A 230,686-nucleotide genomic window follows, 5' to 3' on the forward strand; every position below is an offset into this window, starting at 1 on the left:
GTGCGGTGGTATTTGATGCCACTGGGCATAAAGGTGCTCTGGAATCTGGCCCCGACTATATGTCCCATGGAGGACGCTATGTACTTGTGGGCCTTTCCAAAGGAGAGCTCACCTTTTTGCATCCGGCCATACATGCCAAGGAATCTACTATACTGTGTAGTAGAAATGCTACTTTGGAAGATTTTGAAAATGTCATTTCAATTTTGGAAAAAGGACAATTTCCCATTGATTCCTTTGTTACCCACAATGTGCCCTATACCGAAATGATAGCCAATTTTGACCATTGGGTAGATCCCAAAAATGGGGTAATCAAGGCTATGGTCGATTTTTAAGAGGGTTATTCCTGTATTGGGATGTAAGAGCATGGTTGTTCTCTACCTTAGATATACCCGCGTATAATATGGGTAGTGTTCAATGAAAAGATATGACCAATTTTTAGAAAATTAACCAAGATGTAAATAGATGGATTTAGAATTAAAAAACAAGATTGTAGTGGTAACCGGCGCTGCAGGAATCAGGGGAAGTATAGGTGAAACCATAGTACAGGCCCTTGCCGACGAAGGGGCGATACCAGTAATAGTTTGTAGAAACGATAGAGGTTATGGCTATGAAAAGGAACTTCAGGAAAGGGGATTGGATGCTATCTTTGTCAAGACCGATCTATCCGATACAGTCCAAATAGAAAGGGCTGCCAAAATAATTGGTGATAAATACGGTCATATAGATGTCTTGATCAATAATGTTGGGGTAAACGATGGTGCCGGACTGGATGCTTCCATTGATGATTTTATGTATTCCCTAAAATTGAATTTGGTAAGCTTTTTTGCCATGACCAAATATTGCCTTCCCTATATCATCAAGGCCAAGGGCAATATTCTGAACATAGGGTCCAAAGTCGCCTTAACGGGCCAAGGAGGTACTTCTGGCTATGCGGCCTCTAAGGGAGGGGTGCTGGGCCTTACACGTGAATGGGCAGTAGACCTTATAAAACACAACGTTCGTTCCAATGCCATAATTATTGCTGAGAGTTGGACACCTGCCTATGACAACTGGATCAAGACCCTGGATGATGGAGCGGAAAAATTAAAATCCATCGTAAAAAAAATACCTTTGGAGAATCGGATGACGACTCCACGGGAAATTGCGGACAGCTGTCTGTTTACCATCTCGGAAAAATCTTCGCATACCACCGGACAGTTCATTTTTGTAGACGGAGGTTATGTGCATCTGGACAGGTCCCTCTTGACCGACCAACAATAAAATAGACCAATTATGACCAAGACCAAGAAAATACCAGTGGTAAACAGGGAATTGTTATTTCCCTTTATTATGATCACCTCTTTATTTGCCCTATGGGGCATTGCCAATGATCTTACCAATCCAATGGTATCGGCATTTAAAAAAGTTATGCCGGAACTGACCAATGTACAAGCTTCGTTGGTACAGTTCGCATTTTACTTCGGCTATTTTTTTATGGCCTTGCCTGCTGCCCTCTTCATACGAAAATACAGTTATAAATCGGGGATTATCCTAGGGCTCATCTTATATGCCATTGGGGCCTTTTTGTTTTATCCGGCGGCAGCTTATGAAGAGTATTCCTATTTTTTAATCTCTTTATGGGTTCTTACCTGTGGTTTGGCCTTTTTGGAAACGACCTCCAATCCCTTGGTCCTTGCCCTTGGTGATGAGACTACGGCCACCAGAAGATTGAATCTGGCGCAGGCATTCAACCCTATGGGATCATTGACAGGGATGATCATAGCCCAGGTATTTGTAATAGGTGCCCTGCGATCTGATGATTACACTGCTGAAGCCTTTAACGCCCTGGGTTCAGAGGAATTGGCGGCCATTAGGGAAAATGACCTGGGCATTATCAGTATTCCATATATAGGCCTGGGAATTGTGGTACTCGCCATCATGGCCATTATTGTATTTACCAAAATCCCAAAGACTGCAGAAGAGGATAAGATGTCCGTTTCCGAGTCTTTTAAAAAGCTTTTTGCGAATAAAAATTATTTGAAAGGGGTCCTCGCCCAGGCCTTCTATGTAGGGGCCCAAATTATGTGCTGGACCTATATTTTTCAATACGTGGATCATATGAACGAAGGACGGGCCGAAGTTGAGCAATTAACGGCTACCTGGTTCAATGTGGTGGCAATGATCTTATTTCTTACCGGACGATGGATAGGTACGGCCATGATGAAAAGCATAAATCCTTCCAAACTTTTAATGTGGTTCGGCTTGGGTGGGGTTGTAATGTCCGCCGGGGCCATATTGCTATCCGGCATGCCAGGTTTACTTGCTTTGGTAGGTATTTCGGTCTTTATGTCCATTATGTTCCCCACTATTTATGGAATTGCCCTAAAGGATATGGGAGACGAGGCCAAGATAGGTTCGGCAGGACTTGTAATGGCCATTGTAGGGGGAGCATTGATGCCCGTACTACAGGGCAGTATTTTAGACTGGGGTGGTGATGGTTTTGCAGATGTAGCGGTACTTGGATTTATTCCGGAAGTAAAATTTTCATTCATACTCCCATTGATTTGCTTGGCCGTTGTGGCTTGGTACGGATACAGTAGTTTTAAAACCAATAAAACCACCGAATAATGACAAGAAGATTTTGTTTTTCGTGCGACTTAAAGGATGATTCCCGATTAATGGCCGAATATAAAGAATACCATGCGGCAGGCAATGCATGGCCAGAAATAACCAAAAGTATCAAGGATGCCGGCATCGTGGACCTGCAGATTTATTTAACAGGAAACAGGATGTTTATGGTCATGGACGTGGACGAATCCTTTGACCCGGTTAAAAAGGCCCAAGCGGATGCCCTGAATCCCAAGGTACAGGAATGGGAAGAACTAATGTGGAAATACCAACAAGCCTTGCCCTGGGCCCAAGAAGGAGAAAAATGGGTGCCTATGGAACAGGTTTTCCAGTTGGTTTAAATTGGTTTTTAAAAGAAAAGCATGTTTGTACTTATTTCATTTTATTGAGAAAATATTGGGATTTTATATAAGGATGCCTTGGCCTAAATTATTTGCAAGTCTTCAATAATTCTTAACGGCCATGTGATCTTCACAAGGAAGAAGTCCCACCAATTCATAGACTTTGAAGATAATGATCAACGATAGTCTATCCGGGAGTATGATTTATAGATACTTCGTAGGTTAAGGGGACCAAGGAACAGAACTTCAAATTTAGGAAGGCTGGTTCTTGCTTTTAAATTAATTCACACGCAACTTCGGAGATTGACTCCCTCCTATCGCCTTCGGATTTTGACCATATGTTGCATACTGTTGATCATATGTTGCTAAATCTGCAGTTGGTTATTTCTATATTTAATCCACCCCTAGGATTCAAAATTTGAATCCGGTATGAGCGGCTTTGGTTAGGGGTTGCAGATTGAAACTTATCGCAGCATAAATTACAATTTCCTTTAAGCCCGAAGTTCGGTATTCGTATAGAATTTGCTTTCTGGATATAGTTAAAATAATTAAATTAATGTCGACTAAATAACACGCTACAATGAAGAACAAAAATCGAGGTTTGGACCAATTATTAACATTTATTATTCTGGTCTTTTTAAGTTTCTCCACACTTTCCGCCCAGGTAAAAGTTTATGAAGGCACAGAGACCATCCCCACCTATAAAATAGGCAAAGAGGAAACTAGTCCTATGTTCTATACCGGCCGAGGGGTGCAAGGGGCCGAAGGACGCGTATATCCTTATCCGTCCCAAGAAGACCTGGGCAATAAAGTCCTTTCTGATGAAACCTACGAAATGGTTTATTTGGAAAACGAATACCTTAGGGTAAAAGTACTTCCTGCCTTTGGCGGTCGATTGTTTTCTGCCATAGACAAGACCAACGGGCACGAACTTTTCCATACTAATAGCGTTATAAAACCCGACCTTATAGGAACCTTGGGTGCGTGGGTCTCCGGAGGAATAGAATGGTGTTTTCCGCATCACCATAGGTCTACGACCATGTTGCCAAGCGATTATCGCATCGTGGAAAATGAGGATGGCAGTGCCACGGTCTGGATAGGTGAAACTGAAAAGACTATGGGAATGCGTGGGGTCATTGGTATTACCTTGCGCCCGGGTCGCTCCTATATTGAGACGGACTACCGTATCAACAACACCAATACTGTTACGGAGAAATTTCTTTTTTGGGCCAATGTGGCCATAACAGCAAATAATGATTTTAGAACCTTTTGGCCTCCAAGTCAGGAGATTGGGGTATATCATAACAACTCCAGCTTTACGCAATGGCCCATTTCAAAGCAAGTTTATAAGGGAGTGGACTATACCGAGGGAGTAGACCTGACTTGGTGGAAAAATCACCCAGATCCGGTATCCTTCTTTTTTTGGGATGCAAAGGATGGCTTTATCGGTGGTTATGATTACGGGCAAAATGCTGGAACAGTGCATGTTGGCGATCCTAACGTAAACAAGACTTCCAAATTGTGGCAGTTCGGTCCAGGATTGCAAGGGCAAAATGCAAGAAGGAAACTAACCGATGATGGTAAAGCCTATGTGGAGTTAATGACGGGTACTTTCTCCAACAACCAACCCGATTATAGTTGGATAGATCCCCATTCTGCAAAGGATGCCAAAAACTATTGGTATCCGTTAAGGGATATCGAGATTGTAAAAAATTCCAATATCGATGCTTCGGTTACCCTGCAAATGAGAAACCCCAAGACCGTATTCTACGGTTTTAATACCACAAAGGTTTATCAAAATGCCAAGGTAATATTGAAATACAATGACGAAGTTGTAGCGGAAAATACTATCAATATTGATCCAGGACAACCATTTACAGCCACGTATAAATCCCGAAAGGAATTGGACGAATTTCAGCTGTTGGTTACACTATTGGACAGCAATGGCAAGGAATTGGTATCCTACTCCCCTTACAAACCCAAGCAACCCGAATTGCCAAGGGAACAGGAAAAAGTCAAAAAACCTGAGGAATTGGAATCTGTGGAGGATTTATATCTAACCGGCAGGTTTGTTGAGCAGTTCAACCGTCCAGGGATGAACCCGGATGATTATTATTTGGCAGCACTTGAAAAATCACCCAATGATTACCGGGTAAACTTGGCCTTGGGCATGCGCAGAACAAATCAATTAAAATATGAGGAAGCCCTGACATACTTACAAAGGGCGGCAGACAAGTTGAATATTAAATATTATCAGCCCAAAGAGGGTGAGATCTACTATTATATGGCCGTTGCGCAAAGAGCTCTTGGAAATTCAGAGGAGGCCTATCGAAATTTTGCCCGGGCTACCTGGTATTATAGATGGTATTCAGCAGGTCATTATCAGTTGGCCCAAATGGAGAGTAAAAAAGGAAACTATGAAAAAGCAAAGGAATATATAGAAAATGCCTATTCCACCAACAATAGGGATGGACGGATCGTAGTGCTATACAGTGCTATTCTACGTAAACTGAACAGCCCGCAAAAAGCAAAGGAACTTATAGCTAATTTATTGGCCTATGACCCCATTAACTTTACCGCTCTTTACGAAAAGGGACTTTTGGAAGGGAAGACCTCAATGGATCAATGGCATAAAAATATGCAGGAGGTAGACAACAACTATTTGGAAATTGCCACAAATTATATGAATGCGGGCCTATTGGAGGATGGTATTGCTCTCTTGTCATCATTGAGTAAACCTAGCAACCCTTTAACGTATTACTACCTAGCTTGGTTCTATACGCAATCTGGTGAAAAAGAGAAAGGCAACAGTATGCTGGCCAATGCTAAACAGACCTCTCTTGATTATTCCTTTCCATATAGAAAGGAAACTGAGCAAGTGCTGAACAATGCCATAGCGCTAGATCCCCAAAATGTTGGCGCCTATTATCTCCTTGGAAACCTGTTGTATGACAAACGCCCTGGAGATGCCATAAATGCTTGGGAAAAGGCCGGATCTATAGACAATAGTATCCCTATGATATGGCGTAACCTAGCTTTTGGTGCCTTTTACCATGAGAAGGATGTAGACAAGGCAATTTTAAATTTAACAAAGGCAATTCAAGAAAAGAACGATATTCCATTATGGTATGCAGAACTTTCGCAGTATTACGACGCTTCCAATGCAGATTTCAAGGAAAATCTTGATATTCTGCGGAGGAATATTGACATCGTCAAAAAAGATGTGGCCGCTCCCAAGACCTTGGTGCACTTGTATAACCTAAACGGGGAATATGACGAAGCTATAAACTTGTTGAGCACCCATCATTTTAGAACTTGGGAAGGCGGCCGATCTATCTATTGGCGCTATGTGGATGCCCATACACTAAAAGCCTTAGAGCTTATGAAGGAGGAGAAATTTACTGAAGCCATTGCCCATTTGGAAAAGGCATTGCTGTATCCTGAAAACTTGGAGGTTGGAAAACCTTCGGATGATGAAAAAAATGCCTTGATTTATTATTATATGGGCTTGGCCTATGAAAAAATGAACAAATCCAAGGATTCCAAACTTAGCTATCAAAAAAGTGCCAATTCCAAAAATGGACGGGGCATGGACGACCTTCTTTATTTCCAAGGCAAAGCCAATGAGAAGCTGGGCAAAACTGAAATAGCTGAGGAAATGTTCAATAATTTAATAGCCGAGGCTAAAGAGCAAAGACTAAAAGGATCGGACAATTCCCTAGTTGCCGTAGAAGAAGGATCCGTTGGAAACAGCAAGGCCATCTCAAATTCGTACTATTTGGAGGGCTTGGGAAATAAGGGCCTGGGCAATGAGACCGAAGCCCAAAAACTCTTTAAAACAGCACTTGAGAAGTATAAGAACAATCTCTGGGCTAAAATAATGATTAACCAATAGTAGTTTTGAAATTGACTCATAGCACATTTAGTAAATTACTTGCCCTAGGCTGTGTCTCCGTAAGCTGTGCCATGGGCAACGCCCAAACAGGAAAGAAACTTTCGCTTGGCGAGCAACCCATTTTTAAAGTTTCCAAAACCCATGAAATCATTACTGTGGACGGGAAAATGGACGAGGCCATTTGGCACAGTACCGAAGCTAGAGGAATTGAATATTTTTATAAGGTGGAAAAACCGGATGACGATCAGGAGACGATCTACCGAATGCTTTGGGATGATAAAAACCTATATGCCTTCTTTCAATGTACAGATAAATATATCACTGCCCGTGAAACCGCAAGGGACGGGCAGCCGTATTTTGATGACTGTGCAGAAATATTTATTATTCCGGTTCCGGATAGTCTGGACACCCATTTTGGTTTTGAGCTTAACGCATACAAAGCATCCAACGACTTCATTTATTTCAATGATTTTTTCGACGGCAAGGATGCTGTATTAAAAACCTTTGACCCTAGTTTTGAGGTGGAGGTCTACATTGATGGTACTGTAAATGACAATTCCGATATTGACAAGGGTTGGAGCATGGAATTTAAAATCCCCCTAAGCGCATTTGGCGGTTTAGGGGAAATTGTTCCCGTAAAGAATGGAAATAAATGGGCTTTTTTGGCCATACGCCAGGATCGAAACGATGCCGAGGGCAACAGACGGTCCACTTCTACCCTATTTCCAATTTACGACATCTCAAAAAATGTACATCAAGCAAATCGATTTGGCTTAATGGAATTTGTGGAGTAGCAAATACACTATTAGGATTAACTTACACTAGATTTTCTTAAGGACCAGGACTACCCAGTCTTGGTCTTTTTCTTTTGGTGGCAACCCCAAGGATTGTGGGCCACTCCCAGAGATGGTCTTTATTTTTCCCTGTTTTAGCGGACCACCTTTTCTAGGGTTATACCATTGCACTGTGTATTCCAAGCTGCTACTGCCCAGGTCCAAGGTAGATTCTCCCCCATTTTTAAGGTAAACCACATAATTAACACCAGGCGCGGCCAGGACATAATCCCCTTGGGAAGAAATGAGGGAATCATTGGATTCCATATCCCAAACAGGTACTTGGTTGTTCTTAAAAAACTCCAAGCATAAACGGCCTTGGTCCCAGAAAAGGTCTCGCGAACGAAAGTCCTGACAGCTAAGGTCCGAGTGGGGATGTTTGTATCCAAAATACCATTCTGTACCCCATGCGCCGGCCATCATGGCCCCCCATAAACCGTTTTTACGGGCGTCGTTATGTAGCGGGTCCTCGGCATCGGTTATAAGTGAATGTTGGGCGTCCCCCGGTTCATCACAGGCCACTGCCCAAATTTTCCCTGCTTCTTTTGAATCTTCCAATATTCTGAGTACAGAACTGTGCACATTTCTAAAATCCTCCTTATTGGTCTGTAAGGAAGCCCCGCTAAACTTGGAATCTTGGCCGTAAAGACCGTCAAACCAATCGCCGTTGTGAATCACAATATGATGTTGGTACGGATCTATAGAAGAAAGATATTCTGCCAAGCGCAAACGTTCCGCTACATCAATTGGGAAAGTGGGGGGAGTTACCGTCCAATCGCCAGTTTCCTCTGCCAAGTTCCAGTTGAGGGCCAAATGATGTCCAAAGCGGGCCACTAGTTCACGATAGTATAATTTGGTATATAGTCCCGTACCACCATTGTCCAGCAAACCTTGGTTTTCATGTTCCAAGGTCTTAAAATGAAGGAACATTCCCAATTTATCGGCATGTTCAAAAAGAACTTCCCATTGATCCAGCTTAGAGGAGTCAAAACGATCATAGGTGTCATAATCTACATATGGGAAAACATTTTGATCATCACCTTCTATATTCATGGTAAGAAATGAAAATGCATTCATTCCTTTAGTCGCCAAATAATTTATAGCCCCGATCAACTCCTTTCCCTTTCCATCTTTCCAAGTAGGGTCTCCCTCCTTCCAGTCTTGACGATGTGCCTCCCAAGTTTTTACCAGATCATCCTTATGGCCATCGTTGTGAAAGGTACCATCAAACTGGTCATAGGCCAATAGATTTTCGGGTGCATCGGAACCACATTTCAGAAAGTATTCGCCTGTTTCTGCAAATTTAAGGTATCGTTCCCCTACGTATTGCAGTAGGCCCCTAGCTCTAAAATCGCGACCTGTCTTGTCGGATGTCGAAATGCTGAAGTTGCCCGTGGCCCCATCCATATATTCGCCACTAGGCAATTTTACCGAAGTCCGGACAGCCGCCCATTTCCCTTTTTTAAAATCGACACTATAAGTCCACTCCCCAATTTCATCCGGGGCAAAATGAACTTTCCAACTGTTTCCTGCAATGGCACCTGTATTTCCGGCATTGCCGTCCGCCGCGAAATACCCAGGTATTTGGTAGCTCTTACCAGTAGCGGTATGATTAAAAACTACATTTAAACGATAATTTAGAAAAGGATTGTCATCGGCGTTTTCAGAAGTCTCCGGTCCTTCAAAATTTAAAGTTACTTTATGCCATTTTTTAAGCTCTCCCGATATTGCTTGTGCGATTACTGTGGCGTTGACAAAAAAGACAAATAAACTGGTAAGAAAAAAAATAGGTTTGATCGGTTTCATAACTAAGGATTATATCGTTTTAATTTAGCAATTCAATATAGGTATAATAAACGCCATAGGCTTCACTCCCTTCTATAAAATTGGTTTCCAACATTGTTTTCCCGGGATCTAGGTCTAGCACAAAATCTACGCTTTTGTCTTTCGGACCTATTTCCTTTTCATAGGTTTTTCCAAAGAGGGTCATATATTTTATTAAATTAATTTGTTAACCTATACCATTGGCATATGCAACAATGATAATTCCTGCAATCATACAGCCAAGCCCCATATAAAGCATATTTCTGGCCTTGGGCGATGCCATGACCCATTCTTTGGTGACGATACCGCTAACTATTGCAGTGGCCACAGAGGCCGTGTTAAAAATGGCATAACCCACGGTATTTCCTGAGGCTCCCAATTTAAAAGCTGCATAGGCGAAAAGGGCCGAGGCTGCATAGTGGAATACGGCCATTATCAATATAAGCGATAAATTTTTCCCAAAGGCCGGTGTTCTAAAATGGCCCCATGCTTTCTTTGCGCTCAATTGCCATAGGAAATACGCGGTCATTACAATGCCCCCGCTGATAAAAATGGGAAACATAACGGCTACTGCGGTAATCCAATCCGCATTGCCTTGTGCAATGCTGGCCTCATGCAGATAGGGCCTTCCGGCAGCATTGGCATAACTAAAGCCAGTAGCCAATAGCCCTCCGACCACGGCAATCATGATACCAGTAGTCATGGAACCTTTGGTCAAGCTTGCTTCTCCCTTTTCCTGACTAGCTTCGTTCTTTTCACGAAGGAGTCCGGCTTTACCATTTAATATTACCCCCACTAGTACTACTACTATTCCGATCAGAATAAAAGTAAGGACGTTGGCCGGAGGTAATCCGTCCTCAATAAAGGGAAGCAAAGAACCCACCAAGATTATTGTTCCTATAAAAATGGAAAAGCCCAGGGAAAGTCCTATATGGTTTATAGCCTTGCTCCACATCATTACCCCTATACCCCAAAGGAAACTTGTAAGCCCCATTTTAATCCAAATATCGGTAGGCATATTACCAAAAATTTCTCCGAAACCTTGGATCAATGTTATGGATGCTATTATGGGCACTACAAACATAGTAAGCAAAAAGAAAAGGCTCCAAGTATTTTCATATTTGAAGTCTTTAGTAAATTTTTCTGGTAGGGCATAGAGGCCCAACATTAGGCCTGCAAAAATTGCCAATAATACTCCTTCGGTCATAATCTAATTCTTTGGTTGTGGATCTATGGTTTGTATTTCAAAACCAATACTTTCTATTTAAACTTAAATATTGTGGTACTGTTAAATGTTTCATTTCTAGGTAAAACACTTCCTGGGGAATCCTTTATATTGGGTCCATTGGGGTAACGGTGCGTCTCACAACAAAACCCTCTATATTTACCGTATTGAAGACCGTTTTCCCTTCTTAGTTTGTCAGAAGTGTATTTTCCCGTATAGAGCAACATACAGGGTTCTGTGGAAAAGACCTCCAGACTTAGACCACTACCTTGGTCCTTTATATTTGCTACTTCAAGCAGTTCTGAATTAGAGTTGTTAAAAATGTAAAAATGTTCAAAACCGTCTCCTATGGCGTTATGGACATCCCCTATTCTTTTAGCTGATCTTAAGTCATCTTCCTTACCCTGTAACTGCAAGATTTCTCCTGTAGCTGCCCCAGTTTCATCCAGTGCTAATCTTAAGTCCGTATTCACCCTTGCGATGTGGTTTTCTACATTTTCTTGAAAACCGTTCAAATTAAAATAGGTATGATTGGTCATGGATAATGGGGTATCCTGGTCGGTTGTGGCCTTGTAATCAATTCTGATGGAGTTGTCATTGGCCAATCCAAAGGTTACTTCAATTTGGACGTTTCCGGGAAAACCTTCCTCCATATCTTTGGATAACAAGGTCATGGATATTCCTACTACACTCTTTTCAACAAAAGTCCTAGCAGTCCACAATTTTTTATCGAAGCCATTTAGCCCCCCGTGCAGATTATTGTTTCCGGCATTTTTGGCCAAGCTATATTCCTTGCCATCCAAGGAAAATTTGGCATCCTTTATTTGTGAACAATAGCGACCGACCGTACCTCCGAAATATGGAGAGTTGGCTTTGTAGGCTTGGGAAAAATAACCTTCCAGGGTATCAAAACCACAGGCCACTTCACGCAATTTACCATTTACGGGAACCATTATGGAGGTAATAGTGGCCCCATAATCCGTAATCTTTACGACCATGCCGTTGTCATTTTCAAGTGTAAACAAATTTACTGGAGTCCCGTTAAAACTGCCGAAACGAATCTTTGAGGCATTCATAGTTTCCAATATTATTGTTGATAGGGCTGTAATTTTTTCCAATCGAACTCAACCCCAATTCCGGGAGTATCAGGAGCAACGGCGCGATAGTTTTCCACGACCAGAGGTCGAGTAGTGTATTCGTCAATGGGAAAACTGTGTACTTCCAGCCAGCCCGAGTTGGGTTGTGCAGAAACCAAACTTACATGAAGTTCCTGCATCCCGTGTGAGCAAGCAGGAATTTTGTACTTATCCGCCAACCGTGCCGCTTTGAGCCAGCCGGTTACCCCGCCACAATTGGAGGCATCGGGCTGAATAAATGCCAAATCCGATTGCTCCATGGCATATTCAAACTCGTAAATGGTATGTAAATTTTCGCCCATTGCCAAAGGGAATCCGGTACGTTCCACGATTTCGGCATATCCGAAATAATTATCCGGAATAATGGGTTCCTCAAACCAATGAATATTGTATTTTTTGAATCCTTCTATTGCCTTAACGGCCTTTTCTACCGTCATGGAATAGTTGGCGTCTACCATAAAGGTGATGCCGGGACCTATAAACTCCCTTACCGCCCTAATGCGCTCCAAATCTTCTTCAAGGTTTTCCCTGCCTATTTTGATCTTAACAGCGTTAAAACCCCTATCCATATATCCCTGCATATTTTTCAGGAGTTTTTCAATTGGAAACTGCAGATCTATACCCCCGCAATATGCCTTGCAGGTTTTTCCGGCGCCTCCGGCCATTTTCCAAAGCGGTTTCCCTGCCTTTTTGCATTTTATATCCCATAGTGCTATATCAATGGTAGATATGGCAAATGAAGCAATTCCGCCCCTACCCACGTAATGGATATGCCATTCCATAAAATCATATATCCCATCAATATCACTCCCATTCTTACCCAGGATTGCAGGGACCAAATCGTGCTGAACCATAGCTTTGATGGCATGGCCACCCTTTCCACCTGTATAGGTATAACCAGTACCTTGGCTTCCGTCATCCAAGGTAATTGTGGTGGTCACCAATTCGAAGTGTGTATGGTCCCCATGTTTGGCATCGTTCATGACCTCTGGGAGCGGCACCTTGAAAAGTTGGCATTCCAAATTTTTAATTTTTGCTTCCATTACGCTTTATGTCTAATGTAAAATGTCTTTTTTTCCAAATATTGTTCAAAGCCGTACTTGCCATCCTCTCCTCCGGAGCCACTAAGTTTATAACCGTTGTGAAAACCTTGATGCTGTTCCCCATGACCTCTGTTCACATATATTTCTCCGTATTCCAATTCATCATTACACTTCATAATCGTGTTCATATCGTTGGTAAATACCATGGCTGCAAGACCGTAGTCACAATCGTTGGCATACCCTATAACTTCTTCGAAGGTTTTGAATTTTAATACCGGTAAAATGGGCCCAAAAGACTCTTCGTGTACAATGGTCATGTCTTGGGTGACATTGGTAAGGACAGTAGGCTCAAACCAATATCCTTTTTCGAATTGACTCCCTTCCGGGCGATTGCCTCCGGTAGCCAGAGTAGCTCCTTCCTTAAGACTGAGGGCTACTAAATGTTCCATATGCTTAAGCTCGGAGGCATTTACCTTTGGTCCCATATCCGTATCATCAAGCATAGGGTCACCTACTTTTAAAGCCTTGGTCTTGGCTATGAATTTTTCCATGAAAACATCATAAATATCATCATGCACGTACATTCTTTCATTGCAGGTACATACCTGTCCACAGTTATCGAAACGGGAATGTAGGGCAGAGTCCACTGCGGCATCAATGTCCGCATCTGCAAAAACAATAAAGGGCGCCTTACCTCCCAATTCCAATTGTACGTGTGTCAGGTTTTGGGCTGCATTGCGTGCAATCTGTTGACCAACAGGTGTAGAACCGGTCATGGTGACCATTTTGGTGATGGGACTCGCTACCAGTGCATTGCCCATTTCCCTACCGGGACCTGTTAAAATATTGATTACGCCATTGGGTATCCCCACTTTTTGGGCAAGATTTCCCAATTCCAATGTAGCCAATGGAGTTTCTGATGTAGGTTTTATCACTAGGGTATTCCCGGCCACTAAAGCAGGACCCAATTTTCGTCCAGCCAAAGCCAGAGGAAAGTTCCAAGCCGTAATGGCTACCACAACCCCCCGTGGAATTTTCTGTATCCAAATTTGTTCGTTGGGATTATCGGAAGGGATTATATCCCCCTCTATCCGTCTGGCACCCTCGCAGGCGTATTCTATAAAGGAGGCTGTTACGGCAACTTCCATTTTTGCCACTTTAAACAATTTACCCTGTTCCTGTACCAGTAGCTTGGCAAGATAATCTGAATTGGACTTAATTTCTTCGGCCAATTTGTAAAGTAGTTCTGCACGGCTACGAGCAGGAAGCTTTCTCCAGGATTTCTGGGCTTTCTCTGCTGCCTTTAGGGCCATATGTGCCTCTTCAACAGTTCCGTTCTGTACTTTGGCCACCACTTCCTCGGTGGATGGATTTATAACGTCTATGGTTTCTCCCGAAGAAGAGCTCACCCATTTACCATCAATTAAAAGTTGGTATTCTTTAATTTTTGACATCTTTTATGGTTTTATCTGATTTTGTTTTTCTGAATTTGTCCATTCGTTCTGCAGCAAGTCCTTCGTATTTTCTTTCCAATTGCCATAATGGCCTTTCCAAGGTTAATTCCCAATTGAAGAGAATTTTGTACATTTCCTTTACCTTTTCCGGGTAGGTCGAAGCCAAATCATTTACTTCGGAGACATCCTCTATTATGTTGTACAATTCGGCAGGCCTGTCCGGAAAGCGAATAAGTTTCCAATCATTATGTCGGACCGCTCCCCTGGCCTCCTTCTTCCAAAACAAATTGATATGTGGGCGATCTATTCTTTTTCCCTGTAAAAAAGGTAGCAGGTCTACTCCATCCAATCCGGGAATGGCTTTTGGATTTCCGCCGGCTGCAGTAATAAATGTGGGTAGGAGATCCAATGTGCTAATAGGGAAATCATATGAAGCTCCACCTTTGAGACGGGCAGGCCATGACATTAAGAAAGGGACCCTTATTCCACCTTCCAAATGATTGGCCTTGGTACCACTTAAGGGATCATTAACCGATTCGTTGGCATCAGAAGGCCCACCATTGTCATTGGTAAAAACTATGAGGGTGTTGTCTTCCAATCCAAGTTCTTTTAGCTTTTGAAGAACCAATCCACATGCCCTGTCCATTGCCAAGGTCATGCCTGCCAAGGTCTTTCTTTTGCCACTCAAATCACTGAATTGGACCATATCCTGGGGAAGTGCTTCCATAGGGGTATGGACTGCATTAAATGACAAATACACAAAAAACGGACTTTTTCTATTCTTCTCTATAAATGCTGCCGCTTCCTTAGCCAAAACATGGGTTAGGTAACCTTTGTGTTCCAGAAAATTTCCAAATCCTTTTTCCAGCCTATCTTCTTTTTTTTCCAGTTTATTGTCTTCATCATAGGGCATATAACTTCTGACTCCTCCCCTAAAACCATAAAACTCATCAAAACCCCTTTTTGTTGGATGAAAGTGGTCTGCATTACCCATATGCCACTTACCAAAAATGGCCGTTTTATAACCAAGTTCCTTTAAGTAATTGGCCATGGTAAGTTGATCTGTTGGGAGGCCCATATCATCACCCAGCAGCCCGGATTTGCTCATGATCCCAGGCACATTGTTTTCTTCGAAACCAAATTTTTGTTGGTATTTACCTGTCAACAGACCTGCCCTGGAAGGGCCACAGACAGCAGCGGATACATAGGCTTGGGAGCATACAATACTGTTCTTGGCCAATTTATCCAAATGGGGCGTCATAAAGTCTTTGCTGCCCTGAAATCCAAAATCGGCATAGCCGGCATCATCCGACAGTATAAATACGATATTGGGTCTTTGCTGAGCCACCATAACGCTGACAGAACATACCAAGATCGATCCAAGTAGTATAGCTCCGATAAGCCCCTTAAGTTTCAATCTATTTTTTATTTTCAATGGACAAATTATTGTTTATAGATTAGCGTCCCATCCAACCGCCATCTACCAGCATGGTTGTTCCGTTCATATAGGCCGATGCTTCCGAACATAAAAATACGGCAGGCCCTGCAAAATCCTCAGGATCTCCCCATCTTCCGGCTGGAATTCTAGCTAGGATGGAAGCGGAACGATCGGGGTCGTTACGGAGCGCCTCGGTGTTATCTGTACTTATATAACCAGGTGCAATAGCGTTTACATTAATACCTTTGCCCGCCCATTCATTGGCAAAAGCCATAGTCAATTGTCCAATAGCCCCTTTACTGGCTGCATATCCAGGCACCGTTATACCTCCCTGAAAGGTTAATAAGGAAGCTGTAAAGACAATTTTGCCCGAACCACGGGCTACCATTTCCTTTCCAATTTCACGGGTGAGGATAAATTGTGCATTTTGGTTAACCTCTATCACCTTATCCCAATATTCATCCGAATGCTCCACTGCTGGGGCCCGTAAAATGGTACCTGCGTTATTTACAAGAATATCTATAACCGGAAAATCGGACTTTACCTGATTAATAAACGCATAAAGGGATTTTCTATCACCAAAGTCGCAGCTGTATCCCTTAAATTTTCTACCAACAGCATTGACTGCTTTTTGCACTGCGCTACCAGACTCTTCCAGAGTGGCACTTACTCCTATGATATCTGCTCCGGCTTCGGCCAATCCAATAGCCATGGCTTTACCTATTCCTCTTTTACAACCAGTGACCAAGGCCGTCTTTCCCTCTAGACTAAATTTGTTCAATATGCTCATAATAGTTTATGTAGTAGTTAGATTAATTTTTTCGATTATTTATAAAGGCTATTTGGCGTACTCCACGAAGGCTTCGTAACGTTTAATATAATCCCAGCCTTCTTTGTGATCAAAACAAAGTCCCCACTCCAAGGCGGCCACTGGCTTGGCCTCAGTATTCAATGACCTTACCAGTCCTGCTGCATGTGGTGGTTTTGTTCTGCCACCTATGTGCGACTTTATTTCAAAGTTGATTCCGTCAGGAGACCATTGTATGGTATTGTTTTCAGGTCCGTCCGAAGTTAACATGGCAGACATTCCACCTTGATAGGGCCATACACATACTTCATGGCCACTATTGGTAATGGGGTTATAGGGTGATTTTTTATAGGGCCCTTCCGGTTTGTCCGCAATGGCAACTCCCCATTTAATTTCCCTGCCCCCTAGGGTATGTTCCTCCCCCATACGCTCTCCTTTGTAATAGAGATAGAACTTATTTTTATAAAACATTAAGCATGGATCATGGACCTTTTGGCTATCAAAATCACCTTTTTCCTCAACCTTGAACCTACTGTCCTCCTCTCCAAGCCATTTACCATTATCTGCGGGGGCCAATATAGGGGCGTCCAATTTTTTCCAAGGTCCTAAGGGAGAATCGGCGATGGCCATGCCCACTTTGTTTTTTACCCGGTTGACATAGGGGGCCTTCACCACCTGATATACTAGATAATACTTACCGTCGTGGGCCAGTATTTCCGGTGTAAAAACAGACCGGTCGTCGTAGGAGCCTGCAGGACCCCTGCCCACGGACAAGCCCTCATCCTTCCAAGTAATTCCGTCTGTTGAACTGGCGCACCATACCTCGGACAGATCCCAAGGGAAGACTTTTTTGGTAGGGTCTCCTGTATGGAAACCATGACTTTTTTCTGGGCTCTTGGTGTAATAGGTATAATAAATTCCGTTCACTAAAATAACGGCACTTGGGTCCCTTCTTACTACCCCTTTCTCGAATTCAAATACGCCTTTTAAATCTTGCTGCCTGAATTTCGTCCACCATTGAGCTCCTTCGGCATAGCCCATTTCGATGGCTCTTTTGGAGGCCGAACTAAGGCTGTCCTTATTGGATATCCCTAAAATCTTAACCAGGTCTTCATTTGAAGGGGAACGTTCTATGACATCCTCATCTATAACTTGTTTTTTGGATTCTGGAGCACAACTCATGCACAACAAGATAATCATCAGTGAGTAAAAAGAAATTCTATTCATTTTTAATGGAATTCAGGAACTGCTTTCAGTTCTTATTTTTTGTAATTTGACCAATGTTGGATTCTTAGCCTTGACAATCCATCAGCACTTTCATTCCATCTGGATTTTCATCAATGCTTTTAAATACATTTTGAATATTGGTCAAGGGTTGTATATCGGTAATCATTTTTGAAAATGGCAATTCATTTGCTGTCACGAGTGCTATTGCTTTATCATAATCTTCTTTTTCATAAACTCTTGCCCCTATCAATTTTAATTCCTTCCAAAAGAATTTAAAAAGGTCTATTTCCTTTTTCTGACCATGAATAGCTACCATAACAATCCTGCCCCTGATCCCTGCAACTTCGGTCATAACATCCAGTGCGGCCTGTACTCCTGCGACTTCAAATACAACATCGGCACGACGGTCTTCGGTCTGCTCTTTGACATATTCCACCAGATCCAACTTTGTGGGGTTTACCGCGTTTAAGCCAAGTTCTTTGGCTTTTGCTATTCGATTTTCATTTACTTCGGAAACTATGACCTGTGCACCCGATTCCTTGGCCACCATGGCCACCAAAAGACCTATGGGACCTCCACCCAGTACTACTGCGGTTTCCCCTGGCTTTAGTCCGCTCATCCTTACATCGTGTACCGCTACAGATAATGGCTCTACCAAGGCGGCCAATTTTAGATCGGTTTCGGCTTTTAATTTGTGTAAGGTAAAGGCCGGTACATTCCAATATTGCTGCATGGATCCAGGGCTATCGATACCAATGAATTTGAGGTTTTCACAAATGTGGTTGAATCCCTTATCACTTGGTTTTACTCCCCTATCGTCCAAAGGACGTACAACTACTTTATCGCCGACAGAATAGCCACTGACATCTTCCCCTACGGCATCGATGGTACCGGACATTTCATGACCAATGGTCAAAGGCATTTTTACCCGTTTGTCCATCATACCGTGATATATGTGTACATCTGTTCCGCACACCCCTGAATAGGCTACTTTTATTCGTACTTCTCCCTTTAGAGGCTGTTCTATTTCCTTTTCTATTACAGAGAAGGTCTTATTACCTTCATAAATTGTTGCTTTCATTTTTGTTGTTTTCTATTTTTATTTCGTTTCCCCTTTGGCCGTATGCATTGTTTTCCTTTCCGAGGAAAAACGCATAATACTCTGATAGTCCCCATTGTTATAGATATGGGATAAACCCCATCTAAGAATTTCCGTTGGCTCCTTTTCATTATCGGCAGTACGGTTTAAACCTATGGCATGGGGCGCCCCCTGAATAGAGGACATTATATTAAAATTGATTCCGTCCGGAGCCCATTGTATTGTGTTTTTTTCAGGACCATCGGTGGTAATCAAAGCAGCTATTCCCCCGTTGTAAGGCCAAACACAGATTTCATGTCCACTATTGCTGACGGGATTATAGGGCGACTTCACATAAGGGCCTTTTGGATTGTCGGCAATAGCAACACCATGGCGAATCTGTCTTCCCCCAAAGGTGATTTCCTCGCCCATTTGTTCTCCCTTATAATAGAGATAGAATTTCCCTTTGTAAGGAATAATACAGGGGTCGTGTACCTTGTGACTATCAAAATCCCCTTTCTTTTCAACCATAAACCGGTTTTGCTCCTCTCCTTTCCAAATACCATTATCGGCTGGACTTAGAATGGGTTCCTTACTCTTGGTCCATGGCCCATTGGGGGAATTGGACCATGCCAGACCCACTTGGTTCTTTACCCGAACGTTATAGGGAGATTTTACGGTCTGATAACACAAATAATAAATGTCTTCGTGCTTCATTATTTCAACGGTAAATACAGAACGATCGTCATACTCTCCCTTTTCCCCTCGCGCTACTGCTAGGCCTTCTTCTTTCCATGTCCATCCATCTTCCGAGGTGGCATACCAGATGTCGCAACGATCCCAAGGAAATACCTTGTCATTTTCTATATCCCCTGCAAAACCTTGGGTAGGCCCTGTACTTTTGGAATACCAAACATAGTATTTGCCATTTTCTTTGATCATGGCACTGGGATCGCGCCTTACCACTCCTTCTTCATAGGCCAGATCACCTTTTAAAGGCTTAAGACCGCTAAACTCTATGAACCATTCGTTACCCAGATCCGTTGGCCATTGAAGTGCTCTTTTGGAGGCAGCACTTATATGGTTCCTGTCCGTGATTCCAAGTTTGTCAAGTTGTTCATCACTAATTTCTATTGTAGATTCCGTATGGTCTTTTTCGATTTTATTATCAGGTGAATTGTTTTGAGTATTGCAGGCCCAAAATAGGACCAAAACAAATAAAAGAAGGGGATATTTACGTCTTTTCATGGCTGATTATTAGTCTTTTGTTAAATTTAGATTTTCCTGATCAATTGTGTTATTGAAAATATTAAGTACACAACTCAACACAATGTTTATTTTTATCGCTAAAATTATGCAGATAATACAAAAAACGGGTGTTTTTCAACTAGACAAAAACTGTACAGTCTCCTTTTTACAAGCCTGTGGGGCATGCAGAATAAATAATGCTTATAAATCGGCTATAAAGTCTTCCAAATTGTCACTTCTGCTCAAACCCATTTTTTTGCGCAACCTGTAGCGTGTAGTGTGTACGGATTCTACGGAAATGCCAAGTAGCCGGGCCATGTCCTTGCTGGAGAAATTAAGTTTGATCAAGGCGCAGATCCTATGATCACTTTGGGTCAGTTGAGGAAATTTTTCCGTTAGGCTCTGATAAAAACGTTCGTTCACATCGGTAAACCGCATTTTAAATTCCTGCCAATTTTGGACGCTACTAACGGAAATGGATTTAACAAATCTTTGAAGTTCTTTTTCATCAACCTTGCCTTGGTTTCCTTTGATTTTTTCTTTCAGTTCACCAAAAAGCTCATCTTTTTCTACCAATTGTAAGGCGGAAGTCGCCAATTCCTTGTTCTTCAATTCCAGTAGTTCTTTTGCTTTCTTTATTTCCAATTCTTTATTTCGGCGAATTATTTGCTTTTCGGCCTTGTGCTTGGATCGGAGGGATTGTACGTAAATGAATCCTACAATGATCAAAAATACCAAACTGCCCAAAAGTATGGTTCGCTGCAAAAATGATATTTTATCAGCTTGTTCCAATTGTTCCAAACGTTGTTCCTGAATGATCTTTTGTTGGCGTTCCTGCTCTATACGAAACTGATCCTTAATTTCGAGCAGTGGCCTATTATTTTCACTCCGACTATCGAAAAATTGGGCGTCAAGTGCTTTGGCCATGTTTAGGTTTTCATAGGCCTTCCTGTAGTTTCCCATATCCAAATACAAACAAGAGAGTCGCTCATAGATCAGTGGTGAAAAATCGATGTGACTATTGTATTTGGAAGATGTTTCCAATGCCTGTATATATTTCTGCTCCCCCTCCTTACTTCTTCCAAGCGCAGAAAGAATGTCGCCCCAATAGGTATAGACCAGTACTAGATAAGAGGGTCTATTTTCTTCAAACCATGGTTCTATATCCCGCATTATCTGCAGAGCTTCCATGTTTTTATCTTCTTTGGAAAGAATGAATGCTTTTTCGAAATTCAAATATTTAGTATTCACTGGGTCTGAAATGCCCTCCTTAATAATGATATTGCAACTGTCCAAATATACCTTCCCCATTTTTGGGTCGTTCAATTCCCTATATGTTGCACAGATCATATAGTAGTCTTCGACCAAATCAGATTTTTCCAGAAGACCTTTTGAAACGAGGCCCTTTTTTATTTCTAAGGAGGTATTTAGGTAGTCGAAGGCCTCCTCCTTTCTTTTAAAAAAGCTGGATAGTCGGCCTAAATGACTATAAATGGTAGCCCTTAAAACATCATTTCCTATATCATCGGCCAAGAAAAGGGCATGCCATAATACATCGTAAGATTTGGCATAGTTTACCTGTTGGCCATAAATAAAGGGCATTTCTAAAAGTGCGTTGACGGCAAGTAAGGTATCGGCATCGGCTATAGCTTTGTCGTATACCTTTTCCAATAAAGTTGTGGCACCATCGGGATCATTATATCTGATTTCCTTAGCCTTGGCCAAGATGTTGTTTTGATCATTCGTTAAGGAATCAACCCTTTCCCTTTGGGCAAATGTCCGGAACGAAAGAACAAAGACAAAGATTATTGACCACCATGTATATGTGAGTGTTTTTCTTTTTAACATTAATTAATTTTACCGTTTACCCACCCTAAACAGGTCATGTAAATTGTTATTATTCGCGATAAATATTATTTGGCCTTGACGACTTTTTATGGCAACCATGTTCCTGACATCCTTATCTGCAAAGAATCCAGAAATTTTATAGGGGATAAATTCAAACTGTCCTTGTTCCTTTCCCTTTAAGAAAATTCCAATACCCGCGTCGGCCCTAGTGGTCTCTACTTCAGACTGATAATTGTTGCCAGCCATCAGTAAGTCCTTGGATCCATCTCCGTCGAAATCGGCAAACAGGATACTGTTAATAGGCGATTGTTGCGCTTCACTGGAGAAAGGATGGAAAGAAAATCCGTCCGCACCGTTATTGACAAAAATTCCCGACCTAAGTTCCGTAGCGCTGTAATGCAATGCAGATTCTAGGCCCTTGCCAACGATACCCTCCAAATCCTTATTCGCAAATTCATTATAGGTTGGAATTTTTTGTGCCAAATGGGGCAACTGTTGGGTCATGCATGATTTTCCCCTTACCGGTACCTCCTTACCGTTATATTCTTTGGCCAGGATTACATCCTCCACTCCGTTAAAGTCAAAATCGGAAGTATAAATTTGAAATGGTTCTTCCTTGGAGGCATGGAATTTGGAATTAAGTCCCAAATTACCCGCAACAATATCCTGATCTCCATCACCGTCAATATCGGCCACCAAAAGTCTGTTCCACCAACCTGTGGAAGATGATAGTACTTCATAATCCGAACTTCTTACCAAGGTGTTTTTCTGGTTCAAAAAAACCTCTACTCCCATCCATTCACCTGTTATCACCAGATCCACATGACCGTCACCATTAATGTCGGCCCATTTGGCATCAGTGACCATTCCTATATTCTCCAATTCGGGGGCCAATACCTTGGTTTCAATACTAAATGTCCCCTTATTGTTAATTAGCAAAAAACTTACTGCCGGATAAGGATATCGCCCTGGTACTACCCTACCACCAACGAACAAGTCCATATCCCCGTCATTATCATAATCGTTTGCAACCACAGTAGATCCTGAAGTTAGCATCTCTGGCAGGCTTTGGGAATTAGTGAAATTGCCCTTGCCATCATTCAGGTATAACCTGTCCTGAAGTGGTTTTAAATCCTCGAAAAATTCATAGCTCCCGCTTACTACATAAAGATCTTGATCGCCATCATTATCTGCGTCAAAGAAGGTAGCCCCTATGTCCTCGTATAATTTGTCCTTTTCAAAATCGGAGACCGACTTTTTCTCCAAATCCGTGGAATTTCCAAGTAACAATTGCCCGGCTTCACCCTTGCCGCCACCCACAAAAACATCTTCCAAACCATCGCCGTTAACATCCGCTTTGGCCAAGGCCGGACCTAATTGGGATAATTTGTGGGGCAATAAAATCTGCAGATCATAATCGTTAAAGTACGGATCCTTGTGTTTAAAGTTGGAAGCCACTTTGGTGAAGATGGATTTTTCGGAATTACTGATCTTTGAAATTCCGAACTTAGCGGATTTATAATCCACAGTTACGGTTTGATTGGCATCTACATTATCAAGCACTTGAACTTTACCGTCTGGCCAGATAACTTCCATTTTTTCTACTGACGGATTATTGTTCAGTCCAAAATATTGGGTATTGGGAACCGACGATAGAAAGCCTCTTGTAGGGATTACTTGCCTAGTTTGTTTTGTGCCATCCTTAAAATAAAGGTTTACTATTGTGCCCAAACCAAAGGTGTTTTTTCCTGCCTTTACTAAATCCAATTTTAAATAATTCTTGTCCTGGGTATCCACCGTTCTGTTTTGCAGGAAGGTAGCCTTATCGTTGATATTGTTAATGACAACATCCAAGTCTCCATCATTATCAAAATCCGCATAGGCGGCACCATTGGAAAAAGTAGCTACAGGGTCTACCCATGAATCCGAGACATCTTCAAAAGTTCTGTTGCCATTGTTCCTAAAAAAGAAATTATTCAGTTTTTGTTGGGGCAACATTTGTGCGAATTTTAAAAAATCCTCGGCTGTAGGTTTTCTCCCATTGGCTCTTAGGGTAGCTAAAATTTCGTTATTCTTGTCCCTGTCTATAACATCACGGTATACCCCATTGGTGACAAAAACATCATTAAAACCATCAAGATCAAAATCTGCGGATAACAGCGACCAACTCCAATCGGTATTTGCTATTCCCGACATATTTCCAATTTCGCTAAAGCTACCGTTTCCATTATTCAACTGTAGCATATTGTGCATGTATTGGTAGTGATACCCCTTGTCTACCATCAGCTCAAATTGGTCAATAGAGGTCATGGCCATAGTGGTCTTGGACCTAATATAGTCTTGCGGATTCATGTCCAAGGTCATCAAATCCGGGAGACCGTCATTGTCAATATCGGCCATATCACTGCCCATGCTGTTAAAGGACATATGCTTAAAAAGTTGATCCCGAGATTCTGTAAAGGTGCCATCGCCATTATTAATATAGGCCAGATCCGGAACATTGAAATCATTACAGACATATACATCGGGCCATCCATCATTATTAAGATCTCCAACTTGCGGATTTAATCCAAAACCAATATCATACAACAAACCCGCTTTTTTGGAGACATCCGTAAAATGGCCGGTACCATCATTCTGGTATAGGCGATCACTTCCCTTTAATTCCAAAGTCTTTGGGTCTTTCTGCACTTTGTCCAAATCCAACACCTGTGTCCTACTCGTAATATCTGGCGTATTGGAAATATAAACATCCAAATCATTGTCCTTGTCATAATCAAAAAAAGTAGCTTGAATAGTCCGGTTGTCATCGGCCAGGCCCAGTTCTTCCGCTTTTTCGGTAAAAGTTAGGTCGCCATTGTTTATGTACAATAGGTTTTTGAACTTCCCATCATCATCTTGCCACCCGCCACGGGAAACATAAATATCCAGAAACCCATCAGCATTAATATCGGCCATGGTGACCCCAGTATTGAACCCCGGCAGGTTCTTTATCCCTGCCTGTTCGGTAATATCCTTGAACCTCAGGTCTCCTTGATTTAGATATAGCTTATCCCCAGAAGAATTTGAGGTAAAATAGATATCCTCCAAGCCATCTCCATTAAGATCACCAACTGCAACCCCACCTCCAATATACGTATACATATATTGGTAGTAGTTGGATTCCAGTGTTTCCTCCAGAACATTTATAAAATCGATTCCTGTCTCATTAGAGGGAATAGAGGCAAACAAATATTCCTTTGGTAATATATTTGCGGTATTTTCACTGTTTTTTTTAGAACGGTCACAAGAATAGCAACCTACAAGGAATGGAAAAAAAATAACTACTTTCAATGGTTTTCTCCATTGACAAAATGAATTTAAAAGCACCATAAAAACGAATTCAAATAATCAAATTAATTGCACTCCACAAAGTACAAAGTTTCTTAGTAAAATCCTTATGAAACACTGGTTTTTTCCATATATTAAGAGAATATTTTATGATGGTAAACCCTTGTAAACAGGGGTATTACCACTAATTGGATACAGCTGGGGGAAAATTATCTGATTTTGTGTACAGGACATTGAATCTGGGAGGGTGTTTTTTTGAATTTTACATCTCACCGACACCATATTGAAGTTAAATTTTTTCATCTTATTCGACCCCTTTAACTACATCATCAAGTAGCTTTAAAAACAATAAAATATTAATTGGTACATGGTCTAAAAGTATGTTGTAATAATTTGTTGCTAAACAAGAAAATAATTAGATTCGTTTGTTCTATAACCATGTAATTTGCCATATTTAATTCTTGAAAAATGAAACTAAAAAAAGGAGTATTAAAAGTAACAATAGGGATTCTCCTGATAGGTATTTTAGGCTACTACTATTTGAGAAATAGTTGGGAAAATTTTATAACGGAAAAGGAGTTGACCGAATTTGTAACCAAGGTGAAAATAGCGGGGGAATTACCGGAAAAGTTCTACCAAATGTATGAAGAGGAACATCCCAATGTCCTAACCAATAGCCTAAACCAACAAATACGTACTGGACTCTTTTCAAACAACTTCACCAAAAGCCCAAGTCTATTGGCCGCCATGATTTCAGATAAAAGTCGCCGGGATAATGACAGTACAAGAATATCCAATCGAAAGGCATACACCCTTGCTTGGAAATTGGAAGAGGAAGCTACCCAAAAGGAATGCTTAAATTGGGTTTTGGAAAACTATAAATTTGATCTTTATATTCATGGTGTACATGAGCTGGCCAATTTTTATTTCAAAAAAAGTGTTGCAGAACTTAACGATAGGGAGTTGAGCGATATAATTGCCTTGATGAAAAAGCCCAGTATTGTTAATGTTCCCGATAGATCGAACGAAGACCTGCACTGAGAAAATTATTTTGTTTTATTCTCTAATTTTACCCAAGAAATATTTCCCTTATCCGAAATATTGGACTCTACCGGACCGGCCTTAAAATTAAAAGAACCAATAAACACATCCAGATCCCCGTCCTGGTCATAATCAGCCACATCCAAAGTCTGCCATCTAAAATCAGGAAGGCCATTAATATATTTTGGCTTAAATTTTAACCCTCCTTCATTGATCAGCAAATGAACACTTTTGAACTTTGGATCAGTAAAGTCACCAAAGTTGGAAATCGTTAGAATATCGGTATCGCCATCCATATCAAAATCCTCGGCCATAATTTTGCTAACGCCATGAACAGGCATAAAATATTCTTCAGAAAATTCCTTATCGCCCTTATTGATCAAGACCCTTACTCCATGGAAATTTTTAAGTACCGTGGACAAATCCGAATTATCCCCATTGCCAATTATAATATCCTTTAGACCATCACCGTTCATATCCCTTAACTGAAAATCTACCGAACCGAAGGCCGGCTGAAATTGGACCACTTTTTTACCATTAAAAGAATTTTTGTCATAATCCCAGATCATCATCAATTCATGCTCTTGTGCAAATAAAACCACAATTTCATCCTCCTCATCGGCGTCCATATTTGTTATCTCCACCCTTATTGCTCCGGACAAAGGATGAATGATCTTTTTATTATAGCTACTATTTCCGAAATTTTCAAACCAAGAAAAATCTCCAACATTATTGCCATAATTACAGACAAACACATCGTCGTATCCATCCGAATTTATATCATGGATCAAAAAATCTACGGGCCTAATTAATCCTTCAATTGCACTATCCCCAATTTGTAATTTTCCCTTTGCTTCATCCGAAGGATTAAGGTGGCCAATGGTTAGGAGATAATCCAAGGAATCTTTCTGAATCATTTTAACAGCCGGACTTTCCAAGGTTTTTGTTTTAAGGATTTCACCATCCATATTTAACGTTATCAATGTAGAATTACTGCCATTTCCTAAAATCAAATTGTTCAGTTCTTCATTGTACCAGGTCATGGTGATTAGGGGTAAAGAATCCAGCATAAAAATATGGGGCTCAAAAATATGATCGACCATTTGGTCTTGTGTGGAATATTTAGGGATACTGTTCTCAGACCTATTCAAGTAATAATGTACTATTTTGTCCCATTCCTCCTGAGTCAATGTTGGGTTTAGGATCTTAGCGGAATCGGTATCTGTATAGGTGTAGATTGGTCCATGGGACATTCCCATTTTTAAACCCATATTGGGCAATACCATTTCCCCCCATACTTTTCTCGGCAATGTTTCGGGATTTTGAAACATATGGCATGAGGCACAATGGATTTTTGCCAATTTTTCTCCTTCGGCATGTCTGTTTTTCTTGCCACATCCTACCAAAAGAAATAGTAGCCCCATCCCTAAAACAATCGCTGACATTGAAATAATTACTTTTGGTTTATAGGGCTTTAGCATGTATAATTGATGTTGTTTAGTATAAAATCCTATGTATAGAAAGTATCGACTCTTAAATATACGTTACTGAGATTAATCTTGAGAGATTATTTTTTGTCGGTGTAATTATATCGATCCGAATTCCAAACTTATATAAAAAGTATAGCGGCAAGATTTATCACTAAATCTCACCGCTGTACCAAACTAACTCAAAACTAACTACAAAATTTATTGCTTAATTCCCTAGATTAGGGTTTTGCTCAATTTCCTGCAAAGGTATTGGTGCATAATAATTGTCTGTACCCAAGGATCCCAAGATGGGGTTTTGGGCGGTTGTAAAAGGCTTTGGGCTGCCTACACCATTTTCGTCATATTCTGTGCCTATGGAAACCCGTGGGTTTCTATTACCCAATGCCTCCTGCACTTTCTCTTTACGTACCAAATCGTTCCAACGAATAAACTCTCCTGCAAACTCCCATTTACGTTCGGTAAAGGCCAAATCCTGAATGCTGCCGTCACCCGCCGTAAGATCACTTGGCGATGCTGTAGAAATCGGCAGACCTTCGGCTCTTCTGTGAACCATGTTCAATGCCTCCCATGCGTCTGCACCTGCAGAGCCCGCTTCACCCGAAGCTTCTGCATAAATTAACAACACCTCTGCATATCTCATGTACAAATCACTTCTAAGTGTTTGAAATTGAGCCCAATCTCCATCGCCCAAATCCCCTACGATTTTTCTTAGAATAGGACTTTGTTGATCTTTAAACTCTTCCCAACGCAGCATTCTTGTTGGGCTATCTATGTTAATTGCACCATTATCACCTACGGGTAACTCTGCATAATAGGTAGCTTCCTTTCTAACCCCTTCCGGCATATCCTCAAAAAATCGGATTTCGGCAAAAGTTTCCTGCCAACCATTTAGACCTGGGTCGGAAGGTAATCCCAACTTTCCCATTTTACGATTGGTAAGGTTATCCCCAGCATTACTATAGGCTATTGTAAATACGCCTTCCTGATTAAATCTTCCCTCTAGAGACCATAATTTGGCTAAATCAGGTTCCAGTCCAAAACCATGGGAGGCGGCATTATCCATTACCGATTTGGCACTTGAGGCAGCGGCTGTATATTTACTTGCATCTTTTAAAGGAAACCCTGCCCAGTCCATATAAAGTCTTGCCAAAAAAGCTCTAGCTGTTCCTTTACTTGGTCTTGTAGAACCCACATTGGTACTGACCGGCAATCTTGATTCCGCCGCCAAAAGATCGCTTTCTATTTGTTCAAAAACCTCTAACTGGGAAGCCAAACTTGGTTGTTGAAACGGATCAACTTCCAAAACCAATGGAATACGACCATGTATGCGCATTAAGTGATTGAACATAATTGCTCTTAAAAAATATGTTTCCCCTACCAATCTCTCCTGTTTTGTGGGATCCGGATCGGGCAATGTTTGTCCTTCCACACTTTGAAGCACGGTATTTGCAGCACGGATCATCTCGTAGACCCCATTCCAGTTGGTTTGAGTCCTGGAATTTTCAGGGGTTACAAAGCGTTGGTCATATTCCCTAAAGTCAGCCTTGTTACTGGCAACGTGGGTAGTTATATCATCTCCGGACCAACCATTTACATAAAAGGTAGACATCCATGCTGCCTTATTAAGTTTTCCATAGATACCTGTAACTCCCAACTCCAACTGAGGCATAGAACTATAGGTCACAACTTGTAACTGGGAACCCGCAGGATTTTCATCAAGATCGAACTGCTCACAGCTATTGAAACTTAACGCTAAAGCTGCAAGGAAAAAGACCCCTAAAAGTTCTTTAACTAATTTATAAATTTTTATTGTTTTCATATTTTCGATGTATTTTTCTATTAGCATTTTTTTAGAATCCAACTTTTACTCCCAAAGTATACGTTCTTGGGATAGGATAAGCTCCAACATTTATACCTGGAGCAACGTCCGCATTCCCTTGATCAGATCCTCTTCTGGAGGTTGCCTCAGGGTCATAACCACTATAATCTGTGATCAGGAACAAATTCTGACCACCACCATAGATCTTAACGGTAGTGTCTCCCAGCCAAGATTTATCTTTTAGGGTATACCCTATGGTTAAGTTACTTAACCTCACAAAATCCCCTTTTTCAATATATCTTGAAGAATTGAACAACTGCACAGTTGCCGGGATATCGGTTTCGTTGCTAGGAGTCCATTGATTTACTTGATCCGATGCCAAAAAACTTCTAGAATCACCTGCACCACCAGTAATCTGTGCCTGCATTAAATTGTAAACATCAAAACCATGGGAACCGTTCACGAAAATGTTCAGATCCAAGTTTTTGTACGTAATGGTATTATTGAAACCCCAGGTCATGGTTGGCGTACCATTACCAATGGCACCAAAAACAATCTCGCCATCTGCATCCCTTAAGTATTTGGCATCGCCAGGTACTTTACCAAATGTGGCCGCGGTGGCTGCCTCTGAACTTTTCCAAGTTCCTAGGAAGGTAGCTCCATTAAATTGTCCAAGGGGTTCCCCCAATTGAATGATGTTGGCCCTTCTGGCTTGTCCGCCTGGAACTTGGACTAGACCTTCAATTTGTTCAAGGCCACCAAATAATTGGGTAACTTCATTTTTAACATAAGACCCGGCAAAATTGGCGTTCCAGGTAAGATTTTCATTCTGGATAATATCATAACCAAAGGCAATATCAATACCAAAATTTTCAACTTCACCTATATTTTGGTTAACATTTCCACCACCATTGGTTCCTGAAACAGGCACACTTAAAAGCAAATCCGAGGTTATTTTTTTATACCCATCTACACTAAAGTTACCTCTTCCTTCATTAAATCCTAGATCTATTCCTACGTTGGTTTGAGTAGTAGTTTCCCAGGTAAGACCTTCATTGGCAAAACTGGTTATGAAGGTACCTGGGGAATTTGCACCGCCCGTATAAGCATAACTGTTATTATCCAAATTTGCGAAGGTACCGTAAGTACCAACACCTTGGTTACCTACCTGACCCCAACCGGCCCTTAATTTAAGATTATTGATGAATCCGGAACTTTCGGAGGGGTTGATGATACTATATCCTGCGGCAATAGATGGAAAGAAACCCCATTTATTGCCTGGTCTAAATACAGAGGTGCCATCATATCGCCCAGTAGCGGTAATGGAAAGATTATTATCTAAGATATACTCTGCCCGTAACATAAATGAAGATAGTTCTCTTTCTCCAAAATTGTTGCCAATAGAAAATCCTCCAGCTGTTTCTGCAAAATAAAACCCGTTTGGCAGCAGCAGGTTATCGGCATTATAAGTATTACTGATATTCTTGGCATTGGAATATTCCTGAACTCCGGTTAATTTAACATTGTGCATATTATTAAATTCTTTTTGCCAAGTAAATATGTTACTTATTTGAAATGATGTGTACTTATACGCTCCATAATTTGCATCTGGAGTATCATCAAGACCTTCAACAGCATATCTTTGAACGGTAGAATTGTTGTTTTGAATACCGGCAATAATGGTATAACTGAAATTATCGGTAAATTGATAGTTTGCGTTCAAGGTAGCACTTATCTTATCCGCAACATCGCTAACATCTGTTTCACTTAAGGTTAAGACCGGGTTCAAGTTCAGTGATGCAATACCTTTTATGGAGCGTCGGTTATAATTACCGTTCGCATCAAAAATTGGGGTTGTTGGATCCCAGGTCAATGCTTTGGCTATCAAACTTCCTTGTCCGTTACCAAAACTCTGGAAATTATTTTTTGTTTCTCCCCTACTACCAAATATATTAAGACCTACTTTAAATTTATCACTAATTTGAGCTTCCAAATTGGATCTAAGTGTCAATTGCTGATATCCGGTATTAATAACAGTACCTTCTTCATCCCTATAATTACCTGATAGGAAATAGCGTAGCCTACCCTCTGAGCCGCTGGCAGACAGCTGTAAGTTTTGGCTAAAACCAGTTCTTAAAATTTCATCTTGGTAATTGGTTCCACCATTGGCTTCCAGTGCTGTAATTTCAGCATCTGTAAAAGTCGGATTTTGACCAATATTTAATTTTCTTAGATTTTCAATTCTTGCAAACTCGCCTACGTTATCGGCTAAAGTTGGCAGAAAATCCGGAACTTGGGAAACGGTTGTAAAAAAATCAACATTGATTTTTCCTTTACCAGAACCCCTTTTAGTGGTAACGAGTATAACACCATTGGACCCCCTAACCCCATAAATCGCGGTTGCGGAAGCATCTTTCAGTACATCCATAGAGGCGATGTCATTTGGGTTAAGTGTGCTTAGGTCCCCTCCCAAAACACCATCTATAACCACAAGCGGGTCATTGTTCCCCGTAATTGAGTTAACTCCCCTAATACGTACTTTAATACCGGCACCTGGTGCACCGTTTTCTCTTGCCACAGTCACACCTGCCGCTCTACCTTGTAAAGCTTCATCGACCCTAGTTACTGGTTGGTTCTCAAAAGACTCCGAAGTAACACGCGAAACAGCCCCTGTAACATCCTTTTTCCTGGTCGTTCCATAACCAATTACAACAACATCCTCTAATTGTTGTACATCTAGATCCATTTTTACGTTTATGGACGTCTTTGATCCTACAGCTATACTCTGGGTAGTATAGCCTATATATGAAATCACCAATACGTCCGATGGTGCGGCCTCGATACTATATTTGCCATCAAAATCGGTAACCACTCCAGTGGTGGTACCTTGAATCACAATATTGGCCCCTGGAATGGGCTGATCCATTTCATCCAAAACGGTACCTGTAATGTTTTGTTGGGCATACATTTGTTGAAAGCCCATTAATGCGAGAAAAAGCCCTGCAAGGAAACATTTTCTCGTAAATTCCAAAAGTTGTTTTTTCATAATCATTAAAGTTTAGTTAAAATTGAGTTTACTGGTTAATTTTTGATTTACTTCGTAACTGATTAAATGGAATTTGTCCAATCATGCCTAAGTGGTTCTTATAAAATCCTAGATCAATCAAGTTCTTTACTTTAAGATATTGGCAATTTAGCTTTGGGGTAATTCATTATTTGCCAATTATTCTATCCTTATTTTTGCAGGTCGTTAGTTTTGAGATTGGAAAACTAATAAATCTATAATTCCACAGTCCAAATTGGCACTAGACAAAAACTAGACAAGGCCAAAATATTGGATCAATAGGATTCTAATAGAGATTTGAGTCCGATGTTTCCACATCATATCAAGTATTCAAAAAGCATAAAGAATTCTCTCATATCAAATATATTTTGGTACTGCAATTAAAATTTCTCAAAATTATCCTAAGAAAAAGTAACATATGGTTCCAGATCTACAACATATGGTTTTAGGGGTTTTTGGAGAGGTGTCCGTTCCCAAAAATGGCTATCAATTACTTATTCCAACTTACGAACCATTAGACAATTCTAGACTATACACTTCGCTCCGATAAAGGAACCATAATTCAGAAGTACCTTATTTGCGGTAATTACCTTTCTATGACACTATTTTAACCATAATATTTTGGCGCTATGGGTATTAAATTAACAATAGGAGCCTATTTGTATTTCTAATTTCCCATTCTACCATTGTGGGGACAAATAATTACACCCAATCATATACCAGCGAAATTTAACCGTAGTTAAACCCGCTTTTGACTTCTCAGCTACATTTTAATACCCTGGATATACAAGCATATGAACAGGATAAAAGAAGTAAATGTGCGTTTAGTTGTCCTATTTAATTTATCTAAGGGATATTTTAAAAACATTGGCAGTTTCATCCAATGGTATTCCATCCAACTTTAGCACTAGGGCCTTCTCATTGTGGTTAAACTGAATTTTCTTTCCAGATCCTAGATGAATGATATGTAGGATATCACCTTTACGTAATTTGAAGTTAGAATTTAGGGATGCAATTTCTAAATCTCCATCCGGTTTGCCCAAACATGTGGCATAGAGGTGGTCCCCATTTACGGTAAAGCGAATATCTTCCTTGGTGTACTGAATACCCCTTAATTTAGCCCCTGCGGTCTCAAATAGTTTGGCCCATTCATCGGCATTGAAGTTTTCACCCTTAAATTGGGATAGTAGCTCTTCATTGGACAGGTTCTCCTTTCCTTTTTCATAGCTTATGGTCTGTATGCCCCAATGACAGTAAATTCCAAACTTGGCATCCATAAGCCATTGTGGGGTATGGTGACTTCTGAGAGAATTCCAAGAAGGAACATATTTATTGTCTTGGGCCAAGACGGCGCTACTGATTGAGAATAACGTAGAAGTAAGGAGGAAGACTACTTTTTTCATATTGGTTGGTTTTACAATATTATATTCATTTTACTAATCCATGGTATTATACTTATCTATTCTTTTGCCATTCAAGCTTGTCGATACTTACACCCCTATAGGGCCATTCTACACTGGAGATATACCATTGGCCATCTTCTCCCTTAAAAATTTCAGGGGCGTGCGAATTTAAAACGGTAATTTCCTTTTCGTTATCAACACCAAAATCTGTGAGATCATCCGAGTTATACACATAAGCCTTGTGGGTATAAGCACCTTGGATGTCCTTGCCATCCCAATCGTCTTCCCATGCACATACAAATAAGTAAAAAGTATTGTTGTGAAAGATCAGTGAGGGCGATTCCGGATCAAACTTATTGGTTTTTAGTATAGTCTGGGGTTTGCTCCAAGTGATCAGATCTTTGGAAGATGCCATACGGACACTTTTAATGGAACAGTAGGTTAAATAATAGGTTCCTTGGTAAAGAAGTATATTGGGATCCCTTGCACCATCAGAGTCAGAAAAAAGTTCCCCTTTCGGCTCCCAATCGTATAAATTTGATGATGTTGCCAAGCGAATGGGACTGTGGCCGTACACCATTTGATATAGTCCATCTTTTCTTATAATATAGGGTGCATGGTTGGCGGATATTTCACCTGGTCGGTCCTCTGGTGTTAATATTTTGGGCAAATCGTTATACTGATGTTCTTTTACCGTTTCTTTAAAATTGGTTGCAGCTGACACTGCATGAAAAGAGGCGTATTCCCCCTCGTGAATTCCTTTTTTAAGCGGTTTGGTTTCTACCAAAGGATGTGTTATTCCAAATATATGCCACTTACCGTCATCGGCCTTTACAAAGGTGTGGTCGTTGGGAACCCATTCGTCATACCACTTCCTTTCTTTTAGGTTTGGAGTGTTGGGACCAAAGAAGTAGTCCCCGTCCGGTTTGTAGATGTGGATATACTCGTTGCCCTGTTTGGGCAAGAGGATATCTTTTTGGGCATATAATTGTGATTGTACTAGTACTAGAACGAATAAGACTTTTAACCTCATGATAGTTTATTTTAAGTGAACTGAATTTTTATTGGCCTTTCCTGAATACTGAACCACTTTTTTTATACCTAAAGCTTCAATGTCGGTATTCTAAAGTTTTATATTCTGGCTGTCAGCACCTTTTACCTTCATTAAATATTCAACTTCTCGGGAAGAAAATAATTGGTCAAATTTTAATTTTTTTCCATTGGTAATCAGAATTGATGAGCCGGCACTAGGTTGAATATCAAAATGTAGCTTTTCAAAACTACTTTCCGTCACATCGTCCATGACAATGGCGGGGCGGTTATCGTGGTCCCTTAGTTCCATGCTCACATTTTTTACCGTTAAACCTTTCACATGCCTTAAATACATACCATAGGACGGTAGTGTGCCAAAAAACAATTGCTCCGGGTAACGCGCTTCATCCTTAGGGACGATACGGTCCTTAACATCCAGATCTCGAAAGCCGGTGTAGGATAAATGGATATTTTCCATAACAACATCTTCAATGTAATGATCGGGCAGCCCTGTAAACATAATACCCTCGGTGGGTGGCCTACTGTCAAAAATCTGGCAATTCTCCACCTTTATATTTCTAAAACCACTTTTAGAAGCAGTTCCGAATTTTAAGGAAGCGCAGTAACTACTTACCGTGTAGTTGGCTATATAGAAATTTTCGGTGATCTTGTCTACACTACTTTTTAAACAAATGGCATCATCTTCCACCTGAAGGTTACAATCTGTAATTTATACATTGAAACAGCCATCAAAGTTCATTCCGTTATTGTTCTTATTTTCTTTGTTGTACACCGAAGTATGATGTATGTTTATAACATCGCACTCCTTGAAGTAGATACACCAAGACCCCGAGTTATTAATGATCGCATTATCGAACTCTATATTTTTACTGTTTTCAATTCTAAAAAGCTTGGGCCGCTCCGGACTGAGCTTGAACATATAGCCTTTTCCATTGATCTCGGAGCGCTGGTGGCCTATAATATTAATATTTTCTACGCCATGGGCATAAAATAGGCATTTGGAAAAATGAGGTTCTTCCGTGGCAATGGGTACCTCTGCATAGTCTTCAAGTGAAGAACTTCCGAATAGTTCCGAATATGCCTCCATTTTAATGGTAGCATTGCTCTTTAAGAAAAGTGTACCTGTAACATAGGTGCCTTTAGGGATAATTACCGTACCCTTACCGTTTTTGGAACAGGCATCTATGGCAGCTTGTATGGCTTTGGTACTAAGATCGGCATGGGAGTCTTTGGCCCCATAATCCAGAATATAATAAGTTTGGCCGGTCAGGACATTTAGAGCCAAACAAAACACAATTGAGGCTACACGTGGTAAGAAGTTTTTTCTTTATTTTTTCATACGGATAATTCATGAGGTGGTAGATTAAATATTTGTTTTAAAGGTTTTTGTTATCATTGTGAACTCTTAATAAAATTCCCAAAAGTCATATTTTTCACCTTCTATATTTTCTATGGAATCCCCTAATTCCTTTGCCTTTTCCTTCATTTCATTACGCATGGTCTGCACTTTTTCCCTATACTCTGGAAAAAAAGAGAGGTCCTGTACTTCCCACGGGTCTTTGGCTATATTAAATAATTGGGTTACTCTGGACCCCCTTACCGATTCGCCGGTATTATTTTCATAGTCCTTGGCCCTTACATATTCTATTAGTTTATACGCTCCTTTTCTATACGCTCTTTGAAATTGTTTGTATGCGTGGTAGGTATAATCCCGAACGGTTGCTTGTTCATTTTTGATAATAGGCAAAAGACTCTTGCCGGTTACCGAATTCGGGACCTCCATACCAATAATGTCGTAAATAGTGGGAAAAATGTCGAAGTTATAGACAAAAGCATCCCGCTTACTGCCTTTATCTTTGATCAAATTCCCAGAAAAGATCAATGGAATATGCACCCCATCTTCATCATAAATATTCTGCTTGCCCAGAAGTCCATGATTACCGACGGCCAAACCGCTATCCCCTGCAAAAACGATCAAGGTGTTGGCATAGGCACCACTTTCCTTTAATGCCGCAATGACCTTTCCCAGTTGGGCGTCCAAGTGAGAAATAATGGCATAATAATCTGACAGTTCCTGTTTGGCAATTTCCGGTGTTCTGGGCCAAGGTGCCAACTCCTCGTCCCTCAATACCATATGGCCGTTATCAAAAGGATGTTGTGCCATATAGGAAGGTGGGAGTATAATATCTTCAACAGGGTACAAGTCTTTATATTTTTGAGGTGCCTGCCTTGGATCGTGGGGGGTTGGAAATGCCAGGTACATAAAAAACGGTTGTTTTTTCCTATAATCCTGAAAAAAGCCCAATGCCTCATCGGCCAATACTTCGGAAACATGAGGTCCCGTTTTTTCGGTACCTGTAGGTCCCCTCTTATCATCTTCGGTGAGGGGGCGACGAATAATGTTGCCATCTTTATCATATTCCAACAAATAACTATCTTCCTCCTTATAAATACCATCCTTTTTCCAGTCACTAAAGGGCATTCTAAACTGGTCCGTTAAATAACGTGGCTTTCCGGAAACCTTGGCACCACTGTTAAAAGATCTTGCCAAGGTCTCAAGGTCCTGATGCCATTTTCCGATGTGATAGGCATAGTAGCCCGATTTCATAAAAGCTTCCCCCATTGTGGTATGCTCCTCTGGAATGCTTTGGCCATGTCCCTGCAATTCAAAAAGGTTTCTTCCTGTCAATAACATCGCTCTACTGGGTATGCAAGTGGCCCCGGAAAAAGAACCCATCAAATAGCCATTGGAAAATGAAATACCATCTGCTGCAAGGGCATCCATATGGGGAGTCTGCAGCTGCATACCTTTCAAACTATGAACCCCGGAAAACCTGTGGTCATCCGTGTAGATCACCAAAACATTGGGCTTTTTGGTCCTTTTCCCTTGAGCGTTCACCGGCCATATGGAAAGGGCACAGAGAAGGCTCACGGATAATTTTAATGCGATTTTTTTAGTGTTCATTTCTTTCTGGTTTACTTCTTTAATTTATTGATTTTTAATAGGGTTACCAAATAATGAGCATGTACTTTTATGACTTGGCAGATCCATTATTTACTTCGGTTTATTTTAAAATTGTTATTCGGATATAATCTTAAAGGCGAAAGCATGGGCACCCACTTTTTTATTGGGCAATTGAATTCTAAGTCCCTTGTCCTCTACCTTAAAGCCCAATGGTTTTTTATAGCCCAATAATTCAATTTTTTTAATTTTCCCAGAGTAATATTTGTTGGCCTTTTTTAAGGTATTTATTTGCAACTCCCCATCAGCGGGCCAATCCAAGGCAATGGCGTATAAGACCCCATCTTTGGTCGTAAAGCGAATGTCTTTGGAGGTGTTATCCGGATTGCTGCGTTCGCTCAAATGGCCTTCGACCACCTTTGTTCCGCCTTCCCCGTATACCTCAAAAGTTCTTGTGCCATATATTGCCTCCCCATTTATCTTTAACCATTGTCCTATTTCCAAAAGTCTTTCCTTCACAGGTTCGGGAATTTCACCGTTGGCTTTGGGGGTAATATTTAAAAGTACCGCACCATTTTTACTGACCACATCTACCAAAAAATCGATCAGTCTATTAACGGATTTATAATCTGGATTTTTGATGTGGCTCCAGGAATTCCAATCAATGGAATCATCTGTTAGCCAGGGAAATTCTTTTTTCTCGCTCATCCGGGCGCGTTCCAGATCCAAAACGGCACTACCTGTGGCAAAATCATAGAACTTATAGGTAGATACTACCTCCTGTTTTTTCTTAGTAGCCTGATTGTAATAATATTCTAGAAATTCTTTGCGGTATGATTCTCCAATGACATCCATTTTATTGTCGAACCACACCAAATCAGGATTGTATTTGTCAATAATTTCCTTTAGCCTATTCAACCATTCCTGATTAAAGCTTTCGTCGGCAAGGGGGTAATATTTTTTAATTCCAGCATCAATATCATGTGTTGACGGGGGGTATTGAAAGTCGCCCTTTTTCATCTGCGGTCCGTATAGGCCTGCGTATTTGGGGTCGCTCGCGTCCGTAGTTTCATCCCAAGTAGGAAACCAGCCCAAGAGCCATTGCCTATGAAAGGTGGCAATAAATTTCATATCCCTTTTTCTGATCTCTTGTGCAAGTTCCTCCATTATATCCCTTTTGGGACCCATTTCTTTGGCATCCCATGAAGTAAGTTTACTATCCCACATAGCAAAGCCATCCGCATGTTCTGAAACGGGCCCGGCAAATTTTGCCCCAGCTTTTTCAAAGAGATCGGCCCATTCGGCAGCATCAAATTTTTCGGCGGTGAACATTGGGATGAAATCTTTGTATCCAAACTCCTTCAATGGGCCATAGGTGGCTACGTGGTGGTCGTAAAACTCACTGGCCTTACCGTTCTTGGCTTCAGGGTTATTTTCGTTGACGTACATCCAATGAGCGTACCATTCATTTTTAAATTCAGGAACGGAGTAGGGTCCCCAGTGACAATAAATACCAAATTTGGCGTCCAAGAACCACTCAGGGGTCCTGTGCTGTTTTAGGGATTCCCAATCGGCTTGATAAGTAATATCTTGTCCCCTATTTTCCTGCAGCCATAGCAAGGTTAAAATAACCAGGAGATACCAGTTGATGGCTGATGTTTTTATTTTGATTCGTTCCATATATTCTACTATTGAGTTTTTAAAGTCTTATTTTGTATTGATTTTAGTTAGAGGAACCAAGGTGCGGTTCAAGCGCAATTCATTAATGTCTGCATGTAATACGTCGTCCAGTACTATTGGGTTACGTAGATCCTTATTTAGAACAATTAGGTTGAAATTATCCACGACTAGGCCATCAATATGTCGTGCGTAAATCCCCGAAGCCGGCAGGGTACCTACCAAACTAAACTCTGGCCACCATCCATTTAGCACTTCTTGTGTATATTCCTTTATTTCCCATTTATTGGCATCTTCCGCCGTTCCTCCTCCGGAAACAACAAATTGAACATCCTTTATGGAGATATCCTCTATACGGTGCTCTGGAAATCCGGTCAGGAAGAAGGCTGAATTTTTATCTAATTTGGAATTATCCACTACAATATTGCTAAAACTAAAGTTGTGCATACTCGTTAAAGGTTCCAGTTCGCCTTCAGGAATATCTACGGAAGCACGTTGTGGGGCAAAAGTCATAAAAATAGGCCGTGGCACGTTTTCCATAACCAAATTACTAAAGACCATATTCTTCATTTCACCCCCTTCGTTCTGTTGAATTTTGAGTCCGGAATCCTGAATGTTCTGGAACGTACAGTTGGTTACGGTAACCGATTCGATATTGCCTCTAGAGAGTAGGCCTATACGCATACCGCCCCATTTGGTACTAAAATGGCAATTGCTCACCGTGATATTTTTGCAGGGTCTATCCGGTCGTGAAGCCTGAAGACAGATGCTATCATCACTGTTATCAAAATTGCTGTTGACAACGCGAACGTTGGTACATCCATCAAAATCCAAGCCGTCACCATTGTTGTTAACCCGACTTTTAATATTGATGCCGCTGACACTGATGTTATCGCAATATAACCAAGCCGAAGTCCAGGCTGCCGGATTGATCAAGGTGATATTGTTCAGGTGTATATCGGTTACGTTGACAAACCTGATCATCATAGGACGCCCTCCCTTGGCCTTGGTGAAGTTCTTTTGGTAGCCATTCCCGTCTATAGTACCATAACCGTCTATGGCAATGGAGCGGGCATCTTTTGCGAATATCAGACAACGATCCATATGGGGTTCGTTTTTATACATATTTTTATGGGTGTCCGTACTATAGTCACTGTAATTTGGACTACCTAAGAGTACGGCGCCGTTTTCTAGGTGTAGGGTTACGTAATCCTTCAAATAGATGGTTCCGATCAAAACGGTTTTTCCCGAGGGTATAAGCACCCTGCCACCGCCATTTTGGGTACAGGCATCGATAGCGCTTTGCACTGCACGGGTGTCCAAAGTAGTCCCATCCCCTTTGGCTCCATAATCCAATACATTAAAGTCTTTGGCAAGCAAGGTCAAAGGAAGATAGATCAAAATAACAAGAATTATTCTTTTCATGCTTTATTACTTGGGTTGAATGATCAATCCCCTTTCAGCTTCACTATCGGCAGTGTACCGGAGTACCATCGGAGTATCTTCCCCCCTTGCCATCTTTATTTCCATTTCCCATACCGTCCTCATTTTTTCCAGTTCTTTAGTGTAGACCTCGTCCATGGCCAAATTGGTAGCCTCTTCTGGATCGTTCTTTAAATTAAAGAGTTCTTCATAAACCGCTTGCTCTCCGTTTAGTGGGCCCTCCACAAAATCCCTGTATAGGGCTATATCCGGGTCGTGGACCTGATATAACATACTGTTCATATTTATATCCATGGCTTTCGCGGTTGCTATTTTTTTACTCGCTGATAGATTTTCATTCTTGTAATATCTTACGTATTTCCATTCCATGTCCTGTACCGCTTCGCATCTTGGGTTGCCAAATTGGGTGGACCATAAATTTTCGGTATAGAGAAATGACCGTACTGCAGTTTCGGAGCCAGCAAGTATTTCGCCTAAATTTTCGCCCTGATAACTATCAGGAATGGCAACACCCGCCATGGTCAACATGGTTGGGGCAATATCGATACTTTGCACCAAGGCATCGGAAGTTTTTCCACGAGTAGATTTTTTGGATTTGGGATCAAAAATAATCATGGGTATGTGGGTAGTAACCTCGTAGCAGAATGCCTTGCCCCCAAGACCGAACTGCCCCATAAAAAGTCCGTGGTCCGAAGTAAAAACTATAACCGTATTCCTGTCCAGTTTCTGATCTTTTAAGGTTTTTCTAAGTTGGCCTACCAACCGATCTATTCCCGTCATGGCCTCCATTTGCCTTATGTAGCGCTCTCTATGGCCTTCTGGGGTGTCTACATAATTGTAGCCAAGCTGTCTATCGTTGGCACGGTGTATTTCTTTTGGTAGTTTGGGTGCTACAATGTCTTTTTTGGCCACATAGTTTTTGGGAAGGGGAATATTCTTATCCCTGTATAATGTCTTATAGATCTCATCGTCGGAATTCCTCATCTCCATACTTCCCGTACCTGCTCCATGGGGGAGGTTAAAGCATACCGATAGCATAAAAGGCCTATCGGCCGGGCGTTGATCAATGAATTTTAGGGCTCCCTCCAATTTTTGCTCGTTGGATAGAAAGTCCTGTATACCCTCCCCAACTACTTCAACCTGTGTATCCATTTCAGCATCCTTGAAAATCCCATGTCGTTCCTTAGGGTAGAAACCCAAATGTCCATGACCGGCATACCAATAATCAAAGCTTTTCTCCATTACGCCGCTGTCATAACCGCCCTTACCTACCGGCACATGGTTTTTACCTATCCATCCCGTATAGTAACCATTATTGCGCATAACCATGGGATACGTATTTTTCCACCCCTCTTCGGACATACTGGTTCCCGAATTGAAATTCACACCGTGTTTACGCTCAAATTGGCTGGTAAGTATACTTGCCCGACTGGGAGTACAAATGGCACTGGTAATATGGGCATTGGTAAAAAGAACACCGTCTTGTGACAATTTATCCAAATGTGGTGTTTTTACAATTTCGTTTCCTGTGCAGCCCATCATTCCGTATTGTTGGTCATCCGTAAGGATGAATATGAAATTGGGGCGTTCCTGTGCCAGGGATTGGGTGTGGGGGGTAATACATAATGTGAAGACTACAACGAGCAATTGGAAAGTATTTGCTTTCTTATTTTTTTTCATTTTCTATTAGGTATTTTGTTTTAAAAGATAGTCCCGCCTCTGATAGTTGTTTGGAATAACAAGATGATTTTATTTTGTATGCACCACCGATTATATAGTGAAATCGAAATATCGATATGAAATTCCATATTTATTTTCCTTTCTAGTGCAACAGACTAATTAAATGATGCAACAGATGATTTATTTCTGTTTATCCGAGTAGGAATTCCTGATAAATCGCTTTGTAGGAAAGGTATGGGGTACATAAAACCATAACCATTTTCTCTATATAATTGAAGGTTGCAAATAGAATACCGCTTAAACAGCTGGAAATTAAAATGGATCGTTCCCTATGCCCAATAGACCAAATAGCAACTGTTTTATAGTTTGATTGGGAACAACCAAATCTGGGAAACCCTACAATCCAAAGAAATTACTTTACCTTCTTAAGCTTTAAACTCTCGTTGTTTATAGCGAACAAAAGTGCCTTGGATTTTTTATCCGTTAGATTGATCACTGCCATATTCCGTATGTCACCGGTTAGCAGCAGTCCACTTTTGTCGGGTGCTATCAATTCAAATCCATTAGGTCCGCCAATCATTACCAAACCCACACTGGAATCATTTCTTGGGGTTTCCACCTCTGACTGATAGAGATTACCGCCCACCACTACATCTGGGTATTTATCCCCGTTATAATCAATTTCCTGAAAGGAGTTGATTGAGGAAAACTGTGCTCTATTGGGTAGGCTATGCATTACATAATTGCCACCTCCCCTATTTTCTATCCATTGATGTGCAAAGGTTTGGACGGTATAATGTAGGGATTGGTCCAACATTTTTTCTCCATATATATCCTTGAGATCCGCATTGGCAAAAGATTCAAAGGTTTTAAAGCGCTGCTTAATGGCCGGAACTTGTTGGGAAGAACATTCCCTACCCCGCAAGGGAAGTTTGGTACCGTATTTTTCATAGCTCAATACAATGTCCATACTGCCATTTTCATCAAAATCATTGGCATAGACTTCAAAAGGAGCTTTCTCACTGGCCTTGTATTTATAATTAAGACCTAGATTCCCGGCCAAATAATCCATATCCCCATCCGCATCTACGTCCATCTTCTGCAAACTATACCACCATCCCTGACTTTTCCCAAAACCTAAATCTTGGGTAACTTCCTTGAAACGATGGCCTAAATTCCTAAAAAAGCGGATAGGCATCCATTCACCGGTAAGGATCAGATCAATATTTCCGTCTTGGTCAAAATCATCCCAAAGTGCTGAAGTAACCAAGCCGGCCTCTATTAGTTCTGGAGCCATTTCTTGGGTAACATCTACATATCGGAGCGAATTGTCTATTCCTCCCTCGTTCCTGAGAATATAACTTGTCGCGGGGAAAGGATATTTTCCAGGCACAATTCTACCTCCTACAAACAGGTCCAAGTCTCCATCGTTGTCGTAATCTGCCGAAACAACTGTTTGGCCACTGGAGGTTATTTTTGGAAGGGCACTGCTCACTTTTTTAAATCCTTCCCGGGTATTTACATACAATCTATCTTGGTAGAACTCCTTGGTTTTTAGTTTATTGTTGCCTCCACTTACCACGTACAGATCCAAATCCGAATCTCCGTCAGCGTCAAATAACAGAGCGCCAGTGTCCTCTAAATCCAACTCCTTATCCCAAGGGCCCGATAGCTTTTCAAATTCACCATTTTCTTTTTGCAGATACATTGCTGCCGGACTCCCTGCTCCGTTTCCAACAAAAAAGTCCTCCAACCCATCGCCGTTGATATCACCGACCGTCAAGGCCGGTCCAAGTTGGGAATTTTTATGTGGCAACAAGGGTTCAAAGGCAAAATCGTTATAAACGTCCTCTTTGTGAATAAAATCAATTTTGGAACTAATAGTGATGTCGGGAAAATTTAGAGGACTATCCACTATAGTTTCTGAAACCAAAGGACTATTATCATCGTATTGAATTTTTAATGATCGATCGGCAGTAATATTTTCTACGGTCTGGAGCCTTCCATTGGGCCAAACTATTTTTATTTCATCCACTTGGTTTGTCGAACCTAGACCAAAATGTAGTATAGGTTCCACACTGGATTGATATCCCCTGCTAAGGGTTAGTTCCTGTTGCTGTATGTTTTCTCCACTCTTTACCATTACTTTGGCACCAAGGCCCAATAAATTCTGCGCTTTACCTTTTAAGGAGACCTTTAAATAGTGGTTTCCTGTTTTTTGTACCTGATTTACGGCTATGGAAGCCGCACCGTCCATATTGTTAATGACCAGATCTAGGTCACCATCGCCATCCAAATCGGTATAAGTAAATCCATTGGAAAAACCTTTTTCATCTAAACCCCAAGCCTCGGTCACATTTGAAAATGAAAAATCGCCTTTATTTTGGAAGGCAAAGTTAGAAATGGGCGTACTGGGCATTAGGTTAAAATCAGGATTACTTTCCCTCCCGAAAAAAGTAGCACTATCATACTCGGCATTCACATCATTATTGTTGACATCCCTCTTTACACCGTTGGAAACAAATACATCTTTATGGCCATCATTGTCGAAATCTGCAAAAAGTACTCCCCAGCTCCAGTCGGTGGTTGCCATACCTGCAAATCTGGCAATATCGCTAAATATCGGATTTCCATCCCTATTGGGGCCGTTGTTGAGTTGTAGCGAATTTTGCATATACTGATAGTTGAACCCGAAATCCACCGCTTCATAAAATGATTCTGGGTTCATACTTGCCATATTGGTTTTAGATCTTTTGTAATCTGCCGGTGTCATATCTACCTGTAATAGGTCTGTATACCCGTCATTGTTAAAATCAGCAGCATCTATGCCCATTCCAAACATAGAAGTATGGCGGGTAGCTTTTTCGGATATTTCCTTAAAGGTACCATCACCATTGTTCTGGTATAGGTAATCGGGAACATTAAAATCATTGGAGAGATAAAGGTCTACATGTCCATCGTTGTTAAAATCGCTTGCCACCAATCCCAAGGTTAAGCCAAATTTTTGTACCCCGGCTTCAACGGTAACATCCACAAATTTACCATTTCCTTGGTTCTTGTAAAGATGGCCGGAATCTTCAAATTTGTTTTCATCCATTTTTTCCTTATAGTATTTATTCCCCATGCTAACCATAACATTGGAGTAGTTTGCAACAAAGAGATCAAGTAATCCATCGTTGTCATAATCGAAAAAAGTAGATTGTATGGAAGCGCCCTTATCGGCTATCCCATAAGATTCAGCACTTTCCGTAAAAGTATTATTGCCGTTATTGATAAAAAGTTGGTTGGCCTTATCTCCAAATTTGCCTGAAACACTGAGATAAATATCCAAATAGCCATCATGGTTTATATCTACCATGGTTGTCCCGGAATACCAACGGTCATCTCCGGAAATTCCTGCTGATTCACTGATGTCCTCAAATTGTAAACCACCATTATTTAAATACAGTTTGTTGGGAACAAGATTACCAGTGAAATATAGATCGGGAAGTCCGTCATTATTGATATCCCCTGCCGAGACACCGGCTCCTAAATAAAGATATGGAAAATCGAAATAGTTGAGGGTGTCGTTTTCTACAATGTCATTAGAGAAATTAATTCCAGAAGTCTTGGCATCAATTTGGACGAATCCGGTATTAGTCACGGATTCCTTTTCATAAGAACAGGAAGTAATGGTCAGGACAAATATTAAAGATAAAATTCTCATACGCATCATAAAACAAAATTAGTCGGCGATTGCAATATAAATATTGAATCGCCGACATAAACAAAAAACTAACTTAATTAAACTAACTTCTTTATTAGTATCCAGGATTTTGTTTAAATACTGGATTGGCGTCTATTTCGTTCTGTGGGATTGCAATGTATTCCCGTCCCGGTTTATAGGAACTGGTACCTGCACTCTCAGATTTCAATTCTGGTTTGTTTACAATGTATTCCTCAACTTTTCCCCACCGCAGAATATCGAAATAACGCGTACGCTCAAGCGATAATTCTTTTACACGCTCATCTTCTATATCTTGCATAGTTATGGTGGTTAAAGCCGGCATATCTGCCCTTTCACGTACTTCGTTAATGGCATCCAAGGCAGGGGTAGTAGAACCGTTCAACATAAATTCAGCTTCGGCAAACATTAGTATAATATCCGCATAACGCAATAACCTTAAATTATTGCCGGATTGGTGCCAACCACCATCTTGGGAACCTGTTTTGTTATCAAAGCTGATGTCTAGCCATTTGTTGCCCCATACGAAAGATTCCCCTGGGAAAACCTCCTGATAGCTTAAATCGCCATAAGTCTTGGATGACAACACTTTACCATTATAGGAGGTAGTTTCATCAGTGTCGAAAAACAGGGTAGTATAGGTTCTTGGGTCTATTTCATCGTTTACAGTTCTTTCATCCAAAAACAGATCCAATACCCAATTGTTTATACGCATACCATCCTGACCTGTAAATCCTCTTGGGGCAATATCGGGATGAAAGGCTGCACCCTTACCAAGGCCTGCATTATCACCTCCCCAACCGCTATTGCCATCGGCTACCAACTGTACTTCAAAAAGGGATTCTTTGTTATTTTCGGAAGCCTCGGTAAAGTTGTCTGAATAATCCTCCATTAACGCGTACCTACCGTCCATAATTTTAGCGAACTCGGCCTTGGCCTCTGTGTACTTTTTCTGGTACAAGAACACTTTGCCCAGCATTCCTGTGGCAGCACCATTGGTAATTCTACCTTTCATTTCTGGTGGCCAGGAATCCGGAGCCAACTGCTGTGCTTCCATAAGATCGTTCTCTATTTGGGCCCAAACGTCTGCAGGATCGGCTTGAGAAAGGGAATTTGGATTCTCTATATCACCTATTGGAGTAGTGATCAAAGGTACGTTTCTCCAACCGTTCAATAAATTGAAGTAATTGTAAGCCCTTATAAAATAGGCCTCACCCAAAATGTTGTTCTTTTTTGTTTGGTCCATTTCAATATCTGGAACATGGGCCAAGACCTCGTTGGCCCTGGTTACGCCTTGGAACATGGCACTCCACACCCAAAAAGCTCCGTTACTCTGAGGAACCCCATTAAATGATCCGGCAGCAGTACGTTCAGAAGTTGCAAAGGCGTTCACTACATCATCCCTGTAATCTGAAAGGAAAATTTCAAACCTGGTGTAATACCAAATATGGGTAAACGGACTATAAGCGCCGATAATACCTTTGGTTGCATCATCTTCAGTTTTCCAAAATGATTGAGGTGTAACGGCATTCGGATTTTCTTGCTCAAGAATATCTGTTCTACAACTATTCGTTGTCATCATTAACAACACTAGTGCAGCCAGAGTACTTTTTGATAATATTTTATTTTTCATGATCTTTTATTAATATGTTAAAATGCAATCTGTAAACCTAGTTGAATTGTCCTTGCTGTTGGATAAGCACTCTCATCCACTCCGGAACTAAAAATTCTTCTGGCCGATCTTGTATTTCTTCCAACCTCTGGATAGTACCCGGTATATTCTGTTATTGTAAAGAGATTGGTTGCGGAAGCATATATCCTTAATTTGGACATTAGCATCTTTTCAGACAAGTCGGACGGAATGGTATATCCCAACTGCATATTCTTTAACCTGAAGTAATCTCCTTTTTCCAAATAGAAGTCGGAAGGCCTTCTGTTAAATCCAGGGTCAATCTGTGTGTTTCTAGGAATATTAGTGTCCGTATTTGTTGGTGTCCAAGCATTTAATGCATCAGTCAAATATGGCCCTTCGGTATCAAAGTAACCTCTATATATATTACCGTTCAATATTTTATTTCCGGCTACCCCATTGAAAAATAAGCTTAAGTCCAAATTCTTGTATGTCGCTGTAATATTGAGACCATACTCAAAGTTGGGTGCAGGGTTACCCAAAAATTTCTGATCGTTTTCATCAATAAGTCCGTCAGGACCACTTCCGTCCGGACCGGCAATATCCTTAAACTTAAGGTCACCAGCTTGTGGATTATTGTTGTCATTGGCAGCAAGCGCTTCGGCACCGGTCTGATAGATACCTTCAACTACGTAACCAAAGAAGGACGAAACTGGTTGGCCAACATCGGTTTTTGTACCTTTTAGTCCGTTAGAGGTAAATTGTCCTTCTATTATAGGAGTAGCGTCTCCCAAGGCAGTTACCGTATTGTTCAAAGTTGTAAAGTTTCCACTTATGCTAAAGGAAAAATCTTCATTTACATATTCGGAGTAATTGGCCAAGAATTCAAAACCTTCGTTTTCAATACTCGCTGTATTAAAGGGAACCCTATTTCCAAATCCGGTGTAAAGCGGAAGCCCTAGCTCGACAAGAACATCTTCGGATTTTTTAAAGAAATAGTCCATTGTAAAATTCAGCTTATTATTCAAGGCATTAAATTCTAGACCTATGTCGGTCGTCTTACTGGTTTCCCAGGTAATATTCTCGTTTATACCTTTTGTAATGGAGTATCCTGTGGCACGGTTTTGACTTTCTCCGATAGGATATTCACTATTTAGGTTCAATTCAGGACTTAATGAATATATTGGGACATTGTCCGATCCAACTTCCCCATAACTGGCTCTAAGTTTTAGGTCTGTAATGGCAGTAAAATTTTCCATAAAGGATTCGTTACCAATATTCCATCCCAAAGCAAAAGAGGGAAAAGTACCCCATCTCAAGTCTTTCTTGAACAGGGAGGAACCATCCCTACGAAGTGTAGCGGTCAATAAATATCTACTGTCAAAAGAATAACTCAACCTACCAAAATAGGATTGGATAGTTTTTGTTAGATCTTGTGAAGGAAAGTTTACCTTGTCCTCGGCGGCGGAGGCTACACGAACATCATTGGAAGGGAATTTCCTTGCCAATGCACCCAGTGATCTGGTATTGGATACCTGATCGGTATATCCTACTACCGTATTGACATTATGCTTGTTGAATTGTTTGCTGTAGGTTAGCGTATGTTCTATAAGGGTTGAAAGGAATTCGGTATTTACCTCGTTCAATTCAGCAAACTGGTTGTTTCCAAATGTAGCTGCGTTGAAAAAATAGGTAGGAGTAAATGTATAATTGTTATTGGCATAATAGTCCAAACCTAAATTCAATTTATAGGTAAGTCCATCAAAAACTTCTAAAGATCCCGCTATGTTCCCAAGGACCGAATTTCTGGTAATAGTTCTGTCTTCAACAGTGGCAAGACCTAAGGAGTTACCCACATTACCAACTCCGTAAAAAGAACCAACAGCTACATTATCGGGTTGATCAGAAGCGCTAAAATTACCCTCTTCATCATAAATAGCGATGGTTGGCACTAAATCCCTTTCCCTATTAAAATATGGGTTGGGGTTATCTACGGTACGGGTTAGACCAATAGTGTTCTCAAGTTTAAACCTACCCATGTTCATAGTGGCATTTACCCTAGCAGTAGTACGTTTATAGTCGGATTGTTTTACAATTCCCTCTTGATCATAATGGTTAAGGGAAAGACTGTAGGTGCTGTGTTCATTGCCGCCGTATATTCTGGCGTTGGCATTCATTACCCCTGCAGTGCGCAACGATTCCCTTTGTATATCACTATCTATATTTGGATTGAACTGTGCATCATTGGCAGGAAATCTGGGGTTACCATCATTGTCCCTTGCGCGGTTAACGATATCGGCATAGTCCCTAGCATTGGCCCAGTCAATATTATTAACCGTTTTCTGAAGTCCATAGCTGTAATCCAGGTCAACTTTCATTCCACCGCCTTTAGTTCCTTTTTTGGTCGTTACAATGATAACACCATTGGCGGCCCTTGATCCATAGATGGCACTAGCGGAAGCATCCTTTAAAACAGAGATACTTTCAATATCACTGGGATTAAGCGTGGTCATGTCACCAGTAAGCATTCCGTCTATAACATACAACGGTCCGGCATCGGAAAGGGTACTGGAACCACGTATGGTGACCAGGGCGTTGGCCCCTGGAGATCCTCCATTTGCCTCTACCCTAACCCCAGCAGTTCGTCCTTGGATTGCTTGCGCAGCATCGTTATAGGTAAATTTGCTTATTTCATCTCCATCGACCGTGCTCACAGAGCCGGTAAGATCACTCTTCTTCTGGGTACCATAACCAATAACAACAACTTCTTCAAGTTGACTGGCGTCCTCTAACAGGGACACATCAATTACAGACTTTCCATTTACTGCCACCTCTGTGGAAACAAAACCTATATAACTAACCACAAGGGTAGAGTTACTATCCGCAGTTATGGCGTAGTTCCCATCAAAATCAGTTTGGGTTCCATTAGTGGAGCCTTTTACCAAAATATTGGCCCCAGGAAGTGGCTCTCCGGTATTATCCGTGACGTTTCCGGTTATCGTAATCTCCTGGGAAAAAACATACGTGGCACTTGCCAACCAAAACAAGGTAAGTAACCAAACCTTGGGTCGGTTTTTTTTCTTAAGCATTTTTAGTGATTTCATAAACTTTTTTGAGTTATTTAGGTTAATTGATAAACAGCTAAAACTGTTGCTTCAAAAGTATGTTTGGTAGTTTTTGTGCAGGGAAACAAATAGGTTAATAAATAGAACAAATGGTTTTTTTGGCAATAAATGCACGCATTTTCAACGTTTATCGCAAAATCAAAGGGTTATTTTTGATATATACTCCCAATAATATTTTTGCCTGAGAAATGAATGGATCAATTGCGTTCCGAGTACATTTTTTTGAAAAGCATAAACAGCCTATTTTGTAGAAATCCTGGAATCCAAGGAAGGGAAAGGCTAAAAAGAAATTCCCGATCTTAAAAATCCATTTTTAAGATCGGGAATTGAGTATACTATTAAAATTGTGTAGTTAAAGCTAATTAAGAAGGGCCTAATTTTTAATCATTCCAATGCTCATCTATGACCTTTTGGATGTGGGGATAATTCACGTCGGTCTCGTTGAGATCTTCGCGCAAATTGACCAACTGTTCCTTTAAGTCCGCGATTATATCTTTATATTTCGGGTCTTCATAGGCATTCTTCATTTCCTTCGGATCTTGTTTAAGATCATAAAACTCCCAGGCCACGGGCGTATGGTTGGTAAAGTCATTGCCCCAACTATCCTTGTTCCATTCAGCATTTGCATCATCGGTATCTACCCAATATTTTCCGTAAAAAAATATTAATTTATGGTCTTTGGTCCTAATGCCAAAGTGGGCTGGATTTTGATGACGGTGCGCTAAATGCATCCAATAGCGGTAATAGGTAGCTTGCTGCCAGCCTTCCGGTTCCTGCCCAGTTTCCAATATGGTTTTAAAACTCTGGCCCTGCATATAGTCAGGGGTCTTCCCTCCTGCCATTTCAATTAAAGTGGGAGCAAAATCTGTGTTGTTGATAATGGCATCGGTGCGTGTTCCTGCCTTAATGGATTTTGGATACCTAACAAAAAATGGCATGCGCATGGATTCCTCATACATCCATCTCTTGTCTATATAATCGTGTTCGCCCAACATAAATCCTTGGTCTCCGGTATAAACAATAATGGTATTGTCCAAAAGATTTTCCGCTTCCAAATAATCCAGCAATCGCTTTACATTATCGTCCACACCCTTGACACATCTCAGGTACTTTTTTAAATAATCCTGGTAGACTTTGCTGGTGTATTCTTTTTCATCCCCTGTCATTTCCCACTTTACATATTCCGATGGGGCAATATCTTCTGCATTCCTATATTTCTTATATACGGTGGTATCGTTCCAATATATATTGTTGGCCTGTCGGCGAATTAAGTTTCGGTGTGAAACCGAAGATCCTATTATCCTAGTAAGTGAATCGTTCTTGCCCCTAGTAGCTATTGATCCATTATTACCATTATTGTAGAGGCTTTCAGGTTCAGGAATAAAAGTGTCTGCCAAATAATCCTCATATCGAGGCGCGTACTCAAAATCGTCATGAGGTGCCTTAAAGTGGTGCATTAGAAAGAACGGTTTGTTGGGATCCCTCTTATTCTTTAAATAATCCAAGGTGATATCCATGATGTTATCAGAGGAATGCCCCTTGGTCTTTACCTTATTATCGGGCCATGATTTTTCACCCCTTACCAGAAATTCTGGGTCAAAATAGTCACCTTGTCCGGGCAATACCTTATAGTAATCAAAAGCTGCGGGCTCGTCATGTAAATGCCACTTACCAACAATGGCCGTTTGGTACCCCAATTTTTTCATCTCTTTTGGAAGATACTGCCTTTCAACCCCAATAACACCTTCAAGGTCCAATACTCCGTTGGTCTGTGGGTATTGTCCAGAAATAATAGAAGCTCTACTGGGCGTACAGATGGAGTTGTTTACAAAACAATTGTCAAAAATTATTCCTTCGTTGGCAATCTTGTCCAAGTTTGGGGTCGGATTTAAACCGGCCAACCTACTCCCGTATACACCAAAGCCTTGGGTGGTATGATCATCGGACATGATGTATATAATGTTGGGTTGCGGTTTTACCGGCGTTTCCTTTTCATTACAGGAAGATAGGATTATTGCAAAAAGCAACAAATATGCTAAACTGTTTTTGTAATTGTACATTGATTAAAAGGCTTTAAAGTGGTTCAATTATTTAATGGAGGAAAAATACATATATCTGCTCTATAATCGCTAGAAGATATGTTCAATTTCCTACTACAAATGATTTTTATGCGTGTTCAATACTTTTCTATCAGGGTATAATAAGCCGGTATGCTTTCCCCTGAAGCGGTGGTGAACGAACTGAACAATTTATAACTCCCTTTTTCCAGTTCTCCCTCCAACTGCGCAAATGGCTCATTGGAGTTTGCCTTTCCTTCCAACTTTACATTTTCCAATTCAACTGTGGCACTAATAGGCTGAACAGAAGATCCTTGGGGCAAGGTTTCTATATAGGACGTTCCCGTTATTTCTTGCACTGAGGCGTTCATGTTGAGGCCGGACTCTGGAGGATATCGATATAGTTTAAACCTATACCTACCGCTTTCCTGAATTTTAACACTATAGAAACCTTCTGGCAAAAATTTGCCCTCCCTTATCTGAACTTGATTCCAAGGAATATTATCATTGGTATGCATATCGTGTACTGTAACTAAGGTAGGGTTAGCTTGCGGGTGACCCAAAGGAATTTCGGCATAGCCGATATCGGGTTCTATGCTGGTCCACCATGAATCATAAAAAGCCTGCATTTTGGCAACTATCTCCGGATATTGGTCGGCAACGTCATTCGTTTGTCCTTCATCATCTATTATATTGTAAAGCTCCTCACCATTTACCAAGCGCCAATTAGTGGACATAACACAGCTGTTTCTACCTTTCTCGGGCAATTGGTTGCGTTGAGTGTCTATTACTAACATACGATCATGATTCTCTTGCTCCCCTGTCCATATTTTGGCCACACTGCTACCATCCAAAGGTTTTTTCTCCTTGAATGGTATTCCTGCCAGCTCGGTCAAAGTCGGCAAAAGATCAACATGGGCGGCCAATTCGTTGTTCGTTGTGCCCTTTGCGATACTTCCATTTGGCCAACTTATGAAAAATGGTACTCTATGGCCACCATCGTAATGGCTCCCTTTTGTTCCTTTTAGTCCGGCATTATATCCTATAATATCTCCATTTTTTTGATGCTTTATCCCAGCCGCGGTTCCGTTGTCCGTGGTATAAATAATTAAGGTATCTTCAAAGAGTTTTTTTTCTTTGAGATAAGAGACTAGCTTCCCAAAATTATCATCAATATTGGTAATCATTCCATAAAACCGCTTTTGCACCTCCGTCAATGGAGCATCATCATACATTTTTGCGTAGTCTTCCGGAACATTAAAGGGGCCATGGGCGGCATTAAGGGGGAGATATATAAAAAATGGATCTTTCCGTTCTTTTTCTAAAAATGCAGTGGCTTCATTGAACCAAACATCTGTACAATAACCTTCAAACTTTTCGGGCTTTCCATTACGGAAATAGGTGTCGTCAAAATAATCGTTGTTCCAATAATCCGGGGTTTGGTTGACACCTCCCCCACCGTGGTACAGGGCGTGTTGAAACCCTCTATCATGTGGTCTAAAAGGGTAGTTGTCCCCCAAGTGCCATTTTCCGAACATGGCAGTTTCATAACCATTTTTAGCAAATACCTCGGCCATGGTTTCTTCATCTTCCTTAAGGATAGAACATCCGGCAATGGTGTGCCAAGCATTGTTTCTATTGGCATTTCTGCCCGTCATTAATCCTGCGCGGGTGGGGGCGCAGGTTGTCCCTACATGAAAGTTCGTAAGTTCTAAAGAGGATTGCGCAAAAGTATCCAAATTAGTCGTTTTTATCCAAGGATTCCCATGGTGACCCAAGTCTCCATACCCTTGGTCGTCCGCCATTATAATGATTACGTTAGGTTTGGTAATTCTCTGATCATTAATTCCTGTTTTCTCCTTACAGCCCATGGCAATAAGCAAGCAAGACAATAGGATACCTTTGCAATGAATTCGGTTCATAGGCAAGCTCATATTTAATTGGTTTCTGATTTAACTTCGGTATTCATTTTGCCCACGTACTCGCTGGGAACAACACCAAATTGTTTTTTAAAACATTTTGAAAAGTATGAGGCGGTATTGAAACCGGTCATATACATGATCTCCTTAACAGAAAGATCGCTCTGATCAAAGAGTTGAACTGCACGCTTCAGTCTAACATTTCTGATAAATTCACTGGATGACAAACCTGTTAGTTCTTTGAATTTTAGGTAAAGGTTGCTCCTGCTCAAACCCATTTCGCTCACCATCATCTCCACATTGAAATCTGTGTTCATCATATGCTTTTCAACAATTTGGATAGCCTGACTCAAGAATTTTTCATCCATTGTAGTCACTGTTACCTCATTGGGTTGCAGCGTAATATCCCTATTGAAACGTTTCCTCATCTGCTCGCGACGTTTCACTATATTGGAAAGCTTAAGTTGCAATAACTCAAAACTGAAAGGCTTTCTCAAATATTCATCCACCCCCAATTGCAAGCTCTGGACTTCACTTTCTTGGGAGGATTTCGCTGTTAATATTATTATGGGGATATGACTTGTTTCCTGGTGTTCTTTCATAGCCTTACAAAAGGCAATACCATCCATAACGGGCATTAAAATATCACATATAACTATATTGGGCATTGTTTTTTTGGCAATTTCAAATCCCTCTTCACCGTTCTCCGCCTCATAAATTGCATAATTTTTGTTCACAACCTGTTTTATAAAACTGCGTATATCCGGATTGTCATCCACAATTAATAATACCGGTAATTTGGATCTTGATTTTGACAAACTCTCATCTATGAGGTCGTCGTTCAGACCAATGGCAAAGGATTCCGTTTCAGAGGACCGCACAAGAAAATCGTTGTCAGAAACATCTTTGCAACTAATTTCTTCAATATTCATATAAGCATCTTTATCCTTAGGAAGCCATACTTTAAATTTAGTACCCAGATTGGCCTTGCTGCTAACCGTTATGCCTCCTTGGTGCAATTCAATCAAATTTTTGGAGAAAGACAAGCCTATTCCCATTCCTTCGCGATTAATAGAGCTATCCTCCTTTGCCGTATGAAAGCGTTCAAAAATACTGGAAAGTTTATCCTTGGGGATACCCAAACCAGTATCTTTGACCTGTATTACTATTTGATTTTGGCCATGACGAACCTTTTCCGAAATCTTGATGCGGATTTGTCCCCCGTTTTGGGTGAATTTAAAAGCATTGGAAAGAAGGTTGTTTATAATCTTTTCCATGGCGTCATGATCGAACCACGATTCTATATTGGGATTGGCAGTTTCAATACTAAAAAGGATGGATTGTTTGTGGGCCATAAATTGGAAAGGCTCTGCTACTTCCTTTATAAAGGATACAATATCGCTATTACGCATTACCAGCCTCATTTTACCTTGGTTCAGCTTCCTAAAATCCAATAATTGGCCAACAAGTCTTAGAAGGTAATCCGTATTTTTATGCATCAAGGCATATTGTTCCGCGAGGGCCTTGCTATCCACTTTTCCGATGTTCTTTTGCAAATATTCCAAGGGCCCCTTAATAAGTGTAAGTGGGGTGCGGAATTCATGGGAAATATTTGTAAAAAATTCCAACTTAATTTTTTGAAGTTCCTCCGACTTTTCTTTTTCAACATGTTCCAACTCCAATTGATGTTTTTTAGAGGTTCTGATAAAGGTGTATCGGTAGAAAAGCCATAATAGGCCAAGGACCAAAAGGAAATAACCAACAAAGGCCGTACGGCTATACCACCAGGGAGGTGCAATGGTCAATTTTAATTGGGTAGGGTCTTGATCCCAGAAGCCATCATTGTTGGAGGCCTTCACCTTAAAAGTGTATTTTCCAGGTGCTAAGTTGGTGTAAGTTGCGAAACGTTTTTTTGCAGTGGTCTCGGTCCATCCTGTATCAAAACCTTCCAACATATAGGCAAACTGATTTTTGGAGGGTGCTGCAAAATGTAAGGCTGCAAACTCAAATGAAAAATTATTTTCACCGTACTCCAATAAGATTTCATTGGTTTTGTTAATGCTTTTATCCAGTATTATTCTCCCGTTAACCTCCTCACCAATGTCGATAGACTTGTTGAATATTAGTAAGTCCGTAATAACCGTTTTGGCAGGAAATTCATTAACTCCTATTTCTTCCGGATTGAAGGCATTGAAACCGTTGATACCTCCAAAAAGCATTTCTCCATCGGATCTTTTAACACAGGCCAGTTCTTGAAATTCATTATCTTGAAGTCCATCGCTCTCATTATAGTTTTTAATTTGTTCTGTTTCAGGGTCGAATTGAGAAAGCCCTTTATTGGTTGAGAACCATAGGTTACCATCGTTATCTTCCAAAATTCCTTTTATAACATTGTTGGGCAGCCCATTTTTTTCGGAGTAGGAAACAAAAGTAGGATTCGAATCATCGGTTCCTTTAATCAGTTTATTAAGTCCGCCCCCAAAGGTGCCTATCCATAGGTCGCCTGATTTGCTCTCGTACAACGAGAGGATGTAATTATGACTAAGGGACGAGGCATTTTCCGGATGGTTCTTGTAGGTTACAAATTTAGGTCGTTTTTTGTAACGTTCCTGGGCGGAAATCATGCATAATCCATTGCCGGTCGCAAGCCAAATGTTACCTTGACTATCTTCAAGAATACTTCTTATAATATCACTTGGAACCGAATTGGTGCTATTGGCATAATGGCTAAAGACCTCCTTTTCATATACTCCTTCAATTTCTGTACGCAGCCATCTATGTACGCCCGAGCCATAGGTTCCTATCCAAATATTTTGCTCGGAATCCGTTAATAAACTAAAAACGCCACGCATTAGCTCTTGTGGCACTAAGTTTTTTTCAGATATGTTGTTGGGGTCACTAATATCCAATTGAAAAAGCCCTGGCGCGCTCTCCGTACCTATATAAAGTATTTTTCTATTGCCTATTTGCGTCTCCGTTAAGGCAAATGTTCTTTGGATAGAGTTAAAATGTTTAAACGCATTATAGGTCCCATTGTCATTTTTTTCGGTCAACATGTTCAGACCGCCACCTTCGGTTCCTATCCATAAGGTCCCATTGCTATCCTCGTACATAGCCCTTATTTTATCATAACTAAGGCTATTGGGATCAGAAGTATTTCTGATATGTCTAAACTTCTTCCTTCCCGGGTCAAGGGTATTCACCCCTCCCCCATTGGTCCCTATCCATATTATTCCAGTGCTATCCAAGAATAGGGATTTAATAATATTTTTGCTGATACTCGCCGGATTCCTTGAATCATAAACAAAACGATCCGTGAATTTTGGCAAATTTTCTCCAGAAGTATTTTCAAAAAGAAAGAGGCCATCATTGGCACCTGCCCATATTCTATTTTCATTGTCTACCAATAAGGCAACAAAATTTCCGTCATACAGCTTCCGAAGTTTTTCACCCTGACCTTTGACCTGACAATAAATACCTAGGCCAGTGGCTACAAATAGCCTACCAGTGGCATCTTCCTCAACGTCCCGAACGGCAACATTAGGTAGCCCAAGGTCTTTGGTTATGCTCCCGAAATAATCCCTGCCTTCTGCATCCTTTGACAATTTAAACAAACCTGAAGCGCCGCCCACCAATAATTGACCATTTTTATCTTCATAAATAGTATGTACCATGGTTCCGTCCCATCCAGCAATAAAAGGAGCCTGTTCCGAGTTATAATGTTGAAAAACAAGTTCATTGGATGTAGACGAAAGGTCGGTCATATCCAACCCATTCCGAGTACCCAGCCATAATCGTTTTTTACTGTCCAAATAAACATTGGTTATATGATCACTGGACAAACTGTTACTATCTCCATCCTTGTGCCTGTAATGGGTGAATTTACCTGTGGTAGCATTGAAAAAATTTAAGCCACTACCTGTTGTGCCTATCCAAAGGTTACCATCTTCATCACCAACAATGTCATATATTAAATTGCTATTGATGCTACCTGGTTTGTCATTGTCCGGATTGTACACGGTAAAACTATATCCATCATACTTATTAAGTCCGTCATGGGTTCCAAACCACATGTATCCAAATTTGTCCTGATAGATATCATTGACGTCGCTTTGGGAGAGACCATCTTTGGTGGTAATATGCTTAAAATCGATTATTTCTTGGGCGAACCCTATAACAGAGGATATTAGAAATACAGATGTCCAAAAACTTATAAGCCAGTTGATATGGTATATTTTGAATTTCATACAATTAAACTACGATTTCTTAATGAAAACGATCCAAGAACCTGTGACTAATTTGTCCAAACAGCCCCAAATAAAGGTGATTTTAACATCCATTGTGAAATTCTAAAGATCGGCATCCCATTTGTTTTTTAATGACCTATCATTGTAAACTTGAAGCCATTAATTTCCAAAATTACAGCAAATAACCCTTTTGTTCTACAACAAATGGTTTCGAGGCTATATCAAATGATTGAATGCTATACTTGGCTATGAGGAATAAATGCCCCATATCAGATGGTGAAGCAGGAACTGAGGCTATCTTATTCGAGTTGTAGTTTTACTCGATAATCGAGATTAAAACCTGCTTGCCGGCAGGTGCTCCGACGTTTGCCTTGCCCGATTCCGTTCAGGTGGGCTTGCCCCGAGTAGTTTCACCTTTTTTACTATAACTAAAAACCCCCAACAAAATGTTGAGGGCTTGGCTATATCATTGGGCTACAATTAATAGAACCTGCTGTAGTCCGATCTTCTTCGTTCTTTAAACCTGGAAATATCAAAGACCAAAAATAATTCCAACGAATTGGGAATATATTGCTTGGCCTCACCACCAAAGGGCAATCTATAGTTTAATCCAAATTCAAATGTTTCCAAGGTAAGGCTTGTGGCAAAACCTATTTCGGAAAAAGAGGCATTTTCCAAATAGCTGAGATGTTCATTTATGCCAATACTAAAGTTGCCCAGGGTAACATCCTGATAGAAATCCAATCTAGTATTTGGGCCTTGTATAGTCACTGCATTAAATAAGTATAAATAGGAATGTTCCGGCAATTTGGCCTGTCCGTATTTATTAATATCCATTTCATATCCAAACTGCCCGGATATCAGCATGTTTAAATTTACATTATTCTCGCTTTGTTTGGATGATATTCTTAGCTGATTCAAATGTTTTAGGGAGAGCCCAAAAAGGGTATTGATATCGTTATGGATCAAAACGGATGCACCCATATCCAAATAGCCAACATTTTCAGAGGCTGTAATGGGATCTATGGTATTGGCACTAATTTGCCCGGTAAATATGTTTATTTGATCCTGAAAGGTAAGATTGTTAAAATCGTACCTGTAATTGCTATAGGCCGCAGTAATTCCGGGATATACGATCCAATCGTTCTTTAAAACCAATTTGTACATATAGCTCAATGCCGCAGAAGTATAATTAAACCCTGAATTGTTCAGGTTATTATTGAACAGATCTACGCCCAGTTGAAAATTGTATTCTTCAAAGGCCGTTGAGCCAAAGGCATATTTGTGCTGGGATTGGTTTCCTTGACTTTGACTGGCAAATTCGGCCAAGACCCCTATCCTAGTCTTATCCTTAAAAGCATGAAAACTGGGGTTTAAGGAAGCCGGAACCTTGCTTAGGTTGTTCACAAATTTTTCCTGAGCGTTCGCCCCCAACGTAATAAAAACAATTAGTAGGGTTATTAGATTAAGTTTCTTCATCTCTATCTTAATATTGAGGCTTCGCCAGTTTTGGTTATTTGGTTGTTGTCTTTCGTTGTTCCTACAAACAGATATCTGAAGGAAGTGTTTTTATAAGGTTTTCCCGAACTATAATTGCCGTTCCAACCCCAATTTACGGGCATGGAATCAAAGTCATAGGCCACGCTATACACCAATGAGCCCCACATATCATAAATCTGAAAGGTAAACGAGGCCATCCCGGTAAATTCGCCCTGGAAGTAATCGTTTATTCCATCCGCATTGGCAGAGAATACATTAGGGAACATTACGTCATAACCGTTACCTACCTGCACATCTTGTTGTACCGTTTTACTACAGCCCTCCTCATTATATAAAGTTAGGGTGGTAGTAAAAATACCAGGATAACTATATTTATGCACGGTCATAATACCGTCCACATCCGGATCAATGTTAATTATGGGACTTCCATCTCCAAAATCCCACGAAGCATTGCCATATCCTGCCTCACTAGTTATACTGAATCGAATATCCTCCTTGGCCATCAATAGGCCTGTAATTTCATATTCGTCCGAGGTATATGCAAATGTCGGATCCGTTACCCCTGCACTGATAGGCATGGTAATTCCACATCCTTGATCATTTACTACATTAAGGGTAGCGTTATCCAACGGATTTCCAATTTGAACAGAGTAAGTATTGGTACCTGTTTTTACGGATGGCACAAGGGCACCTTCATAGTAAAAACTTAAATCTCCAGGTTGACTATTGAAAACCGATACCGAAATACTTCCGGGATTGCCCAAACAAAGTGACTGATCCAGAAAAGGTCCGTCTAGGAGCTGAAGTGATTCCGCTTTATTAATGGTAATAATTTCCTGATAATAATAGGCTGGATCAGCATTGGTACAACCATTTATATTACTTGTAATGGTAAGTCGCAATCTTCCTTCCTCCAATCCGTTCAATTGTGTTACGTTTTGTCCAAAAGGAGTAAACACAGGATCGGGATTATTGGCTGTTCCGGCTGTTTCTTTTTCCCAAACAATATTATACGGTCTAAGGCCACCACTTACCGTAATGGAAATAGCTCCATCGTTGGTAGCACCACAGCTTACCGGGGTGATGGACTTGACTACGGATATAGGACTGTATGTTGTGCTAAAGGTAAATTCAATTTCTTCTGATGAACAGTCGTTGCTGTCGGTAATCGTCAACCAATAAGAACCTGGCACCGCATCAAAACTGGTAATGTCCTGGGCCACAAAATTATTGGGACCTCTCCAGTCATAAAAGTAATACGGGTTGTTATTTCCATCCATAAACGGCTTTCCACCAGAAATCAAATTGGTATTCAAACTAAAGGCGTAATCTGTTTCACATGGCGCAAGAGTATAGGATTTGGCACCGGTATAATCCATGGCCTCATAACTATCCATGGTAAACGTTTCTACAACACATTGGTTGGCATCGGTTACCTCTATAACATGACTGTTATTGGAAAGCGAGCTTATTGTGGTTTGGGTATTGGTAAATATTACAGGAGTTCCACCGTCCAAAGTATACTGAAAAGGTGATGTACCTCCCTGAACCCTAAAAGTAAAATCCCTTCCGGTACTGGCATCCACACAAGTGGTACTGCCACTAGTTACCTCTGTGGCACTAAATACGGTGGGAGCCGTAATAACAAACGTCTGTCTAACGGTACATGGTGTATTGGCATCGCTATTGGTATCAATAATTACCACTTCGTAGCTACCTCCACCCAGATTGGTAAGACTGGTGTTGTTGGTAGAATAACTTGTTCCGTTTTTGTACCAGTTTATTTGTAATTGGCTGCTAGGGTCAGAACTTATCTGTATGCTAATTTCAGCATTGGCATCACCGGCACATTGCAACTGCTGGTTGATTACCTGAACGCTACTGATTTCCAATTGAGCTTTTGAAGCCACATTCGCAGTATAGGTTGTTGAACAACCAAGCTGGTCCGTTACGGATAGTACATATACCCCAGGTGCCAAGTTGGTAATATTTTCTGTGGTAAAATTGGCATTATTGGGACCTGTCCAACTAAAATTATAGGGCGGATACCCACCTGTAACTGTTGTAGCTCCAATGTTTAAACTAATGCTACCATCATTTTGACCATAGCAAGTGGCATTATCCACTACTACGGATGCCTGATCAAATTGTAGCCCCATGGGCAAGGTTACTGATTGCGATTGCTGTATTCCACAAGAGGCATCCTGTACACTTATGTTGTAAGTAGCTCCACCAGTTAAATTGGTGTAGGTAATATTCGGATTATTGGATGTCTGTACCAATGTTGTACCGTTGGGCCTTGTAAGCGTAAAGGTGAAAGGCGCAATGCCTCCAGTGCTATAGGCTGTAATGGCCGTATTACAGGTATCCCCAATATTCAAGGTCAATACCTCGGGTTCCGATACTATAAACGGTGACGATGTGGTTCCGCAGAATTCATTGTACACTGTTAATTGGTAGGCTCCAGCTGTAAGATTGCTTATGCTCAAAGTAGAAGCCGTAAAGCTGTTATCCCCAATTTTGGACCAAACATAAGTATTGGCCACGGAATTAGGTTGTGTTACTACATTGGTGGCACTGGCATTTGGATCACTTCCAGTACTTACATATGCCGTAAATCCAATCCCCGCAACCTTGGCGGTCAAGGTAATTTCATGGAAATTGTTTGCTGCTATGGCCGGACTTAAGTTAGCGCCGGTTGCAGCATTTATTTTTTGGGCAAGGGCAGCAGCTACCTCATTATTGTCCTGCGGCTGATTAATGCCGTTCAAAGTAACTTGGTGATCATAGACCTTACTGTCGATAATGATACTATATGTATTGCCTAAAGTTGGAGTGCCGAAAAGCGAAATTGTATTGATTTGCTTCTGGGCCGTATTACCTCCAGTGATTCTTCCGTTAGGTATTACAATACTTCCATCATTGCCTCCATTACAGCTTACATTGGTGATGTCGTTGTCAATGATGGCATCATTGTCTATAATGGCATAAGGGATTACAGTTACAATTTTCGGCGAAGTTTCCTCCGCACAGGCCACACCGTTCAATGTACTGGTAACTATTCTTTTAAAGTAGGTAGAAGTAGTAAGGGTACTTGGCGGGGTATAATTTGGCTGGGTGGCACCGGCAACGGCAGTATAAGTTTGATTGTCCGGGGAAGACCACCACTGGTATGTCAACACACCTGCACCAGTGGCCGATTCCTGTTCCACAATGGCCAAAGGCTGACTTCCCTCGCATACCGATTGATTGTCCGTTATTTTTCCTGCATAAACCGAGTTTAAAGTCACTTTTACTGCGTTGGATTCTACAACACAAGTCTGGTCTACCAAACTGGTTCTGGTAATAGTCCGCTTATAATACATAGTAGTTGTTGGGACCGGAGGTGTATAGGAAGCAGAATGCACAGCGATATCTGTCCAGGTCGTGCCATTTGGCGAGGAATACCAGTCATAGGTTTGGTCCACAAAGGTGCTGCCACCGGTTACGGTCAAGGATCCCGGTACAACCCCTTCACAAATGGTTTGATCGTTTACTAGGGTTCCGGGCAATAATTGTTCAGTAACCTGTACAACAATAGTATTACTGTCTTCCGTACAAACCACACTGTTAAGGGTGGAAGATGTTGTCCTCTTAAAATAGGTCGTTGGATAATTACCTGCCTGTGGGTCATAAGTGCTGTTTACGGCTCCATTGATCATGCCCCAGTTACTGTTATCCACAGAAGAGTACCATTGATATTTTAATACTCCCTCTGCAGTTCCATCTACGGTATTTCCCAGGATAGCCGGATCTTCCCCGTAGCATATTTTTTGATTGCCTGAAATAGTACCAGCGTCCACATCATTGACAAAAATTCTAATTACATTACTCGGAGTATAGGATAGCTCGCAGGGAATACCGTCGACAGTAGCTAGGTAATCCCTCCTATAATATTTATCATCGGTAAAGGCCGTTCCGGGGGTATAGGTTTCACTGGTTGCTCCTATAATTTCAGTAAAGGTAGATCCATCATTGGATTCGTACCATCTAAAAGCCAAATAAGGCAATCCTTCTATGGCGCTGGGGTTGCCAAGGGTCGGGGCCATGGTATTATAACAGATGGTAATATTGTTGCCAATATTGTCCGCTTGTGGCACCAAAACCGTTACGGGGTTGCTGTCCACTACACATTCCACCCCGGAAATATCCGTGCTTGTGGTAGTTCTAATATAGGTTGTTGTATTTATGATATTGGTCGGGTCGTAACTAGTGCCGGTAGCACCAACAATCGCTACGCCATTGGCATACCATTGGTAGGTTAAGGTCTGTCCTGTAGAAGGGGTCAACTCTTGAATTAAGCTAGGATCATCCCCGCTACAAACTACCTCTTCATTGGTTCCATTGCTACCGTTCGCATGGGTTGTACCTATAGTACCTCCCGTGGCATTTCCACCGTTTATGATTTCCAGAACGTTACTGGTTACCGTACAGGATAGACCATTTAAGGTAGAAGTGGTAATTCTTCTATAGTAATTATCCTGTGTTACCGAAGGCGGGTCATAAGTAGCTGCGGTAGCTCCTGCAATGTCTGAATATGAAACATTATCATTGGAAATCTGCCATTGGTAGCTTACAGTTCCTGAGGCAATCAATTGAAAATTAGTGCTAAAAGCCTGTGGATCTCCACCATTACATACTTCCGTACTTCCGGTTGCCCCGGAAGAAAAAGTGACTCTATGGCTGGGTCCATTGTCAAATTTATTAACGTAGATTATAACCGGAGTGGTTATGGCTTCGCAAGTGACGCTTTGCAATGTTGAAATAGCCTTTCTTCTATAGTAGGTTTGTAGATCCCCATTGTTTACTGGGGTATAGGTAGCTTGATTTGTATTGGCAATATCGGCCCAAGTGCTCCCATCTGGAGAACTCTGCCATGTATAGCTTATAGCACCGTTGGAACTTGCATCGGCGGAACTGGTAATCGGTGCCACAAGGCTAGAACCACAGACGGTTTGGGTTTGTGAAATAGACCCTTCGTTCAAGGTGATTAGGGTAACCAAGGTTGGAAGACTTGAGGCCTCACAAGTATTACCGTTATTAGTGTTGGTAACGTTTCTCCTAAAATAGGTCGATGTTGCCAATCCTATGGAAAAACTTAGGCTTTCACCAGTTTCCCCGCTCATCACGGTGTAATTGACATTATCGGTGGACGAATACCATTGAAAATTAATCCCTGTACCTGCAGGCGTACCGTTGGAAACTGTAATGGTTGATGGGGTATCACCTTCACAAATGGCTTGGTCCGCAGACCCTTCCCCTCCAGAAATGGCTCCGGCTACAGTGATAGTAACTTCATTGGTGTATCCAGTACACACCTTACCGTTTAAGGTGGTGGTGTTCAATCGTCTATATTTGGTAGACGTTGCCAGTACGCCAGGGGTATAAGTAGACCCTGTGGCGGAAGCTATCGGGCTCCAGCTTACCCCATTGTCGGTGGAGGATTCCCATGCATAGGTTAGATTGCCGGCGGCGGTCGTATTTGCTATATTAATAATGGTGCTGGGGGCTTGTCCTGCACAAACATTCTGATCATTGCCAATTGTGCCTACATTTAGGCTGTTTACAAAAACAGTGCTTACAGTAGAATTTTGTAAACATACTTTGGCATTATTGGAAACTATGGTTTGTCTTCTATATCTTGTAGTAACAGATGGTGCCCCGGCAAAATTATATACTGCATTGGTTTCCCCGCTAATATTAGTAAAACTCCCTGTGGTTGCCGATTGCCATTGGTAGCTAATGTTGGGACCTGCTGCTGTGGCATTGTTAATATTTATTGCATTGGGTGTTTCCCCTGCACAAATAGTCTGGTCGGCACTTGCCGTTCCTCCGTTAATTTGACCAAGAACAGTGATTTCTATTTCATTGGTATAGTCCGAACATGTGTAACTATTTAGAAGTATGTTGTCCTCTCTTCTAAAGGTCGTGGTCTGTGTTAGGGCACTTGGCTGGTAGTCCGCATTATTGGCTCCAGAAATTGCGGCCCATGAACTTCCATCAAATCGCTCCCATTGGTATGAAATTGTACCTGTACCCGAAGCATTGGTATCCGATGCTATGGCACTTGGAGCTTCATTGTAACAAACAGTTTCAGCGCCCGTAATACTTCCTACCGCAAAATTGGTATAAGTTATGGTAGCCACTGTACTAACACCTTGGCAACTTGCACCGGAAACGGTGGTAACTCTTCTAAATTGTTCTACTCCAGGATTTAGGTTGGCACTGGCGTTGTAATTGCTCTGCGTGGCGCCACTTATGTTTAGCCAGTTACTGCCATCGTATTTCTGCCATTGATAGGTTCCATTGTTTTCGCCATTGTTTATCGTCAACAATTGTAATTCGCTTAATGAACATATATTTTGATTGGTGGCCGTACCTCCCAATACGGCGGAATTTACAATTATGGAAACCGCCGGGGTTTCCTTAAAACAACTAAATCCGTTCAAAACATTGGTAACCCTTCTTTTGAAAGAAGTGGTTTTGGTTAAAGCGCTAGGTTGATAAAAATTATCGGTTGCTCCGGGAATTATATCCCAAGGACCTGAATCGTTTTTGTACCATTGGTAGGTTGTGGTTCCAGCAGGGGTGACTGCCACATCCCCAGCGGTGCTTAATTGCTCCGGAATTTGGGTGGCACAAACGTTTTGGCCTGTTCCTTCTGTTATGCTACCGGCATATAATTCATTTACGGTAATAGTTGCTACCGTGCTGATTTGTGTACATGTTTCCCCATTTAGAGTAAATGTAGTTGCACGTCGGTACCTGCTTACTCCATTTGGGAAGGATGGCTTATCTACCACCAATATTTCGGTGTTGGAATTTGCAATGGCCGTCCAGGTTCCGTTAACATCTTTTTCCCATTCAAAGGTTCTGGTTTGGGTGATATTGGAACCTGTAATACTTATGTTCTGTACATCGTTGATGGCACAAACCTGTTGATTAACCCCTGTGCCTCCAGTAAGAGCGGTGAAAGCTACGTTGGCAAGGGTTTGATTATCGGCAAGTCCGTTCACCATATTGGTATTACCTCCCAATACATATTTTAGGTTGCCGTCTGTCGTTGTTGAATTTGGTATAAGTTGAATCCTTACATTTTCTATGGTAAATACATCCAAGGAACCTTGGGCGTTGGTGGTCATGGTAACTTCCAATCTGGAGGGATTACCAGGGTCTTGGGCTACGGATGCGCTGGTAATATCGGTACCTGCCTCGGTAAATGCGGTTGCCCTGATTTCAAAATTGGAGGGAGCTACAATGTAGAAGGTGAAGGTACCCGTGCCGAAATCGGTGGCCAGGGTTTCTGATAGTACTAGGTTTCCAAGATTAAGTTCGGTCTGTGGTAGGTTGCTGCCACAGGAATTGAAATTGGTGTTCTGCACACTGGTAGTAACCTGAGCGGTACTAAACCAAGCATTAAAACTAAACAACAAGATTAGCAGCAGTAGTTTTTTGGTCGATTTTATCATGATTTTGCCCCTTTATTTTATAATCGAAGTGAAATAATACTTCATTTATCCACTTTGTAGGAAAGACCCTATAACGAGGTTGTGCTGGGATATATTGCGGTTATTAATAGGTATTAGAGCCCTTAATAACGGTTTTGTTGTGAAACTGCATTTAACTGTGGTGAAACGCAATTCCCGTCGATCAGCTATGTGAAAAATTAGCCCTGAAATCCAATTGCAAAAAGGCTGATTTAAATTCCTTCAATTAGCGACAAAGAATCGGCTGATTGGCCACATATTTTGCTTGAACGGGCTTGTTTTTGTCAAAAATTATTGAGTTCAAAATAGAGTATTTTGATTGCCAAGCCTGGGATATTTTTGTTTTGTATGTGAGGTGTTTCAAAACAGGAAATAAGGGAGTTTGTTATAAACTGGCATTTGCGCGTTTTGACGATGCTAAAAATGAATAGTACATCAATTTAAAACTGATTGTTCTTCTTCTTAATTTAGGTCATGAATAACTAATGGGAATGACTGATACTTCAAGACTTTCGATGTATCATAATATTTGTAGTTTCATTTTTTCGAATCCCGATTTGGGAGCGGCACAAACAGGACAGCAATAATCCCCACTGAGGTCTGCAAATGGAGTTCCAACGGCGACCTGCGATTTGGCATCACCATAGGTCTCATCATAAACGGTGAAACAGGAACTACATTGATACACTTCCTTTAATATGTCCACATTCGTATTCTTCGGAGCTTCCTTTTTGGGCACAGCCCGCCCCAGTTGATCGAAATAATTTTTACTAAGTTCCATTAACAGACCCGGTAGCTCTATCTTGTCCACGTCTTGGGCATACGCTTGGTATTCCTGAGTATTGGGGTCAAAATTTTTAAAGTGTAAAACATTGTATGTGGGCCTTACTGCAAAGCCTTTCACTATAGTGGGTTGGGTGTTCTTTTCAATGATAACAGATGAGAAATGGGTTCGTTTCCCCGATTCATTACTGATTCCAAAGGTTAATCCATAAGTACTGATGTCGTTTTGGTCAAAACTCAACACCAAGAATTTTTTCAGCTCCAATGCCTCCATATCATCCACAGGTAGATGCCAGTTCATTTCCAATTGTGAATGTCTAATGTTAATACCCTTTTGTCCCAAAAAACGTTCCAGTTCTGGCCTGCTGGAGCTTTTAATACCTTTGATAATAAACGATTTCCATGGCGTGATGCATATTTTCCCTATGCTGTTGTCCAAACAAAAGCTACATAATTTTTTAAGAAAATCAAGATCATATCTATTGTTTCGCCAATAAAGTCCTAGCCAGTATTGATCCAGCCCCATTCTGTTCATTCCTTCATAATAAGGAAATTTAATGTAGGGAACCACCAGCTCCCGTTCTATTGTTCTGTTATTGGCATCCAATTTTTTATTAAGTATAAAAAATAGTTCATCAATGTCCGCGATGTCCTTGTAAATATCCTCAATGGCCTTGGCTACAGTGTTTATGTCCCAACTGTAAATAAGCACAGGGTAGTATACGGATTTGCTCCAGTGCGGAAGTTTAATGTTCAGGTACCAATAATCCTCACTATCCGAAGCAATAAAGTTAAGGTTGCCATTAAAAATAGGAACCAAACGTTGCTTGGGGTCGGTGATGTTGATCTTTAATTTGGGCAGATAATCAAAACCCTCCAAAATGTATAAATAAGTGGATCCCTTGAGCCAGTTGGTCATATCAAAAATATCTGCTGACACATAGGAAGTTACTATATTTTGGTAACTTCTATCGCTAACAATATCGGTGTTGAATTTTGATATTTGTTCCAATTGTTCCTCCTTGGCATTTTGCAAAGGGAACAACAAATCTTGCCGCGATCCAAAAAATACTTCTTTCAGCCCCCCTGCTTCCAACATGGCAATGATATCCTTTAATTCCCCGGGAGAAGTAACTCCTCCCTTGATCAATATTCGGTGTAAATCATCATTCATAACACTATTTTTTATGTGGTAACTGTTTGTAACTGTTTGCGCAAAATATCCTGTATTTCCGGTTTGCAACTTCCACAGCCAAGTCCTGCACCAGTCTCCGAACACAGTTTGGAGAATTCTTCACACCCTCCATTAATGGTTTCAATAAGATTGCCCTCCCCTACTTGACTGCAAGAACAAACCAATTTTCCTTTCAAGGGCACAGAATTTGATTGCCCCCTTAACAATTCGTTCCGCTTCTCAGATAGTTCAATTTCCTCTTCTATAAGTCTTTTAAATTCGGCAAACTCGTTTTTATCCCCCATTAAGATGGCCCCTTTTAGGGTGTCATCTTTTACGATGCATTTTTTATAATATTTCTTGCTGACGTCCATTAGGATAATCTCTTCATAACTATTGTCGTCTACGGGAGCATTCACCATTCCCAGACTACAGAGGTCCAAGTTTTCAAACTTTAATATGTTCATAAGGATAGATCCATTGTAGATACTGCTAAAATCGCCCAAGATGTATTTTGCGGCTGTATCTGCCTGTTGTTCGGCTGCAGAAGTAATTCCAAAAAGGGCATTTCTAAATTCCGCAATCTCCCCAAGGGCAAAAATATTGGGATCACTAGTTTGCAAATATTCATTAACTACCACTCCTCTGCCGGTCTTGAGTTCGGAATGTTTACCCAATTCAATATTGGGACGGGTACCAATAGCATAGACTATGGCGTTGCACTTTAAAGTCCTACCGGTTTTTAAGGTAATCGAAAGCGTATTCGTGTCATCCCTTTCCTCGAATACAGTACTTACCTCATTATCAAAATAAACCTTGATTCCCCTATCATTGACATCCTCTGCCAATAGTCGACTTGCAATCCTATCCAACTGTCTTTCCATTAACCTTGGGGCACGTTGAATAATACTGATATTGACATTTCTGTTCTTAAGCGCCGCTGCCAGCTCCAGCCCCAAAAGTCCTCCTCCAACAATAACCACATGTTGTTCCTCGGCAGGAAGGCCGGTGGCCCCTAAATATTTACGTAATTTATCGGCATCCCCTCGTTCTCTCATCGTAAAACGGCCCGGCATGTTTATTTGCACCTCACTAGGAACAAAGGCCCTACTACCAGTGGCCATTATTAGGATATCATAGGCATGTTCAAAACCATTGTCGTCCATGACCGTTTTATTTTTCCTATCAATTTGGGTTACCCCTAGGCCAGAATGTAGGGTAACATTTAATTTCTCAAGTTCCCCTTTTTTTAATTTTTCCAATGCTTCCCAAGAAAGCTCCTCGCTAACATATTCTGGGAGTAATACCCTATTATAGAAGGGATCCTTTTCCTTGGAAAAAACGTGAAGTTCATCTGTTTCATTCTTCTCCCTATAGGTCTGGATAAATCTATAGGCAGCAGCTCCTGCACCGATAATTAGAATCTTCTGTTTCGGCTTTACATATTTTGCCACTTCCACGGCACAATATTTAAAATCAGGTTCTTTGGACACGGGATCTACCAGATCATTGGTCAAATTATTGGCCCTTCCAAAGTCGTTATTGAGCACCTTGCCCCAATGCATTGGAAGGAAGACTACTTTCTCGCGTATATCAAAATTCACCTTCACTTTAACCCGGACCGTTCCTCTCCTACTTTTTATCACGGCTATATCTCCATCCTTTAATTTTCGCAAATAGGCATCCACTTTGTTCATTTCCAAATAGGGATCCGGAATATGGGTAAGCAGACGTTTTACCTTTCCGGTTTTTGTGCGGGTATGCCATTGGTCCCTCACCCTCCCGGTATTGAGAATCAATGGATATTCGGGGGTTGTTGTTTCGGACTTGTTGTAAAGTGCTGTAGGGGCATTGAAGTGCGATTTTTTATCGTTGGTAAAGAATTGATGATCCGTAAACAACCTGGGGGTACCCTTGTGTGTAGTGTGGGGTACTGGCCATTGGAAGCTACCCTCTGTCTTCAATCGATCATGGGACAGGCCGGATATATCTATTTCGGTGCCCTTTGTTAAAAGGCAATGTTCATCGTATACTTCACTTGCATTCTTATAGTCAAATCCATGATACCCCATTTTTTGGGCGAACTTCCATAAAATTTCTGCGTCCGGTAAAGCCTCTCCTGGCGCATCGATGACTTTGGGAAGATAACTTATCCGTCTTTCGGAATTGGTCATAGTCCCTTCCTTTTCCAACCAGCCTGCGGCCGGTAAGAGCAGGTCGGCAAACTTGGTCGTCTCCGAATTGTGCGAAATATCCTGAACTACCACAAAATTGGCATTTTTTAGTGCCTTTTCAGCTTTGTGTACATTGGGCATGCTCACGACGGGATTGGTGCAGATTATCCATACGGCCTTCATTTTTCCACTTTCCAGAGCGTCGAACATCTCAGTGGCGGTATAGCCGGGCTCGGATTTTATTTCTTTTCCACCCCAAAAATCCGACACTTGCTTGCGGTGTTTGGGATTGCCCAACTCCCTATGGGCTGCGAGTAAGCTGGCCATACCCCCTACTTCCCTTCCACCCATGGCGTTGGGCTGCCCGGTAAGCGAAAATGGTCCTGCCCCAGGTTTTCCGATCTGCCCGGTGAGCAGTGACAGATTCATTAATGCCACGTTTTTGGAAACACCAATGACACTTTGGTTGAGCCCCATAGTCCACATACTTATAAAAGCATTGGCGTTGCCTATATACATGGCCGCCTTCTTGATGTCCTCTACAGGAATTCCACAAAGTTCGGCAGCCTTTTTCATCGAAAGTTGAAAGGCGCTCTCTTTAACCGCATCGAAATTTACGGTATGCTTTTTAATGAAGTTTCTGTCTATTTTTTTCTTTTCAATCAACCAGCGGGCTATGGCATTGAAAAGAATTACATCCGTTCCCGGTAAAATTTGTAAATGAAGATCCGCCGCGGCACAGGTCTGTGTTTTCCTAGGGTCTACCACTATTATTTTTACGTCCGGATTGTTCTCCTTGTGATTTTCTATTCGTCTGAATAGGATGGGATGACACCAGGCTGGATTTGCCCCTGCGATGAGAAAGCAATCCGAAAGCTCTATATCTTCATAAGAAATGGGCACAGAATCCTCGCCCAACATTTTTTTATAACCCACAACGGCAGAACTCATGCAGAGCCTGGAATTGGTATCTATATTATTGGTGCCAATAAAGCCTTTGGTCAATTTATTAACCAAATAATACTCTTCGGTAAGACACTGACCGGAAACATAAAAGCCAACACTATCCGGACCATGTTTTTCTATAATGCTTTTAAATACGGCTGCTGCCCTGTCAAATGCCGTATCCCAAGAAACTCTTTGTAAAGGGTGATTTCTGCTCCATCTCATTTCCGGATATAAGATCCGGTCACTAACATCCTGGGCCACGTAATTAAGATTCTTCCCTTTGGAACATAACATACCTTTGTTAACGGGATAAACTTGATCTCCTTCAACACTAATATTGCCCTTAGAGTCTTGTTCCACCACAATGCCACACCCAACGCCACAGTAGGAGCAAATAGTTTTATGTTCGTTCTTTTTCTGCATAAAATCCTTGTATTAAAAGAAACCAATTAAATATGATCTAAAATTACCAAATTAAGTATAAATACGTAGTAATTTATTGATAATAGTTGGGCAGAATATTGACGAAAAGACAATAAAATTGCTTTTTCATTGGATATTACAGAATATATATATGCCTAGAACGACTTAATTATACTGTAAGTCAATAAAAAATAGCTATTTAGGTAGATTAGACCAGTTTATACTCCTGAGCTTTTTTGGCAAGATCCATAAGATTATTTACGCCCATTTTTCGCATTAAATTAAAGCGATGGGTTTCAATGGTACGTTTGCTTTTTTGAAGTTTTTCAGAAATTTGCTTGTTGGTAAGCCCGGAAAGGACAAGTTCCAAAATTTGTAATTCCTTACTGGTGATCCCAAAGGAGTTATTTCCGTTTTTTGAGGGAAGCTTGCTTTCCTGTTTTGTCTGTCCCTGATTCAACAGATTGTTTACCAAAACATTGGAAATATCACCACTGAAATATTTACCACCTTGTTCAACTGTGGAAATGGCCTTAAGAAACTCGGTTTTTCCGGTATCCTTCAATAAATAACCACTGGCTCCTGCGTTAACGGATTTTAGGATATACTCCTCAGAATCGTGCATGGAAAGTATAATAGATTTGGTGGTTGAAGAATGTTTTTTGAGTTCCTCTACTGCTTCTATACCATTCATTTCGGGCATTCGGATATCGATGATCAAGAGATCGGGTTTTTTATCCAATACCATTTGAACGGCCTCCTTACCATTGGAGACCTCCCCAATGACTTCATAATTGGCATCTTCTTCCAATAATGCCCTAATACCATCCCTTACCAGGGAATGGTCATCGGCCAATACAATACGCGTCGTTTTATCCACAATAATCTGTTCTTTACAAACAAATATAGGATAAAATTAAAACTAAGTATTCATACGGTGAAAATAGATGTTGCAATTTTGAATGTAAACCTCAATCACAAAGGCATTTTACATATGGTTTGTTATGGAGCCGCATTTTGGTTAAGAGTCTTTTAATGAAGATTTACAGTGGTGGGTATTAAATCAAAAACCCCGACAATTTCGGGGCTTTGATGATCATTGGTCTATTTGGAAGTATTCAAAAATTTGGGTTTGATGACCAACATGGCCCATGCCCAGTTTTGGCTACTGGCGGCAGCATCCTCAGTGATACCCTTTAATTCATACATGCCATCATTGGCAAACATTTGGGAATAACCCAGTTGTAGGGAATAACCGTTGAATGCCTGCGAAAAAACAAGATCCAATTCTGTCCCCAACGATTTTTCCCCACTGGGCAATTCTTGTTCTCCACTAAAGTTAAGTGCCTTGACCATTAAGCTAGATTTCTCCCCAAGTTTGAAATTGGCACTCACATGAACATCGAACAATCCAACTGAATTGGCATGATTTCCTACGTAGAAATAATCCATAAATCCATTGAATTTATGATTGGTGCCGTAAAGGGGGAAAAAGGCTTCCATTTTATCCCCAGTACTGGTATCGTTGCCACTTATCATTTCCAATCCCGCCCCTAGGGCAACTTTGGCGGAGGCCTTGTATTTAAAATCAAGTCCCAACAAATAGGCGCCACCTACATCAACTGCACCTTGTCTTTCCCCAGTTTGAATAAAAGCGTTCAAAGCAGCCCCGAAACTTCCCTTTTTATAATCTAAATGTGTGCCTAGGGTCTGTAAATTGCTTATACCGTCAGGCGTTGTGCCATCAACTTCAAAATTCTGGAAGCCATTGTTCAACATCAAAAGACTTCCGTTAAGATTTTTCCAACCTTGTTTTAGGTATAGGTATTGCATTGTTTTATAGGAGAAGAACCCAGTAGTGTTATAGGCATTCCCAACCGATTGAAAGCCACTTGGGTTATCATAGTCTTGACTAAATGCCAAGCCAAGATCCAACTGAAAACTCCCTATGGCGTATTTTAAAATTGCGGCATCGTGATTACGTCCCTGTTGTGTCCAGCCAACACTGCCCATTATTCGCTGATCGTCGTAGTCCAAGGTCTGTCTTCCCAATTTGGCGGAAAAATTACTTCCCAAATTTATATCTGCCCAGGCCTCGAAAACGGCGAAGGAATTATTCTCATCATCTGGTAGAAGCTGTCTGTTTTCGCCCCATACCATGACGTCTTGAAGGCTTAGGTAAAAGGTATACGCATCAATGACATAGCCAGCATTTAATCGCATACGGGTTGAAACCCCAAAACCGGCATCTGCATCATCGGCAATTATACTGCCAAAACCGTGACGTAATTCGGTTCGAGGTCTAAATTCTCCATCCAAAGTAAACTGTGCTCTGGCAATTGATCCATAAAGGGATATTAGGGTAAATAAAATATATATTGGTTTCATCTGTAGATAGGTATTTATTAGTTTAGGAGTAGAACCAGTAAACATAAGAATAAAATTGCCATTAATCGTCCAGGTTCCTGTAAAGAATTATTGTTTCCTGTGTCGTATTTTGATCAGAATTACGGAATGAAATAATCGCAAATATCCATTCCGTATTCTGTTTTAAATTTCAGTGGTTTTTCGGGTTAAAGTGCCACAATGGGCACAGCAGATAATTCCCATTTATTTATCGACTCCTGATAATATAAGCTCTGCCTTAGTTTCTTCAATAACAGCCATTTCATCGGCCGTAGCAAACTTAATAGCTAGGGATAGAAGGGCTGCTAATACTATAAATCCTCCTATTACAAAAAATCCGCTGGATACTGCAGAAGCGGCAGCGGTAGTCTGGGCAGCCTTTACAGCCTGCTCGCCCAATTCGCTGTTGGCGGCTATGGCAGCACTTTCGGCCACGGCCGATTTGGATTTTAATAACATGGCGGCCAAAAAGGCTCCAACGTTTCCTCCTGCCCCAACAATTCCGGAAATAGATCCTATTGCCTTCTTGTTAATAAAGGGCACAACTGAGAAAGTGGCGCCTTCTGCCATTTGTACGGTAAGACTAAAAGCTATCAAAAATATCATGCCAAATACCAGACTGGTGGTCACTGAAAAGATGGAAAGCATTAGGCCCTCCGTAGCCAAAATCAAGGCAAGAAAAATTACCCTACCACGTAATCCTCGTAATTTGCCGAATAGATCGCCGAAATAGCCCCCTAATGTCCGGGCAAAAATATTCATAAGGGCAAACGACAATACCAAATTTCCTGCCGTAGAACGATCCAGGCCAAATCTATTCTGAAGATAATCGTCCATGGTACCATACACTGTTAATTCTATTCCAAAACAAGCCGCGTAAACTAGAAACAAGATCCAGACCCTGTAATCCTTTAATGTGCTCAAGAAGGATACTTCATCTTTCTTTAAATTAGGCATTTTACCTGCCAGCTTCAATTCTTTAAAATTGCCTTCAGGCGTATCCCTGGTAAAGAAGTAATATATAAGTCCCATTGAGAAGCAAATAACCCCGGCAATTACCATAGAATATCTCCAGGCAACTTCATCCGCAATTCCAAAACTAACAACTCCTGCTGCGATCAATGGCATTCCCAAACGGTTGGCCCCTCCACCTAGATTTCCCCAGCCTGCAGACGTAGCATTTGCCGTACCTACTATATTGGGAGCGAACATTATAGAAGTATGGAATTGGGTTATTACGAAAGAAGCGCCAATAAAACCAATAAATAACCTACAAATTAGAAATTGTAGCGGCGTTTGTACAAAACCTAGAAGTATAACAGGGATGGAACCTAGAATCAATAAATAGGTATAGCATAATCTAGGACCATATTTATCACATAATTTTCCAATTAACAAACGGGCAAATACGGTTCCCGAAACAGCCAAAATAATGGAATTCCACTTTTGCGTTGGGGTCAATCCCAAGTCTTTAACAACATCGGGCATAAAAGGAACGATACCGAACCATGCAAAAAAACAAATGAAAAAGGCTATTGAGGTAATCCAAAACGTACGTATTGGTATACTCCTCAAGTTTAAAAGTTCTAATTTCGTAGCTTTAGCAGAGACAAATTCTTTCATAACTGAATTGTTTATAGGATTAGTTATTTCGTTTAACAATTCAAAAATACGTATTTCTACGTATTATTACTTATTATTTTTACGTAATACTGAAAATAAGTAGTGTTTTTATGAAGGTGGGAAAATATTAAGCTTGCGATTGTGAAATTGTAATTAATTAGTTAGTCCTGTTGCCATATTGTAAATGTGAGGTTTTAGTTTGATACCTAATAGTAGAGTGCACGTTGGATTTCCTCTTCAAAAAAGGATGGATGTTCGGCTACTACTTCCCCAACAACTATTATTCCAGGTTGTGCAATATCGATTTGGTCAACAAGGGAGCCTGCATCTTTTAGAAGTCCAGTTAAACAGGTTTCGTTCTCAACAGTTCCATTTTGAATAACGGCAAAAGGGGTTAGTCCATTTCTATTCTCAGCAATTTTATCAGCTATTTCCAAAAATCTACGTACTCCCATTAATATGATCATGGTAGCAGATGACTTGGCAGCAAGCTCCAGATCTTCGGAAAAGGAGCCATCGCGTTTTGTGGCTGTCATCACCCAAAAGCTGCTGCTTATTCCCCGTCTGGTTACCGGAATTCCCTGGCTGGCAGGAACGGCTATGGCACTGGTTACCCCTGGCACCACTGTTACAGGTATACCGAATGATTCCACGTATTCCAATTCTTCACTGGCTCTACCGAATACAAAAGGATCGCCTCCCTTTAATCGCACAACATGTCCGTGGATAAAGGCTTTTTCTACTATTAATTTATTAATCTCCTCTTGGGTTAGGGAATGCTCTCCACATCTTTTCCCTACATAGATTTTGGGAATATCCGGATTTAGTTCCTGAAGTAAATCCGTACTTATAAGAGCATCATATAAGATTACATCGGCATCTTCCAATGTTCTGTATCCTCTAATGGTAATAAGGTCGCTACTTCCCGGACCAGCACCTACTAAACTAACTTTTGGGTCTTTGGATATACTCATGATTTCTACTTTTTTAGATGTGCAATTAAGAATTTCGCAACAAACCTACGTATTTATTTTCATAAAAACATATAAATATTACGTAATTATACGTAATATTGCTACGTAACATTTAATAGTATACGTATGAAGACCGTAATTGTAGTTGGAAATGGAATGGTTGGATACAAATTCTGTGAGAAATTTGTTTCCAAAGTTGACCAAGACTCCTTTAAGCTAATTGTTTTCGGAGAAGAACCAAGAGTGGCCTATGATAGGGTACATTTAAGCGAGTATTTTGAAAATGGTGATGCGGAGCGTTTATCCATGGCTCCTAGAGAATGGTACCAGGAAAATAACATTGAACTTTATACCAATGAGAGGGTAACGGATATTCACAGAAATTCAAAAACAATAACAACGCTAAGCGATAAGACCTTTAATTATGATTACCTGGTTTTGGCAACAGGCTCGAGTCCTTTTGTTCCACAAATAAATGGAGTGGATAAGGATGGTGTGTTCGTATATAGGACCATAGAGGATTTGGAAGATACCCTTGCTTATGCCGAAAAGATAAAACAAACCGTTGCCAAACCGAAGGCGGCCATATTAGGAGGTGGATTATTGGGTCTAGAAGCGGCCAAGGCCGTAATGGACATGGGATTGGAGCCCCATGTGATTGAATTTGCTCCTAAATTAATGCCAAGACAATTGGATACCAGGAGTAGTAAGGTACTTCAAGTAAAACTGGAGTCTATGGGAATCAATATTCATTTGAGCAAAGCAACCAATCAAATTCTAGGCAATGGCCATGTCATAGGAATGGAGTTTGGGGAAGATGACTTACTTAATGTAGATATGTTGGTGATTTCAGCAGGAATAAGACCTAGGGACGAATTGGGAAAAAGTTGCGGCCTTAAAATGGGTACCAGAGGTGGTATAGTGGTGGATAATAAAATGAGAACTTCAGACCCCAGTATTTTTGCTATTGGGGAAATAGCCCTTTATAACCAAATGATCTATGGTCTGGTTGCTCCGGGATACGAGATGGCAGGTGTTGCAGTAGATCAAATTCTAGGTAATGAAGAAACCCTTATGGCAGCAGAAATAGATATGTCCACCAAACTTAAATTGATCGGTGTGGACGTAGCCAGTTTTGGGACGCCATTTATGCCAGCAGAAAAAGGTCACTCCATTATTTTTGAAAACAAAACAGAAAGCCTTTATAAGAGAATCAATGTAAGTCATGACGGTAAAAAACTTTTAGGGGGGATCCTGGTAGGTGATGCCAAAGATTACAACATGCTCTTGCAGATGTATCTGAATGAAATGCCTCTGCCCAAAAATCCAGAAAACCTTATTCTAGGAAGTCGAGGTGGTGAGGATGTGTCATTTGGCAGTGCCATGGATCTTCCGGATACGGCCGTGGTATGTTCCTGTGAAGCTGTGACCAAAGGTCAAATATGTTGCTCGGTAAAAGATGATGGTAACGAAAGTGTAAAGGCCATTTCCAAAGCTACCAAGGCTACTACAGGTTGTGGCGGGTGTAAACCAATGGTAGTCGATCTAGTCAAGGAAACCCTTAAATCCTTGGGTAAAGTGGTAAAGGAATCCATTTGCGAGCATTTTGAATATTCTAGACAAGAACTGTATGATATTGTTAAACTGAGGAAAATTGAAGATTACGATTCCTTGTTGGACGGGGTTGGGAAAGGACATGGATGTGAAGTTTGTAAACCTGCAGTTGCCTCAATATTTGCCAGTATTTATAATGAAACTGCCAATAGGCAAGCAACTATTCAGGATACTAATGATCGATATTTGGCCAATATTCAAAGAAATGGAACCTATTCTGTTGTTCCAAGGGTGGCAGCCGGAGAAATTACCCCAAAACAACTGTTGGCCATTGGTAGAATAGCTCAAAAATATGATTTGTATACCAAAATTACGGGCGGGCAGCGTATAGACATGTTCGGCGCACAATTACACGAATTACCCCTTATATGGGAAGAATTGATAGCAGAAGGTTTTGAAACCGGTCAGGCCTACGGCAAATCACTACGTACCGTTAAAAGTTGTGTAGGTTCTACCTGGTGCCGATATGGGATGGATGAAAGTGTGACATTTGCCATAGATATCGAGAACCGTTACAAGGGCATACGCTCCCCTCATAAAATTAAGGGAGGTGTTTCCGGATGTATTAGGGAATGTGCAGAGGCCAGGAATAAAGATTTCGGTTTTATCGCTGTTGAAGGTGGATGGAACGTATATATATGTGGCAATGGTGGAGCCAATCCACAACATGCACAATTGCTTGTCGAAAAGGTAGACAAGGTAACTGCCACAAAATATGTGGACCGATTCTTAATGTACTATATACAGACCGCTCCTCCCCTAACCCGTACAGCTGCCTGGTTGGATAAACTGGAAGGTGGTATAGATTATGTGAAAGATGTGGTTATCAACGATTGTCTCGGTATTGCGGAAGAATTGGATATGGAAATGCAACATTTGGTGGATACTTACAAGTGCGAATGGAAAGAGGCCGTTGAAAATCCTGAAATAAGGGCAAGGTACACTCATTTTGTAAATGCCGAAGAAGCCGATGACACTATCGAATTTGTTTCCTTAAGAGAGCAGAAAATGCCGAAAGCGTGGGCTTAGTAGTGGTCAGGGACAATAGGTCCCCAAGTAAAGTACAATGTTGAACAGCAGGTACAACACAGTTGTAACCTCTCTAAAATAACTAGAAATGATTTCAATTTTAAACACTTACGAAGCAGTGGAGCCAGAAAAAGTGAGTCTTTGGTTTAAGGCGGCCCCTGTAGAAAAATTTCCAGAAAATGGTGGTGCTTGTGTAAAATACAAGGATAAACAAATTGCAGTTTTTAATTTTACAAGGGAAGGGACATGGTATGCATGCCAAAATTTATGTCCCCATAAGATGGAAATGGTGTTGTCCAGGGGAATGATAGGGGAAGACCAAGGCGAGCCCAAAGTAGCCTGTCCCCTGCATAAAAATTCCTTTTCATTAAAAACGGGCAAGCATCTAAATGGGGATTTGAATAGCATAGCAACATATCCGGTTAAAATAGAGAACGACTTTGTTTATATTGGTTTTTCTGAATAGCTTTGGAAAAAACCAATATCGAACATGGCCTCAGAAAAACTAAAAAATGCCTTTCACTTATTTGACAAGGCAAATGAAAATGATCCGAATAAGGAGATGTGGCAGGGTCAGGAATATCCAAAGGAGTTACTGTACGCCATCAGAATGACCGAGAAGTTAAATAGGTATGCTCCGGAAGCACCGGAATCGCTACAACTTACCGCTAGATGTCAGCATATTCAAAGGTGGGAAATTCCTAGGGAATCCTATGAAATGAACAGAACCGGCTATTTAAAATGGCGACAGGACCTAAAAAAGTTTCATGCTCAGAAGGCGGGTGCCATCCTTAGGGAAGTGGGTTATGATCAAGAAATGATAAATAAGGTAGCTTTTTTATTGGAAAAGAAGCAACTTAAAAAAAATTCGGAGACACAGACCTTGGAAGATGTTATATGCCTTGTCTTTCTGGAGTTCTATTTCGAGCCATTTTCGCATAAATATCCCGAGGAAAAATTAATTGAAATCCTTCAAAAAACATGGCGAAAAATGTCCGATAAAGGGCATCAAGCTGCATTAAAGCTACCCTTGTCCAAGGATTCCCTAGACTTGATAGGCAGAGCACTTAAGGGATAAGGGCTAATTTTTATCAATACTATTTGGGAATGAAAGACGATAAATACCTTGCACCATTGGACACAAGTACTTTCCTAAGAATAAGGAAGTGGTATTTGTTTGCCTTGGCTACTATCGCTTTGAGCATTATCGTTGCCCAAATATTGATACAACACCATTTAAATTCCCAATTAAATGATTCTAAAGTAATCAACGTTGCAGGTAGACAAAGGGCCTATAGTCAAAAATTGACCAAGGAAGTATTGCTATTGAAGGAATTGTCCAATACTGAACAGCAAAATCAAATAATCACAGAATTGAGGGAAACCTTGTCCATTTGGAAAGATTCCCATCAAGCCCTGCAATTTGGTGATGTGTCCATGGGTATTTCAAAAGGAGAGAACGAGGAGATAAAAGTTCTTTTTCAAAATATAAACCCCCACTATAATGCCATGGTAGGTGCCGTTGAGGATATTTTAACGGATTTTGAGGCAACCGGTACTTCAATTCCAAACCAATTACAGGTTAATATCCTCTTGGAGAATGAACGTAACTTCTTGAATATGATGGATATCATCGTTAATAAATATGATGAGCTAAGTAAAACACATTTACAGGATTTAAAGTTTAAAGAATATCTATTATTGGCTATTTCCCTTCTGATTCTGCTGCTGGAGATAGTTTTCATTTTTAAACCCCTTTCCGTTCAGATTAGAAATACGATCAAGAATTTGATAGTCGCCCAAAAGAAATCGGAAGAAAGTACCAAGGAGATTAAAAAGCTATTCCAGGAAAAGGAAAAATCGTTACAGGAGTTACAGGAACTTAATTTTGTGATAGACAACGCCGCCCTTTTCGCAAGCGCCAAGCAAGATGGTAATGTTGTTTTTATCAGTAAAAAGTTCAATGAACTTTTGGGACGTACCGATCAGGATATAAATAGGCCGTTGTACGAAATGTTGACTACGGATGAGGGACAGCAACAATACCTCATGGAGGTATTAAAAAGCAATAGAAAAAATATCAGGACGGAGGAAATAAATATAAAGACTCCCAAAGGGGAGTCGCTCTGGTTGGATATGTCCATTATTCCCATGCACCAATCCAGCGCCCAGCAGTCAATACTAATATTGTGCTCCGATATTACCGAACGTAAACAGACCCAACTAAAAGTTGCCCAGTTAACCAAAGAGAATTATGAAAAGACCATGAGGCAAAAGCAGTTGCAGGCCAGCCAGATTGTTGAAGGTCAGGAAGAGGAGCGTAAACGAATAGCTAAAGATATCCATGATGGAATTGGACAAATGTTAACGGCCCTGAAATTTAATATAGAATCTATTAATTTAACCAATAAGGAAAAAACGGCCGAGAAAATAGAATATATTAAAAGTCTTGCCAGTGATTTGATCAAAGGAGTACGTACCGCTACTTTTAACCTTACCCCTCCAGAGTTAAGTGATCACGGAATATTTCCCGCGCTACATAAAATGACCCATGAACTCTCCAAGCTTACCGGTAAAAATATACTCTTCGAAAACAAAACCGAGGAGAACATTCGCTTTAATTCTTTGGCAGAGACCAATATTTATAGGGTGGTACAAGAAGCAGTGAACAATGCCATAAAATACGCCGATGCCAACTATATTCTGGTTACCCTTAATTTTAATGACAATATTTTAAGTGTTGTTATTGACGATGACGGGAAAGGCTTTGACGATTCCATATTGGGAAAGGTACCCAAAAATAACAGTGAAGGAGGTATGGGTCTTTTCTTTATGAAGGAAAGGATGAACTATATCAACGGTCGCCTATTTATCAATTCCATCCCAGGAAAGGGCACCAGGGTCACCATTAACTACAAAACGGATAGGAAAGAATTGATTTCAAAGGATACCTAATTTATATCCTGTTCCGAAGTTTATTGGAATTGAAGTTTTTTATTATAGATTTCATTAAGTAAGGTGTTCTATGACAAAAAGTAATTATCTTAATTAAATTTTACTATGAAAATCAGGATCAAAGGGAACTCTATTCGCTTTAGACTTACCAAGATGGAGGTAGAAACCTTTAGTAGAGTTGGATTTTATGAAGAGAAGACAGAATTTAGGGACCAAATCTTTAAATATGTCTTGAAGAGCAAGGGAAAAATTCCCCACTTGGAAGCCGATTTTAAGAACGACACTATAACTATGTACCTGCCCGAAAAGGATAAATTGATCTGGGCAAATAGTGATCGTGTAGGATTTCAACATACCATTGTCATGGAAAATGGCAAGGAACTATTTCTACTTTTGGAAAAGGATTTTGTCTGTTTGGATGAAACTATTGAAGATCAATCCGATAATTATCCCAATCCTTTGCTTGTTAAACGGAAGTGAGTCCATTAATGTCTGTTGAAATATAACAAAATGTAACTTATTGAAACGGCGCATTGAATGAATGGTATAAATTTCTTTTTTATTCTATCTGAAGCACTTTATAAACTTCGTCTATTATTTTTTGTTGATCCGCTAAAACAATTAGTGTATCCTCACTCTCTATCTTAGTAGATCCACTAGGGGTAATAAATTTATTCCCCCTTTTGATCATGGCAATTATCGCATTTTTTGGAAAGCCCAATTCAACAATCTTTTTGTTGGCTGCATAACAGTCCGAACCTACGGCTATTTCCCTCATAATCGTCTTTGGATCTTCAGAAAACAATAGATCCGTAGGTGTTAGCTTCTTTGCTTTTTCAGGTATGGCAACGTCCAACCATTTAGCTACGATAGAGAGTGTGGTTCCTTGAATTAAAATAGAAGTCACCGATATGAAGAAAACTATATTGAATATCATGTGGGCTTTGTCTATTCCGGCCAAGAGTGGATAGGTGGCAAATACGATGGGCACCGCTCCACGCAAACCCACCCATGATATGTAAAAACGCCTTTTCATTCTCATTTTGAAAAAAATCAGACTGAGAAAAACACTGATAGGACGGGCAATCAAAATGAGGAATAACGAAATAAGCAGACCTATTCCGATGTATGGAATAATTTGAGACGGGAATACCAAAAGGCCCAGGGTAAGGAACAGCACTATTTGCATTAACCAGGCCAGACCATCGAACATTTTTAGAATTGTCTTCTTATGTATCAAATCTTGATTGCCCAGATAAACGGCGCAAATATAAATGGCAAGAAAACCATTTCCGCCAACAAAGTTGGTTGCAGAAAATGTAACGAACATCAAGGCTATTACTAAAACCGGGTAGAGACCCTCAAAGTCGAGCTTAAGGCCATTGATTATATATTTACTCAGTTTGCCAAAACCGAAACCTGCTGCTCCACCCAAGATCATCTGCTGTAAAAACAATGGTATCATAGAAAAAACACTCTGGTCTTGATGAATCACCAAAGTCAAGAATGCAAGGGTTAGAACATAGGCCATTGGATCATTACTACCGCTTTCCAATTCCAGTGTAGGTCTAAGGTTAGTTTTTAAAGCCATGCTTTTGGATCGCAAAATAGAAAATACGGCAGCGGCATCCGTGGAGGACACAATTGACCCCAGTAGCATACTCTCGTATATGGTAAAATCGGTAATTAGCCAGACAAAGGTCCCCAATGAAAGGGCGGTGAATAATACTCCCAATGTCGACAGTACAAGCCCTTCCTTCAAAATAGGCTTAACAGTGCCCCAATTGGTATCCAGTCCTCCTGAGAACAATATAAAGTTAAGGGATACGATGCCAATGAATTGTGCAATTTTAGGGTCATCGAATCGGATTCCCCCAATGCCATCGGAGCCGGCCAGCATTCCAATCCCCAAGAACAATAATAAGGTAGGAACTCCAAATTTATAGGATGTCTTTCCGACAACTATACTTATAAATAGTAGTATAGAACCTACTAGAAGTATATTTTCAGTGGTTATATTCATTTAGGTGGAATTAAAACAGGTTTCCACAAAAATAGGAGTTCTTATCTACGATCTTAATTAAAATACACCAATGTTTAAATTTTAATAGAACAATCCAAACTGGATGCTTTTGCCCCGTTAGATAGATTTGGCTCCTACACCGTAAATTAATCTACTGAAAATCAAAAAAAGTGCACCACACAATAGCCACGCCGGAAGGGTTACAAATGATAGAAACACATTGAACTGAACTGATATAAAATAGAATAGCCCAAAGCTTATAGCCCATGCCAAAAATACCGCCTTATTGTATTTTATATTTGCTACTTCGGCGTAATTTTTGACAATTCCCGCCTGTTTATGGAAAAAATGCTCAAATACGATGATAGCGCCGAAGGGAGCTAAAATAAAACCGTAGAGTGCCACAAAGCCCAGTAATTTCATTGCAAATGCAGGAAAAAGTCCGGCAATTGTAGCCACGGATCCTGCAATTATAGTTACCCAAAAGGTGGATACCTTGGGCATAATGGCCTGAAAAGCGAGTCCGGCCCTATAAATGGTGGGGTTTGCGGTAGTCCATCCTGCCAGTACAACAGCAATAATTCCAAAAACACCTATGGCATTGTTGGCTAAAGGTCCGGGTGCTACTGTTGGCGCCTCTCCATTGTCAAGGAGGGTCTGCGCCTCTGGTGATCGTAGATAAACAGCGTATAGCAAGGCAGCAGCTATCCAAGCCATGTAGTGGCCTACATACATCCCAGCTGCTGTGGTCCAACCAGAACTTGGGTTTTTGGCAAAACGGAAAACCGAGAGATCGGACATACCGATGTGCATGGCGGCATTGGCAAACCATGACCAGATAACGACATGCCAAAAAGTATACTTGATCTGTCCAGGAAAGGGTTCTGAACCTTCGCCCCAGATAGCCCAGAATTCCGAGAAGTTTTTAACTCCCAATTGATTTAGTGCTACAATACCACAGGCCAGAAAGGCCAAGACAATGACCGGGGACATCCAATTGGCAGCTTTGGATACAGTGTCGTAGCCTTTGGATGCAATTAACGATATAACAGCTCCAATTAGAATTACAATGATTATCCAAGTTGGTCCATTAGGGGTGGTATCGGTTAGTTTGGGCATTTCCATATTAAAAGGTATACCTACGGCGGTTGCCGATACCGTTATCATAGCCCCGGCCAAGAAACAAAATAGTATGCCGTTTGCAAGATTGTATCCCGTCACTAATTTTTTTCCGCAGATCTTCTCCATCTGATAATAAAGGGTCAACCTATTTTTAACGGCAATCTCAGCGGTTAGAAAACGCCAACTTAACACGGCCAAGAAATTTCCAAGCAACAAGCCAATGATCAAATCAAAAGCACTTACACCTGCTGTCAAGAACAAAGGCCCTATTACAAACTCTGTTCCTGCTGCGTGTTCCCCCGCGTACATGCCCAAAAAGCTCTTCCATCCTTTTAATTTGGATTGCGGTACGGGCTCCCTTTCAAATTCCCCTCCTGCTATTTCTTGGATTATTTCCTCTTCAATATGGTATTGTGTCATGGTGGTTGGTTATTATTATGGTTTTAGTGTCCGTTTATATATTCAATACCTCCTAAGGTACTTAAGGTTTGCAACTAAGCTAGTTGATAATTGTTTATTAGGTTAATTGCCACTAATTATTGTATTGAAATTGGTTCATGTTTTTTTAAAGAATAATTTTTTTTCAGGAACTTGGGCTCCAAGGTAACATCCGAAATAACAATAGCTGCTCCCAAAGCTGACCCCAAAGAGGAATCCGTGGTGCTCAGTTTCATATCCATTAAATATTGTGAGAGTAATTGAATATAAACTTCGTTATCACTAAAGCCTCCATCAACATAAAGTCTCCCGATTTTTTCATCGCCAATCGCCGATCTTATACTTTTAACTTGTAACAGCACCAGTTCCAACATCAGCTGATGATAGGCATACTCAAATTTATCATATTCAATATTGGTCTTTTTAGGCATGTTTTCGGATGTAATACTAGTCCATTTATACATGTGCACAAAGTCCTTATTGATTTCAATAAAGGTATCCTGATTAAATTTTACGGTCCTGTGGTAGTCCTCCGGGACGTTATAAAGGGCGGAAAGTGCCTTAACTTGAAGTTTGTATTCGTTGCCTAGAAAAAGTGTTGAGACTTTTACAGGACTGCCATCTATTCGCATGTTAAAAAGACAACCGTTATAAATATCGTCCATGGTCAACATTCCCTTATTGAATGGATTTATGGAGATACTCCAGGTCCCGGTAGAAACCAACAAAAACGGCTTGCCAATACTTCGGATATAGGGTAGAAGAGCTGATGAACTATCGTGGATACCGGCCCCCATTTGAATGATTTTGCCCTTGTAATTTATGGGGATTGTAACCCGGGTTGAAGCAATAGGGGGCAATTTTTCATTTATTTTCTCTTGATACACCCAAGCATGATAGTCCTTCTTTTCATAATCCCAAAGCATGGTATGGCAGCCTATGCTTGTATATTCGTTTACAGGAACACCGGTAAACAAATAGCTAAGGTATTGGGGCAGGTGTAGTGAATATTTTATCTTATCATATACCTCTGGCCTTGCATATTTTAACCAGTATAGATGCATGCCAGTATTCAACATACCCACTTTCTGGGACCCTGTTGATCTGGAAAGTTCATTTTCAGGACCATATTTGTCATAGAATGTATCATACACTTCAGCCTTTAATGGCTTCATATAATTGTAAAGGGGAGTAAGTACTTTCCCATTTTCGTCAATGTGGACCAAACTTGCTCCGTAACATGAAAAGTTTAAGGCTATTATCTCAAATTCGGATGAATCCATCATTCTATCGAACACTTCTTTGGCCCATGCAACCAGAGCTTCCAAATTTTCCGTAGGATAGCCGTCCTCATCCGTAATTTCCTCGAACCGATTATACTCCCGATACACCTCTTGAAAATCCGTGTCAAATAGAAAGAATTTTTTATTGGTTCTTCCAATGTCAAATACGGCTGTGACCTTTTTTTTCATTTTGGTACAGTTATAATCCGGATGCTACAGAATGTTTACCTCTTTCCTTTATCAATGTTTCCCTTACCCTAAGTGATCGATAGGCGTTAATGGGGGAAATTGCTCCTCCTCTGTTACGCCTTGCTTCTTGCAATAAAGGTCGCACATCCGTGCGATAGGCATTCTGAAGTATCTCTTGACAGCGAACTACATCGTTTTCTATTTGTGCCAACCTTAATTGGTCCTGGTCTATCAAAAGCGCCTTGGCATATGCTTCTTGGATGGCTTCCAAAGATTGGATCAAATCCTCCAATGGGTCTTTAATATTATGACTGGCATCGATCATCCAAGCGGGATATGGATTTTGGGGATTATTGTTCATCCCGTAGACCAATTCGTTAAAAATCAAAAAGAGGGCATAAGGTTTAATGCTGCCAACTGTTATATCATCGTCGCCATACTTGCTGTCATTAAAATGAAAGCCTCCCAGTTTGCCCTTCATCATCAAGGTGGCAACGATCTGTTCAATATTGCTATTGGGCAAATGATGTCCCAGATCTACCAAGGTGTATGCTTTTTCCCCACATTCGTTGGCCAACATAAAAGAAGTGCCCCAATCTTGAATAACAGTACTGTAAAAATTGGGTTCATAAGGCTTGTATTCAATAAACAGCTTCCAATCCTCCGGCAAAGCCTTATAAATATCCTTCAGACTATCCTGAGTGTTTTGCAGAGCGTTTTGAAAATTGTTCTGCCCTGGGAAATTGGCACCATCGGCCAGCCATACCGTTAGACTTTTAGATCCCAATTTGTTGCCAATATTAATAACGTCAATATTGTGTTGTATAGCCTGTTCCCTAATGGTCTTGGTCCTATTGCTCAGCGATCCGAACCTATAGCTTTCCTTGGCATTTTTTTGATCTTGAAAAGTGTTAGAGTTTACCGCGTCGAAAATGATATCATGGGAAGCCGCCAACTGTTTAATTGCTTCGTAATCTTTCGGTACGTCCCAAGGAATATGTAGCGAAATGGCTCCTGCAGTTTGGGTGAGTGCGTGTAATATACCTACGTCATCTATTTTTTGTTCCAAACTCCCGGGTTCTCCATGAAAAGAAAATCTACCAAATCTGGTTCCTCCCGCGCCCAATGCCCAGCTTGGAACAGCTACTTGAAACTGGGCCAACTTATTGATGATTTCGACTACATCATGACCATCTTTCAACAAGTTATTCGATAAGAAATCCAATTTTTCCTGTTGCGATTTTAAATCTTTCCGATCGTTTTCTTTTATTATATCTTTATCTATTCTCATTGTATTTCCTATTAGCAATAGACCTGCCGGACATTATTGGTCCGACAGGTCCTGAACAACTAAATTAACTATCTATCTTACAAAGGCATTGGCCATTCCGCCATCTACATTGATAATGTTACCTGTTGATTTATCCAATACAGCCACTAAGGCATATACACCATTAGCAATATCTTCGGGATATATGATTTCGTTTAAGAGATTTCTTTTGGCGTAATGTGCTGGCAGTTCATCTACGGTAATTCCGTAGGCCTTGGCCCTACCTTCTGCCCATTCACCTTCCCAAATCTTACTGCCGACTATCACTCCGTCGGGGTTTACTGTGTTCACACGGATCTTGTCCCCGCCCAATTCGGCGGCCAATAAACGGGCCATATGTTGCTGCGCGGCCTTTGCCGTTCCATATCCTACATTGTTTGGGCCTGAAACTAGACCGTTCTTACTAGCTATACTTATAAAGTCCCCTCCCAGACCTTGTTGGCGCATAATCGCCACTACTTGCTTGGCCAGTTCAAATTGTCCTTTCACCAAAACTTCCTGCAATATGTCCCAATCCTTTTCCGTGGTCTCTCCCAGGGGTTTGGAAATTGCCAAACCGGCACTGTGTACCACTATATCCACTCCACCGAACTCAAGACAAGCTTTTTTATAGGCCTCGGCAATAGATGCGCTTTTGGTGACATCACAAACAGCATAACTAGCCGTATCCGATTTGTAAGTGCCTACGGCTTCTATTAACCGATCCTCGGCAATATCGGTCAATACCACATTGGCACCTTCCACAGCCAATTTGTCGGCAATTGCCTTACCTATACCGCCACCTGCTCCGGTAACCAAAGCTACTTTTCGGGATAAGGGCTGTTCTTTCGGCATACGTTGCAATTTGGCCTCTTCTAGCAACCAATATTCAATATCAAAGGCTTCCTGTCTTGGCAAAGAGGTATATTCGGTAATGGCCTCCGCACCCCTCATTACGTTAATGGCATTGATATAAAATTCACTTGCTACCCTAGTGGTCTGTTTGTTTTTGGCAAAACTGAACATTCCTACCCCAGGGTAGATAATAATTACAGGATTAGGGTCGCGCATTGCAGGACTATTATCCCGTTTACAGGTATCGTAATATTTTTTGTATTCGTTTCTGTAAGCCTCAAAGGCAGGTTTCAATTTGCTCAGTACGGCCTCATTATTGGTGATATCCTCATTCTTATCCAGCTCCAGAACCAAAGGCTGGATCTTTGTTCTTAGAAAATGATCTGGACAAGAGGTACCCATTGGGGCCAAACGTGCCAAATCATTACTGTTGATATATTCCATGACCACTTCACTATCAGTAAAATGACCGATCATTCTATTCTCGGAAGAACAAAGCCCTCTTAGCAGAGGCATTAATTGAGAGGCTTTTTCAACGCGTTCCGCTTGGGGCAGACTATCCAATTTTTGCCCACCAAAAACGCTTCCTTTTTCTTCAATTTTTTTTGCAATATACTCCGAGGCCGTTTCAATCACTTCCAAGCTATTGATATAACATTCATAGGAAGTATCGCCCCAGGTAAAAAGTCCGTGGCTCCCCAAAACTATTCCCCTTATTCCAGGATTATCGTTCAGACATTTTTCCAATTGCAGGCCTAGGTCAAAGCCCGGTCTTTGCCATGGCACCCAACCCATGGTATCACCCCAAATTTCTTTGGTAACCTTTTCGCTATCCTTGGCCGCGGCAACCGCTATTAGGGCATCAGGATGCAAATGGTCAATATGTTTAAAAGGAAGTAGGCCGTGCAAAGGGGTGTCAATGGAGGGTGCCTTACTATCCAAGTCGTAGATACAGTGTTCGAAAAGGCCTACCATTCGGTCCTCATCAGCAAGACCGCCATAGACGTTTTTCAAATTTCTTAATCTTTCGGTGTAAAGACCTGCTATTCCAGCCTTGTTCAATGTACCAATATCGCCCCCGGAACCCTTGATCCACATTACCTCTACCTCTTCATTGGTCAGTGGATCCTTTTCCATGGTCTTGCAACTAGTATTTCCTCCTCCGTAATTGGTAATACGTAGATCCGCTCCCAGGATATTGGACCTATATAAAAACAGCTCTACCTGATCGTCCCCTAATTGATTGGCCTTATTCTCCTCCCAGAGATAATTAACATATTTGAAATTCTTTACCGATTGATTCATTTTTAATAGCTTGATAATTTTTATATTCGCTAAAGTATAATAGTGCCCTCGTGTTTCCATCCTGCACTGTACTGTAAAAAGCAATTTTTTTTATTTTATTTATTATTGTTGTGCAAGTAGGGGCTTAGGTAGGTCATGACAGGTCAATTTAATGAAATTAACGTTGCCTGCGATGAAATAAAAGTGGTAATCTCAGTTTATTATTCCAATATTAGCAATTATGTACAAGTATTTAAAGATCGACGATAATTCTCGGATTCCTAAGTATAGACAGATAGTAGATTCCATTATCACAAATATTTCCAATGGGAATTTGAAAATTGACGACAAAATCCCCTCCATAAATAGTTTTAGCGAAGAATATATTCTTTCCCGTGATACTGTTGAAAAAGCATATCAGATTTTGAAGGAGCGGAAAATTATTACCTCTATACGTGGAAAGGGGTATTATATTACTAGAACAAAACTGATATCCAAAGTCAACATTCTTTTTCTTGTTAATAAGCTAAGCGCCTATAAAATGCGTATTTACAATTCGTTTATTAATTCTATAGGAGGCAACTCCCATACGGACCTTCATATTTACCATTGTGACAATTCATTGTTCTTAAATATGATAGAGAAGAATATACAGGCGTACGATTATTACATCATTATGCCACATTTTAAGACTGATGATCTTAAGCATGTCAGTTATACTGAAGAGGCGGTCAAAGCAATAAATAGCATACCTAAGGATAAACTTATTGTAATGGACAACAATAATCTTCAAATTGAAGGTAATATCATTGAAATCTATCAAGATTTTGAGAATGATATCTACAATGCCTTAAAAGAAGGTTTGTCAAAGATATCCAAGTATGCGAAGTTGATTTTGGTGTATCCGGAGAATTCAGTTTATCCTTACCCAAGAAGAATTTTGCACGGGTTTCGTAAGTTTTGTGTAGAATTCAGAATCGACTTCGAGATTATCAATGAAGTATACGACGATATTATCCTAAAGAAGGGGGACCTTTTTATCACCATAGAGGAAACGGATTTGGTGAATTTGGTAAATCAAATCAGGGAAAAGGAGTTTATTTTGGGCGTGGAGATAGGGGTAATTTCCTATAACGATACCCCGCTAAAAGAGTTGTTGGGCATTACCTGTATTTCGACCGACTTCAAGGCCATGGGCGAAACGGCAGCGCGAATGATCCTGGACAAACAAAAGGGTAAAGTTAAAAATCCCTTTAATTTTATAGATCGGAATTCCATCTAGGAATCGCAACCAAGTTTCTTACCCATATCCTCACATTTATTGATGACCAAACCTAGATATAATGAGCCAACTACCTATTAAATTGACAATTAAATAACTTTACTCCTTAAGTATCCACTCCACACTATTCCTCAATATGGTTTTATATGCTTTATGTTCATGCGCCCGTTCATCGTGACCTAAGGTATTACCGACAATTTTTGCCTTGGGATGTTTTACGATCCAAACTGTGGGATATTCTTCCCCTGATTTCAAACCTCTACTTACTGCCAACACTTCTATCTCTGCACCGGGATCCTTCTTCCATCGGTACAATTCATCCACGATCCTAAATTTAGAGGGTACCCCTTTCATTAAAGGATGATCGGGTTTTACCACCCGAACCTCAAATTCTTGAAGATCTTCATGGGATCTTGATCCCCCTCCTACAAGTGTTTTGTTATATTCCGGCCAATCTTCCCAATTGTACCAAGTACTGGGATGGAAAATGAGCATGTTCATTTTACCCGAGTTTACCCGGGACATAATAGTATTTCTGGTGTTTTTGTCCAAAGGCTTGTTATTGCTCAATAAAAGCACCTCCGTAGTTGGGAGCAAGGTTCCCAATTCCCGGGAATTTTCTGAATAGATAACGGTGTTCCCACCCCCGTCACTTAGGATTTCACCATCAGCAATTCCAAAAAATTTGAGGAAGTCATGGGAGCCTCCCCCACCCATTACTGAGATTTTTGCGGCATTTTCATTTTCAGAAATATAGGATCCAGGGGCGGTCACTATAATTTCCCCTTGCATCATGCGCCAATGTCCTGGAAAGGTACAGACATAGGGATAAATGCCTGGAGTGTCCGGGAGTTTAATTACTACTGATCCGGTAACACCTGGTGTCAACATATCCGTTGATCCCAAGACGTATCTTGATTTGGGTATGTACCCCATTTTTTCCGCTTCCGGATTCTTTAAAAACCCGTCTACCATAGCCCCGAAAGTATCCAAACTACCAGGTTGAATGACCACCAAATTATGGGACATCTGGTCCTTATTGTTCAAGACTATTTCTACCGTCTGACCCGCTGTGGCATGCAGTGTTTTCTTATCATAGGCCATTTCCTGGTTAACGGTATTGAGGACAAAGGTAACATCGGCCTTTATTTTTCCAACCTTTCCTATTCCCAGATCAATATGTTGGTTTCCTCCTGTGTTTACACAATGAACTGCAATAAGATTTTTACCTTTTTTAAACAATTGTCCCTTTTCACTTTCGAGCTTTATATATTTATAGGTTTCGGTGGAACCGGCTTCGGCAATTAAAAGTTGCCCATTCACAAAAACTTCATAATCGTCATCATGTGCAATTTTTAAAACAGGTTCGTCAATCTCATCTGTTATGACCACTTCTTGCCTCATCCAGATATCAGAGCCACTCCATGAGGTATTTACCTCTTTCATATTATCGCCTCCAAACTTTGCAGCACCCGTTTTCCATGAAGAGTCATTGAACTCGGACTTTGCCCAGTTGTCGGCAGGCTTGTCCGTAGTATACTTCCATTTGGATTTTTTTTCCTCTGCCGATGGCACCATCATAACTACGGAAGAGGGGTCTACGGTTTCAAAGTTAGATTCCCTAAAATAAATCTTCATAGCGGCATTGAGCCATTTATCGGAGGTACTGCTTTCGTCCTGCGATAATTTTTCTATCTCCGAATATAGTGCATTGGATTCCGGTAACTCCCCTGCACGTAAGGCCGCTGCCAGCTTTATATGTAGATCGGCACTATTTAATAGTCCTGATTGTGCCAGGCTTTCACTGCTTTCCTTTGTTGAAGGCAATAAAGTCAGGGCCGCACGTTTTACGGCATAGGAACCACTGTTCAATGCGCCAACAGCAACTTGGTTGGCTTCGGCATTGGAGCCATTTAGTGCTCCCAATCCCTTCAAGGTCCACAGGGCATGCAAAGCGGGGGCATTTAGGCCGCTTTTGTCAATATTACTATTGTCCCCAGCCATTGTGATCAAGTCTGGTATTAGGGATACTATCTTGTTTTCTACAATCAAACGCTGGGCTGTAGTCCTCCAAAACATATTATCACTTTCAAGGGCCTCCAATAATTCTTGATCATCGTTGGCGTTCAAAGAGGTGATATCCGAATCATCCCCATCTTCATGGGTAATAATATAAATTCTGCCATGTCCATAGTCCCTCAGCTGGTTCTTATGGGCATTTCCTTCACCCTTGTCGGCATTCCAAATTTGATTGTCCATGCCACGTTTATCGGGGTTATGCTGAATCACTGGATTGTACCAATCGGCAACCCAAATATTTCCATCCGGACCAGTCTCTGCAAAAACAGGCGCGGTCCAGGCATCGGTACTGGCAAAAATATTTCCACCGTCGACCTCCTTATACCCTGCCCCATCCCTAACTATTTTTGCAATGTGCACCAAATGTCCGGTAGGTTCGCAAACGTACATCTGATTTTGGTAGGCCTCGGGATAATTTCGCGCGGTATAAAAATTGGCTCCTGCAGCTGCGGTATAACCACCACGCACATCTACCTGCTGCAACGGAATGGTATCTACAGGGGTAATTTCATAGTGCCCCTGGATGAAGTCGGCATTTACGGACCATGACGGTAGTTTATTTAAATAATCGTAATGTTTTAAAGGTATCCCAACATAACAACAGTGGTTATTATTGGCCGTAGATCCAAATATTTCAAAATTCTCGTTAAAACCAAGCCCCCAAGTATTGTTGTTGAATTGCCCTACAGGTTCAAAATAGGAACCATCCTTGGCAAATTTGTAGACGCCCATCTTAAATTCTACAGGCTTGCCCTGAAACTGATTTTCAAAGCCTGAATAACCAACGGAGCCCCAAATCATATTGTCCACACCATATCGTAGATTTGATGGTCCAGCATGTGTATCCCAAGTTCCGAATCCATCGAAAAGAACGGTACTTTTATCCATTTTGTCATCCCCATCGGCATCTTCCAAAAAGACCATATTTGGGGCCTGTGATACGATGGCACCTCCCTTGACCAAAGTAATTCCGGTAGTCAAATTTTGCTCTGTAGCGAAATCGATAAAAGTATCCGCCATGCCATCACCATTGGTGTCCTCACAGATTGTAATTCTATCACCTCCAACATCATTGTCAAGTCCATGTGGGTAATCCTGGGACTGTACCACCCAAAGTCTGCCTCTTTCGTCCCAAGTAAAAGCTATTGGGTTGATAATGTTGGGTTCCGCCGCATATAATTTAGCGCTAAAACCTTCAGGGAGCTGCACGTGCTTTTGGGAATCTTCGGGACTTAAAGGGATCTGGACCTTTGGGTTCTCTCCCGTATAGGTCAAGGGCGGGGGTGGCTCTTTTTCCCCGGAACAGCTAGATAAAATGACCATTCCACAAAAGATTAATGAAATGTAACCCGTTATATTTTTCATTCTCCTGATTTTAATTTTTTAGTTTTTCTTGTAACTTATTATAAAGTAGCTATTAATCCTTGTGTAAAATGTCCAGTTAGATCCGGGGACGATATTCAGAGTAAGGCTTATTCCCGCTTACGTCTACGGTTCCAGCTTCCCAACCTTCGGGTGGGGATAAGATGGCCAAGAATTCCAATTTCCCTTGTCCTGCGTTAAAGGTACCATGGGCTACATTGGCCCCAATATAAACGGAGTCGCCCTCCTCCAATATCTGCATTTCATCTTCTATCCATTGTTCAGCCGTACCTTTTAAAACATAAAGAATTTCATTCATTTCTGGATGAACATGAAAATTATGCCCCCCTCCTTGGGGCATCACCACCTTTACCATATAGGAGTCGGCCTGTTTTATTATTTCGGGATGGTAATGCCAATGGTGCACCCGCCCAATGGCCTTTTCGAACATCTGGTCTTTTTCTTTGACAAATTTCCAATTCCTTTCCATAACTGACCTATAGGGTTAATGCCTTGAATTCTTTGGTAAGATTGGTCAATGATTGTTCTATCCCCATCCTTTCCAATGAAGAAGCGCCAACAAAGCCGTGTAGGCCGTTGCAATGTTCCAGCACATACTTTACATCTGCCGGGGTATTTATAGGTCCACCATGGGCCAGGAAGAAGGTATCGGGATTGGACTTCTTCACTGCATCAACAATTTTCTGTGTGCGTTCCAGGGCATCATCCATTGAGGCAGTGGCATTGGTAACCCCAATAGAACCTCCAACTGTTGTGCCTACATGTGCTATAATAGCGTCGGCACCCACATCGGCCATTTGTACGGCCTCTTCCGGCTTACCCACATATACTACGGAGAACAGATCCATTTTGGTGGCCAAATTCACCATTTCCACTTCTTTTTGAAAACTCATTCCCGTTTCTTCCAGTACGTTTCTAAAGTGGCCATCAATAATGGAATGTGTTGGGAAATTGTTGACCCCTGAGAATCCCATATCCTTTACTTTACCCAAGAAGTGCCACATTCTTCTGCGTGGATCGCTACCATGGACCCCACATATAACAGGGATTTCCTCTACCACGGGAAGTACCTCAAACTCACCTATTTCCATGGCCACCGCATTGGCATCCCCATAGGCCATCATCCCAGCGGTTGAACCGTGTCCGGACATTCTAAATCTACCTGAATTGTATATTATTATTAGATCAGCCCCTCCTTTTTCAATGAATTTAGCACTGATCCCTGTACCAGCACCAGCAGCAATTATTGCTTTTTTTTCATTTACTACTGCTTGTAATCTATTTCTAACTTCTTGTTTTGTGTAAGGGTTTCCTTTCCCTGTCCATGGATTCGGCATAATTGCTTATTTAGATTAATTTCTTTTTTAATTTTTGATTGCTGCACTACAAATTAGTTATCTGAAAAGTCCTATTTTTTGATTATATCCATTAAGGATTTCTTGACTTGTATTGCAAATTCTTCTGTATTTATATTGGACTCAATTTCGATTACCTTTATATTTTTATTTGTGTTCCTTTTTATGGAATTGAATAACTCCTTGTAATGATTTATTGATTAATTCCACACCCATTGCAATTCCCTTCAAATTCTTTGGCTCTTAAGCTTTATGAAAACATTTTATAGTCAACATTATATTTTTGGAACAGTCCTGTAATAGTAAAGGGGCCTGGTCTATCGCCTCCTTTAGCTCCATAGGTTTATTTACAATAGAGTATACCGCGCTTACTCCTATACTGTATATATCTTCGATACCCTCTCCAATTTTTCCGGTTACTACTATCACCGGCACTTCGTACTTTTTTGCCATTGAAGCAATGCCAGATATTGTTTTGCCATGAAGCGTTTGCTCATCTATCTTTCCTTCACCGGTAAAGACTAGGTCGGCCTGTTTTATAATTTCCTCTATTCTTAAGGTCTGAAGTATTAATTCTATTCCGTTTACCAGTTCTCCATTTAAAAAAGCCATTAATCCCGCACCTGTGCCACCGGCTGCTCCTGCTCCAGGAATGGAAGATATGTCTATATCAAGGGTAGACTTAATTGTTTTGGCATAATGGGCCAGGTTGCTATCCAAAAATTCCAAATCTTTCCTACTCCCGCCTTTTTGACCACCATAGACCATGGATGCACCATGCACACCTGTAAGGGGATTGGAAACATCACAGGCCACGATCACCTCACAATTTTGAATCCTCTTGTCAAAATTGGTCAGGTCTATCCTGTATAACTCATTTAAACTCCCACCACCCTCTTTAATTTCCTCTCCCTTATCGTTCATAAATTTGGCGCCCAATGCCCTGACCATTCCAGCGCCACCATCGTTGGTAGCACTACCGCCAATGCCGATAATGATCTTAGTACAGCCTTGATTAAGGGCATCCTGAATTAATTGTCCCGTACCAAATGTTGTGGATAGTAAAGGGTTCTTTTCCTGCTCCATTAACAATTCCAAACCAGAAGCCTTGGCCATCTCGATAACAGCTGTTTTATTATCGTCTAATATTCCGTATTCGGCCGTTATTGGCCTCATGAGTGGATCCATTACAGTAACAGAAAGCCTATGGCCACCAACTCCGTTCAAAAGTGTTTCAAGTACTCCTTCCCCACCATCCGAAATAGGAATTTCATGAATTGTTGCAGCAGGCAATACCTTACGGACTCCTATGGCAATATTTGCCGCCACTTCTCGGGCCGATAAGCATTCCTTGAAGGAATCTGGGGCAATAACTATATTCATTTATAGTGGTTTGGTCTGGTTATTTTTTTGACTTGTTATTACATTCGATTAAAATACAAAATAATCCGTCGCTAATAATTTAATCTATTTTAAGAAGGGTAATGTCTTGCTAGTTTACCTTCGATTTCGAACGCACAAAATCTACCAACAAAGGAAAGGCTGGTTCGGTCATGCCATGACCATAACCGTCCATTTCATATAGGGTAATATCTGCGTGTCCGCTAACCTTCATCATTCTATAGAAATAGGCATTTTCCTCATATCGCCCCAGCATCTCCTTTTCACGATCGCCCGTAATCAACAAGGTGGGTGGTGCATTTTGGCGTACGTGGAATAATGGCGCCCATTCGTCTATTATAGGCTGCTCTCCGGGAATACCTTGTTCCTTTCTTATAGTAAAATGGGTTATGGTATGGCCACTAAAAGGGACTAGTCCAGCCACCTGATCGGAATCCAAATTGTATTTCTTTAACCAACTTTTGTCCATAACGGCCATTAAAGCCAAGTAACCACCTGCTGAATGTCCTGAGACAAATATTTCATTGGAATCTCCATTATATTTGTCAATGTTTTTAAAGACCCATGCTATGGCTGCCGTGGCATCGGCAATACAGGTTTCAGCCTTTACATTTGGGGAAAGCCTATACCCTACTCCAACCACACAGAACCCTTTATTTTTCAGAGCTGACGGAATTTCTTTTTGGCCTCCGGTCAACCCCCCTCCATGAAACCAGATAACCACGGGGACCTTGTAATCGACCTCCGGATAATAGATATCCAAAAGGTTTTTTTCTTGCATATAATCAGTCCGTTTGGAAGTACTGGAATCGTAGTAATAGACATTTTCCTTTAATTTATAGCTTAGGACCTGACCTTGGACGTATATAGGCAAAGCAGCCAAAAGCACAAAAGTAAGTAGCTTTTTCATGGTTGAATTGGATTTTAAGTTGGTTATATGGTTATGAATATTCCTCTAATATCTTAAAAACAGATTAAATAAAATTATCATAATAATCTTTATTCCCTCCATCCTTCAAATAAATTTTGGATACAGTACATTATATTCGAGGTTTATTGCCTAGTAAACTACCTCGGGGCAAGCTTAGGAGTACCTGCCTTCGGCAGGCATGTTTTAAACTCGATTATCAAGTAATTTTATTATCCTGTCCTTTGTTTTGAATTAAAAGATTTTCGAAATAGCCAATTATCGATAGGATTATATTTCCTTGTTGTATCAAAAAATTTTTTAAACTAGTTAAATAGTAAAGTAACGGTAGTCTTCGAAGTGACTGCACATAATTCGTTTGCTTTTTAGACAAGCTGTAAAAAATATTGGGTAGGACTTGACCGCAAAAGATGTTATCGTAAGTGCGACTACAAATCAATAGGATTAATGGCCAGGCTTTTAAATAGCTTGGCTTTGGCGATACTGAATTTATTTTGAATGAGATTTTTTTTCAATTCAACTTCCAGAAGTTTTCTTTCCCTCGAATTAACTAGAAACAAAGAACTTTCTCCGAAACTGAACTTTCTTTCCTCTGCAAAAAACAGTAGGCGGTAATCCTGTACCATGCTTTCTACGAGGCTCGTTTGGGTATCAAAAGAATCTAGTTCCTTGTAAATGGCAAGAATATTATTTCTTATCTGTACAGCAGTATTGGTAGCTTCCAATTGGGCATCCTGCAATTTATAGTCCGCTAACTTAAGATTGCCTCGTTCCTTTCGCAAAAATAAGGGTAGTTGAAAGTTAATGCCACCTTTGTACTGTTGATTCCCAAAGGAATTGAAATAATCTGGATTTTCCGTCAAGAAATTGTATTCTAAATCTATTTTAGGCAACAGTTTATTACTTTTTAAACGTCTATCAATTTTTAAACTTTCTATTTTATAGTCCAAGGCTTTCAGTTTAGGATGATCGGCAAGGGCAAAACTGTCCAAGGGCTTTCCCAAAATTTCCAAGGTAACATCTATATCCCTTTCCGTGTTAATATCGGGAATTACATTGGGTTGTATCTCTATTGGAATGTTGTTGTTGGTCCATAGAAAATTAGACAGTAACAAAGCCTTGTTGGATAAATTAACCTTGGCCTGCTCCAAATTCAAGGCCCGATCCTGGACAATGATCTTGGCCTCAAGGGTATCGATCGAGGGGATGACCCCTGCTATGGCGTTCTGCCGTACCCCTTTGAAGCGTTCCTGTGCATTGGCCAAAAATCTATCATAAATTTCCTTGTCCCTATAGGTTTGCAACCAATTGAAGTACGCAAGGGAAGCGTTGTACAATACCTCGTTGACCAGAATATCCCTTTCGGCCCTATTCTGATCCCTAAAAAGTTTGGCACTTTTTAAGGTTGCCATTCTATCATTTATCCATAGTCCCTGCCCAAGAGAAAAGGATACTCCGGCGCTATATAATCCATCCTCCGGTAAATTTTCCGAGGGATTTAAATACACTCCATCATTCTGTTCAAAATTGGCCTTTAATTCTATCCCATACCAGGTTGGGACCTTGAAAGTAGCGTTGAATCTTTCGTAGTACTCGGTTCCTTTAAATTCCTTTAGGTCGTAATCCACTTCTATCTTGGGATCAAACCCACCCCTGGATTTCATTAAATTGGCCTGAGCTTCGTCAATTTTAAGTTCCGCCTGCTTTGCTATAGGGTGATATTTTTTTATGTACCCCAAAAATTCCTTGAAGTCAAGGACGGCGGGATCCGTTTGCTGGGCCTGTGCAAAGGATATTGTAAATATTAATAAGAACAAGAATAATCTATTTATCATTTCTCTTCTTTTAGTACTGTCTTTGTGGGCTGATAGTAATTAGGTGGAAAGCCGTTCAACTGTCGCCATAATTCATACCAAATTGGAACATCCTCAAGTAATGCAATGGTGTTGGCACCAGATCCCACGCGGATGTCTTTTGGCCACGGTATGTCATTTTTGTCAGGCGCCAACAAAACACGGTATTTGCCGTTTTCACTGATGAAAGTTTCTATGGCAACCACGGTACCCCCGTAGGTACCATAGGAGACATTGGGCCAGCCACTAAAGACAATTGCCGGCCAGCCATCAAACTGTATCCTAAACTTTTCACCTACATGGATCAAAGGTAGATCCAATGGAGCAACATAGGTTTCTACAGCCATATCGTAATTACTGGGCATTATCCCTACCAAACGATCTCCTTCCTTGATGGTCTCCCCCAAACCTCCTTGAATGGCCTTATTTATATATCCACTTTGAGGCGCTTTGACATAATACAGACTATTCCGCATTTCGTAATTGGTATACTCATTTTCCAATTTTGAAACCTGGGCCTCGGAATCGTACTGATTGGACTGTGCGGTGAACATATCACTTTGGGCTTTGGAGATCTTATCAGCATATTCCGCTTCAATCCTATTGATTTCCACTTCAGCATTGATTATTTCATTTCGGGCAGTAAGTAATTTATTCCGTTGAGAAATTAATTTGGCCTGGGACTCCTGCAATTTTAGTCTCTTTTCCTCCACATCCGTAATGGCCTTTAAGCCCTCCTTTGCCAACTGTTCTATACGGTCATATTGTGTTTGCGCAATACTGATGTTGGTCTTGGCAGCTTCCAAATCAATACTATCACTCTCAACCTTTAATCCAGATTGCATTAGTTTGTTCTTGGCCTGTTTTAACTTGAATCCCCTCTCATTCTCCAAAGCTTTTATTTGGGTATTTAACACCTTGACCTTTCCTTCATAAGAAGAAACTGCTTTGCTCTTAGCCGTAATCTGCTGTCCTGTCCTAGAGACTAAATTGGGATCGAAGTACTCATTCTTAATCTCTGAAATAAATAAAATGGTATCGCCCTTTTCTACAAAATCACCCTCTTTTACAAACCATTTTTCTATTCTGCCGGGTATGGGCGACTGTATAGTCTGAGGTCTTTGATCCAGGCTCAGTGTTGTTAAAAATCCATTGCCCCTAACATTCTGTGTCCAAGGCAAAAAAAGTACGATAATAACAAAAATCGCCGATGCCACTAAAAAACGATTAAAATGTTTATAGTGTCTAACGTGAAAAACTCTTCTAAAGGATTTATATCCAGAGAGGTCTACTTTATCGTTCAATTTATTTTGGGAAATGTTCAGCATATCGGATTATGTTTGGGAGACTATTTTACCTTGATCCAGGGTTACAATTTTTTTACAGCGCTTTATCCATTTTGGATTTTGACTCACCACTACCAAGGCCCAAGGATTATTGTTGTCCAACAAGAAGTTCATGATTCTTAGGGCCTCAGGTTCATCAAATTGATTTAAAGGATCTTTTAAAATCAATATTTTTGGTTTTTTTACTATGCTGCGCGCCAAAATTATTTTCTTGGAAATGGTATAGGGAATTTGTTTTCCTTCAGGAAAAAGTGCCGTATTCAATCCTTGGGGCTGGTCTTTAATAAATTGAAGCAACCCTACGTTTTCCAGTGCCCAGTAAAGGTCCCTTTGGGAAACTTTTTTATTCCCCATTGTAATGTTTTCTAAAATAGTACCTTCAAACGGACTTTCTTCGGTTAGGGACTGACCAAAAAAGGAACGATAATGGTTTATATTCATGCCGATCAAGGAAATATCGTTTACAAATATATTTCCCAAATTGGGAGGGATTATTCCGGAAATTAATCTCAATAAGGTAGTCTTTCCAGAACCATTGGCACCTAAAATAAGGATGCTGTCCTTTGGTGCTATTCTTAGATTGATATCTTGAAGAATTTTCTTATTGCTTCCAGGAGCACCATATGATACACCGCTTAGTTCAATAGTTATGGGCCCATCTTCCGAAAGTGGCTTCTCTCCCTGTTGCTCCTCAAGATCCATATCCACTACCTGTCCCAATTTTTCCAAGGAAGTAAGGAGATCATAGAAGGTATCCAAGCCACGTATCAACTTCTCAACGGAATTTATGACCAAAAGAATAATAATTTCGGCCGCTACAAATTGCCCAATATTTATTTGTTGATTGAGTACTAAAAACCCACCAATCAGCAAAAGTCCGGCCGTAACCAAAACTTTAAAGCCTATCATTTGGATGAATTGGATGACCAAAATTCTAAAATGACTCTCACGGGCCACCAAATATTTATCTACCAATTTATCATTTTTGGTGAGGGCCAAACTGGTTTTTCCCGAAAGTTTAAAACTAGTAACGGAACGTGCCACTTCTTGAATCCAATGCGCCACTTTGTATTTACTTTTGGACTCGTCCATACTGGTTTCCAACCCTTTCTGAACAGTGAACTTGAAGACGACATAAATCAATAATATTAATAGCAGCCCATAAATGATAAAAAAGGGATGATAAAAAGACAATAATATTAGACCAAAAACAATTTGCAAAAGTGCCCCGGGGAAATCTATCAAAATCTTCGCCAAGCCTTTTTGAACATTTAGGGTGTCAAAAAAACGATTGGCCAATTCAGGGGGATAAAAGTCCCTTAGTACATTCATTTTAATTTTTGGAAAACGATAAGTAAATTCAAAGGAAGATCGTGTAAATATTTTTTGCTGCAAGTTCTCGATGATCCTTATCTGCATTAATTGCAAAATACCCGCAAAAGCTACTCCACCGGTAACCAAGGTGACCAAAATTATCCAAGAGGTGCTGATTTGTGCTCCTTGCAGTAAATTAATTATGGCCTGTATTCCTAGCGGTAGTGAAAGATTTACCAAGCCAGCAAAAATGGCATAATAAAAGGTTTGCAATACATCCCTCCTGTCCAACTGCAGTAGCCCCATTAGCCTTTGCCAGGCCGTTAAAACATTTTTAGGCATAATTTTATTTTAAGGATTTAAAAACAAGATCATTAAAGTATGCTGATGGAGTGTTATTTTCATCGCAATTGGTCAGGGAAGGAAAATGTTCTTGGAGAAAATACTGATGGAACGATCCCTCCAAAATAGTACTGGCCAAACTAGCTGGATATTTATAATCTGCATTTACATTAGTGATCATTTGACTAATACGTTCTATAAGTCTTTTATATATTTCAAAATAGCCATCCTTATTCTCTTGCTCTACTTCTTTGGTCAAATAGGATTTTGAGTATTCATTAATGATAATTCTATTAAGCAGCACCTCATTGATATGGGGGAAAGACGAATCTATTTCTGTTTTTTTTGTGAATATTTCAATTGTCTTTTTTAGTTTTTCCGAGGGGTTGGTAATGGCATTGGTTGCTAAAACCAATTGGTATTCCAGCCAGCCCCAGTACCATGAAGAAAGATATAGTAGTAGTTTGTGTTTGTTTTCAAAGTAACGGTATATGGAACTTTCATTAGAGCCAATGAGTGTCCCCAACTTTCTGAATGTAAAATTTTCAAAACCTATCTCATTTATAAGGTTTATACTATGCTCCAAGATGCGTTTCCCTAAATCGGACGATTCTGGATCTTTTAAATAGATTTTTTCATTAATTCCAATCTTCATCGTTTTTAACAGGCGCTCCATAACTATAATTTTATAAAATTACACGCAAATATAATAGTATTACTATCAAATAATAATAGTTTAACTATCTATTAACAAAAGTAATACTTTCAATAAATCCCTTTTAGTAAAAACTAAGTGCTAAATCCCCGGGATAGAGAAGGACTGGGGGTCTTGCGAAACTTCTACAATACCATAAGTTAAATATTTAGGGGGAGACAAAGTCAATATATAATCTGAATCGGATAAAATTTAGGGTATAAAACACCCGTGTTGCAGCTTATATTTGTATACGGATTTTTGACAGCTATTGCAAGTTGGGCACTTGTGCCCAATAAAGTTCATCGTTTTATTTTGGTTTTAAATATTATTACCTATATATTTAATAAACAGTGATTTAAATTCATTTATTTAATTTATAAATTTAATTATTTGATTCAATTTTAATTTGTACACTTAGGTGAAATCCACTGGATATTATTATCTTGAAATGAAACCGGGATTCCGGTTTTATTCAGTTGTGTGAACCTATAATTAAGTAAATATAATATTGAATATGAAAATTGTAATCTTAGACGGATATACTTTAAACCCTGGTGATTTAAGCTGGGAGAAATTAAAGGATATTGGAGAAGTTCAGGTATACGATAGAACCGAATATAATAATGACACAATAATTAAAGCTATAGGCGAGGCCGAAATTGTGTTTACCAATAAAACGCCCTTGCCAAAAGAGGTATTGGAAAAGGCAACAGCGTTAAAATATATTGGGGTACTGGCCACTGGTTTTAACGTAGTTGATGTTATGGCTGCAAAAAAATTGGATATTGTGGTTACTAATGTGCCTAGCTACGGCACTACTGCAGTTGCACAAATGACCCTTGCCCTGCTACTGGAAATGTGTCATCATGTTGGGGAACATAATCGATCTGTAAAACAAGGGGAATGGTCAGCAAGCAAGGATTTTTGTTTTTGGAACTATCCGCTAATCGAATTGGATGGCAAAACTATGGGTATTTTTGGTTTTGGGAGGATAGGGCAAGCAACCGCCAAATTGGCCCAAGCATTTGGCATGAATATTTTGACTGCTGGTAGTAGAAAGAAACTGGAATTGGAAAGCAGTAGTTGTAAACAAGTGGATTTGGATGAACTCTTGGCCAAATCCGATATAATAAGCCTACATTGCCCATTAACTCCTGAAACCGAAGGCATTATTAATGCTTCCAACATTTCCAAAATGAAGGATGGAGTAATGATCATCAATACTTCTCGTGGTCAATTGATCGTTGAGAACGACATGAAGGACGCCCTGGATAATGGCAAAATTGCCTGGGCCGCGGTAGATGTTGTTTCCAAAGAACCCATAGACCAGGACAATCCACTATTAAAGGCCAAGAACTGTATTATAACGCCCCACATCGCTTGGGCGCCAAAGGAGTCAAGGAGCAGGTTGTTGAATACGGCCCTTGAAAATTTACAAGCTTTTTTAAAGGGAAACCCCATCAATATGGTGAATAGCTAACCTCATATTGGCTTACACGAAACACAAAAATTTTGACCAATGCCTTTTGATCTCAAACAAAAACTAAGTAACAACCATAATATCTACGGGACTTGTATTCTATCTACCTCCCCTATTTGGTCAAAGGTGGTAAAGGGCACTGGACTGGATTTTGTCTTCTTGGACACGGAGCACATTCCCATGGATAGAACCGAACTTTCTTTTCTATGCCAGGTGTACACGGCTCATGGAATGGCTCCTATTGTTCGTATACCAAGTCCTGATCCCAATGCGGCCTGTATGGCAAAAGATGCCGGTGCCGTTGGAGTCCTTGCCCCATACATCGAAACTACAGGTCAGGTACAGCAGTTGGTGGGTGCCACCAAGTTTAGGCCCTTGAAAGGAGAGCGACTTCAAAGTGTGCTTAGTGGGAAGGAAGATTTATCGCCTGAATTAAGAACCTATCTGGAAAACTTCAATCAGGGTAGTTTGTGTTTGATAAACATCGAGAGTACGGTAGCAGTTGGAAGATTGGATGACCTATTGAGTGTCCCTGGATTGGATGGCATCGTTATAGGCCCTCATGATCTTTCCATAAATATGGGGCTACCGGAACAATACGATCATCCCGAATTTGAAAACACTGTAAAGGAAATTATACACAAAGCAAGAGCTAAAGGTCTTGCCGCCGGAATTCATTTTCCTGCCCATGCCCAATACCAGATAAAATGGATCAGGGAAGGTGCCAATATTGTGCTGCACAGCTCTGATATGCGACTTTTTAGTCAAAAACTCTCTGAAGATCTTAATAGTATTAAGGCAGCTGTAGGTGAAAGACAAAATTTGTCCGATGGAAGCGAGTTGGTTATTTAAATTGAGGGATAAAAGGTTTCAAAATAACTCATTATTAGGTAATTCCAATAATCAATATGAATAGAATCTTTAAACATTCCTTGATTTTAATTTTACTGATAACCTATAATTCTTCGGTCCTATTTGGGCAAATGATCGATTTGAGCAGGTCAGAAATAATCTGCCTGGGAAAAAATGACCCTCTGGTCATGACTGCTATTACCGTTTTGCAGGAGGAAGTTGCTAAAAGAAGTAATATTTTGCTTGCCAAGGGGAGTAGATTTCCAAAACGGTCCCATAGCGCAATAGTGGTTGGACTTGAAAAAGGTCTGGATAAATTTCCGGCCGAATATCAGCAACTTTTGGCTACGATGCCAGAAATAATGACTGAAGGCTATAAAATAGCAGTGGTTCCGAAAAACAATGTCGTCCTAGTGCTGGGCAACGATTCTAGGGGTGTGCTATATGGTGTTGGAAAACTTTTAAGGAAACTTCAAATGACCCAAGGCCGGATTCTACTGCCACTTGATACCAACATCGCTTCAAGTCCAGCGTTTCCAATTCGGGGTCACCAATTGGGGTACCGACCAAAGACCAATGCCTATGACGCTTTTTCTGTGGAGCAATTTGATGGTTATATACGTGATCTGGCAATTTTCGGTGCAAATAGCATTGAAATAATGCCCCCACGTACCGATGATGACTTTACAAATGTTCATATGAAAATCCCAGCCATTGATATGATTTTGGAGCAATCCAAAATCTGTAATCGCTATGGCATGGATGTTTGGATGTGGTATCCTAATTTGGGGTCGGACTACAGCCATCCGGACTCCCTAAAGGTAGAAATTGAGGAAAGGCGCCAAGTATTTAAAGCCGTTCCAAAATTGGATGCCCTATTTGTCCCTGGTGGGGATCCCGGAGACTTGGAGCCGGACGAATTGTTCAATTGGCTTGAAAAGGAAGCCGAACTGCTGCGGGAGTACCATCCAAACGCCAAAATTTGGGTTTCCCCACAGGTTTTTAGACCTACAAAAGCCTGGTTCGATAACTTTTATGATCACGTCAACAAAGAATACTCCTGGTTTGGGGGAATCGTCTTTGGGCCATGGATAAAAACTCCCTTAAAAGACATAACCGAACGTTTGAAACCTGGCATTCCTATTAGAAGATATCCAGATATTACCCATAATTTAAGCAGTCAATACCCTATTCCCCATTGGGATTTAGCATATGCAATCACCTTGGGGAGAGAATCTATCAATCCTCGCCCACAAGACCAAAAAATAATCCATAATGCCTTCGACCAATATGCGCAAGGAAGTATTAGTTATTCGGAAGGTACCAACGACGATGTAAATAAAATGATATGGAGCGATCAGGATTGGGATCCGGAAACCCCCGTTATGGAAACCTTACGCGATTATTCACGTTATTTTATTGGACCCCAATATACCGAAACTGTTTCCCAAGGTTTAATGGCCTTGGAAAAGAACCTTCAAGGTCCCCTGCTGAATAACGATGGCGTACTAAGAACCCTGCGGCAGTGGCAAGACATGGAAGTGCATGCCTCCAAGGAAGTATTGAGTAATTTCCGTTTTCAAATGGGACTTATAAGGGCCTATTTCGACGCCTATCAATATAGAAGATTGATGTATGAGACCGAATTGGAACAGAAGGCCCGGGAAATATTATCAGCAGCCAAAACCTTGGGGCCAATTAAGACCATAGAAGTTGCCAAAGCAATTTTATATAAGGCAAAGCAGCAGCCCAATATGACTCATTGGAAAGATAGATGTTTAACCTTGGCGGATGACTTGTTTGAAAGTATAGGTGCGCAATTGACCGTGAAAAAGCATTTTGCCGCAAGTGGTCGCGGAAATTTTATCGACAATATAGATGTACCCTTGAATGATGGTATGTGGCTAGTAGATCAACTTTCCATTATTGAAAAAAATGGAAGTGACTCTGATAAATTGTTGGCAATAGAGAATTTATTGAATCGGAACAACCCTGGACCTGGGGGTTATTACGACAATTTTGGAACACCGAGAAGTTGGAACAGGGTAGTTTCCAATTATAGCTACAAAGAAGATCCGGGAGGATTAAAATCTCCAAGGGTCAGTTTTGGCGTAGGTCTAAGAGGGGAAGAATGGGTACACGAAATAACGGCCGTAGGCTTTGACGGGCATACAACTCCATTATCTTGGATGAACCAAGTTACGGCCTTGTATGACGAGCCTTTAAAAATGGTTTACCCGGATTTAGACCCCAACGGTTCCTATATTATTAGGGTGGGCTATACAGGGCGATTTCGTTCAAAAATTAAATTGATGACAGAGAATATTCTTGTGCACGACTTCATTACCACCGGCAACCAACCCCTATATGAATTTCAGGTTCCTTCTGCTGCACTACAGGACGGAGTTTTGGAATTGGAATGGAGCTGTGGTGAAGGCGAACGAGGATCTCAGGTTTCCGAAATATGGATAATTAATCAAAATGAATTAAAAAAATAAAGAGCCATGGAGGATAAAAAAAACAATTTAGACGGTAGAAGAAAATTTTTGATCAGATCGGGATTGGCCGCTATGGCTATGCCATTCACTCAGATTTCCTGTGAACCGTCAAAAGAAAAGGAATCAACACTGGAAAATGAGGATTCATTTGAGTTTGCATTCCTTACGGATATCCATATAAAACCGGAAATGAATGCGCCAAAAGGATTTCAAATGGCTATTGACAAGGTAAATGAACTGAACCCGGATTTTGTCCTTACTGGAGGAGACCTCGTATACGATACCATGCGCGGTAACTATGAACAAAGCGAATCACTTTTTACCCTTTATAAAAACCTGAGCAAAGGCTTTAATATGCCCGTTTATAACTGTATCGGCAATCACGACCTTTTCGCCATCTATGAAGAAAGTCCCGAAACTGAAGATCATCCAGATTATAAATACGGCATGTGGGAAAGGCATTTTGGGGATACCTATTACTCTTTTGATCATAAAGGTTGGCATTTTATAACCTTAAACTCTTTGGATGTAACCGAAAACAAAAGATATCAGGGTATTTTTCACGAAAAGCAATTGGCCTGGTTGAAGGAGGATATATCGAAGGTAGAGAAAAGCACTCCTATTATAATTACCACCCATATTCCCATGATATGTACCTACTCCCAGTTAAACGGCAGCGAAGGTAGTAGAACGGTCAACAATGCCTCCGAGGTGTTTAAGATCTTGGAAAACCATAATTTAAAGTTGGTTTTACAAGGACATATTCATTGGAAGGAATACGGATTCATCAACGATAGGTTTCATTTTTTAACAGGAGGTTCCATCGCTGGGAACGGTTGGAAAGGAAGAAGACACAATACCAAGGAAGGCTTTGTAAAGATTAAAATAAGGGGAAATGATTTTTCTTGGGAATATGTAGACCACGGATGGGAAGCTGAAAGACTTAAATTAGCGAAAAACACTATTTAGTATTTTAAGCTATTTGCTAAACTTGGTGTATTTTAAGCCAAATTATCTATATGAAGATTACAACAAATACGGATTTTACTACTCTTGTCATTCAAGAAGTATATGCGCCTTGCGGGCTAATAGTTTCAAACCATCTGCTGGACAGGGAAAGTAGAGAATACCAAGCCTCCTCATTTGAATTGAACAACCTAAAAGTTAAAGCTAGGAAAGCTAAAATCACTCCAAAAAAAATAGGACAATTCGTAACTTTATGGAAAAGAAATAAGAATGGTGATACCGCCCCTTATGAGGAGTCCGATAAGGTAGATTTATTTGTAATAGACGTCCTTGAGGCTTCTCATATGGGTCAATTTATATTTCCTAAAGAGGTCCTAATGGAAAAAGGCATAGTATCCTGCAACAAAAATGAAGGGAAACGTGGTTTTCGGGTTTATCCTCCTTGGTCCCAACCTACCAATAAAACAGCCGAAAATACCCAAAAATGGCAGTTGGAATATTTCTTGAAAATTGGGCAAAATTCAAGAACGGACCTCGACAAAGCCAGAATGCTTTATTTACTGCGATAGCTATTAACAGAACAAAATGCCCGCTGTCTTTATAAACTGCTCCTGCCTTTTGTTGGATTTTAAATACATATCGAAGGAAAGTTTTCGCTATCTAACCTCCTTTCGCAATACTTCCAAGGGTGGACTTTTTATAACACTACTGCTGTTCACCAGACCTATGAACAGTACCAGTAATGTAATTCCAGGGAACAGCACGAGAAATGGAAATAAAGATGGTGTAAAAACTGATTCAAATACGAATAATGCCAGTAACTGACTACTTGCCAAGGACAATAAAATACCGGATAAACCTCCCAGAACACCTAAATACAAGTACTCCAAGGCCACTATTTTCAGTATTTGTTTACTCCTGGCGCCAATAGTTCTAAGCAGGACACTTTCACGTATACGCTGATATTTACTGGTCCTTACCGCTCCCAGTAGGACTATTATTCCCGTGAGGATACTGAAAAATGCCATAAAATTAATAATCCATGAAATCTTGTTCAATAAGTTGTCTATAACCACCAAGATTTGTCTTATATCCAGAATGGATACGTTGGGAAATTCTCTAACCAATTCCTTCTGTAATTCTGCCGAAGCGTTTTCATCAGGTACATTGGTGGTGAGTACTGTAAATTGTGGAGCCTCTTCCAAAATACCAGAGGGGAATACAACGGAAAAATTTAGTTGCATCCTGCCCCAATCCACTGTTCGTATACTTGCTACAACAGTGTTCATGATAACCCCCTGAACATTAAAACTCAACTCGTCCCCTACCGCTACCTTGGCATCCCTGGCAAAATTATCGCTCACGGAAATAGGTACTTTCTCCTTGGAAGTAACTCTTGGGACCCATTCCCCGGATTCCAATTTTTCCGAAGAAATAAGGCTATCCCTATAAGTCACCCTAAACTCGTGGTTCAAAATCCAGGAATTAATAGTGGAAGCGGTATCCTTCCTGATAGCATTGACAGATTCTCCCTGTATGCTATTCACCCTCATTGTAATAATTGGGATATCGGTCAATACAGGATGTCCTCCCTCCATAATGGTTTGGGCTACGGCTTCCTTCTGTTCTGTTTGAATATCCAGAAGAATTATATTGGGACTATTGGCGTCTGTTCCCATGGTAGATTTAGCCAACAAAAAATCCTTTGTAAAATATAAGGTACTTATTAAAAAGGTGCCGATACCAATTGCCAGGACCAAGGTCAAGGTTTGGTTCTGTGGCCTAAAAAGGTTCAACAAACTATGTCGTGCGGTAAAAGTCCAAGAGGTTGGAAAGTATTTCTTTATTGTTTTCATGGCCATCGCGGACAAGCCGGCCATAATAGCAAAGGTAACTATGATGCCAGCAACAAATGACAAGGAATATTTCCAATCCCTTAATAACCAATATGAAAAAAGAAACAAGAAGGCCAAAATTGCGGCAGCGACCAAAATGAGTCCTCTTTTCGATCTTGATTTGCCAACTTCCTGTACCCTTAAAGTCTGAAGTGGGGAGACATATAATGTTCCCATCAAGGGATAAAGGGCAAAAAGCATGGACATAAAAAGGCCCAATAAAAGTCCCATTGCTATTGCTTTTGGGGCCAAGGACAATTGTACATCCACCGGTAAGAGGTCCCCCAAGAGTAATGGGAATAATTGCTGTAAGATTACGCCCAATGCAGTGCCTACAGCTCCCCCGAACAATCCAAGCGCCCCGATTTGCAGTAAATAAATTAAAAAAGTTTGTTTTTTGGTTGCCCCTAGACATTTGAGAACTGCAACCGATCGCAATTTTTCCTTTATATAAATATTAATGGCACTGGCAATTCCTATACAACCAAGGAGAAGGGCTATAAAAGCGACCAGATTAAGGAACTTTCCAAAATTTCCATATCTCCGTCCCAAGTTGGCACTTGTAGAGGTATGCGTATCCAAATCCGCACCTTCGGCATCCAATATGGGGTCCAACTTTTTATCCAATGCCTCTAGATCTGCAGCTGGTTGGACAAAATAGAATTCATAATCCAACCTACTCCCCTTCTGTATCAATCCAGTTTCCTGAATAAACCTGTATGGAATAACCACTGGGGGGGCTATAGAACTGAACAGCCCGGAACTTCCGGGTATGGATTTTAACGAACCCGCAATTGGAAATGTTAGCTCTCCTATTTTAATGCTGTCCCCAGTTTGAAGGTTATACTGAAGCATAACCGTGGCATCGACCAAGGCTCCGCCCATATTCTGGTAACTAGCTGCTGCCGATACAGGTGCCGTCTCCAGTGTACCATAAAATGGAAATCCACCTTCAATTCCCCTAACTTGAACCAATTTGGACGCTCCCGATTTCTGGAAAGCTGCCATGGAGGGAAAGTTTATTTCCTTGGCATCGGCTCCTCCAAGGGAATCCAATATTCTTTCTACCTTTTCATTTGGTGGATTTCTACTATCCACTATAAAATCGGCTCCCATCAAGGATTTGGACTGTAGGGAGATATTTTTTTTAAGATTATCACCAAAAGACTGTATAGAGACCACGGCGGCGATCCCCATAATAATCGAAGCCATGAAGAGAAAAAGTTTCCTCTTACTGGCTTTTCCATCGCGCCATGCCATTTTTACGAGCCATTGAAACCCGGATTTTGAAGTGCTGTTATGTCCGTTCACTGTGCTGTCGTTTTTTGATTGGCAATAATCCTACCACCTTTTAACCTAAGTATATGTTGGGTTTTGGCGGCTAATTCCAAATCATGGGTTACGATAACCAAGGTAGTGCCCGCATCCGCATTAAGTTGAAAAAGTAATTGTATCACCTTTTCACCTGTTTCGGCATCCAAATTCCCAGTAGGTTCATCGGCAAATAATATGGAGGGGTTATTGGAAAATGCCCTGGCCAGGGCAACACGCTGTTGCTCGCCACCTGAGAGTTGTGATGGATAATGATGGAAGCGATTTTGCAATCCTACCTTGTCCAGTAATTCCATTCCGTTCTTTATAGCATTTTTATCTCCTCTCAATTCCAAAGGAATGGCCACATTCTCCAAAGCAGTAAGTGTTGGCAGTAATTGGAAATCCTGAAAAACAAAACCTATATTCCTGTTGCGCAGTATGGCCCTCTCATCTTCGTTTAAAGTCCCTAATTCAGTACCGCACAGGGTTACCGTACCGGAATCCGGTTGGTCCAGTCCGGCACATATACCCAGCAAGGTAGTTTTTCCGCTTCCTGAAGGCCCTACAATGGAAAAAGTATCCCCTTCCTCCACGTCAAACGTAATATCTTGCAATACCGTAAGTTTTTTGGAGCCACTACTATAGATTTTCCCTAAATTGTTTACGTTTAATATCTTTGCCATATTATTTCTGTTTCGTGGTTTTCCAAAGAAGGCAAAATACAGAAATGATTTTGATTTTAATTCAATATCCCATGCGAACCTTGTTAAGATTTTCTTATTTATTATTCATTTTTTGCGCCTCCTGTGGAAATGTGGCCACCAAAAAGGCCGATTCAGGGGAAAAAGAAGAAAATTCCATTGAGAATAAAGTGGAGGCCCAAGCTGAAAGCAAAGTCATTTTATTCTTCGGGAACAGTCTTACTGCGGGTATGGGTCTTGATCCAAATGAAGCCTTTCCAGCCTTGATCCAAGAGAAGGTTGATTCTTTGGAATTGTCTTATAAAGTAGTCAACGCTGGCTTAAGCGGGGAAACAACGGCCAGTGGTAAAAATAGGATTGGCTGGGTACTTAATGCTGATATAGAGGTTTTTGTACTGGAACTTGGTGCCAATGATGGCCTACGTGGTATTCCTTTGGAAGAAACCCGTAGTAACTTACAGGAAATTATAGATGTGGTGCACCAAAAAAATCCGAATACAGCCATTATTTTGGCCGGAATGCAAATTCCTCCCAATATGGGTCAGGATTATACCAGTGAATTTAAGGAAATATTTCCAGAACTTGCCAAGGAGAATAATATTGACCTAATCCCATTTCTTTTAGAGGACGTGGCCGGTAATCCTGAACTGAATCAACCTGATGGAATACATCCAACGGCAGAGGGCCAGAAGATTATAGCCAATAATATATGGCCTATAATCGCCAGTGTACTTAAAAATAAAAAGGAGTTAGCTATTGAATAAATGACTTGAGGATAGCACATTGAAAAATTGATGGTTCATGGATTGCTTTTTCGTAAAGCCTCCACACTACTAGTCCTAGAATTTTTGTACAATATTTTTTGGTTATATTCGTCTCATATAATTGCTATTTGCTGCTAATTTACATGAGGGTTCCAAATTCCTTTCCAACGAAGTTATTGGTTGCTTTGTTCCTAAGTAACTATCTTACCTGCCTATTGTTTTATTTAAGGCCGGAAGCATCCCATATATTATCTGCCCAAGAACATTTATTAAAATCCATTTTATTTCAGCCTATAAGTTAGCCATGAAAAATCGTCATATACTGTCATTAAATATAAATTTAAATAGCACTTTAAAATTGATTATGATAAGAAAAAAAATGACCTTCCTGTTTACGCTTTTGTTTGGATTTTTAGCCATTGTTACCGCCCAGCAAAAGGAAGCTATACTTTTAGAAAAATCCGTTCCTATTTTTGAGAACGGCGAAGCCCAAATTGTACCTGGTTTTAGCGATGAATCCAAATGGATTAGGCATGACCTATGGGTTGAAACAGAGTTTGATACTGATGGGGATGGTAAGAAAGATAGAATGCATGTGTCGGTAACCAGGCCTGGTCAAACCGAAACCGAAGACCTTAAGTTGCCTATTATCTATATAAGCAGTCCTTATTTTGCCGGAGTGGCTTCGAATTTAAAGGAGATCTTTTGGGACGTGCGTCATGAACTGGGGGCCGGTGCCGAAGAACGCCTACACCCCGAAGTAGTTAGGATTGGGGAAAGGCCCATTATTTCCAATTCCCATATTAAAACCTGGGTTCCCCGAGGTTATATCGTAGTGCACTCTTCCTCCCCGGGAACAGGGCTATCCCAAGGTTCTCCCACAGTAGGTGGCGATAATGAATCCTTGGCGCCAAAAGCAGTCATAGATTGGTTGTGCGGAAGGGCTAAAGGTTATACGGAACCCTATGGTAAAGAAAAGGTAAAGGCTTATTGGTCCACCGGAAAAGTAGGTATGACAGGGACTTCCTATAATGGCACTATACCATTGGCTGCGGCTACCACAGGAGTTCCAGGATTGGAGGCCATTATTCCGGTAGCGCCAAATACTTCCTATTATCACTACTATAGATCAAATGGTCTAGTTCGTTCTCCCGGAGGGTATTTAGGAGAAGATATAGACGTACTGTATGATTTTATACATAGTGGAGACGAGTCCAAACGGGCCTATAGCAACAGTGTTGTCAGGGATACCGAAATGAAAAATGGTATGGATAGGATTACCGGGGATTATAATGATTTCTGGGCAGGACGTGATTATTTAAATGATATGGAGCCTATGAAGGCCGCATTACTTATGGCACATGGATTTAACGACTGGAACGTAATGCCGGAACATAGCTATAGAATTTATAAGGCGGCCAAAGAGAAAGGGTTGCCCTCCCAAATTTATTATCATCAGAATGGACATGGTGGGGAACCGCCACTAACCATGATGAACAAATGGTTTACACGTTATCTACACGGGGTGCAAAACGATGTTGAGAAAGATGCCAAGGCTTGGATTGTTCGTGAAAACGATGATAAGAAAAGTCCAACTCCCTATCGGGATTATCCTAATCCAGAATCAGCTCCAGTTACTCTATACCTGGACGGTGGTGCCCCGGAGCACGGTGGATTAGGCACAGAAAAGAAGGAGGGCCAGGGCATTGAAACCTTGGTAGACAACTTTTCTTTTTCAGGAGCTACTTTGGCGAAGGCAGAGCATACCAATCATCGCTTGCTTTATACTACGCCAACCCTGAAACAAGATATTCATTTATCCGGCATCCCGAAAATCAGTATTTCTTTGGCAAGCAATAAAGCTGCCGCCAATTTATCGGTTTGGTTGGTCTCTTTGCCCTGGAATGATGGAAAGAATTCCAAAATAACGGATAATATTATAACCCGTGGTTGGGCAGACCCTCAAAACCACAAGTCCCTTACCCATAGTGAACCTTTGGTGCCTGGACAGTACTACCAGGTAACTTTTGACTTGATACCGGACGACCAGATTATCCCCAAGGGCCAACAAATTGCACTTATGATTTTCTCAAGTGACAGGGAATTTACGCTATTGCCCGATCCTGGTACGGAATTATCCGTTAAATTGGATGCAACTACTTTAACCATACCTGTTGTTGGAGGTATGGAAGCTTTTAAAAGTGCTACTGAATAAATAATTCCGCAACGTGAATTCGATATATTTATATTAAAATCAGTTGTTTATATAATACTGGTCCGGTCGATCGGCGTCGAGACCTCATTTTAAAAGCGTTACAGTTCAATAACCTCTCGATTCTGCCTGTCTGCCGCCGGGTAGGCCTGTCTGTCGACAAGGCAGGCTCGAGGAGACGGTAGCAATTTTTTAATTTACACGTAATCAATGTCTTGCACGTATTTTTATGTCGAACTCAAGTTCCGTAGGATAAGTTATCTGGACGCAGTGTGTTTGCCCAATTTGATTTTGGGGGGCATAACAGAATGTTTAACAGGACCTTTGTCTATCATTAAAAAACTCCTTTTTCCAATAAGTTAGAAAAAGGAGTTTTTTATTTCCATGGAAGTGAATTTCTTCCAATAGCCATAAATCTTGTAACTATTTGCTCAAGTACATCTTACGCCTAGAGTATAAGTTGTAGAACTCGTCGTCCTTAAGACTTTCTATAAACAGAATGCTCTCTCCCGTACTTTTCATTTCCGGACCTAAATTCTTATTTACATTAGGGAATTTATTAAAGGAAAATACAGGTTGTTTTATAGCATAACCCTCCAATTGCGGATTAAAGTTAAAATCCTTCACTTTTTTCTCGCCCAACATCACTTTGGTAGCATAATTTACATAAGGCTCTTTGTAAGCTTTTGCTATAAAAGGTACCGTTCTGGATGCTCTAGGGTTAGCCTCAATAATATAAACAATATCATCCTTGATGGCGAACTGAATATTGATCAATCCTACCGTATTCAGCGCCAAAGCAATCTTCTTGGTGTGGTCCTTTATTTGCTGCATTACAAATTCCCCCAAATTAAATGGCGGTAAGGTAGCGTTGGAATCCCCAGAGTGAATACCACATGGTTCTATATGTTCCATAATTCCGATGATGTATACATCTTCCCCATCACAAATGGCATCGGCTTCAGCTTCTATGGCTCCATCCAAATAATGGTCCAACAACAATTTATTATTTGGTATTTTCCTCAAAAGATCTACAACATGTTCCTCCAACTCTTCTTTGTTGATCACAATCTTCATTCCTTGTCCACCCAAAACATATGACGGTCTAACTAATAATGGAAAGTCCAGCTCATCGGAAAGTGCCAAGGCTTCATCAGCGGTTTCGGCCACTCCAAACTGTGGGAATGGAATGTTGTTCTCGACCAATAAATTGGAAAAACTTCCCCTATCCTCTGCCAAATCCAAAGCTTTGAAACTGGTACCAATGATTTTAATTCCGTATTTATCAAGCTTTTCTGCCAATTTAAGTGCCGTTTGGCCTCCAAGTTGAACAATTACGCCCTCAGGTTTTTCATGTCTGATAATATCGTAAATATGCTCCCAGAAAACGGGCTCGAAATAAAGCTTGTCCGAAATATCGAAATCCGTGGAAACCGTTTCCGGGTTACAGTTGATCATAATAGTCTCATAACCACATTCCGAAGCGGCCAATACCCCGTGTACACAGCAGTAATCAAATTCTATTCCCTGTCCAATTCGGTTGGGTCCCGAGCCCAATACTACAATTTTTTTCTTATCGGTTACAACACTGTCGTTCTCCACATATTTCGTACCGTCCGGAGTTTCAATTTCTGCCTCAAAAGTAGAATAGTAATAGGGAGTCATGGCTTTGAATTCCGCGGCACAAGTATCCACCAATTTATAGATCCTGTTGATATTCAAGGCAACACGTTTGTTGTATACTTCACTTTCATAGCAATCCAACATATGGGCAATTTGCCTATCGGCAAACCCTTTTTGCTTAGCTTCCAAAAGGAGGTCTTTGGTAAGTGTTTCAATATTGAATTTGGAAATTTCCTTTTCAAGTTGATTTAGTTCTTCATATTGCTTTAAAAACCACATGTCGATTTTTGTGATTTCATGGATCCTGGATAATGGAATACCCAACTGAATAGCATCATAAATTACAAAGACACGGTCCCAACTTGGGATAGTAAGTTTACTGATAATCTCATCGTAATTGGTATACCCCTTCCCGTCCGCACCAAGTCCGTTCCTTTTAATTTCCAAGGATTGGGTGGCTTTGTGCAAGGCTTCCTGAAATGATCGGCCAATGCCCATTACCTCACCTACCGATTTCATTTGAAGTCCCAAAGTTCTGTCCGAACCTTCAAATTTATCAAAATTCCAACGTGGTATTTTTACGATAACGTAATCTAAAGTTGGCTCAAATAAGGCAGAGGTCGATTTGGTAATCTGATTACTTAGTTCGTTCAAATTATATCCTATGGCCAGTTTAGCGGCAACCTTGGCAATGGGATATCCAGTAGCCTTTGAAGCCAATGCTGACGATCTGGAAACCCTTGGATTGATCTCTATGGCAATAATGTCTTCTTTTTCATCCGGACTCACTGCAAATTGCACGTTACATCCACCTGCAAAATCCCCGATACTGCGCATCATTTTAATAGCCATATCCCTCATTCTTTGGAATGTAGTATCGGACAAGGTCATGGCTGGGGCAACTGTGATGGAATCCCCTGTATGGATTCCCATAGGATCCATATTTTCAATGGTACAAATAATGACCACGTTGTCATTCTTGTCCCTTAGCAATTCCAACTCGTACTCCTTCCACCCCATAAGGGCTTTGTCTATCATGACCTCGTGAATTGGGGAAACTTCCAATCCAAGACTAAGAAGTTCGTCAAAATCCTCTGGTTTATAGACTATGGAAGCTCCGGCACCTCCAAGGGTATAGGAAGCCCTGATAACCAAAGGAAAACCAAATTCCTGGGCAATTTCCTTACCTTTAAGAAAGGAAGTGGCGGTTGCTTGGGGAGCCATGCCAATGCCAATTTTTAGCATCAGCTCACGGAATTTCTCCCTATCTTCGGTAATATTGATGGCATCAATGTCTACACCAATAATCTTTACTCCGTAATCTTCCCAAATTCCTTTAGTATCCGCTTCTATACAAAGATTTAATGCTGTTTGCCCTCCCATAGTAGGTAAAACTGCGTCTATATTAGGATGTTTTTCCAAAATCTCCCTAATGGATTTTGTAGTCAACGGTTTTAAGTAAACATGATCGGCCATGGTGGGGTCCGTCATGATGGTAGCGGGGTTACTGTTGATGAGTATCGTTTCTATACCATCCTCTCTTAAGGATCTTAAAGCCTGTGTTCCTGAATAATCGAACTCACAAGCCTGACCGATAACGATGGGTCCTGAACCAATAATTAAAATAGAATTTAGATCTTTTCTTTTGGGCATTTTACTAGGTATTTATATTTAAACAAGGGAATTGGACAAAAAAAAGGTGCTACTTCGGAAAAAGTAACACCTTGTTATTTTAAAAAAACAATTCTATCATTATTTTTTGTGCTTCAGCTCCGAGGATACAGATAATTTTTTTCTTCCTTTAGCTCTTCTTCTAGCAAGAACTTTCCTACCATTGGCAGTAGCCATACGTTCCCTAAAACCATGTTTGTTTTTTCTCTTTCTTTTTGATGGTTGAAATGTTCTTTTGCTCATCGTAGCGTATTTTTTATAGTCTCCTTAAATTTCTTTTGACAATGTTTAAATTTTGCTTCGTCGACAGCAAAATCCGGCTGCAAATATACAAAGAGTTTTTGCATTGGCAAATCTAATTAAAAAAATATTTTTTTTAGGATTGCCCACTATAAGGCCCACTGGATTTTATTACTTTTGCAACGGCTTAACCAGTATCACAATTTAACATGAAGCGCTTTATTTTTTTAATGGTTTGCATCCTATGCAATATGGGTGTTTATGCACAAACCACATTGCAATATCACTTAAAAAAGGGAGATGTTTTTAAGATCAAGCAGGATGCCGAGCAGATAATAACCCAGGAATTGGATGGTGCTACCCATGAAATCACCAACCATATTGACGGTATATTGGAATTTAAAGTGCTAGGGGAGCTCAGTAATGGCTATGAGGTGACATTGACTTTTAAGGATTTGAACCTTAAAATGAATTCCAGTATCCAAGGGGTATTAATGAATGTCAATGCAAAAGAGGTAAAGGAAGACGACATGCAATCCAAAATTTTCAATACTATATTGAATAATCCCGTGAAAATGGTTTTGGCAAAGACCGGAAATATATTAAAAGTTCAAGGTGGGGATAGTTTAGTATCCAAAATGGCAAGGGCTTCAGGCTTGGAAGATGAATTTTCTATCAATATGATGAAAAAATCCTTGGAAAATGAGTTTGGATCCGAAGCCTTGTCCAATAGTTACAAGCAAATGACATTCATTTATCCCTTGAAAAAAGTTAATATCAACGACAAATGGGAGAATACATACAATGGTAAATTAAAGACAAGCAATGTATGGACCCTTAAGAGTATTGTGGACAATAAGGCAAAGATAAGCGGCAAGGCCTCAGTGTTAATGGATATCACGGATGCCAATACCATTATGAAACTCAGCGGGACGCAAACCACATCCTTGACGGCAGATACTAATTCCGGCTTTATTAGATATATGCTGGTAGAGGGCTTAAGTTCTGGAATATCTACAATGAAACAAATGGGCGGACAAGAAATACCGACCACTATCAAATCTAAAATTACGTACGAATTAATTAACAAGTAATATGTTCAATAAAAATTTAAAACTAGTTATAGCGGCGCTTATTATAGCTTATGCGGTATATCAATTTGTAGAAGGCAATATCGGAAATGGGATTTCCTTGATTCTCCTTTCCTCTATTTTTATATTTCTATATTTTAGGAATGAAATTATTCTGTTGGCATTCCTAAGAATGCGTAAGCAAGATTTGGCTGGAACAAAAAAATGGCTCGACAAAATAAAAAATCCTGATGCTGCCCTTACCCAAAAGCAAAATGGTTACTATAATTACCTTAATGGTATAATTTTCTCACAGACCAATCTTACCCAAGCAGAAAAATTCTTTAAAAAGGCTTTGAAATTTGGTCTTAACATGGATTATGATGTGGCGATGGCCAAATTAAGTCTTGCCGGTATAGCTATGCAAAAACGTAGAAAAAGGGAAGCTACCATGCTCTTGAACGAGGCCAAGAAGTTGGACAAGCAGAATATGCTTGCGGAGCAGATCAAGATGATGCAGCAGCAATTAAAAAAAATCTAAAGTTTTTCCTTTAGTTATCACTTGATACATTCAAAATACCCTTATCGATTTAAACCGTGATTTTGAACGATCTGGATATGAAAGTCTGTATTGTACAAAATAGACAATTATAGCAGGGGAGCCCAAAGCCTACTAAAGGATTCCTTAAGCCTTCTATTGAGATTTCTATTTTTCCAACGTGCCACAGTAACTTCTTCGCAATCCTCTAGGTCTAATTGGAATTGCTTGCGCATTTGTTGGTTAATGTCCCTATTATAAATTAGGGCATTTATCTCAAAATTCATGGAGAAGCTTCGATAATCCATATTGGCAGTCCCTACACTTGAGAACATATCATCTATGACCAAGGTCTTGGCATGTATAAAACCTTTTCGGTATCTATTGATGACAATTCCGGAATTTAAACATTGCTCAATATAAGAATCGGTTGCATATTGGGCTGCCCAGGAATCTGATTCATGGGGCAATATTATCCTAACCTCCACCCCACTCCTTGCAGCGGTGGTTAAAGCGGTCAATATAGCGGAATTTGGAATAAAGTAGGGGGTTGTTATCAATATACTTTCCCTAGCGGAATTAATGGCACAAAACATGGCTTCCATTATATTTGCCCAATCGCTGTCGGGCCCACTTGCCGCAATTTGCACTGCTACCGGCTTTGGGGGAGCGGCCTTTGGTTTGGGAAGAAGAATTTCCTCGATTTCCATATTATCCTTGGCCACGAAATTCCAGCTTAGGATAAATGCGGATTGAAGGCCACCTACCGCCCCACCAATGATGCGTAAATGTGTATCCCTCCAATATCTGTCATTGTCAAAGGTATTGTCATATTTCTGATCCAGGTTAATTCCTCCAACATAGCCAATATCTCCATCAATTACAACTATCTTTCTATGATCCCTATAGTTGAGTTTACTAGTGGAATTTGAGAATAAAACGGGCATAAAGGCGTAGTGAAGGACCCCACTGTCCGTAAGTTTCTTTTTGTATTCATTGGCAATGTTGCTACCAACATCATCATAGATCAACTTTACGCTAACCCCTTCCTTAGCTTTCTTGCACAGAATTTCAATAATTTCACTCCCTAACCCCTTGTCGAACAGTACAAAATACTCTAAATGTATATGATGTTTAGCCTTGGCGAGGTCTTGTCTTAAATATTTAAATTTCTCCTCACCATTTATAAGGATGTCCACTTGGTTGTCAAAAGCAAGTACCGCATTTTCGTTGGTGCGCATTAGGCGATAGATCTTGAATATACCTTCTCCAAACTCCTCCTTTAAATCTTCCCTTACCTCTACGTTAAGACTAAAGTTTTTACGCCATTTTTTTAGTCGATCGTGGTCCGCGATATACTTTTTTTCAAAAATTTTATCCTTTCTGTAGTCCTGTCCAAAAAAATAATAGACCAAAAGTCCAATAAAAGGTAAGGTTGCCAAAACAAATATATATGACAAGGTCTTAACCGGATTTCTATTTTTTAGAACGATTAAGACCGAGAATATAATGGCCAACAAATAATTAATTCCCAAAAGTAAAGACCAAACATTATCTTTTAGGAAAGACACCATCTATTTGGAAATCTTGTAGTATCCTTTATTTGGAATTTCTATGGTGTACTTCTTCCTGGAAGAATTATTCAAATGTGGCTCCCTCAACCATGGGTTGTGCCTTTTCAATATTTTGTAGTTAATTTCATATAGGTTGGCAAAATCGGCAAAATTGCTCACCGGCTCATCAATTTCCACATTAAAGGTGGGAACGGCAGTATACATGTCCTCCTTTTCAAGATGAAAACCATATTTCTCAGGATCGGACAATATCTCCTTGATCGCCAAAATTCTAAATACATAACGCCCTGTTTCCTCTCCTAAAAGAAGGTCATAGTAGCCATCAGCTTTTTGTATGCCCATATACTTTTTTATTCCTCCAGCTCCCGCATTGTATGCTGCTGCGGCCAAGGTCCAACTGCCAAATTTATCTTTGGATCTCTTTAGGTATCTACAGGCTACTTCGGTCGATTTTTCAACGTGATATCTTTCATCCACATTGCTATTGATTTCAAGGCCATATTCCCTACCAGTGGCACTCATTATCTGCCAAAAACCAGTGGCCCCTGCGGGAGAAACTACGTTTTGAAGCCCACTTTCAGCCAAGGCCAAGTATTTAAAATCGTCCGGAATTCCATTTTTGGCCAAGATCGGCTCAATAATAGGAAAAAATTTATTGGCCCTTTTCATCAGTAATAGGGCATTGGACTGCCAATAGGTATTTACCAAAAACTCACGATCTACACGCTCCATAATTTCAGGATCGTCAAAAGGAACCGGCTCTCCGGCGAAGTTTAAATCTTCTGGAATCTCAATGGCCGTGATGCGATAGCCCACTTCCTCCCCATCATTTGTTTCAGGTTCGGGATTTTCTGTCATCATGGCCGTATCCTTATACTGACTTTGCACAGCAAATATCAAGGTGCTTCCCACGAAAAAAACTCCCAAAATCATTAAAATATTCTTTATAACCTTCATGCGTTCAATTTTTTTAAATTCCTAAATTTTCTTAGTTGTCTTATCACCTTGGGTAGGCGGTTTCACCTCTCTGGTAGTCCATGCCATTCACCCATTTCTTATTCAAATATATTAAATAGAACTGCCTTATTGCAAAATAATTGTAGGTAAGTGTTCATTAAACCATTTTGATCGGTGAATAATCATCGTATGGGTCCCATTTTTCACAGTGATGCAATCTTTTATATGTCCAATGGGAAAAACTGGATCTTTTTCACCGTGTATATGAATTACATTTTCCCTGTGCCGGGTTTGTTTCCAATTTACTATGGAATCTATAGACCAATCCAAGTAATATTTATCGCGGACGGACAAATATTGCTCATAAAGTGCAAGACGTTTGGGGACAGTTTCGCCAAAGGCGTATTTTGCCAGTAACTCCATATTATTTACCAAGCCGGTGGGCAATAGCTTATGCACTTTGGTGTACTTGGCAAATATCATTCTCTTTGGCAGTTCTGAATTACTCTTGACGCTTGAAATAATAATAACCTTTCGTACTTTAATATATTTTGCCATCTCCTGAACTAAAATTCCCCCAAAGGAAACCCCAATTAGGACAGCATCCTCGTGTTTAACGAGTCTGGACATTTTTAAGGCATAATCCTCCAAACTAATATTCTTTTCAGGAACCACCCAATCCAAAAAGTGAGTTTCAAAAGTCGCTACAGGTAAGTTTATACGGGCAAAAATGGAAGGATTGGCTGCCATACCTGGCATGAAATAAACATGTATTTTCTTCTGGACCGTTCGGGTTTTTAGCATACTATTTTAATAGGATAATAACTTTTTTTTCATTAACTTTGTTTTCTTGGCTTTTTCGTCCCTGCTTATGTGTTTACTTAGTTTATGAGCCTAGATTGTAATATGAGAACGTTATGATCCAAAATTAGTCATTATTTAAAATCAAACTATATGAATGAAGTAGAAATTAAGGACAATGGTTTCTTGAGACAATTCGAAGCCAGGGTTGACGGCCACTTGGCTAAAATCGAATATTCTTCTCAAGAACGAAAAGTTTTTTTGACCAAACTTGTTATTCCTGAGGAAATAACAAAGGAAGATTTTAAAGAGGAGTTCATTAAAAGTGTTTTGAGCCATATCCAAGAACAAAATTTAAGAGTTGTGCCTACTAGCCCTCAGATAGCAGGTTTCTTGAGAAAAAATCGACAATACAAAGAAATGCTACCCGTCGGCATAAGAATATAATCACCAATAAAAAACCTCTCATAACCGAGAGGTTTTTTATTATTCCAATATTGTCTATTCCTGATTTGGCCTATCAACATAGCCTCTACCAATGCTGGGTTCGCCTAGGCCGATACAGCACTACCTATTTCTACCCCTCTTACCATTCCGTCATCATCAATTTCCGTAAGTCTTATCTCCTGTAATGTATTTACCAAGTTGGGATTCCATGGTGCCTTGACCTTTACGTAATTCTCTGTAAATCCATGGATATAGCCTTCCTTGTTCTCGGCTTCGTACAATACAGTTCTGGTAGAACCCAATTGCCCTTCATAGAAGGCCCTTCTTTTTTTAACGGAAAGTCCCCTTAACATCTTACTTCTCTTATTCCTGACTTTTTTGGGTACAACACTGTCTAATTCCGTCGCCTTGGTATTATCCCTTTCAGAATAGGTAAATACATGCAGATAGGAAATATCAAGTTCATTCAAGAAATTGTAGGTCTGCAAAAAGTGTTCTTCGGTCTCCCCGGGAAATCCTACTATGACATCTACCCCAATACAGGCGTGGGGCATAACCTCTTTAATTCTATTTATGCGATCAACATATAAATTGGTCAAATATCTTCTGCTCATCAATTTTAGGATAGCATCACTACCACTTTGAAGAGGAATATGGAAATGTGGGACAAATGAACTGCTTTGCGCCACAAAATCTATGGTTTCATTTTTTAATAAATTGGGTTCAATGGAAGAAATGCGCAAACGGTGGATTCCCTCTACCCTATCCAAAGCTTTTACCAGATCCAAAAAAGTATGCTCATGTTTTTTATTCCCAAATTCACCTTTACCGTAATCTCCAATATTAACTCCTGTAAGCACAATTTCCTTAATGCCTTTTGATGATATTTCGGCGGCATTATTTAGAACATTCTGAAGGGTATCACTTCTAGATATCCCCCTGGCCAAGGGAATAGTACAATAAGTGCATTTATAATCACAACCATCCTGTACCTTTAAAAAAGCCCTGGTGCGATCGCCAATGGCATAACTGCCTACATAAAAATCGGCTTCTTCTATTTCGCAGGAATGTACCTGGCCAAAATCGTTTTTGGAAAGGTCATTGACGTAATCTGCAATCTTAAATTTTTCGGTGGCCCCCAGAACAAGATCAACTCCGTCTACCGCCGCCAAATCCTTTGGTTTAAGCTGGGCATAGCATCCTATAGCGGCCACAAAGGCGTTTGGATTGCTTTTTTGAGCTTGCTTAACGATCGATTTAAATCGCTTATCGGCATTTTCCGTAACCGAACAGGTATTGATGACATACATATCCGCATTTTCGGAAAAATCTACACGCTCAAAGCCTTCCTCAACCAAATCCCTAGCTATGGTTGAAGTTTCCGAAAAATTGAGCTTGCAGCCCAAGGTATAGAAAGCGACCTTTTTCTTCATCATTGTTCTACTTAGACCGAATACAATTCGGTTTCTTATACATTAATCCAAAACGTTTGCAAATATACCAATAATTGGGAACCCATAAGGTAAACCCAAGGGTTTGGTTAATTTATTAGGTAGAAGTTACTCCTTACGCCATCGTTTGGTTTCCTCAAAAACGTGGTTCAATATCTTGGCATCCATTTCATTGAATTCCACTCCCCTACGCGCCATCATAACCTTAGCAGCTTCAAAAGCCTTTTGGGGTTGGTATGTAGTGAAACCGGAAGCACCTCCCCAACTAAAACTGGGAACAAAATTCCTAGGGAATCCGGGGACGTAAATATTACAGTTTACACCTATAACCGTTCCGGTATTAAACATGGTATTAATGGCAGTTTTGCTATGGTCGCCCATCATTAAGCCGCAAAACTGAAGTCCGGTCTGTTCAAATTTCTCCGTATCATAATTCCATAAACGCACCTTTGCGTAATTATTCTTTAAATTGGAATTATTGGAATCGGCCCCAATATTACACCATTCCCCGAGTACTGAATTACCGAGATAACCTTCATGGCCCTTACTGGAGTATCCTATTAAAACAGAATTACTAATTTCACCACAGACTTTGCTATAAGGTCCAACAGTAGTAGGTCCATAGATTCTCGCACCCATTTTCACTACCGCCTTTTCGCACAAGGCAAAACCTCCCCTAATAAGGTTGCCTTCCCATACTTCGGAATTCTTACCGAGATAGATTGGGCCCTCCGAGGCGTTTAATATACTGTACTCAACGCTGGCACCTTCCTCCAAGAAAATATTTTCGGGGTTTACCAAACTATTGGTCTTGGAGATGGGAGCACTTTTTCTGCCCTTGGTCAACAGCTCAAAATCTGCCTGCATTGCTTCTCCATTCTTGGAGAAAATATCCCAAGTATTTTCAATTCTCAATACGGAACCTTCAAATTCAATATGGGTGTAGGTTGAAAAATCGACCTCTTCCTGAGTCTCTTTTGTATAAAAGGCTATAACCTCGTCCCCGTAGAATACGGCTTCATTTTCGTTTAAATTTGATACCAAGTCTACTAAGCCTTCATTGGGTAAAAAGGACGCATTTATAAGTATATTCTCTTCCATTTCCACCATTGGAAATCTTTCGGAAAGATAATCCTCCGTTATTGTGGTAATGGTGTTACCAAGGTAATTTTCCCACTTTTCCCTTATGGTCAGAATTCCGATCCTAATATCTGCAACTGGTCTTGTAAAAGTAAACGGCAACAAGGCCCTTCTTACTGTACCGTCAAAAAGAATATAGTTCATACAACAAAATTAAAACAAAAAAAGTCACGCAGTTGCGTGACTTAATAACTCTTTTGTAAAGAAAATATTATTTTTTGAACTTCTGGTATTTGCTCTTAAATTTATCGATACGACCTGCAGTATCCAAAAATTTAGCTTTACCAGTGTAGAACGGATGTGAAGTTCTTGAAATTTCCAATTTAACCAATGGGTATTCAACTCCATCAACATCTAAAGTTTCTTTGGTATCGGCTGTGGATTTAGTGATAAAAACCTCTTCATTGGACATGTCCTTAAAGGCTACCAATCTATAATTCCCTGGATGTATATCTTTTTTCATTGTAAAAACGTTTGTTCCTGCTTAATTTCGAGGTGCAAATTTAAATATTTTTCTGAAAAGAACAACTTAAAATCTTAAAAAAGGAAAAATAAAAATAACCTACCTTTAATTGTAACAAAATTAAGTTTTAAACTACTAACCGTAAAAACCATTAATTAAATCAATCAACATGGAAGAAACCAAACCAAAAACAGGAAAATACGCCTTGACTTATGGACTTATCCTTGGAGCCATAAGTGTAGTATTTATTTTGATGTTATATTCGTTGGATATGCATTATCAAGGAGGTCCCATGGTAATGGGTGTTAGTCTCTTGATTACCATAGCAATGATCATTATCGGAATGATGCAATTTAAAAAAGACAACAATGGTTTCATGACCTTTGGGGAAGGTCTAAAAATTGGTGTAGGTATTGGCCTGATCGCTGGTATCATTGGCATCATCTTCAATCAGATCCTGGCGGGCGTTATAGACCCTGAAATGATGAACAAGGCCATGGAGTACCAAAAAGGCATGCTTATGGAGACAACAAAAATGACTCCAGATCAAATTGATGCCCAAATGGAAATGGGCAAAAAATTCACAACACCCTCCTGGCAAATTATTTTTGGGCTTATTTATAGTATTGTGGCGAGCCTTTTATTGTCACTTATTCCAGCTTTAATTTTAAAAAAGAAAGAAACTATTCAGTAATTTGTACTTTTGAAAAGATTTTCCATTAGTACCGAATGAATATATCTATTATAATTCCCTTACTCAACGAAGAAGAATCGTTGACCGAACTACATGATTGGATTGTACGCGTAATGCAATCCAATCATTTTTTATATGAAATACTTTTTATCGATGATGGAAGTACCGATGATTCTTGGGACATTATCACCTCATTGGCCAAGTCCAATCCCAATGTCAAAGGAATACGCTTCTTAAAGAATTTTGGTAAATCACAGGCCCTTCATGCCGGTTTTAAGGCAGCAAAGGGCGATGTGGTAATAACAATGGATGCAGACTTACAGGACAACCCTGAAGAGATTCCGGATTTATATCAAATGATCGATCAGGAAGGGTTTGATCTTATTTCTGGCTGGAAGAAAAAGAGATATGACTCCATTCTTAGTAAAAATCTACCCTCCAAATTATTTAATTGGGCCGCCCGAAAGACTTCTGGGGTCCGGTTGCACGATTTTAATTGCGGCTTAAAGGCCTATAAAAAAGAAGTTGTAAAAACAATTGAAGTTTCCGGAGAAATGCACCGCTATATTCCCGTTTTGGCCAAAAGTGCCGGATTCCATAAAATAGATGAAAAAGTAGTACAGCACCAGGCCAGAAAATACGGCAAGACCAAGTTTGGTATGGACCGATTTATTAATGGCTTTTTGGATCTGATTACCATTTGGTTTGTTTCCAAATTTGGAAAAAGGCCCATGCACCTTTTTGGGGCTTTGGGTGTACTAATGTTTACTATAGGTTTTGGATTTGCACTTTATTTAGGTATAGACAAGGTCTTTATCAACCCCTTTGGTCGACTCATCACAGAACGGCCACAATTCTATATTGCACTAACTGCCATGGTAATAGGTACGCAACTCTTTCTTGCTGGCTTTTTAGGGGAAATAATGGTAAGATCGAGAAAGAATGAAACCCGTTACAATATCTCGGAAGAAATAAATCTTACCGAAAAATAAATAAATATTCTTCGTATTTTTAAGAACATATAACACCAAACAACTATGGAAGCCATACTGAAAAATGCTAAAAATTGGTTAACCGATTTTTTCGACGATAAGACCAAAAATGAAATTCAAAAGTTGATAGACAGCAATACTGAAGAGCTAAAAGACCGCTTTTACAAGAACCTAGAATTTGGAACTGGAGGGATGCGCGGGATTATGGGTGCCGGTACCAATAGAATCAATAAATACACCTTGGGAAAAAGTACACAAGGTCTTAGTAATTATCTCAATCAAGTATATAATAAGGAACAGGTTAAAGTGGTCATCGCCTATGACTGTAGGCACAATAGTGATACTTTGGCCAGGACAGTGGCTCAAGTTTTTGCTGCCAATGGTATTAAAGTGTTCCTTTTTTCCGAGTTGCGCACTACCCCAGAACTATCCTTTGCCGTAAAGTACCTGAACTGCCACGCCGGAATCGTTTTAACGGCTTCACATAATCCGCCGGAATACAATGGATACAAAGTGTATTGGACCGATGGTGGACAAATAGTACCACCACAGGACGGTGCCATTGTAAGCGAAATAAATAGCCTTGACTTTGAAGACATCAAATTCAATGCAGATGAAAGCCTAATAGAATTAATAGACCAAAAGGTGGATGAAGCCTTTATTGAGGCATCCGTTAAAAACGGCAACTTCAATGCCAAGGGCAAGGACGATTTTAAAATTGTCTTTACCTCCCTTCATGGAACTTCAATTACGGCAATCCCTGAGGTACTCAAAAGGGCCGGATATAAAAATGTGACCATTATTGAGGAACAGGCCAAACCAGATGGTAATTTCCCGACGGTAGTATCGCCAAACCCTGAAGAGCCCGAAGCCCTATCCATGGCCATTAAAAAGGCAGAGGAAATTGGCGCTGATATGGTAATTGGTACCGATCCGGATAGCGACCGCCTTGGTGTAGCCGTTCGTAATCTTGAGGGAGAAATGGAAATCCTGAACGGTAACCAGACGATGATCATGATGACCAAGTTTTTGTTGGACCAAAGGAAGAAAAAAGGAATTACAGGAAAAGAATTTATAGCTTCCACCATTGTTTCTACACCTATGATGGACTCACTGGCCAAGGCCTATGGTGTGGAATGCAAGACAGCGTTGACAGGTTTTAAATGGATTGCCAAAATGATCAAGGATTTCCCTGAACAGCCCTTTATCGGTGGTGGCGAGGAGAGTTTTGGTTTTATGGTCGGAGATTTTGTACGCGATAAGGATGCGGTAACCTCTACTCTACTGGCATGTGAAATTGGTGCCAACGCCAAAGCAAATGGCAGTTCGTTCTACAAGGATTTAATAGACTGTTATGTGGACTATGGCTTTTTCAAAGAAAAACTGATTTCCCTAACCAAAAAAGGAATGTCCGGAGCGGAAGAAATTAAGCAGATGATGATAGATTTTAAGGATAATCCTGTCGACACCATCGATGGCTCCAAAGTGGTTACAGTGGAAGATTACAATACGGCAACCTCTAAGAATGTCCTAACAGGAAAAATAACTCCTATAGACATTCCAAAATCCAATGTATTGATATACATTACCGAGGATGGCACCAAAATGGCCGCCAGACCTAGTGGTACGGAGCCAAAGATCAAATTCTATTTTAGCATCAACACCGCATTGAAGAATGCAGCCGATTATAAAAAAGTAGATGCCGAGTTGGATGCTAAGATTGCAAGAATCCTTAAAGAACTGAACATAGGTTAATGGAATATTTTAAAAAAATTCTTCGCTTTGCGAAACCCTACCGTAAATACGGATTTTTAAACATTTTTTTTAATATTCTATACGCCCTTTTCAGTGCACTTTCCTTTGCTGCCTTAATTCCAATGCTTGACGTGCTTTTTAAGCCGGAAAAAAAGATTTTGGTTGAACCGGTATATGAAGGTATGGGTCAGTTAAAGGATTATTTACAGGACTATATTAATTATCGGGTAAATGCATATTCCGGTGATGACGAAATGAAAGGTTTGATCCTGGTCATTGGCCTGGTATTGATCCTATTCCTTTTAAAGAATTTCTTTAATTACCTGGCCATGTATTTTATTACCTTTTTAAGAAATGGGGTACTAAAAGACATAAGAAATAAGATGTACGCCAAAATAGTGGATTTGCCAATTTCCTATTATTCGGAGAAGAGAAAGGGCGATGTTATCGCCCGTATTACTTCGGATGTATTGGAGATTCAACATTCCTTTCTATCTATATTGGAACTCATTGTCAGGGAGCCTTTAACCATATTGTTTACCATAGTAATCATGTTCGGGATAAGTACAAAACTTACCCTATTCGTGTTTATTTTTATCCCCATAGCGGGAATGATCATTTCAAGGATCGGAAAATCCCTGAAAAAGAAATCGGATCGGGTTCAACGGGAACAAGGTCAATTTTTATCCATTGTAGAGGAGACCTTGGGAGGATTGAGGGTTATCAAGGCCTTTAATTCAGAATCTAGATTCTATAAAACCTTTACCACTTCCACCAACAGGTTTTTCAACTTCTCCAACAAATTGTTGAACAGACAAAACCTTGCTTCCCCTACTGGAGAATTTTTAGGGATATTGGTCATTGGAGTACTGCTTTGGTTTGGTGGAAAAATGGTCTTGATAGATAAAACTCTGGATGCATCCTCTTTTATTGCCTATATGGGTCTTGCATACAACATTCTAACCCCTGCCAAGGCTATAAGCAAGGCATCATTTGGGGTTAAAAAGGGTAATTCCGCAGCGGAACGGGTATTGGAAATATTGGAAACTGATAATCCCATTGTAGAAAAGAACAATGCCATTTCAAAATCCACTTTTGATCAGGGAATAGAAATTAAAAACGTTTCCTTCAAATATGAAGATGAATTCGTTTTGAAGAATTTTAATCTAAAAGTTGATAAGGGTCAGACCGTGGCCTTGGTAGGTCAATCCGGCAGTGGAAAAAGTACTATCGCCAACTTGATGACACGCTTTTATGATGTAAACGAAGGTGAAATAACCATTGATGGTTTGGATATTAAGGATTTTACCAAAAAATCGCTTCGCAATTTGATGGGACTAGTTACCCAAGATTCCATTTTGTTCAATGATACCGTTAAAAACAACATAGGACTAGGCAAGGATAATGCTACAGAAGAGGAAATAATTGCCGCTGCCAAAATAGCCAATGCCCATGATTTTATCTCTGAGCTTCCCCTTGGTTATGATACCAATATTGGAGACAGTGGAAATAAATTGAGCGGCGGACAAAAACAACGCCTGTCCATCGCCAGGGCCGTACTAAAAAATCCACCCATAATGATTCTGGATGAAGCTACCTCTGCCTTGGACACCGAAAGCGAAAGATTGGTACAGGATGCCTTGGAAAAAATGATGCAGAACAGGACTTCGATAGTTATTGCCCATAGGCTTTCCACCATACAAAATGCCAATACTATAGTGGTTTTACAAAAAGGTGAGATTGTGGAGCAGGGCTCCCATTCACAGCTAATGGGGAAAGACGGCGTTTATAAGAAGTTGGTGACCATGCAGTCTTTCTAAAGCTTTATCGTGACACCTGTTGCTCCAAAATTTGATTCTGTATCGTCCTGAATTTAAGCACATCCAAGTACTCAAGGGCTTCCTTGTTGTCATAATCCAAATGTGACTTTGAGGCCCATTCAATGGCCTTTTTCAAATCCCCATTGATTTCGTTCATAACCGCCAAATTATAACAGGCCCTACCTGCAATTTTTGGATTGGAATTGTCCAATTCCTTTTCCCAAAGTTGGGATGCTCCCTGCCAATCCCCGTTTTCCAAAAGATTGTCCGCCAAATCCAGGTTGTTGCTACCACGTGCAAAATATAACCTTTCTACACTGTGTTCATAGGGTAATAATCGCAGACCATAATTGCTGCCTGTGGTCATGCTCTGTTCCACTAAGGTATCTTTTCTTCCCTCTATGGCCCTATAGGCCTCCATGGGATTAGTGCCTTTACCTATGGAGACTATATGATCATTGAAAACAAATTCGTCAATGATTTCATTGCTATTTGGGTAATATATCTTCCAACCATTTTCTATAAGCGTTTCCAAGGTAATCTCTTGGGCAGGCACCTTGACCTTTACTCGCATTAGATTAGGTTGCAACATAGATGTTTTCTTAAGGGACACAGTTGTTTCAGCATCAAAAAAGGACATTGAGAAAATGGCATCCACATCGTAGGTGTCGCAAATTTGTTCAATCTGTTCCCAAGAAATTGAATCGTTTCCAGCATCAAAATTCAATAACTCCTGAGGTACGGAATCGAGCATTTTAATAGTTTTGAATCGGCTATCCTTTAACAGCTCGTTGAACAATCCAGTTAGTGCAGCATCCCTGCCCTGCTCAGAAAGCCATTGCTCTTCGGCAGCCACCATTCTATTAAGGCCTGTTTCATGTCCTTCCACATTTGGAAGTACACTCCTATTGATGATGCCTATCCTTTTAATTTTTTGGGAAATAAGTACAGGTGAAGGCTCCATCGTTTGAAGAACTATTTCTTTGGTAGGACTGCACCCTATCATTGAAAACAGAAAACCAAACATAAAGAAATGTGTACAAAACTTGCTCATGCCTTGTAAATTAAATTCAATCGAAAAAAAGACTAGACGTAATATCATAACCTTTGTAAAACTCATTTTATAGGTAAAATATTGTCCTTTTTTTCCAAAAACATGGAATTTGGACCCTTATTTCATTCTTTTTGACGCAATCCCTTCTTTTATTAATGGCCTTTCTTGTGGTATTGGAAGGGTGTAGGAACAGTATTGAACTTGGAAAAACACCCACTAAACCTAAAAGAGTCCAATTCCCATTTTATGGAAGCTGAACTCTTTTCTTTCGTTGATTTATTCCTAAAATATATTCCTTACCCTATGCTTCTATTTACCGGGAAGCCTGTTGCTCCAAGAGTTCATTTTGTGATACTCTATATTTAAGAATATTCAAATATCTAAGGGCATCCTTATTATCGTAATCCGCATAGGATTTTGAAGCCCAATCCATAGCAGCGTTCAAATCTCCGTTGATCTCATTTATTATTGCCATATTGTAACAGGCCCTGCCTGCAATTTTGGACTTGGAATTATCCAGTTCCCTTTCCCATAGTTGGGCAGCTCCTTGCCAATCCCCGGTTTGAGCCCTTCTTTTGGCCACTACGAAATTGTCCGTGCCACGAACAAAGTAGTCCCTGCTGATCCTATGTTTGTATGGGGATAGTCTAGATCCATATGCATGACCAATATTCTTACTGAACTCCTCAACAGCCTCATTCCTACGGGCTACGGCTTCGATTGCTTTTATAGGATTAATACCCCTTCCGGACGATACCAAGTGGTCGGTGTACATAAATTCATCCACAATTTGCCGAGTTTGAGGGTTGTAAATGCGCCATCCATTTTTTATAAAGGTGTTGAGCGTGACTTCATGGGCCGGTACCGACACTTTAACTCCCAAAGCGTTGGGAAGCTGCATTAAAGATGGCTTATAGGAAACCTGTGTATCCGTATCGTAAAATGCCAAGGAAAAGATAGCATCAACACCATTTGCCGCACAAATCTCCTCTATAACATCCCAGGACAAGCTGGCCGGGAAGACATCAAGGCCTTTCCTGATTTCCATTTCGTTATCCAAAACAAGTATTTCTTCAAACCGTCCAGTTCTTTCCAGTTCGTCCGATAGAGCATCTAGAGCCGCCTCAGCCCCTTTTCTATCAAGATTAAGCCCTTCGGCGGACAAAATCTGATCAATTTTGTCCAATTGTTTATTCCCTTCAGAAGGCAAACTTCTGTTAATTATACCTATTCTCTGTATATCTTTGGGAAGATGCACTATGGCCGGTTCAGTGGCGCCCATCGTTAAATTATTGGTGGCGCTACAGGACATTAATAATATGCTTATGCCAATATATCCAAGTATTAATTTATGGTTTTTCATGGTGTGGTTTTTAAGGTTTTTATTTAACACTTTTGTAATGTCCTAGCTATAAAACACATACTATGCCAAAAATATTGTTCTGGAAACCAACATTCCTTTTCATTTTCAGGGAACGGCGGGAGTCCTTGGACTAAAAAAGGCGGGCCAGGGCAATAAATACATGCTTTACTTTCTTTCCATATTGCACCTATTCCTTACCTTTGAAGGTTATAAAACCTGATGGAAAGGAAAATTGAATAAATGAATAAAATAAGTTCAAAAACGCTTCAAGATTTAGAATTTAATACCGTTCTATTACAGTTGGCTGCCCGTTGTACCACCGAGCTCGGAAAAGAACAAGTACTAGGTTTGGAACCAATATCCGACAAAACCGAATTATTGAACGTTTTGGGGCAGACTTCCGAATATTTGGCCTCCTACTCCAACGACAATAGGATACCCAATCATAACTTTGATACCATTAACCCAGAGTTAAAGCTCCTTAAAATAGAGAATACCACCTTGGAAGTGGGTGGATTTAAGAAGATTGGTTCCATTTGCACAACAGTAGCTACCCATATTAAATTTTTTATAAAATTTAAGGAATACTACCCCCTACTTTTTGCTGTTTCAGATGGTATTACCCTGAACACTGACATCCCCAAAAATATAGAGGCTGTTATTGATAAATTTGGAGAAATAAAGGATAATGCATCCAATAACCTTCAAAATATCCGTTCGCAAATGGTCGTTGTAAAAGGCAAAATAAACCAAAGTTTTGCCACGGCCCTGAATACCTACCACGCTTCCGAACTTTTGGATGAAATAAGGGAGTCCGTAGTGGATAATAGACGTGTTCTTGCCGTAAAGAGCATGTATCGAAAAAAAGTAAAGGGAGCCGTGATGGGAACTTCCAAAACCGGAAGTATTGTCTATATAGAACCGGAGGCCACTTTAAGATATAGTAGGGAATTGGGTAATCTGGAATTCGAGGAAAGAGAAGAGGTTCAAAAAATATTGAACGACTTAACCAATCGCATACGGCCTTTTTCCCCTGAGTTATACGCTTATCAAGATTTTCTGGTTCATATCGACATTACGGCATCAAAGGCAAAATATGCCTTGGAAATGGATGCCCTTTTACCGGAAATAAGTGATAATAGGGAGCTTTATCTTAGGGATGCCTACCATCCTTTGTTGTTTTTGAGCAATAAATACAAAAAGGAAAAAACATATCCGCAAACAATTGCCCTACATCCCGAAAACAGAATTATAGTTATTTCTGGACCCAATGCCGGGGGTAAAAGTATAACCCTAAAAACCATTGGCCTCTTACAAGTAATGCTGCAAAGTGGCCTTTTGATTCCTGTGCATGAGCGGTCCAAAGTTTGTTTGTTCGATAATGTTCTGACGGATATAGGCGACAACCAATCCATAGAAAACCATCTCAGCACCTATAGCTATCGTTTAAAGAACATGAATTACTTTTTGCGAAAGTGCAATGATAAGACCTTATTTTTAATCGATGAATTTGGTACTGGAAGCGACCCGGAACTGGGCGGGGCATTGGCAGAGACCTTCTTGGAGGTTTTCTACGAAAGGGGAGCCTATGGTGTAATTACCACCCATTATGCCAATCTTAAACTGTTGGCCAATGAATTGCCCCATGTTACAAATGCCAATATGCTATTTGATGGAAAATCTTTGGAACCCACCTATCAATTGGTCTTGGGACAGGCCGGTAGCTCCTTCACCTTTGAAGTGGCGCAAAAAAATGGAATACCCTATAGCCTTATCAACAAGGCAAAAAAGAAAATTGAACATGGCAAGGTCCGTTTTGATGCCACTATAGCCAAACTCCAAAAGGAGCGCAGTAAGATGGCAAAGACTGGTTCCAGACTACAAGAAGAGGAGTCCAAGGCTAGAACGGAAGCCCAAAAATTAGAAGACCTAAATTCCAAGATCAAATCCAAACTGGAGAACTATCAGGAACTGTATGACCACAACCAGCGGATGATCTATTTGGGAAATAAGGTAAATACGGCTGCAGAAAAATATTTTCAAGATAAAAAGAAGCGCAATTTGGTTTCCGAATTAATACGTATCGTAGAAACCGAGAATAGTAAGCGCAAAAAACAAACGGTAAAAGAAGTAAAGGCCCAAAAGGAAAAAAAGGCTAAAGTGGAACAGGAGGTCATAAAAAAGGTAGAGGTAATCCGCGAAAAGAAAAAAGTAGAAAAAAAGAAGGCAGAGGTAAAAGAAAAAAACAAGCCACGCCCGGTATTTAAAATCGGGGATCGCGTTAGATTAATGGATGGCAAAGCTGTGGGCAGTATAGATAGTTTGGAAAAAAATAAGGCCATAGTAAATTATGGCATTTTTACCACCAATGTAGCAGTGGACCAGCTGGAATTGGTAGAAAGAAAAACGTAATAAGTGGTTGGCCACAATTGACATGACACAAAACAATAAAATCATTCTCTTTGACGGGGTTTGTAACCTCTGTAATAATTCCGTTCAATACGTTATTAAAAGGGACACCAACAATGCCTTTAAGTTTGCCGCACTACAAAGTGAAATAGGGCAAAAATTAACGCTGGAACGCGGTATTGATACCTCTATGGTGGATTCCATTATTCTGATAGAACCAGGTGTTGCCTATTATACCAAATCTACAGCTGCCCTAAAGATTGCCAAATCCTTTGGTGGTGTCTGGCAACTGATTAGCTTGTTGGAATGGATTCCAGAAAATATTAGAAATTGGGTGTACGACTACGTTGCCAGAAACCGCTACAAATGGTACGGCAAAAAAGATGCCTGTATGATTCCTACTCCCGAGTTAAAATCTAAATTTTTAGATCAGGGATAACCAACTCCTGAGCATTTAGATATTTTAATACTTAACTAGATAAATGTAAATTTGTAATTATCAATAAACTCAATGTAAATTATGGAATACCGTATAGAAAAGGATACCATGGGCGAGGTTAAAGTGCCGTCCGACAAATATTGGGGAGCCCAGACCGAACGCTCTAGAAATAATTTTAAGATTGGCCCAGCGGCGTCAATGCCTTTGGATGTAGTTTATGGATTTGCCTATTTAAAAAAAGCTGCGGCATATACCAATTGTGAACTAGGTGTACTTTCTGAAGAAAAAAGAGATCGTATTGCCCAGGTTTGTGATGAAATTTTAGAGGGAAAGCATGATGACCAATTTCCATTGGTGATTTGGCAAACCGGTTCGGGAACCCAAAGCAATATGAACGTAAACGAAGTTATCGCCAATAGGGCCCATGAACTGGCAGGAAAACAAATAGGTGAAGGTGAAAAAACCATTCAACCCAATGATGATGTAAACAAATCGCAATCCTCCAATGATACTTTTCCAACAGGGATGCATATTGCAGCCTATAAAAAGATTATTGAAGTTACGGTACCTGGGGTTACCCAACTAAGAAATACATTGGATAAAAAAGCGAAGGAATTTGCGAAGGTGGTAAAAATAGGACGTACCCATTTAATGGATGCCACTCCCCTAACCTTGGGACAAGAAATATCGGGCTATGTTTCCCAATTGGACCACGGATTAAAAGCTTTGGACAACACCATGGATCACCTTAGTGAATTGGCACTTGGAGGTACTGCCGTAGGAACTGGTTTAAATGCTCCAAAGGGTTATGACGTATATGTTTCTCAATATATAGCTAGATTTACGGGGCTTCCTTTTAAAACGGCAGATAATAAATTTGAGGCCCTAGCATCCCACGATGCCATTGTGGAAACCCATGGTGCCTTAAAGCAGTTGGCCGTATCCCTTAATAAAATAGCCAATGATATTAGAATGATGGCTTCAGGGCCTAGATCCGGGATTGGTGAAATTATGATCCCAGCTAACGAACCTGGTAGTTCAATAATGCCGGGAAAAGTTAACCCAACGCAATGTGAAGCATTGACTATGGTCTGCGCACAAGTAATGGGGAACGACGTTGCCATAAGTGTTGGCGGTACTCAAGGCCATTACGAACTAAATGTTTTTAAGCCCATGATGGCGGCGAACATATTGCAATCCGCACAATTGATAGGAGATGCCTGTGTTAGTTTTGATGTAAATTGTGCCGTAGGCATAGAACCTAATCACGATGTCATTAAGCAACTATTAAACAACTCCTTAATGTTGGTTACCGCCCTAAATACCAAAATAGGTTATTATAAGGCTGCGGAAATCGCCAATACGGCCCATAAAAATGGTACTACCTTGAGGGAAGAAGCTATTAATTTGGGATATGTCTCCGCCGAGGACTACGATGAGTGGGTAAAACCAGAGGATATGGTAGGTACTTTGGATTGATATTTACAGTCCATAAATAAAAACACGTAAAAAACCCTTGAAGTAAGCTTCTTGGTAATAGAACTAAATATCCCGCTTTTGCAGTGGGAGTGGTTTAATTAATAAAGGTAATAAATCCTAAGCCAAGCCCTAGCTCACCTTTAAGATCCACATCCAGGTATAGGGGTAATTAAACGAGAAACCTCGCCGATAAGGCGGGGATAGTTTAGACTAACGCATTTCATTACGCCTGCGGCTTTTGAAATACGGGTTTCATTAATAAAAAAGGCCAATCCCGAAAGATTGGCCTTTTTAGTTAAATGGATAGTGTTACTTACTATTTTAATTGAAACTTGGAAGTTCCCAATAATTTTAGACTGTTATCATACACATTTACCATGTAGTTCCCTTTTTGGAATTCACTTGCTGGTTTGTTAATGAAATCACATACATCCAAAGAGCGGTTTTCGTAGTAGAAATCGGTTCCTTTGCTGTAAGTTACAGAAGATCCTGAATCACTTGTTTTAGAGAAACTTTCTCCTAAAACATTACCTTGTGGATCCAATACTTCAATAAAGAATTGTCTGTCACCAGCTTGGGCAATAACGTTATCTGCAACGGTAAAACAAACTTTTAATTTATCTGTAGCCTTAGCCCTGGAAGTAGAAACCAATTTACCACTGCTTCTTTCCTTAACTGCATCTACAGAAAATTTGGAAAGGTTTAAAGCTGAACCTTTTTCAACCACATCAGCCAACTGAGTGTTTTGTACTACCAATGAATCATTGAAAACTGTTTGTTTTTCCAATTCAACAAAAGTACTGTCCCTCTGCATAGCCAAGAAAGTATTGGATCTAGTTAAAGAATCCACTTTTCTAATCAACTGCTCTCTTTCTTTGGTTAAAATACCTACTTGCTTTCTGTAACGATAAAGACTAGCAATATCGGCTTTCATTGTTTTTACGGAATCAATGTATTTTGCAATATTGTCCCTGGCAGAAACCAATTCCTCATTGGTAGCATTACTTTCCAAGATCGCTTTGTCGTACTCTGATTTTAAACTGGTCAAATCTTCAACAACCAATTCTTTTTCTTTTGTAAGCATAGCAGTGTTCTTTTGTTTCTCCTGGTATAAACTTACGGTGTATATGATTACACCAAGTAAAATTACCCCCAATAAACCCGCTATAACCTTCAATCCATTATTGCTTTTTGTTTCAGTCATAATTGTAATTATTAATTATTTAATTTTTTTTTAACCTTAAATTTATTTGTTTGTAACACTCTATATACGATCAAGTTCGGATTTTAGATTTTTTTAGTTAAAAAAAATTAAACTTCCTTCCCGCGAATCCAGAATGATTACCTTAACTTTATAAAACTAGTCATTTTTCTGGTATGTCCTTAAATATAATTCCTTATGAATCGCGCTATGCTACAAGGTTTAAGGACCTCAATATAGTATGGTTGGAAAAATACTTTTATGTGGAACCAATGGATACTATTCTTTTGGAAAATTGTGATGCCAACATTATTGATAAAGGAGGATTTATATTTTTTGCACAATACAATGAAGAAATAGTAGGTTGCTTTGCACTGCTAAAATTACGGGACAAGGAATTTGAATTGGGCAAAATGGCGGTAGATCCCAATTATCAGGGTTTGAAAATTGGCCAGACACTCTTGGGCTTTGCCATTGACCTCGCTAAACAGAACGAATGGAATAAATTAATTTTGTATTCCAACACCAAGTTGGAAAATGCCCTTTATATTTATAAAAAATACGGTTTCAAACAAACTGAGATCGAAATAAATCTCCCCTACGCGAGGAGTGATATTAAAATGGAACTATTATTAAATTAAAATATTCTAATTATGCGCTATTTAAAATGCATTGTAATACTAACCATGTTGACGGGATTATTGACCATAGGATGCAAAGAAAAATCCAAATCGACAATTCCTGATGAGCAAGCGGTCAATCTTAGTACCGATAAAGAGACTCTAGGTCTAAAAATTATTCCCATTGAACATGCTACAGCGGTTTTGGATTGGGATGGTACTGTCATTTATATAGATCCCGTTGGAGGGAAAGATGCCTTTGTAAATATCAAGGAACCAGACCTGATATTGATTACGGATATTCATGGTGATCATTTCAGTTTGGAAACCTTGCAGGCACTGAATACCCAAAAAGCAAAAATTGTGGTCCCCCAAGCAGTTGCAGATAAGATACCTTCCGAATTTACTCCCCAATTGGATATTTTAAATAATGGGGACTCTAAAGAACGTTACGGAATTAACATAGAGGCCATACCCATGTACAACCTTAGAGAGGAAGCCAGGGATTTTCATATTAAAGGGCGAGGTAACGGTTATGTACTCTCTAAGAATAATCAACGTATTTATTTTGCCGGTGATACTGAGGATATCCCAGAAATGCGGGCCTTGCAAGATATTGACAAAGCCTTTGTTTGCATGAACCTTCCCTATACCATGACCGTAGAAAGTGCCGCAGACGCTGTGTTGGAATTCAAACCCAAACAGGTTTATCCTTATCATTATAGAGGAAAACCGGATGTTGGCGATGTTGCTAAATTCAAACAATTAGTGAACGATAAGAATCCCAATATTGAAGTAGTACAGTTGGATTGGTATCCCAAGGAAGATTATTAGGGTAAATTCAATTAATTTTTGATGGTAAAGAGTTATTTAGGGTAATGCTTTCCAACTGTAGTCACTTCGACAGAGCCCCTTTTCGGGACGACGAGAAGTCTCACATACTGGTCGAGAGCAACATGCGCGCTTTAACTCATGCCATATTGATTTTAGGGGTATTCGCGAGCCTTAGGTTTCTCATATTCATTCGAAATGACTACTTGGAAACCTTCAATTTATAACCTAAAACTATAGCTATCTCTCTACCATAGTCGTCTTTATTATATACCTTAAAACTAATGTTTTAAAAGTATGTCACAATAGCGTCTTAAGATTTTTTTGTCCTCTGTTTAGAAGACAGAAACATTATATTAGAAAAAGTGATAATAAGCAGTTCAAAATTAAACTTAAGTCCAACCCACCTTAAACTATAGGTCTCAATTAATAAAAAAATACGCTGTTGCCACAAAAATTATGGAAACAGCGTATTGTTAAATCAATCAGTCGAATTAGCGTACCAACTTTTTATACTTTAATCGCTTAGGGATTAAATCGCCCCCTAAACGTTTCTTTTTATTTTCTTCGTATTCAGAGAATGATCCCTCAAAGAAATACACTTGGGAATCACCTTCAAATGACAGGATATGGGTACAAATTCTATCCAAGAACCACCTGTCGTGGGAAATGACCACGGCACATCCGGCAAAATTCTCCAAGCCTTCTTCCAAAGCTCTTAGGGTGTTAACGTCCAAATCGTTGGTTGGCTCATCCAAAAGTAGCACGTTGCCCTCTTCTTTGAGGGTCATGGCCAAATGCAGACGGTTACGCTCCCCACCGGAAAGCATATCCACTTTTTTATTTTGCTCGCTTCCGGAAAAATTGAATCTACTTAAATAGGCCCTGGAATTTACCTGCCTACCGCCCATCATTATAAGTTCTTGCTCATCACTAAAATTCTGCCAGATAGTCTTATTGGGATCAATATTGGAATGACTCTGGTCCACATAAGCGATTTTAGCCGTTTCCCCTACTACAAACTCCCCTTTATCAGGTTGTTCCTCACCCATAATCATACGGAAAATAGTAGTTTTACCAGCCCCGTTCGGACCTATAATTCCCACAATACCCGCCTGTGGTAATTTAAAATTCAAGTCCTCATACAGCAATTTATCCCCGTATGCCTTACTTACACCCTTAGCTTCTATTACATTGGTCCCCAACCGAGGTCCATTAGGGATATAGATCTCCAGTTTCTCATCCAGTTGTTTCTGGTCCTGGCTCATTAATTTGTCATAGTTCTGCAAACGGGCCTTTTGTTTGGTCTGTCTACCCTTGGCCCCTTGTCTAACCCAATCCAACTCCCTTTCCAGTATTTTCTGTCTTTTGGAAGCCGTTTTACTTTCTTGGGCCATACGCTTGGATTTTTGGTCCAACCAACTGGAGTAATTCCCTTTCCACGGTATACCCTCACCCCTATCCAATTCCAAGATCCATCCTGCCACATTATCCAAGAAATACCTATCATGGGTAACTGCAATTACAGTTCCTTTATACTCGGCTAAATGATGCTCCAACCAGTGGACTGATTCGGCATCCAAATGGTTTGTTGGCTCATCCAACAACAAAATTTCAGGTTCCTGCAACAATAATCTGCACAGGGCAACACGCCTTCTTTCACCTCCGGAAAGTATTCCGATTTTCTTATCGGAATCCGGGGTGCGCAAGGCATCCATGGCAACTTCCAATTTGTTGTCCAGCTCCCAAGCATTGGTAGCATCTATTCTATCCTGAAGTTCGGCCTGCTTATCCATGAGTTTTTGCATTTTATCCGCATCCTCATATACCTCTGGAAGCCCGAACATATCATTGATCTTATTGTATTCGTCCAGAATGGCCACGGTTTCTGCCACGCCTTCTTTGACTACCTCCAAAACGGTCTTGTTCTCGTCCAACTCTGGCTCCTGTTCCAAATAACCCACTTTATAACCTGGGGAAAAAACTACATCTCCCTGAAAGTTTTTATCCACTCCAGCAATTATCTTGAGCAGAGTAGATTTACCTGAACCATTAAGACCTAAAATTCCGATCTTAGCTCCGTAAAAGAAGCTTAAATAAATATTCTTTAATACTGGGGTATTGGCAGTTTTGTACGTTTTTGTAACCCCAGACATGGAGAAAATGACTTTCTTATCGTCCGACATATTATATGTATATTATTAATTGTGATTATTTGAATTTAAAATGTCAGGCCAGTTGCTTGCAGTCATTACACCCTAATTTGGCTAATATGGTGCCAGGATAGCCCTCAATTTTTCAAATCGCTAAAACCTTATAGGGAGACTATACTCTACCCTTTAGTGCGTTAAATACCCATGCAATTGCAAAGAAACCTATTCCAACCGAGGCAAATCCCCATCCGGCAACATCATCGTATCTAAAAGCACCTAACGCTATAAGCGAAAGACCTACAATTATCATTATAAAGGTTGCCCATGCAAGCACTGTATTCTTATTCATTCCCATTTTTTAACTGGTTTGGTTTGTAGAGCCTCAAATATCGTAAATTTTGCAAGAATTTGTCATTTTACAAAAAAACTTTATTCCTGAAACACGTATTTTAGAAGCCGCAGGCTCATTGAAATACGATAGTCGAACGAATCCCGCCTGTTTATTGGGGTTCCTAGTTTTATACCACTACCCTTGGATTGTTACCTAAAAGGGGTTCAGGTATTCCCTTGTGGTTTAACCTTTTATTCCTCAAATGGAAATACAATCCCATTTTGTTTTCTCACGGTGTCCATTAAGCTTATTAAATCCAAACTATTCTGATGGCTCCAGAGACTGCTTTCCAATTTGCCGTGGTTGATGCAGTCATTAACCTCCTTAATTTCGTAAAAATATCCCCTTCCGGTAGTTGGTAAGCTGAACTCTTCTTTTTCACTATTTTTTTCAACGATATAACCTTGAGCCTCGTGCCACCTCGTAGGAATATATATGCTCCCCTTTTCTCCTGATATTTCCGCCTTCATTTCGGATCTGCTTGTAAACCCTGAATATAAAATGGCCTGGGCCTTGGGGTATTTAAAGATCATTGAAGTCTGTATTTCTGTGCCATTACCATGAAAGTTGGATGTTGCTAAAATCTGGTCCGGTTTGCCAAGAAGTAAATAGGCAAGGAAAATAGGATAAATACCTATATCCAATAAAGAACCTCCAGCAAGTTCAGGATTTAGCACTCTTCCCTTAATATCACGATCCATAGCATAAAACGCAAAATCCGCATGTAGATAAGCTAATGGACCAATATCCCCAGTTTCTACCAACTGCTTTACCTTCAGAATGGACGGATTAAACCTGCTCCATAGGGCTTCCATTAAAAAAACCTTGTTTAGTTGGGCTGCCACTATCATTTTTTCGACCTCTACCCTATTTATCCCCATTGGTTTTTCACATAGTACATGCTTGCCATGTTCCATAGCCATTATGGATAGCTCGCAATGGGAAGTGTGCGGTGTAGCAATATAGACCGCATCTATTTCCTTACACTCCAAAAGTTCCTTATAACTCCCAAAGGCATTTGGAATATTATATTCGTTGGCAAACCCATTGGCCTTTTCCAAATTTCTAGAGGCTGCCGCGTATATTTGAGCTTCATTGACCAGAGCAAGGTCCTTGACAAAATTACGGGCTATATTGCCCAATCCGATAATTCCCCATCTTACTTTTTCACCCATTTAGAATATAATTTAGTTAAAGTTAATAAATATAACTCCTTATCTTTATTGCGCAAAAGAAAGGCGTCTCAACATGGATATCAACTTCAACAAAAACGAAGACCACAATAAATTACTATTATCAGCATTAAAACATAAACTGGCCAAGGTAAAACTCGGAGGCGGAAAAAGCAGGTTGGAAAAGCAGCATGCCCAAGGTAAATTAACTGCCAGGGAGCGTATCGATTATCTTTTGGATAAAGGAAAGGAGGCCATAGAAATCGGGGCTTTTGTTGGTGATGGTATGTACGAGGCCCATGGCGGATGCCCCTCTGGAGGTGTTGTGGTAAAAATTGGTTATGTACAGGGAAAACAATGCATTGTTGTTGCCAATGATGCCACGGTAAAAGCAGGGGCATGGTTTCCTATCACGGCAAAAAAGAACCTAAGGGCCCAAGAAATTTCCATTGAAAATCGCTTGCCCATTATTTACCTAGTGGATAGTGCTGGTGTATACCTTCCAATGCAGGACGAAATATTTCCGGACAAGGAACATTTTGGCAGGATTTTTAGAAACAATGCTGTAATGAGCAGTATGGGAATCACCCAAATTTCAGCTGTTATGGGCAGTTGTGTTGCAGGAGGGGCTTATCTCCCCATTATGAGCGATGAGGCATTGATAGTTGATAAAACAGGGAGTATTTTTTTGGCCGGAAGCTATTTGGTAAAAGCCGCGATTGGGGAAGTAATCGATAATGAAACCTTGGGAGGTGCCACAACTCATTGTGAAATTAGTGGAGTAACGGATTACAAGGCGAAGGACGACAAAGACGCTTTGGATACCATTAAGAACATTATGGGAAAAATAGGCGACTATGATAAGGCAGGATACAATAGGGTAACTAGCGCAAAACCCAAGGAAAAGGAAGAGGATATTTATGGTTTAATTCCAAAATCGAGGGCCGAACAGTACGATATGTTAGAAATTATAAATCGCCTGGTAGATAATTCCGATTTTGAACAATACAAGGAAGGTTATGGAAAAACTATACTTACTGGATATGCCCGCATAGATGGATGGGCAGTGGGTATCGTTGCCAACCAACGCAAAGTGGTAAAGACCAAAAATGGGGAAATGCAGTTTGGAGGGGTCATCTATTCCGATTCTGCTGATAAGGCCACGCGTTTTATTGCCAACTGCAACCAAAAGAAAATTCCCTTGGTTTTTTTACAGGACGTAACCGGGTTTATGGTTGGGAGTAAAAGTGAACATGGAGGTATAATTAAGGACGGTGCAAAAATGGTTAATGCGGTGAGTAATTCTGTAGTACCTAAATTCACTGTTATTGTAGGCAATAGTTACGGAGCGGGAAATTATGCCATGTGCGGAAAGGCCTACGACCCAAGATTAATTGTAGCTTGGCCCAGTGCCGAATTGGCGGTAATGAGTGGTAATTCTGCCGCCAAAGTGTTACTACAGATAGAAACAGCTTCCCTAAAGAAGAAAGGCGAGAAAATAACGGAGGCTCAGGAAAACGAACTTTTTAATAAAATAAAAGAACGATATGACAACCAAATATCTCCCTATTATGCAGCTTCGCGCTTATGGACGGATGCTGTGATAGATCCTTTGGACACTCGCAAATGGATATCTATGGGTATTGAGGCGGCAAACCATGCCCCTATTGAAAAGCCCTTTAATATGGGGGTGGTACAGGTTTAGGAATTTGATGATTTGATGATTTGATGATTTGAAAGTGTACCAATGTTTTAATGTAGCACTGGGATAATTTGGTAATAGGCTATGGGATTAGAGACATCAATCAGGTCAAGTAAAAAACTATTCTAATTTCAATGTTCCTAAGGATACCACTCTATTTACCTTTCCACTACCTGTCTCCACAAACTGGGGTACACTAAATATTGCTTTGGGAATTTCAAATTTAGTGATTGAGCTATGGGATTTTATATCTATTGACAGTTGATTCGCATCTACATTACCTTCTACCACCAATATGAGTTTTTGTCCCAAATTCGGATCAGGGATGCCCGCCACAAAAAATCTGGATTTGATCAAAGACGACAACTTATTTTCCAATAGTTCTGGAATTATTTTTACTCCCCCAGAATTAATAACATTGTCATACCTGCCCAACCATTGAAACTCAGTAGAAGATATTAGGTTTACCAAATCATTGGTAACTATAACAGTATCGGAAACTTTAGGGGCTTTGATTACCAGGCAATCCCTATGGTCCTTAGAAAGAACTACATCAGGAAGGGACTTAAAATTGAAATCCTCCGAACCTTTGGCAAGCTCCTTTACGGCTATATGGGTAATGGACTCGGTCATACCATAGGTTTCAAAAACATGCGTATTTACCTTGTTCAGATCTGATTTTAATTCAGGTGAAATAGGTGCTCCCCCAATTATTAAAGTGTTTATTTGCTCTAAATTTGATATGGAGCCTTTTACCTGTAAAGGAACCATAGCCACAAAGTCGTAGTGTTTGGAAGTGAACTGCAAAGGATTGGAAGAGGGTTCCACCGTGTCTATTACCCAGCCAAGTACCATGGCCCTGATCAACATCATTTTACCAGCAATATAATCGGCGGACAAACATTGAAGGGCTTTTGTTCCAGGGCCCATTTTAAAGAATGTTCCTGTGGCCAAAGCGGAATTGACCATGTGTTCCTTTTTCAGGGCAATTGTTTTGGGGACACCTGTGGATCCAGAGGTGCGGACTTCTAGGGAGTCTGAATCATCCAGCCAATCCATCAGAAAATTTCCAATGGCTTTTTCATACTCCTGTCCCTCCTTGACAAGGCTATAAGCAAGTTCCTTTAAATCTCCAAAATCGTAATGGACTTGGTTGAATTTGAATTTAGGGTGGATATTTTTATAGCTTGGATTCACCTTCTTCTATTAATTGTACCGATTCAGGGCTTTTCACATCACCTGTAAGGCGATCCTTCCAATTGGTCCAGCCGTATTTTTTGGAGAATACATACAGGAGAATTGGATAAATTACCAAAACGGGCAAAAATACATCCCAGCCTAATTTAGGTTCGGATATATCCCTGTAAAGAGATTCGGTCTGGAAAGCGGTCCAATCCGCGGTCACCAAAAGTGCGGTCAATAAATTATTGGCAGCATGAAAACCAATGGCCAATTCCAATCCTTCATCCATTAGGGTCAATATCCCTAAAAAGAATCCAGTGCCAATATAATAGACCATTATTCCATATCCCAATTTTTCAACCTCAGGATTAAAAAGGTGTAACAACCCAAAAATCATGGAGGTGATTACCAAGGGAACCCATCTTTTGCCGGACATTAAACCAATACCCTGCATCAGATATCCCCTCATAAAATATTCTTCAAAACTGGTTTGGAGAGGAATCAATAAAATAGAAATAAGGCACAATAAAATAAAGGGCACCACCTTAAAATTTAGGACGTAATCCTCAGGGGACAATAATATATCCAGTCCCGTAAGGAAAATGGTTATGAAACCCCAAAGACCAAAGGCAAAAAACACTCTTTTCCAATCTATATTATTTCTACTTGTAGTCAGCGAAACTATACTTTGCCGATGGACAAATTTTGTGGTAAGAAATGTGGCCAAAAGACCAAAAACAAAAGAAATCAACATTAAGAACAGGAAGAGGTTGCTTCCCACCATTTTGGACATCCCAGCAACATCCGTGGGAAAGGTTTCCCCTCCTAGTGACTTTACTATGATGACGCCAAGTAGTGGAATGGACCCCAAAAGTTGCCAGCCAATAAATATGATCAAAACCCCAACTAGATATCGCCACGATTCATGGTTCCCTTTATATCCCTGTTCTATATACATATATTCTCAATTAAATTATTTTCCCAATTCTTGTTTTTATCATAGAATATCGATCCATTTTTAACTCTTAACGGACATTCAAAATTATTGGTATATAAACCTCCGGTACCTAATCCCTGTGGTAAACGATTATCCAAAGTATAGGTCCACTGGGCTATGGCATTAAGACCAATGTTACTTTCCAGCGCACTGGTAACCCACCATTTTACATTTAATTTTTCCGCAATTTTGATCCATTCCATACTTCCCTTAAATCCACCGATTAAACTTGGTTTAAGGATTATATAGGCGGGATTTATTATTTGTAGCAATTTCTCCTTTTCCGTTACATCCGTAATCCCGATCAGTTCCTCGTCCAAGGCTATGGGGATTGGCGACATTGAACACAATTCCTTCATTTCGTTAGGATTGCCTGCCTTGATAGGTTGTTCAATGGAGTGTAGACCAAATTGGGAAAGGCGTTCCAATTGAAGCATGGCCTGGTCAGGGATAAATGCACCATTGGCATCCACCCTCAATTCTATTTCCTTTTCACTATATTTATTTCTAATGGATGCCAATAGGGCAATTTCTTTCTCGAAATCGATCGCTCCAATTTTCAATTTAATACACGTGAAGCCTTCCCTAAGTTTCTGCTGAATCTGTTGATGCATAAAATGCTCATCCCCCATCCAAATCAATCCATTTATGGCTATTGGTTGAATGTTTTCGGTGAATTCAGAAGTATAAAGCAAAAAAGGATCATTGGCATTTAGGGATAAAAAGGCCTGTTCTACCCCAAACTGAATGCTGGGATAATTCACTAAGGCTTCCCACAAAGCATTTTTTCCCAAATGAATATTATTACAGGTCCATTTTAGTCTTTCCTCATAATCAGGAACATCATCAATACTTAATCCCCTTAAAATACCGCATTCCCCAATTCCAAATTCTTTATCCTGTTCCAAAATAATAAAGAAGGTTTCTTTTTGGGTCATTATACCCCTGGAAGTACCGCTGGGACGTTTAAATTCTAAAATGTATTTTTTGTAGGTCGCTTTCATGAAATATAAAATCAAATTTAACTATCTTTTTTTCTAAATATGTAAAAAAATGAAAACAAAAGTCGTTAAGGTAGTTTGGATAACAGGGGCTTCATCAGGAATAGGGGAAGCGCTGGCCTATGAACTTAATCGCAAAGGCTATAAACTGATTATATCTTCCAGGAAATTAGTAGATCTTCAACAGGTAAAGGCCCGTTGCCCACATGGCGACAATATTTCCCTGCTCCCATTAGATTTGATGGATATTGATAAAATGTCTGAAAAAGTTACGGAAGCCATGTCTTTATATGGGTCAATAGACCTATTGATCAATAATGCCGGCATAAGCCAACGATCCTTGATTATGGAAACCGATCTGGAAGTATATAAAAATTTAATGAATGTAAATTATATGGGTACCATAGCCCTTTCCAAAGCAATCCTTCCTTATTTCGTATCCCGAAAAAAAGGCCATTTTGTTACCGTAACCAGCCTAATGGGAAAATTTGGCTCTCCCTATCGCTCTGGATATTGCGGGGCCAAGCACGCTCTTCACGGTTTTTTTGATGTTTTGCGCATGGAACATGAAGAGGACAATGTAAAGGTTACCATGGTATGTCCTGGATTTGTTAATACCAATGTCGCCATAAACGCCCTTACCGCAAATGGGACTCCCCAACTAGACAATGATGTGGCCACCAAAAATGGGTTACCTCCCCATGTTTTTGCCAAAAAAATGGTCGAGGCCATTGAAAAAGAGAAATTCGAAGTTTACATTGGCCGGAAAGAAGTAATGGGTGTCTATATGAAAAGATTTTTCCCAAAACTGCTCCATAGGCTAGTACTAAGAAGTAAAGTGAGGTAGTTATACCGTTAAAGACCCACCTATTTCCAAAAGAATTAGCTCTTTGCCATGCTTGGAAAATTTTTGAACGGATTCTTTATGATCGATTACAATATACCCGAAAGTGTCATAATGATACCCCAATATCTTAGGGCATTCCACAAAATCGGAAGCTACAAGGGCATCATCGACACCCATGGTAAAATTGTCTCCAATGGGTAAGACGGCAAGATCCAATTTAAAGGACATCGGAATTAGTTTCATATCCATGGTCAAGGCAGTGTCACCGGCAATATAAATATGCTTTCCTTCGGAAGATAGAATAAATCCCCCCGGCTGGCCTCCATAAGATCCATCGGGAAACGAAGAAGTATGAATGGCATTTACATATTTTAGGGTGCCAAAATTAAATTGCCAACTCCCACCATGGTTCATTGGATGGGCTTCTAGTCCTTTATTTTCATAGTAAGTAGCAATTTCAAAATTACTTACCACTTTGGCATTGTTCATTTTTCCAATTTCCTCAACATCCAAAATATGGTCTTGATGGGCATGGGTAACCAAGATGTAATCAGGTCTTAGATTTTTTATATCGATTTTCCCAGTGGCTTTTTCATTCCCGGAAATAAATGGATCTACCAACAATCTTTTGCCAGCTGTCACAATTAATAATGAGGCATGGCCTAGAAAAGTAATTTGCATAAGTTGAACTGTTTTTATTCAAATTTATTTAAAATTGAACCAAAAACGAACTCCTTCCGATGTTTTGTCGATATTTAAAGTAGATTGAAGCTGATTTACCAAACGATTCATTAACCTAATTCCCATGGAGGAATTGGCCCTGTCGTCTGTATCTTCCGGCAGTCCAACGCCATTGTCCGTGTATTCAAAATAACCCTGTCCACCATTTTTCCTCAAGTGGATATAAATTTTTCCATTTTCGTCATCCTCAGGGAAAGCGTATTTAAATGAATTGGATACCAATTCATTTAAAATAAGACCAAAGGGAATTGCCCTATCAATATCCAATTCAACGCCTTCGGCATCAATAGTAATATTTATATTATGACCTCCTTTTTTGTATACCGATTGTACACTGTTGATAAGACTCTCTATATAACCCTGCATTTCTATAACGGAGAGATCATCGTTCTGATATAGTTTTTGATGGATAAGAGCCATTGCCTTTACCCTACTCTTGCCTTCCTCCAATGCTTCTATAGCTGCTTTACTACGGGTGTTTTTTGTTTGAAGGCTAAGTAGACTGGACACCATCTGCAGGTTGTTTTTTACCCTGTGGTGAATTTCTTTTAAAAGTGAATCCTTTTCAACCAGAGAAGCTTCAATAATACGTTTCTGATCTGCAATGAGTCGCTGGTTCTTAATACTTTTTAAATAAGCAAAAACCAGGCCTGCAAATCCCAAAAGCGTAAATATCAACGAAATAAAAACAATGTTTATCCTTTCTTCTTTGGCCTGTAAATCGCTTCGGGATTGCTCAAGGTCCTTTTTCTGTTGCTCCATCATTTTTTTGGAGTATTCAATCTCTTGTCCGGCAACGGCTGCCAACTGTTGCTTTTTCATGGAGGATTCATTTCTATTTAACGAATCCCTAATCCTAACATTTCTCTTTAAATATTCCACGGAATTTTTATAATCCCCTATACGGTCGTAGTACGCCGCCAACAATCTATTCCTTCTAAGAATATTTTCAATTTTCACCGGATCGTGCTGTGGACCTTTCAATAGATAATCCTTGGCCTTGTCATAATCCTCTTTCTGCAGATAGCAATCTGCCAGTTCCAAGGTGTTCTCTACCAATTCTGAGGAGAACTTTCCTTTATTGTATTCGTTGATAAGGTTGATGGAGTTTTCCAAGTATGGAATTGCAATATCGTATTCCTTAAGCAGGGCATGGCATTTACCAATATTGCCTTCTATAATGGCTTTCAATAAATTGCCTTTGGTAATTTCCTGCTCCGTTTTCTCCCTACTAATATCATTTAGGTAAACATCAATAAACCCCTTTGCCTTTTTATAATAGGTCAAAGCAGTAGGAATGGACATATCCAAAAGGAGATAGTTCCCAACATTGCTCTGATATTGCGCTTGCCCAAAATAGTCATCCTCCCGTATGGTTTTCAATTTGTCCTTGATATAATCGTCCATCGCCTTTCTATGAAGACCAAGGTTGGAATAGATATCATAAAAAATAACCTTATCGGTAAGACCTAAATTCTTTTTTTCATTTCTTATTTCAAATTGCCGATCGTATAGCCCTAACTTCGCATAGTTATTGTCTATAAGGTCCAGAAGGATCTTTTTGGATTCCAAATCCAGCGTTTCAATTTTCTTGTACAACTGGTTGGCAATGGCCACACTTTTACTAAAGTCGCCAATATCATAATAGAGTTGGGACTGCATAAGCTCATACTTGGTGACACTAGAAGAATCTTTGACCTTTTGGGCATTATTGTGATAGACGTTTACCACTGCCTGCCAGTCATAGGCTGAATCCTCTATATAACGATTGGGGACGCCAAAGAAATAATCGAATCTTTCCTGTACTCCTTTCTGATTTTGAAACTCCTGAAAATAATCGGGTTTGGTGGCAGAGTCTTGGGCAGAGGAATACCAAATACACAATGAACAAATCATTAATGAAAAAAACATTTTTTTAAAATACTTCACCATTGTTCAATTGTTGTCTAAATATTCTAATTACTCCCTAGTATTTTTAATAGTTTTATAAGCTCTGTCTAATGGCACACAATACTACAAACGCCAAAGCAGGGTTATTGTTGTACCCCGCATATCCCTAAAATCCTTTATCATTACTTACCCGATAACAAGACGAACCCAATAGTTGGCTTTGTGGGCAAGGTAACCATTATTTTATCTTTCCAATTTTTTATACCAATAGTAAGTTTAAAAAATAAAAAAGGCGATACAATATAATTGCACAGCCTTTTTATATATGTAATGATAAGATTTGGGACTCTTTATCAGCTCAAAAATATGTTGTAGTAATGTGAAATATGGATTTTTGTTGTGTAACACCAATATCTTGTTGTGAAAGCCGGAAATTGAAGATATTCTTGTATTTCATCGATAAAATTATGCATTTCATCGGATAAAAGGCTTATAAGGGAAACCTTACAATTAGAAGATATTAATCCTATTCAAACTAAAAATTTCTGATGGGTTAAAGCTCTACACATTTAAAGATGTATGGGAAAATCGGTTTCAATAATTTTATTTGAGAACAAAAAGCTCCTGAATACAATATACCGGATACGGCAATTGCTGCCTATTAATGGTGCTGTTTTAATTATTTACTTTCTTTAATTGATTTTTAAGCTCATCCATGGATTCCTGCAACTGTCTCAGTAATCCCTTTTCGGAAGTGGCATCCACACCAAAGGTTATTTTGCTACTAACTTGCCAAAGCTCCTGTAAGTCCTCTGTGTTAACGCTATACGGAGGATAGTTTTCATTTAATGATATTAAGGAAATTACGGCTGGATTGGGAGATTTTTCAATTTTTTTCACCAATACGGCGTCCTGCAGCACTACAACATAGATCTTATTGGGACTTATATCCTTTAGACCTTCTACGGCCCTGGCCAATACCCACTCCCCTGGCTTTAAATTGGGCAACATGCTATCCCCTTCAATTTGGAAACCTCTATAAGTTGCATTTCGGAATTCAGGCAAGGGAATATCAAAAGCAGGCAACTGCTTGTACCAACTCGTGTCCTGAATATTCTGAGGATAACCGGCTGCGGCTTTAGCATTTACCAAAACCATATTCTCGTTTTCGGATGAATTTACTGTAACCACCTTTGGAATAACACTGATATTTGTAACAGCTAAATGTTTTTGGGAGCTTTCCCCAAATAACCAAAGCGGATTAATCTTGAATTGCTTGAGCAGTTCCGCCACTACTTTTCCTGATAATTTTGTACGGCCCCTTTCTATATCCGCAGTGGTATTTGAAATACCAAGTAAGTTGGCAAAGTCAGATTGGGTATACCCCAATTCCCTGCGTAGATCAGTAAAACGCTTTGTCACTATTTCCATATCCTCGTTCATATTGCGGGTTTTAAATTCATATAACCAACATGGATATACCCTATTCATATAAAAGGTTTCATCCAATAGCTTCAAATATACGGATTTTGGAATATATCCAAAATATTTATTGGACTATTTCCATAATTAGGAAATAATCCATATATTTGGAATAATTACAAAAACATATAGAATGACTTTGGACGATTTACATCAAACATTAAGCAGTCTGGCCTACTCCGGGATGGAGGATAACCACTTCACATCCGTTAGATCTAAGAGAGAAAACAGTTTAACCAAAAGTCATTCAGTAAAAAGGGAAAGAAGACGTTTAAAAAAAAGGGATATAAGTGTACAACTAAGTTTATTTGATTAATTATGGAAAATCCTAAAATTTTAATTTACGACGGTAGCTTCAATGGTTTTCTAAGCACCGTTTTCAGAGTTTTTGAGGAGAAGATCCAAGTGGCCGATATTCAAAGGAATAGGGAGATTCAGAAGGGACTTTTTTCTGAAGCGATAACTGTTTTTACCCAAATGGATAAAGCCAGACGCGTCTGGAACAGCATACAGAACAAGAATAATGCTGCCATTAAGTCCATTTACTTTGCTTTTCTAAGTGAAACCAAGGGTATTGAACTGATGCTTTACCAGTACATCCGTTCTATGTATGCCAACCCCAGTGAAGATCCCATAGATGGAATTTCGGAAATTATTTTGAAAATTCAGCAACACTCCAGAATGGTAGCAAGGGAAAAACATAGAATTGAAGCAATTGCCACTTTTGAAATTTCTAAGGACCAGATCTACTTTTCCAATGTTGCTCCCGGATTTGATGTATTGCCATTGATCTCAAAACACTTTCGGTCAAAATTCCAGGGTCAAGAATTTATCATTTATGATGAAAAGAGAAAGTATGCCATTCATTACAACTGCTATACTGTTGAAATAATTTCTTTGGAATTATCCAATTATAACGGTAACGGAGGCCTTTCCCATACAAACTTAAAACAACTTATAAACAACAAGTTGCATTCACATCGTACTATAAAGACTCAAGTAGCCCATGTAGGTGAAAAGGAGGCAGTTTAATTATAGAACATTGGTTTGCCAAAGTGTTTTTTTAACCCGCTATTACTGTTTATGGATATACTCCAACTTCCATTCGATTGAAAGAAATCACACTGCTCAATGGATTATAAATATAATTTACTTGGTTCTTTCACCTACAAAATTATCGCTCTGATTTTTGAATAGTACGTTAAATGTGGTTAGGCTACCGTAAATACGGGTAATATATTGTTGTAGGTCAACCTTTTCCTGATCATCCAAATTATTACTGCTGTTTATTTTCTGTTCCATTACCCTAATTCTGTCCCTAACCATAACAATTTTGTGAAAAAAGGTATCCAAGGGAATTTCTTTATCCGATAAGTTGGAATCGCCCGGTTTCAAAACTAGACTTCCCCCCTTCCACTTGTCCGCAATTGGAGTAATGGAGCTAGCATCGCTCCAACGTTTTAAAATAGAGATCAACGATTGTTCCACTTCGGAAAAACTTATGGTATCCACTTCGTCCTCCACTGCCTCTATAATCTCAAAACTCGAATCCACATCTATAGTTTCCAGACCACTATCCATGAAAGTAACCCAATAATGCTTAGACGTAACATTGGTAACCACTCCTTTTCCAAATTCGCTGTGGTTAAGCCGAGAACCAATTCCTAAAAGTTGCATTTAATAATAATTTATAGTTAGAAGGCTAATTTATAGCTAAGCTTTTAATCTACAAAAAACTAAATGGCGCCTACTTCATTTTTAGTCATCAAAGTCGTAACTTCGCACATTGCTAATGAAAATGATTAACTACGAAGAGAATATTGAGGTTAAAGGCGCCCGCGTGCACAACCTTAAGAATATAGATGTTACCATACCCCGTGAGAAACTGGTTGTAATTACCGGATTGTCAGGAAGCGGCAAATCATCCTTGGCCTTTGATACCATTTACGCTGAAGGTCAACGGAGGTATATTGAGACGTTTTCCGCCTATGCCCGACAGTTTTTGGGAGGGTTGGAACGACCGGATGTGGACAAGATAGACGGACTTTCACCAGTTATTGCCATTGAACAGAAAACAACCTCTAAATCTCCTAGGTCTACTGTTGGCACCATTACAGAAATCTATGATTTTCTGAGACTTTTATTTGCCAGAGCGAGTGACGCTTACAGTTACAATACTGGGGAAAAGATGGTCAGCTATAATGATGATCAGATAAAGGAGCTGATCATATCCTCTTATAAGGGCAAGAAGATAAATATATTGGCTCCAATCATTAAATCCAGAAAGGGCCACTATAGGGAACTGTTCGAGCAGATTGCAAAACAGGGCTTTGTTAAGGTTAGGGTAGATGGAGAAATAAAGGATATTGTAAAGGGCATGAAAGTGGACCGATACAAGACCCATGACATTGAGATAGTTATTGACCGTCTCAAAATTGAGGAGAGCACCGAATTGGACAAACGTGTTTCCGAAACTATAAATACCGCCATGTACAGCGGTGAAAATGTATTGATGATTTTGGAAGAAGGTGCGGAAGAGTCCCGTTATTTCAGTAGGGACTTAATGTGTCCCACCACTGGAATTTCATACCCTGCGCCAGAGCCCAATACGTTTTCCTTTAATTCACCCAAGGGAATGTGTCCCGATTGCAATGGGTTGGGACATATTCATGAGGTAAACGAAAATAAAATATTTCCAAACAAAAAGTTATCAATAAAAGGAGGAGGCATAGCACCCTTGGGAGAATATAAAAATTCCTGGGCCTTTAAACAGATAGAAACCATAGCGCAGCGGTATAATTTTGAACTTACCACCTCAATTTCCCAAATACCTGAGGAAGCCATTACTGTTTTGCTCTTTGGTGGCAAGGAAAGTTTCGAAGTAGACTCTAAAACCTTAGGGGTAAAGCGGCTTTACAAAATAGATTACGAAGGTATATCCAACTTTATCAAAAATCAGTTTAATGAGGCCAACTCCACTTCCATAAAGCGTTGGGCCAAGGAATATATGGACAAAATTAAATGTCCTACCTGTGAGGGTACTAGATTAAAAAAGGAGTCCCTAAACTTTAAGATCGCTAACAGTAACATTGCCGACCTATCCAATTTGGATATTTCGGAATTGGCAGATTTCTTCAACGATCTGGAGAAGAAATTGGAGGGTAACCAATTAAAAATAGCCGAGGAAATAATAAAAGAGATAAAAACCAGGCTCCAATTTTTATTGGATGTAGGCTTGGATTACCTCGCCTTAAATAGAAGTAGTAAATCCCTTTCCGGGGGCGAGGCGCAGCGTATTAGATTGGCAACCCAAATAGGGTCGCAATTGGTAGGGGTGCTCTATATTCTAGATGAACCCAGTATTGGTTTACACCAAAGGGATAACGAACGTTTAATAAAGTCTTTGGAATCCCTCAGGGATATCGGTAATTCAGTAATTGTAGTGGAACATGACCGCGATATGATTGAACGTGCGGACCATGTCATAGATATTGGGCCAAAAGCAGGAAAGCACGGTGGGGAAATAATTTCAGAAGGAAAACCTGATGCCCTTAAAAACCATCATACCCTAACTGCGGATTATATTTCCGGAAAATTAAAAATTGAAGTTCCTGAAAAAAGAAGGGAAGGAAATGGAAATAGCCTAGAATTATCTGGCTGTTCCGGAAATAATCTTAAAAATGTTTCAGTTAGCTTCCCCTTGGGAAAAATGATCGGGGTAACAGGTGTTTCCGGTAGTGGAAAGTCTACCTTGATTAACGAGACTCTGTACCCAATTTTAAATGCCTATTATTTTAATGGTGTTAAAAAACCTATGCCCTATAAAAAAATTAAGGGCTTGGAACATATAGACAAGGTCATAGATATTAACCAGTCGCCCATAGGTAGGACACCAAGGTCCAATCCGGCTACTTATACTGGGGTATTTAGTGAAATCAGGTCGCTTTTTGCCAAGACACAGGAAGCATCCATAAGGGGATACAAGCCTGGTCGTTTTAGTTTTAATGTTACCGGTGGACGTTGTGAAACCTGCCAAGGAGGAGGTCTCAGGGTCATTGAAATGAATTTCCTTCCGGATGTTTATGTAGAATGCGAGACCTGCAATGGAAAACGGTTTAATAGGGAAACTTTGGAGATAAGATATAAGGGTAAATCCATTGCCGATGTACTGGAAATGACCATAAACGAATCTGTAGAGTTCTTTGAGCATATCCCCAAAATATATCGCAAATTAAAAACTATTCAGGATGTTGGGCTCGGGTATATTTCTTTGGGCCAGCAATCTACTACTCTATCCGGTGGTGAGGCTCAACGTATAAAACTGGCTACAGAACTATCCAAAAGGGATACAGGAAACACCTTTTATATTCTGGACGAACCAACAACTGGGCTCCACTTTGAAGATATTAGGGTATTGATGCACGTACTCAATAAATTGGTAAACAAGGGGAACACCGTTCTGGTTATTGAACACAATATGGATGTCATAAAGATGGTGGACCATATTATCGATATTGGATATGAAGGCGGTCGCAATGGTGGTATGGTAGTTGCGGAAGGAACTCCTGAAGAAGTAGCCCATGATAAAAAAAGTTACACCTCAAAATTTCTAAGAAAAGAATTAGGTTTGTGAAATTAACAATCGATTAAAGATTCTATTTTCTTTAAAAACATTTTATAACGTTATGAAAACAATAGTTCAAATTGATTATGATAATATAGTACGATGAGAAAAGAACAGCATCATAAAGGATGGAATGAGATAAAAACAAACGATTCCTGGGCCCTATTTAAGATTATGGGCGAGTTTGTGAATGGATTTGAAAAAATGAGTGCTATTGGCCCTTGCGTTTCTGTCTTTGGGTCGGCACGCAACAAACCGGGTGATAAATACTATGAATTGGCGGTCAATGTCGCCAAGAGTATTGCTGAAGCTGGCTACGGAATCATTACCGGAGGTGGACCTGGAATAATGGAGGCCGGAAATAGAGGTGCTCATTTGGCAGGCGGTACTTCTGTCGGATTGAATATTGATTTACCTTTTGAGCAACATGACAATCCATACATAGACAGCGATAAAAGCTTGGATTTTGATTATTTCTTTGTCCGCAAGGTTATGTTTGTAAAATATTCCCAAGGCTTTGTAGTTATGCCTGGAGGTTTTGGAACGCTTGATGAACTTTTTGAAGCAATAACACTTATACAGACCAACAAAATAGAGAAATTTCCTATAATTCTAGTGGGCTCTGATTTTTGGAATGGATTGATAGTTTGGATAAAGGATACTATGCTTAGTATGGGAAATATTAGCCCTAATGATCTGGATTTAATACAAATAGTAGACTCGGAAAAAGAAGTGGTGGACATAATCGATTCCTTCTACAAAGGAAATATATTAAGCCCTAATTTCTAAACACGGAATTCTTGAAGAAGTTGGAATATTTACGGAAACCTATTTTATTGTTGATAATTTTACTTGTCAATGGCATGTCCGTAGCCCAACATTCCAACAAACTTACGGCCACCTTGAATGTCGAGAGCAAAGAGGTCACCATACAGCAAGAAATTGAATATGTAAACAATTCCAATGACACCTTAAAGCTTATTTACTTTAATGATTGGGCCAATGCCTATGCCGACAAGAATACGGCACTGGCCAAAAGATTTTCCGAAGAATTTAAGAAAGGCCTCCATCTCGCCAAGGACGATGAAAGGGGAAATACCAAAATAACTAGTACCGTTGACGATAATTACCGAGGATTGGACTGGGAATATGCCCCTGGTAGGGACATTATTAAAATTGATCTCAACAATCCCCTAGCTCCTAAGGAATCCACTAAAGTATTCATAACTTACAAGGTAAAATTACCGTCCGATAAGTTCACTACTTACGGATATGACAACAGAGGTGGCTACTATTTAAAGGACTGGTACCTGACCCCAGCCGTATACGATGGGCAATGGCATTTATATTCCAACAAGAATTTAGAAGATCTTTTTACGGATATGGCCAATACGTCCATTGAACTCATTATACCAGAAAATTTATTTGCGGTCTCCAATTTTCATGAGTTGGGCAAAAACATAGTAGGTAACAATCAACATATTTATTTTCAAGGCATTAATCAAAAAAGTGGAGAAATAATAATAAGTCCGACCAATCAATTTGTAAGGCATGTAACTCCGGAGATGACCATATTGACCAATCTGCAGTCTCCAAAGTACGATGATATATCCTCGGGAATATCCATTAATAGGGTTTCAAAATACATTTACGAAAACCTGGGCGATTTTCCACATAAACAATTATTGGTTTCTGAATTGGATTATGACAAGGACCCCCTTTATGGAATAAACCAACTTCCAAGCTTTATTAGGCCCTATGAGGAACAGTTTCAATTTGAAATGAAATTTCTGAAAACCGCCCTCAATAGTTTTATTAGGGAAACTATGTTCCTTGATCCAAGAAAGGAAAAATGGGTTACCGATGCCATTCTTAACTATCTAATGATCGGTTTTGTACAAGATTACTATCCGGATCAAAAATTGTTGGGCAAATTATCCAAGATATGGGGAGTGCGCAGTTTTCATTTGGCCAAAATGAATTTTAACGAACAATATCCCCTACTGCATATGTTATCGGCCCGAAAAAATGTCGATCAATCCCTTACTACTCCCAACGATTCACTCATTAAGTTCAATCAAAAAATAGCCAACAGATATAAGGCTGGCTTGGGATTGGCATATTTAGCAGATTACACAGGTAAAGAACATGTAGACCGCAGTGTTAAGGAATTTTACATCAATTATAGATTAAAACCGTCCACAGCGGCAGATTTTAAATTTATAGTTGTAGAAAACTCTGACAAGGATATTAATTGGTTCTTTGATGAATACGTGTCCACTACCCAGAAAATTGATTTTAAGATAAAAACGGCTAAAAGACTAGGGGATTCATTGGTGGTCGTATTAAAAAATAAACAAGGTACCAATGTACCTATTTCCCTTTTTGGGTTAAGAAATGATACCGTAGTTTCCAACTATTGGTTCACAAATATTGTGAATCAAGAGGCTTATCAAATTCCTAACAACGGTGAGGATAGGTTGGTTTTGAATTATGATCAAACCATCCCGGAATTTAACCAAAGGGATAATTGGAAGTCATTGAACGGTTTCTTTTCAAGTAACAAAAAATTAAAATTTCAGTTTTTCAAGGATGCCGAGGATCCCTTCCGCAACCAAATTTTTTATGTACCCGTGCTGGGATTCAATAAGTATGACGGACTTTCTCCAGGCATGCGACTATACAACAAAACCTTATTGGAAAGGCCATTTGTTTTTGATCTGGCCCCTTCCTATGCTCCTAATGAGAAGACCTTTGTTGGTTACGCAAAATTCAATTTTCGGAAATACCATGGTAAAAGCGGTTTATACGTCTCCAATTATTCCCTAAGGGGATCTACCTCCCATTTTCAAGAAAATTCGCGTTACAGCACAATAAGCCCCTCCGTAGGTTTTGGTTGGAGGCCAAGCAATCTTTTGCTGAACAAAAGGGAAGCCTTAATTTTTAGGTCTATCAGTGTTTTTAGGGATATAGATCCAACTTTACAGACTTTGGGTCTGGAAACAGATCCGGATTATAATGTGTTCAACGCACAATATTACAATACCACCAACAATATAATCAATTACCTATCTTGGTCAGTGGATGCACAGTATTCAGATAAATTCACGAAACTAGCCTATGAATTGGAATACAGAAGACTATTTGAAAACAATAGACAATTTAATTTACGTTTTTTTGCCGGGAAGTTTCTAAGAAATGAAACGGCCGGGGTTACGGATTTTTTTAGTTTTTCCCTGGATAGGCCAACAGATTACCTTTTTGATTACGACTATCTGGGTAGATCGGAAGGGTCGGGAATCTATAGTCAACAGATCATAGTTGCAGAGGGCGGATTTAAATCCAAATTGGAAAATCCCTTTGCCAATGACTGGATGGCCACTGTCAATGCCAGTGTAAATGTATGGCGATGGATAGAATTGTATGGTGATTTAGGTTTTGTTAAGAATAAAGGGCTTAAGGAGCGTTTTGTCTATGACTCCGGTGTACGTCTCAATTTGTTGACCGATTATTTTGAACTTTATTTCCCCCTGTACTCCAATAATGGCTGGGAGATTTCACAACCGCATTACAATCAAAAAATTAGATTTGTCATAACCTTTAGTCCAAGGACTTTAACCGGGTTGTTTACTCGGAAATGGTTCTAGTCTTTTAATAAATTCTTAGTTTATGAGGTTATTTTTATGATATTCTCAATATTTAAAAATACACTTCCCCTTTCTTTAAATAATTATTAATTATTATCCTCTTATATTGGTTGCAAAAACCATATTGATTTGATATTTTTGCGAGAAACCATTAATTCCGTAATGAATATAGATTCCGAAGCCAGCAACGACATTTCATTTGACGATTTTCAATTACAAATATTGAAAGACTATGAAATTGCTGTTACGAGCAGGGAATGTAGCTTATTGGGCAGAAGGGAAGTTTTGACCGGAAAAGCTAAATTCGGAATTTTTGGGGACGGTAAGGAACTTCCACAATTGGCTATGGCCAGATCTTTCAGGGATGGCGATTTTAGAAGTGGTTATTATAGGGATCAAACTTTTATGATGGCTTTGGATCTTCTTTCCCCAAAGGAGTTTTTCCATGGTTTGTATGCCACCACCGATATAAAAAAAGACCCCATGAGCGCCGGTAGGCAAATGGGGGGGCACTTTACTACTTTTAGCCTAAATGAAGACGGAAGCTGGAGGGACCTCACCAAACAAAAAAACAGCAGTGCCGATATTTCTTGTACTGCGGGGCAAATGCCTAGATTGCTAGGTCTGGCACAGGCATCAAAAATATATAGGAACGTCAAAGTTGAACATAGTGCCAAATTTTCGGATAATGGCAATGAAGTAGCTTGGGGAACCATTGGTAATGCCAGTACTAGTGAAGGTGTCTTTTTTGAAACCATAAATGCGGCCGGAGTATTACAGGTACCCATGGTCATCAGCATATGGGATGATGATTACGGTATTTCTGTTCACGCCAAACATCAGACGACCAAAGAAGATATATCAAAAATTTTGGCCGGCTTTCAAAGGGACAAGACCAATGCAGGCTATGAGATCCTAAAAGTTAAAGGTTGGGATTATACCGCCTTGATCCATGCTTATGAAAATGCCTCGGATATCGCCAGGGACGAACACGTGCCAGTAATTATACATATAACCGAACTAACGCAACCACAGGGACATTCTACTTCAGGTTCACATGAACGGTACAAGAGCGAGGAGCGTTTACAATGGGAAAGAGAAAATGACTGCAATAAGCGATATAGGGAATGGATTTTAGCAAATAGGATTGCCACAGAAGAAGAGCTGAAAACTCTGGAAAAGAATATTAAAAGACAGGTTCGAAGTGCTCGTAAGGAGGCATGGGAAGAGTTTTTGGCTCCCCATAAGGAACAGAAAAAAAAATTGGTGAACCTGTTGGAAAATGCAGCCAACGCCAGTGTCAATAAAAATTTTATCACCAAATTAAAAAACGATTTAATTGCCGTTGAAGAACCCATAAAAAAAGATATGGCTTCCAAGGCTAGAAAGGCTATGCGATATTTATTGGGAGAAAGTAGCAAGGAGAAAGATCTTTTGGCCGCTTGGACCAATAATTTTTTAGAGGAATCCCAAAACAAGTACAGTACCTATTTGTATAACGAACAAAATAACAATGCGTTGAGTGTTCCTGAGGTACAGCCTACTTTTGATGCAGAACCCGAGGAAGTAGATGGAAGAATTATTTTAAGGGATAATTTTGATGCCCTTTTTGAAAGATACTCCCAAGCCTTGATCTTTGGTGAGGACAGTGGAGCCATAGGTGACGTAAATCAGGGATTGGAAGGATTGCAAAAAAAATACGGGGAACTCAGGGTAGCCGATGTCGGTATTAGGGAGGCCAGTATAATTGGGCAAGGAATAGGGATGGCGTTGAGAGGATTGCGTCCAATTGCGGAAATTCAATATTTGGATTATATCTTTTATGCACTGTTTACTTTAACCGATGATTTGGCGACACTACTCTATAGAACGGTCGGAAAACAAAGGGCTCCATTGATCGTAAGAACACGTGGACACCGATTAGAAGGTATATGGCATTCGGGTTCGCAAATGGGTGGACTGATCCATTTATTGCGGGGCATGTATATTTTAGTACCCAGAAATATGACCAAGGCAGCCGGTTTTTACAACACCCTTATGAAAGGAAACGAGCCGGCATTATTAATTGAGAGTTTAAACGGGTATAGATTAAAGGAACCCAAACCCAGTAACCTAGGGGCTATATGCACTCCCATCGGTATTGTTGAAGTAGTGAGACCGGGAACGGATATTACCTTGGTTTCCTATGGCTCTACCCTGAGGATAGTAATGCAGGCAGCAGAGGAACTCAGAGAAGTAGGTATCGATGCCGAAGTTGTGGATGCCCAAAGCTTATTACCGTTCGATTTGCGTCAGGACGTACTTAGGAGTGTTAAAAAAACCAATAGGCTATTGGTAATAGACGAAGATGTTCCAGGAGGATGCTCTGCCTATCTAACACACGAAATTATTGAAAAACAAGGAGCGTATAAATATTTGGACAGTGCTCCCCAAACCCTTACCGCAAAGCCACATAGACCGGCTTATGCCACTGACGGCGACTACTTTTCCAAACCTAATTCCGAAGATATATTTGAAAAAGTCTATGCCATTATGCACGAATTTAATCCGACTGATTTTCCAAAATTAAGATAAGAGCAATCTGTATACCCTTGTTTTGAAACCTGTGGTAATCAAAATTCACTTTGTTTTTAGAAAACTAATAGTTACTTTTAACAACTTATAAAGCTATTATTTTCCTAAAACCCAATTCACCCCAATGAAAGACCTAGGCCTACTATTTTTGCGCATATCTTCTTCTGTTTTAATGATAACCCATGGACTACCGAAATTTCAAAAGCTCATTGGAGGTAATTTTGAATTTGGCGATCCCATTGGTATTGGCGCTACCCCTTCCCTATTTCTGGCGGTCATAGGAGAACTTATATGTCCTATTTTGGTTATTATAGGTTTTAAAACACGCTGGGCAACAGTGCCAACTATTATTACCATGTCGGTTGCAGCATTGATAGTACATGGGTCCGACCCTTTTAACGTAAAGGAAAAAGCCATATTATTTTTAATAAGCTTCACCTCCATACTTCTGTTGGGTCCTGGAAAATATAGTTTGGATAAAAAGTAAACCCTACTACAATTAGTATTTTTTTTTGCCTCCCAGTTCCTATGGGCTTCTGAGATTTGTAGTACACGGAATAAATTGCTAGCATGCTATTTGCGCATGACTAGTATATTTTACCAATTCTGAAAGCCGTTCTGTCTTATAAAGTTTAGAATATTTTGATCAGTAACTCTTTAAGTAGATCCTCCTGCGAAATGTTGGATCCAACGCCTTTGCCCTTAACATCCAATTCCCTTAGATTGGAAATAATTTCACTTACACGCCTCATAGGGTAATTTCTTGCCGCCGTCTGAATTTCCGAAACAAAAAATGGCCTAATTCCCAAGGCCGTGGAAACACTTTTGGAGGAATGATCCTTTAAGCCGTGATAAGACAGCAACTGTATAAAAAATGAATACAAAAGGGTTATTGTTAGAACAAAGGGATTGTCCTTTGGATTCTGGGCAAAATAATTGACAATTCTTGTTGCTTTTTCAATGTCCTTCTCCCCTATTGCTTTTTTAAGTTCAAAATTGTTATAATCCTTACTTATCCCAATGTTGGATTCAATGGCTTCCGGGTTTATTTCAACTCCTTTTGGGACAACCAAACACAATTTTTCAAGTTCCTTGTCGATTTTACCTAAATCGGTCCCAAGAAACTCCACCAATAAGTTGGCTGCCTTAAAGGTAATTCCGTACCCTCTTGAATGTAAAGATTTTTTAATCCAATCCGCTACTTGGTTCTCATAAAGCTTTTTACCTTCAAATATTGTCCCCGATTTTTTAATGGACTTGTACAACTTCTTACGCTTATCCAGTTTACTGTATTTGTAACATAAAACCAATACCGTAGAAGGTTGGGGTTGATCGGCATAGGAAACCAGATTTTCTATGGACCGCGAAAGATGTTGTGCCTCCTTTACAATGACTACCTGTCGCTCCGCCATCATTGGATATCTCTTGGCATTGCCAACGATGTCCTCAATCGTGATTTCCTTACCATATAGAATAACCTGATTAAACCCACGTTCTTCCTCTGACAGGACGTTTTTCTCAATATACTCCGATATCTTGTCAATATAGTACGGTTCCTCACCAGTCAGAAAATATATGGGTGCTATATTTCCATTTTTTATATTGCTTACAATCTGTTTTACCTCGTCCATCTAAAAAAAATCATCAAATTTGCACAATGCAACCATTAAACTATCCCTCATATCCCTTTCGATTCAAAAATAGGGAAAATAAAGTCTTTATTTTTGATGTCATACGCAAAAAATTTGTGGTTTTACAACCGGAAGAATGGGTAAGACAGCACGTAGTGCATCACCTAATTTTGGATAAAAATTATCCTAAGGCACATATCAACGTTGAAAAACAATTGCTAATAAACAATTTAAAAAAAAGATATGATGTGGTCGTCTTCAATCCAGACGGAAGTATCGAAATTGTGGTGGAATGTAAATCTCCCCAGATTAAAATAGACCAAATGGCTTTTGACCAAATTGCCCGTTATAACCTTCTGCTCAAGGCCAAATATTTAATGGTCACCAATGGCTTGGACCATTTCTTTTGTAGCATGGATTTCGACAAGGAAAAATATAGTTTTCTTGAGGATATCCCCCTTTATAGGCCCTAATAAAGTATACTAAAAATATTACATGACCAATACAAAAGCCATTGCTAGAGACTGCAGTTGTCAAAATATTCATAGTCATTTATAAAATATTTCTTTACATTGCCGACTTAATCGAATCCTTATAATTTTGAATATATGTCCTACTGTTTTGGACATTATAGAGAATGTTAAAAATAGCAGTTGTCATACTTAATTGGAACGGAGAAGCTCTTTTGAAAAAGTTTCTTCCTTCCGTAACCGAATTCTCCAAGGAGGCGGACATATATGTCGCCGATAATGCATCTACGGACGGCTCTATCGACTTTGTAAAGAAAAGATACCCGCACATAAGTATCATTCAAAATTCGGCCAATGGTGGTTATGCCAAGGGATACAATGATGCCTTGCCACAGGTAAATGCTGATATTTTTTGCCTATTGAATTCCGATGTGGAGGTTACCAAGGATTGGCTATTGCCAGTACTAAAGGAATTTGAGGACAACCCTTTGGCGGCAATTGTTCAACCCAAAATATTGGACTTTAAAAATAAGACCTGTTTTGAATATGCTGGTGCTGCAGGTGGATTTATTGATAAATTTGGTTATCCGTTTTGTCGGGGACGCATTTTTAATGAATTGGAAGAAGACAACGGCCAATACAATGACATAAAGGAAATATTTTGGGCTACTGGAGCATGTTTGTTTATAAAGAAGGAGGTTTTTGGAAAGTTAAAGGGATTTGATGAAGATTATTTTGCACATCAAGAAGAAATAGACCTATGCTGGAGGGCAAAAAACAAGGGGTACAAAGTATTTTATGTAGGAAACTCCGAGGTTTACCATGTTGGCGGTTCTACCTTAAGCAGTATGAATCCACAAAAGACTTTTCTCAACTTCAGAAATTCCCTTTACTCCCTGGTTAAAAACCTTCCTTCATCCAAAGTAGTCCAAATAGTACTTTTAAGACTTGTTTTGGATGGTTTAGCGGGACTATTTTTTATTTTTCAAGGCAGATTTAAGCATTTTTGGGCGATTTTACGGGCTCATTTTAGTTTTTACAGAAATTTTTCCAGTATGTACCAAAAGCGTGGAAAAGCCTATTTTACAGGCGATTATTACGCAACAAAATCCATTGTTTGGGCTTATTATATAAATCATGTAAAAATTTTTAACAATTTAGTAAAAGATTAACTAAATTGGTCTCGCAAAATATTGCGTTTTATATAATTTTGCGAACATTAAAACGAACCTATTAAATTATAAATTATTAATTCTATTATCATAACTATGAGAAAAATCATTTTAGGCTGTTTAGGTATTACCCTTTTATTGGGTTCATGTGTGTCGCAGAAAAAATATGCGGATATGGAAGCTAAGGCTAAGGAAGCACAAGATTTATTGAATTCCGCGACAGTTAAATTAAACACCTGTTTAGAAGATAAGGCAGCTGCAACTTCAAAAATGCAGACCTTGGAAGATCAGAATGCCTTCCTTAAAGCCAACAATCAAGACTTGATCAACAACATGGGCAACCTTACTACCCTAACTAGTAAAGGTGCCGATAACTTGGAGAAATCCTTGGAAAGCTTAAAAGAAAAAGACCTTACGATAAGAAAGCTTAATGATGCCATTACAAGAAGGGATTCTGTTAATTTGGCTTTAGTACAAAGTTTAAAAGGTGTTCTTGGAAACTTGGATGATGAGGATATCGAGATCAGCGTAGAAAAAGGAGTTGTTTTCGTTTCTATTTCTGACAAGTTATTATTTAGAAGTGGTAGCTTCAATGTAACTGCTAGAGCTAAAGAAATTTTAGGTAAAGTTGCACAGGTAGTTAACAACAAACCAGATTTCGAATTTATGGTTGAAGGTCATACCGATACTGATCCTTACAACAGCGGAGTTTTATATGACAACTGGGATTTAAGTGTTAAGCGTGCTACATCTGTTGTACGTATCTTACAAAAAGATTACGGTGTTGATCCCAAGCGTATGACTGCTGCAGGTAGAGGAGAATATATTCCTGTATCACCTACAGCTGATAAGGCTAAAAATAGAAGAACACGTATTGTAGTACTTCCAAAAATCGATCAGTTCTACAGTATGATCGAAGAAGGAATGAAAGATCCTAAGATCAACTAAGCATTAACTTATTCAAATTAAAAAGCGACCTATCGGGTCGCTTTTTTTTGTGCTATATGTTAATGATAAAACTATGTTTGGCCTTAAAAGATATCCAAACTACCCTTTCCTTCCCTGACTACTACAGGTTCATCTTCCGATAAATCTATCACGGTAGAGGCCATATTGTCACCGTAACCCCCATCGATAACTATATCCACCAGATTTCTCCATTTTTCATAGATCAATTCTGGGTCGGTAGTATATTCCAAAAGCTCATCCTCATCACGAATGGAAGTTGAAACTATAGGATTTCCCAGAGCTTCGACCAAGGCACGGGCGATGGAATTATCCGGGATACGAATACCCACTGTTTTTTTCTTTTTAAATTCCTTGGGCAGATTATTATTTCCTGGAAGAATAAAGGTATAAGGTCCGGGCAGGGCCCGTTTTAGAATTTTAAAGGTAGAAGTATTAATCTGTCTCACGTAATCCGAAAGATTGCTCAGATCGGCACAAATAAAGGACCAATTGGCCTTAGCCAATTTAACCCCTTTGATCCGCGCAATTTTTTCCAATGCCTTGGTATTTGTAATATCACACCCCAGGCCATACACGGTGTCTGTTGGATAAATAATTAGACCCCCTTTACGCAAAACATCCACAACCTTTTTAATCTCCTTAGGATTAGGATTCTCAGGATAAATTTTAATAAATTCAGACATATTATCGGTTCTAAATAAACATTGTCAATTTAAGAAATAATGTTCAATGCATTTGGTTACAGTTCAAACTAATCTTTGGGTTCCAATTAGTTGTAGCCCTTTCAAACTTGGGAAATTCAACTACAACGGCCAAGACTAGAGTACCTCCAGCTTGGCAAACCTTAACAATAGCTTTTTAATGTCTCCCTTATCGAATTTAATTTCTGCTTTTCTGTCATTTCCTACTCCTTCAATTTTTAGCACCTGCCCTCTGCCAAATCTAGTATGGTTAACTAGGGACCCCTCGGTTAAATTGGGATCTACCGAGTTGGTGTTTCCTACCGGAGTACTAAGTTCAGGTTTTAGTTTGCGCAGCTTTCTCAATTGATTTTCATTGGGCCTAACGCCACTGGGGGGTGTTCCCTGTGTGGGTTTGTTCTGCCTTAGTTTACTCTTATCAACATCGCCAAAAATATCAACATCAATTAAGGGTGTATATCTAGATCTCTGAACAGGCGTTAGGTTTTCAACATATTTTTCATCAATTTCCTCAATAAATCTACTTGGCTCAGCATCTACCAATTTGCCCCAGCGATATCTATTTTGGGTATAGGTTAAATATGCCTGTTTTTCAGCTCTTGTCAGGGCCACATAAAACAAGCGTCTCTCCTCTTCCAACTCACTCCTGGTATTCATACTCATAGCGGACGGGAAAAGATCTTCTTCCATCCCAACTATGAATACATGTGGAAATTCCAATCCTTTTGCCAAGTGAATGGTCATTAAAGCCACGCGGTCATCATCCCCCGTATCCTTATCGAGGTCGGTTGCCAGGGCCACATCTTCCAAGAATTCGCCAATGTCCCCTTTGGCATCCGCCAATTCTTTTTGTCCCTCTACGAAGTCCTTGATTCCGTTCAACAGCTCCTCAATATTCTCCATTTTGCCAATTCCTTCAGGTGTACCGTCTTTTTTAAATTCCAACAATACTCCGGATTTTTTGGCAACATGTTCTGCCAAGGTAAAGGCATCGGCACTTTCGTTCATGATCTGAAAACTCTTGATCATGGCAACAAAGTCGCCCAATTTTCTTTTGGTACCGGAATTTATCTTTAAATCTATCCTATCAAGGTTCTCAATAACCTCGAAAATAGAACGGTTATAGTGATTTGCAGCAACCGTTAATTTATCCATGGTACTCTGTCCAATTCCCCTTGCCGGGAAATTGATAATACGTTTTAAGGCCTCTTCATCCTTCGGGTTAATGACCAATCTCAAATAAGACAGAACGTCCTTTATTTCTTTCCGCTGATAAAAAGAAAGTCCACCATAAATGCGATACGGAATATCACGTTTTCTCAAGGCATCTTCAATGGCCCTTGATTGGGAATTGGTCCTATACAATACCGCGAAATTGCCATTGGGCATCTGGTTTTGCATTTTTTCTTCAAATATAGTCCCAGCAACAAACCTCCCCTCCTCCGCATCTGTAGGGCTGCGATGAACCTTGATCAATGGTCCTTCGTCATTGGATGTCCAAACAACTTTTTCCAATTGATTCTTATTCTTGGCAATAATGGAGTTCGCAGCATTTACAATATTTCTGGTAGATCTATAATTCTGCTCCAAACGATACATGCCTACATTGTCATAATCTTTCTGGAAATTTAAAATATTGCTAATGTTTGCTCCCCTGAAGGAATATATACTCTGTGCATCGTCGCCTACTACGCAGATATTCTGAAACCTATCCGATAGGGCCTTAACGATCAAGTATTGGGAATGGTTGGTATCCTGGTACTCGTCTACCAAAATATATCGAAACCTATCTTGATACTTGGCCAAAACTTCGGGATATCTTGTAAGCAGTTCGTTAGTGCGCAACAACAGGTCATCAAAATCCATTGCCCCTGCCTTAAAGCACCGATCCACATAATTTTGATATATTTCTCCCATCCGTGGACGCTTGGCCATGGCATCTGCCTCTACCAGATCGGGATTGTTGTAATATGCCTTTACCGTAATTAGACTGTTCTTGTAGGAGGATATTCTATTTTGTACCTGCTTATACTTATAGATGTCCTTATCCAGGCCCATCTCCTTGATGATAGCGGAAATAAGACGCTGTGAATCCTGTGTATCATATATGGTAAAATTGGCCGGATAACCCAACTTGTCCCCATCAAACCTCAAAAGCTTTGCAAAAACGGAATGGAAAGTTCCCATCCAAAGGTTCTTGGCTTCGGAGGTACCCACAATGTCGGCAATACGCTTCTTCATTTCCCTGGCTGCCTTGTTGGTGAAGGTCAATGCTAAAATATTAAAGGAATCCACTCCCAGACTCATCAAATAGGCAATGCGGTAAGTCAATACCCTTGTCTTACCGGAACCTGCCCCTGCAATCACCATTAAAGGTCCGTCCTTGTGCAAAACAGGAGCCTTTTGGGCCTCATTTAATTCGTTGATATACTTCTCCAAAACGTATGTTGATATTAAGCTCGTTACGATCGGTGAATTTAACCATAAATAGCCTTATCAAAAAATCAACTTTAATATTTGTGATAATTGAATTCCCTAATAGTTCTAATTTGAATATATTTATACTATTAATCCAATTATACAGAAAATAGCATTTTTAAGCACGAATGTCATCTGTAAAAATATTGAAAACTATGTCCAGTGGTTAAGACAATAAGATCTTAGGCATCTTAAATTTAAAATTCCATGTAATTGTATGAAGTCTTATTTAATAATCCCAATGCTATTATGGTGTTTTTATTCCTCGGCCCAGAAATATAATTTTGAAAAGGATTATAAAGGTATTGAACAAAAGGTTATAGATTGGAGGAGAGATTTTCACCAAAATCCAGAACTATCCAACAGGGAGTTCAATACCGCGAAAAAAATAGCATCCCATTTAAAATCCTTGGGGATAGAGGTACAAACCAGAATTGCCAAAACCGGGGTTGTAGGAATCCTTAAAGGCAATAGGAATGGTAAAGTAATTGCTCTGAGGGCCGATATTGATGCCCTACCAGTTACCGAGAGAAACGACCTAACTTTTAAATCTACGGTTTCATCGGAATTTCTAGGTCAAGAGGTTGGTGTTATGCATGCCTGCGGTCACGATACCCACACTGCTATCCTTATGGGTGTTGCCGAAATACTTTCCAATAATAGGGACAAAATTAAAGGAACCATTAAGTTCATTTTTCAACCTGCCGAAGAAGGCCCTCCACCCGGTGAGGAAGGCGGGGCTTTGTTAATGGTCAAGGAAGGGGTACTCAAAAACCCGGATGTAGATGCTATTTTTGGGCTACATATCAAGTCCTCTACCCCGGTTGGTGTAATTAAGTATAAATCCGAGGGTCTCATGGCCGCTGTACAACGATTCGTTATTCAAGTAAAAGGAAAACAGACCCATGGATCCGAGCCTTGGAAGGGTGTGGACCCCATTCTTATAAGTGCTAAAATCATAGATGGATTGCAGACCATTATTAGCAGGGAAGTTAACCTCACCAATGAGGCAGCGGTGATAAGTGTGGGCAAGATTACAAGTGGTGTCCGTTTTAATATTATCCCTGAAAGTGCGGAAATGATAGGAACCATAAGGACCTTGGACTATGATATGCAAAAACAGATTACAGAGAGAATGAAAGAAATGGTACCCGATATCGCCAAGACCTATGGCGGAACGGCCAGCATAGATATTAAAAGCAATACGGACATTACCTTTAACGATCCCGAGCTTGTAACTCAAATGTTACCTACCCTTAATAGGGTGGCGGGCAAAGATAACGTTCAGATACAAAAGGCTGTTACGGGAGGTGAGGATTTCTCCTATTTTCAAAATGAAGTACCTGGATTTTTCTTTTTTTTAGGGGGAATGACTCCTGGAAACACGAAATCCTTTCCGCACCATACCCCCGATTTCAGTATAGACGAAAATGGAATGATACTTGGGGTAAAGGCTCTCACTGAAATGAGCTTGGACTTCTTGAACAAGTAAATTACCTCGGGGCAAGCGTCGGAGCAATATAACCTCGATTATCGAGTAAAACCTTTGGTAAACAAGTGAAGATATTTATTTATTACAGAGGCAGATTATGTCTGGGGCAAAGGCTGATTTGTCAATAAAGTTACCCTAAGATCCTTTAAGTCATCTCTCAAAACTATAATTTATATTATGAATTCAATTTTAAATACCTTAGCAAACCTACCATGGTGGGCCTGGATAATAGTGTTTTTGATACTGGTTGCTATTAGGGACATCTTTGTGCAAAAAGGGCATACTATTTCGCATAACTTCCCCATAGTAGGACATTTAAGGTATTGGCTGGAGAGTATTGGTCCTGAAATGAGGCAATATTTTGTTGCCAACAACCGGGAGGAACTTCCTTTCAACCGAATAGAAAGAGGATGGATCTACGCTTCGGCAAAGAAGGAAAATAATTATGAAGGCTTTGGTACGGACAGGGACATTTATGCCCATCAACATATTTTTGTTAAGAACCAAATGATGGCCTATAAACTTCCAGGGAAACACCCAAACATTACAGATCCCTGCTTTTTGCCCTGTGCCAAAACAATTGGGTCTTACAATAAGCGCAAAAAACCATATAGGCCTGCCTCTATTATTAATGTCTCTGCCATGAGTTTTGGGTCCTTATCAGCAGCTGCTGTCAATGCAATGAACAATGGAGTGCAAAAGGCCGGGGCATATCAGAGTACGGGAGAAGGCGGACTTTCCCCTTATCACAAACAGGGAGGAGATGTTATATTTCACTTTGGAACAGGATATTTTGGGGTGCGAAGCGAAGATGGAAATTTTTCCATGGATAAAATGAAACAATTGGTTCGTGACAATCCCTGTATCAAAGCCATTGAAATAAAATTATCCCAAGGAGCAAAACCTGGCAAGGGAGGTGTTTTACCGGCCGCAAAGATAACCCAAGAGATCAGTGAAATCAGAGGTGTTGTTATGGGAAAGGATGTATTGTCACCGGCCTCACATTCCGCTTTTAATTCCATTCCGGAACTAATGCAGTTAATTGAGGATATAGCCGAACAAACCGGTCTTCCTGTTGGCATAAAGGGTGCCATTGGCAAATTGGATCAATGGGAAGAGCTTGCCAAACTAATGATCAAAACAGGCAAGGGTCCAGATTTTATTACCGTTGATGGTGGCGAGGGTGGAACGGGAGCTGCCCCTCCAAGTTTCGCCGATCACGTTTCCCTGCCCTGGGTATACGGATTTTCCAGTATTTACAAATTATTTAAAAAGTACGACCTTAACGAAAGAATAGTGTTCATCGGAAGTGGTAAATTAGGTTTTCCGGCAAAAGCAGCTATGGCCTTTGCCATGGGGGTGGATTGTATCAATGTAGCAAGGGAAGCCATGATGAGTATAGGTTGTATACAAGCCCAAGTATGCCATACCAACAGGTGTCCAACTGGAATAGCTACCCAAAATAAATGGTTGCAGGGGGGAATAAATGTTCCCCTTAAATCTGATCGATTGGCCCAATATTTCAAAACCTTTAGAAAGGAATTCTTGGAGATAACACATGCCGCCGGCTATGAACACCCCTGTGAGTTTACTATGGACGATATTCAGGTCAATGTGGATGACAACGATTTAAACAGGTCCTTATCCTCTACTTATGGTTATAATAAAGCTTCGGTACCTTTTTCTGGTCTTCAAGACCTGTATAATTGCCCTTATTTGGGAGGAAAAGATTATATGGAAGAAATAAGACAGCTTCTTAATTAAATTTAATCTTAATTTTGCACCCAAAATCAAATTGCATATCCTTGCAGTAAATCAACTAATTTATAAATACCGAATATTCTAATAAACAAATTTTATCCATGAGAAGAAGAATTTCTACCATTCTAATTTTATTAATGTTCATTACCATTTCCCATGCACAGAGCAAAAAAGATCTAATACAGGAAGTAGATGGTCTAAGGACCCAATTAAGGGAGTCTGAAACTGCCTTATCCGAATCCAAACGTCAGGAAAGAATTGCGTCCGCCAAAGTAGAATCTTACGAGGCCCAAGTCAATGAACTTAAGGAAACCAATGGCAATCTATTAAAGAACTTGAATAGTTTTACAGAGGCCTCCAATAAGAGATCCGATCATATAAACAGTACCCTTGAGAGTCTAGTTCAGAAAGAAGCGCAACTGAGAATTATCAATGATGAATTGAGTAGGCGCGACTCTATAACCCTAGCCGTTTTTACCCAATTTAAGCAAACTTTAGGCAGTGACCCAAAGATAACGGTAAGCAATGGCGCGGTAGCAGTGGTCATGGACAACAGTTATATGTTTGGGGAAAACTCCAAAAATTTCAAGGTACAGGACAAGGCGGAAGCAATCATTGCCAATATAGGCAGCGTTCTAAAAGCCAACCCTTCATTGGACATTCAAATTGTAAGTAACAGTAATTTAGTGGAATCCAAGGATAATAAGTTGAACAACTGGGAGATTGGCACCCAACAAGCCTCTGCCGTGGCCAGGATCTTGGAAAGTAAGTATGGAATAGAGCCCAAGCGAATCATTGCCACCGGTAAGTCGGAATTAGGGCTTTACAGCATCGAAACCGCCACAGAGATTATAGTACAACCAAAATTTTACGAATTCTATAAACTGGTAAAAGAAAGTATGAAATAAATTTTTGTAATTCATGATCACAATTTAAAAAGTACTTTCGAGCGCTTTTTTTTTGACTAAGTTCGAAATAAATGAATTGGCGAGTAAAAAATTAAAACCCGCAATAATTTTTAAAGGAATAAGTCGTTAAATAATCAACAAACCAAAAAACACCAATACAAAATGACTGGAGAGGAAATTTTTCAACTATTTGCCTATTTATTGCCTGCTGTGGTAACCGGAGCCGTCGCCTTTTACTTTTTTAGACTGCATACCAGAAATGAAGAAGGAAGAAGACGGTACTTACTACATAAAGACAGTCAAAAAGACACCTTGCCCATTAGGTTACAGGCATATGAAAGAATGGTCCTGTTTTTGGAACGAATTGCCATTCCTAGTTTGGTGGTACGTGTTGGCCCGAAGAACGGCAACAAAAATGATTATGAAAATTTGCTCATCAAAAGTATCGAAAATGAATTTGAGCATAACCTATCCCAACAAATCTATATGACGGACGAATGTTGGAACATCATTAAAGCAGCCAAAAGCGCAACTATCCAAATGATCAGGAAGGCAGGTATGAGCGAATCGGATTCGGCAGACAAACTTCGTGAGGACATACTAAATGAAACCATGGAAAAAAACTCGCCTTCGGCAACAGCTTTGGCCTATGTTAAAAAGGAAATTGGGGAACTTTGGTAAAATATACCTTAGGTAACACTAGAAAATTTTTCCTCAGCATACTTATAACCTTGTTGCCACCATTGCGACATAAGTTTTTTATTGAAAACCAAAGAGTTTTCAGTTAACTTAGTAGGGGTGTAATACAGATTTAATTGCACCCCATTATGTTTTGCTGCCAATACCCCTTCAGAAATATCGTGATATTCTATCTGGTCCAATACAAATCCGTAAATACTTAACATAAGAGAGAAAGGGTTCTTTCCCAAGACTTTGTTGTGTTCCATATTTTCGGATTCCAAAATTATAGCATCAATTTCTGTTGCCCCTCTTCTAATTGCTTCCCTTATGGGAACAACACATCCCAACCCACCATCGCCATACTCAAATCCGTCTCTTTTGACCAGGGACATGAACGGGATATAATTACAGGAAATCCATATCCAATCACAGAATTCATCATAAGAGAAATCTTTAATAGACTTATACTCGATCCTATTTTTGGAAAGGTTGGAAACGGTTACAACCACATCCCTATGACTTGTTTTTATGGTATTGAACTCCGTCGTGGAGAAATTTTTTCTTATGGTCCTTCTCAAGGCCTTACTCTCCCCAAAAGTACGCTTGCTCTTTACAAATTGCAGAATGGTATTTAAAAAGTTTATGGAAACATATTCCCTGTTATCCTTTTTTCGGACTACGAAAGGATTTAGGCTAAAAATGGAACGTTGATTAACATTCGTATAAATATCATGCAGTTTACCAATTTGGCCTAAAGCCAATTGGGGAATTAAAAGGCTCCCTGTGGAGGTCCCCACTAAAATATCATATTCCCGTTTTTCAACTTCCATTAGGTATTGGGCCACTCCACCTGCAAAGGCTCCTTTACTGCCTCCCCCACTTATTACCAGTGCTTTCATTGAATTCCTGTCTCTATTAGGTTGGTTTCAGAATTTTTATGTTTGGCAAAATTAAATCCACTTTCCCACCATACGGTCATTTTTTCCTTTTCAAATATAAGGGAGTTGGTGGTGAGTACCGTGGGAGTGTAATAGAAATTGATAATGGCATTATTATGGTTGGCCACAAACTTACCTATCCTAATATTTTGTTGTTCAATCCTATCCAGCATAAAAGCAAACATGCTTGTCAGTAGGGAAAAGACATTCTTGGAGGGCATTCTATTTAATTGGGTAACTTCAGTTTGCAGTATTATAGCGTCTACAACCTTGGCCCCTCTTCTAATAGCTTCTTCAATAGGAACCATACTGCCCAACCCACCATCCGCATATTCACATCCATTCTTCTTTACCAAGGTCATAAATGGGGTGTAGTTGCAGGAAATCCAAATCCATTCACAAAACTCCTCATACGTACAATTTTTGATAGATTTATATTCTACCTGGTTCAACGACAAATTGGAGACCGTTACCACAATATCCAAAGGTCCATTTTTCAAATGCTCAAATTCCACTATTGAAATGGTATTTTTGATCAATTGTAATAAATTATGACTTTCCCCAAAAGTCTTACTTCCCCTGAAAAAATTTTTCATCACATTTAAATGATGGACTCCAATGGTCTCTATGCCATATTTCTTTTTTATAACAAAAGGACAATTACTAAAAATATCATTTTGATTTACCGAAGTATAAACCTGTTTAATTTTTGCAATTTTCTGCAGGGCCAGATGGGAAATCAAGAGACTGCCTGTGGAAGTACCCAAAAACAAGTCGTAATTGTGGTTCAATTCCTGCATTAAATATTGGGCAACTCCACCAGCAAATGCCCCCTTGCTACCACCACCAGAAATTACCATTGCTCTCATTCAGAAATCAGTTTGTTGCTAATATAACGCAATTCCTCCTCATTTAATTTTACCCTCAACCCACCTATTCTATCCCTATATTCCTTTTTTTCCAAAAGTTGGTCCAATAATGTGCGGGTATATTTTCTAAACTGCCAAGAATGATGTTGGGTTGCATCTACTAGATCCAACAAATTCTTATCTGAAAAACCAATCAATTGCTCCAAGAATTGAAATGCCAATTGACGAACTTCATAGGAATACACTGGGGAGGTATACCCACTGAGTTCTACATAATAATCGTTGGTGTTGTTGGGTTCAAAATCCTTGGTGAGCAAGGCCAAACTGAGCCACAATAATCGAATGTTCTTATTTGAAAAGCCAATTATGCCTTTAGTTTTGTTTAAGTATTTCACCCTTTCATTTGGGTAATTTATCCAAAGTTTGTACAACATTTCCTCTATGGTAATATAACTATCGTCACCCAAGAGTGATTCATATTCAGATTTTAGATCCAAAGGCAACTGCCCTGCGGAGACCGCTAGCGCCTGCCGTAGAACGACATTCTTGGTCTCAAATATTTCCTTTAAAAAATCTTGGGATAGGGATTTATAATAGGTTTTGATTATTTTGGCTTTTAACATCTCGGATTTTGTGGTGTTCCAAAACCTTTTGATTATAGATTCATTAGCCATACTACTTATCATCATTTCTCTTTGAATCTTGAAAAAAGTGTTTAGATCCTCAGATTCACGGATAAGGATTTTTTTTGCCACATCAAAAGGAAATTCTTGATCAACCAACCATTTATTCCGGAAAATGCCAAGGTCATAGCCAGTCACCAACTCCATTTCCCCAATAAAGTCGTCTATTGTTGCATTTTTAAATCCGTACTTTTTCAGGTACTGTTGAATCCCCTTCCTAAAACTCTCCTCCCCTATTTGATATTTTAAAACGTGCAAGGCCCAAGCACCTTTTTCATAAAATGTTAGGCTACTTGCCTTTGGATCAATAAGCGCCTCCCCCTTATTTTTATTGGATAATTCCTGTAATTGAATAGCGGATTCGTATAGTTTCCAATAATAATACTCTTTACCAAAAAGCTCTTTCTCGGCCAATAGGGCATAATAGGTTGCGAAACCTTCATGAAGCCAATGGCTACTGCCATCCACTTCAGTAACAAAATCACCGAACCACTGATGTGCCATTTCATGGGCGTTTACGTTTACATAGTTTCTGTCCGTAAATGCAATGGAATCCATTACATAAGAATCAGAAAAAACTGTAGTCCCGGTATTTTCCATGCCGGCATATAGAAAATCCCTCACCGGAATCTGTTTGTAATTTTGCCAAGGATAGGCAACACCAATTTCCTTTTCAAAGAAGTCAAAAATTTCCTTGGTATATCTATACGTAGGCTCTACCAACAGACTATCGCTTGGATAGTGATAAAGATCAATAGGAATACCTGTATGGGATACAATTTCTTTTCTATGGTAATCACCAATGACAAAAGCCAACAAATAGCTACTCATGGGATTCTCCATATTAAAGCTCCATTTTCTTAATCCGTCGAGTTCCTTGGTTCCTACTAAGGCTCCATTGGCAATTACTTCGTAGTTTTTGTTAAAACTGATATCCAGATCATACTCGACCTTTTCAGTCATATCATCAAAACTGGGAAGCCAGTGACTGGTATATTTTCCTTGACCTTGTGTCCAGACCTGTTCGTTGCCGGCTACGTCGTCCGTCCATCCCAAAAAATAAACCGCCTGTTTGGGATTGGCAGTATAAGTAATATCCAAAGTATAGGTTTTATTGGCCTTGAGGCGTTTATAAACTACTATTGTTTCGCCGTTATTAGTAGTCTCGACCTTTTTATTATTGAGTTTGACCTCTATGGTATTTATATTTTGGGCATCAAGAAAAACAGTATCCACTTTTTGTAGAACCTTCAATTTGTAGGCTACAGACCCTGTAATAGTTTTGGTCTTGGGAGCTATTTGTATAGCTACTTTTCCGTGAATAAAATCTACCTTGTCCTGATGCTGGGCAAATGCCACAAAGGAAGATTGGACCAAAAGAAAAAGGAATACATATTTCATGCGTTTAAAAGCAAATATTTTGAAGGGTACGGTGCAATTTGGACAACATCTTAATTAAAAAAACGAATAACAATATTTATGTCAAAAATTTAACCCATAAATTGCGGCCATTGATATTCTTTTTCAAATTTAGCATTTTAGTTTATTGCAGTTGTATTGCGGAACCCCTATTTTAGTCTATAGAAAAAAAATATAATATCAAATATAGTCGTCTTAAATGAATTGCATTGGCACATAATAAGACTTCTACTAATAATTAAGTGTATCCCAATGAATTCCAATGTACTACAAACGCCCATTGTTTACCTAAAAGGCGTTGGTCCCAACCGTGCAGAGACCTTACAATCGGAGCTTGGCATACAGACGTATCAGGATTTAATAAATCTTTTTCCCAATCGCTATATAGACAAAACCCAATATTATAAAATTAACCAACTACAGCGGACCAGTTCGGATGTTCAAATTATTGGCAAGATTGTCAATATTAAAACGGTTGAACAAAAAAGGGGTAAGCGCTTGGTTGCCAAATTTATTGATGATACAGGAGAAATGGAGTTGGTTTGGTTTAGGGGGCAAAAATGGATCCGCGAAAATCTGAAATTAAATATTCCTTGTGTTATTTTCGGAAAGGTAAATTGGTTCAATGGTACCTACTCCATGCCGCATCCAGAAATGGAATTGTTGGAAGACCATGAAAAAGGATTAAAAATAAGTATGCAACCTGTGTATCCTTCCACCGAAAAACTTAGCAATAAGGGTATTACCAATAGGGTTACCAATAAACTTATTCAGCAATTGTTTATGGAAACAAAGGGACAGTTCAGGGAAACCCTATCCCCTAGCCTCATAAATGAACTGGGGCTTATCTCTAAAAGTAAAGCGCTTTTCAATATACATTTTCCTAAAAATCAGGAACTGTTGGCCAAGGCACAATTTCGGTTGAAATTTGAGGAATTATTCTATATACAACTGCAGCTTATTTCCAAAAATCTACTGCACAAGCAAAAAATAAAAGGGTATAATTTTGATAAGGTAGGAACACTTTTCAAAACATTTTATGAGCATCACTTGCCTTTTGAACTCACCCATGCCCAGAAAAGGGTAATAAAGGAAATTAGGGCCGATTTAGGGAGCAATGCCCAAATGAATAGATTACTGCAAGGGGACGTAGGATCTGGAAAAACTATTGTAGCCCTAATGACCATGCTGCTCGCTATAGACAATGGCTACCAAGCCTGCTTAATGGCCCCAACGGAAATTTTGGCCAACCAACACTTTATGGGAATCAAGGAACTTCTTGGTGATATTGGGGTGAACATAGCCCTGCTTACTGGCTCCGTCAAAAAACCGGACCGTAGGGTAATCCATGAGCAATTGGAGAATGGGCAGCTTCATATTCTAATTGGCACCCATGCCTTACTGGAGGATAAGGTTGCCTATAAAAATCTGGGACTTGCCATTGTAGATGAACAACACAGATTTGGTGTGGCACAGCGTGCCAAGTTATGGCACAAGAATGATATCCCCCCCCATATATTGGTAATGACTGCTACCCCCATTCCTAGGACCTTGGCTATGAGTTTATATGGCGATCTGGATATTTCCACAATAGATGAACTGCCTCCAGGAAGAAAACCTATTAAAACCGTACACCGCTACGACTCCAACCGTTTAAAGGTGTTTCAATTTATTAGGGATGAGATTAAAAAAGGGCGCCAAATTTATGTGGTATATCCCTTAATTCAGGAATCCGAAGCGTTGGATTATAAGGATCTTATGGATGGTTACGAGAGTATAGCAAGGGATTTTCCTTTACCAGATTTTCAGATTTCGATTGTACATGGCAAAATGAAACCTGCCGACAAGGATTATGAAATGGATCGTTTTGTTAAGGGAGAAACACAAATTATGGTTGCTACTACTGTAATAGAGGTGGGCGTTAATGTGCCCAATGCCTCAGTCATGATCATTGAAAGTGCGGAACGATTTGGTTTATCGCAACTACATCAGCTGAGGGGTAGGGTTGGTCGCGGGGCCGATCAAAGTTTTTGTATCCTAATGACCGGACACAAACTGTCTTCAGACTCAAAAACCAGGTTGGAAACAATGGTTGGCACCAATGACGGATTTCAGATTGCGGAGGTGGATTTAAAGTTACGTGGTCCGGGAGATTTAATGGGGACCCAACAAAGTGGTGTTCTTAATCTAAAAATAGCGGATATAATCAAGGACAACGATATTCTAAAGACAGCCAGATACCATGCCCTTAAAATTCTAAAGGAAGATATTTCTTTGCAACAGCATCCAATTATACTCCATACCTACACACAATTGGTGAAGTACAAAAACATTTGGAATTATATTAGCTGAGATTTACCGATACGATTTGTTAGTCGGTTTTATTTCTATTTTTTGGGGGCTTGCACTCCTTACAAAAATAGGAAAATTGATTAAGTTCTTTTTTTACAACTTTATGTTCTTTTTCCAAGACCGCCTCTTTATTTCCAAAATCCGTTTCTGAATAGACCCTGGCACTGACCACATTACGTTCCTCTATCATTTTGTCAAAATAGGGTTGAAAAAACGTTGCATCGGAAAAGGTCTTTTTGTTTTCAAACAGTTCCTTTCTAATCTTTCTGGCATAAAGTTCCGAGAGATCAAAGTCAAATTCAACAAGAGCTATCAATCTTTCAGCACCTACACTATCCGGTGCCATTAGAACAGCCTTGTCTTTTTGAAACGTACAACCCACTTTAGAATTGAAGTTTTTTGTGAACATAAATTCAACATTGGACATTTGAAATGCAAAATCGAGCATCACCCCCGATTGAACAAACACATTTTCTATATCCTCATTAATGGCGGTTTTAGGACCTTGAAAATCTTCAATTTTAAAGGTGTAACCCGGTTCCCATTCAATCCTATTCTCCTGAGAATAGAGGCAATTGGTTAAAACGAAAAAAAGCAGCGATAATCTAAATGACATATATTTGATTTCCATTAGCTAAAAACAGTCCTATCGTAATGATTAATGATACCTATTTCAACCGTAAATATAGTAAATCCAGGTATTATTGATAGCCATCTCCAAAACACAGAATGAACCGGGAATTCGCCCTAATACCCCCGGGAACCGAAACATTTTGGGATTGATCCAAAGAAATCGCAGATTCACGAAAACCTATTAAAAACAATAGAAATCACTAGAGTAAAATGAAAAAATATTTATAACCTAAGTTTTATTCGATTCCAAATTATACTTAATCTGCAATTTTGCATAAAATATGGGGCACAAAAAAACCCTGTCATTTCTGACAGGGTTGAATTTCTGGGTGGAAGACCGGGTTCGAACCGGCGACCCTCGGTACCACAAACCGATGCTCTAACCAGCTGAGCTACAACCACCATTTGTAAGCGGTGGCAAAGATAAATCTTTAGTTCTATCACGCAAAATAAATTTTAGATTATTTTATAACATATCTTAAAATACCCCTATCAAACTTTATTTCCATTGATTTTATAACTTCCCTTTGTCGATGAAACACACGTTTTACGGGACGAAACACACAAAAAACCTCACTTTCACAACATAAATTAGCCTATTTTTTAAATGAAAGATATTTTTAACAACAGATAATTGAAGAAAAATGTCTTTTACAGCATTAAAATTAACGTCACGGGAATTCAAAGCAAAAATGACCGGCTTCCTAATTCTAATTTTCCTCTGCGGAATTATATCAGCACAGGAGTCCTCGGTCAATGACATAAGAACCAAGATAACCAGGTTAAGAAGTCAGAACAAGCAAATTAAAAAGGATACCTTATATATTGGATTATTGATAGATCTTGGTGCAAAACTACGGTTTTTAAATCCAGACAGTCTTTTATTGCTTTCCAGCGAAGCTCTAGACCTAAGCAGTACCCTGGCTTACAGAAATGGAGAAAGTGAAGCTCTGTTCAATTTGGGAACCTATTATTTCGATATAGGTCAACATTCAACGGCAATAGATAATTATGAAAAGGCACAAAATATTGCCAAAAGGAATGATAATTACGATTTGTTATTAAAAATTAGCAACGAATTGGCTAATGAAAATGTGTACATCGGAAACTATTCAACCGCTTTATTAGGTTATTTAGAAAATATTAAACTGGCACAGACCTTGGGCAACAGTTCCATGGAATCTATCCTGTATGAAAACATTGCTGATTTATATGCTACCCAAAAGGATTATGATCAAGCCCTCTATTTTTATAATAAGGTGGAAAAACTCAATAATATAATTGGAAATGACATAAACTCGGCCCAGACCATGAGCAATGTAGCTTCCATTTATGCCGAAACCGGAGATTTCCAGAACGCGCTATTCAAGATAAACCGTAGTCTCAAAATCTTTGAAAAAGCTGAGGAATGGGATTGGCTTGCCTTTGCCTATGAAGTAAAGGGAAAGATTTACTTAAAGCAAAAACAGTATACCAGAGCCTTGTATTGGTACGACAAAAGTTCTGAACTCCATGAAAATCTTCAGGACGATCGTGGGATAATAGATTTGTACAATGGTATGGCCGAAGCCAATTTTGAACTGGAAAAGGACAGTCTTTCTCATAATTATGCCATGATGGCCTATGAAATATCCTCCACCATAAAATCAATGGAAGGTATTAAAAAATGTTCCAACATGCTTTATAAGATTTATAAGAACAATGAGAATTATGCCTCTGCTTTAAAATATCATGAAATTTACAGACAAATCTCGGATACCTTATCGAGGGATGAGAACAAAAAAAGTCTGACCATGTTAAAAACAGAGATCAGCCATAAGAATCAGCAGGAAGCCTTGGTTTTGAAAAATGAAAAAGCCCTGGCCAAGCAACGCCTCTATGTTTACATAGCCATAATATTTATAATTATTTTGGGAGCAATAGCCTTTTTAGTCACAAGAGGACAAAAAATATTAAAGAAACTGAACAGGGAATTAGAAAAGCAAAAACAGGATCTAGAATTGAGGGAATCCGAACTGTGGGAGACCAATAACACTAAAAACAAACTCTTTTCTATAATTGCCCATGATCTGCGTGGCCCCATTGGCGCTCTTGAAGGCCTATTAAAATTACTGAACAGCGGTGATATTAAAGAATCGGAATTTAAGCAGTTTATCCCTAAATTAAAGAACGACGTAAATAGTATTTCATTCACATTGAACAACCTTCTTACCTGGGGACAGTCACAAATGAGGGAAGCTACTACCAACCCGAGTAATATTGATCTGTATACCCTTGTGGAAAACAATATTAGTTTACTAAGTGAAATGGCTTACACCAAAATGATTACAATGGACAACCTAATAGTCAATAAGGCTATGATTTGGTCAGATGAAAATCAAACAGATATCGTAATCAGAAATCTTTTGAGCAATGCGCTAAAATTTACTCCTAATAATGGACATATAACTATTGGCCACGTAGACCGGGATGAGTTTATAGAAGTATTTGTCAAAGATAACGGTATTGGGATTGCCGAGTCTATTCAGGAAAAAATATTATCGCAAAACACCACCATCACCACCTATGGCACCAACAATGAAAAAGGAACAGGTCTAGGCTTATCCCTATGCATTGAAATGGTCATAAAAAATGGTGGCAGGCTCTGGATGAAAAGTGAACTAAATGAAGGTTCAACATTTTATTTTACGGTTCCCAAAGGAAGGAAGCAGTTCCAAAAATCTGCTTAAATAAGACTGTCCAAGTCCTTAACGGCCACGAATCGCTCCGTGGTAAAGCCTTCTGCATAGGATATTCCTACCATTCGTCCCAGGTCCCTTGACCTATAAACCACACTATCTATAAAGTTTTTACTACTAATAGGCGTTTCCGGCTCTTTACTTTTAGGGTCGTAAAATTGGGAACTATAGGCCATAATGGCCTTAACTTTAGTATCAATAAAATCGGACACATCCACAACAAAGTCAGGTTCTAGATTTTTCCATTGTATGTAATGATGAACCAATTTGGGCCTCCAAGCTTCCTGCCACTTTTCCTCCCCATCAATTTTGGTATCAATTTTTATTAGGCCGCTTAAAAAACATGCATCACTAACTAGCTTGCTGCCTTTGGCGTGATCAATATGCCTATCCTCAATGGCATTGCACAATACCGTCTCGGGCCTATACTTCCTGATCATTTTTATTATTTCCAACTGATGCTTCCTATCGTTGGTGAAAAATCCATCGGCAAATTCGAGGTTTTCACGGACTGCCACACCCAAAATTTTAGCAGCATCCGCCGCCTCTCTATCCCGTATTTCAGCAGAACCGCGTGTACCCAATTCTCCACGGGTCAAATCCACTATTCCTACTTTCTTGCCATTGGCCACTTCCTTAGCTATGGTAGCCCCTGCTCCCAATTCTGCGTCATCCGGGTGCGCACCGAATACTAATATGTCTAATTTCATTTAATCTTTGTCTGCTTTGTTCTTGAAAGCTTTCACATTAGCTTCCTAAAACTTCAATTTTATTAATAGTATGCTCTCCCCACTGTTGTTGCCAACTTGAATCTAGATGGCCAAATCCTTTATTTTCCTAACTTTTTCCATGGCTTGTTCAATATCCTCAATTAAATCCTCTGTTTCTTCAATACCGACAGAGAATCGTATCAACCCATCTGCAATTCCCTGCCGCTTTCGCTCTTCTGCACTTAAAAGGGAATGTGAAGTTAAGGTTGGGGAAAGCACCGTACTTTCCACCCCCGCCAAACTCATGGCAGGTTTTATCAATTTTAAGGATTTTTGAAATTTTGAAGCGTTAAAATCAGCTTTTAACTCAAAAGAAAGCATCCCTCCAAAACCTTTCATTTGCCTTTTGGCTACATCGTGATCTGGATGGGAAGGTAGGCCAGGATAATATACGGCAGCTATATCTTTGTGGTCATAAAGGTATTTGGCCATGCGCTGTGCATTTTCATTTTGAGCCCTAACCCTTATCCCCATTGTTTTTATACTTCTTTCCAATAACCAAACAGTGTAATCACTAAGACTACCTCCAAGATTTTTAGCCAATTGGAATATGCGCATCATATTCTCTTTGGTGGAAGCTACCGCACCTGCACAAATGTCGGAGTGTCCACCCATATATTTTGTGGCGCTATGAATCACCACATCTATCCCAAAATCAACGGGGTTTTGATTCACAGGGCTCGCAAACGTATTGTCGATCATGGAGACAAGATCATGTTTTTTGGAAATATCGGCAACCATCTTTAAATCCGTAATGTTCAATAGTGGGTTCGATGGCGTTTCAATATAAATAACTTTGGTGTTTTCTTGAACTTTTGCCTCAAAATCCTCTGCCCGAAAACCATCGGTAAAGGAGTAGGAAATCCCAAATTTTTCAAATTCCTCGACCACCAAATTATAGGTACCGCCATATATAATCTTCTGCAAGACTATATGGTCTCCGGCCTTTAAAAAGGCCAGTAAAGAAGTACTGATGGCAGCCATGCCACTTCCAAAAATCAATGCCTCTTCGGCATGCTCCAAAGCGGCTATCTTTTTGGCCAATGCCACTTGATTGGGAGTGTTAAAATATCTAGGGTAACGTTTTACATCAATATCTTCAAAGGCATAAGCAGTCCCCATGTACAAGGGGGAAATGGCACCTTTATATTCCTTATCCTCCAATTGCCCGAAATGGGTACAAATGGTATTGAAGCCTTGTTTTTGTTGTTTCATTCTATCATTTTTTATTGATATTGAATTATGGTGTATAAAGTTACAAAAATAGCTTAAACACTACTTGTCGCACTTCTACCATTTCAAACCAAAAGACTCCATTTACATCACTTCTAAAGGTGTACTAACCAATATCAATTTTTAATATTGAATTATGGGATATTGACAAGAACCATAAATAACCTATTACTTGGCATAGAATTTTTTATTGCGCCAATAACTTACACCCCCCAAAACCAGTACACCAAAGACGGTGTAATAAATAAAGGTGGGGGTAATAACTTGGGCACCACTGGCATAACTGTGCAGGCCTACCAAATAAAAATTGACACCAAAATAGGTCATCATAATACTTCCGAAGGCAACCACACTGAGAAAATTAAACATCCACTTACCACGTAAACCGGGAATCAATCTGGTATGGACTACGAAAGCATAGATCATAATAGAGATCAGGGCCCAAGTTTCTTTAGGATCCCATCCCCAATAACGTCCCCAACTTTCATTGGCCCATTGGCCTCCCAAGAAATTACCAATCGTCAACATTACCAAGCCAACCGTTAAGGACAGCTCATTGATAATGGTGAGTTCCTTTATATTAATATCCATTTTTTCCTTGTTCTTGCTGTTGGTCATAATAATCAACAACAGACTCACCACACCCAAGATCATTCCCACAGTCAAGGGACCATAACTACCCACTATGACCGCCACATGGATCATTAACCAGTAACTATCCAGAACAGGTACTAGATTTGCTATAGAGGGGTCTACCCAGCTCTGATGGGCAATCCACAGCAACATAGCGGTAACAAAGGTAGATGCCGCCACTGTCATATCGCTCTTCTTACTGAACAATAGCCCCATACCCAGAGTTGCCCAGGAAACATAAAGAATACTTTCATAGGCATCGCTCCATGGCGCATGTCCGGAAATATACCACCGCATTGCCAATCCAAGGGTGTGCAGCACAAAAAATACATAAATTAACACCTTGATGCCGGCAATACTAACCCTAAGTGCCTTTCTATCCTTGATAATTTGAACTACAAGGAGAACAAACATCAATAAACCTACAAGGGCATAATACTTATAAAGCTTATTATATAAATCTACCTTGTTGTAAAATACTTCTGCTTTAATTTTGTTATCCGACGGCAATACCTCGCTACCGTGATTTTCTTGATTCTTTTTAAAGGCGGCCAACAATTTATCGGCCTCGGAATAGTCGCCATTTCTAACAGCTTTTTCAAGGCTCATCAAGTAAAAGGGAACGGCATTTTTTATAAAATTGGCATAAAGGGAATCCGATACCTGGAATTGTCCCGCCCTATATTCAACTGCCGAGATCCATTTGTTGTTTTCATCATTGAGCAATGGGAATATCTTAACAATTTTTCCTCCCAATGCCTGATCCAAAAGTACCAATCGTTCGTCCAAAGCTTTAAAATCTTTCTGAAATTGATTGGGGGTATTGGTGGCGTAGGCCTCCCTAAGATAAGGCGTTAATTTGTACTCCCCTTTTTCGTTGAAAAAATCAGTTGCCTTAATGTACTTTCTGGCGTGTTCTACACCCAAAATTTTACGAATACTGTCATTGTCCCCTTTCTTGTCCAAGGCAATAAATTCGGCATTATACCAGGCCGCAGGATTTAACATCATGGAAAGGAAGACTTGATCGGAGTTAAAGTCGGAATACTTGTCCTTGAGACTTAATTTTCTTAACAGTTCCGAAGAAAATGTGTTTATGGGTTTCATACGCCCTCCGGCATCCTGAACGACCAATTCAGAAAATTTGGCCGCATGTTCTTTGGAAGGAGTTATTATATGTAAAAGGGAATCTATCTGCTCCGCTGTAGGAGTATTATCGTGTGCATGCCCATCTATCTCCGTATTTTCTTGCGCCAACATACTTAAACTGCTCCCCAGAATAAATATCACGGCCAACTTCGCTCTTTTATTCTTTAGTTTCTCCAAGGAAGCACCCAAACTTTTAAACCTTGTCTTACCAAAAAACATAATACCCATAAGTCCGGCATACAATAGGAAATAACCAATATAGGTTATCCAGGTGCCCCAAAAATCGTGGTTTACGGATAATACGGTACCCTTTTCATCTGGGTGAAAACTGGCTTGAAAAAAGCGATACCCTTGGTGATCCAAAATATGGTTCATGTAAATATCATAATCAAAAGGACGTTCGTCCTCAATAGTAACCTTACTCATAAAGGAAGCATAACTGTTCTCGGTTCCAGGATGTTTTTCGGCTATGAAATCGTTCAATTTAATTCCGAAAGGCAAGGTATACACCTTGGAGCCATAGGACAGGTTAAAATCTAAGCCTCCCACATTAATTTCCCCAGAAAAATTGGCCATCCCTTTTGCACCCAATAATTTTTTCTGTACCGTTTCACCATTACTACTGATGTCCACTATTAAGGCGTCCTGATCGTTTTCCGTCTTTTCATTTTCCGGTATGGCGATTACTCCATATGATCCCCTAATAACCGGCTCTGGAATTACAAATTGCATCCCCGCAGTAGTGTATAAGGATCTAAGCTGTAATGTTTGTAGGCTATCCTTTACCAGTTCTCCCTGCAATTGATCGGCCATTCTCATAAACTGTCCTTCGAAGGGCGACTTTATCTCATAATTACCTTCAGTTTCAAGAATATTGATAGCTCCATCGGTCATGTTGTTCAAGGCAAACAATACGTTGTGAATACTGGTAACCTCTCCGCTTTCCAAATAATGTTCGTGACGCTGTCCATCCCCGGCTTCCACAATTTTTAAATATTCTTTCCCATTGGCATCTTCGACCAAGCCTTCCTTTGCCCCATCAATAAAGCCAGCATAGGATATGGTAAACGGCTGTCCGTTAAAATCTGAATTCCAAGGCAAATTGGATTTAATAGCTTCAGCGGTAACCAAGATATCGTCCTCTAAAATTTTACGTTTGGGCTCATTGTTTATTTCCCCATCCACATAAACCGTTAGATAGGTCTTGTCCGAATAGAAAACATTTTCCGTATTTCCTTCCCTTATGGGCATCATTCCTTCAAAGCTAATGTATCGGGTAACAAATGCCCCAAGAATAATTAATATCCAAGAAAGGTGTAATATCAATATTGCCCATTTTTCCTTTTTTAAAAGGTTGTAACGAGCAATATTACCAACGAAATTGATAACAAAAAATACCATGATAGCCTCGAACCAAGTGGTATTATATATCCAAATTCTGGCCGTCTCCGTGCTATACCAACTTTCGATAAAAGTACCAAAGGCCATGGCAGTAGCAAATACGATGAATAAAACGGCAGTTAATCGTGTAGAAAAGAAGATCTTTTTAATGAGTTCAATCATTTTGGCAAGAAAGGTTTGATTTTAGCATGCAAAAATACATTTTTATAAGTGTTTAATTATTAAATCTTTTGTTAATTGAATAAACCCCATTATTAAAATTGAGAAGACATCAAACAACTAATTTCCTTTTTTTTAAACATCTAACTTGGGATCAGATAATTAAAAACTTATCGTACAGCATCCCATAATTTTGATTTAATAATTACTTTTGATTATGATTTCTATTGTTTTGTTGGGAACTGGCAATGTCGCCAAGCATTTATTCAATGCCTTTGGGCGAATCCGTGAAGTAAACATTTTACAAGTACTTGGTCGAGATGAAGATCACCTCTCCTATTTTAAGGAGAAGGTTGCCACTGCTAGTGATTTTACCAAAATTATGGATTCAGATATATATATAATTGCAGTGAGTGATGATGCCATTTCCAAGGTAGCGCCATTCCTGCAGCAGAAAAAAGGTTTAGTGGCACATACTTCAGGAAGTGTTCCCTTAAAATCTCTTGGGAGGCAGAAAAGTAGGGGGGTTTTTTATCCACTACAAAGTTTTAGCGAGGGTAGGACGATCGATTTTAAAAAAGTGCCGATCTGTATCGAGGCTGAAGATAAAAACGATTTGGCACTCTTAAAGAAATTGGCGCAATTCCTATCCTTAGAGGTTCACGAGATTTCATCCGACCAAAGAAAATCGTTGCATTTGGCAGCGGTATTCGTGAATAATTTTACCAATTATTTATTTACGATAGGTCACAATATTTGCAAGGATAATAATTTACCATTCAGCATTTTAACCCCTTTGATAAAGGAAACTGTAAATAAATTGGACTATTTACCACCTGACGATGCCCAAACCGGACCGGCTAAAAGAAATGATGCCAAGACCATGGAAAGGCATATAAATCAGCTAAATAATAAAAATTATCAGGATATTTACAGCTTGTTAAGCAAATTGATAGGAGAAAAATATGGACAAAAGTTATAAGGAACTACTACAGGATATAACCACTTTTGTATTCGATGTGGATGGGGTATTTACGGATGGTAAGATTATTATAACTTCGGATGGAGAAATGTTAAGGACCATGAACGTTCAGGATGGTTATGGCGTAAAAGTGGCTATTCAACAAGGATATAACATATGTATTATTTCCGGTGGCACCAATGAAGGCGTAAGACTCCGATTGAGGGGTTTGGGAGTTACTGACATACATATGGGGGCCCACCACAAAATAGACCCTTTTGACGAATACTTGGATATTTACAATATCAACCCACAGCATGTACTTTATATGGGTGATGACATCCCCGATATTCCCCCAATGAGATTGGCGGGTATTCCCTGCTGTCCACAGAATGCGGTCCCGGAGGTAAAAGCCTTGGCCAAATACATCTCCCATAAACACGGAGGTGATGGCTGTGTGCGGGATGTGATAGAGCAGGTGCTGAAAGTGAGAGGACATTGGGCCGATAATTTCAGCGCCAAGAACGATTAAAAGTATGGCCAACAACAAATTAAAAGAACATCAAATTATACTTGCCTCGGCATCCCCTAGAAGACAACAGTACTTGAAGGAAATGGGGTTGGATTTTAAAGTTCACCCTATACATTTGGATGAAATATATCCCGATCATTTAAAAGGGGCAGAAATCTCGGATTATTTGGCAGAATTGAAAGCTAAAGGGTTCAATAATAAGTTGGGGGCCATGGATATACTCATAACTTCGGATACGGTGGTATGGCACAATAATAAATCTCTGGCAAAACCTGCCGATCTGCAGGAAGCATTTGCTATGCTAAAAACACTATCCAACGATTGGCATCAAGTAATAACCTCTGTTTGCTTTACAACCAAGGGTCAACAAAAAACTGTGAATCATTGTACCAAGGTGAAATTCAAGGAATTGACCGATTGGGAAATTAAATACTATATTCAGAACTATAATCCGTTTGACAAAGCTGGGGGCTATGGTATTCAAGATTGGATAGGACTTATTGGCATAGAAGAAATTCAGGGCTCCTATACAAACGTAGTAGGTTTACCGACCCAATTGGTATACAAAACGTTAATGGCCATGGTGGGTTAGGTTATTTTAAATAATTTTATGGAAATTTAATTTCTATGCAAAGTCCTACTAAATTCAATTTTTTGCCATTGTTATTAGTAATGGTTCTCTTCATTGCCTGCAAGGAAACTTCACAGAATTCTGGGAAAACTTCCTTAGCAGAAAATGAAATTAAAAATTCCGGTACAGAACCTGTAAAAACTGAGTTATCGGATGAATTCAAAAATTACTGGTATGCCGGGAAAGCAGAAATTACTTCCTACAAATTGGAACAGGCCCGCTACGGTGAACTTAGGGAAGGCAGCGCTGTACTGATCTTCGTCACCGAGCCGTTTTTGGCAGACAAACAGGTAAAGGCAGATCAATCAAACCCCAATAATATATCCGTCTTAAAACTGAATAGCACCAAAAATTTCTTAACGGGAATCTACCCCTACTCCATAATGAACAGTAGTTTTTATCCGGTAACGGACAACCAACACGCTATAAAACTCACGGCGTCTGTACAAGAATGGTGCGGTCAGGTCTATTCCCAATTGAACAATAAGGAAAAGTTTGAAATTAAATCCTTCTCCTATTTTGAGAAAGAAGGGGACCAAAACATAGAATTGGACAAAACCCTTTTGGAAAACGAAATCTGGAACAAAATAAGGATCAACCCAAACAACCTTCCAACAGGAAGCATGAAGATTGTACCGTCCTTGGAATATATAAGACTGTCCCATAATGAATTAAAGGCATATGATGCCAATGTGGAATTAATATCAGAAGATAACTGGAATACCTACAAAATTACCTACCCGGAATTGGATCGAACCCTGGCCATTACCTTTTCCAAATCTTTTCCATATGGTATTGAGAATTGGTCAGAGAGTTACAAAAGCGGCTTTGGGGCCAAGGCCCAAATATTGACATCCAAGGCCTCCAAGTTAAAAACATTAAAAAGGGCTTATTGGCAGGAAAACAAAAATAGTGATGTATTTTTGCGCGACAGTTTAGGACTATAATTTTTATGGGAACATTTTTTTTTGAATACAAGAATCAACTTTTAGGGACTGGCATTTGTTTGTTGGTGTTATTGATTTTAAAATATCTAGGTACCAAAGCAATAAAGAAAGTAGGTAAAATAAGTGACATAAACGAAGTTCGCACTCGTTTGATCATAAAATACTCTACCATTGGCCTTACCACTTTTGGAATAGTAGCCCTAATATTGATTTGGGGGGTAGACATTAAGGAAATAGGATTGGTATTTTCCTCTGTTTTTGCCGTAATTGGAGTTGCCCTTTTTGCCCAATGGTCAATTTTGAGCAATATTACTGCCGGGGTTATATTGTTTTTTTCTTTTCCTTTTAAAATTGGGGATAAAATAAAGATTATGGACAAGGAAATCGAGTTACCCGATGAAGTATATCTCATAGAGGATATTAGGGCCTTTCATATCCATCTAAGAAGGAGAAATGGCGAGCTATTTACCTATCCAAATAATATGATGCTGATGAAGGCAGTTGCCTTGGCACAAACCTACGAGGATTCCCTAGAAAACAGCGATGCCCTATAAGTTGTTAAAGTAGTTGTAAAAATTACGGTTGCGGATTTTATATTTTTATATTTGGGCACCAACTAAAACAATTTTATATGCGCCTTTCTTGGGTATTCTTTTTTGGGATACTACTATCCTACCAACTCATTTATACTCAAGCACCTAGAAAAAATACTTCTTCGGACATATATCACTCTATTCAAAAATTAAATTTTTTGGGTTCGGCCCTTTATATTGCCGCACATCCGGATGATGAAAATACAAGACTAATTTCCTATCTTTCCAATGAGGTAAAGGCCAAAACGGCTTACCTATCCCTAACCCGTGGTGATGGGGGACAAAACTTGATCGGTTCCGAGCTAAGGGAACTATTGGGAGTTTTAAGAACCCAGGAATTGCTGGCCGCAAGACGTATAGATGGAGGGGAACAATTTTTTTCAAGAGCCAATGATTTTGGATACTCCAAACACCCGAACGAAACCCTTAAAATATGGAACAAGGAAGCCGTTCTAAGCGATGTTATCTGGATTATACGGAATTACAGACCGGATATTATCATCAACAGATTTGACCACAGATCACCAGGTACTACCCATGGACATCACACTTCCTCTGCCATGTTGAGCTATGAAGCTTTCGATCTGGCCAACAACCCCAATATTTATCCAGAACAGTTAAAAAGTACTGCCGTTTGGCAGCCAAAAAGATTGTTTTTTAATACCTCTTGGTGGTTTTATGGCAGTGAGGACAAATTTCAAGAGGCGGACAAATCCAAAATGATCGATCTTGATGTAGGGGTGTATTACCCTTTAAGAGGTGTATCCAACAACGAAATAGCGTCACTTGCCAGTAGCCAGCATTTGTGCCAAGGGTTTGGAAGGTTGTCTACCCGGGGGAGTGAAAATGAGTATATAGAACTTTTAAAAGGAGATCTGCCAAAGAATAAATCCGATATTTTTGACGGAATAAATACGACTTGGTCGCGGGTTGAAGGCGGGGAAGCCGTCGGGAAAATTTTGTATGAAATTGAGAAAAATTTCGATTTTACCCATCCATCAAAACACTTGCCACAGCTCATTGAAGGGTATAAAGCTATTTTAAAATTGAAGGACGAGCATTGGAAAGCAATTAAGAAAAAGGAATTGGAAGATATCATCCTAGCGGTTAGCGGACTTTATTTGGAAGCTACTGCAACAGCATCCAATACCTACCCGGGAAGTAATATACCTATCAATATTGAAGCGCTCAATAGAAGCGACGCAAACATTAATCTTATAGCAGTTTCCATCTCTGAGGACAATCGTGTGGCCAAAACAATCCCCCTAAGAGAAAACAACAAGGAAGTATTTCAAATAAATCTGAAGGTTCCTAGCAACATGTCTTACACTAGTCCATATTGGTTAAATAACAAGGGCACCACAGGAATGTATAAGGTTACCGACCAAAATCTAATTGGGAAACCGGAAACTCCCAATGCTTTTGAGGTGAGCTTTGAGTTGGAATTCAACGGATATTCCATAAATATTGTAAAACCCATTGTATACAGATATTCCAAACCGGAAAAAGGGGAAATATACCAGCCCTTTGAAATATTGCCCGAGGCAACAGCAAGTTTTAAGGATAAAGTGATCATTTTTGCCGACTCCAAACCCAAAGAAATTCCGGTGACCATAAAAGCGCTCAAAGACAATGTAAAGGGAGAATTACAGCTGTGTTATGGAAAAGGCTGGAAGGTAGATCAAGAAATAAAACCTTTTGAAATAGCAAAAAGAGGAGATCAACATGTATTACATTTTCTGTTAACTCCACCCTCCGGAGAAGATGAAAATTATATTTCCCCCATTATTAAAGTTGATGGCAAAGAAATATCCAGGGAGTTGATCGAAATATCATATGACCATATTCCCAAACAATCTGTGTTATTGCCTTCTGAAACCAAAGTGGTCCGACTAAATATTAATAAGAACGGGGAAAATATAGGATATATAAATGGGGCTGGGGATGAAATACCCGAGAGTTTGAAACAAATAGGATATAATGTCGTAAATATTGCCCCCAGTACTATTCAGGAAGGTTCATTGGCCAAGTTCGATGCTATTGTTGTTGGTATAAGGGCATACAATGTGGTGGACGAATTAAAATTTAAACAACGCTATTTATTGGATTATGTAAAAGAGGGGGGTAACCTAATTATTCAGTATAACACCGCTGGTAGAAATGGATTGGACATGGAGAACCTTGCTCCCTATCCCCTATCAATTTCCCGTGACAGGGTTACGGATGAAACTTCCGATGTAAAAATACTGGCCAAAAGCCATGTCCTGGTCAACTATCCAAACAAAATAACCGAGAACGATTTTGCAGGTTGGGTTCAGGAACGCGGTCTATATTTCCCGGATGAATGGTCCAAAGAATTTACTCCCATACTTTCTATGAACGACGAAGGGGAACCTGCATTAAAAGGTAGCCTTTTGGTTGCACCGTATGGTAAGGGCAATTATATTTATACAGGATTAAGTTTTTTCAGGGAATTGCCCGCGGGAGTAACAGGTGCTTATAGGCTGTTCGCTAATATACTTTCCGTGAAACAAGAGACCCAAAAATAACGGAATAGCAAACAAACGTCATTATGTTCGAGAAATTTGATTGGAAAAAAGAATATACACTGGTAATAGTTCTCAATGTTATCTACATCATAGTTTTTTATTTAATAATGACCGGAAACCGATAAAATGGCAGCACTAGATTGGATCATACTTGTTGGAACCCTTATGTTCATTGTTGGATATGGTGTTTGGAGAACAAAAGGAAGCAAGGATGTAAAGGACTATGTCCTTGGCGGTCACGACGCCAAATGGTGGACCATAGGTCTTTCTGTAATGGCTACTCAGGCCAGTGCCATAACATTTTTATCAACTCCAGGACAGGCCTTTCATGACGGAATGGGATTTGTTCAATTCTATTTTGGTCTACCGTTGGCCATGATTATCATTTGCTTAGTATTTGTCCCCATTTATCACAGGCTCAATGTATATACCGCCTATGAGTTCTTAGAAAACCGCTTTGATCTAAAAACAAGGACATTGGCAGCTTTGTTATTTTTAATTCAACGTGGTCTTGCCGCGGGTATTACCATTTTTGCACCTTCAATTATTCTTTCTGCCGTATTGGGCTGGGACTTGAAGACCCTAAATATTCTAATAGGTATCCTTGTTATCATTTATACCGTTTCTGGTGGTACCAAGGCTGTGAGTGTTACACATAAGCAACAAATGTTCATCATCATGACAGGGATGTTTATCGCATTCTTTTTTATACTCGGATATTTACCGGAGGACATCACTTTCAGCAAAGCATTGAAGATCGCCGGAGCCAGTGATAAATTGAATATTTTGGATTTTAGCGTCAATACCACAAGTCGTTATACCTTTTGGAGTGGAATTACGGGTGGGCTTTTTCTTGCCTTGGCCTATTTTGGAACGGATCAAAGTCAAGTGCAAAGATATCTTTCCGGTAAAACAGTCAGGGAAAGTCAACTTGGACTAATCTTCAATGGATTGCTAAAAATACCTATGCAATTCTTTATACTGTTGGTGGGTGTAATGGTATTTATATTTTTTCAATTCAACCATTCCCCTTTAAACTTCAATCCAGCGGCTACGAACGCCATAATGGAATCTTCATATGCCGAGGATTATAAAATTTTGGAAGAAGAACATTTGGTTCTGGAAAGTGAAAAAAGAATGGCCCAGAATAAATTTTCCGGGGCTCTTGATCTTAAGGAGTACGACGCTATTGAAGATGCCAAACAACACATTGTTAGTATAAACAATAAGGATAAGGAAAATAGAAAGGCTGCCCAAGCATTAATTTCTATGGCGGATGACAGTGTAGAGACCAATGACAAGGATTATGTGTTTATCCATTTTATTTTAAATTTTCTTCCTAAGGGGCTAATCGGTCTGTTGTTGGCTGTGATTCTTTCGGCCGCTATGTCCTCTACCGCCTCCGAATTAAATGCTTTGGGAACGGTTACGTCTTTGGATCTATACAAACGAAATAAGAAAGGTGAATTTACACAGGCGCATTATGTAAAGGTTTCAAAGTTATTCACCCTAATGTGGGGAGCTATTGCTATTTCAATTGCCTGTGTCGCCAACTTATTTGATAATTTAATTCAGTTGGTGAACATTATCGGCTCTATATTTTATGGGAATGTTCTTGGTATTTTTCTGATTGCCTTCTTTTTTAAATTCATCAAGGGCAACGCCGTTTTTGTAGCAGCCATAATAACACAATGCATTGTAATTATTGGCTGGAGTTACGATTGGATGTCCTATTTGTGGTTAAATGCCTTTGGGTGCTGTCTAATAATTGTATTTGCAACGGTATTGGAAGGTTTTGATCGCCTGCTTAAAAATCCACCAATAGAGGCGTAATATTTTTCTTCATTTTCATTGTTTTGGTTTTGCAGTAATACCCAAAGACAAACTATCACCCATCCAATTTTTCCTGTATATAAGTAGGTTTGATAGTTAGTTTATACTGAAAATTATTCATGTCCACGAAAATTTTAGTTGATTTACTAAGATTATTTCTATATTTAATGTTATCAAACTGTTAAAAGTTGCTTGAAATGTTAAATAACTTTCCCTGTTTTTACTTACTCTAATGATCAAAGAGAAATACACAATAAAGGACATTGCCTTAATGGCAGGCGTTTCCAAAGGAACTGTAGATAGGGTATTGCACAAACGAGGCAAGGTTTCGCAAAAGGCATTTGAAAAGGTAGACAGAGTTCTAAAAGAAATTGACTATAAGCCTAATCCTATAGCCAGAAACCTTAAAAAAAACAAGACCTATAGTATCCATGTTCTGCTTCCTGACCCCAATAAGGATCCATATTGGATTCCTGCCAATGAAGGAGTTTTGGAAGCCTCCAACCAATTCACCCCTTTTGGTATAATAATCAGGAAGTATTTTTATGACCCTAGGAATAATTCATCTTTTGTAGAACATTCTCAGGAAGCAATCCAATCACGTCCCGATGTTCTTTTAATGGCTCCCATTTTTGAAAATGAATCTCAATTGGTTTTAAAAAGGTGTTCAGAGACCAAAATTCCCGTAGTTCTTTTCAATAACCACATAAATTGTTTTAAGGAACAAATTTTTATTGGTCAGGATCTAAAACAAAGTGGTAGGGTTGCGGCAAGTTTAATGGATAGAATTATAGGAAGGAATGATGAAATAGCCATCATCCATATAAACAAGGAACCACACATGCAATCAAAGGAAAACGGATTTATAGAATTTTTTACAGAAAAAAAGGACAGTAATCACATCATGGTTTCCAAAGAATTTAATTCTGCCGAAAAGATCCATTTTAACCAAGAAGTGTCGCGATTCATAAAAAGCAATCCTAAGATCAATGCATTCTTTGTTACTAATTCAAAAGCATTTATGCTCGTAGAAGCTCTTCAAAATCTTCAAAAAAAGGACAGCTCTATAATAGGTTACGATTTATTAGAACCTAACATAAAGTATCTCAAGGAAGGGGCCATCAAATTTTTAATACACCAGAAACCGAAAAGGCAGGCTTTTCTGAGTGTCAGTTATTTGGCCGAGCATTTCCTGTTCGGAAAAGCATTACCCCCCCAAGAATTCCTCCCTATAGATATTATCACCACAGAAAATGCCCAATATTACCTTTAATAAGGTTATTGCTGGAGAAAATAATTTAACGCTTACCTTAAAAAAATTAAGGTTTTAATTAATGTGCTCGAACACATTTACGCCTAAACTATTTGTTTTATTGGAAAAAAAGATTAATTTCACCATTAACTTAATATTAACAAACAACTAATTTATTAACTCAAACAATTTTATTATGGTAAAAAAATTGCTACTATTTTTTGTGTTAGTATTCGGAGCCTATCCGTTACTGGCACAAAGCAAAACGGTGACAGGTATGGTCACCGATGCAACGGATGGTTCCCCCCTACCAGGTGTAAACGTACTGGTACAAGGAACCACAACTGGGACTCAAACTGATTTTGATGGGAATTATTCCATTGAGGCAGAAAGCGGGAACGTATTGGTATTTTCATTTCTAGGAATGAAGACCCAATCCGTTACTGTAGGTGCATCAAATACAATTAATGTATCTATGGAAGAAGATGCGGAACAACTGGGAGAAGTGGTTGTTACGGCATTGGGTATTAAAAGGGAAGAAAAAACCCTAACCTATGCACAACAAACGGTGGATTCTGATGAACTTACTAAAACCCGTGACCCAAACTTCATGAACGCCATAGCTGGAAAAACTGCAGGTGTAGAAATTAAAAAGAGTAGCTCAGGTGCAGGAGGATCATCAAGGATACAAATGAGAGGGAGTAAATCGTTGGAAGGAGATAGTTCCCCACTTTTTGTAATTGATGGTATTCCTATGGCCAACAACAGGGGAAGCCAACCCGGTATGTGGGGAGGTGTAGATTCAGGAGATGGATTATCTGCCATCAATCCTGATGATATTGAAAGTATCAGTATTTTGAGAGGGGCCAACGCTGCCGTGTTATATGGTAGCCAAGGTGCCAATGGGGTGGTGGTAATCACAACAAAAAGTGGATCCAAAGGAAAGACAACGGTAAATTTAAATAGTAGTTATACTTTTGAGCATTACTTGGAACTTCCTGATTTTCAATATAAGTATGGTGCTGTTGGCGCAGCTAAGGAAAGTTGGTCTACTACCCCTGGCAATTATAATGACGAATACATAGAGAATTTTTTTCAAACGGGTCATAACTTTAATAACTCGGTGAGTATAAGTGGGGGCAATGATAAGACCCAGACCTATTTTTCTTACGGAAATATTACAGCCTCGGGAATTACTCCCACTAATGACTATAATAAACATACTTTCAATTTTAAACAATCTACCAAGTTGTTAAATGATAAATTGACTGCTACTTCCAATGTTATTATGACTCAGGAAAAATCTAAAAACAGGTTGCCCTCGGGATATTATTTGAACCCGATTACCGGTTTATATTTCTTTCCACGTAACCGAGACTTCTATAACTTTAAGAATAATTATGAGGTTTTTGATGAAACCCGGAACCTTATGGCGCAAAATTGGTTTGTTTCCGACCACCATCAGTCGAACCCCTATTGGATTGTTAATAAGCAGCCACGTACTGACGAGACCAAAAGGGTAATTGGAAACCTTTCCTTAAAATATGACTTTTTGGATAATTTGAGTTTGCAGGTGAGGGGTAATATTGACTATGCCTCTAAAGTTCGTGAACAACAGCATGCAGCAACTTCCAACTCTACCAATGTGCACCCTAACGGGGCATGGAACTATGATAAATCTGAGGACCAACTATTGTATACGGATGCAATTCTCACATACAATACGGACATATCTGAAGATTTTAGCCTTAACGCAGTATTGGGTGCGAGTTATCAAAAATCGGAGTATGGAGTAGGTGTCCGGGTTGGTGTTAATGGCGGAGGCTCAGGTACTTTGGGATTGATTTATCCCAATGAATTTTATTTCCAAAATTTACCAACTAATGTCATAGTGGAATCCTATACCGATGGGACGATTATAAAACAAGGTGCCTTTGTCAACGCCCAGATTGGATATAAGGATATGCTCTTTTTTGATTTTTCAGGAAGAAATGACTGGGCCTCTACTTTGGCCTTAACTGGGAATGATTCTTATTTCTATCCTGCCTTTGGACTAACGGCTTTAATGGATCAAATTTTTGAGCTTCCCGAAACAATTAGTTTTGCAAAATTACGAGGGTCATGGACTCAGGTAGGCAATGAAGTGCCATGGAATTTAATTGCCCCGAGTAATAATATTAACGGAGCCTTGGGAAATTTAAATAGGCAGACACAGACACCATTTTATGATGCCAAGCCAGAAATTATTACAAGTTGGGAAATTGGAACTGATCTACGTTTTTTACAAAACCGTTTGGGGCTGGATTTTACGTATTATAATATAACCAGTAAAGATCAATTTTTAAGGGCTAATTTGAGTCAATCAGAAAGTCAAGGGGGCTTTACTGTGGCTTATATAAATACAGGAGAAATTACCAATAAAGGATTGGAAATAACCTTAAATGCTACTCCAATTCAGAGTGAGGATTTTGAGTGGAACACTTCTTTTAATTTTACAAAAAATAAAAATACGATTGTAGATATTGGTCCGGAAGATGAAAAATTTTATGATTTAGGGTCATCTGAAGGCTATTATTCACGATTATATGAAGGAGGCTCCTTTAACGACTTGTATGTAATTAAATTTGCTCGAGATGACCAAGGTCGTATCCAGTTCCAAAATGGCACTCCGTTAAAGCAAACAATTCCAGAATTGGCAGGCAACCTTGACCCGAAGTGGAGCTTAGGATGGAACAATAGTGTTTCCTTTAAAAATTTCTCTTTGGGAGTATTGATCAATGGTCGCTTTGGCGGAAAAGTATTTAGTCAGACCGAGTCTTTATTGGATGCTTATGGGGTTTCACAACGAACCGCTGATGCTAGAGATGTAGGAGAAGTAATCGTTAATGGTGTTGATATTGATTCCGGTACGGCTATTACCAGTGTAGATCCCGAAACTTGGTACACTTCCGTTGGAGATCGTACACCTATTGGCGAAAATTATGTATATGACCGTACAAATATTAAATTGAGCCAACTTTCAATAGGTTATAATTTTGATATGTCCAAGTCGTCCCTGCCCATAAAGGCAGCAAGTCTGTCATTCATTGGAAATAATCTGTTCTTTTTCCACAAGGAAGCCCCTTTTGATCCGGAATTGGCAATGAGTACCAATCGTAATGCACAAGGTTTGGACAATTTTAATCTTCCTTCCACAGGAACTTATGGGTTCAATCTTAAACTAACTTTTTAAAAAAATAAACATGAAAAAGTATCTATATTTTTTGTTTGTATTGCTTCCAATGTTGTTCGGCGCATGTACGGATGACTTTGTGGAAGCGAACACGGATCCCTATGATATTACCGACGAATCCCTTAAACAAGATTTTAACAATTTGGGTTCCTTTTATTCTGGAATGTTATATGAGATTTTTGGAAACCAGATAGATCATAACCTAACAAACGTGTCTTACGCCCAACATTTGGCACAGCCTACTGTTTTTGTTGGAAATGTCAATAATACCACCTACTATATTACTTGGAACGGATATTGGCAAAGGGAATACAATAATGTTATGGCAAAAGCTAAACAGGTTATTGAATTGGCTGAGGCCGAAGGCAATACCATGTTCGTGGAATGGGCTAATTTAATTCGGGTATTATCCATGTCAAGATTGACGACCTACTATGGGCCTATTATATATTCTCAATATGGTATAGAGGGGAGTGCACTATATGATAGTGAGCCCGATCTGTACAATGCGCTCTTTAGCGATTTGGATCGAATTATAGCCACTTTCAATGAAGATCCAAGTTATTCAGGATTCAGTGCATTTGATAATACTTATGGGGGAGATGTAAAGCTTTGGGCAAAATTCGCCAATTCCTTACGTTTACAATTGGCCATGCGAATCTCCAAAGTGGCTCCAGAATTGGCAAAGACCCAGGGAGAAAAAGCTATGGCAGATCCAGTAGGACTCATCGAAACGAATGGGGATAACATGAATATATTTTTAAATGGAAATAAGTTCCATCCGGCACAGATTTGTTTTGAATGGAATGACACCCGAATGAGTGCCACTATGGAATCCATATTAATCGGTTATCAAGATCCACGAATACATGCTTTTTTTGATCCAGTGGCTGAAGCCGATATGGATTTAGTCAGTGATCATCCCGAATGGCCATACAAAGGAATTCGTAATGGAGCCCATTTGGTTGCAAAAGACGACCACACACCTTTTTCAACGATAGATGCAAATTTTAATGACCCGACTAAAGTAACCTCTCGTAAGGTGATTAGTGCAGATGAGGTGTTTTTCTTAAAGGCAGAGGCCGCCTTAAGGGGCTGGGCTGGTGCCGGGGATGCCCAGGCCAATTATGAAGCGGGTGTTAAGGCTTCCTTTGAACTATGGGGCGCAGGCGGTGTGGATGCCTATTTGGCAGATGATACAAGCCTACCTATTGATTACGATGATCCCGTAGAGACAGGAGCGGTAAACGATTTCACCAACCAAATAACCAATACCATTGCATGGGACGAAGGAGCAGATAACGAGACAAAATTGGAGAAAATTATTACCCAAAAATGGATCGCTGCCTATACCAATGAAATGGAGGCTTGGGCCGATTTTAGACGAACTGGCTACCCAAAATTACCTCCTGTATATGAGAATAATAGTAATGCAGATTGGGGAGTAGTGCCAGATGGGGAATTTATTAAAAGAATGCCTTATCCTAATGCAGAAAGAGAAGGTAACCCGGCTACCATTACTGATGCGGAAAGCAAATTGGGTGGTCCTGACGAAATTAATACTCGCCTTTGGTGGGATACGGGCGGACCAAACTTTTGATCTTCAAGCATCTAATTTAAAAGTAAAAAGACTGAAAACCTGTGATTTTTTAATCACAGGTTTTTTTATGTTTATTGATTTTTTACATGAGCTAAAATTTTGGATAAATCCATGAATTTTCATTTTAAACATCTTCATTTGTATTGGTGGGTCCCCTTAATTTATTAACTTACCCTCTTTAATTTTACCAAGTAGGTTTATTTTTTTGTTGCAATAACGAACATATAAAACCTCGCCTTTATTGCTAAATTTTAATTGAACATGAGTAAAACAATCACCAAAATATACCTGTTTCTCACAACTGCAATGTTCCTTTCTTGTCAACAAGTTGATGATAGTAAAATGTTCTCCCTGATGCCCGGCAATAAAACAGGAATTACTTTTAAACCTATTTTAAAGGAAACCGAGGAATTTAATATTTTAACCTATGGCTATATCTATAATGGAGGAGGCATATCTGTGGGCGATCTTAACAATGATGGCCTTCCAGACCTCTATTTTACTGCTAGTATGGTAGGAAGTAGGCTATACATCAATAAAGGCAATTTTAAATTTGAAGAAATTGCCCAAAAAGCAGGGGTATTTGCAGAAGGTTTATGGAATACAGGGACTACCATGGCCGATGTTAATGGGGATGGTTATTTGGATATTTATGTGTGTAGGTCTGCAGCAAAGGACGATTTTAAAAGAAAAAACTTACTTTTTATAAATAACGGAGACTTGACCTTTACGGAGAAGGCCGCAGATTATGGCATTGATGATGCCGGTTATTCCACCCAAGGTGCTTTTTTTGATTATGACAAGGATGGCGATCTGGATTTATATGTGGTAAACCATTCTTCACAGGAATATTCAAGCTTTAGGCAAATATCCAATAACCTTAAGCAACAAAGAAACCCTGCCTATGAAGACCGACTTTATAGAAACGATGATGGAAAGTTTGTAGATGTTAGTGAATCTTCCGGACTTGTTTCAAATGTTTTGGGTTTTGGATTGGGAATTGCCGTTTCGGATATGAATAATGATAATTGGCCAGATATTTATATTTCGAATGATTTTAAGGAACAGGACTATTTGTACATCAATAATCATGATGGCACCTTTACCGAAAGTCTTGAAGAATTTATTGGGCACACCTCCCATTTTTCCATGGGTTCGGATGTAGCGGATATCAATAATGATGGCTTTCCGGAAATTATGACCTTGGACATGCTCCCGGAAAACAATTACCGATTAAAGATGGTCTCCGGTCCGGACAATTATGACAAAAACACCTTCTTGGAGAAATCCGGATTCTATTATCAGACCATGAGAAATATGATGCATTTGAACAATCAGGGGATAGCCTTTTCTGAAATTGGACAATTTGCAGGGGTATCCAATACCGACTGGAGTTGGGCTACCCTTTTTACGGATTTGGACAATGACGGGTTAAAGGATTTATACATTACCAATGGTGTAAAAAGGGATTATACCAATATGGATTTTATGAACTATGCCGTTCAGGAAAGAATTAATCAAAATAAAACCGGGGTAGAGACGGCCATTACAGATTTGTTGGAGAATATGCCCGCTACCATTGAAGAGAATTATACCTATCAAAATAATGGCGACCTTACTTTTTCCAAAGTCAATGAAGCCTGGGGACTAAATCAGAAATCGCTTTCCAATGGGGCCGTATATGCCGACTTGGACAATGACGGGGATCTAGATCTTGTGGTCAATAACATAGATGAATACCCTTTTGTTTACAGAAACAATAGTGAACTGCACACTACCAACCATCACTTAAAAATTAATTTTAAGGGTGAAGGAAAAAACACTTATGGCATTGGCTCCAAAGTTACTTTGACCATTGGAAACAAAATACTTATGCAAGAATTTATGCCCACCAGGGGCTTTCAATCTTCCGTAGATTTTAATCTTATTTTTGGTCTTGGGGATGCGACGTCCGTAGATGAACTTAAAATTATTTGGCCCAATGGCCAAGTGCAAATTTTAAATGATATAAAGGCGGATGAAACCATTACCCTAAATCAAAAGGATGCAGTTTTATTGGAAAATAATTCCGAACCGATAGTTGGAACAACCTATTTTACAGACATTACTATGGATAGTCTTATCCCCTACCGGCATTTGGAGAATGATTATAACGATTTTAAACGTGAACAGTTACTCCCCCATAAATTATCTACCCAAGGACCAACAATAACTAAAGCGGACGTAAATAATGATGGTCTCGAAGATATATATGTCGGTGGCGCCAAAGGAAGTGAAGGTCGAATGTTTAAGCAGACGTCTTGGGGCAAGTTCCTGTCCATCAATGAAAAAATATTCATTACTGATAAGGAATCGGAAGACATTGGATCCCTTTTCTTCGATGCGGATAAGGACGGGGATATGGATCTTTATGTGGTAAGTGGCGGAAACGATTTTGATGAAGATTCCGTTGAACTACAAGATAGACTTTACATCAACGACGGTAGGGGCAATTTCTACAAAAATACTAATGCCCTACCAAAGATGCTTTCAAGCAATTCCTGTGTCAAGGCCAGTGATATTGACGGAGATGGGGATTTGGACCTTTTTGTGGGCGGCCGATTGGTTCCTGGTAAATATCCCACCGCTCCAAGAAGTTATATTTTGCAGAACAACGGTAAAGGCACTTTTACGGATATCACCTTTACTGTAAACCCAGATCTTGAATATCCCGGAATGGTCACAGATGCTTTGTGGACTGATTTTGATAATGATAATATTAATGATCTAATTCTGGTAGGTGAATGGATGAAAATCAGGACATTCAAAAATGTAAGTGGTAAACTTGTGGAAGTATATGAAAACAATGGCCTGAATGATTCCGAGGGCTGGTGGAACAGTATTGAACAAGGTGATTTTGACAAGGATGGGGATATGGATTATATAGTTGGAAATTTTGGAAGAAATTCCCAGTTAAAAACCTCGCCTTCCGAACCAGTAACTTTGTATACCAAGGATTTTGATAGCAATGGCTCTTTAGATCCCATATTGTGTTCCTATAACTTGGGAGAGGAATTTCCTGTTTTTTCAAAAGATGACATGGTGGGCCAATTAAGTGGGCTCAAAGGTAAATATTTAAATTATTCAGACTATGCATCTGCCAAAATCACGGATGTATTTAGCCCTGAGGAATTAAAAGGGGCTATGGTCTTAAAAGCTAAAAATTTCAATACCAGTTATATGGAAAACCTGGGAGATGGAAAATTTAAGCTCGTACCCTTGCCAATCGAAACACAGTTTTCACCAATATATGGGATATTAAATGGGGATTTTAACAATGATGGCAACGAAGACGTGGTTGTTGGGGGTAATTTTTTTGGAACCAGGGTAAAATTTGGAAGATATGATGCCAATAAAGGCTTGGTCCTGTGTGGTGACGGAAAAGGCAATTTTAAACCTTCAACTGTAATGGAAAGTGGATTAAATATTGACGGAGAAATAAGGGATGTCACCAAAATTACCTTGGCCGACAAAACAGAGGTAGTACTGTTTGTAAGAAACAATGACGGTATAGCAATGTATAAAATAGAATCAACTAAAAAATAGTAAAGTGAAAGTAAAGATTATCAGCTTAATAATTGCATTGGGATTATGTCTTGGAAGCATGGCCCAATCGCCATCTGCGACCATAAAGGAAGAAATGATGTCCTTGGATACGTACGACTTCAGTAAGCCTAACCCCGTCCCCATCCTGACCGACAATGCCAAAATTTATCCATATTTCAAGTATGAAGGATATGAAAATATCGCAAAGAAGAAAAATTGGAAGGTAGTTACTTTGGAAAATGATTTCATCAAAGTCTTTGTACTACCCGAAATAGGAGGTAAAGTCTGGGGAGCAATAGAGAAAAGTACAGGTGAAGAATTTCTTTATAAAAATGAAGTTATTAAATTCAGAAATATTTCAATGCGTGGACCTTGGACCTCTGGCGGGATTGAGTTCAATTTTGGAATTATAGGGCATCACCCGTCTACTGCTACTCCAGTAGATTATGTGGTAAAAACAAATGATGATGGAAGTGTAAGCTGTGTCGTAGGGAGCGCTGACCTCCCCTCAAATACGGATTGGAGGGTAGAAATAAGGCTTGAAAAGGACAAGGCCTACTTTGAAACCAATGCCTCTTGGTACAATGGTTCCCCTATTGATCAATCCTATTACAATTGGATGACCGCTGCGGCAGTTGTTTCGGACGATTTGGAGTTCATCTATCCAGGAAATCAATTTTTGGAGCACGGAGGAGCAGCCAAGCCATGGCCAATAGATGCTGAAGGCAGAGATCTTTCCCTCTATAAAAACAATAATTTTGATAAGGATATTTCCGAACATGTGGTAGGCGATTATAAAGACTATTTTGGCGGATATTATCACAATAGAAATTTTGGTTTTGGCCACTGGGCACCCTATGAAGAAATGCCGGGACAGAAACTCTGGTTATGGTCCATGGCAAGGTCGGGAGCTATTTGGGAGGATTTACTTACTGACACCGATGGACAGTATATGGAGTTCCAGGCCGGTCGACTTCTTAATCAATATTCCCCTGCAGAAACCAACCCTATTTCACAAGCAAATTTTGAACCCTATGTCATGGACCGTTGGAAAGAAATCTGGTTTCCTTTCAAAGAAATTGGTGGAATGGTAGATGCTACGGAATACGGTGTCCTTAACGTTAAGGAATCGGATAAAGGACTCTATATCGGTATCAATGCCCTACAAAGCCTAAGTGATAATTTAACGGTATCCATCAATGGGAAAGAAGTTTTTTCTAAGGAAATCATCTTAAAGCCCATGGGAGTTTTTTCTCAAGAGCTTCCATTAAAGGACTCCGGGGAAATAGTGGTAAAATTAGGGGATAAAAAATTATTTTATACCTCCAATGGCGAAAGTACCCTCATAAAACGTCCGTTTATTGATGATGAAGCAATAAAGGTCTCCATGAGCGAACAACTTTACCATGAAGGTTGGGAGGCACTAAAGTTTAGGGATTATGAACTCGCCAGCAAAAAATTAAATGAATTGGTGGATTTTGACCCATCCCATCAGGATGGATTGTTGAAGTTGGCAGGATTGGAATATCGAAAAACGGATTATCACAAAGCTCTGGAATATGTAAGTAGGGTTTTAAAATTGGACACCTATAATACTGAAGCCAATTACTTGGCTGGAATTATATATCGTGCCCTAAATGACAGTATTAATGCTTTGGAATCTTTTGGCTGGGCTGCCAGAAGCATGAAGTACAGATCTGTATCCTATGCCCAAATGGCCGAAATTTATTTCTCGTTACAAAATTTGGAAAGAGCAAATCTATATGCCAATAAAGCGTTGGATTACAATACCTACAACCTAAATGCGCGAAAAATTAAATTATTGTTGCAAAGGAAAAACAATAGCTCCAATGCATTTAATGAAGAATATAACGCACTAATAAAAATAGATCCCTTAAATCATTTTGCTCTAATAGAATCCCAATTATTATCAGGGGATACCCCTCTTATTATGCCAAAGGAAATCAATAATGAATTTCCCGATGAATCCATTCTGGAACTGGCCATTTATTATAAGGACTTAGGATTGGTATCGGAGGCCATGGAGATACTAAAATTATCCAAAACATCGAATGCCAAAATACACCTTTGGGCTGCTCATTTGGCTCAGGATATGGCCAGTGGGCCAAATAATGAATATTTGGGGAAGGCCATAGCAGATCCTGTAGATTTTGTTTTCCCCTATAGGCCTGAAACCATTGATATCCTTCAGTGGGCCATCTCACAAAATGCAAATTGGAAATTTAAATACTACTTGGCGCAAAATTATATTGCTGTAGGACAAAAGAATTTAGGATTGCAGCTCTTAAAAGAATGTGGAAATGAACCAGATTCCGACATTTTTTATCGTTTTAGGGCGAAGATGTTCAAAAATGAAGATTATGCTGCCAATGAAAAGGATTATTTAAAAGCACTGCAGCTAAACAATACCGATTGGAAACTTAGGGAAGAAGTGATTCAATTTTATTTAGATAATGATAAAATTGAAGCAGCCTATAAATTGGCTAAAAAGTCCTACTCCAAATATCCCAAGAATGCCAACATAGGATTGATCTATGCCAAATCTGCCCTGTTGAACAATCAATATGGAAAAACTATTGAAGTCTTAAACGACATATTGATATTACCTTTTGAACATGCCTCTGAAAGCAAAAAAATATATACCGATGCCCATATTTTAATGGCTTTGGATAACATGCAATCTAGGAATTACAAGAGGGCTATATCCTTCTTGGAATCGTCAAAAGAATGGCCGGAAAATCTGGGAGTTGGAAAACCTTTCCATGCCGATGAAAGACTACAGGATTATCTACTTGCAGTCAATTTTGAATTGCTTAAAGATTCCAGAAAAAGAGAACAGTTATTGACCAACATATTGTCCTATCAAAATAACAATAAGAAGATGGTATCCCCTAATGATCTGTTTAAACTATTATCCCTTAATAAATTAGGAAAGAGCGCGGAATTGGAATCTTCCATAAATCGAATTTCAAATATCAATACCATTATGGGCAAGTTGGTTCTGGCATTGTATAGCAATGATGCTAAAGCGATACCGGAAATAAAAAATAAAAATATTTTAAGCCATCCGTCTCTGAAAATATTGGAAGCAGCGAGTAAATATTAAATAATCATACCGCGGGGTTACAGTCTAAAGTTCTGTACTACGATCCTCGGAATCACAAACTAAATAGAAGCGTTTTTTCGGAAACGAAACTTCTAAAAAAAAGCTCACTTTTCAGTGAGCTTTTTTAACTTGTCAAGAGAATACTACTTGCCCCCCCACTCTTTCAAGGAGTCTTTGTTCATCTTAATATAATCATCATTGCCTGCTGCTTCGGCAGCGGCCAATGATCTTTTTGCAGTTTCAATAGCCTGCTTTTTATCGCCTGCTTTGGCATAAATTAGCGACTGTTGTCTTAATTGCCAAAATGCAGGTTCATAGGTCATGCTCATGGCTTTATCCATCCATTCTTTGGCCTTATTGATATCCTTTCCGGAATTCATGTAATACACAGCAGCTGCATAATAATCATTGGCATCCGGGCCTTTCATTACTTTTTCTATAGCACTTGTTACAGCCTTGTCCGTAGGAACATCAAACTTAACACCTACATATGCATCTGACCAAAACATGCCCAAAGTGGCAGCGTTATCAGAAAGGCCATCTATAGAAATCGTAAAAGTTTCAACCTCAAATGGCAGATTTTGCACTTGAACAGTGGTTTTAGCAGCCACCTTGCTTTCATCCCAATCAGATGGCGTTCCACCACCATTGTAATCGGTATAGAAAATAACTTCCCAGGAACTAGCTCCCGGCTTGGTAAAAATAGCATAAGAACCTGCTTTAAGTTCTTGACCTCCTATCTTTACATTTTCACTAAAGGTGATCTTGGTCCTGGCGTTGGCCCCTGTTCTCCATAATTTATCATAAGGCACCAAATCCCCAAAAATGGTTCTTCCACGCATGGATGGCCTGGAATATTCCACCGTTACATCGGTCAATCCAACCTTTTGGATCAAAGTTGAGGACGGACTCGCTGCCGGTGTTGAGATCTGTGACTGTAGTCCGAAGGATACAGCAATCATAAATACTAAAAGTGTTATTTTTTTCATGTTGATAAGTGTTTAGAACGTTTCTGCTAAATTACATATTAAAAGCCTAATCTGGAAGTGGGTCTGTAGTATTATACCCAACTAATAATAATATCTTCCTAAGCGATAATGATATTTAAGCTATACTGCTTTACTCCTTTTTTAGTAAATTTATAGAACTCCAATGTGAAAGCGATGACAGAGAACAAAACCAAAGCGAACAATAAATCCGTTATAGCTTTTCTAAATTCTGTTGTGGACGAAGAAAAACGTAAGGATGCACATGTATTAATGAAATTGTTTGAAAACATTACCCATGAACCGGCAGTAATGTGGGGAGAAAGTATAGTTGGCTTTGGCAGTTATCATTATAAATACGATTCCGGTCGGGAGGGAGATATGTGCATCACGGGATTTTCCCCTAGAAAAGCCAATTTTTCAATTTATATCATGTCAGGATTTTCCAATAAACAAGAGCTTTTGGAACAATTGGGTCCCCACAAAACGGGCAAGGCATGTCTATATATCAAGAGATTATCCGAAATAGATATAGACGTACTTTCCAGAATTGTAAGATTATCCTATGAGCATTATAAAATCAAATATTCCCATTAAACATTGACATGCAAAATTTCATCAAGTACTTAAAAACCAAGGCCAACATTGCGGAATCTGAATTTCAACTGCTAATCAAAAAAGTAGAAATCAGAAATATTGAAAAGGGTCAAGTGTTGTTAGGTCCAGGAGAAATTTGCAAGCATTCCTTTTTTGTTGAAAAGGGGCTTTTAAGATCCTATACTATAGATAACTCTGGCAAAGAACATATTTTACAATTTGGTTCGGAAAATTGGATCGTTTCCGATCGAAGTAGCACCTTTTTTAATGAACCATCAGACCTTTCTATAGATGCCATAGAAGATACTCAGGTAGTTTTGATTAGTTCTGAATTTATAAATGAAGCCAGTGAAATAAGTTCCTCCTTTAGAAATTATAATCAGATAGCATTACAGAACCATATCCGACATCAGCAAAAAAGAATCAACCTTTTATTAAGTGCAACTGCTGAAACCAGATATATGAATTTTATAACATTATACCCCGATCTAACCCTTAGGGTTCCCCAATGGATGATTGCTTCCTATCTGGGCATTACACCGGAAAGCCTTAGTAGGGTACGTAAAGAATTGGCGCTCAAAAATTTTAAACCAAATTAATACGGTTCTTATCATATATCAATGGAAAGCTATCAATGTTCCCGTATTATTGTTATGTTATTAAACACAGGATACAAATGAGAACAAAGCACATAGAAATAGTGGTGGCCCCAAAGGACCCGCACTATGTTGGCGACGGATTTAGAGTGCATAATTTTATCCCGAGCGGATATCGACTTGATATGGAACGTATGGATCCATTTATTTTATTGGATTACAATTCCCCTTTCTATTTTCCTCCTACGGATAAACCCAGGGGGGTAAGTGTTCATCCGCACAGGGGATTTGAAACGGTTACAATAGCCTACCAGGGGAAGGTAGCCCATCATGACAGTTCGGGCAATAGTGGTGTAATTGGCGTAGGAGATGTGCAGTGGATGACCGCAGCCTCTGGGATACTTCATAAGGAATATCACGAAGAGAAATTTAGTAAAGAAGGTGGTTATTTTCAAATGGCCCAACTATGGGTGAACCTTCCGGCCAAATACAAAATGTCCGACCCAAAATATCAGGGAATTACAAATTCGCAGATCAACAAATATCAATTGGCCGGGGATAAAGGTGTCATTGAAATAATAGCGGGAAACTATAAAAATGTTGAAGGTGCAGCCTCAACATTTTCTCCTGTGAACATGTTCAATGCAAGACTTGAAGAAGGTGGTAAAGCAGAATTTACTTTTCCTAGTACCTACAACACGGCTTTATTGGTAGTTGATGGGGAAATAAATGTGAATGGAACGCAGACCGTGGCTGAGAATCATTTTGTACTCTTTGAAAACGAGGGAGAAGATTTTAGTATTGAGGCCACAAAGAAATCGACTGTATTAATTTTAAGTGGAGAACCCCTTAACGAACCCATAGCCGCCCAAGGACCTTTTGTAATGAATACACGCAAGGAAATAGTACAGGCTATCAAAGATTACAACCTAGGTAAATTTGGCTATTTGGAGGAGTAATTTTATATTGAAAATACAGTTGTACAGTTATCACCTAACGATTAATCAAGACACCTATGGAGTACAAATTAATTGAAAACGCAGAAGCCAAACAATACGAGTATCATATTAATGGTGTTATTGCCAAAATTGAATATATAAGGACAAAAGATAAAATCTATCTTACCCATACAGAGGTCCCCAAGGAATTGGAAGGCCAAGGGGTGGCCTCCTCCCTGGTTAAGGATGTCCTGAAAGATATAGAAAAGAAGGAATTGACCTTGATACCCATGTGCCCCTTTGTAGCCTCCTATATAAAAAGGCACCCGGAATGGAAAAAATTAGTACTAAAAGGAATTAATATCGCGTAATTATGAAAAAGAAAGAAAATTCAAAGGAGTACACCAACGGTGAAATTACCGTAGTCTGGAAACCTTCAAAATGCATTCACGCAGGAGTATGTGTCAAAACCTTGCCACAGGTTTACGATCCAAAAGGGAAACCGTGGATAAAGCCGGAGATGGCCACGACCGAACAATTGAAATCGCAGATCACGAATTGTCCATCCGCTGCCCTTTCGTTTTACGTGAACGGCAAAAGTTAAAAACTTATATCTATCCACAAATTTGAAATGCACGATTCGCTAATTAAAAGAGTATCTTTATGCAGTACTAAGCGATCGTAACGTGAGCATTAGTTTCAAGTTTTAATGATGTAATGTTTAAAACGAAGTCTAAAAGAATGATTAATATATTTCTCAAAAGTTGCCATTTAATAGGACTCAAAACATGTCTTATCCTCTGCTCCTTGCCAATGATTCTTAGTTGTTCCGAGGAAAAAGCAGTAAGTCATATAGACCCAATTAATTGGGAAAAGAGGTCCTTGGCCCTACCCGCTCAGGACTCACTTATAAAAGGTAGTTCTTATTTGTCCATTTACTCGTCCATATACGATGGAACGGAAAGAACGCTGCACCATTTAACGGCTACTGCAAGTATGAGGAATGTAAGCAACACTGATTCTATATATATCCTAAAAGCTGAATATTACAATACCCAGGGCGATCTTATCCGCACCTACTTTAACAAGCCTATATTTCTGAAACCTTTGGAAACCATAGAAATTGTTATCGATCAAGATGATAAACATGGGGGTACCGGTGCAAATTTTGTTTTTGATTGGGCTGTGGAATCGCATAATCACGAGCCTATTTTTGAAGCCGTTATGATCTCGACCACAGGACAACAGGGAATATCCTTTACTACAAGGGGAATTAAATTATAGGTGTTCAAAGCATCGTTGTAATTTAAATATCACCCCTGCACCCCATCACTCAGATTGAAAAAAATACTATCTTTAATCTGGTCAAGTTAAAGGAATTGAAACCTCTTTTCTTGCTATTTATAAAAATCCTAAGTTATTGATGCGTTATGGTCAAGGTACCCACTTTTGGTAGTAAGCTGAGAAAAAATATAGTGGAGGTACCGGAGGTGATCAACACTTGCTCGGGAATACGGGTTTTTGGACAATTGCTAAAATCCTTTTTGTTCAGCACGGATGTGGCCATTATTAGGAACACCAATGCCAATGCTATCATTGCTGTCTATCCCTTTACCCCCCAGCCCTTAATTACCCACGCCCTGATTTTAGCAGCCGACAAACCTATCTTTTGTGGTGTTGGTGGAGGAATTACCTCTGGAAAAAGATCGGTGGAACTGGCCTTGCATGCCGAATTTCAAGGAGCCTTGGGCGTGGTCCTGAACAAACCTACACCCAACGAACTTATAACACGATTAAAGTCGAAAATTGACATTCCGGTAACCATCACCATGGTTTCTGAAAAGGATGACATAAAAGGAAGAATAGCAGCTGGGGTGGATATCTTTAACGTTTCAGGAGCAGGTAAAACTGCTGACATTGTTAAGCGTATTAGGGATATTGACAGCGATATAGCCATTTTGGCCACAGGAGGACATTTGGAAGAGGATATTTTACGAGCTATTGAGGCAGGTGCCAATGCTATATCCTATACGCCACCTTCCACAAGCGAACTGTTCAAGGAAATAATGTTGAAATACAGAAGCGAATAATCAAAACTTAACGAATTAAGCCCTAATTACATGAATATCATACACAGTATCCCCGAAAACATTTTTGAAAGTATAGGAATTGCAGCTGGCCTAAGTGCCTGTCTAGTAATTGCCATACAGGTAGTAAAGGAATTCCGTTACAAAGGTCCCAGTAGCCTTTCCAATGGCTTTATTTTTGGCTGGGTATTTATTTATCTCTTCTGGTGCTTCTACGGTATACGTTTTAATACCCTGGCCCTTTGGCTTACCAATGCCATTGCTGTAGTCCTTCAATTGGCCCTCTGTTTTATTGTGGTCAGAAAGAGAAAACTTTATACTTCTTAACCCATCCCACAACATTATTTTATTGTCATGAAAACACGGCAGAATGCCTTCATCGGTTTATATATTTTTTTGGTACTCTTGGATTTGGTGATGGGATTCATGTCCTTTGAAGGCTTGAGGCAATTGACCAAGCCACTAATATTGTTTTCACTAATATTGTTTTTTGGGATGAACGGAAAAAATCTCCCCAAAAAGATATATGGTTACACTTTAATTGCTCTTTCCTTTTCCTTAATGGGAGACATTCTATTGCTCTATGATTATCTCTCGACCATGTATTTTATGCTTGGCCTAATAGCTTTTCTCATTGCCCACATAAGTTATTCCGTGGTATTTCTAATGCAAGGAAAACCAATTGTTAAAAAGGAATTAATCATAGTTTCCGGATTGTTTTTGGCCTATGGCACATCCCTCTTCATACTATTAATGGATAATTTAGGCACGTTAAAAATTCCCGTAATTATTTATATCCTAGGTATTCTTGCAATGGCCATAACCGCCTATAGCAGGAAAGACCATGTGGGACCCACAAGTTTTAAATTGGTGTTTATTGGGGCAATGTTCTTTATTTTGTCCGATAGTATCCTCGCCGTCAATAAGTTTCTTATAGAAGTACCGGGAGCCCATGTTTTGGTAATGGGTACTTATGCATCGGCACAATATTTAATTGTAAGTGGTTTGTTAGAGGGTAATGAGTGATTGTATTAAAGAGATATCGGCGATAGAAACCTACACGTTAAGGCATGCGGTAATGTGGCCAAATATGCCTATGGATTATATTGTCCTTGCCAATGATGAACAGGGAATCCATTTTGGACTCTTTTCAAATGATACCCTAATTGCAGTTGCCTCATTATTTATAGAAAACAACATTGCACAGTTCCGAAAACTTGCCACGGCTATCCCAGAACAGGGCAAGGGCTATGGTAGCCAACTCCTCTCCCATCTCATAGCCTACGCCAAAGACAAAAAAGCATATAAAATATGGTGTAATGCCCGAACGGACAAAAAGGAATTTTATTTAAAATTTGGTTTGGAAGCCACCAACATTGTTTTTAGAAAACACGAAATTGATTATGTAGTAATGGAAAAAATTATAATACCTCAAAAATAACCACTAAAACAGTTGGGCACTTACTATTTTATTCATTTTTAAGTACCTTTCCTTCCTGCAAAATTATGCGCTTTGTTCTCAACCTATTTCAATCTTATATTATTATCCTATTTAAAAATTAAAACCTATTAATATGTATAAATCTTTATTTCCAATATTATTTCTTTTTAGCATTCAAATCCATGCCCAAAGCTTTGATTTTAAGATCGACCACTCCTCCCTAATCGTTAATAAGTTGGATACTACTGCAGATTTCTATTCCAATATTCTTAAGTTAAAAGAAATTCCTCACCCTGACAAAGCACCCGGCTTTCGTTGGTTTCAGGTCCAGGGCAATTCACAGCTGCATCTGATCTATAAAGATACCGTGGTGATGAAAAAGCATAAATCCATGCACCTTTGTTTATCCACACCAAACTTGGAGACCTTTATTGACCATCTGGAAAGCAACAATATTGAATATGAGGACTGGCCGGGTACCAAAGGATCGGTTACCTTACGTTCGGATGGAGTTCGACAGATATACCTCACAGATCCCGAAGGATACTGGATTGAAGTTAATAACGCCAAGCACAATTAGAAACCCTCACTATAGTTTCACTAGATTTATTAAATTTGGTTCATTATGAAAATATTAATCTAAAGATATGAATACAGATAATGCACAACGGAACAACATAATAGACACCCTTCTTGAAAAAGAAACCATTGACTGGCAGGAAGTTCTTTCATCGGTAATCGCTGCTTTTGACTGTACCACTGGTACGATCCATTTTTTGGATGATAAATCAAAATTGTTAAAGGTCCAGGCCCATCAAGGTATACCTCCCTTTTTGCTGCCCAAGCTTTCAGAGATTCCAATAGGCAAAGGAATGGCTGGTATAGCGGCGGAACGTCGTGAACCTGTAGAAATGTGTAATCTACAGACCGATGCTTCCGGAGTAGCGCGACCTGCTGCCAAAGAAACAAAAGTAGAAGGCTCCCTTGCAGCCCCTATGATGCTGAATGGAAAACTCTACGGTACCCTCGGTATTGCAAAACCAGTTCCCTACGACTTTACAAAAGAAGAAGTGAGCGATCTTTTAATTATTGGAGAGAAAATTAGTCGCGTTATAAGTTAACAGGACAGAATAACATTCATTTTTAAATTAAAAGGGAATTCGTTGGAAGCAACTTGACCAATGACTTCTATATAAAACAGAACAAGGACTTTCTATTGAAAAGTCCTTGTTCTGTTTTGAAGTGATGCTCTTGATTACACTCTGGTGATCTTGGCACCAATGGCACGCAATCGTGTATCTATATTTTCATAACCCCTATCTATCTGTTCAATATTGTGAATAGTAGAGGTGCCTTTTGCTGATAATGCCGCAATTAACAAGGAAACACCTGCCCTGATATCTGGAGACACCATAGTGGTGGCTTTTAGGCTGGATTTAAAATTATGTCCGATAACGGTAGCCCTGTGGGGATCGCAAAGAATGATCTTGGCTCCCATGTCTATTAATTTATCTACAAAGAACAAACGGCTTTCAAACATCTTTTGATGGATCAAAACCTCGCCTTTAGCTTGGGTAGCCATCACTAGAATAATGCTCAACAAATCTGGAGTAAGTCCCGGCCATGGTGCATCTGCCACCGTTAAAATGGAACCATCTATATAATTCTGGATCTCGTAGCCATCCTTATGTTCTGGAATAATGATATCGTCTCCATTACGTTCCAGTTGTATTCCCAACTTTCTAAAAACGGTGGGGATCTGTCCCAGATCGTCCCAACTAACATCTTTTATAGTTAGATTACTCCTTGTCATGGCCGCCAATCCTATCCAACTGCCGATTTCTATCATATCCGGAAGCATACGGTGGTCTGTGCCTCCTAGGCTATCCACACCTTCTATTTCCAATAAATTGGATCCTATTCCGCTAATTTTAGCTCCCATCCTATTCAGCATCTTGCACAATTGCTGTAAATAAGGCTCGCAGGCTGCATTGTATATGGTGGTTTTGCCATCCGCAAGTACTGCGGCCATAACAATATTCGCTGTTCCGGTAACCGAAGCCTCATCCAAGAGCATATAGGTGCCCTTCAATTTTTTGGCTTCAACACCATAAAAGTGTTCCTCCTTATTATATCTAAATTTGGCACCTAATTTTATAAAACCTTCAAAGTGGGTATCCAATCGCCTACGTCCTATTTTATCACCGCCCGGTTTGGGTATATATCCCTTGCCAAATCGCGCCAATAATGGACCTACGAGCATAATGGATCCCCTAAGGCCTCTGCCGTCTTCTTTAAATTGGGCAGACTGCAGGTATTCCAAATTAATGTCATCGGCAATAAAGGTATAGGACCCTTGCCCTTTCTTTTCAAGCTTAACCCCCAAATCCTTCAATAAGGATATTAGTTTATTTACGTCTACAATATCCGGAATATTGGTAATCGACACTTTTTCTGAGGTAAGTAGTACGGCACAGAGTATTTGTAATGCTTCATTCTTTGCCCCTTGCGGTGTAATCTCACCATGTAATTGATGACCGCCTTCTATTTTAAATGTTCCCATTAAGGTTTGAGAATATTAGTACCGCTTTTTACCGCGGTTTTGATTTCTTTGCGTTTTTTTACCAGAACTGGTCCTAGGTGTTTTTGCCACACGATTTTTAAGGAATTGGCCACTTTCTGTCAAGTTTTCCCCGTCTTTGGCAAGATCTATCTGTCCGTCGCTCAACTCATACAGATGCTTGAATATTGCCTTGTCGTCCACCGTATCCTTATTCCAGTTTAGGTAACACTTTTTCATATGGTTGGCTATGGCATATTCCAATCCGTCGCGCATATCACCTTTTTCCCATTTTACGGCCACATCGATCATGCGCTTAATATTGTTACCATAAAACCTGTATTTTGGAAAATTTTGAGGATATTCCAAAGGATCCGGACGCTTTTGAAGGGTCTCCTTCGAGGTAATCGGGAATGGAGAGTCCACGTTCAATTTAAAATCGGACATGATAAACAATTGGTCCCATAATTTATGTTGAAAATCGGGTACATCCCTCAAATGTGGCTGTATGTTGCCCATAACACTTATTATGGCCTGCGCCACACGGTTACGTTCCGCATCGTCCTCTATAGTTATGGCATGATCCACCATTTTTTGGAAATGGCGCCCATACTCAGGTATAATGAGCTTTGGTCGCTCAGTATTGTATTCTAAGTTTTCTACTAAATTCAAATTGAAATATTTATTGTAATTTATTTATGATAAGGAAGTGCTCTTATAACGTCTGCAAATTAACAAAATTATGCCACAAATACTATTTTAGAGTGATATTACCCCTTTTACCTCCCCTACTTCCTTGTATTTGCGTATTACTGCATCCGGATTTTTAAGGTTGACAGTAATGGACAGACTGGTGTATTTGGCATTTTTGGATTGCTTGGATTCGATCACTGCTCCCGTATTATCAAATATATCCTGTATCTGCTTAATTTTTTCAGGGTCGGTAGGGACTATAAATTTATAGAGGTAATTGGAAGGCCATTTACTGGTTTCGGCCAATTTCTCCTTTAATCTGCTATAAAATTCCTCGGATTTATCTTGATTCATGCCAATGTTTTTGCAAATATATAAAGTATCATTGTCAATTTTTTAATCTTAAGGCTATTTCATTACTTTGCAGCACCATTTTATGCATGAATTTGCAGAACTTTAAACGGCGTTATTTGAATATAGAAAAAATTGTCATCACAGGTGGACCTAGTACTGGAAAGACTTCCATCATAGACAAAATAGAAGAGGAAGGCTTTTTTTGTTTTAGTGAGATATCACGCGAAATCACCTTGGAAGCAAGGCAACAAGGTATTCCCCAGTTATTCGTTTCGGACCCATTACTTTTTAGTGAACGAATTATGGAGGGCCGAATAAAACAATTCCAAGCTGCCGATGAAGTGGACAAATCCTTGGTATTTTTTGATCGTGGTATCCCGGACGTAGTGGCCTATATGGATTGTTTTGGGCAATCTTATGGCGAGCATTTTGTAGAGAGTTGTAAAAACTATAGGTACGACCACGTTTTTTTACTTCCACCCTGGAAAGAAATACACGAATCTGACAATGAACGTTATGAAAACTTCGAAGAAGCAGAGCGTATACATACCTTTTTGGAAAAGGCCTATACCAAATACGGCTATAAAATTATAAATGTTCCCAAGGAAACCGTGGAAGGAAGGGTTACCTTTATACTCAATAAAATAAAGAATCTATAGTGCAGCAGCACCCTAAGGAGATATTGCATAAGTTTTGGGGGTTTCCGGATTTTAAAAATTCGCAGGAAGACATTATAAGTGCCGTATTGAACGGACAGGATGTTATGGCCCTTCTCCCTACAGGAGGAGGCAAATCATTATGCTATCAAATACCTGCATTGGCCCGAGACGGGATTTGCATTGTGGTATCGCCATTGATCGCTTTGATCAGAAACCAAGTAGAAGCCTTAAAGAAATTAGGGATAAAAGCCATTGCCCTTACCGGGGGAATTTCCTTCGATGAAGTAAACAACCTGTTGGACAATTGTCTGTACGGTAACTATAAATTCCTTTATTTATCTCCCGAAAGACTGCAACAGCAACTAATCCAAGAGCGTATTCGTCAAATGAACGTAAATCTTATTGCCATTGATGAGGCACATTGCATTAGTCAATGGGGCAACGATTTTAGACCCGCCTACTTGGAATGCCACCTGCTTAAGGAATTGGTACCCAACATACCTATGATCGCTTTGACCGCCACGGCAACCGACATGGTAGTAAAGGATATTTGCAATAATTTACAACTGGAACAACCTCTGGTGGTGAAAGATTCCTTTTCCAGGAACAATATTACCTTTAGTGTTTGCTGGGAGCAGGACAAAAAATACAGACTAAAGGAATTATGTGGCCAGACCAAAACAAGTACCATAGTA

General features: G+C 39.7%; 164 protein-coding genes and 1 tRNA gene (2 of these 165 only partly in view). 75 read left to right on the plus strand and 90 right to left on the minus strand.

What is annotated here, in order from left to right:
* From MWU84_RS03040 to MWU84_RS03065, 6 genes are all read left to right on the plus strand, one after another.
* A protein-coding gene (locus tag MWU84_RS03040) for a zinc-binding alcohol dehydrogenase family protein (protein WP_246898099.1) crosses the window boundary here: on the plus strand, window positions 1-332 show its 3' portion. 682 nt of this gene lie to the left of the window's left edge; 332 of the gene's 1,014 nt are visible here — the last part of the coding sequence; the start codon falls outside the window, past its left edge; its stop codon occupies window positions 330-332.
* Between the two features lie 130 nt (window positions 333-462).
* Window positions 463-1,260 (plus strand): SDR family oxidoreductase, encoded by a 798-nt coding sequence (locus tag MWU84_RS03045; RefSeq protein ID WP_246898102.1) that lies wholly within the window; start codon window positions 463-465, stop codon window positions 1,258-1,260.
* A 12-nt stretch (window positions 1,261-1,272) separates the two neighbouring features.
* Entirely contained in the window at window positions 1,273-2,607 is a 1,335-nt protein-coding gene (gene fucP, locus MWU84_RS03050; RefSeq protein ID WP_246898106.1) for an L-fucose:H+ symporter permease, read from the plus strand.
* On the plus strand, window positions 2,604-2,948 hold the full coding sequence (locus MWU84_RS03055; RefSeq protein ID WP_246898480.1) for an L-rhamnose mutarotase: 345 nt from the start codon (window positions 2,604-2,606) through the stop codon (window positions 2,946-2,948). Before fucP ends, MWU84_RS03055 begins: the two co-directional genes overlap by 4 nt.
* Window positions 2,949-3,528: 580 nt before the next feature.
* Window positions 3,529-6,843 (plus strand): DUF5107 domain-containing protein, encoded by a 3,315-nt coding sequence (locus tag MWU84_RS03060; protein WP_246898109.1) that lies wholly within the window; start codon window positions 3,529-3,531, stop codon window positions 6,841-6,843.
* A 5-nt stretch (window positions 6,844-6,848) separates the two neighbouring features.
* A complete protein-coding gene (locus MWU84_RS03065; protein ID WP_246898111.1) occupies window positions 6,849-7,637 on the plus strand; it encodes a carbohydrate-binding family 9-like protein in 789 nt (262 codons plus the stop codon).
* Window positions 7,638-7,664: 27 nt separating this feature from the next.
* On the opposite strand, the gene MWU84_RS03070 is transcribed toward MWU84_RS03065, so the two are convergent.
* The 13 genes from MWU84_RS03070 to MWU84_RS03130 all read right to left on the minus strand — a co-directional run bounded on the left by MWU84_RS03070 (window position 7,665) and on the right by MWU84_RS03130 (window position 25,338).
* A complete protein-coding gene (locus MWU84_RS03070; protein WP_246898113.1) occupies window positions 7,665-9,482 on the minus strand; it encodes a DUF5060 domain-containing protein in 1,818 nt (605 codons plus the stop codon).
* A 19-nt stretch (window positions 9,483-9,501) separates the two neighbouring features.
* Window positions 9,502-9,666 carry a hypothetical protein gene (locus MWU84_RS03075; protein WP_246898115.1) on the minus strand — a complete coding sequence of 55 codons (165 nt, stop codon included), beginning with the start codon at window positions 9,664-9,666 and terminating at the stop codon, window positions 9,502-9,504.
* A gap of 21 nt (window positions 9,667-9,687) precedes the next feature.
* The gene (locus MWU84_RS03080) at window positions 9,688-10,707 is read right to left on the minus strand and encodes an L-rhamnose/proton symporter RhaT (RefSeq protein ID WP_246898117.1); all 1,020 of its coding nucleotides are present in this window, start codon (window positions 10,705-10,707) and stop codon (window positions 9,688-9,690) included.
* A gap of 53 nt (window positions 10,708-10,760) precedes the next feature.
* On the minus strand, window positions 10,761-11,801 hold the full coding sequence (locus tag MWU84_RS03085; RefSeq protein WP_246898119.1) for an aldose epimerase family protein: 1,041 nt from the start codon (window positions 11,799-11,801) through the stop codon (window positions 10,761-10,763).
* An 11-nt stretch (window positions 11,802-11,812) separates the two neighbouring features.
* A complete protein-coding gene (locus MWU84_RS03090) occupies window positions 11,813-12,904 on the minus strand; it encodes a mandelate racemase/muconate lactonizing enzyme family protein (protein ID WP_246898121.1) in 1,092 nt (363 codons plus the stop codon).
* Window positions 12,904-14,358 (minus strand): aldehyde dehydrogenase, encoded by a 1,455-nt coding sequence (aldA, locus tag MWU84_RS03095; RefSeq protein WP_281502497.1) that lies wholly within the window; start codon window positions 14,356-14,358, stop codon window positions 12,904-12,906. The genes MWU84_RS03090 and aldA overlap by 1 nt, the downstream gene beginning before the upstream one ends.
* Window positions 14,345-15,793 carry a sulfatase-like hydrolase/transferase gene (locus tag MWU84_RS03100; RefSeq protein ID WP_348647837.1) on the minus strand — a complete coding sequence of 483 codons (1,449 nt, stop codon included), beginning with the start codon at window positions 15,791-15,793 and terminating at the stop codon, window positions 14,345-14,347. The genes aldA and MWU84_RS03100 overlap by 14 nt, the downstream gene beginning before the upstream one ends.
* A gap of 22 nt (window positions 15,794-15,815) precedes the next feature.
* A complete protein-coding gene (locus MWU84_RS03105; protein ID WP_246898487.1) occupies window positions 15,816-16,580 on the minus strand; it encodes an SDR family oxidoreductase in 765 nt (254 codons plus the stop codon).
* A 54-nt stretch (window positions 16,581-16,634) separates the two neighbouring features.
* On the minus strand, window positions 16,635-17,831 hold the full coding sequence (locus MWU84_RS03110; protein ID WP_246898124.1) for a family 43 glycosylhydrolase: 1,197 nt from the start codon (window positions 17,829-17,831) through the stop codon (window positions 16,635-16,637).
* 64 nt (window positions 17,832-17,895) lie between these two features.
* Window positions 17,896-18,912 carry an alcohol dehydrogenase catalytic domain-containing protein gene (locus MWU84_RS03115; protein WP_246898126.1) on the minus strand — a complete coding sequence of 339 codons (1,017 nt, stop codon included), beginning with the start codon at window positions 18,910-18,912 and terminating at the stop codon, window positions 17,896-17,898.
* 18 nt (window positions 18,913-18,930) lie between these two features.
* Window positions 18,931-20,157, minus strand: a complete 1,227-nt coding sequence (locus MWU84_RS03120) for a family 43 glycosylhydrolase (protein ID WP_246898129.1) — start codon at window positions 20,155-20,157, stop codon at window positions 18,931-18,933.
* Between the two features lie 201 nt (window positions 20,158-20,358).
* Window positions 20,359-22,005, minus strand: a complete 1,647-nt coding sequence (locus tag MWU84_RS03125) for a hypothetical protein (RefSeq protein ID WP_246898133.1) — start codon at window positions 22,003-22,005, stop codon at window positions 20,359-20,361.
* Between the two features lie 9 nt (window positions 22,006-22,014).
* The gene (locus MWU84_RS03130; RefSeq protein WP_246898135.1) at window positions 22,015-25,338 is read right to left on the minus strand and encodes a VCBS repeat-containing protein; all 3,324 of its coding nucleotides are present in this window, start codon (window positions 25,336-25,338) and stop codon (window positions 22,015-22,017) included.
* A 465-nt stretch (window positions 25,339-25,803) separates the two neighbouring features.
* Here MWU84_RS03130 and MWU84_RS03135 point away from each other — a divergent pair, with 465 nt between their 5' ends.
* Complete coding sequence (locus MWU84_RS03135; protein ID WP_246898137.1) at window positions 25,804-26,376, plus strand: transglycosylase domain-containing protein; 573 nt, start codon at window positions 25,804-25,806, stop codon at window positions 26,374-26,376.
* Window positions 26,377-26,381: 5 nt separating this feature from the next.
* On the opposite strand, the gene MWU84_RS03140 is transcribed toward MWU84_RS03135, so the two are convergent.
* The 25 genes from MWU84_RS03140 to cobA all read right to left on the minus strand — a co-directional run bounded on the left by MWU84_RS03140 (window position 26,382) and on the right by cobA (window position 79,200).
* A complete protein-coding gene (locus tag MWU84_RS03140) occupies window positions 26,382-27,821 on the minus strand; it encodes a VCBS repeat-containing protein (RefSeq protein WP_246898139.1) in 1,440 nt (479 codons plus the stop codon).
* Window positions 27,822-28,071: 250 nt separating this feature from the next.
* Entirely contained in the window at window positions 28,072-29,685 is a 1,614-nt protein-coding gene (locus tag MWU84_RS03145) for a RagB/SusD family nutrient uptake outer membrane protein (RefSeq protein ID WP_246898141.1), read from the minus strand.
* 31 nt (window positions 29,686-29,716) lie between these two features.
* Window positions 29,717-32,731 (minus strand): TonB-dependent receptor, encoded by a 3,015-nt coding sequence (locus tag MWU84_RS03150; RefSeq protein ID WP_246898144.1) that lies wholly within the window; start codon window positions 32,729-32,731, stop codon window positions 29,717-29,719.
* Between the two features lie 860 nt (window positions 32,732-33,591).
* Entirely contained in the window at window positions 33,592-34,152 is a 561-nt protein-coding gene (locus MWU84_RS03155; protein WP_246898146.1) for an alpha-L-fucosidase, read from the minus strand.
* Window positions 34,153-34,204: 52 nt separating this feature from the next.
* Window positions 34,205-35,185 carry a family 43 glycosylhydrolase gene (locus MWU84_RS03160; RefSeq protein WP_246898148.1) on the minus strand — a complete coding sequence of 327 codons (981 nt, stop codon included), beginning with the start codon at window positions 35,183-35,185 and terminating at the stop codon, window positions 34,205-34,207.
* 90 nt (window positions 35,186-35,275) lie between these two features.
* A complete protein-coding gene (locus MWU84_RS03165) occupies window positions 35,276-35,893 on the minus strand; it encodes a hypothetical protein (RefSeq protein WP_246898150.1) in 618 nt (205 codons plus the stop codon).
* A gap of 21 nt (window positions 35,894-35,914) precedes the next feature.
* Window positions 35,915-36,490, minus strand: a complete 576-nt coding sequence (locus tag MWU84_RS03170) for a glycosyl hydrolase family 28 protein (RefSeq protein ID WP_246898153.1) — start codon at window positions 36,488-36,490, stop codon at window positions 35,915-35,917.
* A 120-nt stretch (window positions 36,491-36,610) separates the two neighbouring features.
* The gene (locus MWU84_RS03175) at window positions 36,611-38,170 is read right to left on the minus strand and encodes a sulfatase-like hydrolase/transferase (protein WP_246898155.1); all 1,560 of its coding nucleotides are present in this window, start codon (window positions 38,168-38,170) and stop codon (window positions 36,611-36,613) included.
* Window positions 38,171-38,284: 114 nt separating this feature from the next.
* On the minus strand, window positions 38,285-39,847 hold the full coding sequence (locus tag MWU84_RS03180) for an alpha-L-fucosidase (protein WP_246898157.1): 1,563 nt from the start codon (window positions 39,845-39,847) through the stop codon (window positions 38,285-38,287).
* Between the two features lie 27 nt (window positions 39,848-39,874).
* Window positions 39,875-41,269: a glycoside hydrolase family 28 protein gene (locus MWU84_RS03185; RefSeq protein ID WP_246898159.1), complete on the minus strand. Its 1,395-nt coding sequence runs from the start codon at window positions 41,267-41,269 to the stop codon at window positions 39,875-39,877.
* A gap of 6 nt (window positions 41,270-41,275) precedes the next feature.
* Window positions 41,276-42,967: a sulfatase-like hydrolase/transferase gene (locus MWU84_RS03190; RefSeq protein ID WP_246898161.1), complete on the minus strand. Its 1,692-nt coding sequence runs from the start codon at window positions 42,965-42,967 to the stop codon at window positions 41,276-41,278.
* Between the two features lie 412 nt (window positions 42,968-43,379).
* Complete coding sequence (locus MWU84_RS03195; RefSeq protein WP_246898163.1) at window positions 43,380-46,682, minus strand: VCBS repeat-containing protein; 3,303 nt, start codon at window positions 46,680-46,682, stop codon at window positions 43,380-43,382.
* Between the two features lie 85 nt (window positions 46,683-46,767).
* Entirely contained in the window at window positions 46,768-48,324 is a 1,557-nt protein-coding gene (locus tag MWU84_RS03200; RefSeq protein WP_246898165.1) for a RagB/SusD family nutrient uptake outer membrane protein, read from the minus strand.
* 17 nt (window positions 48,325-48,341) lie between these two features.
* The gene (locus MWU84_RS03205; RefSeq protein ID WP_246898167.1) at window positions 48,342-51,425 is read right to left on the minus strand and encodes a TonB-dependent receptor; all 3,084 of its coding nucleotides are present in this window, start codon (window positions 51,423-51,425) and stop codon (window positions 48,342-48,344) included.
* Between the two features lie 401 nt (window positions 51,426-51,826).
* On the minus strand, window positions 51,827-53,506 hold the full coding sequence (locus MWU84_RS03210; RefSeq protein ID WP_246898169.1) for a sulfatase: 1,680 nt from the start codon (window positions 53,504-53,506) through the stop codon (window positions 51,827-51,829).
* Between the two features lie 116 nt (window positions 53,507-53,622).
* Complete coding sequence (locus MWU84_RS03215) at window positions 53,623-55,425, minus strand: arylsulfatase (protein ID WP_246898171.1); 1,803 nt, start codon at window positions 55,423-55,425, stop codon at window positions 53,623-53,625.
* A 14-nt stretch (window positions 55,426-55,439) separates the two neighbouring features.
* A complete protein-coding gene (locus tag MWU84_RS03220) occupies window positions 55,440-59,669 on the minus strand; it encodes a two-component regulator propeller domain-containing protein (protein ID WP_246898173.1) in 4,230 nt (1,409 codons plus the stop codon).
* 480 nt (window positions 59,670-60,149) lie between these two features.
* The gene (locus MWU84_RS03225) at window positions 60,150-61,148 is read right to left on the minus strand and encodes a type IX secretion system membrane protein PorP/SprF (RefSeq protein WP_246898176.1); all 999 of its coding nucleotides are present in this window, start codon (window positions 61,146-61,148) and stop codon (window positions 60,150-60,152) included.
* Between the two features lie 2 nt (window positions 61,149-61,150).
* Window positions 61,151-68,677, minus strand: a complete 7,527-nt coding sequence (locus tag MWU84_RS03230; protein ID WP_246898178.1) for a gliding motility-associated C-terminal domain-containing protein — start codon at window positions 68,675-68,677, stop codon at window positions 61,151-61,153.
* A gap of 538 nt (window positions 68,678-69,215) precedes the next feature.
* Complete coding sequence (locus tag MWU84_RS03235) at window positions 69,216-70,652, minus strand: rubredoxin (RefSeq protein WP_246898180.1); 1,437 nt, start codon at window positions 70,650-70,652, stop codon at window positions 69,216-69,218.
* 11 nt (window positions 70,653-70,663) lie between these two features.
* Window positions 70,664-74,197, minus strand: a complete 3,534-nt coding sequence (locus MWU84_RS03240) for a nitrate reductase (RefSeq protein WP_246898184.1) — start codon at window positions 74,195-74,197, stop codon at window positions 70,664-70,666.
* A 208-nt stretch (window positions 74,198-74,405) separates the two neighbouring features.
* Complete coding sequence (locus tag MWU84_RS03245) at window positions 74,406-75,077, minus strand: response regulator transcription factor (RefSeq protein ID WP_246898186.1); 672 nt, start codon at window positions 75,075-75,077, stop codon at window positions 74,406-74,408.
* A gap of 224 nt (window positions 75,078-75,301) precedes the next feature.
* Window positions 75,302-76,585, minus strand: a complete 1,284-nt coding sequence (locus tag MWU84_RS03250; protein WP_246898189.1) for an alginate export family protein — start codon at window positions 76,583-76,585, stop codon at window positions 75,302-75,304.
* A gap of 222 nt (window positions 76,586-76,807) precedes the next feature.
* Window positions 76,808-78,226: an MFS transporter gene (locus MWU84_RS03255; protein ID WP_246898192.1), complete on the minus strand. Its 1,419-nt coding sequence runs from the start codon at window positions 78,224-78,226 to the stop codon at window positions 76,808-76,810.
* A gap of 206 nt (window positions 78,227-78,432) precedes the next feature.
* A complete protein-coding gene (gene cobA, locus MWU84_RS03260) occupies window positions 78,433-79,200 on the minus strand; it encodes a uroporphyrinogen-III C-methyltransferase (protein WP_246898196.1) in 768 nt (255 codons plus the stop codon).
* 126 nt (window positions 79,201-79,326) lie between these two features.
* Between cobA and nirB the strand changes: the two genes are divergently transcribed.
* From nirB to MWU84_RS03285, 5 genes are all read left to right on the plus strand, one after another.
* On the plus strand, window positions 79,327-81,843 hold the full coding sequence (gene nirB / locus MWU84_RS03265; RefSeq protein ID WP_246898198.1) for a nitrite reductase large subunit NirB: 2,517 nt from the start codon (window positions 79,327-79,329) through the stop codon (window positions 81,841-81,843).
* Window positions 81,844-81,931: 88 nt separating this feature from the next.
* Window positions 81,932-82,309, plus strand: coding sequence for a nitrite reductase small subunit NirD (gene nirD, locus MWU84_RS03270; protein ID WP_246898200.1), 378 nt, complete (start codon window positions 81,932-81,934; stop codon window positions 82,307-82,309).
* A 24-nt stretch (window positions 82,310-82,333) separates the two neighbouring features.
* Complete coding sequence (locus MWU84_RS03275) at window positions 82,334-82,921, plus strand: DUF4202 domain-containing protein (protein WP_246898203.1); 588 nt, start codon at window positions 82,334-82,336, stop codon at window positions 82,919-82,921.
* A gap of 29 nt (window positions 82,922-82,950) precedes the next feature.
* On the plus strand, window positions 82,951-84,798 hold the full coding sequence (locus MWU84_RS03280) for an ATP-binding protein (RefSeq protein ID WP_246898205.1): 1,848 nt from the start codon (window positions 82,951-82,953) through the stop codon (window positions 84,796-84,798).
* 105 nt (window positions 84,799-84,903) lie between these two features.
* Window positions 84,904-85,278 (plus strand): hypothetical protein, encoded by a 375-nt coding sequence (locus MWU84_RS03285; RefSeq protein ID WP_246898207.1) that lies wholly within the window; start codon window positions 84,904-84,906, stop codon window positions 85,276-85,278.
* A 79-nt stretch (window positions 85,279-85,357) separates the two neighbouring features.
* Here the strand turns inward: MWU84_RS03285 and MWU84_RS03290 are convergent, their stop codons facing one another.
* The 5 genes from MWU84_RS03290 to MWU84_RS03310 all read right to left on the minus strand — a co-directional run bounded on the left by MWU84_RS03290 (window position 85,358) and on the right by MWU84_RS03310 (window position 93,322).
* Window positions 85,358-86,821, minus strand: a complete 1,464-nt coding sequence (locus MWU84_RS03290; protein ID WP_246898209.1) for a potassium/proton antiporter — start codon at window positions 86,819-86,821, stop codon at window positions 85,358-85,360.
* Window positions 86,822-86,938: 117 nt separating this feature from the next.
* A complete protein-coding gene (locus MWU84_RS03295; RefSeq protein ID WP_246898211.1) occupies window positions 86,939-88,363 on the minus strand; it encodes a hypothetical protein in 1,425 nt (474 codons plus the stop codon).
* Window positions 88,364-88,479: 116 nt separating this feature from the next.
* Entirely contained in the window at window positions 88,480-89,853 is a 1,374-nt protein-coding gene (locus tag MWU84_RS03300; protein ID WP_246898213.1) for an FGGY family carbohydrate kinase, read from the minus strand.
* A gap of 10 nt (window positions 89,854-89,863) precedes the next feature.
* On the minus strand, window positions 89,864-91,144 hold the full coding sequence (locus tag MWU84_RS03305) for a sugar isomerase (protein ID WP_246898215.1): 1,281 nt from the start codon (window positions 91,142-91,144) through the stop codon (window positions 89,864-89,866).
* 72 nt (window positions 91,145-91,216) lie between these two features.
* Entirely contained in the window at window positions 91,217-93,322 is a 2,106-nt protein-coding gene (locus MWU84_RS03310; RefSeq protein WP_246898217.1) for a bifunctional aldolase/short-chain dehydrogenase, read from the minus strand.
* 220 nt (window positions 93,323-93,542) lie between these two features.
* On the opposite strand from MWU84_RS03310, the gene MWU84_RS03315 reads away from it, so the two are divergent.
* Window positions 93,543-94,583, plus strand: coding sequence for a GntR family transcriptional regulator (locus MWU84_RS03315; RefSeq protein WP_246898219.1), 1,041 nt, complete (start codon window positions 93,543-93,545; stop codon window positions 94,581-94,583).
* Window positions 94,584-94,682: 99 nt separating this feature from the next.
* Here MWU84_RS03315 and MWU84_RS03320 read toward each other — a convergent pair whose 3' ends face one another.
* The 9 genes from MWU84_RS03320 to MWU84_RS03360 all read right to left on the minus strand — a co-directional run bounded on the left by MWU84_RS03320 (window position 94,683) and on the right by MWU84_RS03360 (window position 107,260).
* Entirely contained in the window at window positions 94,683-98,027 is a 3,345-nt protein-coding gene (locus MWU84_RS03320) for a PVC-type heme-binding CxxCH protein (protein ID WP_246898222.1), read from the minus strand.
* 76 nt (window positions 98,028-98,103) lie between these two features.
* Window positions 98,104-98,514, minus strand: coding sequence for a cupin domain-containing protein (locus MWU84_RS03325; protein WP_246898225.1), 411 nt, complete (start codon window positions 98,512-98,514; stop codon window positions 98,104-98,106).
* Window positions 98,515-98,521: 7 nt separating this feature from the next.
* A complete protein-coding gene (locus MWU84_RS03330; RefSeq protein WP_246898227.1) occupies window positions 98,522-99,382 on the minus strand; it encodes a phosphoenolpyruvate hydrolase family protein in 861 nt (286 codons plus the stop codon).
* Window positions 99,383-99,643: 261 nt separating this feature from the next.
* Complete coding sequence (locus MWU84_RS03335; protein ID WP_246898228.1) at window positions 99,644-100,783, minus strand: glycerate kinase; 1,140 nt, start codon at window positions 100,781-100,783, stop codon at window positions 99,644-99,646.
* A gap of 109 nt (window positions 100,784-100,892) precedes the next feature.
* Window positions 100,893-101,711 carry an alpha/beta hydrolase gene (locus MWU84_RS03340; RefSeq protein WP_246898231.1) on the minus strand — a complete coding sequence of 273 codons (819 nt, stop codon included), beginning with the start codon at window positions 101,709-101,711 and terminating at the stop codon, window positions 100,893-100,895.
* 446 nt (window positions 101,712-102,157) lie between these two features.
* Entirely contained in the window at window positions 102,158-103,564 is a 1,407-nt protein-coding gene (locus MWU84_RS03345; protein WP_246898233.1) for a TolC family protein, read from the minus strand.
* A complete protein-coding gene (locus tag MWU84_RS03350; RefSeq protein ID WP_246898236.1) occupies window positions 103,561-104,910 on the minus strand; it encodes an HlyD family efflux transporter periplasmic adaptor subunit in 1,350 nt (449 codons plus the stop codon). Before MWU84_RS03350 ends, MWU84_RS03345 begins: the two co-directional genes overlap by 4 nt.
* Window positions 104,911-104,916: 6 nt before the next feature.
* Window positions 104,917-106,584, minus strand: coding sequence for an ATP-binding cassette domain-containing protein (locus MWU84_RS03355; protein ID WP_246898238.1), 1,668 nt, complete (start codon window positions 106,582-106,584; stop codon window positions 104,917-104,919).
* 4 nt (window positions 106,585-106,588) lie between these two features.
* Entirely contained in the window at window positions 106,589-107,260 is a 672-nt protein-coding gene (locus tag MWU84_RS03360; RefSeq protein WP_246898240.1) for a TetR/AcrR family transcriptional regulator, read from the minus strand.
* Window positions 107,261-107,795: 535 nt separating this feature from the next.
* On the opposite strand from MWU84_RS03360, the gene MWU84_RS03365 reads away from it, so the two are divergent.
* The 5 genes from MWU84_RS03365 to MWU84_RS03385 are packed head-to-tail and all read left to right on the plus strand — an operon-like array spanning window position 107,796 to window position 113,646.
* Complete coding sequence (locus MWU84_RS03365) at window positions 107,796-108,761, plus strand: D-2-hydroxyacid dehydrogenase (protein WP_246898242.1); 966 nt, start codon at window positions 107,796-107,798, stop codon at window positions 108,759-108,761.
* A gap of 39 nt (window positions 108,762-108,800) precedes the next feature.
* On the plus strand, window positions 108,801-109,613 hold the full coding sequence (locus tag MWU84_RS03370; protein WP_246898244.1) for an aldolase/citrate lyase family protein: 813 nt from the start codon (window positions 108,801-108,803) through the stop codon (window positions 109,611-109,613).
* A 56-nt stretch (window positions 109,614-109,669) separates the two neighbouring features.
* The gene (locus MWU84_RS03375) at window positions 109,670-112,111 is read left to right on the plus strand and encodes an alpha-glucuronidase family glycosyl hydrolase (protein ID WP_246898247.1); all 2,442 of its coding nucleotides are present in this window, start codon (window positions 109,670-109,672) and stop codon (window positions 112,109-112,111) included.
* A 6-nt stretch (window positions 112,112-112,117) separates the two neighbouring features.
* Window positions 112,118-113,080 (plus strand): metallophosphoesterase, encoded by a 963-nt coding sequence (locus tag MWU84_RS03380; protein WP_246898249.1) that lies wholly within the window; start codon window positions 112,118-112,120, stop codon window positions 113,078-113,080.
* 50 nt (window positions 113,081-113,130) lie between these two features.
* Window positions 113,131-113,646 (plus strand): MepB family protein, encoded by a 516-nt coding sequence (locus tag MWU84_RS03385; RefSeq protein ID WP_246898252.1) that lies wholly within the window; start codon window positions 113,131-113,133, stop codon window positions 113,644-113,646.
* 87 nt (window positions 113,647-113,733) lie between these two features.
* Here MWU84_RS03385 and MWU84_RS03390 read toward each other — a convergent pair whose 3' ends face one another.
* Window positions 113,734-116,232, minus strand: coding sequence for an FtsX-like permease family protein (locus MWU84_RS03390; protein ID WP_246898490.1), 2,499 nt, complete (start codon window positions 116,230-116,232; stop codon window positions 113,734-113,736).
* 47 nt (window positions 116,233-116,279) lie between these two features.
* Entirely contained in the window at window positions 116,280-116,969 is a 690-nt protein-coding gene (locus MWU84_RS03395; protein WP_246898255.1) for an ABC transporter ATP-binding protein, read from the minus strand.
* A gap of 44 nt (window positions 116,970-117,013) precedes the next feature.
* On the opposite strand from MWU84_RS03395, the gene MWU84_RS03400 reads away from it, so the two are divergent.
* Window positions 117,014-117,751, plus strand: coding sequence for an arylesterase (locus MWU84_RS03400; RefSeq protein ID WP_246898258.1), 738 nt, complete (start codon window positions 117,014-117,016; stop codon window positions 117,749-117,751).
* Between the two features lie 364 nt (window positions 117,752-118,115).
* Window positions 118,116-119,966, plus strand: a complete 1,851-nt coding sequence (locus tag MWU84_RS03405; RefSeq protein ID WP_246898262.1) for a Xaa-Pro dipeptidyl-peptidase — start codon at window positions 118,116-118,118, stop codon at window positions 119,964-119,966.
* Window positions 119,967-120,386: 420 nt separating this feature from the next.
* Here the strand turns inward: MWU84_RS03405 and carB are convergent, their stop codons facing one another.
* Together carB and rpmH are read right to left on the minus strand one after the other, a co-directional pair.
* Window positions 120,387-123,239, minus strand: a complete 2,853-nt coding sequence (gene carB, locus MWU84_RS03410; RefSeq protein ID WP_246898270.1) for a carbamoyl-phosphate synthase large subunit — start codon at window positions 123,237-123,239, stop codon at window positions 120,387-120,389.
* 99 nt (window positions 123,240-123,338) lie between these two features.
* The gene (gene rpmH, locus MWU84_RS03415; protein WP_026809253.1) at window positions 123,339-123,500 is read right to left on the minus strand and encodes a 50S ribosomal protein L34; all 162 of its coding nucleotides are present in this window, start codon (window positions 123,498-123,500) and stop codon (window positions 123,339-123,341) included.
* Between the two features lie 206 nt (window positions 123,501-123,706).
* On the opposite strand from rpmH, the gene MWU84_RS03420 reads away from it, so the two are divergent.
* Entirely contained in the window at window positions 123,707-124,591 is an 885-nt protein-coding gene (locus tag MWU84_RS03420; protein ID WP_246898273.1) for a DUF6263 family protein, read from the plus strand.
* Between the two features lies 1 nt (window position 124,592).
* Complete coding sequence (locus MWU84_RS03425) at window positions 124,593-125,108, plus strand: DUF2892 domain-containing protein (protein ID WP_246898276.1); 516 nt, start codon at window positions 124,593-124,595, stop codon at window positions 125,106-125,108.
* A 107-nt stretch (window positions 125,109-125,215) separates the two neighbouring features.
* Here the strand turns inward: MWU84_RS03425 and cls are convergent, their stop codons facing one another.
* The 3 genes from cls to MWU84_RS03440 form a co-directional block, all read right to left on the minus strand.
* Window positions 125,216-126,679 (minus strand): cardiolipin synthase, encoded by a 1,464-nt coding sequence (gene cls / locus MWU84_RS03430; RefSeq protein ID WP_246898280.1) that lies wholly within the window; start codon window positions 126,677-126,679, stop codon window positions 125,216-125,218.
* The gene (locus MWU84_RS03435; protein WP_246898283.1) at window positions 126,680-127,636 is read right to left on the minus strand and encodes a lytic transglycosylase domain-containing protein; all 957 of its coding nucleotides are present in this window, start codon (window positions 127,634-127,636) and stop codon (window positions 126,680-126,682) included. It lies immediately after the preceding gene.
* A gap of 126 nt (window positions 127,637-127,762) precedes the next feature.
* A complete protein-coding gene (locus MWU84_RS03440; RefSeq protein ID WP_246898285.1) occupies window positions 127,763-128,440 on the minus strand; it encodes an alpha/beta hydrolase in 678 nt (225 codons plus the stop codon).
* Window positions 128,441-128,590: 150 nt separating this feature from the next.
* On the opposite strand from MWU84_RS03440, the gene MWU84_RS03445 reads away from it, so the two are divergent.
* On the plus strand, window positions 128,591-128,884 hold the full coding sequence (locus tag MWU84_RS03445; protein ID WP_246898286.1) for a GNAT family N-acetyltransferase: 294 nt from the start codon (window positions 128,591-128,593) through the stop codon (window positions 128,882-128,884).
* A gap of 104 nt (window positions 128,885-128,988) precedes the next feature.
* On the opposite strand, the gene mtaB is transcribed toward MWU84_RS03445, so the two are convergent.
* The 3 genes from mtaB to MWU84_RS03460 all read right to left on the minus strand — a co-directional run bounded on the left by mtaB (window position 128,989) and on the right by MWU84_RS03460 (window position 131,938).
* Complete coding sequence (gene mtaB / locus MWU84_RS03450; protein ID WP_246898493.1) at window positions 128,989-130,317, minus strand: tRNA (N(6)-L-threonylcarbamoyladenosine(37)-C(2))-methylthiotransferase MtaB; 1,329 nt, start codon at window positions 130,315-130,317, stop codon at window positions 128,989-128,991.
* Between the two features lie 126 nt (window positions 130,318-130,443).
* Window positions 130,444-131,619, minus strand: coding sequence for a GlmU family protein (locus MWU84_RS03455; protein ID WP_246898288.1), 1,176 nt, complete (start codon window positions 131,617-131,619; stop codon window positions 130,444-130,446).
* A 67-nt stretch (window positions 131,620-131,686) separates the two neighbouring features.
* Entirely contained in the window at window positions 131,687-131,938 is a 252-nt protein-coding gene (locus MWU84_RS03460; protein ID WP_246898290.1) for a type B 50S ribosomal protein L31, read from the minus strand.
* 169 nt (window positions 131,939-132,107) lie between these two features.
* On the opposite strand from MWU84_RS03460, the gene MWU84_RS03465 reads away from it, so the two are divergent.
* From MWU84_RS03465 to MWU84_RS03480, 4 genes are read left to right on the plus strand one after another with little or no spacing between them, the layout of a single operon-like run.
* A complete protein-coding gene (locus MWU84_RS03465) occupies window positions 132,108-132,632 on the plus strand; it encodes a DUF4199 domain-containing protein (protein ID WP_246898293.1) in 525 nt (174 codons plus the stop codon).
* Window positions 132,633-132,667: 35 nt separating this feature from the next.
* Window positions 132,668-133,624 carry a glycosyltransferase family 2 protein gene (locus MWU84_RS03470; protein WP_246898295.1) on the plus strand — a complete coding sequence of 319 codons (957 nt, stop codon included), beginning with the start codon at window positions 132,668-132,670 and terminating at the stop codon, window positions 133,622-133,624.
* A gap of 45 nt (window positions 133,625-133,669) precedes the next feature.
* The gene (locus MWU84_RS03475) at window positions 133,670-135,379 is read left to right on the plus strand and encodes a phospho-sugar mutase (RefSeq protein ID WP_246898296.1); all 1,710 of its coding nucleotides are present in this window, start codon (window positions 133,670-133,672) and stop codon (window positions 135,377-135,379) included.
* Window positions 135,379-137,199, plus strand: a complete 1,821-nt coding sequence (locus MWU84_RS03480; RefSeq protein ID WP_246898297.1) for an ABC transporter ATP-binding protein — start codon at window positions 135,379-135,381, stop codon at window positions 137,197-137,199. Before MWU84_RS03475 ends, MWU84_RS03480 begins: the two co-directional genes overlap by 1 nt.
* A gap of 4 nt (window positions 137,200-137,203) precedes the next feature.
* Here the strand turns inward: MWU84_RS03480 and MWU84_RS03485 are convergent, their stop codons facing one another.
* Both MWU84_RS03485 and MWU84_RS03490 read right to left on the minus strand, forming a co-directional pair.
* Complete coding sequence (locus MWU84_RS03485; protein ID WP_246898299.1) at window positions 137,204-138,253, minus strand: DUF6340 family protein; 1,050 nt, start codon at window positions 138,251-138,253, stop codon at window positions 137,204-137,206.
* A 313-nt stretch (window positions 138,254-138,566) separates the two neighbouring features.
* Window positions 138,567-139,616: a DUF6340 family protein gene (locus MWU84_RS03490; RefSeq protein ID WP_246898301.1), complete on the minus strand. Its 1,050-nt coding sequence runs from the start codon at window positions 139,614-139,616 to the stop codon at window positions 138,567-138,569.
* Window positions 139,617-139,856: 240 nt separating this feature from the next.
* On the opposite strand from MWU84_RS03490, the gene MWU84_RS03495 reads away from it, so the two are divergent.
* The 3 genes from MWU84_RS03495 to fumC all read left to right on the plus strand — a co-directional run bounded on the left by MWU84_RS03495 (window position 139,857) and on the right by fumC (window position 143,943).
* The gene (locus tag MWU84_RS03495) at window positions 139,857-142,028 is read left to right on the plus strand and encodes a DNA mismatch repair protein MutS (protein ID WP_246898304.1); all 2,172 of its coding nucleotides are present in this window, start codon (window positions 139,857-139,859) and stop codon (window positions 142,026-142,028) included.
* 22 nt (window positions 142,029-142,050) lie between these two features.
* Complete coding sequence (locus MWU84_RS03500) at window positions 142,051-142,464, plus strand: DCC1-like thiol-disulfide oxidoreductase family protein (RefSeq protein WP_246898497.1); 414 nt, start codon at window positions 142,051-142,053, stop codon at window positions 142,462-142,464.
* 81 nt (window positions 142,465-142,545) lie between these two features.
* Complete coding sequence (gene fumC, locus MWU84_RS03505) at window positions 142,546-143,943, plus strand: class II fumarate hydratase (protein WP_246898308.1); 1,398 nt, start codon at window positions 142,546-142,548, stop codon at window positions 143,941-143,943.
* Between the two features lie 316 nt (window positions 143,944-144,259).
* Here the strand turns inward: fumC and MWU84_RS03510 are convergent, their stop codons facing one another.
* Window positions 144,260-145,147 (minus strand): hypothetical protein, encoded by an 888-nt coding sequence (locus tag MWU84_RS03510; protein ID WP_246898311.1) that lies wholly within the window; start codon window positions 145,145-145,147, stop codon window positions 144,260-144,262.
* Window positions 145,148-145,320: 173 nt separating this feature from the next.
* Between MWU84_RS03510 and MWU84_RS03515 the strand changes: the two genes are divergently transcribed.
* Window positions 145,321-145,785, plus strand: a complete 465-nt coding sequence (locus tag MWU84_RS03515) for a GNAT family N-acetyltransferase (protein ID WP_246898314.1) — start codon at window positions 145,321-145,323, stop codon at window positions 145,783-145,785.
* Between the two features lie 12 nt (window positions 145,786-145,797).
* Window positions 145,798-146,598, plus strand: a complete 801-nt coding sequence (locus MWU84_RS03520; protein ID WP_246898317.1) for an MBL fold metallo-hydrolase — start codon at window positions 145,798-145,800, stop codon at window positions 146,596-146,598.
* A gap of 491 nt (window positions 146,599-147,089) precedes the next feature.
* Here the strand turns inward: MWU84_RS03520 and ettA are convergent, their stop codons facing one another.
* The 3 genes from ettA to MWU84_RS03535 form a co-directional block, all read right to left on the minus strand.
* The gene (gene ettA, locus MWU84_RS03525; protein WP_246898320.1) at window positions 147,090-148,781 is read right to left on the minus strand and encodes an energy-dependent translational throttle protein EttA; all 1,692 of its coding nucleotides are present in this window, start codon (window positions 148,779-148,781) and stop codon (window positions 147,090-147,092) included.
* A 139-nt stretch (window positions 148,782-148,920) separates the two neighbouring features.
* Complete coding sequence (locus tag MWU84_RS03530) at window positions 148,921-149,103, minus strand: CAL67264 family membrane protein (protein WP_031443882.1); 183 nt, start codon at window positions 149,101-149,103, stop codon at window positions 148,921-148,923.
* A 227-nt stretch (window positions 149,104-149,330) separates the two neighbouring features.
* Window positions 149,331-150,314, minus strand: coding sequence for a Gfo/Idh/MocA family oxidoreductase (locus MWU84_RS03535; RefSeq protein ID WP_246898323.1), 984 nt, complete (start codon window positions 150,312-150,314; stop codon window positions 149,331-149,333).
* Between the two features lie 73 nt (window positions 150,315-150,387).
* Between MWU84_RS03535 and MWU84_RS03540 the strand changes: the two genes are divergently transcribed.
* Window positions 150,388-152,016, plus strand: a complete 1,629-nt coding sequence (locus tag MWU84_RS03540) for a carboxyl transferase domain-containing protein (protein WP_246898326.1) — start codon at window positions 150,388-150,390, stop codon at window positions 152,014-152,016.
* Between the two features lie 117 nt (window positions 152,017-152,133).
* Here the strand turns inward: MWU84_RS03540 and MWU84_RS03545 are convergent, their stop codons facing one another.
* Genes MWU84_RS03545 through MWU84_RS03555 form a run of 3 tightly spaced genes read right to left on the minus strand, consistent with a single transcriptional unit; the run spans window position 152,134 to window position 155,196 of the window.
* A complete protein-coding gene (locus tag MWU84_RS03545) occupies window positions 152,134-153,210 on the minus strand; it encodes an AMP-binding protein (protein ID WP_246898329.1) in 1,077 nt (358 codons plus the stop codon).
* The gene (locus MWU84_RS03550) at window positions 153,194-154,153 is read right to left on the minus strand and encodes a type II CAAX endopeptidase family protein (RefSeq protein ID WP_246898331.1); all 960 of its coding nucleotides are present in this window, start codon (window positions 154,151-154,153) and stop codon (window positions 153,194-153,196) included. Before MWU84_RS03550 ends, MWU84_RS03545 begins: the two co-directional genes overlap by 17 nt.
* Window positions 154,144-155,196 carry an o-succinylbenzoate synthase gene (locus MWU84_RS03555; protein ID WP_246898335.1) on the minus strand — a complete coding sequence of 351 codons (1,053 nt, stop codon included), beginning with the start codon at window positions 155,194-155,196 and terminating at the stop codon, window positions 154,144-154,146. Before MWU84_RS03555 ends, MWU84_RS03550 begins: the two co-directional genes overlap by 10 nt.
* Before the next feature lie 49 nt (window positions 155,197-155,245).
* On the opposite strand from MWU84_RS03555, the gene MWU84_RS03560 reads away from it, so the two are divergent.
* Window positions 155,246-156,040 (plus strand): SDR family oxidoreductase, encoded by a 795-nt coding sequence (locus MWU84_RS03560; protein WP_246898338.1) that lies wholly within the window; start codon window positions 155,246-155,248, stop codon window positions 156,038-156,040.
* On the opposite strand, the gene MWU84_RS03565 is transcribed toward MWU84_RS03560, so the two are convergent.
* From MWU84_RS03565 to MWU84_RS03575, 3 genes are all read right to left on the minus strand, one after another.
* On the minus strand, window positions 156,041-156,721 hold the full coding sequence (locus MWU84_RS03565; protein WP_246898340.1) for a metal-dependent hydrolase: 681 nt from the start codon (window positions 156,719-156,721) through the stop codon (window positions 156,041-156,043).
* Window positions 156,722-156,745: 24 nt separating this feature from the next.
* On the minus strand, window positions 156,746-158,677 hold the full coding sequence (locus tag MWU84_RS03570) for a histidine kinase dimerization/phosphoacceptor domain -containing protein (protein WP_246898342.1): 1,932 nt from the start codon (window positions 158,675-158,677) through the stop codon (window positions 156,746-156,748).
* Between the two features lie 669 nt (window positions 158,678-159,346).
* Window positions 159,347-160,114 carry a LexA family transcriptional regulator gene (locus MWU84_RS03575; RefSeq protein WP_246898344.1) on the minus strand — a complete coding sequence of 256 codons (768 nt, stop codon included), beginning with the start codon at window positions 160,112-160,114 and terminating at the stop codon, window positions 159,347-159,349.
* A gap of 357 nt (window positions 160,115-160,471) precedes the next feature.
* Between MWU84_RS03575 and MWU84_RS03580 the strand changes: the two genes are divergently transcribed.
* Window positions 160,472-161,185, plus strand: a complete 714-nt coding sequence (locus MWU84_RS03580) for a TIGR03915 family putative DNA repair protein (protein ID WP_246898346.1) — start codon at window positions 160,472-160,474, stop codon at window positions 161,183-161,185.
* Between the two features lie 117 nt (window positions 161,186-161,302).
* On the opposite strand, the gene MWU84_RS03585 is transcribed toward MWU84_RS03580, so the two are convergent.
* Window positions 161,303-161,830, minus strand: coding sequence for a hypothetical protein (locus MWU84_RS03585; RefSeq protein ID WP_246898347.1), 528 nt, complete (start codon window positions 161,828-161,830; stop codon window positions 161,303-161,305).
* A 121-nt stretch (window positions 161,831-161,951) separates the two neighbouring features.
* Here MWU84_RS03585 and uvrA point away from each other — a divergent pair, with 121 nt between their 5' ends.
* From uvrA to MWU84_RS03610, 5 genes are all read left to right on the plus strand, one after another.
* Window positions 161,952-164,786, plus strand: coding sequence for an excinuclease ABC subunit UvrA (uvrA, locus tag MWU84_RS03590; RefSeq protein WP_246898499.1), 2,835 nt, complete (start codon window positions 161,952-161,954; stop codon window positions 164,784-164,786).
* Window positions 164,787-164,879: 93 nt separating this feature from the next.
* Entirely contained in the window at window positions 164,880-165,566 is a 687-nt protein-coding gene (locus MWU84_RS03595) for a TIGR00730 family Rossman fold protein (protein WP_246898351.1), read from the plus strand.
* 11 nt (window positions 165,567-165,577) lie between these two features.
* Window positions 165,578-168,424, plus strand: coding sequence for a metalloprotease (locus tag MWU84_RS03600; protein WP_348647843.1), 2,847 nt, complete (start codon window positions 165,578-165,580; stop codon window positions 168,422-168,424).
* A gap of 162 nt (window positions 168,425-168,586) precedes the next feature.
* The gene (locus tag MWU84_RS03605; protein ID WP_246898505.1) at window positions 168,587-170,998 is read left to right on the plus strand and encodes an alpha-ketoacid dehydrogenase subunit alpha/beta; all 2,412 of its coding nucleotides are present in this window, start codon (window positions 168,587-168,589) and stop codon (window positions 170,996-170,998) included.
* 124 nt (window positions 170,999-171,122) lie between these two features.
* Window positions 171,123-171,485: a DoxX family protein gene (locus tag MWU84_RS03610; protein ID WP_246898354.1), complete on the plus strand. Its 363-nt coding sequence runs from the start codon at window positions 171,123-171,125 to the stop codon at window positions 171,483-171,485.
* Between the two features lie 145 nt (window positions 171,486-171,630).
* Here the strand turns inward: MWU84_RS03610 and holA are convergent, their stop codons facing one another.
* The gene (holA, locus tag MWU84_RS03615; protein WP_246898356.1) at window positions 171,631-172,629 is read right to left on the minus strand and encodes a DNA polymerase III subunit delta; all 999 of its coding nucleotides are present in this window, start codon (window positions 172,627-172,629) and stop codon (window positions 171,631-171,633) included.
* Between the two features lie 26 nt (window positions 172,630-172,655).
* On the opposite strand from holA, the gene MWU84_RS03620 reads away from it, so the two are divergent.
* From MWU84_RS03620 to MWU84_RS03630, 3 genes are all read left to right on the plus strand, one after another.
* A complete protein-coding gene (locus tag MWU84_RS03620; protein ID WP_246898358.1) occupies window positions 172,656-173,102 on the plus strand; it encodes a type I restriction enzyme HsdR N-terminal domain-containing protein in 447 nt (148 codons plus the stop codon).
* A 164-nt stretch (window positions 173,103-173,266) separates the two neighbouring features.
* Window positions 173,267-174,271 (plus strand): glycosyltransferase family 2 protein, encoded by a 1,005-nt coding sequence (locus tag MWU84_RS03625; protein WP_246898360.1) that lies wholly within the window; start codon window positions 173,267-173,269, stop codon window positions 174,269-174,271.
* Between the two features lie 96 nt (window positions 174,272-174,367).
* Window positions 174,368-175,219, plus strand: coding sequence for an OmpA family protein (locus MWU84_RS03630; RefSeq protein WP_246898362.1), 852 nt, complete (start codon window positions 174,368-174,370; stop codon window positions 175,217-175,219).
* An 83-nt stretch (window positions 175,220-175,302) separates the two neighbouring features.
* On the opposite strand, the gene MWU84_RS03635 is transcribed toward MWU84_RS03630, so the two are convergent.
* Both MWU84_RS03635 and MWU84_RS03640 read right to left on the minus strand, forming a co-directional pair.
* Complete coding sequence (locus MWU84_RS03635; RefSeq protein WP_246898364.1) at window positions 175,303-175,923, minus strand: L-threonylcarbamoyladenylate synthase; 621 nt, start codon at window positions 175,921-175,923, stop codon at window positions 175,303-175,305.
* Between the two features lie 135 nt (window positions 175,924-176,058).
* A complete protein-coding gene (locus tag MWU84_RS03640) occupies window positions 176,059-178,380 on the minus strand; it encodes a UvrD-helicase domain-containing protein (RefSeq protein WP_246898366.1) in 2,322 nt (773 codons plus the stop codon).
* A gap of 256 nt (window positions 178,381-178,636) precedes the next feature.
* Between MWU84_RS03640 and MWU84_RS03645 the strand changes: the two genes are divergently transcribed.
* The 4 genes from MWU84_RS03645 (at window position 178,637) to MWU84_RS03660 (ending at window position 183,261) form a co-directional block, all read left to right on the plus strand.
* Window positions 178,637-179,911 carry an amidohydrolase gene (locus tag MWU84_RS03645; protein ID WP_246898369.1) on the plus strand — a complete coding sequence of 425 codons (1,275 nt, stop codon included), beginning with the start codon at window positions 178,637-178,639 and terminating at the stop codon, window positions 179,909-179,911.
* A 177-nt stretch (window positions 179,912-180,088) separates the two neighbouring features.
* On the plus strand, window positions 180,089-181,675 hold the full coding sequence (locus MWU84_RS03650) for an FMN-binding glutamate synthase family protein (protein ID WP_246898371.1): 1,587 nt from the start codon (window positions 180,089-180,091) through the stop codon (window positions 181,673-181,675).
* Between the two features lie 98 nt (window positions 181,676-181,773).
* Window positions 181,774-182,580, plus strand: coding sequence for an OmpA family protein (locus MWU84_RS03655; protein WP_246898373.1), 807 nt, complete (start codon window positions 181,774-181,776; stop codon window positions 182,578-182,580).
* Window positions 182,581-182,742: 162 nt separating this feature from the next.
* Window positions 182,743-183,261, plus strand: a complete 519-nt coding sequence (locus MWU84_RS03660) for a hypothetical protein (RefSeq protein WP_246898375.1) — start codon at window positions 182,743-182,745, stop codon at window positions 183,259-183,261.
* A gap of 8 nt (window positions 183,262-183,269) precedes the next feature.
* On the opposite strand, the gene MWU84_RS03665 is transcribed toward MWU84_RS03660, so the two are convergent.
* The 3 genes from MWU84_RS03665 to MWU84_RS03675 are packed head-to-tail and all read right to left on the minus strand — an operon-like array spanning window position 183,270 to window position 187,152.
* Complete coding sequence (locus tag MWU84_RS03665) at window positions 183,270-184,160, minus strand: patatin-like phospholipase family protein (protein WP_246898377.1); 891 nt, start codon at window positions 184,158-184,160, stop codon at window positions 183,270-183,272.
* On the minus strand, window positions 184,157-185,068 hold the full coding sequence (locus MWU84_RS03670; protein WP_246898379.1) for a patatin-like phospholipase family protein: 912 nt from the start codon (window positions 185,066-185,068) through the stop codon (window positions 184,157-184,159). The genes MWU84_RS03665 and MWU84_RS03670 overlap by 4 nt, the downstream gene beginning before the upstream one ends.
* On the minus strand, window positions 185,065-187,152 hold the full coding sequence (locus MWU84_RS03675) for a M1 family metallopeptidase (protein WP_246898382.1): 2,088 nt from the start codon (window positions 187,150-187,152) through the stop codon (window positions 185,065-185,067). Before MWU84_RS03675 ends, MWU84_RS03670 begins: the two co-directional genes overlap by 4 nt.
* A gap of 270 nt (window positions 187,153-187,422) precedes the next feature.
* Between MWU84_RS03675 and recG the strand changes: the two genes are divergently transcribed.
* Window positions 187,423-189,522: an ATP-dependent DNA helicase RecG gene (gene recG / locus MWU84_RS03680; protein ID WP_246898384.1), complete on the plus strand. Its 2,100-nt coding sequence runs from the start codon at window positions 187,423-187,425 to the stop codon at window positions 189,520-189,522.
* A 19-nt stretch (window positions 189,523-189,541) separates the two neighbouring features.
* Here recG and MWU84_RS03685 read toward each other — a convergent pair whose 3' ends face one another.
* Both MWU84_RS03685 and MWU84_RS03690 read right to left on the minus strand, forming a co-directional pair.
* The gene (locus tag MWU84_RS03685; RefSeq protein ID WP_246898386.1) at window positions 189,542-190,138 is read right to left on the minus strand and encodes a hypothetical protein; all 597 of its coding nucleotides are present in this window, start codon (window positions 190,136-190,138) and stop codon (window positions 189,542-189,544) included.
* 344 nt (window positions 190,139-190,482) lie between these two features.
* Window positions 190,483-190,558, minus strand: a tRNA-His gene (locus tag MWU84_RS03690).
* 241 nt (window positions 190,559-190,799) lie between these two features.
* Here MWU84_RS03690 and MWU84_RS03695 point away from each other — a divergent pair.
* Window positions 190,800-192,884 carry a tetratricopeptide repeat protein gene (locus tag MWU84_RS03695; protein WP_246898388.1) on the plus strand — a complete coding sequence of 695 codons (2,085 nt, stop codon included), beginning with the start codon at window positions 190,800-190,802 and terminating at the stop codon, window positions 192,882-192,884.
* On the opposite strand, the gene bshB1 is transcribed toward MWU84_RS03695, so the two are convergent.
* The 3 genes from bshB1 to ccsA form a co-directional block, all read right to left on the minus strand.
* Entirely contained in the window at window positions 192,881-193,603 is a 723-nt protein-coding gene (bshB1, locus tag MWU84_RS03700; protein ID WP_246898391.1) for a bacillithiol biosynthesis deacetylase BshB1, read from the minus strand. The two genes, MWU84_RS03695 and bshB1, sit on opposite strands and share 4 nt — an antisense overlap.
* A gap of 102 nt (window positions 193,604-193,705) precedes the next feature.
* The gene (locus MWU84_RS03705; RefSeq protein ID WP_246898393.1) at window positions 193,706-194,878 is read right to left on the minus strand and encodes a PLP-dependent aspartate aminotransferase family protein; all 1,173 of its coding nucleotides are present in this window, start codon (window positions 194,876-194,878) and stop codon (window positions 193,706-193,708) included.
* 186 nt (window positions 194,879-195,064) lie between these two features.
* Window positions 195,065-198,241: a cytochrome c biogenesis protein CcsA gene (gene ccsA / locus MWU84_RS03710; protein WP_246898395.1), complete on the minus strand. Its 3,177-nt coding sequence runs from the start codon at window positions 198,239-198,241 to the stop codon at window positions 195,065-195,067.
* A 214-nt stretch (window positions 198,242-198,455) separates the two neighbouring features.
* On the opposite strand from ccsA, the gene MWU84_RS03715 reads away from it, so the two are divergent.
* From MWU84_RS03715 to MWU84_RS03770, 12 genes are all read left to right on the plus strand, one after another.
* Window positions 198,456-199,220: a Rossmann-like and DUF2520 domain-containing protein gene (locus MWU84_RS03715; protein WP_246898398.1), complete on the plus strand. Its 765-nt coding sequence runs from the start codon at window positions 198,456-198,458 to the stop codon at window positions 199,218-199,220.
* On the plus strand, window positions 199,204-199,731 hold the full coding sequence (locus tag MWU84_RS03720) for an HAD-IIIA family hydrolase (protein ID WP_246898400.1): 528 nt from the start codon (window positions 199,204-199,206) through the stop codon (window positions 199,729-199,731). The genes MWU84_RS03715 and MWU84_RS03720 overlap by 17 nt, the downstream gene beginning before the upstream one ends.
* 4 nt (window positions 199,732-199,735) lie before the next feature.
* Window positions 199,736-200,323, plus strand: coding sequence for a Maf-like protein (locus tag MWU84_RS03725; RefSeq protein WP_246898403.1), 588 nt, complete (start codon window positions 199,736-199,738; stop codon window positions 200,321-200,323).
* 62 nt (window positions 200,324-200,385) lie between these two features.
* Window positions 200,386-201,309: a septum formation inhibitor Maf gene (locus MWU84_RS03730; protein ID WP_246898405.1), complete on the plus strand. Its 924-nt coding sequence runs from the start codon at window positions 200,386-200,388 to the stop codon at window positions 201,307-201,309.
* A 5-nt stretch (window positions 201,310-201,314) separates the two neighbouring features.
* Window positions 201,315-201,863 (plus strand): mechanosensitive ion channel domain-containing protein, encoded by a 549-nt coding sequence (locus MWU84_RS03735; protein WP_246898407.1) that lies wholly within the window; start codon window positions 201,315-201,317, stop codon window positions 201,861-201,863.
* A 77-nt stretch (window positions 201,864-201,940) separates the two neighbouring features.
* Entirely contained in the window at window positions 201,941-204,451 is a 2,511-nt protein-coding gene (locus MWU84_RS03740; RefSeq protein WP_246898410.1) for a PIG-L family deacetylase, read from the plus strand.
* Window positions 204,452-204,577: 126 nt separating this feature from the next.
* On the plus strand, window positions 204,578-206,284 hold the full coding sequence (locus MWU84_RS03745; RefSeq protein ID WP_246898414.1) for a sodium:solute symporter: 1,707 nt from the start codon (window positions 204,578-204,580) through the stop codon (window positions 206,282-206,284).
* A 232-nt stretch (window positions 206,285-206,516) separates the two neighbouring features.
* Window positions 206,517-207,557: a LacI family DNA-binding transcriptional regulator gene (locus MWU84_RS03750; protein WP_246898416.1), complete on the plus strand. Its 1,041-nt coding sequence runs from the start codon at window positions 206,517-206,519 to the stop codon at window positions 207,555-207,557.
* Window positions 207,558-207,732: 175 nt separating this feature from the next.
* Window positions 207,733-210,768: a SusC/RagA family TonB-linked outer membrane protein gene (locus MWU84_RS03755; RefSeq protein ID WP_246898418.1), complete on the plus strand. Its 3,036-nt coding sequence runs from the start codon at window positions 207,733-207,735 to the stop codon at window positions 210,766-210,768.
* Between the two features lie 10 nt (window positions 210,769-210,778).
* Window positions 210,779-212,368 carry a SusD/RagB family nutrient-binding outer membrane lipoprotein gene (locus MWU84_RS03760; RefSeq protein ID WP_246898421.1) on the plus strand — a complete coding sequence of 530 codons (1,590 nt, stop codon included), beginning with the start codon at window positions 210,779-210,781 and terminating at the stop codon, window positions 212,366-212,368.
* A gap of 261 nt (window positions 212,369-212,629) precedes the next feature.
* Window positions 212,630-215,953, plus strand: coding sequence for a VCBS repeat-containing protein (locus tag MWU84_RS03765; protein WP_246898424.1), 3,324 nt, complete (start codon window positions 212,630-212,632; stop codon window positions 215,951-215,953).
* Window positions 215,954-215,957: 4 nt separating this feature from the next.
* Window positions 215,958-219,080: a DUF5107 domain-containing protein gene (locus tag MWU84_RS03770; protein ID WP_246898426.1), complete on the plus strand. Its 3,123-nt coding sequence runs from the start codon at window positions 215,958-215,960 to the stop codon at window positions 219,078-219,080.
* 143 nt (window positions 219,081-219,223) lie between these two features.
* On the opposite strand, the gene MWU84_RS03775 is transcribed toward MWU84_RS03770, so the two are convergent.
* Window positions 219,224-220,069 (minus strand): DUF2911 domain-containing protein, encoded by an 846-nt coding sequence (locus MWU84_RS03775; protein ID WP_246898429.1) that lies wholly within the window; start codon window positions 220,067-220,069, stop codon window positions 219,224-219,226.
* A gap of 174 nt (window positions 220,070-220,243) precedes the next feature.
* Between MWU84_RS03775 and MWU84_RS03780 the strand changes: the two genes are divergently transcribed.
* The 12 genes from MWU84_RS03780 (at window position 220,244) to MWU84_RS03835 (ending at window position 226,846) form a co-directional block, all read left to right on the plus strand.
* A complete protein-coding gene (locus tag MWU84_RS03780) occupies window positions 220,244-220,663 on the plus strand; it encodes a DUF1801 domain-containing protein (protein ID WP_246898431.1) in 420 nt (139 codons plus the stop codon).
* Window positions 220,664-220,671: 8 nt separating this feature from the next.
* Window positions 220,672-221,262 carry a Crp/Fnr family transcriptional regulator gene (locus MWU84_RS03785; RefSeq protein ID WP_246898434.1) on the plus strand — a complete coding sequence of 197 codons (591 nt, stop codon included), beginning with the start codon at window positions 220,672-220,674 and terminating at the stop codon, window positions 221,260-221,262.
* Window positions 221,263-221,339: 77 nt separating this feature from the next.
* Window positions 221,340-222,218, plus strand: a complete 879-nt coding sequence (locus tag MWU84_RS03790) for a pirin family protein (RefSeq protein ID WP_246898436.1) — start codon at window positions 221,340-221,342, stop codon at window positions 222,216-222,218.
* Between the two features lie 56 nt (window positions 222,219-222,274).
* Window positions 222,275-222,568 carry a GNAT family N-acetyltransferase gene (locus tag MWU84_RS03795; protein ID WP_246898438.1) on the plus strand — a complete coding sequence of 98 codons (294 nt, stop codon included), beginning with the start codon at window positions 222,275-222,277 and terminating at the stop codon, window positions 222,566-222,568.
* Window positions 222,569-222,570: 2 nt separating this feature from the next.
* Window positions 222,571-222,801, plus strand: coding sequence for a (4Fe-4S)-binding protein (locus tag MWU84_RS03800; protein WP_246898440.1), 231 nt, complete (start codon window positions 222,571-222,573; stop codon window positions 222,799-222,801).
* A 137-nt stretch (window positions 222,802-222,938) separates the two neighbouring features.
* Window positions 222,939-223,481 carry a DUF3124 domain-containing protein gene (locus MWU84_RS03805; protein ID WP_246898442.1) on the plus strand — a complete coding sequence of 181 codons (543 nt, stop codon included), beginning with the start codon at window positions 222,939-222,941 and terminating at the stop codon, window positions 223,479-223,481.
* Window positions 223,482-223,627: 146 nt separating this feature from the next.
* Entirely contained in the window at window positions 223,628-224,287 is a 660-nt protein-coding gene (locus tag MWU84_RS03810) for a hydrolase (RefSeq protein ID WP_246898445.1), read from the plus strand.
* 30 nt (window positions 224,288-224,317) lie between these two features.
* Complete coding sequence (locus tag MWU84_RS03815) at window positions 224,318-224,611, plus strand: hypothetical protein (RefSeq protein WP_246898448.1); 294 nt, start codon at window positions 224,318-224,320, stop codon at window positions 224,609-224,611.
* A gap of 27 nt (window positions 224,612-224,638) precedes the next feature.
* Complete coding sequence (locus MWU84_RS03820) at window positions 224,639-225,310, plus strand: lysoplasmalogenase (RefSeq protein ID WP_246898451.1); 672 nt, start codon at window positions 224,639-224,641, stop codon at window positions 225,308-225,310.
* Window positions 225,303-225,725, plus strand: coding sequence for a GNAT family N-acetyltransferase (locus tag MWU84_RS03825; protein WP_246898453.1), 423 nt, complete (start codon window positions 225,303-225,305; stop codon window positions 225,723-225,725). The genes MWU84_RS03820 and MWU84_RS03825 overlap by 8 nt, the downstream gene beginning before the upstream one ends.
* Window positions 225,726-225,858: 133 nt before the next feature.
* Window positions 225,859-226,305 (plus strand): VOC family protein, encoded by a 447-nt coding sequence (locus MWU84_RS03830; RefSeq protein WP_246898455.1) that lies wholly within the window; start codon window positions 225,859-225,861, stop codon window positions 226,303-226,305.
* A gap of 67 nt (window positions 226,306-226,372) precedes the next feature.
* Window positions 226,373-226,846: a GAF domain-containing protein gene (locus MWU84_RS03835; RefSeq protein ID WP_246898457.1), complete on the plus strand. Its 474-nt coding sequence runs from the start codon at window positions 226,373-226,375 to the stop codon at window positions 226,844-226,846.
* Between the two features lie 134 nt (window positions 226,847-226,980).
* On the opposite strand, the gene murA is transcribed toward MWU84_RS03835, so the two are convergent.
* From murA to MWU84_RS03850, 3 genes are all read right to left on the minus strand, one after another.
* On the minus strand, window positions 226,981-228,288 hold the full coding sequence (gene murA / locus MWU84_RS03840) for a UDP-N-acetylglucosamine 1-carboxyvinyltransferase (RefSeq protein WP_246898459.1): 1,308 nt from the start codon (window positions 228,286-228,288) through the stop codon (window positions 226,981-226,983).
* A gap of 15 nt (window positions 228,289-228,303) precedes the next feature.
* Entirely contained in the window at window positions 228,304-228,957 is a 654-nt protein-coding gene (locus tag MWU84_RS03845; RefSeq protein ID WP_246898461.1) for a DUF4290 domain-containing protein, read from the minus strand.
* An 87-nt stretch (window positions 228,958-229,044) separates the two neighbouring features.
* Complete coding sequence (locus tag MWU84_RS03850) at window positions 229,045-229,332, minus strand: DUF493 family protein (RefSeq protein WP_246898463.1); 288 nt, start codon at window positions 229,330-229,332, stop codon at window positions 229,045-229,047.
* A 116-nt stretch (window positions 229,333-229,448) separates the two neighbouring features.
* On the opposite strand from MWU84_RS03850, the gene MWU84_RS03855 reads away from it, so the two are divergent.
* Window positions 229,449-229,991: an ATP-binding protein gene (locus MWU84_RS03855; protein ID WP_246898465.1), complete on the plus strand. Its 543-nt coding sequence runs from the start codon at window positions 229,449-229,451 to the stop codon at window positions 229,989-229,991.
* Window positions 229,991-230,686, plus strand: partial view of a RecQ family ATP-dependent DNA helicase gene (locus MWU84_RS03860; protein ID WP_246898467.1) — the 5' portion only. 1,209 nt of this gene lie beyond the right edge of the window; 696 of the gene's 1,905 nt are visible here — the first part of the coding sequence; the start codon lies at window positions 229,991-229,993; its stop codon lies off the right edge, out of view. The genes MWU84_RS03855 and MWU84_RS03860 overlap by 1 nt, the downstream gene beginning before the upstream one ends.

Origin of the sequence: Arenibacter sp. F20364 (assembly GCF_023015905.1) — a bacterium.
GTDB lineage: Bacteria > Bacteroidota > Bacteroidia > Flavobacteriales > Flavobacteriaceae > Arenibacter.

What these genes read in the sequence shown, in the direction of transcription:
- MWU84_RS03045 (WP_246898102.1), top strand. Translation starts at nt 463, where the DNA reads ATGGATTTAGAATTAAAAAACAAGATTGTAGTGGTAACCGGCGCTGCA.
- fucP (WP_246898106.1), top strand. Translation starts at nt 1,273, where the DNA reads ATGACCAAGACCAAGAAAATACCAGTGGTAAACAGGGAATTGTTATTT.
- MWU84_RS03060 (WP_246898109.1), top strand. Translation starts at nt 3,529, where the DNA reads ATGAAGAACAAAAATCGAGGTTTGGACCAATTATTAACATTTATTATT.
- MWU84_RS03070 (WP_246898113.1), bottom strand. Translation starts at nt 9,482, where the DNA reads ATGAAACCGATCAAACCTATTTTTTTTCTTACCAGTTTATTTGTCTTT.
- MWU84_RS03075 (WP_246898115.1), bottom strand. Translation starts at nt 9,666, where the DNA reads ATGACCCTCTTTGGAAAAACCTATGAAAAGGAAATAGGTCCGAAAGAC.
- MWU84_RS03080 (WP_246898117.1), bottom strand. Translation starts at nt 10,707, where the DNA reads ATGACCGAAGGAGTATTATTGGCAATTTTTGCAGGCCTAATGTTGGGC.
- MWU84_RS03085 (WP_246898119.1), bottom strand. Translation starts at nt 11,801, where the DNA reads ATGAATGCCTCAAAGATTCGTTTCGGCAGTTTTAACGGGACTCCAGTA.
- MWU84_RS03090 (WP_246898121.1), bottom strand. Translation starts at nt 12,904, where the DNA reads ATGGAAGCAAAAATTAAAAATTTGGAATGCCAACTTTTCAAGGTGCCG.
- aldA (WP_281502497.1), bottom strand. Translation starts at nt 14,358, where the DNA reads ATGTCAAAAATTAAAGAATACCAACTTTTAATTGATGGTAAATGGGTG.
- MWU84_RS03110 (WP_246898124.1), bottom strand. Translation starts at nt 17,831, where the DNA reads ATGAATAGAATTTCTTTTTACTCACTGATGATTATCTTGTTGTGCATG.
- MWU84_RS03115 (WP_246898126.1), bottom strand. Translation starts at nt 18,912, where the DNA reads ATGAAAGCAACAATTTATGAAGGTAATAAGACCTTCTCTGTAATAGAA.
- MWU84_RS03120 (WP_246898129.1), bottom strand. Translation starts at nt 20,157, where the DNA reads ATGAAAAGACGTAAATATCCCCTTCTTTTATTTGTTTTGGTCCTATTT.
- MWU84_RS03125 (WP_246898133.1), bottom strand. Translation starts at nt 22,005, where the DNA reads ATGTTAAAAAGAAAAACACTCACATATACATGGTGGTCAATAATCTTT.
- MWU84_RS03135 (WP_246898137.1), top strand. Translation starts at nt 25,804, where the DNA reads ATGAAACTAAAAAAAGGAGTATTAAAAGTAACAATAGGGATTCTCCTG.
- MWU84_RS03140 (WP_246898139.1), bottom strand. Translation starts at nt 27,821, where the DNA reads ATGTCAGCGATTGTTTTAGGGATGGGGCTACTATTTCTTTTGGTAGGA.
- MWU84_RS03145 (WP_246898141.1), bottom strand. Translation starts at nt 29,685, where the DNA reads ATGAAAACAATAAAAATTTATAAATTAGTTAAAGAACTTTTAGGGGTC.
- MWU84_RS03150 (WP_246898144.1), bottom strand. Translation starts at nt 32,731, where the DNA reads ATGAAAAAACAACTTTTGGAATTTACGAGAAAATGTTTCCTTGCAGGG.
- MWU84_RS03155 (WP_246898146.1), bottom strand. Translation starts at nt 34,152, where the DNA reads ATGAAAAAAGTAGTCTTCCTCCTTACTTCTACGTTATTCTCAATCAGT.
- MWU84_RS03160 (WP_246898148.1), bottom strand. Translation starts at nt 35,185, where the DNA reads ATGAGGTTAAAAGTCTTATTCGTTCTAGTACTAGTACAATCACAATTA.
- MWU84_RS03175 (WP_246898155.1), bottom strand. Translation starts at nt 38,170, where the DNA reads ATGAACACTAAAAAAATCGCATTAAAATTATCCGTGAGCCTTCTCTGT.
- MWU84_RS03180 (WP_246898157.1), bottom strand. Translation starts at nt 39,847, where the DNA reads ATGGAACGAATCAAAATAAAAACATCAGCCATCAACTGGTATCTCCTG.
- MWU84_RS03185 (WP_246898159.1), bottom strand. Translation starts at nt 41,269, where the DNA reads ATGAAAAGAATAATTCTTGTTATTTTGATCTATCTTCCTTTGACCTTG.
- MWU84_RS03190 (WP_246898161.1), bottom strand. Translation starts at nt 42,967, where the DNA reads ATGAAAAAAAATAAGAAAGCAAATACTTTCCAATTGCTCGTTGTAGTC.
- MWU84_RS03195 (WP_246898163.1), bottom strand. Translation starts at nt 46,682, where the DNA reads ATGATGCGTATGAGAATTTTATCTTTAATATTTGTCCTGACCATTACT.
- MWU84_RS03200 (WP_246898165.1), bottom strand. Translation starts at nt 48,324, where the DNA reads ATGAAAAATAAAATATTATCAAAAAGTACTCTGGCTGCACTAGTGTTG.
- MWU84_RS03205 (WP_246898167.1), bottom strand. Translation starts at nt 51,425, where the DNA reads ATGAAATCACTAAAAATGCTTAAGAAAAAAAACCGACCCAAGGTTTGG.
- MWU84_RS03210 (WP_246898169.1), bottom strand. Translation starts at nt 53,506, where the DNA reads ATGTACAATTACAAAAACAGTTTAGCATATTTGTTGCTTTTTGCAATA.
- MWU84_RS03215 (WP_246898171.1), bottom strand. Translation starts at nt 55,425, where the DNA reads ATGAACCGAATTCATTGCAAAGGTATCCTATTGTCTTGCTTGCTTATT.
- MWU84_RS03220 (WP_246898173.1), bottom strand. Translation starts at nt 59,669, where the DNA reads ATGAAATTCAAAATATACCATATCAACTGGCTTATAAGTTTTTGGACA.
- MWU84_RS03225 (WP_246898176.1), bottom strand. Translation starts at nt 61,148, where the DNA reads ATGAAGAAACTTAATCTAATAACCCTACTAATTGTTTTTATTACGTTG.
- MWU84_RS03230 (WP_246898178.1), bottom strand. Translation starts at nt 68,677, where the DNA reads ATGATAAAATCGACCAAAAAACTACTGCTGCTAATCTTGTTGTTTAGT.
- MWU84_RS03235 (WP_246898180.1), bottom strand. Translation starts at nt 70,652, where the DNA reads ATGAATGATGATTTACACCGAATATTGATCAAGGGAGGAGTTACTTCT.
- MWU84_RS03240 (WP_246898184.1), bottom strand. Translation starts at nt 74,197, where the DNA reads ATGCAGAAAAAGAACGAACATAAAACTATTTGCTCCTACTGTGGCGTT.
- MWU84_RS03250 (WP_246898189.1), bottom strand. Translation starts at nt 76,585, where the DNA reads ATGAAACCAATATATATTTTATTTACCCTAATATCCCTTTATGGATCA.
- MWU84_RS03255 (WP_246898192.1), bottom strand. Translation starts at nt 78,226, where the DNA reads ATGAAAGAATTTGTCTCTGCTAAAGCTACGAAATTAGAACTTTTAAAC.
- cobA (WP_246898196.1), bottom strand. Translation starts at nt 79,200, where the DNA reads ATGAGTATATCCAAAGACCCAAAAGTTAGTTTAGTAGGTGCTGGTCCG.
- nirB (WP_246898198.1), top strand. Translation starts at nt 79,327, where the DNA reads ATGAAGACCGTAATTGTAGTTGGAAATGGAATGGTTGGATACAAATTC.
- nirD (WP_246898200.1), top strand. Translation starts at nt 81,932, where the DNA reads ATGATTTCAATTTTAAACACTTACGAAGCAGTGGAGCCAGAAAAAGTG.
- MWU84_RS03275 (WP_246898203.1), top strand. Translation starts at nt 82,334, where the DNA reads ATGGCCTCAGAAAAACTAAAAAATGCCTTTCACTTATTTGACAAGGCA.
- MWU84_RS03280 (WP_246898205.1), top strand. Translation starts at nt 82,951, where the DNA reads ATGAAAGACGATAAATACCTTGCACCATTGGACACAAGTACTTTCCTA.
- MWU84_RS03285 (WP_246898207.1), top strand. Translation starts at nt 84,904, where the DNA reads ATGAAAATCAGGATCAAAGGGAACTCTATTCGCTTTAGACTTACCAAG.
- MWU84_RS03290 (WP_246898209.1), bottom strand. Translation starts at nt 86,821, where the DNA reads ATGAATATAACCACTGAAAATATACTTCTAGTAGGTTCTATACTACTA.
- MWU84_RS03295 (WP_246898211.1), bottom strand. Translation starts at nt 88,363, where the DNA reads ATGACACAATACCATATTGAAGAGGAAATAATCCAAGAAATAGCAGGA.
- MWU84_RS03300 (WP_246898213.1), bottom strand. Translation starts at nt 89,853, where the DNA reads ATGAAAAAAAAGGTCACAGCCGTATTTGACATTGGAAGAACCAATAAA.
- MWU84_RS03305 (WP_246898215.1), bottom strand. Translation starts at nt 91,144, where the DNA reads ATGAGAATAGATAAAGATATAATAAAAGAAAACGATCGGAAAGATTTA.
- MWU84_RS03310 (WP_246898217.1), bottom strand. Translation starts at nt 93,322, where the DNA reads ATGAATCAATCGGTAAAGAATTTCAAATATGTTAATTATCTCTGGGAG.
- MWU84_RS03315 (WP_246898219.1), top strand. Translation starts at nt 93,543, where the DNA reads ATGTACAAGTATTTAAAGATCGACGATAATTCTCGGATTCCTAAGTAT.
- MWU84_RS03320 (WP_246898222.1), bottom strand. Translation starts at nt 98,027, where the DNA reads ATGAAAAATATAACGGGTTACATTTCATTAATCTTTTGTGGAATGGTC.
- MWU84_RS03325 (WP_246898225.1), bottom strand. Translation starts at nt 98,514, where the DNA reads ATGGAAAGGAATTGGAAATTTGTCAAAGAAAAAGACCAGATGTTCGAA.
- MWU84_RS03330 (WP_246898227.1), bottom strand. Translation starts at nt 99,382, where the DNA reads ATGCCGAATCCATGGACAGGGAAAGGAAACCCTTACACAAAACAAGAA.
- MWU84_RS03335 (WP_246898228.1), bottom strand. Translation starts at nt 100,783, where the DNA reads ATGAATATAGTTATTGCCCCAGATTCCTTCAAGGAATGCTTATCGGCC.
- MWU84_RS03340 (WP_246898231.1), bottom strand. Translation starts at nt 101,711, where the DNA reads ATGAAAAAGCTACTTACTTTTGTGCTTTTGGCTGCTTTGCCTATATAC.
- MWU84_RS03345 (WP_246898233.1), bottom strand. Translation starts at nt 103,564, where the DNA reads ATGATAAATAGATTATTCTTGTTCTTATTAATATTTACAATATCCTTT.
- MWU84_RS03350 (WP_246898236.1), bottom strand. Translation starts at nt 104,910, where the DNA reads ATGCTGAACATTTCCCAAAATAAATTGAACGATAAAGTAGACCTCTCT.
- MWU84_RS03355 (WP_246898238.1), bottom strand. Translation starts at nt 106,584, where the DNA reads ATGCCTAAAAATGTTTTAACGGCCTGGCAAAGGCTAATGGGGCTACTG.
- MWU84_RS03360 (WP_246898240.1), bottom strand. Translation starts at nt 107,260, where the DNA reads ATGGAGCGCCTGTTAAAAACGATGAAGATTGGAATTAATGAAAAAATC.
- MWU84_RS03365 (WP_246898242.1), top strand. Translation starts at nt 107,796, where the DNA reads ATGAAAATTGTAATCTTAGACGGATATACTTTAAACCCTGGTGATTTA.
- MWU84_RS03370 (WP_246898244.1), top strand. Translation starts at nt 108,801, where the DNA reads ATGCCTTTTGATCTCAAACAAAAACTAAGTAACAACCATAATATCTAC.
- MWU84_RS03375 (WP_246898247.1), top strand. Translation starts at nt 109,670, where the DNA reads ATGAATAGAATCTTTAAACATTCCTTGATTTTAATTTTACTGATAACC.
- MWU84_RS03380 (WP_246898249.1), top strand. Translation starts at nt 112,118, where the DNA reads ATGGAGGATAAAAAAAACAATTTAGACGGTAGAAGAAAATTTTTGATC.
- MWU84_RS03385 (WP_246898252.1), top strand. Translation starts at nt 113,131, where the DNA reads ATGAAGATTACAACAAATACGGATTTTACTACTCTTGTCATTCAAGAA.
- MWU84_RS03390 (WP_246898490.1), bottom strand. Translation starts at nt 116,232, where the DNA reads ATGGCATGGCGCGATGGAAAAGCCAGTAAGAGGAAACTTTTTCTCTTC.
- MWU84_RS03395 (WP_246898255.1), bottom strand. Translation starts at nt 116,969, where the DNA reads ATGGCAAAGATATTAAACGTAAACAATTTAGGGAAAATCTATAGTAGT.
- MWU84_RS03400 (WP_246898258.1), top strand. Translation starts at nt 117,014, where the DNA reads ATGATTTTGATTTTAATTCAATATCCCATGCGAACCTTGTTAAGATTT.
- MWU84_RS03405 (WP_246898262.1), top strand. Translation starts at nt 118,116, where the DNA reads ATGATAAGAAAAAAAATGACCTTCCTGTTTACGCTTTTGTTTGGATTT.
- carB (WP_246898270.1), bottom strand. Translation starts at nt 123,239, where the DNA reads ATGCCCAAAAGAAAAGATCTAAATTCTATTTTAATTATTGGTTCAGGA.
- rpmH (WP_026809253.1), bottom strand. Translation starts at nt 123,500, where the DNA reads ATGAGCAAAAGAACATTTCAACCATCAAAAAGAAAGAGAAAAAACAAA.
- MWU84_RS03420 (WP_246898273.1), top strand. Translation starts at nt 123,707, where the DNA reads ATGAAGCGCTTTATTTTTTTAATGGTTTGCATCCTATGCAATATGGGT.
- MWU84_RS03425 (WP_246898276.1), top strand. Translation starts at nt 124,593, where the DNA reads ATGTTCAATAAAAATTTAAAACTAGTTATAGCGGCGCTTATTATAGCT.
- cls (WP_246898280.1), bottom strand. Translation starts at nt 126,679, where the DNA reads ATGGTGTCTTTCCTAAAAGATAATGTTTGGTCTTTACTTTTGGGAATT.
- MWU84_RS03435 (WP_246898283.1), bottom strand. Translation starts at nt 127,636, where the DNA reads ATGAAGGTTATAAAGAATATTTTAATGATTTTGGGAGTTTTTTTCGTG.
- MWU84_RS03440 (WP_246898285.1), bottom strand. Translation starts at nt 128,440, where the DNA reads ATGCTAAAAACCCGAACGGTCCAGAAGAAAATACATGTTTATTTCATG.
- MWU84_RS03445 (WP_246898286.1), top strand. Translation starts at nt 128,591, where the DNA reads ATGAATGAAGTAGAAATTAAGGACAATGGTTTCTTGAGACAATTCGAA.
- mtaB (WP_246898493.1), bottom strand. Translation starts at nt 130,317, where the DNA reads ATGAAGAAAAAGGTCGCTTTCTATACCTTGGGCTGCAAGCTCAATTTT.
- MWU84_RS03455 (WP_246898288.1), bottom strand. Translation starts at nt 131,619, where the DNA reads ATGAACTATATTCTTTTTGACGGTACAGTAAGAAGGGCCTTGTTGCCG.
- MWU84_RS03460 (WP_246898290.1), bottom strand. Translation starts at nt 131,938, where the DNA reads ATGAAAAAAGATATACATCCAGGGAATTATAGATTGGTAGCCTTTAAG.
- MWU84_RS03465 (WP_246898293.1), top strand. Translation starts at nt 132,108, where the DNA reads ATGGAAGAAACCAAACCAAAAACAGGAAAATACGCCTTGACTTATGGA.
- MWU84_RS03470 (WP_246898295.1), top strand. Translation starts at nt 132,668, where the DNA reads ATGAATATATCTATTATAATTCCCTTACTCAACGAAGAAGAATCGTTG.
- MWU84_RS03475 (WP_246898296.1), top strand. Translation starts at nt 133,670, where the DNA reads ATGGAAGCCATACTGAAAAATGCTAAAAATTGGTTAACCGATTTTTTC.
- MWU84_RS03480 (WP_246898297.1), top strand. Translation starts at nt 135,379, where the DNA reads ATGGAATATTTTAAAAAAATTCTTCGCTTTGCGAAACCCTACCGTAAA.
- MWU84_RS03485 (WP_246898299.1), bottom strand. Translation starts at nt 138,253, where the DNA reads ATGAGCAAGTTTTGTACACATTTCTTTATGTTTGGTTTTCTGTTTTCA.
- MWU84_RS03490 (WP_246898301.1), bottom strand. Translation starts at nt 139,616, where the DNA reads ATGAAAAACCATAAATTAATACTTGGATATATTGGCATAAGCATATTA.
- MWU84_RS03495 (WP_246898304.1), top strand. Translation starts at nt 139,857, where the DNA reads ATGAATAAAATAAGTTCAAAAACGCTTCAAGATTTAGAATTTAATACC.
- MWU84_RS03500 (WP_246898497.1), top strand. Translation starts at nt 142,051, where the DNA reads ATGACACAAAACAATAAAATCATTCTCTTTGACGGGGTTTGTAACCTC.
- fumC (WP_246898308.1), top strand. Translation starts at nt 142,546, where the DNA reads ATGGAATACCGTATAGAAAAGGATACCATGGGCGAGGTTAAAGTGCCG.
- MWU84_RS03510 (WP_246898311.1), bottom strand. Translation starts at nt 145,147, where the DNA reads ATGACTGAAACAAAAAGCAATAATGGATTGAAGGTTATAGCGGGTTTA.
- MWU84_RS03515 (WP_246898314.1), top strand. Translation starts at nt 145,321, where the DNA reads ATGTCCTTAAATATAATTCCTTATGAATCGCGCTATGCTACAAGGTTT.
- MWU84_RS03520 (WP_246898317.1), top strand. Translation starts at nt 145,798, where the DNA reads ATGCGCTATTTAAAATGCATTGTAATACTAACCATGTTGACGGGATTA.
- ettA (WP_246898320.1), bottom strand. Translation starts at nt 148,781, where the DNA reads ATGTCGGACGATAAGAAAGTCATTTTCTCCATGTCTGGGGTTACAAAA.
- MWU84_RS03530 (WP_031443882.1), bottom strand. Translation starts at nt 149,103, where the DNA reads ATGGGAATGAATAAGAATACAGTGCTTGCATGGGCAACCTTTATAATG.
- MWU84_RS03535 (WP_246898323.1), bottom strand. Translation starts at nt 150,314, where the DNA reads ATGGGTGAAAAAGTAAGATGGGGAATTATCGGATTGGGCAATATAGCC.
- MWU84_RS03540 (WP_246898326.1), top strand. Translation starts at nt 150,388, where the DNA reads ATGGATATCAACTTCAACAAAAACGAAGACCACAATAAATTACTATTA.
- MWU84_RS03550 (WP_246898331.1), bottom strand. Translation starts at nt 154,153, where the DNA reads ATGTATATAGAACAGGGATATAAAGGGAACCATGAATCGTGGCGATAT.
- MWU84_RS03555 (WP_246898335.1), bottom strand. Translation starts at nt 155,196, where the DNA reads ATGAAAGCGACCTACAAAAAATACATTTTAGAATTTAAACGTCCCAGC.
- MWU84_RS03560 (WP_246898338.1), top strand. Translation starts at nt 155,246, where the DNA reads ATGAAAACAAAAGTCGTTAAGGTAGTTTGGATAACAGGGGCTTCATCA.
- MWU84_RS03565 (WP_246898340.1), bottom strand. Translation starts at nt 156,721, where the DNA reads ATGCAAATTACTTTTCTAGGCCATGCCTCATTATTAATTGTGACAGCT.
- MWU84_RS03570 (WP_246898342.1), bottom strand. Translation starts at nt 158,677, where the DNA reads ATGATTTGTTCATTGTGTATTTGGTATTCCTCTGCCCAAGACTCTGCC.
- MWU84_RS03575 (WP_246898344.1), bottom strand. Translation starts at nt 160,114, where the DNA reads ATGAACGAGGATATGGAAATAGTGACAAAGCGTTTTACTGATCTACGC.
- MWU84_RS03580 (WP_246898346.1), top strand. Translation starts at nt 160,472, where the DNA reads ATGGAAAATCCTAAAATTTTAATTTACGACGGTAGCTTCAATGGTTTT.
- MWU84_RS03585 (WP_246898347.1), bottom strand. Translation starts at nt 161,830, where the DNA reads ATGCAACTTTTAGGAATTGGTTCTCGGCTTAACCACAGCGAATTTGGA.
- uvrA (WP_246898499.1), top strand. Translation starts at nt 161,952, where the DNA reads ATGATTAACTACGAAGAGAATATTGAGGTTAAAGGCGCCCGCGTGCAC.
- MWU84_RS03595 (WP_246898351.1), top strand. Translation starts at nt 164,880, where the DNA reads ATGAGAAAAGAACAGCATCATAAAGGATGGAATGAGATAAAAACAAAC.
- MWU84_RS03605 (WP_246898505.1), top strand. Translation starts at nt 168,587, where the DNA reads ATGAATATAGATTCCGAAGCCAGCAACGACATTTCATTTGACGATTTT.
- MWU84_RS03610 (WP_246898354.1), top strand. Translation starts at nt 171,123, where the DNA reads ATGAAAGACCTAGGCCTACTATTTTTGCGCATATCTTCTTCTGTTTTA.
- holA (WP_246898356.1), bottom strand. Translation starts at nt 172,629, where the DNA reads ATGGACGAGGTAAAACAGATTGTAAGCAATATAAAAAATGGAAATATA.
- MWU84_RS03620 (WP_246898358.1), top strand. Translation starts at nt 172,656, where the DNA reads ATGCAACCATTAAACTATCCCTCATATCCCTTTCGATTCAAAAATAGG.
- MWU84_RS03625 (WP_246898360.1), top strand. Translation starts at nt 173,267, where the DNA reads ATGTTAAAAATAGCAGTTGTCATACTTAATTGGAACGGAGAAGCTCTT.
- MWU84_RS03630 (WP_246898362.1), top strand. Translation starts at nt 174,368, where the DNA reads ATGAGAAAAATCATTTTAGGCTGTTTAGGTATTACCCTTTTATTGGGT.
- MWU84_RS03635 (WP_246898364.1), bottom strand. Translation starts at nt 175,923, where the DNA reads ATGTCTGAATTTATTAAAATTTATCCTGAGAATCCTAATCCTAAGGAG.
- MWU84_RS03645 (WP_246898369.1), top strand. Translation starts at nt 178,637, where the DNA reads ATGAAGTCTTATTTAATAATCCCAATGCTATTATGGTGTTTTTATTCC.
- MWU84_RS03650 (WP_246898371.1), top strand. Translation starts at nt 180,089, where the DNA reads ATGAATTCAATTTTAAATACCTTAGCAAACCTACCATGGTGGGCCTGG.
- MWU84_RS03655 (WP_246898373.1), top strand. Translation starts at nt 181,774, where the DNA reads ATGAGAAGAAGAATTTCTACCATTCTAATTTTATTAATGTTCATTACC.
- MWU84_RS03660 (WP_246898375.1), top strand. Translation starts at nt 182,743, where the DNA reads ATGACTGGAGAGGAAATTTTTCAACTATTTGCCTATTTATTGCCTGCT.
- MWU84_RS03665 (WP_246898377.1), bottom strand. Translation starts at nt 184,160, where the DNA reads ATGAAAGCACTGGTAATAAGTGGGGGAGGCAGTAAAGGAGCCTTTGCA.
- MWU84_RS03670 (WP_246898379.1), bottom strand. Translation starts at nt 185,068, where the DNA reads ATGAGAGCAATGGTAATTTCTGGTGGTGGTAGCAAGGGGGCATTTGCT.
- MWU84_RS03675 (WP_246898382.1), bottom strand. Translation starts at nt 187,152, where the DNA reads ATGAAATATGTATTCCTTTTTCTTTTGGTCCAATCTTCCTTTGTGGCA.
- recG (WP_246898384.1), top strand. Translation starts at nt 187,423, where the DNA reads ATGAATTCCAATGTACTACAAACGCCCATTGTTTACCTAAAAGGCGTT.
- MWU84_RS03685 (WP_246898386.1), bottom strand. Translation starts at nt 190,138, where the DNA reads ATGTCATTTAGATTATCGCTGCTTTTTTTCGTTTTAACCAATTGCCTC.
- MWU84_RS03695 (WP_246898388.1), top strand. Translation starts at nt 190,800, where the DNA reads ATGTCTTTTACAGCATTAAAATTAACGTCACGGGAATTCAAAGCAAAA.
- bshB1 (WP_246898391.1), bottom strand. Translation starts at nt 193,603, where the DNA reads ATGAAATTAGACATATTAGTATTCGGTGCGCACCCGGATGACGCAGAA.
- MWU84_RS03705 (WP_246898393.1), bottom strand. Translation starts at nt 194,878, where the DNA reads ATGAAACAACAAAAACAAGGCTTCAATACCATTTGTACCCATTTCGGG.
- ccsA (WP_246898395.1), bottom strand. Translation starts at nt 198,241, where the DNA reads ATGATTGAACTCATTAAAAAGATCTTCTTTTCTACACGATTAACTGCC.
- MWU84_RS03715 (WP_246898398.1), top strand. Translation starts at nt 198,456, where the DNA reads ATGATTTCTATTGTTTTGTTGGGAACTGGCAATGTCGCCAAGCATTTA.
- MWU84_RS03720 (WP_246898400.1), top strand. Translation starts at nt 199,204, where the DNA reads ATGGACAAAAGTTATAAGGAACTACTACAGGATATAACCACTTTTGTA.
- MWU84_RS03725 (WP_246898403.1), top strand. Translation starts at nt 199,736, where the DNA reads ATGGCCAACAACAAATTAAAAGAACATCAAATTATACTTGCCTCGGCA.
- MWU84_RS03735 (WP_246898407.1), top strand. Translation starts at nt 201,315, where the DNA reads ATGGGAACATTTTTTTTTGAATACAAGAATCAACTTTTAGGGACTGGC.
- MWU84_RS03740 (WP_246898410.1), top strand. Translation starts at nt 201,941, where the DNA reads ATGCGCCTTTCTTGGGTATTCTTTTTTGGGATACTACTATCCTACCAA.
- MWU84_RS03745 (WP_246898414.1), top strand. Translation starts at nt 204,578, where the DNA reads ATGGCAGCACTAGATTGGATCATACTTGTTGGAACCCTTATGTTCATT.
- MWU84_RS03750 (WP_246898416.1), top strand. Translation starts at nt 206,517, where the DNA reads ATGATCAAAGAGAAATACACAATAAAGGACATTGCCTTAATGGCAGGC.
- MWU84_RS03755 (WP_246898418.1), top strand. Translation starts at nt 207,733, where the DNA reads ATGGTAAAAAAATTGCTACTATTTTTTGTGTTAGTATTCGGAGCCTAT.
- MWU84_RS03760 (WP_246898421.1), top strand. Translation starts at nt 210,779, where the DNA reads ATGAAAAAGTATCTATATTTTTTGTTTGTATTGCTTCCAATGTTGTTC.
- MWU84_RS03765 (WP_246898424.1), top strand. Translation starts at nt 212,630, where the DNA reads ATGAGTAAAACAATCACCAAAATATACCTGTTTCTCACAACTGCAATG.
- MWU84_RS03775 (WP_246898429.1), bottom strand. Translation starts at nt 220,069, where the DNA reads ATGAAAAAAATAACACTTTTAGTATTTATGATTGCTGTATCCTTCGGA.
- MWU84_RS03780 (WP_246898431.1), top strand. Translation starts at nt 220,244, where the DNA reads ATGACAGAGAACAAAACCAAAGCGAACAATAAATCCGTTATAGCTTTT.
- MWU84_RS03785 (WP_246898434.1), top strand. Translation starts at nt 220,672, where the DNA reads ATGCAAAATTTCATCAAGTACTTAAAAACCAAGGCCAACATTGCGGAA.
- MWU84_RS03790 (WP_246898436.1), top strand. Translation starts at nt 221,340, where the DNA reads ATGAGAACAAAGCACATAGAAATAGTGGTGGCCCCAAAGGACCCGCAC.
- MWU84_RS03795 (WP_246898438.1), top strand. Translation starts at nt 222,275, where the DNA reads ATGGAGTACAAATTAATTGAAAACGCAGAAGCCAAACAATACGAGTAT.
- MWU84_RS03800 (WP_246898440.1), top strand. Translation starts at nt 222,571, where the DNA reads ATGAAAAAGAAAGAAAATTCAAAGGAGTACACCAACGGTGAAATTACC.
- MWU84_RS03805 (WP_246898442.1), top strand. Translation starts at nt 222,939, where the DNA reads ATGATTAATATATTTCTCAAAAGTTGCCATTTAATAGGACTCAAAACA.
- MWU84_RS03810 (WP_246898445.1), top strand. Translation starts at nt 223,628, where the DNA reads ATGGTCAAGGTACCCACTTTTGGTAGTAAGCTGAGAAAAAATATAGTG.
- MWU84_RS03815 (WP_246898448.1), top strand. Translation starts at nt 224,318, where the DNA reads ATGAATATCATACACAGTATCCCCGAAAACATTTTTGAAAGTATAGGA.
- MWU84_RS03820 (WP_246898451.1), top strand. Translation starts at nt 224,639, where the DNA reads ATGAAAACACGGCAGAATGCCTTCATCGGTTTATATATTTTTTTGGTA.
- MWU84_RS03825 (WP_246898453.1), top strand. Translation starts at nt 225,303, where the DNA reads ATGAGTGATTGTATTAAAGAGATATCGGCGATAGAAACCTACACGTTA.
- MWU84_RS03830 (WP_246898455.1), top strand. Translation starts at nt 225,859, where the DNA reads ATGTATAAATCTTTATTTCCAATATTATTTCTTTTTAGCATTCAAATC.
- MWU84_RS03835 (WP_246898457.1), top strand. Translation starts at nt 226,373, where the DNA reads ATGAATACAGATAATGCACAACGGAACAACATAATAGACACCCTTCTT.
- murA (WP_246898459.1), bottom strand. Translation starts at nt 228,288, where the DNA reads ATGGGAACATTTAAAATAGAAGGCGGTCATCAATTACATGGTGAGATT.
- MWU84_RS03850 (WP_246898463.1), bottom strand. Translation starts at nt 229,332, where the DNA reads ATGAATCAAGATAAATCCGAGGAATTTTATAGCAGATTAAAGGAGAAA.